The sequence below is a fragment of the Streptomyces monashensis genome (assembly GCF_001866665.1).
GTDB classification, from domain to species: Bacteria; Actinomycetota; Actinomycetes; order Streptomycetales; family Streptomycetaceae; genus Streptomyces; species Streptomyces monashensis.
On record NZ_MLYO01000016.1, the window covers coordinates 1 to 229,349 of the forward strand.

At 72.5% G+C, this 229,349-nt stretch carries 200 protein-coding genes and 3 pseudogenes (1 of these 203 running past the window's edge); 106 read left to right on the forward strand and 97 right to left on the reverse strand.

Annotated features, from left to right (window positions below):
- Positions 1–34 precede the first annotated feature (34 nt).
- Both BIV23_RS08700 and BIV23_RS08705 read right to left on the reverse strand, forming a co-directional pair.
- Entirely contained in the window at positions 35–733 is a 699-nt protein-coding gene (locus BIV23_RS08700) for a histone deacetylase (RefSeq protein ID WP_071380194.1), read from the reverse strand.
- A 15-nt stretch (positions 734–748) separates the two neighbouring features.
- Complete coding sequence (locus BIV23_RS08705) at positions 749–1,255, reverse strand: hypothetical protein (protein ID WP_071380195.1); 507 nt, start codon at positions 1,253–1,255, stop codon at positions 749–751.
- A 441-nt stretch (positions 1,256–1,696) separates the two neighbouring features.
- On the opposite strand from BIV23_RS08705, the gene BIV23_RS08710 reads away from it, so the two are divergent.
- Entirely contained in the window at positions 1,697–2,779 is a 1,083-nt protein-coding gene (locus tag BIV23_RS08710; protein WP_071380196.1) for a cation diffusion facilitator family transporter, read from the forward strand.
- 38 nt (positions 2,780–2,817) lie between these two features.
- Entirely contained in the window at positions 2,818–2,985 is a 168-nt protein-coding gene (locus BIV23_RS50215; RefSeq protein ID WP_177239798.1) for a hypothetical protein, read from the forward strand.
- A 19-nt stretch (positions 2,986–3,004) separates the two neighbouring features.
- On the opposite strand, the gene meaB is transcribed toward BIV23_RS50215, so the two are convergent.
- The 4 genes from meaB to BIV23_RS08730 form a co-directional block, all read right to left on the reverse strand.
- The gene (gene meaB, locus BIV23_RS08715; protein ID WP_071380197.1) at positions 3,005–4,009 is read right to left on the reverse strand and encodes a methylmalonyl Co-A mutase-associated GTPase MeaB; all 1,005 of its coding nucleotides are present in this window, start codon (positions 4,007–4,009) and stop codon (positions 3,005–3,007) included.
- A gap of 7 nt (positions 4,010–4,016) precedes the next feature.
- A complete protein-coding gene (gene scpA / locus BIV23_RS08720; RefSeq protein WP_071380198.1) occupies positions 4,017–6,176 on the reverse strand; it encodes a methylmalonyl-CoA mutase in 2,160 nt (719 codons plus the stop codon).
- On the reverse strand, positions 6,176–7,981 hold the full coding sequence (locus tag BIV23_RS08725) for a methylmalonyl-CoA mutase family protein (RefSeq protein WP_071380199.1): 1,806 nt from the start codon (positions 7,979–7,981) through the stop codon (positions 6,176–6,178). The genes scpA and BIV23_RS08725 overlap by 1 nt, the downstream gene beginning before the upstream one ends.
- A gap of 126 nt (positions 7,982–8,107) precedes the next feature.
- Positions 8,108–8,611 carry a MarR family winged helix-turn-helix transcriptional regulator gene (locus tag BIV23_RS08730; RefSeq protein ID WP_071380200.1) on the reverse strand — a complete coding sequence of 168 codons (504 nt, stop codon included), beginning with the start codon at positions 8,609–8,611 and terminating at the stop codon, positions 8,108–8,110.
- Positions 8,612–8,707: 96 nt separating this feature from the next.
- Between BIV23_RS08730 and BIV23_RS08735 the strand changes: the two genes are divergently transcribed.
- On the forward strand, positions 8,708–9,223 hold the full coding sequence (locus BIV23_RS08735; protein WP_071380201.1) for a YceI family protein: 516 nt from the start codon (positions 8,708–8,710) through the stop codon (positions 9,221–9,223).
- Between the two features lie 43 nt (positions 9,224–9,266).
- Here BIV23_RS08735 and BIV23_RS08740 read toward each other — a convergent pair whose 3' ends face one another.
- Positions 9,267–10,979 carry a hypothetical protein gene (locus BIV23_RS08740; protein ID WP_071380202.1) on the reverse strand — a complete coding sequence of 571 codons (1,713 nt, stop codon included), beginning with the start codon at positions 10,977–10,979 and terminating at the stop codon, positions 9,267–9,269.
- Positions 10,980–11,257: 278 nt separating this feature from the next.
- On the opposite strand from BIV23_RS08740, the gene BIV23_RS08745 reads away from it, so the two are divergent.
- The 4 genes from BIV23_RS08745 (at position 11,258) to BIV23_RS08760 (ending at position 13,990) form a co-directional block, all read left to right on the forward strand.
- Positions 11,258–11,647: a cell division protein SepF gene (locus tag BIV23_RS08745; protein WP_071380203.1), complete on the forward strand. Its 390-nt coding sequence runs from the start codon at positions 11,258–11,260 to the stop codon at positions 11,645–11,647.
- A 77-nt stretch (positions 11,648–11,724) separates the two neighbouring features.
- Complete coding sequence (locus tag BIV23_RS08750) at positions 11,725–12,990, forward strand: AAA family ATPase (protein ID WP_071380204.1); 1,266 nt, start codon at positions 11,725–11,727, stop codon at positions 12,988–12,990.
- Positions 12,974–13,342: a nucleotide pyrophosphohydrolase gene (locus BIV23_RS08755; protein WP_071380205.1), complete on the forward strand. Its 369-nt coding sequence runs from the start codon at positions 12,974–12,976 to the stop codon at positions 13,340–13,342. Before BIV23_RS08750 ends, BIV23_RS08755 begins: the two co-directional genes overlap by 17 nt.
- A 177-nt stretch (positions 13,343–13,519) precedes the next feature.
- Complete coding sequence (locus BIV23_RS08760; protein ID WP_177235376.1) at positions 13,520–13,990, forward strand: DUF6099 family protein; 471 nt, start codon at positions 13,520–13,522, stop codon at positions 13,988–13,990.
- A 500-nt stretch (positions 13,991–14,490) separates the two neighbouring features.
- On the opposite strand, the gene BIV23_RS08765 is transcribed toward BIV23_RS08760, so the two are convergent.
- Positions 14,491–14,751: a hypothetical protein gene (locus tag BIV23_RS08765; protein WP_071380206.1), complete on the reverse strand. Its 261-nt coding sequence runs from the start codon at positions 14,749–14,751 to the stop codon at positions 14,491–14,493.
- A gap of 205 nt (positions 14,752–14,956) precedes the next feature.
- Here BIV23_RS08765 and BIV23_RS08770 point away from each other — a divergent pair, with 205 nt between their 5' ends.
- The 5 genes from BIV23_RS08770 to BIV23_RS08790 all read left to right on the forward strand — a co-directional run bounded on the left by BIV23_RS08770 (position 14,957) and on the right by BIV23_RS08790 (position 22,217).
- Positions 14,957–15,880, forward strand: a complete 924-nt coding sequence (locus BIV23_RS08770; RefSeq protein WP_071380207.1) for an LLM class F420-dependent oxidoreductase — start codon at positions 14,957–14,959, stop codon at positions 15,878–15,880.
- 198 nt (positions 15,881–16,078) lie between these two features.
- Positions 16,079–17,017, forward strand: a complete 939-nt coding sequence (locus BIV23_RS49550; RefSeq protein ID WP_245790464.1) for a CbrC family protein — start codon at positions 16,079–16,081, stop codon at positions 17,015–17,017.
- Positions 17,018–17,142: 125 nt separating this feature from the next.
- Positions 17,143–18,090 (forward strand): hypothetical protein, encoded by a 948-nt coding sequence (locus BIV23_RS08780; RefSeq protein ID WP_071380208.1) that lies wholly within the window; start codon positions 17,143–17,145, stop codon positions 18,088–18,090.
- Positions 18,091–18,162: 72 nt separating this feature from the next.
- Entirely contained in the window at positions 18,163–19,641 is a 1,479-nt protein-coding gene (locus BIV23_RS08785; RefSeq protein ID WP_071380209.1) for a 3' terminal RNA ribose 2'-O-methyltransferase Hen1, read from the forward strand.
- Positions 19,638–22,217: a polynucleotide kinase-phosphatase gene (locus tag BIV23_RS08790; RefSeq protein ID WP_071380210.1), complete on the forward strand. Its 2,580-nt coding sequence runs from the start codon at positions 19,638–19,640 to the stop codon at positions 22,215–22,217. Before BIV23_RS08785 ends, BIV23_RS08790 begins: the two co-directional genes overlap by 4 nt.
- Positions 22,218–22,231: 14 nt before the next feature.
- Here BIV23_RS08790 and BIV23_RS45895 read toward each other — a convergent pair.
- Positions 22,232–22,769, reverse strand: a pseudogene (locus tag BIV23_RS45895) (hypothetical protein); the annotation flags it as partial.
- A 227-nt stretch (positions 22,770–22,996) separates the two neighbouring features.
- Between BIV23_RS45895 and BIV23_RS08805 the strand changes: the two are divergent.
- From BIV23_RS08805 to BIV23_RS08815, 3 genes are all read left to right on the forward strand, one after another.
- The gene (locus BIV23_RS08805; RefSeq protein ID WP_071380213.1) at positions 22,997–24,220 is read left to right on the forward strand and encodes an arginine deiminase; all 1,224 of its coding nucleotides are present in this window, start codon (positions 22,997–22,999) and stop codon (positions 24,218–24,220) included.
- Positions 24,221–24,326: 106 nt separating this feature from the next.
- Positions 24,327–25,358: an ornithine carbamoyltransferase gene (gene argF, locus BIV23_RS08810; RefSeq protein ID WP_071380214.1), complete on the forward strand. Its 1,032-nt coding sequence runs from the start codon at positions 24,327–24,329 to the stop codon at positions 25,356–25,358.
- A gap of 143 nt (positions 25,359–25,501) precedes the next feature.
- Complete coding sequence (locus tag BIV23_RS08815; protein WP_071380215.1) at positions 25,502–26,950, forward strand: amino acid permease; 1,449 nt, start codon at positions 25,502–25,504, stop codon at positions 26,948–26,950.
- On the opposite strand, the gene BIV23_RS08820 is transcribed toward BIV23_RS08815, so the two are convergent.
- Positions 26,907–27,401 carry an ATP-binding protein gene (locus BIV23_RS08820; protein WP_071380216.1) on the reverse strand — a complete coding sequence of 165 codons (495 nt, stop codon included), beginning with the start codon at positions 27,399–27,401 and terminating at the stop codon, positions 26,907–26,909. The two genes, BIV23_RS08815 and BIV23_RS08820, sit on opposite strands and share 44 nt — an antisense overlap.
- A gap of 283 nt (positions 27,402–27,684) precedes the next feature.
- Here BIV23_RS08820 and BIV23_RS08825 point away from each other — a divergent pair, with 283 nt between their 5' ends.
- The 3 genes from BIV23_RS08825 (at position 27,685) to BIV23_RS08835 (ending at position 31,389) form a co-directional block, all read left to right on the forward strand.
- On the forward strand, positions 27,685–28,512 hold the full coding sequence (locus tag BIV23_RS08825; RefSeq protein WP_071380217.1) for an enoyl-CoA hydratase family protein: 828 nt from the start codon (positions 27,685–27,687) through the stop codon (positions 28,510–28,512).
- 7 nt (positions 28,513–28,519) lie between these two features.
- On the forward strand, positions 28,520–30,787 hold the full coding sequence (locus tag BIV23_RS08830; RefSeq protein ID WP_071380218.1) for a bifunctional salicylyl-CoA 5-hydroxylase/oxidoreductase: 2,268 nt from the start codon (positions 28,520–28,522) through the stop codon (positions 30,785–30,787).
- 92 nt (positions 30,788–30,879) lie between these two features.
- Positions 30,880–31,389: a hypothetical protein gene (locus BIV23_RS08835; RefSeq protein ID WP_071380219.1), complete on the forward strand. Its 510-nt coding sequence runs from the start codon at positions 30,880–30,882 to the stop codon at positions 31,387–31,389.
- Positions 31,390–31,393: 4 nt separating this feature from the next.
- On the opposite strand, the gene BIV23_RS08840 is transcribed toward BIV23_RS08835, so the two are convergent.
- The gene (locus BIV23_RS08840) at positions 31,394–32,206 is read right to left on the reverse strand and encodes a PaaX family transcriptional regulator (RefSeq protein ID WP_071380220.1); all 813 of its coding nucleotides are present in this window, start codon (positions 32,204–32,206) and stop codon (positions 31,394–31,396) included.
- A gap of 15 nt (positions 32,207–32,221) precedes the next feature.
- Complete coding sequence (locus BIV23_RS08845) at positions 32,222–33,814, reverse strand: AMP-binding protein (protein WP_071380221.1); 1,593 nt, start codon at positions 33,812–33,814, stop codon at positions 32,222–32,224.
- Between the two features lie 163 nt (positions 33,815–33,977).
- On the opposite strand from BIV23_RS08845, the gene BIV23_RS08850 reads away from it, so the two are divergent.
- Positions 33,978–35,114 carry an acyl-CoA dehydrogenase family protein gene (locus BIV23_RS08850; protein WP_071380222.1) on the forward strand — a complete coding sequence of 379 codons (1,137 nt, stop codon included), beginning with the start codon at positions 33,978–33,980 and terminating at the stop codon, positions 35,112–35,114.
- Positions 35,111–35,533 (forward strand): RidA family protein, encoded by a 423-nt coding sequence (locus BIV23_RS08855; protein WP_071380223.1) that lies wholly within the window; start codon positions 35,111–35,113, stop codon positions 35,531–35,533. The genes BIV23_RS08850 and BIV23_RS08855 overlap by 4 nt, the downstream gene beginning before the upstream one ends.
- Before the next feature lie 20 nt (positions 35,534–35,553).
- Here BIV23_RS08855 and BIV23_RS08860 read toward each other — a convergent pair whose 3' ends face one another.
- The gene (locus tag BIV23_RS08860; RefSeq protein ID WP_071380224.1) at positions 35,554–35,745 is read right to left on the reverse strand and encodes a DUF5999 family protein; all 192 of its coding nucleotides are present in this window, start codon (positions 35,743–35,745) and stop codon (positions 35,554–35,556) included.
- A 244-nt stretch (positions 35,746–35,989) separates the two neighbouring features.
- Here BIV23_RS08860 and BIV23_RS08865 point away from each other — a divergent pair, with 244 nt between their 5' ends.
- The gene (locus BIV23_RS08865) at positions 35,990–36,439 is read left to right on the forward strand and encodes a DUF6299 family protein (protein ID WP_071380225.1); all 450 of its coding nucleotides are present in this window, start codon (positions 35,990–35,992) and stop codon (positions 36,437–36,439) included.
- 66 nt (positions 36,440–36,505) lie between these two features.
- Here BIV23_RS08865 and BIV23_RS08870 read toward each other — a convergent pair whose 3' ends face one another.
- The 3 genes from BIV23_RS08870 to BIV23_RS08880 all read right to left on the reverse strand — a co-directional run bounded on the left by BIV23_RS08870 (position 36,506) and on the right by BIV23_RS08880 (position 39,170).
- Entirely contained in the window at positions 36,506–36,718 is a 213-nt protein-coding gene (locus BIV23_RS08870) for an acyl-CoA carboxylase epsilon subunit (protein WP_071380226.1), read from the reverse strand.
- 11 nt (positions 36,719–36,729) lie between these two features.
- On the reverse strand, positions 36,730–38,274 hold the full coding sequence (locus tag BIV23_RS08875) for an acyl-CoA carboxylase subunit beta (RefSeq protein WP_071380227.1): 1,545 nt from the start codon (positions 38,272–38,274) through the stop codon (positions 36,730–36,732).
- A gap of 110 nt (positions 38,275–38,384) precedes the next feature.
- Positions 38,385–39,170 carry an AfsR/SARP family transcriptional regulator gene (locus BIV23_RS08880; protein WP_071380228.1) on the reverse strand — a complete coding sequence of 262 codons (786 nt, stop codon included), beginning with the start codon at positions 39,168–39,170 and terminating at the stop codon, positions 38,385–38,387.
- A 433-nt stretch (positions 39,171–39,603) separates the two neighbouring features.
- On the opposite strand from BIV23_RS08880, the gene BIV23_RS08885 reads away from it, so the two are divergent.
- The 6 genes from BIV23_RS08885 to fabI all read left to right on the forward strand — a co-directional run bounded on the left by BIV23_RS08885 (position 39,604) and on the right by fabI (position 44,732).
- A complete protein-coding gene (locus BIV23_RS08885) occupies positions 39,604–40,623 on the forward strand; it encodes a DUF2156 domain-containing protein (protein WP_071380229.1) in 1,020 nt (339 codons plus the stop codon).
- A 37-nt stretch (positions 40,624–40,660) separates the two neighbouring features.
- Complete coding sequence (locus tag BIV23_RS50220) at positions 40,661–40,810, forward strand: hypothetical protein (protein WP_177235375.1); 150 nt, start codon at positions 40,661–40,663, stop codon at positions 40,808–40,810.
- A gap of 248 nt (positions 40,811–41,058) precedes the next feature.
- The gene (locus tag BIV23_RS08890) at positions 41,059–42,183 is read left to right on the forward strand and encodes a fatty acid desaturase family protein (protein ID WP_071380230.1); all 1,125 of its coding nucleotides are present in this window, start codon (positions 41,059–41,061) and stop codon (positions 42,181–42,183) included.
- 59 nt (positions 42,184–42,242) lie between these two features.
- Entirely contained in the window at positions 42,243–43,610 is a 1,368-nt protein-coding gene (locus tag BIV23_RS08895; protein WP_071380231.1) for an MFS transporter, read from the forward strand.
- Positions 43,611–43,638: 28 nt separating this feature from the next.
- Entirely contained in the window at positions 43,639–43,968 is a 330-nt protein-coding gene (fdxA, locus tag BIV23_RS08900; RefSeq protein ID WP_071380232.1) for a ferredoxin, read from the forward strand.
- A complete protein-coding gene (fabI, locus tag BIV23_RS08905; protein WP_071380233.1) occupies positions 43,965–44,732 on the forward strand; it encodes an enoyl-ACP reductase FabI in 768 nt (255 codons plus the stop codon). The genes fdxA and fabI overlap by 4 nt, the downstream gene beginning before the upstream one ends.
- A gap of 62 nt (positions 44,733–44,794) precedes the next feature.
- Here the strand turns inward: fabI and serS are convergent, their stop codons facing one another.
- The 12 genes from serS to BIV23_RS08965 all read right to left on the reverse strand — a co-directional run bounded on the left by serS (position 44,795) and on the right by BIV23_RS08965 (position 56,930).
- The gene (gene serS, locus BIV23_RS08910) at positions 44,795–46,072 is read right to left on the reverse strand and encodes a serine--tRNA ligase (protein ID WP_071380234.1); all 1,278 of its coding nucleotides are present in this window, start codon (positions 46,070–46,072) and stop codon (positions 44,795–44,797) included.
- The gene (locus tag BIV23_RS08915) at positions 46,065–47,549 is read right to left on the reverse strand and encodes an APC family permease (protein WP_071380235.1); all 1,485 of its coding nucleotides are present in this window, start codon (positions 47,547–47,549) and stop codon (positions 46,065–46,067) included. The genes serS and BIV23_RS08915 overlap by 8 nt, the downstream gene beginning before the upstream one ends.
- Before the next feature lie 130 nt (positions 47,550–47,679).
- Positions 47,680–48,900 carry a beta-ketoacyl-[acyl-carrier-protein] synthase family protein gene (locus BIV23_RS08920; protein WP_071380236.1) on the reverse strand — a complete coding sequence of 407 codons (1,221 nt, stop codon included), beginning with the start codon at positions 48,898–48,900 and terminating at the stop codon, positions 47,680–47,682.
- Positions 48,900–49,130 (reverse strand): phosphopantetheine-binding protein, encoded by a 231-nt coding sequence (locus BIV23_RS08925; RefSeq protein ID WP_046422004.1) that lies wholly within the window; start codon positions 49,128–49,130, stop codon positions 48,900–48,902. The genes BIV23_RS08920 and BIV23_RS08925 overlap by 1 nt, the downstream gene beginning before the upstream one ends.
- A gap of 36 nt (positions 49,131–49,166) precedes the next feature.
- Positions 49,167–50,174 (reverse strand): beta-ketoacyl-ACP synthase III, encoded by a 1,008-nt coding sequence (locus BIV23_RS08930; RefSeq protein ID WP_071380237.1) that lies wholly within the window; start codon positions 50,172–50,174, stop codon positions 49,167–49,169.
- Positions 50,171–51,169, reverse strand: a complete 999-nt coding sequence (locus BIV23_RS08935) for a ferritin family protein (protein ID WP_071380238.1) — start codon at positions 51,167–51,169, stop codon at positions 50,171–50,173. Before BIV23_RS08935 ends, BIV23_RS08930 begins: the two co-directional genes overlap by 4 nt.
- The gene (locus BIV23_RS08940) at positions 51,166–51,711 is read right to left on the reverse strand and encodes a flavin reductase family protein (protein ID WP_071380239.1); all 546 of its coding nucleotides are present in this window, start codon (positions 51,709–51,711) and stop codon (positions 51,166–51,168) included. The genes BIV23_RS08935 and BIV23_RS08940 overlap by 4 nt, the downstream gene beginning before the upstream one ends.
- Positions 51,708–52,259: a hypothetical protein gene (locus BIV23_RS08945; protein ID WP_071380240.1), complete on the reverse strand. Its 552-nt coding sequence runs from the start codon at positions 52,257–52,259 to the stop codon at positions 51,708–51,710. The genes BIV23_RS08940 and BIV23_RS08945 overlap by 4 nt, the downstream gene beginning before the upstream one ends.
- Positions 52,260–52,279: 20 nt before the next feature.
- A complete protein-coding gene (locus tag BIV23_RS08950; RefSeq protein ID WP_071380241.1) occupies positions 52,280–52,762 on the reverse strand; it encodes a type II toxin-antitoxin system RatA family toxin in 483 nt (160 codons plus the stop codon).
- A gap of 2 nt (positions 52,763–52,764) precedes the next feature.
- On the reverse strand, positions 52,765–54,060 hold the full coding sequence (locus BIV23_RS08955) for an aspartate aminotransferase family protein (protein ID WP_071380242.1): 1,296 nt from the start codon (positions 54,058–54,060) through the stop codon (positions 52,765–52,767).
- 46 nt (positions 54,061–54,106) lie between these two features.
- Entirely contained in the window at positions 54,107–55,249 is a 1,143-nt protein-coding gene (locus BIV23_RS08960) for an acyl-CoA dehydrogenase family protein (RefSeq protein ID WP_071380243.1), read from the reverse strand.
- A gap of 49 nt (positions 55,250–55,298) precedes the next feature.
- Positions 55,299–56,930: an aldehyde dehydrogenase family protein gene (locus BIV23_RS08965; protein WP_071380244.1), complete on the reverse strand. Its 1,632-nt coding sequence runs from the start codon at positions 56,928–56,930 to the stop codon at positions 55,299–55,301.
- Between the two features lie 161 nt (positions 56,931–57,091).
- On the opposite strand from BIV23_RS08965, the gene BIV23_RS08970 reads away from it, so the two are divergent.
- From BIV23_RS08970 to BIV23_RS09000, 7 genes are all read left to right on the forward strand, one after another.
- Positions 57,092–57,391, forward strand: coding sequence for an acyl carrier protein (locus BIV23_RS08970; RefSeq protein WP_071380245.1), 300 nt, complete (start codon positions 57,092–57,094; stop codon positions 57,389–57,391).
- A gap of 11 nt (positions 57,392–57,402) precedes the next feature.
- Complete coding sequence (locus tag BIV23_RS08975) at positions 57,403–63,102, forward strand: type I polyketide synthase (RefSeq protein ID WP_071380246.1); 5,700 nt, start codon at positions 57,403–57,405, stop codon at positions 63,100–63,102.
- 23 nt (positions 63,103–63,125) lie between these two features.
- On the forward strand, positions 63,126–64,727 hold the full coding sequence (locus BIV23_RS08980; RefSeq protein ID WP_071380382.1) for a long-chain-fatty-acid--CoA ligase: 1,602 nt from the start codon (positions 63,126–63,128) through the stop codon (positions 64,725–64,727).
- Positions 64,724–65,716 (forward strand): LLM class flavin-dependent oxidoreductase, encoded by a 993-nt coding sequence (locus BIV23_RS08985; RefSeq protein ID WP_071380247.1) that lies wholly within the window; start codon positions 64,724–64,726, stop codon positions 65,714–65,716. Before BIV23_RS08980 ends, BIV23_RS08985 begins: the two co-directional genes overlap by 4 nt.
- Positions 65,717–65,745: 29 nt before the next feature.
- Positions 65,746–66,513 (forward strand): thioesterase II family protein, encoded by a 768-nt coding sequence (locus BIV23_RS08990; RefSeq protein WP_071380383.1) that lies wholly within the window; start codon positions 65,746–65,748, stop codon positions 66,511–66,513.
- 168 nt (positions 66,514–66,681) lie between these two features.
- Positions 66,682–68,151 carry an MFS transporter gene (locus tag BIV23_RS08995; protein ID WP_079173036.1) on the forward strand — a complete coding sequence of 490 codons (1,470 nt, stop codon included), beginning with the start codon at positions 66,682–66,684 and terminating at the stop codon, positions 68,149–68,151.
- A gap of 145 nt (positions 68,152–68,296) precedes the next feature.
- A complete protein-coding gene (locus BIV23_RS09000) occupies positions 68,297–69,478 on the forward strand; it encodes a cytochrome P450 (protein ID WP_071380248.1) in 1,182 nt (393 codons plus the stop codon).
- 83 nt (positions 69,479–69,561) lie between these two features.
- Here the strand turns inward: BIV23_RS09000 and BIV23_RS09005 are convergent, their stop codons facing one another.
- The gene (locus BIV23_RS09005) at positions 69,562–70,440 is read right to left on the reverse strand and encodes a maleylpyruvate isomerase N-terminal domain-containing protein (protein WP_177239800.1); all 879 of its coding nucleotides are present in this window, start codon (positions 70,438–70,440) and stop codon (positions 69,562–69,564) included.
- Positions 70,441–70,666: 226 nt separating this feature from the next.
- On the opposite strand from BIV23_RS09005, the gene BIV23_RS09010 reads away from it, so the two are divergent.
- From BIV23_RS09010 to BIV23_RS09020, 3 genes are all read left to right on the forward strand, one after another.
- Positions 70,667–71,629, forward strand: a complete 963-nt coding sequence (locus tag BIV23_RS09010; protein WP_071380250.1) for a diacylglycerol/lipid kinase family protein — start codon at positions 70,667–70,669, stop codon at positions 71,627–71,629.
- A gap of 49 nt (positions 71,630–71,678) precedes the next feature.
- On the forward strand, positions 71,679–72,047 hold the full coding sequence (locus tag BIV23_RS09015; RefSeq protein WP_071380251.1) for a nuclear transport factor 2 family protein: 369 nt from the start codon (positions 71,679–71,681) through the stop codon (positions 72,045–72,047).
- Positions 72,048–72,140: 93 nt separating this feature from the next.
- Entirely contained in the window at positions 72,141–73,709 is a 1,569-nt protein-coding gene (locus tag BIV23_RS09020; protein WP_079173038.1) for an MmgE/PrpD family protein, read from the forward strand.
- Between the two features lie 23 nt (positions 73,710–73,732).
- On the opposite strand, the gene BIV23_RS09025 is transcribed toward BIV23_RS09020, so the two are convergent.
- Positions 73,733–74,521 carry a GntR family transcriptional regulator gene (locus BIV23_RS09025; protein ID WP_071380252.1) on the reverse strand — a complete coding sequence of 263 codons (789 nt, stop codon included), beginning with the start codon at positions 74,519–74,521 and terminating at the stop codon, positions 73,733–73,735.
- A gap of 313 nt (positions 74,522–74,834) precedes the next feature.
- On the opposite strand from BIV23_RS09025, the gene BIV23_RS09030 reads away from it, so the two are divergent.
- From BIV23_RS09030 to BIV23_RS09080, 11 genes and pseudogenes are all read left to right on the forward strand, one after another.
- A complete protein-coding gene (locus tag BIV23_RS09030) occupies positions 74,835–76,112 on the forward strand; it encodes an extracellular solute-binding protein (RefSeq protein WP_071380253.1) in 1,278 nt (425 codons plus the stop codon).
- Between the two features lie 83 nt (positions 76,113–76,195).
- Positions 76,196–77,188, forward strand: coding sequence for a carbohydrate ABC transporter permease (locus tag BIV23_RS09035; RefSeq protein ID WP_071380254.1), 993 nt, complete (start codon positions 76,196–76,198; stop codon positions 77,186–77,188).
- Positions 77,185–78,015, forward strand: a complete 831-nt coding sequence (locus BIV23_RS09040) for a carbohydrate ABC transporter permease (protein ID WP_071380255.1) — start codon at positions 77,185–77,187, stop codon at positions 78,013–78,015. The genes BIV23_RS09035 and BIV23_RS09040 overlap by 4 nt, the downstream gene beginning before the upstream one ends.
- A gap of 8 nt (positions 78,016–78,023) precedes the next feature.
- A complete protein-coding gene (locus BIV23_RS09045) occupies positions 78,024–79,511 on the forward strand; it encodes a glycoside hydrolase family 3 protein (protein ID WP_071380256.1) in 1,488 nt (495 codons plus the stop codon).
- 120 nt (positions 79,512–79,631) lie between these two features.
- Positions 79,632–80,666: a phytanoyl-CoA dioxygenase family protein gene (locus BIV23_RS09050; RefSeq protein WP_071380257.1), complete on the forward strand. Its 1,035-nt coding sequence runs from the start codon at positions 79,632–79,634 to the stop codon at positions 80,664–80,666.
- Positions 80,663–81,952 (forward strand): DUF6271 family protein, encoded by a 1,290-nt coding sequence (locus BIV23_RS09055; protein ID WP_071380258.1) that lies wholly within the window; start codon positions 80,663–80,665, stop codon positions 81,950–81,952. The genes BIV23_RS09050 and BIV23_RS09055 overlap by 4 nt, the downstream gene beginning before the upstream one ends.
- Complete coding sequence (locus BIV23_RS09060; protein ID WP_071380259.1) at positions 81,949–83,142, forward strand: type III PLP-dependent enzyme; 1,194 nt, start codon at positions 81,949–81,951, stop codon at positions 83,140–83,142. The genes BIV23_RS09055 and BIV23_RS09060 overlap by 4 nt, the downstream gene beginning before the upstream one ends.
- A gap of 1 nt (position 83,143) precedes the next feature.
- Positions 83,144–83,650 carry a GNAT family N-acetyltransferase gene (locus tag BIV23_RS09065; RefSeq protein WP_071380260.1) on the forward strand — a complete coding sequence of 169 codons (507 nt, stop codon included), beginning with the start codon at positions 83,144–83,146 and terminating at the stop codon, positions 83,648–83,650.
- Positions 83,605–84,897: pseudogene (locus tag BIV23_RS09070) on the forward strand (MFS transporter); the annotation flags it as partial. The gene BIV23_RS09065 and the pseudogene BIV23_RS09070, both read left to right, overlap by 46 nt.
- A gap of 237 nt (positions 84,898–85,134) precedes the next feature.
- A complete protein-coding gene (locus tag BIV23_RS09075; RefSeq protein WP_071380261.1) occupies positions 85,135–86,712 on the forward strand; it encodes a multicopper oxidase family protein in 1,578 nt (525 codons plus the stop codon).
- A 207-nt stretch (positions 86,713–86,919) separates the two neighbouring features.
- Positions 86,920–87,201: an SHOCT domain-containing protein gene (locus BIV23_RS09080; RefSeq protein WP_071380386.1), complete on the forward strand. Its 282-nt coding sequence runs from the start codon at positions 86,920–86,922 to the stop codon at positions 87,199–87,201.
- A 416-nt stretch (positions 87,202–87,617) separates the two neighbouring features.
- Here BIV23_RS09080 and BIV23_RS09085 read toward each other — a convergent pair whose 3' ends face one another.
- The 7 genes from BIV23_RS09085 to BIV23_RS09110 all read right to left on the reverse strand — a co-directional run bounded on the left by BIV23_RS09085 (position 87,618) and on the right by BIV23_RS09110 (position 97,156).
- A complete protein-coding gene (locus BIV23_RS09085; protein WP_071380262.1) occupies positions 87,618–89,201 on the reverse strand; it encodes a multicopper oxidase family protein in 1,584 nt (527 codons plus the stop codon).
- 70 nt (positions 89,202–89,271) lie between these two features.
- Positions 89,272–89,721 carry a hypothetical protein gene (locus BIV23_RS09090; protein WP_143079063.1) on the reverse strand — a complete coding sequence of 150 codons (450 nt, stop codon included), beginning with the start codon at positions 89,719–89,721 and terminating at the stop codon, positions 89,272–89,274.
- Between the two features lie 516 nt (positions 89,722–90,237).
- Positions 90,238–91,767, reverse strand: a complete 1,530-nt coding sequence (locus BIV23_RS09095; protein WP_071380264.1) for a helix-turn-helix domain-containing protein — start codon at positions 91,765–91,767, stop codon at positions 90,238–90,240.
- Positions 91,768–91,978: 211 nt separating this feature from the next.
- Positions 91,979–92,602, reverse strand: a complete 624-nt coding sequence (locus BIV23_RS53910) for a TniQ family protein (protein WP_107471118.1) — start codon at positions 92,600–92,602, stop codon at positions 91,979–91,981.
- Positions 92,603–92,610: 8 nt separating this feature from the next.
- The gene (locus BIV23_RS50225) at positions 92,611–93,249 is read right to left on the reverse strand and encodes a TniQ family protein (protein ID WP_071380265.1); all 639 of its coding nucleotides are present in this window, start codon (positions 93,247–93,249) and stop codon (positions 92,611–92,613) included.
- Between the two features lie 32 nt (positions 93,250–93,281).
- Entirely contained in the window at positions 93,282–94,295 is a 1,014-nt protein-coding gene (locus tag BIV23_RS09105; RefSeq protein ID WP_071380266.1) for a TniB family NTP-binding protein, read from the reverse strand.
- Positions 94,292–97,156, reverse strand: coding sequence for a TnsA-like heteromeric transposase endonuclease subunit (locus BIV23_RS09110; protein WP_177239801.1), 2,865 nt, complete (start codon positions 97,154–97,156; stop codon positions 94,292–94,294). The genes BIV23_RS09105 and BIV23_RS09110 overlap by 4 nt, the downstream gene beginning before the upstream one ends.
- Before the next feature lie 330 nt (positions 97,157–97,486).
- On the opposite strand from BIV23_RS09110, the gene acnA reads away from it, so the two are divergent.
- A complete protein-coding gene (gene acnA, locus BIV23_RS09115) occupies positions 97,487–100,201 on the forward strand; it encodes an aconitate hydratase AcnA (protein WP_071380267.1) in 2,715 nt (904 codons plus the stop codon).
- 159 nt (positions 100,202–100,360) lie between these two features.
- Positions 100,361–101,875 carry a sensor histidine kinase gene (locus BIV23_RS09120; protein ID WP_071380268.1) on the forward strand — a complete coding sequence of 505 codons (1,515 nt, stop codon included), beginning with the start codon at positions 100,361–100,363 and terminating at the stop codon, positions 101,873–101,875.
- Here BIV23_RS09120 and BIV23_RS09125 read toward each other — a convergent pair.
- Complete coding sequence (locus BIV23_RS09125) at positions 101,836–104,505, reverse strand: SpoIIE family protein phosphatase (RefSeq protein WP_079173041.1); 2,670 nt, start codon at positions 104,503–104,505, stop codon at positions 101,836–101,838. The two genes, BIV23_RS09120 and BIV23_RS09125, sit on opposite strands and share 40 nt — an antisense overlap.
- Positions 104,506–104,860: 355 nt before the next feature.
- Complete coding sequence (locus tag BIV23_RS09130; RefSeq protein WP_177239805.1) at positions 104,861–108,664, reverse strand: GH92 family glycosyl hydrolase; 3,804 nt, start codon at positions 108,662–108,664, stop codon at positions 104,861–104,863.
- Positions 108,665–109,016: 352 nt separating this feature from the next.
- On the opposite strand from BIV23_RS09130, the gene ngcE reads away from it, so the two are divergent.
- From ngcE to BIV23_RS09175, 9 genes are all read left to right on the forward strand, one after another.
- Positions 109,017–110,462 (forward strand): N-acetylglucosamine/diacetylchitobiose ABC transporter substrate-binding protein, encoded by a 1,446-nt coding sequence (gene ngcE, locus BIV23_RS09135; RefSeq protein ID WP_071380270.1) that lies wholly within the window; start codon positions 109,017–109,019, stop codon positions 110,460–110,462.
- 28 nt (positions 110,463–110,490) lie between these two features.
- Complete coding sequence (locus tag BIV23_RS09140; protein WP_071380271.1) at positions 110,491–111,417, forward strand: carbohydrate ABC transporter permease; 927 nt, start codon at positions 110,491–110,493, stop codon at positions 111,415–111,417.
- A gap of 3 nt (positions 111,418–111,420) precedes the next feature.
- Positions 111,421–112,344: a carbohydrate ABC transporter permease gene (locus BIV23_RS09145; protein WP_071380272.1), complete on the forward strand. Its 924-nt coding sequence runs from the start codon at positions 111,421–111,423 to the stop codon at positions 112,342–112,344.
- Between the two features lie 216 nt (positions 112,345–112,560).
- Entirely contained in the window at positions 112,561–113,772 is a 1,212-nt protein-coding gene (locus BIV23_RS09150) for an ROK family transcriptional regulator (protein ID WP_071380273.1), read from the forward strand.
- 132 nt (positions 113,773–113,904) lie between these two features.
- Positions 113,905–115,008 (forward strand): substrate-binding domain-containing protein, encoded by a 1,104-nt coding sequence (locus tag BIV23_RS09155; protein WP_071380274.1) that lies wholly within the window; start codon positions 113,905–113,907, stop codon positions 115,006–115,008.
- Between the two features lie 213 nt (positions 115,009–115,221).
- On the forward strand, positions 115,222–116,013 hold the full coding sequence (locus tag BIV23_RS09160) for an ATP-binding cassette domain-containing protein (RefSeq protein ID WP_071380275.1): 792 nt from the start codon (positions 115,222–115,224) through the stop codon (positions 116,011–116,013).
- The gene (locus BIV23_RS09165) at positions 116,010–117,320 is read left to right on the forward strand and encodes a sugar ABC transporter permease (protein WP_071380276.1); all 1,311 of its coding nucleotides are present in this window, start codon (positions 116,010–116,012) and stop codon (positions 117,318–117,320) included. Before BIV23_RS09160 ends, BIV23_RS09165 begins: the two co-directional genes overlap by 4 nt.
- A 135-nt stretch (positions 117,321–117,455) precedes the next feature.
- On the forward strand, positions 117,456–119,384 hold the full coding sequence (dxs, locus tag BIV23_RS09170) for a 1-deoxy-D-xylulose-5-phosphate synthase (RefSeq protein ID WP_071380277.1): 1,929 nt from the start codon (positions 117,456–117,458) through the stop codon (positions 119,382–119,384).
- A 165-nt stretch (positions 119,385–119,549) separates the two neighbouring features.
- On the forward strand, positions 119,550–121,073 hold the full coding sequence (locus tag BIV23_RS09175) for an amino acid permease (protein ID WP_071380278.1): 1,524 nt from the start codon (positions 119,550–119,552) through the stop codon (positions 121,071–121,073).
- Between the two features lie 24 nt (positions 121,074–121,097).
- Here the strand turns inward: BIV23_RS09175 and BIV23_RS09180 are convergent, their stop codons facing one another.
- Complete coding sequence (locus BIV23_RS09180) at positions 121,098–121,511, reverse strand: PIN domain-containing protein (protein ID WP_071380279.1); 414 nt, start codon at positions 121,509–121,511, stop codon at positions 121,098–121,100.
- A gap of 70 nt (positions 121,512–121,581) precedes the next feature.
- On the opposite strand from BIV23_RS09180, the gene BIV23_RS09185 reads away from it, so the two are divergent.
- A complete protein-coding gene (locus BIV23_RS09185; protein ID WP_071380280.1) occupies positions 121,582–122,598 on the forward strand; it encodes a DUF8189 domain-containing protein in 1,017 nt (338 codons plus the stop codon).
- Positions 122,599–122,650: 52 nt separating this feature from the next.
- Here the strand turns inward: BIV23_RS09185 and BIV23_RS09190 are convergent, their stop codons facing one another.
- The 5 genes from BIV23_RS09190 to BIV23_RS09210 all read right to left on the reverse strand — a co-directional run bounded on the left by BIV23_RS09190 (position 122,651) and on the right by BIV23_RS09210 (position 129,459).
- Positions 122,651–124,780 carry a 3-hydroxyacyl-CoA dehydrogenase NAD-binding domain-containing protein gene (locus BIV23_RS09190; RefSeq protein WP_071380281.1) on the reverse strand — a complete coding sequence of 710 codons (2,130 nt, stop codon included), beginning with the start codon at positions 124,778–124,780 and terminating at the stop codon, positions 122,651–122,653.
- Positions 124,777–125,994 carry a thiolase family protein gene (locus BIV23_RS09195; protein WP_071380282.1) on the reverse strand — a complete coding sequence of 406 codons (1,218 nt, stop codon included), beginning with the start codon at positions 125,992–125,994 and terminating at the stop codon, positions 124,777–124,779. The genes BIV23_RS09190 and BIV23_RS09195 overlap by 4 nt, the downstream gene beginning before the upstream one ends.
- 425 nt (positions 125,995–126,419) lie before the next feature.
- A complete protein-coding gene (locus BIV23_RS09200; protein ID WP_079173042.1) occupies positions 126,420–127,709 on the reverse strand; it encodes a ribonuclease D in 1,290 nt (429 codons plus the stop codon).
- A gap of 134 nt (positions 127,710–127,843) precedes the next feature.
- Positions 127,844–128,500: a response regulator transcription factor gene (locus tag BIV23_RS09205; RefSeq protein WP_069778144.1), complete on the reverse strand. Its 657-nt coding sequence runs from the start codon at positions 128,498–128,500 to the stop codon at positions 127,844–127,846.
- Positions 128,501–128,781: 281 nt separating this feature from the next.
- Positions 128,782–129,459 carry a DUF3000 domain-containing protein gene (locus tag BIV23_RS09210; protein WP_079173043.1) on the reverse strand — a complete coding sequence of 226 codons (678 nt, stop codon included), beginning with the start codon at positions 129,457–129,459 and terminating at the stop codon, positions 128,782–128,784.
- A 98-nt stretch (positions 129,460–129,557) separates the two neighbouring features.
- Here BIV23_RS09210 and hemE point away from each other — a divergent pair, with 98 nt between their 5' ends.
- Positions 129,558–130,625 carry a uroporphyrinogen decarboxylase gene (hemE, locus tag BIV23_RS09215; RefSeq protein ID WP_071380284.1) on the forward strand — a complete coding sequence of 356 codons (1,068 nt, stop codon included), beginning with the start codon at positions 129,558–129,560 and terminating at the stop codon, positions 130,623–130,625.
- A 1-nt stretch (position 130,626) separates the two neighbouring features.
- Here hemE and BIV23_RS09220 read toward each other — a convergent pair whose 3' ends face one another.
- A complete protein-coding gene (locus tag BIV23_RS09220) occupies positions 130,627–131,451 on the reverse strand; it encodes a rhomboid family intramembrane serine protease (protein ID WP_071380285.1) in 825 nt (274 codons plus the stop codon).
- A gap of 118 nt (positions 131,452–131,569) precedes the next feature.
- On the opposite strand from BIV23_RS09220, the gene BIV23_RS09225 reads away from it, so the two are divergent.
- Positions 131,570–131,830 (forward strand): hypothetical protein, encoded by a 261-nt coding sequence (locus BIV23_RS09225; protein ID WP_071380390.1) that lies wholly within the window; start codon positions 131,570–131,572, stop codon positions 131,828–131,830.
- Here the strand turns inward: BIV23_RS09225 and BIV23_RS09230 are convergent.
- On the reverse strand, positions 131,827–133,242 hold the full coding sequence (locus BIV23_RS09230) for an FAD-dependent oxidoreductase (RefSeq protein WP_071380391.1): 1,416 nt from the start codon (positions 133,240–133,242) through the stop codon (positions 131,827–131,829). The two genes, BIV23_RS09225 and BIV23_RS09230, sit on opposite strands and share 4 nt — an antisense overlap.
- 33 nt (positions 133,243–133,275) lie before the next feature.
- On the reverse strand, positions 133,276–134,277 hold the full coding sequence (locus tag BIV23_RS09235) for a DUF4349 domain-containing protein (protein ID WP_071380286.1): 1,002 nt from the start codon (positions 134,275–134,277) through the stop codon (positions 133,276–133,278).
- 191 nt (positions 134,278–134,468) lie between these two features.
- Between BIV23_RS09235 and hemG the strand changes: the two genes are divergently transcribed.
- Both hemG and hemQ read left to right on the forward strand, forming a co-directional pair.
- The gene (gene hemG, locus BIV23_RS09240; protein ID WP_071380287.1) at positions 134,469–135,923 is read left to right on the forward strand and encodes a protoporphyrinogen oxidase; all 1,455 of its coding nucleotides are present in this window, start codon (positions 134,469–134,471) and stop codon (positions 135,921–135,923) included.
- 5 nt (positions 135,924–135,928) lie between these two features.
- Positions 135,929–136,660 (forward strand): hydrogen peroxide-dependent heme synthase, encoded by a 732-nt coding sequence (hemQ, locus tag BIV23_RS09245; RefSeq protein WP_071380288.1) that lies wholly within the window; start codon positions 135,929–135,931, stop codon positions 136,658–136,660.
- Positions 136,661–136,672: 12 nt separating this feature from the next.
- Here the strand turns inward: hemQ and BIV23_RS09250 are convergent, their stop codons facing one another.
- From BIV23_RS09250 to BIV23_RS09275, 6 genes are all read right to left on the reverse strand, one after another.
- Positions 136,673–138,307 (reverse strand): alpha/beta hydrolase, encoded by a 1,635-nt coding sequence (locus BIV23_RS09250; RefSeq protein WP_071380289.1) that lies wholly within the window; start codon positions 138,305–138,307, stop codon positions 136,673–136,675.
- A 150-nt stretch (positions 138,308–138,457) separates the two neighbouring features.
- Positions 138,458–139,243, reverse strand: coding sequence for a TIGR04222 domain-containing membrane protein (locus tag BIV23_RS09255; protein ID WP_071380290.1), 786 nt, complete (start codon positions 139,241–139,243; stop codon positions 138,458–138,460).
- Positions 139,244–139,351: 108 nt separating this feature from the next.
- Positions 139,352–140,110: a DUF4142 domain-containing protein gene (locus BIV23_RS09260; RefSeq protein WP_071380291.1), complete on the reverse strand. Its 759-nt coding sequence runs from the start codon at positions 140,108–140,110 to the stop codon at positions 139,352–139,354.
- A gap of 225 nt (positions 140,111–140,335) precedes the next feature.
- On the reverse strand, positions 140,336–141,763 hold the full coding sequence (locus tag BIV23_RS09265) for an MbnB/TglH/ChrH family RiPP precursor modification enzyme (RefSeq protein ID WP_425443470.1): 1,428 nt from the start codon (positions 141,761–141,763) through the stop codon (positions 140,336–140,338).
- A gap of 243 nt (positions 141,764–142,006) precedes the next feature.
- Entirely contained in the window at positions 142,007–142,645 is a 639-nt protein-coding gene (locus BIV23_RS09270) for a TetR/AcrR family transcriptional regulator (protein ID WP_071380293.1), read from the reverse strand.
- Positions 142,642–143,367, reverse strand: coding sequence for an aminoacyl-tRNA hydrolase (locus BIV23_RS09275; protein ID WP_071380294.1), 726 nt, complete (start codon positions 143,365–143,367; stop codon positions 142,642–142,644). Before BIV23_RS09275 ends, BIV23_RS09270 begins: the two co-directional genes overlap by 4 nt.
- 95 nt (positions 143,368–143,462) lie before the next feature.
- Between BIV23_RS09275 and BIV23_RS09280 the strand changes: the two genes are divergently transcribed.
- Positions 143,463–144,365 (forward strand): ABC transporter ATP-binding protein, encoded by a 903-nt coding sequence (locus BIV23_RS09280; protein WP_071380295.1) that lies wholly within the window; start codon positions 143,463–143,465, stop codon positions 144,363–144,365.
- Positions 144,362–145,033, forward strand: coding sequence for an ABC transporter (locus BIV23_RS09285; protein ID WP_071380296.1), 672 nt, complete (start codon positions 144,362–144,364; stop codon positions 145,031–145,033). The genes BIV23_RS09280 and BIV23_RS09285 overlap by 4 nt, the downstream gene beginning before the upstream one ends.
- Here the strand turns inward: BIV23_RS09285 and BIV23_RS09290 are convergent.
- The 7 genes from BIV23_RS09290 to zapE all read right to left on the reverse strand — a co-directional run bounded on the left by BIV23_RS09290 (position 145,025) and on the right by zapE (position 151,471).
- Positions 145,025–145,882, reverse strand: a complete 858-nt coding sequence (locus tag BIV23_RS09290; protein ID WP_071380392.1) for a polysaccharide deacetylase family protein — start codon at positions 145,880–145,882, stop codon at positions 145,025–145,027. The genes BIV23_RS09285 and BIV23_RS09290 overlap by 9 nt on opposite strands.
- Positions 145,883–145,960: 78 nt before the next feature.
- Entirely contained in the window at positions 145,961–146,524 is a 564-nt protein-coding gene (locus BIV23_RS09295) for a YbhB/YbcL family Raf kinase inhibitor-like protein (RefSeq protein WP_079173050.1), read from the reverse strand.
- 10 nt (positions 146,525–146,534) lie between these two features.
- On the reverse strand, positions 146,535–147,473 hold the full coding sequence (locus tag BIV23_RS09300) for a slipin family protein (protein ID WP_079173044.1): 939 nt from the start codon (positions 147,471–147,473) through the stop codon (positions 146,535–146,537).
- 180 nt (positions 147,474–147,653) lie between these two features.
- Positions 147,654–149,183 (reverse strand): SulP family inorganic anion transporter, encoded by a 1,530-nt coding sequence (locus BIV23_RS09305; protein ID WP_071380297.1) that lies wholly within the window; start codon positions 149,181–149,183, stop codon positions 147,654–147,656.
- An 8-nt stretch (positions 149,184–149,191) separates the two neighbouring features.
- On the reverse strand, positions 149,192–149,773 hold the full coding sequence (locus BIV23_RS09310; RefSeq protein WP_071380298.1) for a carbonic anhydrase: 582 nt from the start codon (positions 149,771–149,773) through the stop codon (positions 149,192–149,194).
- Between the two features lie 105 nt (positions 149,774–149,878).
- Positions 149,879–150,202 carry a hypothetical protein gene (locus BIV23_RS09315; protein ID WP_071380299.1) on the reverse strand — a complete coding sequence of 108 codons (324 nt, stop codon included), beginning with the start codon at positions 150,200–150,202 and terminating at the stop codon, positions 149,879–149,881.
- 165 nt (positions 150,203–150,367) lie between these two features.
- Complete coding sequence (gene zapE / locus BIV23_RS09320) at positions 150,368–151,471, reverse strand: cell division protein ZapE (protein WP_071380300.1); 1,104 nt, start codon at positions 151,469–151,471, stop codon at positions 150,368–150,370.
- A 37-nt stretch (positions 151,472–151,508) separates the two neighbouring features.
- Between zapE and BIV23_RS09325 the strand changes: the two genes are divergently transcribed.
- The 11 genes from BIV23_RS09325 (at position 151,509) to BIV23_RS09375 (ending at position 161,699) form a co-directional block, all read left to right on the forward strand.
- Positions 151,509–152,309 carry a dihydrofolate reductase family protein gene (locus tag BIV23_RS09325; protein ID WP_071380301.1) on the forward strand — a complete coding sequence of 267 codons (801 nt, stop codon included), beginning with the start codon at positions 151,509–151,511 and terminating at the stop codon, positions 152,307–152,309.
- A gap of 128 nt (positions 152,310–152,437) precedes the next feature.
- Positions 152,438–152,911, forward strand: coding sequence for an indole-3-glycerol phosphate synthase (locus BIV23_RS09330; RefSeq protein ID WP_107471121.1), 474 nt, complete (start codon positions 152,438–152,440; stop codon positions 152,909–152,911).
- 98 nt (positions 152,912–153,009) lie between these two features.
- Positions 153,010–154,401 carry a UDP-N-acetylmuramate--L-alanine ligase gene (gene murC, locus BIV23_RS09335; protein WP_071380303.1) on the forward strand — a complete coding sequence of 464 codons (1,392 nt, stop codon included), beginning with the start codon at positions 153,010–153,012 and terminating at the stop codon, positions 154,399–154,401.
- Between the two features lie 14 nt (positions 154,402–154,415).
- Complete coding sequence (gene msrB, locus BIV23_RS09340) at positions 154,416–154,823, forward strand: peptide-methionine (R)-S-oxide reductase MsrB (protein ID WP_071380304.1); 408 nt, start codon at positions 154,416–154,418, stop codon at positions 154,821–154,823.
- 255 nt (positions 154,824–155,078) lie between these two features.
- Complete coding sequence (locus BIV23_RS09345; protein ID WP_245790466.1) at positions 155,079–156,389, forward strand: PP2C family protein-serine/threonine phosphatase; 1,311 nt, start codon at positions 155,079–155,081, stop codon at positions 156,387–156,389.
- 194 nt (positions 156,390–156,583) lie between these two features.
- Entirely contained in the window at positions 156,584–157,921 is a 1,338-nt protein-coding gene (locus BIV23_RS09350; protein WP_071380305.1) for a ferredoxin reductase family protein, read from the forward strand.
- A 15-nt stretch (positions 157,922–157,936) separates the two neighbouring features.
- Positions 157,937–158,353 carry an FMN-binding protein gene (locus BIV23_RS09355; RefSeq protein ID WP_071380306.1) on the forward strand — a complete coding sequence of 139 codons (417 nt, stop codon included), beginning with the start codon at positions 157,937–157,939 and terminating at the stop codon, positions 158,351–158,353.
- A 1-nt stretch (position 158,354) separates the two neighbouring features.
- Complete coding sequence (locus BIV23_RS09360) at positions 158,355–159,110, forward strand: FAD:protein FMN transferase (RefSeq protein WP_071380307.1); 756 nt, start codon at positions 158,355–158,357, stop codon at positions 159,108–159,110.
- A gap of 125 nt (positions 159,111–159,235) precedes the next feature.
- Positions 159,236–160,384 carry an ABC transporter ATP-binding protein gene (locus BIV23_RS09365; protein WP_071380308.1) on the forward strand — a complete coding sequence of 383 codons (1,149 nt, stop codon included), beginning with the start codon at positions 159,236–159,238 and terminating at the stop codon, positions 160,382–160,384.
- Entirely contained in the window at positions 160,381–161,034 is a 654-nt protein-coding gene (locus BIV23_RS09370; RefSeq protein ID WP_071380309.1) for an ABC transporter permease, read from the forward strand. The genes BIV23_RS09365 and BIV23_RS09370 overlap by 4 nt, the downstream gene beginning before the upstream one ends.
- Positions 161,031–161,699 (forward strand): ABC transporter permease, encoded by a 669-nt coding sequence (locus BIV23_RS09375; protein WP_071380310.1) that lies wholly within the window; start codon positions 161,031–161,033, stop codon positions 161,697–161,699. Before BIV23_RS09370 ends, BIV23_RS09375 begins: the two co-directional genes overlap by 4 nt.
- Positions 161,700–161,705: 6 nt before the next feature.
- Here the strand turns inward: BIV23_RS09375 and BIV23_RS09380 are convergent, their stop codons facing one another.
- The 4 genes from BIV23_RS09380 to BIV23_RS09395 are packed head-to-tail and all read right to left on the reverse strand — an operon-like array spanning position 161,706 to position 166,047.
- Positions 161,706–162,305 carry a GTP-binding protein gene (locus BIV23_RS09380; RefSeq protein WP_071380311.1) on the reverse strand — a complete coding sequence of 200 codons (600 nt, stop codon included), beginning with the start codon at positions 162,303–162,305 and terminating at the stop codon, positions 161,706–161,708.
- Positions 162,292–162,702, reverse strand: a complete 411-nt coding sequence (locus BIV23_RS09385; protein ID WP_071380395.1) for a DUF742 domain-containing protein — start codon at positions 162,700–162,702, stop codon at positions 162,292–162,294. The genes BIV23_RS09380 and BIV23_RS09385 overlap by 14 nt, the downstream gene beginning before the upstream one ends.
- A 31-nt stretch (positions 162,703–162,733) precedes the next feature.
- A complete protein-coding gene (locus BIV23_RS09390) occupies positions 162,734–163,207 on the reverse strand; it encodes a roadblock/LC7 domain-containing protein (protein ID WP_071380312.1) in 474 nt (157 codons plus the stop codon).
- A complete protein-coding gene (locus BIV23_RS09395) occupies positions 163,204–166,047 on the reverse strand; it encodes a sensor histidine kinase (RefSeq protein ID WP_071380313.1) in 2,844 nt (947 codons plus the stop codon). Before BIV23_RS09395 ends, BIV23_RS09390 begins: the two co-directional genes overlap by 4 nt.
- A gap of 232 nt (positions 166,048–166,279) precedes the next feature.
- On the opposite strand from BIV23_RS09395, the gene BIV23_RS09400 reads away from it, so the two are divergent.
- Positions 166,280–167,245 (forward strand): ABC transporter substrate-binding protein, encoded by a 966-nt coding sequence (locus BIV23_RS09400; RefSeq protein WP_071380314.1) that lies wholly within the window; start codon positions 166,280–166,282, stop codon positions 167,243–167,245.
- 209 nt (positions 167,246–167,454) lie between these two features.
- On the opposite strand, the gene BIV23_RS09405 is transcribed toward BIV23_RS09400, so the two are convergent.
- On the reverse strand, positions 167,455–167,910 hold the full coding sequence (locus tag BIV23_RS09405) for a tellurite resistance TerB family protein (RefSeq protein ID WP_071373507.1): 456 nt from the start codon (positions 167,908–167,910) through the stop codon (positions 167,455–167,457).
- A 192-nt stretch (positions 167,911–168,102) separates the two neighbouring features.
- On the opposite strand from BIV23_RS09405, the gene BIV23_RS09410 reads away from it, so the two are divergent.
- Both BIV23_RS09410 and tatA read left to right on the forward strand, forming a co-directional pair.
- The gene (locus tag BIV23_RS09410; protein ID WP_425443471.1) at positions 168,103–168,489 is read left to right on the forward strand and encodes an ArsR/SmtB family transcription factor; all 387 of its coding nucleotides are present in this window, start codon (positions 168,103–168,105) and stop codon (positions 168,487–168,489) included.
- A 55-nt stretch (positions 168,490–168,544) separates the two neighbouring features.
- Positions 168,545–168,832, forward strand: a complete 288-nt coding sequence (tatA, locus tag BIV23_RS09415) for a Sec-independent protein translocase subunit TatA (protein WP_071380316.1) — start codon at positions 168,545–168,547, stop codon at positions 168,830–168,832.
- A 132-nt stretch (positions 168,833–168,964) separates the two neighbouring features.
- Here the strand turns inward: tatA and BIV23_RS09420 are convergent, their stop codons facing one another.
- Both BIV23_RS09420 and BIV23_RS09425 read right to left on the reverse strand, forming a co-directional pair.
- Positions 168,965–169,432 carry a DUF6114 domain-containing protein gene (locus BIV23_RS09420; protein WP_071380317.1) on the reverse strand — a complete coding sequence of 156 codons (468 nt, stop codon included), beginning with the start codon at positions 169,430–169,432 and terminating at the stop codon, positions 168,965–168,967.
- Entirely contained in the window at positions 169,426–170,124 is a 699-nt protein-coding gene (locus BIV23_RS09425; RefSeq protein ID WP_071380318.1) for a DUF6230 family protein, read from the reverse strand. Before BIV23_RS09425 ends, BIV23_RS09420 begins: the two co-directional genes overlap by 7 nt.
- A gap of 844 nt (positions 170,125–170,968) precedes the next feature.
- Between BIV23_RS09425 and BIV23_RS09430 the strand changes: the two genes are divergently transcribed.
- The 3 genes from BIV23_RS09430 (at position 170,969) to BIV23_RS09440 (ending at position 173,931) form a co-directional block, all read left to right on the forward strand.
- On the forward strand, positions 170,969–171,619 hold the full coding sequence (locus BIV23_RS09430) for a Tat pathway signal sequence domain protein (RefSeq protein WP_071380319.1): 651 nt from the start codon (positions 170,969–170,971) through the stop codon (positions 171,617–171,619).
- Positions 171,620–172,052: 433 nt separating this feature from the next.
- Positions 172,053–172,700: a ScbR family autoregulator-binding transcription factor gene (locus tag BIV23_RS09435; protein ID WP_071380320.1), complete on the forward strand. Its 648-nt coding sequence runs from the start codon at positions 172,053–172,055 to the stop codon at positions 172,698–172,700.
- Positions 172,701–172,722: 22 nt separating this feature from the next.
- Positions 172,723–173,931 carry a damage-control phosphatase ARMT1 family protein gene (locus BIV23_RS09440; protein WP_071380396.1) on the forward strand — a complete coding sequence of 403 codons (1,209 nt, stop codon included), beginning with the start codon at positions 172,723–172,725 and terminating at the stop codon, positions 173,929–173,931.
- Here the strand turns inward: BIV23_RS09440 and BIV23_RS09445 are convergent.
- Positions 173,908–175,170, reverse strand: a complete 1,263-nt coding sequence (locus BIV23_RS09445; RefSeq protein WP_071380321.1) for a cytochrome P450 — start codon at positions 175,168–175,170, stop codon at positions 173,908–173,910. The two genes, BIV23_RS09440 and BIV23_RS09445, sit on opposite strands and share 24 nt — an antisense overlap.
- On the reverse strand, positions 175,167–175,967 hold the full coding sequence (locus tag BIV23_RS09450) for an alpha/beta fold hydrolase (RefSeq protein ID WP_071380322.1): 801 nt from the start codon (positions 175,965–175,967) through the stop codon (positions 175,167–175,169). Before BIV23_RS09450 ends, BIV23_RS09445 begins: the two co-directional genes overlap by 4 nt.
- 169 nt (positions 175,968–176,136) lie before the next feature.
- Between BIV23_RS09450 and cyc2 the strand changes: the two genes are divergently transcribed.
- Together cyc2 and phsA are read left to right on the forward strand one after the other, a co-directional pair.
- The gene (cyc2, locus tag BIV23_RS09455; RefSeq protein ID WP_071380323.1) at positions 176,137–178,299 is read left to right on the forward strand and encodes a germacradienol/geosmin synthase Cyc2; all 2,163 of its coding nucleotides are present in this window, start codon (positions 176,137–176,139) and stop codon (positions 178,297–178,299) included.
- 140 nt (positions 178,300–178,439) lie between these two features.
- Positions 178,440–180,326, forward strand: coding sequence for an O-aminophenol oxidase PhsA (phsA, locus tag BIV23_RS09460; protein ID WP_425443472.1), 1,887 nt, complete (start codon positions 178,440–178,442; stop codon positions 180,324–180,326).
- Positions 180,327–180,382: 56 nt separating this feature from the next.
- Here the strand turns inward: phsA and BIV23_RS09465 are convergent, their stop codons facing one another.
- Positions 180,383–181,105 (reverse strand): CTP synthase C-terminal region-related (seleno)protein, encoded by a 723-nt coding sequence (locus BIV23_RS09465; RefSeq protein ID WP_071380324.1) that lies wholly within the window; start codon positions 181,103–181,105, stop codon positions 180,383–180,385.
- Between the two features lie 92 nt (positions 181,106–181,197).
- On the opposite strand from BIV23_RS09465, the gene BIV23_RS09470 reads away from it, so the two are divergent.
- The 4 genes from BIV23_RS09470 to BIV23_RS09485 all read left to right on the forward strand — a co-directional run bounded on the left by BIV23_RS09470 (position 181,198) and on the right by BIV23_RS09485 (position 185,143).
- Positions 181,198–182,064 (forward strand): LysR family transcriptional regulator, encoded by an 867-nt coding sequence (locus tag BIV23_RS09470; protein ID WP_071380325.1) that lies wholly within the window; start codon positions 181,198–181,200, stop codon positions 182,062–182,064.
- A gap of 117 nt (positions 182,065–182,181) precedes the next feature.
- The gene (locus BIV23_RS09475; RefSeq protein ID WP_071380326.1) at positions 182,182–182,775 is read left to right on the forward strand and encodes a PDZ domain-containing protein; all 594 of its coding nucleotides are present in this window, start codon (positions 182,182–182,184) and stop codon (positions 182,773–182,775) included.
- 236 nt (positions 182,776–183,011) lie between these two features.
- Positions 183,012–184,139 carry an aminopeptidase P family protein gene (locus BIV23_RS09480; RefSeq protein WP_071380327.1) on the forward strand — a complete coding sequence of 376 codons (1,128 nt, stop codon included), beginning with the start codon at positions 183,012–183,014 and terminating at the stop codon, positions 184,137–184,139.
- Positions 184,140–184,204: 65 nt separating this feature from the next.
- Positions 184,205–185,143 (forward strand): aminoglycoside phosphotransferase family protein, encoded by a 939-nt coding sequence (locus tag BIV23_RS09485; protein ID WP_071380328.1) that lies wholly within the window; start codon positions 184,205–184,207, stop codon positions 185,141–185,143.
- Between the two features lie 27 nt (positions 185,144–185,170).
- Here BIV23_RS09485 and treZ read toward each other — a convergent pair whose 3' ends face one another.
- A complete protein-coding gene (treZ, locus tag BIV23_RS09490; protein ID WP_071380329.1) occupies positions 185,171–186,916 on the reverse strand; it encodes a malto-oligosyltrehalose trehalohydrolase in 1,746 nt (581 codons plus the stop codon).
- Positions 186,917–187,097: 181 nt separating this feature from the next.
- Between treZ and BIV23_RS09495 the strand changes: the two genes are divergently transcribed.
- Complete coding sequence (locus tag BIV23_RS09495) at positions 187,098–187,649, forward strand: FHA domain-containing protein (RefSeq protein ID WP_071380330.1); 552 nt, start codon at positions 187,098–187,100, stop codon at positions 187,647–187,649.
- A gap of 127 nt (positions 187,650–187,776) precedes the next feature.
- Positions 187,777–188,193 (forward strand): SSI family serine proteinase inhibitor, encoded by a 417-nt coding sequence (locus BIV23_RS09500; RefSeq protein ID WP_177239807.1) that lies wholly within the window; start codon positions 187,777–187,779, stop codon positions 188,191–188,193.
- 22 nt (positions 188,194–188,215) lie between these two features.
- On the opposite strand, the gene BIV23_RS09505 is transcribed toward BIV23_RS09500, so the two are convergent.
- The 3 genes from BIV23_RS09505 to BIV23_RS53535 form a co-directional block, all read right to left on the reverse strand.
- Positions 188,216–189,466, reverse strand: a complete 1,251-nt coding sequence (locus BIV23_RS09505; RefSeq protein ID WP_071380332.1) for a M14 family zinc carboxypeptidase — start codon at positions 189,464–189,466, stop codon at positions 188,216–188,218.
- 192 nt (positions 189,467–189,658) lie between these two features.
- Complete coding sequence (treY, locus tag BIV23_RS09510) at positions 189,659–192,031, reverse strand: malto-oligosyltrehalose synthase (protein ID WP_177239810.1); 2,373 nt, start codon at positions 192,029–192,031, stop codon at positions 189,659–189,661.
- Between the two features lie 158 nt (positions 192,032–192,189).
- A complete protein-coding gene (locus BIV23_RS53535) occupies positions 192,190–192,477 on the reverse strand; it encodes a hypothetical protein (protein WP_071380334.1) in 288 nt (95 codons plus the stop codon).
- 153 nt (positions 192,478–192,630) lie between these two features.
- Between BIV23_RS53535 and BIV23_RS53540 the strand changes: the two genes are divergently transcribed.
- Positions 192,631–193,059, forward strand: coding sequence for a hypothetical protein (locus BIV23_RS53540; protein WP_071380335.1), 429 nt, complete (start codon positions 192,631–192,633; stop codon positions 193,057–193,059).
- Positions 193,060–193,075: 16 nt separating this feature from the next.
- Here BIV23_RS53540 and glgX read toward each other — a convergent pair whose 3' ends face one another.
- Positions 193,076–195,211, reverse strand: coding sequence for a glycogen debranching protein GlgX (glgX, locus tag BIV23_RS09525; RefSeq protein WP_071380336.1), 2,136 nt, complete (start codon positions 195,209–195,211; stop codon positions 193,076–193,078).
- Between the two features lie 365 nt (positions 195,212–195,576).
- Between glgX and BIV23_RS09530 the strand changes: the two genes are divergently transcribed.
- Complete coding sequence (locus BIV23_RS09530; protein ID WP_071380337.1) at positions 195,577–196,815, forward strand: SAV2148 family HEPN domain-containing protein; 1,239 nt, start codon at positions 195,577–195,579, stop codon at positions 196,813–196,815.
- A gap of 101 nt (positions 196,816–196,916) precedes the next feature.
- Positions 196,917–197,642: a 3'-5' exonuclease gene (locus BIV23_RS09535; RefSeq protein ID WP_071380338.1), complete on the forward strand. Its 726-nt coding sequence runs from the start codon at positions 196,917–196,919 to the stop codon at positions 197,640–197,642.
- A gap of 20 nt (positions 197,643–197,662) precedes the next feature.
- On the opposite strand, the gene BIV23_RS09540 is transcribed toward BIV23_RS09535, so the two are convergent.
- Positions 197,663–198,526, reverse strand: a complete 864-nt coding sequence (locus BIV23_RS09540; protein WP_071380339.1) for a phosphotransferase enzyme family protein — start codon at positions 198,524–198,526, stop codon at positions 197,663–197,665.
- 379 nt (positions 198,527–198,905) lie between these two features.
- On the opposite strand from BIV23_RS09540, the gene mgt reads away from it, so the two are divergent.
- The 5 genes from mgt to BIV23_RS09565 all read left to right on the forward strand — a co-directional run bounded on the left by mgt (position 198,906) and on the right by BIV23_RS09565 (position 203,491).
- A complete protein-coding gene (mgt, locus tag BIV23_RS09545) occupies positions 198,906–200,120 on the forward strand; it encodes a macrolide-inactivating glycosyltransferase (RefSeq protein ID WP_071380340.1) in 1,215 nt (404 codons plus the stop codon).
- A 211-nt stretch (positions 200,121–200,331) separates the two neighbouring features.
- Positions 200,332–200,883: a DUF1697 domain-containing protein gene (locus BIV23_RS09550; RefSeq protein ID WP_071380341.1), complete on the forward strand. Its 552-nt coding sequence runs from the start codon at positions 200,332–200,334 to the stop codon at positions 200,881–200,883.
- A 33-nt stretch (positions 200,884–200,916) separates the two neighbouring features.
- Positions 200,917–201,927 carry a ketopantoate reductase family protein gene (locus BIV23_RS09555; RefSeq protein ID WP_071380342.1) on the forward strand — a complete coding sequence of 337 codons (1,011 nt, stop codon included), beginning with the start codon at positions 200,917–200,919 and terminating at the stop codon, positions 201,925–201,927.
- Positions 201,928–202,005: 78 nt separating this feature from the next.
- Positions 202,006–202,668, forward strand: a complete 663-nt coding sequence (locus BIV23_RS09560) for a mycothiol-dependent nitroreductase Rv2466c family protein (protein WP_071380343.1) — start codon at positions 202,006–202,008, stop codon at positions 202,666–202,668.
- Between the two features lie 523 nt (positions 202,669–203,191).
- Positions 203,192–203,491, forward strand: coding sequence for a hypothetical protein (locus tag BIV23_RS09565; RefSeq protein ID WP_071380344.1), 300 nt, complete (start codon positions 203,192–203,194; stop codon positions 203,489–203,491).
- A gap of 57 nt (positions 203,492–203,548) precedes the next feature.
- Here the strand turns inward: BIV23_RS09565 and BIV23_RS09570 are convergent, their stop codons facing one another.
- From BIV23_RS09570 to BIV23_RS09635, 15 genes are all read right to left on the reverse strand, one after another.
- Positions 203,549–204,286 carry a sirohydrochlorin chelatase gene (locus BIV23_RS09570; protein ID WP_071380345.1) on the reverse strand — a complete coding sequence of 246 codons (738 nt, stop codon included), beginning with the start codon at positions 204,284–204,286 and terminating at the stop codon, positions 203,549–203,551.
- 1 nt (position 204,287) lies between these two features.
- Positions 204,288–205,181: an ABC transporter permease gene (locus BIV23_RS09575; RefSeq protein WP_071380346.1), complete on the reverse strand. Its 894-nt coding sequence runs from the start codon at positions 205,179–205,181 to the stop codon at positions 204,288–204,290.
- On the reverse strand, positions 205,168–205,947 hold the full coding sequence (locus BIV23_RS09580) for an ABC transporter ATP-binding protein (RefSeq protein ID WP_071380347.1): 780 nt from the start codon (positions 205,945–205,947) through the stop codon (positions 205,168–205,170). Before BIV23_RS09580 ends, BIV23_RS09575 begins: the two co-directional genes overlap by 14 nt.
- A gap of 35 nt (positions 205,948–205,982) precedes the next feature.
- On the reverse strand, positions 205,983–207,086 hold the full coding sequence (locus BIV23_RS09585) for an aliphatic sulfonate ABC transporter substrate-binding protein (RefSeq protein ID WP_071380348.1): 1,104 nt from the start codon (positions 207,084–207,086) through the stop codon (positions 205,983–205,985).
- Between the two features lie 223 nt (positions 207,087–207,309).
- Positions 207,310–208,644, reverse strand: coding sequence for a sulfate adenylyltransferase subunit 1 (locus tag BIV23_RS09590; RefSeq protein ID WP_071380349.1), 1,335 nt, complete (start codon positions 208,642–208,644; stop codon positions 207,310–207,312).
- Between the two features lie 2 nt (positions 208,645–208,646).
- Complete coding sequence (cysD, locus tag BIV23_RS09595; protein ID WP_071380350.1) at positions 208,647–209,585, reverse strand: sulfate adenylyltransferase subunit CysD; 939 nt, start codon at positions 209,583–209,585, stop codon at positions 208,647–208,649.
- A 118-nt stretch (positions 209,586–209,703) separates the two neighbouring features.
- A complete protein-coding gene (gene cysC / locus BIV23_RS09600) occupies positions 209,704–210,279 on the reverse strand; it encodes an adenylyl-sulfate kinase (protein ID WP_079173047.1) in 576 nt (191 codons plus the stop codon).
- Positions 210,276–210,995, reverse strand: a complete 720-nt coding sequence (locus BIV23_RS09605; protein WP_071380351.1) for a phosphoadenylyl-sulfate reductase — start codon at positions 210,993–210,995, stop codon at positions 210,276–210,278. Before BIV23_RS09605 ends, cysC begins: the two co-directional genes overlap by 4 nt.
- On the reverse strand, positions 210,992–211,210 hold the full coding sequence (locus BIV23_RS09610; RefSeq protein WP_071380352.1) for a hypothetical protein: 219 nt from the start codon (positions 211,208–211,210) through the stop codon (positions 210,992–210,994). Before BIV23_RS09610 ends, BIV23_RS09605 begins: the two co-directional genes overlap by 4 nt.
- The gene (locus BIV23_RS09615) at positions 211,207–212,907 is read right to left on the reverse strand and encodes a nitrite/sulfite reductase (protein ID WP_071380353.1); all 1,701 of its coding nucleotides are present in this window, start codon (positions 212,905–212,907) and stop codon (positions 211,207–211,209) included. Before BIV23_RS09615 ends, BIV23_RS09610 begins: the two co-directional genes overlap by 4 nt.
- A gap of 127 nt (positions 212,908–213,034) precedes the next feature.
- On the reverse strand, positions 213,035–213,118 hold the full coding sequence (locus BIV23_RS53545) for a putative leader peptide (protein ID WP_309486338.1): 84 nt from the start codon (positions 213,116–213,118) through the stop codon (positions 213,035–213,037).
- A 165-nt stretch (positions 213,119–213,283) separates the two neighbouring features.
- A complete protein-coding gene (locus tag BIV23_RS09620; RefSeq protein WP_071380354.1) occupies positions 213,284–213,859 on the reverse strand; it encodes a GNAT family N-acetyltransferase in 576 nt (191 codons plus the stop codon).
- A 95-nt stretch (positions 213,860–213,954) separates the two neighbouring features.
- Entirely contained in the window at positions 213,955–215,277 is a 1,323-nt protein-coding gene (locus BIV23_RS09625) for a hypothetical protein (RefSeq protein ID WP_071380355.1), read from the reverse strand.
- Positions 215,278–215,463: 186 nt separating this feature from the next.
- Positions 215,464–216,750 (reverse strand): GAF domain-containing protein, encoded by a 1,287-nt coding sequence (locus tag BIV23_RS09630; protein ID WP_177239812.1) that lies wholly within the window; start codon positions 216,748–216,750, stop codon positions 215,464–215,466.
- A gap of 325 nt (positions 216,751–217,075) precedes the next feature.
- On the reverse strand, positions 217,076–218,713 hold the full coding sequence (locus BIV23_RS09635; protein ID WP_071380357.1) for an acyl-CoA dehydrogenase family protein: 1,638 nt from the start codon (positions 218,711–218,713) through the stop codon (positions 217,076–217,078).
- Positions 218,714–218,867: 154 nt separating this feature from the next.
- On the opposite strand from BIV23_RS09635, the gene BIV23_RS09640 reads away from it, so the two are divergent.
- Positions 218,868–220,097, forward strand: a complete 1,230-nt coding sequence (locus BIV23_RS09640; protein ID WP_245790468.1) for a YihY/virulence factor BrkB family protein — start codon at positions 218,868–218,870, stop codon at positions 220,095–220,097.
- Positions 220,098–220,174: 77 nt separating this feature from the next.
- Here the strand turns inward: BIV23_RS09640 and BIV23_RS09645 are convergent, their stop codons facing one another.
- A complete protein-coding gene (locus BIV23_RS09645) occupies positions 220,175–221,029 on the reverse strand; it encodes a Rossmann-fold NAD(P)-binding domain-containing protein (RefSeq protein WP_071380358.1) in 855 nt (284 codons plus the stop codon).
- Between the two features lie 81 nt (positions 221,030–221,110).
- Here BIV23_RS09645 and BIV23_RS09650 point away from each other — a divergent pair, with 81 nt between their 5' ends.
- The 3 genes from BIV23_RS09650 (at position 221,111) to BIV23_RS09660 (ending at position 223,911) form a co-directional block, all read left to right on the forward strand.
- Positions 221,111–222,088: an AraC family transcriptional regulator gene (locus BIV23_RS09650; protein ID WP_071380359.1), complete on the forward strand. Its 978-nt coding sequence runs from the start codon at positions 221,111–221,113 to the stop codon at positions 222,086–222,088.
- 239 nt (positions 222,089–222,327) lie between these two features.
- Complete coding sequence (locus tag BIV23_RS09655; RefSeq protein WP_245790470.1) at positions 222,328–223,128, forward strand: VC0807 family protein; 801 nt, start codon at positions 222,328–222,330, stop codon at positions 223,126–223,128.
- A gap of 96 nt (positions 223,129–223,224) precedes the next feature.
- Positions 223,225–223,911, forward strand: coding sequence for a helix-turn-helix transcriptional regulator (locus BIV23_RS09660; RefSeq protein ID WP_071380360.1), 687 nt, complete (start codon positions 223,225–223,227; stop codon positions 223,909–223,911).
- Here the strand turns inward: BIV23_RS09660 and BIV23_RS09665 are convergent.
- On the reverse strand, positions 223,894–224,295 hold the full coding sequence (locus BIV23_RS09665; protein ID WP_071380361.1) for a VOC family protein: 402 nt from the start codon (positions 224,293–224,295) through the stop codon (positions 223,894–223,896). The two genes, BIV23_RS09660 and BIV23_RS09665, sit on opposite strands and share 18 nt — an antisense overlap.
- Positions 224,296–224,596: 301 nt before the next feature.
- Between BIV23_RS09665 and BIV23_RS09670 the strand changes: the two genes are divergently transcribed.
- The 3 genes and pseudogenes from BIV23_RS09670 to BIV23_RS09675 all read left to right on the forward strand — a co-directional run bounded on the left by BIV23_RS09670 (position 224,597) and on the right by BIV23_RS09675 (position 227,429).
- Positions 224,597–225,460, forward strand: a complete 864-nt coding sequence (locus BIV23_RS09670; protein WP_071380362.1) for an isocitrate lyase/PEP mutase family protein — start codon at positions 224,597–224,599, stop codon at positions 225,458–225,460.
- Positions 225,461–225,497: 37 nt separating this feature from the next.
- Positions 225,498–225,704, forward strand: a pseudogene (locus tag BIV23_RS45915) (alginate lyase family protein); the annotation flags it as partial.
- A 132-nt stretch (positions 225,705–225,836) separates the two neighbouring features.
- Positions 225,837–227,429: a carboxylesterase/lipase family protein gene (locus tag BIV23_RS09675; protein WP_071380363.1), complete on the forward strand. Its 1,593-nt coding sequence runs from the start codon at positions 225,837–225,839 to the stop codon at positions 227,427–227,429.
- Between the two features lie 205 nt (positions 227,430–227,634).
- Here BIV23_RS09675 and mmuM read toward each other — a convergent pair whose 3' ends face one another.
- From mmuM to BIV23_RS09690, 3 genes are all read right to left on the reverse strand, one after another.
- Positions 227,635–228,564, reverse strand: a complete 930-nt coding sequence (gene mmuM / locus BIV23_RS09680) for a homocysteine S-methyltransferase (RefSeq protein WP_071380364.1) — start codon at positions 228,562–228,564, stop codon at positions 227,635–227,637.
- Positions 228,565–228,630: 66 nt separating this feature from the next.
- Complete coding sequence (locus BIV23_RS09685; protein WP_071380365.1) at positions 228,631–229,239, reverse strand: DJ-1/PfpI family protein; 609 nt, start codon at positions 229,237–229,239, stop codon at positions 228,631–228,633.
- A protein-coding gene (locus BIV23_RS09690) for a GlxA family transcriptional regulator (protein WP_071380366.1) crosses the window boundary here: on the reverse strand, positions 229,236–229,349 show its end. The gene runs 858 nt beyond the window's last position; 114 of the gene's 972 nt are visible here — the last part of the coding sequence; the start codon falls outside the window, past its right edge; it ends in the stop codon at positions 229,236–229,238. Before BIV23_RS09690 ends, BIV23_RS09685 begins: the two co-directional genes overlap by 4 nt.

Sequence of the window (229,349 nt, forward strand, 5' to 3'; positions counted from 1 at the left end):
GAAACGTTCCCGACTCCGCCTCCTGAGGGCGGCGCTACGGCTCCTCCCGCAGGAGGGTGGTGATGTCCGCCACGGACCAGTGTTCCGCCGCGCCGGGGCACGCGGCCACGTACGCGGCCACCGTGTCCCTGTCCCAGGCGCCGGCCGCCAGGAGCCCTGAGGCGAGGAGGCGGATGTAGGCGGGAGACGGGGCGACCCACGGAACGTCGGTCATCGCCCAGGGCGCGGTGAACGTGAGGAGGGGGAGGCCGTCCACCTGCCCGGCGCACACCAGTGTCTCGTAGCGGCCCTCGCCCAGCACGGCGCGACCGTCCCTGAGCACGTCCCGCAGATCCAGGTCCGGTCCGGGATCCCGGTACATCTCCTGGGCGGCGATGTCGGAGAACTGCTCCGCGGTCATCAGGTGGGCTCGGGCCAGTACGCGCCCGTCGACCCGCTCGTCGTAGAAGGCCCGGCCTCCGCCCCAGACGACGGACTCGGTGGCGAAGTACAGAGCCCCGGTCAGTTCCACGGGGATGGACCGCACCGGCATCGCGGGGTTCCGGCACCCGGGGTACTCCCGCGCGGCGCCTGCCGGGCGGCCGCCCCGGACGTAGGCGGCGAGCCGGTCCAGGTGCATGTTCGAGCCATAGGACGTGTACCAGACCCGCTCGGGACGCGGATCGTCCGGCAGGGTCGGGTCGATGCAAGGGGCACCCCGGCCCGATTGCGGCGGGCCGGGGCTCTCCGTCATGCGGTCGGCTTCGGGCTAGAGCTCGTGGTGCCGGACTACGCGGAAGCTGGCCACGACTCCGTTGTCGACGTAGATGCCGTCGGTGGTGCCCGCGTCCACGCCGTAACTGTCGCTGTGCGGGCCGACGATGGCGATCGGAGCGCCGTTGTCGCAGACCGGCCCGCGGAACACCTCGACGGTCCGGTGGCTCTCGTTGCGGATGTTCAGCGTCTTGGCGCCCAGGCCGCTGATCACGGTGACGCAGTCGCCGGGGTCGCTGGAGTACGAGCGCTCGTTGACCTGGATCCGGCCCTCGTAACCTTCGTGGCCCTCGCGACCTTCGTTGCCTCTGCCCTCGTTGCCTCTGCCTTCGCTGCCCTTGCTCTGACCGCCGTCGCCACCCTGCGGCGCTGCGCCGGTGGCCGCCGGGGCGGCCGGGGATGTCGGGGACGAGGCAGCCGAGGCGTACGTGATGCCGGACGCGGCCAGGGCGGCGGCGGTCCCGACAGCGGCGGTGACCATGGTGGAACGGGCGACCTTCATGTCGCTCTCCTGTCTCGTGTGCGGAGATGCCGGCCCGTCAGCCAGCCTGGGAAGAAAGTACACACAGCCGACATGACGGTCATATCGGAATATTGGCGCCACAGGCTGATCGGGGGATCCGGGGTGCCGGATGGCGCCCTCCGGGCGGCGCGCTCAAGCGTCAAGTCCCTTAAAGGAAAAGTGGATTGTCGCACCATTAGTCTTTACGAGGGATCTTCTGACGCTCCGTCACTCCCTCCCGGACCGGCGTGTCGATTCGGCCGCGACGCGGTGCGCCGTGTTACGCCCAGGGGGCGGGCTCCCGTCCAGACGGATTACGTTTCCGCAGGTCAGGGGCCTCTTAAAGAAGATGACAACGGTCACCGGTGCAGCCTTTGGTGAATACACCGACCATGCGTTTCACTGCGGCCAGGAACCCGACGCGAGGGGGAGGCGTACGACATGAGTGACCACGACCACGACCACGACCACGACCACGACCACGACCACGACCACGACCACGACCACGAGCACGAGCACGAGCACGCGCACGGTGCAGGCGGGCACGCGGGCCACACACACGGTGTCTCGGCGGACGCCGACCGCCGCTGGCTGGCCATCGCACTGAGCCTGATCACGGCGTTCATGGCGGTCGAGGTCACCGTCGGTGTCATCGCCGGCTCCCTGGCCCTGATCTCCGACGCGGCGCACATGCTCACCGACGCCGCCTCGATCGTGCTCGCCCTCGTCGCGATGCGGCTGTCGGCCCGCCCCGCCCGCGGCGGCTTCACCTACGGACTCAAGCGCGCGGAGATCCTCTCCGCCCAGGCCAACGGCCTGACCCTGCTGCTGCTCGGCACCTGGCTGGCGTACGAGGCGGTGCGGCGGCTCGTCAGCCCGCCTGAGGTCGAGGGCGGACTGATGCTGGCGACAGCGCTCGCCGGTATCGCCGTGAACGTGGTCGCCACCTGGTGCATCTCCAGGGCCAACCGCAGCTCCCTGAACGTCGAGGGTGCCTACCAGCACATCCTGAACGATCTGTTCGCCTTCATCGGGACGGCCGTCGCCGCGTTGATCGTCGTCCTCACCGGGTTCGCCCGGGCCGACGCCATCGCCACGCTCGTCGTGGTCGCCCTGATGTTCAAGGCCGGTTACGGACTGGTCCGGGACTCCGGACGGATCTTCCTGGAGGCCGCCCCGGCCGGCCTCGACCCGGACACGATCGGCGACGAACTCGCCGGGCAGCCATCCGTCGTGGAGATCCACGACCTGCACGTGTGGACCATCACCTCCGGCGAACCCGCCCTGTCCGCCCACGTCCTGGTCGAACCCGGCGGCGACTGCCACGCCGTACGCCGCCACCTCCAGCACCTGCTGCGCGACCGGCACGGCATCGGGCACGCCACCCTCCAGGTCGACCACCTCGGAGAGGACGCGGACGCCGCGGACCTGCTCCAGATCACCACACCGTCGGCCGAACAGCAGGCGGAGCACTGCGACGACGCCCACGGCCCCGTCCACCGGCCCGGCCCGCACGAGCACTGACGGGCGCCCGGGCCGTGGCGGTGCCGTGCCCGGCAGCCATGCCTCCGGCATCGCTGCCGCCGGTCGACCCGGCCGGTCGCGAGCCGCTGCACGCGTACGGCTGGTCCGACACCCCCGGGCCGCGCGGCGTCGGCATGGACGACGCGTCCGACGGTCTTCAGCAGGTGTTCTCGGAGGCCGAGGCCCTCGCCGAGCGTGGCCGCTGACCGGCCCGGGGCAGTCGCCTCAGACCTGCGCCGCGCCCGGCAGCCCGCCCTCGAAGGCCGCCAGGATCCGCTCCGCGGCCAGCGTGGCCGTCAACTCCCCGTCCCTGACCCGACGTTCGAGGCCGGGTGCGCTCTCGCGCACCGCCGGGGCCGCGTGCAGACGGCCGAGGAGCTCGTCGCGGACCATGGCCCAGGTCCACTCGACCTGCTGGTCGCGCCGCTTGGCGGTGAGGCGGCCGGTGGAGTCCAGGAGCGTGCGGTGCTGCTCCAGACGTTCCCAGAGCGTGTCCAGGCCCGCCGACTCCCGTGCGCTGCAACTGAGCACCGGGGGAGTCCAGAAGGCGTCCTTGCCGTGCATCAGCCGCAGGGCGCCCGCCAGTTCACGGGCCGCCGCACGGGCGTCCCGCTCGTGCGGGCCGTCCGCCTTGTTGACGGCGATGACGTCGGCCAGTTCCAGGACGCCCTTCTTGATGCCCTGGAGCTGGTCGCCGGTGCGGGCCAGCGTCAGCAGCAGGAAGGTGTCGACCATGCCCGCGACCGTCGTCTCCGACTGGCCCACGCCGACGGTCTCCACGAGGATCACGTCGTAGCCCGCCGCCTCCATCACCACCATCGACTCCCGGGTGGCCTTCGCGACCCCGCCCAGCGTGCCCGCGCTGGGGGAGGGGCGGATGAAGGCCGCCGGGTCCACGGACAGGCGCTCCATCCGGGTCTTGTCGCCCAGGATGGAGCCGCCCGTGCGGGTCGAGGACGGGTCGACGGCGAGCACCGCGACCCGATGGCCCAGCGAGGTCAGCATCGTGCCGAACGCGTCGATGAACGTCGACTTGCCGACCCCCGGCACCCCGCTGACGCCGATCCGCCGCGCCCGGCCGCTGTGCGGCAGGAGCTGCGTCAGCAACTCCTGTGCCAGCGCCCGGTGCTGGGGGCGGGTGGACTCGACGAGCGTGATGGCGCGGGCCACCAGGGCCCGCTTGCCGTCGAGCACACCCTTCACATACGTGTCGAGATCGATCGCGGCCATCGCGGCGCTACAGCTCGTGGCCGAGGTCGGCCGACAGCCGCCGCACCAGGTCGTACGCCGCGTCCGGGATCACCGTCCCCGGCCCGAACACGGCCGCGGCGCCCATCTCCAGCAGCGTCGGCACGTCCTGCGGCGGGATCACCCCGCCGACCGTGATCATGATGTCCTCGCGGCCCTCCTCGGCCAGTTGCTCGCGCAGCGCCGGTACGAGGGTGAGATGGCCCGCGGCCAGCGAGGACACCCCGACCACGTGGACGTCCGCCTCGACCGCCTGGCGGGCGACCTCCTCGGGCGTCTGGAACAGCGGGCCGACGTCGACGTCGAAGCCGAGGTCGGCGAAGGCGGTCGCGATCACCTTCTGGCCGCGGTCGTGACCGTCCTGGCCCATCTTGGCGACCAGGATGCGCGGCCGGCGCCCCTCGGCCTCCTCGAAGGCGTCCACCAGGGCACGGGTGCGGTCCACGTTCGGGGACTGGCCTGCTTCGTTGCGGTACACACCGGAGATCGTACGGATCTGGCTCGCGTGCCGGCCGTACACCTTCTCCAGGGCGTCCGAGATCTCGCCGACGGTCGCCTTGGCGCGGGCCGCCCGCACCGCCAGCTCCAGCAGGTTCTCCGTGCCGTCGGCCGCCCGGGTGAGCGCGTCGAGCGCGTCCCGGCAGGCCTGCTCGTCCCGTTCCGCCCGCAGCCGGCGCAGCTTCTCGATCTGCTGGGCGCGCACGGACGAGTTGTCGACCTTCAGCACCTCGATCTGCTCGTCGCTGTCGACCCGGTACTTGTTCACGCCGATCACCGGCTGGCGGCCGGAGTCGATCCGGGCCTGCGTGCGGGCCGCGGCCTCCTCCACGCGCAGCTTCGGGATGCCCGCGTCGATGGCCTGCGCCATGCCGCCCGCCTGCTCGACCTCCTGGATGTGCGCCCAGGCCTTGCGGGCGAGGTCGTAGGTCAGCCGCTCGACGTACGCGCTGCCGCCCCAGGGGTCGATGACCCGCGTGGTGCCCGACTCCTGCTGGAGGAGCAGCTGGGTGTTGCGGGCGATGCGCGCCGAGAAGTCCGTCGGCAGGGCGAGCGCCTCGTCGAGCGCGTTGGTGTGCAGCGACTGGGTGTGGCCCTGGGTCGCGGCCATCGCCTCCACGGCCGTACGCGTGACGTTGTTGAACACGTCCTGCGCGGTCAGCGACCAGCCCGAGGTCTGCGAATGGGTGCGCAGGGAGAGGGACTTGGTGTTCTTCGGCTCGAACTGGCTCACCAGCTTGGCCCACAGCAGGCGCGCCGCCCGCAACTTGGCGACCTCCATGAAGAAGTTCATGCCGATCGCCCAGAAGAAGCTCAGGCGCGGGGCGAACGCGTCCACGTCCAGGCCCGCCTCCCGGCCGGCGCGGAGGTACTCCACGCCGTCCGCGAGTGTGTACGCCAGCTCCAGGTCGGCCGTCGCGCCCGCCTCCTGGATGTGGTAGCCGGAGATGGAGATCGAGTTGTAGCGCGGCATCCGCTGCGAGGTGTAGGCGAAGATGTCGGAGATGATCCGCATCGACGGCTTCGGCGGATAGATGTAGGTGTTGCGGACCATGAACTCCTTGAGGATGTCGTTCTGGATGGTCCCGGCCAACTTCTCGGGCGCTACGCCCTGTTCCTCCGCCGCCACGATGTAGAGCGCCAGCACGGGGAGCACGGCGCCGTTCATCGTCATCGACACGGTCATCTTGTCGAGGGGGATCCCGTCGAACAGCTGCCGCATGTCGTAGATCGAGTCGATGGCCACGCCCGCCATGCCGACGTCGCCGGTCACGCGGGGGTGGTCGCTGTCGTAGCCCCGGTGCGTGGGCAGGTCGAAGGCGACCGACAGGCCCTTCTGACCGGCCGCCAGGTTGCGCCGGTAGAACGCGTTGGACTCCTCGGCGGTGGAGAAGCCCGCGTACTGGCGGATCGTCCAGGGCTGGTTGACGTACATCGTCGGGTACGGGCCGCGCAGGTAGGGCGCCATGCCCGGGTAGGTGCCGAGGAAGTCCAGGCCTTCCAGGTCACGGCCGGTGTAGAGCGCCTTGACCCCGATGCCCTCGGGGGTCTCCCACAGCGGCCGGTCGCCACCGGCCGCCAGCCACTGCTCGGCGCTGCCGTCGGCCACGGGGGTCCCCAGCTCGATGCCGGAGAAGTCGGGGATTCCCATCAGGACACTCCCATGCGGTCGAGGGTCGCGGACAGGACGTCGACGGCGTCGCAGCCCGCGAAGACGTACGCGTCGATGCCGGAGTAGTCGCCCCGGCCCGCCAGGAAGACGTGACCGGCACCGGCCGCGCGCAGCGACTCGGCCTGCCGCTCCGCCTGTTCGGCGTACCGGCCGTCGCTGGAGCAGAGCACGGCCTCGGTGGCGCCGCTGTCCTCGAAGCGCCCCTCGGTGACCGGCTCGATGCCGCCCGCCTGGAAGAGGTTGGCGGCGAAGGTGGCACGCGCGGTGTACTCGGCGGCCGAGCCGATCGTCGCGAGGTAGATCCGGGGGCGGGCGCCGGTCGCCGCGAGGTGGGCGTCGGAGCGGGCCCGCAGCTCCTCGTACGCCTCGTCGCGGCGCACGCGCGGCAGCCCGCCGGACGGCGGCTCGGGCGCGGGCTCGCGCTCCACGGGCTTCTCGCCGAGCAGCGGGAACTCGCTGACGCCCGTGATGGGTTCGCGCCGTTTGGCGAGCCCCTTGGAGCGCTGCGCCCACGTCGCGGCGAGGTCGGTGCGCAGCCGGCCCGAGCGCAGCACGGCCGGCAGGCCGCCGTCCCGCTCGATCGACCGGAAGAACTCCCAGGCGGCGTGGGCGAGTTCGTCGGTCAGCCGCTCGACGTACCAGGAGCCGCCGGCCGGGTCGATGACCCGCGCCAGGTGGGACTCCTCGATCAGGATCGTGGAGGTGTTGCGGGCGATGCGGCGGGCGAACGCGTCGGGCAGGCCCAGCGCGTGGTCGAACGGCAGCACGGTGACGGAGTCGGCGCCGCCCACTCCGGCGGCCAGCGTCGCGACCGTCGTGCGGAGCATGTTCACCCACGGGTCGCGGCGGCTCATCATCACCGGTGAGGTGACCGCGTGCTGCACCTGCGCGCCCGCGCCGGGCGCCCCGGACACCTCGGCGACCCGTGCCCACAGCCGGCGCGCGGCGCGCAGCTTGGCGACGGTGAGGAACTGGTCGGCGGTGGCCGCGTAGCGGAACTCCAGCTGGGCGGCGGCCTGTTCGACGCCGAGGCCCGCCTCGGTCAGCTCGCGCAGATAGGCCACACCGGTGGCGAGGGAGGCGCCCAGCTCCTGCGCGGCCGAACCGCCCGCCTCGTGGTACGGCAGCGCGTCCACGGTGAGCGCGCGCAGACCGGGGAACTCCTCGGCGCAGCGGGCGGCCAGGGCGGCGTACGGCGCGACGTCGAGCGCGGTGCCGGTGCGGGCCTCGTACCCGAGCGGGTCACCGCCCAGGTTGCCGCGTACGGCCTTGGCGTCGATGCCCTTGTCCGCGTACAGGCCCAGCAGCGCCGCCGCGGCGGCCTCGGTGTCGCGGCCCGCGTCGAGGACGACCGGCGCGAGGTCGAGGTAGACCCCGTCGAGCGCGCGGGGCAGGTCGGCGACCGGGAAGCCGCCCTCGCCCAGCACCAGCCACAGCGAGGTGCCGCCGTTCTCCAGGTCGGCCAGGACGGCGCCCTCGGTGAGTGCCGCGTGCCGCTGCCGTACGTCCCAGCCGCCGGCGGTGTTGCCCTCGGGGCGGCCGCCGCGCAGGTACGGGGCGAAGCCGGGCAGGCCGGGGTCGGGCGCGGCGTCGCGCGCGGTGTAGAGGGGCCGGGTGCGCAGCCCGTCCTCCAGCGTCGTGGACAGGGCGTCCTCCGCTGCCGCGCCAGAGACTTCCTTGCCCGACTTGCGTAGCACGCCCTCGACCAGGCGTTGCCATTGCTCGTGCGTCGCGTCAGGGAACTCGGCGGCCAGGGAGAGCCCGTCGTCAGGCAGGACCGTCATGCTCGGATGGTAGGGCAGGGCACTCGAGGACGGGTGAAGAGCGGGTTGTGAAGTTGCCCTCCCCGTACTTGTGACCTGCGCCTCCCGCTCGTCGGCCGGTGACGTTCAGGTGCTGTCGGGGGGAGTTCAGGAGCCGTCGGGGAGCGTGGCGTCCGGGACGAGCGCGCACAGGGCCGCGCGCTGCTCGGAGCCCATGGAGTCGGCGAGGGCCTGGCGGACGGTCCCGGCGAGCAGGGCGGAGGTCTCACGCAGCAGTTCGCGCGCCTTGTCGGTGAGCGCGACCTCCACGCCGCGCTTGTCGCCGCACACGGAGCGGCGGTTGACCAGGCCGGCCCGCTGGAGGCAGGCGATCTGGTAGGTGAGCCGGGTCTTGGGGCGGCCGAGGAGGTCGGCGACCTGGGTCATCCGCAGCCCGGTGCGCGGCCGTTCGGCCAGCAGGCACAGGATCAGGAACTCGTCGTGCGAGACGCCGAGGGTCTCCTTCACCGCCGTCCGCATCCGCTGCTCCACCCCGCCGGTCGCGGCCAGCAGCACCATCCACGCGCGCAGCTCGTTTGGGAGCAGCCGCTCCCCGCTCTCGGCCAGAGGACAAGAGGGCTGGTCGGCGGGGGGTCTGGTGGTGGCGGACATACGGCCAGTCTACCCGTTGTGCAAATTTGGATAACGGGCTAGCGTGGGGCTTCTTCGATTATCCAAATTTGAATCACTCGTTTCGGGAGTACGACCATGACCGTCGCCGTGGAAACAGGTACCTGGCAGCTCGACCCCAGCGCGTCCACCGTGGCGCTGCGGCACAGGACCATGTGGGGCCTGGTCACCGTGAAGGGCGCGTTCACCGCGATCAGCGGCGGGGGCGAGGTGAGCCCGGACGGCTCGGCCACCGGCACCGTGACGCTGGACGCCGCGTCCCTGGACACGAAACACGCCAAGCGGGACAAGCACCTGCGCTCGGCGGACTTCTTCGACACCGACCAGCACCCGGAGATCACCTTCGCCGTCCGGGGCGCCGACCGGCTCGACGCGGACGGCGTACGGGTCACCGGGCAGCTGACCGTACGGGGCGTCAGCCGGCCGCAGGAGCTCACCGCGCGCCTGGTCTCGGCGGACGCCGGCGGGCTCACCCTGGAGACCGAGTTCACCGTGGACCGCGACCAGTTCGGCATGGGCTGGAACCAGCTGGGGATGATGCGCGGCCTGACCACGGTGACGGCCGCGCTGCGCTTCACGCGCGCGGGTTCCTGAGCCGGGCGGCCCGGCCGGTCGGCCAGGCCGGGGCCCGAGGGTGTCAGCCGATCAGGCCCAGCTCCGACCGCTGCACGTCCTTGGTGGAGAGCGTCTGCGGGGTGGCCGTGAAGGCGCGCAGCCGGAGACGGGTGCTGTCCTTCGTGGGCAGCGGGTAGCTGCCGTCGGGCGCCCGCAGGACCACGGTCGCCGTGCCGTGCGCCGGGATCGTGGCCGGGCCGTGCGCCAGCGACCAGTACTTGTCCATGCCCTGGCCCGTCGTGAGCATGTAGTGCGGGGTGAGCGGGTCGCTCCCGGTGTTGGCGACCTTCACGGTCAGCGTGGACAGCGCGGTCGCCGACACGTGCCGGGCCTTCGTGATGTCCATGCGCAGCGGCGGCCCGCCGGTCGCCGCCACGGTCACGCTCAGCAGCGCGGGCAGCACGAGCAGCACCACGGCCGCGGTCAGCGCGGGCCTGCGGCGCCGGGCCGTCAGCCACGCGGGCCGCGGCTGCCACGCGCGCGTGAACTCCGACAGGGGCGTGGTGATCGCCGCCGCGAGCCACAGCGGCGTCATCATCAGGTAGTAGCCGTCCTGCGAGCGGGTCGCCAGGTAGAAGACGCACCAGGGCAGCACGGTCGCGGCCGGGCCGAGCCGCCGGACGAACAGCACGAACAGCCCCAGCAGGGCCGCGGCCAGCAGCATGCTCGCGTGGCTGTACCAGTCGAGCCGGTCGCTGCCGTGGGTGAAGTACAGCGAGATGTCCACCAGGCCCTGGCCGTGCACCACCGCGCCCTGGGTCAGCGGCAGGACGATGCCCCGGATCCAGGGGCCGGGCTCGGTCACCACGAAGTAGGCGTTGATCACGAACCAGGTGAGGACCGCGACGCCCGTGACCCGCAGCACCACGCGCGCCGCCGCCCGCCCGCCCAGCTCGCCGCGGCGCACGGCGTAGATCCCGGCCAGCAGGAACGGCGCGAGGAACCACGGGAGTTGCTGTGCCGCGCACGCGGCACCGAGGCACGCCGCCCGCGCGATCCCGGACGCGCCCAGCCGCCCCCCGGCGCCCAGCCGGGTCCAGCCCGCCACCACCGGCATCAGCAGGACCAGGGCGACGATCGCCGGGTAGCCCTGGCGGGCGTACATCGGCAGGAAGCCGAAGCCCAGGCAGACCATCGTCGCCGCCGAACGCCACGGCGCCGGAAGCCGCCGCCACAGCACGACCGTGCCCGCGATCAGTACGGCCGTCACCGCCGCCGTGGCCGGCGCGCCGCCCCGGCCGACCGCCAGGAAGGGCAGCGTGAGCAGCGGCGTCAGCGGCGGGTAGCCGTACGTGAAGTCGTACCCGCCGGTCGTCGTCGGCGTCAGGGCGACACCCGGGAGGTGGAACAGCCACGGCCACGGGTGGTCGTAGACCTGGTGCCCGCCCAGGATCTCCCTCGCCGCCTGCGTGGTCAGGACCGCCTCGTCGCCGCCGGCGTGGTTGAGCGCCCACGTGCACAGGGTGAGCGCGATCGCCGTGACCAGCACCACCAGGTCCAGGCGGGCCAGCGAGCGCGCCCGGCGGGCCGTGAGCGCGAGGACGCCGGTCACCAGGATCGCGGCGTAACAGAGGGAGATGACCGCGGCGAGGGTCAGCCGGTGCGTCGCCGCCTGGGTCCACACCGTCCGGGCGCCGATGAACAGGCTGACGTCGGCGAGCAGGGTGAGCACGCGATGCCACTGCGCGGGCGCCTCGGAGGCGGACTCCAGGTGGGATCCCGGAACGGCGGACACCGCCGACTGCGTCCGCCGGCCGGGTGTCACCTGCGGTGTTTCTGCCAAGTGCACGGCACGGGAAGCTACTGACGGGAAATGACCACGACATGGCCGCTTGTGAAGAGTCCGGTATGAGCGAGGTAAGAAGGGGACTTAACCGTACATGTGCCCCGTGTCATGCCGGAGTCGGGACATCCGAGCGGTCGCACACCGTGTCGTTGTTGGGCCGAACGGGTGACTTGGCGTAAGAATTGGCCGGTGCAGGCATTGAGTGTGAGTCAGGTCGGGGGGAGCCGGTGAACCGTTACGACGTCACCGATGAACAGTGGGAAGGGCTCGCCCAGGTCGTGCCGTTGCGGGGCCGGGACGCGTGGCCGTCCGCGGTGAACCACCGCGCGCTGCCGGACGCCGAGACCGAGACCCGGCGCCGGTTCGTGGTCCTGCGCGTCAACGTCTTCGCGGACGCGCGGGAGGTCGCCGAGACCCTGATGGCCGGGGCGCCGGTACTGCTCGACCTGTCCAGCGCCGAGACGGACGTCGCCAAGCGCGTCCTCGACTTCAGTACGGGCGTGGTCTTCGGGCTCGGCAGCGGGATGCACCGCGTCGACCGGAACGTGTTCCTCCTCACCCCGCCCGGGACCGAGGTCAGCGGGCTGATGGAAGGGGCGGGGATGTCGGGGAGCTGACCCGGCCGTCCCCCGTTCGTAGGAAGGCTCGCCGGGGAAAACGGTTCGGCGGGGCGGCGGAGATCTACCGTCCACCCATGGCCCTGCCCTCTGTGTCCGCCGAGCCTCCGGCGGCCGCCGCGTCCGGCGGGAGCGTCCCCGCGCAGTCCCGTGAACCTCTCGACGCGCGGATCGTCCCCGCGCGGTCCGGTGCCTCCGGGGACGTGCTCGACGTCCTCGATGTGCGCCCCCGGATCACCGAGCTGCGGCTGTCGGCCTTCGCCGGGCACCGGCGGGCCGCGTTTCCGCTCGGGCCGGTCACGGTGCTCGCCGGGCCCAGCGGCACGGGCAAGACGACCGCGCTCATGGCGTACGAGGCGCTCGCCCGGCTCGCCGCCGGCGCCCCGCTCCCGGAGGCGTTCCCGGACCCGCTCGCCTGCGTTCCGCAGCGGGCGCGCCCCGACGCTGGCGGACGGCGGGGCTTCCGCATCGGGTGCACGGCCGACGGCGTCGAGGGGCCCGTCCGGCTCGACGTCGCCGTCCAGGCCGAACCCTGTCTGCGGATCGCGGGGGAGCGGCTGACCGCGGGCGGGGTCGTGCTGCTGGAGACCGCGTTGCGCGACCCGTCCCGCCGGGCCGTCCAGGCCGCCTGGCACACCGCGGGCTCCGCCCCGGTCACCCGCGCCCCGCTGCCCGACGACCGGCTCGGCACCGCCCTGCTGCCGTTGCGCGTGGCCGGCAAGACGGAGGGGCAGCGGCAGGTGCTCGCCGCGGCCGAGCAGATGGTGGTCGCCCTGCGCTCCGTCTTCCCGTGCGACCCCCGCCCCGCGTCCATGCGCACGCCCGTCCCCATGGGCTCGGGACGGCTGCTGCCCGGCTGCGACAACCTCGCCGACGTGTTGTGGCGCACCCGCGCCGAGTGCGCCCGCCGGCATGCTCTGCTGGTGGAGGCGCTGCGCACGGGCTGCGCGGGGCCCGTGGCCGACCTGGTCGCCGAGCCGCTGGGCGACGGCGCGGTACGGGCGCTGCTCGACCGCGGCGACGGCCTGCGCACCGAGCTGGCCCGGCTCGGGGACGGCGAACTCCGTTATCTGGCACTGACGCTGGTGCTGCTGACCGGGCCCGGTGTGCTGGCCGTGGACACTCCCGGCGAGGTGCCGGACGCGCTGCGCAGCCTCACCGTCCTGGCCGACGGCCTCGACCGCGGCCTCGACCCCGGCCAGCGCAGCGCACTGCTGTGGCTGGCGGCCCGGATGGGCGAGCGCGGGCACATCCGGTGTCTGGGCGCGGTGAGCGACGGCTCCTGGGCCACCGGGGTCCGGGGCGTCACGGTGGTACACCTGGACCGTGACGGAACCTCTTGACCTGGCCCGACTCCAGCACCGGCTCGCCGAGTTCGCGGCCGCGCGGAACTGGCAGCCCCACCACACGCCCAAGAACCTCGCCGCCGCGCTCTCGGTGGAGGCCTCCGAACTGGTGGAGATCTTCCAGTGGTTGACCCCGGAGGAGTCGGCGCGGGTGATGGCCGACCCCGGCACCGCGCACCGCGTCGAGGACGAGGTGGCCGATGTCCTCGCCTACCTCCTCCAGTTCTGCGGCACCCTCGGTATCGACCCGCTGGCCGCGCTGGCCGCCAAGATCGACCGGAACGAGCGTCGTTTTCCGGTCGCGGGGGACAAGGGCGGGGACGAACCGGGTCAACTGACGGACTCCTGAACTCCATTATTACTTTCCGTAGTCAAATCGCCTGTCGAATCCGAATTGTTGTCCACAAATTTCCGCCCACCTCTGGCTTTTCGACTCAAGCACTCTCACTCTGGGTAGTGAACAAGGTAGTTCGAAGAGTGTTCCGGCGGACGTGCGAGAAGACATGTGGAGGGACGGGGGCGACCTATGGATGCGATACGGCTCATCCTCGCGAGCAGGCGAGCCCTGGCGAACAGCGCGAACGCAGGCGAAATCCTGGCGGAGGTCTGGCAGGCCCAGGCCCTGGCCCAGGCGATCGGCAGCCGCCTCGCGGTCTCGGGCCCGCCGGAGCTGCGCGGCGAGGCACTGGGCCTGACGGAGCTGGCGGGCCGGGGCTGCGGCGTCCTGGACCCGCCCGAGCTGGACCCCGGCGATCTGCGCGCCGCCCAGCTCACCGAACTGGACGACGCCCGCGAGACCCTGCTCTGCCTCGGGGGGCTGCTCGGCGAGGTCGGCATCGCCCTGGTCGGCATGGCGAGCGCCGCCGCCGACGAGACGACGTACTGGCAGTGCATGGAGGCCATCGACGCGGCCGACGAATCCCGCGACCGCGTCCGCGAGATGCTGCGCAAACTGGCAGCGCGGGAGGAGGTCTTACCGGAGCGCGAATTCGGCTGAACGCCCTGGAGCCGCCCTCGAAGACGGCACCGCCCACGTCGACACCGCCGCTCACACCGGCCGCGCGTTCCGCTCGTCGACCGGCCTCGCTCATGCCCGCCCGGCTCCGCACCCGCCAACCGGAGCCGCTTACATGGCCCCGGTGCCACCCGCGCCGGCTCCGTGCCGCCCTTGCGGACCGATGCCGCTCACCGCGTCCCGGTGCCGCTTCCTCCGGCGGGAGTCGCTCGCGTCGGTTCGCCGTCGGTCGGTCAGCCGATGCCGTTCCCCCGTCGAAGCCGCTCGCATCGGCCGCGCTGCCCCTGTCGACCGGTGCCGCTCACCGCGTCCCGGTGCTGCTCCCGCCGACCTGAGCTCCTCCGGCCAGAGCCGCGTCTGCCGGTCTGTCAGCCGATGCCGTTCCCCCGTCGGGGCCGGTCCCCCGTCGAAGTCGCTCGCGCCGCCCCGGTAAACCGATGCCGCCCCTCTCGGCCCGGTGCCGTTCCCCCGACCGGTGCCGGTCAACCGCCGTTGCTCACCTCGGCCCGGTGTCGCTCTTCCCGGCCGGAGGCGACGTCACTCCCGTCGGCCGGCGTCGCGCCGGTCGTCAGTCGGCACTGCCCCGATCGCTCGGTGCCGCCTTCGTCCGCGTGAGCCGGAGCCGTTCCTGCGGCGTGCAGACCGGCCAGCTCCGACAGATCCGCGTTCAGCGCCGCCATCAGCTCTTCCATCTGCTCCAGCAGCCCCTTCGGCTGCCCGGCGGAGCCCAGCTCTTCGGACATCACGGCCTCCTCGGCCCCCGGCCCGGCGGGGCCGGCGCGGGTGCCGGACGGTCCGGCACCGTGGTCCCAACGATCATCACCGGGGCCGGTCACTGGCCCGCACGGCGCCCCGGGCACCCCGCCCCGGATTTTCACCCGACCGGGGATCAGCGCACCCGGCGGTACCGGCGAGGTTGACGCGGGCCGCGGCGTGCAGGATAGATGTATGGACCTGCGAATCTTCACCGAGCCCCAGCAGGGGGCCACCTACGACACCTTGCTCACCGTGGCGAAGGCCACCGAGGACCTCTGCTTCGACGCCTTCTTCCGTTCCGACCACTACCTCAGCATGGGCGGCACGGACGGCCTGCCCGGCCCCACGGACGCCTGGATCACCCTGGCCGGCCTCGCCCGCGAGACCAAGCGCATCCGCCTGGGCACGCTGATGACCGCCGGCACCTTCCGGCTTCCCGGTGTGCTCGCCATCCAGGTCGCCCAGGTCGACCAGATGTCCGGCGGCCGTGTGGAACTGGGCCTCGGCGCCGGCTGGTTCGAGGAGGAGCACAAGGCGTACGGCATCCCCTTCCCGAAGGAGAAGTTCGCCCGCCTGGAGGAGCAGCTCGCGATCGTCACGGGGCTGTGGGCGACCGAGCCCGGCAAGACCTTCGACTTCCACGGCACCTACTACGACCTCACCGAGTCGCCCGCGTTGCCCAAGCCCGCTCAGGGCAAGGTCCCGGTGCTCATCGGCGGCCACGGTGCGACCCGTACGCCGCGGCTCGCCGCGAAGTACGCCGACGAGTTCAACATCCCGTTCGCCTCGGTCGAGGACAGCGAGCGGCAGTTCGGCCGGGTCCGGGCCGCCGCCGAGGAGGCCGGCCGCGGCGCGGACGACCTGACGTACTCCAACGCACTCGTGGTCTGTGTCGGCCGCGACGACCGGGAGGTCGCCCGCCGCGCCGCCGCGATCGGCCGTGAGGTGGACGAGCTGAAGGCCAACGGCCTGGCCGGCTCCCCGGCCGAGGTCGTCGACAAGATCGGCCGGTACGCCGCGATCGGCTCCCGGCGCCTGTACCTCCAGGTGCTCGACCTCGACGACCTGGACCACCTGGAGCTGATCTCCGCCCAGGTGCGGTCGCAGCTGTCGTAGGACGGACGCTCGCGGCGATGTCCTTCCCCGCCCGGGCTTCCCCGCCCGGGCTTCCCCGCCCGGGCTTCCCCGCCCGGGCTTCCCCGCCCGGGAGGGACGTCGCCGCACGGCGCGGCATGGCCGCTCCTGCCGTCCGGGGCGCCTGCCCGTGCCCGGGGGGATGCCGAGGTGGTGCCGGTATGTGATGGAGTAGGGACCATGGGGTCCGGCATCTACGTCCATGCGTTCCGTGACGGCGACGTCGTGCCGATGGACGCCACCGCCGTGCGCGAGGTGCTGGTGCCGTACGCCCCGTACGACGTGCCCGACGGCGAGCCGGTCGAGTGGGTGCGGGCCGCCGACGGCAGTGACGCCGACGTGTATCTGCACCTCGGGGTGTCGTTCGACCGGCCGGGCCCCGGCGTTCTGGACATCGTCGCCGAGCTGGCCCGCCGCACCGGCGCGGCGATCGTGCTGCTCGGGGATCCGACGGTGATCGTGACCAGCGAGGAGGACGTGCGGCAGCTGCCGGAGGACCTGCGGGCACGGGCGGTCGTGGTGCCGCCCGCCGCGCTGACCGGGCAGGCGATCGAACAGGTCGTCAGACCGCGTCCGCAGCCCCGCCGCCGCCCGCTGCTGCCGCCGTTCCCCTACCACCCGGACCCGGTGGCCACCGGCTCGGTGCGGGCCGCCGACGAGCCGTGCGCGTGCTGCGGGCACGACCAGGGCTGGATCTACACCGGCCCGGTCTACGGCGAGGACGTACCGGACGGACGGCTGTGCCCCTACTGCGTCGCCTACGGCACGGCCGCCAGGCGCCACGGCGTGTTCTTCAACGACGTGGCGGCCGGGCGGATGCCGGACGAGGCGGCCCGGCAGATCTGTGAGCGCACCCCCGGCTTCGCCACCTGGCAGGACTGGGGCTGGCCGGCGCACTGCGGCGACGGCGCCGTGTTCCTCGGCGCGGCCGGCGCGCGCGAACTGCGGCCCTACCCGGACGCGTTGGACCAGCTGCGCCGGGAGTGCGCCGCGTGGGGCTGGCCGGACGGCACGGTCGAGGAGTTCCTCGCGGCGCTCGACAAGGACGGGCAGCCGACCGGGTACCTCTTCCGCTGCCGTGTGTGCGGGACGCATCTCGCGCGGGCCGACTTCACCTGAGACCGCGTGCGACGGCAGCCGGTCCGAGCCGGGAGTCGGCGATTGTGAACCAGTTGTGATCTTCTGGTGCCGGAAGTGTGGGTTCCGTCACGGCGTCCATGATCCCGGCCTGATCGGATGACCCCGTGCGCAAAGTCCTGCCTCTCGCCCTCGCCGCCCTCTTCGCCCTGTCAGCCTGCCAGTTCACCGATCGCCTCAGCGGCGACGACGACCCCGCGGGCGAGGCCCGCCGTCTCAACGCGGTCTCGGCGTTCCCGCTGTACGCGTATGACATCGACCCCTCCGCGGCCGACAGCAAGGCCGTCGACCGGGCGCAGTGGATCCTCGCCAAGCGGTGCATGGTCCGGCTCGGCTTCTCGGGTTTCGCGGTGCTCGACACCAAGTCGGTCGAGTCGACCTACCCGGTCCGGCAGGGCACGCTCGACCTCAGCAGTTCCGTCGGCGACGACCGGCCGTACGGCGTGGACGACCCCGACCTGGCGTCCGAGCACGGCTACCACAACCACGACCTGGCCGCCGGCACCCAGGACCTGGAGTGGCCCACCGACCAGTTCCTGGCCCTCACCGCCGAGTTCGGGACCGGCGACAGCCACTTCGCGCACGGACACCGCATACCCGACGGCGGCTGCCTGGGGCAGGCACGGCAGAGGATCACCGGCCCCACACCCGCCACGAAGGCCGACGGCGTGCGGCTCACCGGCACCACCTCGATCGCCATGCGCCTGTGGATCCAGTCCGGCAAGGAGGCCCGCCAGGACCCGGCCTGGAAGAAGGCCGACCACGCCTGGTCGGACTGCATGAAGAAGCGGGGCTTCCACTACGCCGACCCGGACGCTGCGTCCCTGGACACGGCCTGGTTCCGCACCGAGAAGCCCACCGGCAAGGAGCGGAAGACGGCCGCCGCCGACGCGACGTGCAAGCTCGACACCGGATACATCCAGTCCGTCCACGCCGTCCAGGCGCGCGCCCAGAAGAGCGCCATCCGCCGGAACAAGCAGGAACTGGAGGACCAGCGCGCGGCGCAGCAACGGGCCGTGCGCAACGCCCGCGCCATCGTCGCCGCGGCGTCGTGACGGGGGAAGGCGAGGAGAGCGGCCGGGAAATCCGGTGGTCACCGGGGGTCGGGGCCGGGAAGAATCGCTGAGGTGTTCCTGACGATCTCGACGCGCGGCGACGCCGCCCACCCGGCCACCGACCTGGGGTACCTGCTGCACAAGCACCCCGGCAAGGCACAGAAGTTCTCCACGTCCCACGGCACCGCCCATGTCTTCTACCCCGAGGCGGACGAGCAACGCTGCACGGCCGCGCTGCTCCTGGAGATCGACACGGTCGCGCTGGTCCGGCGGGGCAAGGGCAAGGGCCGCGGCGGCGCCCCGGACGCGGCCCTCGCGCAGTACGTCAACGACCGCCCCTACGCGGCCTCCTCGCTGCTCGCGGTCGCGCTGAGCGGTGTCTTCTCCAGCGCCCTGCGCGGGGTGTGCGCCGCCCGCCCGGAACTCCCGCAGCGGGCGCGGCCGTTGCGCGTCGAGGTGCCCGCGCTGCCCGCGCGCGGCGGCCCCGGCCTGGTCCACCGCCTCTTCGAGCCGCTCGGCTGGCAGGCCACTGCCGAACCGGTCCCGCTCGACACCGAGTTCCCCGCGTGGGGTGACTCCCGCTACGTCCGGCTCGTCCTGGAGTCGGAGCGGCTGACCCTGGCCGAGGCCCTGCGGCATCTGTACGTCCTGCTGCCCGTGCTCGACGACGCCAAGCACTACTGGGTCTCCTCCGACGAGGTCGACAAGCTGCTGCGCGCGGGCGAGGGCTGGCTGCCCGGGCACCCCGAGCAGAAGCTCATCACCAGCCGCTACCTCTCCCGCCGCTGGTCGCTGACCCGGCAGGCGACGGAGCGGCTGGAACTGGTCCGGCTCGCCGAGGCCGACGACAGCGAGGTCGAGGAGATCGACAACGCGGTCGCCGAGGAGACGGAGACCGAGGAGAAGCCGACCCCGCTGGCCGTGCGGCGTCGCGAGGCGATCCTCGCCGCCCTGCGCGAGAGCGGAGCCGCCCGGGTCCTCGATCTGGGCTGCGGACAGGGCCAGTTGGTGCAGGAACTGCTGAAGGACACGCGGTTCACGGAGATCGTGGGACTCGACGTGTCCGCCCGGGCGCTCACCATCGCCGCGCGGCGGCTGAAGCTGGACCGCATGGGAGAGCGCCAGGCGTCCCGGGTCCGGCTCCTGCAGGGCTCGCTCGCCTACACCGACAAGCGACTGAAGGGCTACGACGCCGCCGTGCTCAGCGAGGTGATCGAGCACCTCGACCTGCCCCGGCTGCCCGCCCTGGAGTACGCGGTGTTCGGTGCCGCCCGCCCGCGCACCGTGCTCGTGACGACCCCGAACGCCGAGTACAACGTCCGCTGGGAGACCCTGCCCGCCGGGCACGTCCGGCACGGCGACCACCGCTTCGAGTGGACCCGCGAGGAGTTCCGCGCCTGGGCCGCCCGGGTCGCCGAACTCCACGGCTACGACGTCGGGTTCGCCCCCGTGGGCCCGGACGACCCCGAGGTCGGCCCGCCCACCCAGATGGCCCTGTTCCACCGGAACGACACCGGGAACGACACCGAGAAGGAGGCGAAGGCAGCATGACCGAGACGCAGCAGGAGGGACGGGTCCTCCCCGTCACCGACCTCTCCCTCGTCGTCCTCGTCGGCGCCTCCGGCTCCGGCAAGTCCACCTTCGCCCGGCGGCACTTCAAGCCCACGGAGGTGATCTCCTCCGACTTCTGCCGCGGCCTCGTCTCCGACGACGAGAACGACCAGGGCGCGACCCGGGACGCCTTCGACGTCCTGCACTACATCGCCGGCAAGCGGCTCGCCGCAGGCCGTCGTACGGTGGTCGACGCCACCAGCGTGCAGCAGGACAGCCGGCGCCAGCTGATCGAACTGGCGAAGAAGTACGACGTGCTGCCCGTCGCCATCGTGCTCGACGTGCCCGAGGAGGTGTGCGCCGAGCGCAACGCGGCCCGCACCGACCGCGCCGACATGCCCCGCCGGGTCATCCAGCGGCACATCCGCGAACTGCGCCGCTCCCTGCGGCACCTGGAGCGCGAGGGCTTCCGCAAGGTGCACGTGCTGCGCGGTACCGAGCAGATCGACGGCGCCACCGTCGTCACCGAGAAGCGCTTCAACGACCTGACCCACCTCACCGGCCCCTTCGACATCATCGGCGACATCCACGGCTGCTCGGCCGAACTGCAGTCGCTGCTGGGTAAGTTGGGCTACGTCGACGGCGTGCACCCGGACGGTCGCACCGCCGTCTTCGTCGGCGACCTGGTCGACCGCGGCCCGGACTCGCCGGGCGTGCTGCGCCGGGTGATGTCCATGGTCGGGTCCGGCCACGCGCTGTGCGTGCCGGGCAACCACGAGAACAAGTACGGCCGCTACCTCAAGGGCCGCAAGGTCCAGCACACCCACGGGCTCGCCGAGACCATCGCCCAGATGGAGGGCGAGAGCGAGGAGTTCAAGGCCGAGGTGCGCCGCTTCCTGGACGGCCTCGTCAGTCACTACGTCCTCGACGGCGGCAAGCTGGTCGTCTGCCACGCCGGCCTGCCCGAGAAGTACCACGGCCGCACCTCCGGGCGGGTCCGCTCGCACGCCCTGTACGGCGACACCACCGGCGAGACGGACGAGTTCGGGCTGCCGGTGCGCTACCCGTGGGCGGAGGACTACCGCGGCCGCGCGGCGGTCGTCTACGGGCACACCCCGGTTCCGCAGGCGTCCTGGCTCAACAACACCATCTGCCTGGACACCGGTGCCGTCTTCGGCGGCAGGCTGACCGCGCTGCGCTGGCCGGAGCGCGAACTGGTGGACGTACCGGCCGAGCGGGTCTGGTACGAGCCGACGCGCCCCCTGCGCGCCGAGGCACCCGGCGGACTGGACGGCCGGCCGCTGGATCTGGCCGACGTGTACGGCCGCAGGGCCGTGGAGACCCGGCACGCGGGCATGGTCGCGGTGCGCGAGGAGAACGCGGCGGCGGCCCTGGAGGTCATGAGCCGCTTCGCGATCGACCCGCGTCTGCTGCCGTACCTCCCGCCGACCATGGCGCCGACGGCGACGTCGCGGGTGGACGGCTACCTGGAGCATCCGGAGGAGGCCTTCGCGCAGTACGCGCGCGACGGCGTCGAGCGGGTCGTGTGCGAGGAGAAGCACATGGGCTCACGGGCCGTGGCCCTGGTGTGCCGCGACGCGGAGGCGGCTGCGAAGCGCTTCGGCGTGCAGGGCCCGACCGGCTCCCTCTACACGCGCACCGGGCGGCCCTTCTTCGACGACGAGCAGGTGACCGAGGAGATCCTCGCCCGACTGCGCTCGGCGGTGACGGACGCCGGACTGTGGGACGAACTGGCCACCGACTGGCTGTTGGTGGACGCCGAGCTGATGCCCTGGTCGCTGAAGGCCGCGGGTCTGCTGCGCGGCCAGTACGCGGCCGTGGGCGCCGCGTCGGGCGCGGTCTTCCCGGGTGCGCTCGGCGCGCTGGAGGCCGCCGCGGCACGTGGCGTGGACGTCGGCGGACTGCTGGAGCGCCAGCGCGAACGCGCCGCCGACGCGGCCGCGTTCACCGCCGCCTACCGTCGTTACTGCTGGATCACGGACGGTCTGGACGGCGTGCACCTGGCCCCGTTCCAGCTGCTCGCCGTCCAGGGCCGCAGCCTCGCCGCGCTGCCGCACGACGAGCAACTGGCCCTGATCGACCGGCTGGTGGAGCACGACGGCACCAGACTGCTGCGGACGACCAGGAGGCTGTACGTCGACACCGGTGACCCGGAGTCGGTGCGCGCCGGTGTCGACTGGTGGCTGGAGATGACCGGCCGCGGCGGCGAGGGCATGGTGGTCAAGCCGGTCGGCGCGGTGGTCCGATCGGGTTCCCCCCGGTCGAGCGAAGCCGAGAGCGGGGGAGGGGAGGGGCGGCTGGTGCAGCCCGGCATCAAGTGCCGGGGGCGGGAGTACCTGCGGATCATCTACGGCCCCGAGTACACCCGGCCGGACAACCTGGCCCGGCTGCGGCAGCGGTTCCTGAACCACAAGCGGTCCCTGGCGCTGCGCGAGTACGCCCTCGGCCTGGAGGCCCTGGACCGGCTCGCGGAGGGGGAGCCGCTGTGGCGGGTGCACGAGGCCGTGTTCGGGGTGCTGGCCCTGGAGTCGGAGCCGGTGGACCCGCGGCTGTAGGCCCTGACGGCGTACGGCCCGGTCAGCGCGATCCGGCTGCCCCGCTCCTGCCACACGGAGCGGAGCCGGCCGGTCGCGCCGGTGCGGGCCCCAGCACCCAGGAGGATGCCTGGGCCTCGACGACACCCCCGTCGTCCTCCAGGCCCAGGCGGTATCGGACGGTCTGATGACCGGGGGTGCCCAGACAGATCTCGTCGAGCGCGAGCAGCCGCTGCGTGTCGTCGGCGACGGCCTCCACCATGGTGAGTTCGTCCACCGCGGTGCTCGTCGCCCGCCCGGTGCCGCACCGGCACACCGGGGGTGCGGCCGGGGTGCCGATGCCGATCACCGGCCGGCCGGTCAGGTGCTCGCCTGACGCCACGTCGGCGGCACCGCGGAGATCACCTCGGCCGGCGCGGCGCGGGTGCGCCGGTGGCGTGCGGCGGCCTCCTCGATGTCCCGGCCCCGGGAGGCGAGGAAGACCGCGGCCTGGCCGTGCGTGCCGTGCCGGGCCACCAACTCCTCGTACTCCGTGGTGCGGTGGACCGGCACGGCGCGCGGGGCGAGGCTCATCGGCCTCGCGGCGGGTGTCGGCGCCCCGCGCGGGTGACGCCGGCCCAGGCGCTGGGGAATGTCGGCCATGGATGATCCCCCTCGTCTCCGGCCCGTTCACGGACCTCGTTTTTCGTCATCGCGACGATAAATGGAGGACTCGCTTCTCGTCAAGAGGACGAGAACAGGAATCGGCAGAAACGGGCGACAGGGGCGTGAAGACGGTCGCGTGCGGCCAGGATGGAGGCATGACCTACCGTGTCGACTCCGAGGCCGGTCGGCTGCGCCGCGTCATCCTGCACCGGCCCGACCTGGAGCTCAAAAGGCTCACCCCCAGCAACAAGGACGCCCTCCTCTTCGACGACGTGCTGTGGGTGCGGCGGGCGCGCGCCGAGCACGACGGATTCGCCGACGTCCTGCGGGACCGCGGCGTCGCCGTCCACCTCTTCGGTGACCTGCTCACCGAGACCCTCGAACTCCCCGCGGCCCGTGACCTCGTCCTCGACCGGGTCTTCCACGAGAAGGAGTACGGCCCGCTCGCCACCGACCACCTGCGCGCCGCCTTCGCGGCCCTGCCCGCGCGGGAGCTGGCCGAGGCGCTCGTGGGCGGCATGACCAAGCGGGAGTTCCTCCAGGCGCACCCGGAGCCGACGTCCGTCCGCTTCCATGTGATGGAACTCGACGACTTCCTCCTCGGCCCGCTGCCCAACCACCTGTTCACCCGCGACACCTCCGCCTGGATCTACGACGGGGTCGCCATCAACGCCATGCGGCTGCCCGCCCGGCAGCGCGAGACCGTCCACTTCGAGGCGATCTACCGGCACCACCCGCTGTTCCGCGACGAGCCGTTCCATGTCTGGTCGCGGGGGCAGGCCGACCATCCGTCCACCATCGAGGGCGGTGACGTGCTGGTGATCGGCAACGGCGCCGTGCTGATCGGCATGAGCGAGCGCACCACGCCGCAGGCCGTGGAGATGCTGGCCTACCAGCTGTTCGCGGCCGGCTCCGCGCGCACGATCGTCGCGCTCGACATGCCCAAGCGGCGCGCCTTCATGCACCTCGACACCGTGATGACCATGGTCGACGGCGACGTCTTCACCCAGTACGCGGGCCTCGGCATGCTGCGCTCGTACACCATCGAACCGGGCGTCGGCGACCGGGAGTTGAAGGTCACCGACCATCCGCCGGAGCACATGCACCGGGCCATCGCCGCCGCCCTCGGCCTCGGTGAGATCCGGGTGCTGACCGCCACCCAGGACGTGCACGCCGCCGAGCGCGAGCAGTGGGACGACGGCTGCAACGTGCTCGCGGTCGAGCCCGGCGTCGTCGTCGCCTACGAGCGCAACGCGACCACCAACACCCACCTGCGCAAGCAGGGCATCGAGGTGATCGAGATCCCGGGCAGCGAGCTGGGCCGGGGCCGGGGCGGCCCGCGCTGCATGAGCTGCCCGGTGGAGCGCGACCCCGTCTGACCGGCTGCCGGTGTGATGAAGCGGACTCCAAGACGTCGTATAGAAATTCAGGACCTCGTATAGAATTCCAAAGTCCCTGTTCCTCTCGTACCTCCGGAGCGCCCCCATGGCGACAGTCCCGACCGCCCTCGCCGGCCGCCACTTCCTCAAGGAGCTGGACTTCACCGGGCAGGAGTTCCGCGGCCTGGTCGAGCTGGCGGCCGAGCTGAAGGCCGCCAAGCGGGCCGGGGCCGAACCGCAGCACCTGAAGGGCAGGAACATCGCGCTGGTCTTCGAGAAGACCTCGACGCGCACCCGCTGCGCGTTCGAGGTCGCCGCCGCCGACCAGGGCGCCCACACGACCTACCTCGACCCGGCCGGCTCCCAGATCGGGCACAAGGAGTCCGTGAAGGACACCGCCCGGGTGCTCGGCCGCATGTTCGACGCGATCGAGTACCGGGGGCACGGCCAGGGTGTCGTCGAGGAGCTGGCCGCCCACGCCGGGGTCCCCGTCTACAACGGCCTGACCGACGAGTGGCACCCCACCCAGATGCTCGCCGACGTGCTCACCATGACCGAGCACACCGACAAGCCGCTGGACCGGGTCGCCTTCGCCTACCTCGGCGACGCCCGCTACAACATGGGCAACTCCTACCTGGTCACCGGCGCCCTGCTCGGCATGGACGTGCGGATCGTGGCACCCCGGGTGCTGTGGCCGGACGAGACGATCGTCGCGGTGGCCCGGCAGCTCGCCACCGCCTCCGGGGCCCGGGTCACGCTCACCGAGGACGTGCCGGAGGGCGTGCGCGGTGCCGACTTCATCGCGACCGACGTCTGGGTGTCCATGGGCGAGCCCAAGGAGGTCTGGGACGAGCGCATCGCGCTGCTCGGCCCGTACGCCGTGACCATGGACGTCCTCGCCGCCACCGGGAACGCGGACGTGAAGTTCCTGCACTGTCTGCCGGCCTTCCACGACCTCGGCACCAAGGTCGGCCTGGAGATCCACGAGCGGCACGGACTGACCGAGCTGGAGGTCACCGACGAGGTCTTCGAGTCCGAGCACTCCGTCGTCTTCGACGAGGCGGAGAACCGGATGCACACGATCAAGGCGGTCCTCGTGGCCACCCTGGCCCGATCCGCGTCACAAAGCCTTGCCTGACCGGCCTCACCAGGCCTTATCCTGACCGACGGCCCGAAAACACCCCTTTCGTCGCCGTCGGCGCGGTCCTCCGGTGACCGCGCATGCCCTCACGACGACCCCACGACGGTCGTCCGCACCACCGAGAAACGAGCACCACCCGCATGCCCGCTCCCCGCATCAAGTCCCCGCGAGCGCTCGTCGCCGAGTCCGGCGCCGACCGCGAGGGACACGGCCTGAAGCGCACGATGGGCCTCTTCCAGCTCATCTGCTTCGGCGTCGGCGCCATCGTCGGCACCGGCATCTTCGTCGGCCTCTCCGACTCCGTCGCCCAGGCCGGTCCGGCCGTCGTCGTCTCCTATGTGCTCGCCGCGATCACCTGCGTCTTCACCGCCTTCTCCTTCGCGGAGCTGGGCGGCGCGATCCCGGTCTCCGGCTCCTCGTACTCCTTCGCCTACGCCGGCCTCGGCGAGTCCACCGCGTTCCTGGTCGGCTGGTGCCTGCTGCTGGAGTACGGCGTCTCGATCTCGGCCGTCGCCGTCGGCTGGAGCCAGTACGTCAACGAGCTCCTGCACAGCCTCACCGGCGTCCAGCTGCCCGCCGCCCTGTCGGCCGGCCCCGGCGACGGCGGGTTCGTGAACCTGCCCGCGGTGATCGTCATCGCCATGGCCTCGGTGCTGCTGGTGCGCGGCGTGCGCGAGAGCGCCCGGGCGACGGCCGCCATGGCCGCCGTGAAGCTCGTCATCCTGCTGGCCTTCTGCGCCATCGGCTACAGCGCCTTCAAGCACGGCAACCTCACCCCGTTCTCGCCGGCCGGCCTCGGCGGCATCGGCGCGGGCACCACCGCGGCCTTCTTCTCGTACATCGGCTTCGACGCGATCACCACCGCCGGCGAGGAGGCCAAGAACCCGCGCCGGGACATTCCCGTGGCGATCATGGTCTGCATGGGCATCGTGACCGTGCTGTACTGCGCGGTCGCGCTCGCCGCGATCGGCGCCATCGGCGGCGGGCAGGTCGCCGGCCGCCCCGCGGCCCTGTCCTACGTCGTCAACGAGGTCACCGGTTCGACCGCCGGCGGCGGCGTGATCGCCTTCGGCGCGGTCGTCGCCATCGCCTCCGTCGTCCTCGCGGTGATGTACGGCCAGACCCGCATCCTGATGTCGATGTCCCGGGACGGCCTGATCCCGCGCGTCTTCGAGAAGGTCGACCCGAAGACCGCCACCCCGGTCGCCGGCACCCTGATCGTCGCCGTGGTCTTCGCCCTCCCGGCGGCCTTCGCCTCGCTGGACGCGGTGATGAACCTGTGCACCATCGGCACGCTCGCGATCATGGCCGTCGTCAACATCGCCGTCCTGGCCCTGCGCCGCCGCGAGCCGGGTCTCACCCGCAGCTTCCGCGTCCCGCTCTACCCCGTGGGCCCGCTGCTCGGGGTCGGCTTCTGCCTGTACCTCATGTACGAGACCGGCTGGCGGACCTGGCTGCAGTTCGCCGTGTTCCTCGTCGTCGGCCTCGCGATCTACGTCGCCTACGGCCGCCGGCACTCCACCCTGGCCACCGCGGCACCCGAGGTCACCGCGAGCGCCGCCGCTGAGCGGGAACCACAGGCAGTGTGAACCACACCGCCTTGCCCGACGGGGTGGGGCGGTGCCCGCAGGACGAGCTGAGGGCACGGATCAGCAGCAGCCCGCGCCCGTCCTCCTGCCAGGGGTCCGGCATCTCGATCACCGGCTGGGTCGTGGGGGTGCCCCCCGCTCGAGCGGAGCCGAGAGCGAGGGGGAGGCCGGGGGGTGCCGGGTCCGCGTCGTGCACCTCGACCTGGCAGCCGGCCGGCAGCAGCCGCACCACCAGCTCTATCGGGCCGCGCCCGGCGGTGTGCTCCACCGCGTTGGCCACCAGCTCGGCCGTGAGCAGCTCCGCGGTGTCGCTGTCGGCCGTGTGCTCCACCTCGGCGAGGGCCGTGCGCACCAGCGCACGCGCCACGGGCACCGCCGCGGCGGTGTGCGGCAGCGCGATGCGCCAGGAGGCCGATTCGGTGGGGCGTTCGTGCAAGGCGAGTCCGTTCATGGAGCAGGCTGTCCTGCTTTCGACTGTAGGAATGGTACGGGCCCCGGCCACGGGGACGGCCCGCGGGCTTCGCCCGGGGCCCCGGCCCTGTCGGCGCGGGCCCCGGTACCTGGCGGCTTACCCAGGCGAACGCCTCGCGTCCCCCACCCGTCCCTGCTGTTACGGCCCTGTAGCCGACCGGTGACACAGGCCTGTCGCGTCCTCATGACGACAGTCACAAAGGGGTGATAACTTCGAGGGACACAGCGCAACGTACGGACCCCAGCCAAGGAGGCCGCACGTCATGAGTCCCTTCACCGGCTCCGCCGCCCGCACCTGCGACTGGGAGCACCTGCGGGTCGATCTCACCGACGGGGTCGCCACCGTCACCCTCGCCCGCCCCGAGAAACTCAACGCCCTCACCTTCGGCGGGTACGCCGACCTGCGCGATCTGCTCGCCGAGCTCTCCCGGGAGCGTGCCGTGCGCGCCCTGGTGCTGGCCGGCGAGGGCCGCGGCTTCTGCTCCGGCGGCGACGTGGACGAGATCATCGGCGCCACGCTCGCCATGGACACCGCCCAGCTGCTCGACTTCAACCGGATGACCGGCCAGGTCGTGCGGGCCATCCGCGAATGCCCGTTCCCGGTGATCGCCGCCGTGCACGGGGTGGCGGCGGGCGCCGGCGCGGTCCTCGCCCTGGCCGCCGACTTCCGCGTCGCGGACCCCTCGGCCCGCTTCGCCTTCCTCTTCACCCGCGTCGGCCTGTCCGGCGGCGACATGGGCGCGGCCTATCTGCTGCCCCGGGTCGTCGGCCTCGGCCACGCCACCCGCCTGCTCATGCTGGGCGAGCCGGTCCGCGCTCCCGAGGCCGAGCGCATCGGCCTGATCAGCGAGCTGACGGACGAGGGCCGCGCGGACGAGGCGGCCCAGGCCCTCGCCCGCCGCCTCGCCGACGGCCCGGCCCTGGCCCACGCCCAGACGAAGGCCCTGCTGACGGCCGAGCTGGACATGCCGCTGGCCGCCGCGGTCGAACTGGACGCCTCCACACAGGCCCTGCTGATGAACGGCGAGGACTACGCCGAGTTCCACGCGGCGTTCACCGAGAAGCGCCCGCCGAAGTGGCGGGGGAGGTGACATCGCCATGAAGGTCGCCGTCATCGGGGGCGGTCCCGGGGGTCTGTACGCCGCCGCCCTGCTCAAACGCCTCGACCCGGCCCGCGAGATCACCCTGTGGGAACGCAACGCCCCCGACGACACCTTCGGCTTCGGCGTCGTGCTCTCCGACGAGACTCTCGGCGGCATCGAACACGCCGACCCCGTGGTCCACGAAGCCCTGCGGCGGGACTTCGTCCGCTGGGACGACATCGACATCGTGCACCGGGGTACGGCCCACCGCTCCGGCGGCCACGGCTTCGCCGCCCTGGGCAGACGGCGCCTCCTGGAGATCCTGCACACGCGCTGCCAGGCCCTCGGTGTGGACATCCGCTTCCGCACCGAGGCACCGCCCCCCGACGCGCTGTCGGCCGCGTACGACCTCGTCATCGCCGCCGACGGGGTGCACAGCACCACCCGCGAGGCCTACGCCCGGGCGTTCGGCCCCCGGGTGAGCGCGCACCGCTGCCGCTACATCTGGCTCGCCGCCGACTTCCCCTTCGACGCCTTCCGCTTCGAGATCGCCGAGACCGAGCACGGCCCGATGCAGCTCCACGGCTACCCCTACGCGGCCGACGCCTCCACCGTCATCGTGGAGATGCGCGAGGAGGTGTGGCGGGCGGCGGGATTCGAGGAGCTGGAGCCGGCGGAATCCATCGAGCGGTGCGCCAAGATCTTCGCGGAAGCGCTCCGCGGCCGCCCCCTGCGCTCCAACAAGTCGACCTGGACGACCTTCCGGACGGTGGTCAACGACCGGTGGTCCCACGGCAACGTGGTCCTTCTCGGTGACGCCGCCCACACCGCCCACTTCTCCATCGGCTCCGGCACCAAGCTCGCCGTCGAGGACGCGCTCGCCCTCGCCGCCTGCCTGGAGGAACAGCCGGACGTGCCACGGGCGTTGGCCGCCTACGAGGACGAGCGCCGGCCCGTCGTCGCCTCCACCCAGCGGGCCGCCCGGGCGAGCCTGGAGTGGTTCGAGGACCTGACCCGCTACCGCGCCCAGCCGCCGCGCCAGTTCGCCTTCAACCTGCTCACCCGCAGCCGCCGGGTCACCCACGACAACCTCCGGCTGCGCGACGCGCACTTCACCGGGGCCGTCGAGCGCGAGTTCGGCTGCCCGCCCGGCACGCCCCCGATGTTCACCCCGTTCCGGCTGCGCGGACTGACCCTGCGCAACCGGGTCGTGGTGTCGCCGATGGACATGTACTCCGCCGTCGACGGCGTCCCCGGCGACTTCCACCTCGTCCACCTCGGCGCCCGCGCCCTCGGCGGGGCCGGGCTGGTGATGACCGAGATGGTGTGCGTGAGCGAGGAGGGCCGGATCACGCCGGGCTGCGCCGGGCTCTACACCGGCCGGCAGGCCGGGGCGTGGCGGCGCGTCACCGACTTCGTGCACCAGCAGGCGCCGGGTACGGCGATCGGGGTGCAGCTCGGGCACGCGGGCCGCAAGGGCTCCACCCGGCTGATGTGGGAGGGCATGGACGAGCCGCTGCCGACGGGCAACTGGCCGCTCCTCGCCGCCTCCCCGCTGCCGTACAAGCCGGGCAGCCAGGCCCCGCGGCAGCTGTCCCGGGCCCAACTGACCGATGTGCGCGAGCAGTTCACGGCGGCCGCCTGGCGGGCCGCGCGGGCCGGCTTCGACCTGCTCGAACTGCACTGCGCCCACGGCTACCTGCTCTCCGGCTTCCTGTCCCCGCTCACCAACCACCGCACCGACGCCTACGGCGGCTCGCTGGAGAAACGGCTGCGGTTCCCGCTGGAGGTCTTCGACGCCGTCCGCGCGGTGTGGCCGGCCGAGCGGCCCATGACCGTCCGCATCTCCGCCACCGACTGGGCCGAGGGCGGGACGAGCGGCGAGGACGCCGTCGCGATCGCCCGGGCCTTCACCGCGCACGGCGCCGACGCCATCGACGTCTCCACCGGGCAGGTGGTGGCCGAGGAACGGCCGGAGTTCGGGCGGTCGTACCAGACGCCGTTCGCCGACCGGATCCGCCACGAGGCGGGGATCCCGGTGATCGCGGTCGGCGCGATCTCCTCCTGGGACGACGTGAACTCCCTGATCCTCGCCGGACGCACCGACCTGTGCGCCCTCGCCCGACCGCATCTGTACGACCCACACTGGACCCTGCACGCGGCGGCCGAGCAGGGCTACGACGGCCCCGGCGTCAGCTGGCCCGCCCCCTACCGCGCGGGCAGCCGCCGCCCGCAGACCGGCCGCACGGACGCCCCGAAGCCCCGGCTGACCCTGGGCCGCTGAGTCGTCGGTGCCGTCTGCTCTGCTCGGAAGGGGGAAGAGAGAAGAGAGAGCAGAGAGAGACGAGAGGCGACGGGCGAGGGGACGGAGCGGTCATGGGTGTGCTGTGCGACTACTTCGCGGCGGCCGACCGGCCGACGGCGGTCGACTGGGCGATCGGCCCCGGCGGGGACTGGCAGGCGGAGGGCCGGTCCCTCGACGAGGCGGGCGCGGACTGGATCGACATGAAGAACATCGATCCCCATGTCGCGCTCGGACAGCTCGTCGCGTTCGCGGAGGGAAGACCGTACGACGTCCGTGCCGCCGGGCCGCGGCTCCTGTGGCCGGACGCGCGTGTGTGGCCCCCCGAGCGGCCGGCCGCACCCGGCGCCGAGTCGCCGTGGGAGTCGGGACTGCAGCTGACCGAGCTGCCCGACTCCTGGCGGGACCGGCTCGCCGCCGTGGAGGAGGAGCACGTGCCGATGCTGGCCCTGCAGTGGTACGACGTGGAGGAGGTCGACTTCACCGACTTCCCGGACTGCGAGGACCGCGTCCGCGCCTTCGCGGGCCTCGCCCGCCGGGCCCGGGACACGGGCGCGCACCTGTACTGCCGCTGCTGCCTGTGACCCCTCACACCCCGGCGAACTCCGCGCCCGCGTCCCGCAGTCGTGCGTGCAGTGCGCGGAAGACCTCCGCCGAGCGCAGGCCCGGCCACCCCGCGGGCAGCAGGTGGGCGGGCAGGCCGGGGTCGGTGTAGGGCAGGTGGCGCCAGGAGTCGAGGGCGAGGAGGTAGTCGCGGTAGGCCTCCTCGGGCGGGGTGCCCGGGCGGTGTTCCCAGGCGCGCAGCACCGGCGCGTGGGTGTCCAGGAAGTGCTCGTGCTCCTTGGCGATCGCGGCCAGGTCCCACCAGCGGGCGACCGCCTCCTGCGTCGCGGCGAAGCCCAGGTGCTCGCCGCGGAAGAAGTCGACGTACGGCTCCAGGTGGAGGCGGCGCAGGGTGTGTTCCGCCTCCTCGTGCAGCCGCGCCGGGGCGATCCACACCCCGGGGGCGGCCGTGCCGAAGCCGAGGCCGGCCAGCCGGGAGCGCAGCACGTGCCGCTTCTGCCGCTCCGACTCGGGGACGGAGAAGACCGCCAGCACCCAGCCCTCGTCTCCGGGCGGCGCCGCCGCGTAGATACGGCGGTCGCCGTCGTCCAGCAACTGGCGTGCCTCGGGGGAGAGTTCGTAGCCCGCGGCGCCGGTGGCCGCGCGGGCCGGCACCAGCAGGCCGCGCCGTTTGAGCCGGGACACCGAGGACCGCACGGAGGGCGCGTCCACGCCGACCGCGGCCAGGAGCCGGATCAGCTCCGCGACGGGCACGGGGCCGGGCATGAAGCGGCCGTACGCGCCGTAGAGCGTGACGATGAGGGACCGGGGGGCGTGCTGCTCGGACACGTTGATCATTTTAGGTCGTCGGCATCACTGCTGGTCACCATCGGTGCGCAGGCGGAACCGCTGCAACTTGCCGGTGGCGGTGCGCGGCAGCGCGTCCAGGAAGACGAACGCGCGCGGGCATTTGTAGGGCGCCAGCTCCGCCAGCAGGAAGCGGCGCAGGGCCTCGGGATCGCGCGGTGCCCCGGCGCGCAGCACCGTGTACGCCACGGCGACCTGTCCGCGCGCCTCGTCCGGGCGCCCGACGACGGCCGTCTCCACCACGTCCGGATGCCGCAGCAGCGCGTCCTCCACCTCCGGGCCGGCGATGTTGTACCCGGCCGAGATGATCATGTCGTCGGCGCGGGCCACATAGCGGAAGTAGCCGTCGGGGTCACGGACATAGGTGTCGCCGGTGATGTTCCAGCCGTCGCGGACGTATCCGCGCTGGCGGGAGTCGGCCAGGTAGCGGCAGCCGACCGGGCCGCGCACGGCCAGCAGTCCGGGTTCGCCGTCGGGCACCGGGCGGCCGTCCGCGTCCTGCACCCGGGCCTGCCAGCCCGGCACCGGCACGCCCGTCGTCCCGGGTCTGATGTGCTCGTCGGCGGCGGAGACGAAGATGTGCAGCAGCTCGGTCGCGCCGATGCCGTTGATGACCCGCACGCCGGTGCGCTCGTGCCAGGCCCGCCAGGTGGCCGCGGGCAGGTTCTCGCCGGCCGACACGCAGCGTCGCAGCGAGGAGACGTCGTGCCCGTCCAGCTCGTCCAGCATGGCGCGGTAGGCGGTCGGGGCGGTGAACAGCACCGAGACCCGGTGCCCGGCGATCGCCGGGAGCAGATGCCTGGGGCCGGCCTGCTCCAGCAGCAGGCTGCTGGCACCGGCCCGCATCGGGAAGATCACCAGCCCGCCGAGGCCGAAGGTGAAGCCGAGCGGGGGAGAGCCGGCGAAGACGTCGTCCGCCCGGGGGCGCAGCACGTGCCGGGAGAAGGTGTCCGCGATCGCCAGCACGTCCCGGTGGAAGTGCATGCACCCTTTCGGGCGACCCGTGGTGCCGGAGGTGAACGCGATCAGGGCGATGTCGTCGGCGGCGGTGTCGACCGCCGGGAAGGGGGCGTCGGGCGCCGGGCGGCGCAGCAGGTCGTCCGGGCCGTCCCCGCCGTAGGTGAGGATCCGCAGCTCCGGTGTCCCGGCCTTCACCAGGTCGTCCACCGCGCGTATGTCGCAGAGCGCGTGCCGCACCCGGGCGATCTCGCACATCGTCGCCAGCTCGTGCGGGCGCTGCTGGGCCAGCACGGTGACCGCTATCGCGCCCGCCTTCAGCACGGCGAGCCAGCAGGCGGCGAGCCAGGGTGTGGTAGGGCCGCGCAGCAGCACCCGGTTGCCCGGGACCACCCCGAGGTCGCCGGTGAGCAGGTGCGCGATCCGGTCGACGCGGGCGCGCAGTTCGCCGTACGTCCAGCTGGGGCCGGCCGGGGTGTGGAAGACCGGGCGGTCCGCGTCGGCGTGGTCCAGCAGCTGCGCCGCGCAGTTCAGCCGGTCGGGGTAGCGCAGCTCCGGCAGGTCGAACCGCAGCTCGGGCCACTCGTGCGGCGGGGGCAGATGGTCGCGCGCGAAGGTGTCGACATGGGCCGTGACGTGCATGGTGGTTCGCCCCCTTGCCGTGACGGACGGACGCTGCGGTGGGCTCGCGGATCGAGCGTATCGTCTTGGTGACGGCAGTCAACCTCACGCGATAACGTCGGGGGAAGACGGCAACGAGGAGGGGCGGGGCGCCCGGTGGCCCGCCCCGGAGGGAGGACCGGCAGTGCCCGCATTCTCACTCGAACCGGAGCAGACCGCCTGGTGCGCCGAACTGCGCGCGCTGGCCGCGGCACGACTGCGCCCGCTCGCCGACCAGGGGCAGCCGGGCCACGTCAACCGGCCGCTCCTCACCGACCTCGGGCGACTGGGCCTGCTGGAGCGGCTGTTCACCTCCGGCGCGCTCGACCTGTGCCTGATGCGGGAGTCCCTCGCGCAGGCCTGCACCGAGGCCGAGACCGCCCTCGCCCTCCAGGGCCTGGGCGCCCATCCGGTGCACGCCCACGGCAGTCCGGCCCAGCGCAAGCACTGGCTGCCGAAGGTCGCCGACGGCAGCGCGGTCGCGGCCTTCGCGCTGAGCGAGCCGGGCGCCGGTTCGGACGCGGCCGCGCTGGCCCTCGCCGCCGAGCCCGACGGCACCGGCGGCTGGCGGCTGACCGGCGAGAAGTGCTGGATCTCCAACGCCCCCGAGGCCGACTTCTACACCGTCTTCGCCCGCACCACACCCGGCGCCGGAGCCCGCGGCGTGACCGCCTTCCTCGTCCCCGCCGACCGCCCCGGACTCACCGGCACCGCCCTGGAGATGCTCTCCCCGCACCCCATCGGCGCCCTCGCCTTCGACGCCGTACCGGTCCGTGCCGACGACGTGCTCGGCGAGAGGGACCGCGGCTTCGCCGTCGCCATGGGCACCCTGAACCTCTTCCGGCCCAGCGTCGGCGCGTTCGCGGTCGGCATGGCCCAGGCCGCGCTGGACGCCACCGTCGACCACACGCGGCGGCGGGAGGCGTTCCGGGGCACGCTCAAGGACCTCCAGGCCGTCGCCCACCAGGTCGCCGAGATGGCGCTGCGCACCGAGGCGGCCCGGCTGATGGTGTACGCGGCGGCGACCGCGTACGACCAGGGCGCCCCCGGCGTCCCCGGCCGGGCCGCGATGGCCAAGCTGCTCGCCACCGAGACCGCGCAGTACGTCGTCGACACCGCCGTCCAGCTGCACGGCGCCCGCGCCCTGCGCCGCGGCCACCTCCTCGAGCACCTCTACCGCGAGGTGCGCGCACCCCGTGTCTACGAGGGCGCGAGCGAGGTCCAACGGGGCATCATCGCCAAGGAGTTGTACGCCACCGCCCACGATCAGGAGGCCCGGTGAGCACCGAGCGCGTCAACCCGACCACCGCCACGCGCATCAACCCCCCCACCCTCTCCCGGCCGTCCGGCTTCTCGCACGCCGTCGTCGCCGCCGGCTCCCGCGTGGTGTTCCTCGCCGGCCAGACCGCCCTCGACGCCGACGGCAAGGTCACCGGCGCGACGCTCCCCGAGCAGTTCGAGAAGGCGCTCGGCAACCTCCTCACCGCCCTGCGCGCCGCCGGCGGCACCCCCGCCGACCTTGCCCGGGTCACGGTCTACGCCACGGACGTCGCCGCGTACCGTGCCGACGCGGGCCGGCTCGGCCGGATCTGGCAGGACCTCGCGGGCCGGGACTACCCGGCCATGGCCGTCGTGGAGGTCGTACGGCTGTGGGACGAGCAGGCGATGGTCGAGCTGGACGGGTTCGCCGTACTGCCCTGACCGGTGTCCGTCCAGCCCGTTCAGACCGCCTCCGGGAGCCGCTCCGCCGGGAGGCGGCACGGCGGGACGACGCTGCCGTCCGCGTGCAGCTCGCCGCTGTCGTCGAAGACGATCGAGCCGTCGCACAGCAGGGTCCAGCCCTGTTCGGGGTGGGCGGCGACCGGGTGCCGCGGAGCCGTGGACGCGGGGCACGAGGACCGGCAGGAGCACATGGCGCACCTCCACAACGGGACGTGAGGGGGGCCGGCGGGTCCGGCCGACGCCCGTCACCCCAGACCATGCGACCGCCGTGAACGCACCGGAACCGATCGCCGTGAAGCGTGACAACACCCGGACAACTCGCGGACGGTTCCATGACGCGCCACCGTTGGAGTGACGGTCACGCCCCGCGGCACGGACGCCCGGTATCCAGTGGAACTCTCGACCCCATCACCCAGGGAACCGGGAGGTACCCCCATGCCCGTTCGCCCCGCCCTCGCCTCGGCCCTCGGCGCCGCTGCCCTGCTCTGCGCCGCCGTCGGCCCGGCCGGCGCCGCGCCCGCCGCGCCTTCGGAGACCGTCACCGTCGACGCCACCGGCAAGCTCGCCTCCGACGGCACCGTCACGCTCTCCGGCACCTACCGGTGCACCGCCGGCACCGGACCGGTGTTCGTCAGCTCCTCGATCAGCCAGGGCGACGCCCGGGTCCGGTACGGCATCGGCGGCAGCGGCGCGCAGTGCGACGGCGCCGAGCACCACTGGAAGAACTCCGGCAAGCCCGGCGACGAGACCCTCAAGACCGGCAAGGCCCACGTCCAGGCGACCCTCATGGAACTGAAGCCCACGGACACCGGCCTCATCGGCAACCTCCCGCTGCCCGCCTTCCACGCGACGGCCGACCGGGACGTCTCGCTCGCCAAGCAGTGAGCGCAGGCCGTGTGCCGGGCGGACCGGGCGCGCAAGGGCCCGGTCCGCCCGGCGGCCCCGCCGGGGTCAGGAGCGCTGCCAGCTGTGCGGGGCGTGGTAGGCGTGCGGGCGCCAGGACGTGCCGCCGTCGGCGGCGGGGGCGGTGCCGGGCGCGGTCCGGGCGCTGCGGCTGAGCAGCAGCACCGCGAGCGCGGCCAGTTCCTCCGCGGTGGCCTGACCCCGTTCCACACGGATCGGGGGGACCGGGGACGCGGGGGGCAGGGAAGCGGATCCGGACATGAGAACCTCCGTCACTGTGGGGGATTGCCGTGTTTGCGGGCGGGACGCTCGGCGTGCTTCGTGCGCAGCATCGACAGCGCCCCGATGAGGACGGCGCGGGTGTCGGCCGGGTCGATCACGTCGTCCACGAGGCCTCGTTCGGCCGCGTAGTACGGGTGCATCAGCTCGGCCTTGTACTCCTTGACCAGCTCCGCGCGCCGCGCCTGCGGATCGTCGGCCTCGGCGATCTGCCGGCGGAAGATGACGTTCGCGGCGCCCTCGGCACCCATCACGGCGATCTCGTTGGTCGGCCAGGCGTACGTCAGGTCCGCCCCGATCGACTGGGAGTCCATGACGATGTACGCGCCGCCGTAGGCCTTGCGCAGGATGAGCGAGATGCGCGGCACGGTCGCGTCGCAGTAGGCGTACAGCAGCTTCGCGCCGTGCCGGATGATGCCGCCGTGCTCCTGGCCGACGCCCGGCAGGAAGCCCGGCACGTCCAGCAGGGTCACGATCGGGATGCTGAAGGCGTCGCACATCTGGACGAAGCGCGCGGCCTTTTCACTCGCCTCGATGTCCAGCACACCGGCCAGGGACTGCGGTTGGTTGGCGACGATCCCGACCACCTGGCCGTCGAGCCGGGCCAGCGCGCAGATGATGTTGCGCGCCCAGCGCTGGTGCACCTCCAGGTAGTCGCCGTCGTCGACGATCTCCTCGATCACCCGCGCCATGTCGTACGGCCGGTTCCCGTCCACCGGCACCAGGTCCGCGAGCGCGGCGCAGCGCCGGTCCGCGGGGTCGTCACAGGGCACCGCGGGCGGGTTCTCGCGGTTGTTGCGGGGCAGGAGCGAGAGCAGATAGCGGACCTCCTCCAGACAGGTCTCCTCGTCGTCGTAGGCGAAGTGGCACACGCCGCTGGTCTCGGCGTGCACGTCGGCGCCGCCGAGCCCGTTCTGGCTGATCTCCTCGCCGGTCACGGCCTTGACCACGTCCGGGCCCGTGATGAACATCTGCGAGGTCTCGCGGACCATGAAGACGAAGTCCGTGAGGGCGGGCGAGTACGCCGCGCCGCCCGCGCACGGGCCGAGCATCACGCTGATCTGCGGGATGACACCCGAGGCGGCGGTGTTGCGGCGGAAGATGCCGCCGTACCCGGCGAGTGCGGTCACGCCCTCCTGGATCCGGGCGCCCGCACCGTCGTTCAGGGAGACCAGCGGCGCGCCGGCCGCCAGGGCCATGTCCATGATCTTGTGGATCTTGGCCGCGTGGGCCTCGCCCAGGGCGCCGCCGAAGATCCGGAAGTCATGGGCGTAGACGAAGACGGTACGGCCCTCGACCGTGCCCCAGCCGGTGACGACGCCGTCGGTGTACGGCTTCTTCGCCTCCAGCCCGAACCCCTGCGCCCGGTGCCGGCGCAGCGGCTCGACCTCGTGGAACGAGTCCGCGTCGAGCAGCAGGCCGATCCGCTCGCGCACGGTGAGCTTGCCCTTGGCCCTCTGGGCGGCCGTCGCCCTCTCACTGGGGCCGGCGAGCACGCTCTCGCGCAGGCCGGCCAGTTCCTCGACGCGGGACCTCATGTCTCCCCCTGCATACGTGAAGTGACGGAACCCCACTGGTCCGCCCAGCCTGGCAAGGCGGGCTGACCGGGGGCTGACGGACCGCTTACGCGGGACAACGCCGCAGTCCCTCAGGCGAGTTGGAGATCGGCGTCCCTGGTCAGGGCGGGGTCGTGGGCGAGGATCGCGCTCTCGACGCGGCGCAGCGCGGGGGAGGGCTGGATGCCGAGTTCGTCGTCGAGGCGGCGGCGCATGCGGCGGAAGGCGTCGAGGGCGTCGGCCTGCCGGCCCGCGCCGTACAGGGCGATCATCAGCTGCTCGCAGAAGCGCTCGCGCAGCGGGTGGTTGGTGTGCGCCTCGGCCAGCTCCGCGAGGACGGCCGCGTGCCGTCCCAGCCGTAACTCGGCGTCGAAGCGCAGCTCCATCGCGCGCATCCGGTACTCCTCCAGGCGGGCGCCCGCCAGCTGGCACAGCGTTCCGCCGGGGAAACCGCCGAACACCGCCCCGCGCCACAGCGCCAGCGCGTCCTCCAGCAGCCTGGCGGTGCGGCCCGCGTCGGCAGCGCCGGCGCCCTCCGCCTGCCGTACGGCCCGGATGAACTCGGCCGCGTCCAGCTCTCCCTCGCCGAGGCTCAGCCGGTAGCCGGCCGGATGGATCGTCACCCGCGAGGCCGCGCGGTCCGGCTCCAGCGTGCGGAGCCTGCGCCGCAGCCTGCTGATGTGTGCCTGGAGGGCGTTGGCCTGGTTGTCGGGGGCGGCCTCACCCCACATCTCCTCGGCCAGGCTCTCCCCGGACACCGGCCGGCCCTCGCTGACCAGCAGCGTCTGCACCAGGATGCGCTGGAGATCACCCGGGACGTCCGCCGGGCCCGCGTCGGTGCGTATCTCCAGCGGTCCGAGAACGGAGAACCTCAGCATGTCTTTCCCCCTTGATGACAATTCCTCGGCGACGGTTTTTCCGATGTGGTGCTGCGATGGCAGACAAGGGTGACCGCATACGCCTCGCCCCGGCGGGCCTCGATTTCCTTCAGCGGCCCGCCGGGGCGGATTTTCCGCCGGGACGGGGGCGGCCGGCGGTTCCTGGAATCCGGAATGGTGAATTCTCATTCACCCGCGTTCGGACATCGCGATCCGGCGGTGGTGCGTACCACGGTGGGGAGGGCGGGATCCCGGCTCCGGTGTTCCGTGCCGTTCACGTCCATCACAGTGACACCGTGCGCTGACGGAATGCTGACACGGTTCTGACGCAAGGCAATGAATTTCCAACGGCCCTTTTCCCGGACGGCCCGGCGGTGCTGTACTCCCTGCAACACTCCCATGCCGCGAAAACGCGCCCGAAAGGGGTAGGCGAATGACCGCCACCACCACCGAGAGCACCGCCGGAAGCAGTACCGACAGCCGGATTCTGGACGCGATACGCACCCACACCGCGAGCGAGAATCCGAGTTCGTTCCTGACCCTCAACAGCGGAAACAGCGTCTTCACCGTCCCGGGCACGGACGGTGTCGTCGTCTACCGCCGCACCGGCCGCTGGGCCGTGCAGTTCGGCGGCCCCTTCGCCGCCGAGGAGGACTACGACACCCTCCTCGACGCCTTCCGGCAGCGCGCCCGGGACGAGGGGCTCGGCGTCGTGGGCGTCCAGCTCCAGCGCGCCGACGCCGAGCGCTACGCCCGGCGCGGCTTCACCGTCAACCAGGTCGGCGCCTCCTGGGCGGTGAGCCTGGCCGAATTCACCCTGCGCGGCACGAAGTTCATGCAGCTGCGCAACAAGATCTCCCGTGCCCACCGCAACGGCCTGACCATCCAGGAGGCCGACGCCGCCGACGTGCGCGAGGCCATCGCCGCCATCGACGCGGCCTGGCTCGGCTCCAAGGGCGGTGCCCAGCAACTGGAGTTCCTGGTCGGCCAGATCGGCGGCCCGGCCCAGGCCCACCGCCGGCTCTTCGTCGGCACCATCGACGGCGCCCCGGTCGCCTACATCTCGTACTCCCCGGTGTACGGCAGCCGGGCCGGCTGGATGCACGACCTCAGCCGCCGCATCCCGGAGGGCTCCCCGGGCCTGATGGAGGCCATCAACGCGCACGCCATCGAGGTGTTCCGGGCCGAGGGCGTCGCATGGCTGCACTTCGGGTTCACCCCCTTCACCGGGCTGGACGCGAGCCACGAACTCGACGGCCACAGCCCGGCGTTCCAGTGGCTGATGCACGCCCTGTGGGCCGAGGGCGCCGCGCTGTACCCGGCGCAGACGCAGCTGTCGTACAAGCAGAAGTGGGCCCCTGACCTGAGCATCCCCGAGTACGTCGCCATCGACGGTCCGCAGGCCTCGCTGCCCGGATTCGCGCACGTCTTCCGTGCCTGCAACGCCTTCTGACGACACATCGAAGCCTCATCACCCACCAGGAGAAGTCATGAGCCAGTCCACCGAGGAACTCCAGCACGCCATGGTCGAGCAGCTGATGGCCGTCATCGGGGCACCCGACGACCAGCAGGTCGCCGAGGCCGCCGACGCCGTCGTGCGCGCCCTGGACGAGCGGCTGCGCGCCGAGGCGGCCGCCTGAGCACGGCACGTGCGATCAGAGGGACATCAGTGTCACATCAGCGCTCCACGGAACGCTGGACACACGTTCGCCCGGCGGCCCGGGCCCGGGGGCACCGCACTGTGCTCCCGTCGCCCCGGTCCGCCGGGTGAGCCCCGCCCGCGACGGTGACCGCGCGCGGGAGCTGAAGTCGACTCGCGGCGCCCGCAGCTCCGCCCGGCCGCGGCGCCGCCGCCCGATCCGGGCACTTCTCCCAAGGAGAGCAACGCATGCAGCGTCCGCACATACAGACGGCCGGGGCCCCCGCCTCCGCGGCCACAGCCCGCCCCGGCGCCTCGGCGACCTTCGCCGAACTGCTCAAACGGGTCAAGGCCGAGGGACTGCTCGACCTCGACCCGCGCTACTACGTGGGCAAGCTCGCCCTCAACACCCTCCTGCTGCTGATCGGGTTCGCCGCCTTCTTCGAACTGGGCGACTCCTGGTGGCAGCTCGCCACGGCCCTGTGGATGGGCCTGTGCGGCGGCCAGTCGGCGTTCATGTGGCACGACGCCGGCCACAAGGCGATGTTCCGCAGCAAGAAGGCCGCCTCCGCGGTCGGCTATGTGCACGCCAACCTGGTCAACGGGGTCAGCTACGGCTGGTGGGTCAACCACCACAACCGGCACCACTCCAACCCCAACCACCTGGACATGGACCCGGACATCGGCCGGCGCACCGCCATCTTCGACATCAAGCAGTACCCCTCCCGCAAGGGCACCCAGAAGCTCGTCGTGCGCTACCAGAGCGTGCTGTTCTTCGTGCTGCTCGTGCTCGAGGGCTTCAAGATGCTGAAGACGGCCGTCCTGTCCATCGTCCAGGGCAAGACGAAGCGGCCCGCGCTGGAGACCTCCCTGATCCTGCTGCGCACCGCCGTCTACCTCGGCCTCGTCCTCACCGTCCTGTCCCCGGCGCTCGCGGTCGCGTTCGTCGTCGTCCAGCACGCCGCCCTCGGCGTCTACTTCGGGATGATCTTCGCCCCGAACCACAAGGGCATGCAGATCCGCGACGGCGAGGAGGAGACCCTGGACTGGCTGGAGCGCCAGGTCCTGACCTCCCGCAACATCCGGCCCAGCCTGCTCGTCGACTTCCTCTACGGCGGCCTCAACTACCAGGTCGAGCACCACCTGTTCCCGGCCATGCCGCAGAAGAGCCTGCCGCGCGCCCGCGAACTCACCATGCAGTACTGCGCCGAGCGCGGAGTGCCGTACCACGAGGTCGGGTTCTGGGCCTCGTACCGCGAGGTCGCCTCCTACCTGCACGAGGTCAGCGCGCCCGTGCGCCGCGGTGACGTCGCGGAGCAGATCCGCCGCCAGGCAGCGGCGGCCGAGGCCGCCGAGGCTGCCCGGGTCGCCTGAGCCCCGGCCCGCGTCCGCCGGGCCGTCCCGACGTCCGCCCGCCCCAAGGAGCACGATCCATGTCCCAGACCACCGCGGCGGCGGGCGACGTCACCGCTCCCGCCACGATCGGCGCCCGGCTGGACCGGCTGCCGATCCTCCCGCTGCACCGCAGACTCACGGCCGTCATCGGTGTCGGCCTGTTCTTCGACACCTTCGAGAACAACCTGTCCGGCACCCTCGGCAAGGTGCTCCAGAGCGACTTCGGCTTCGGCGCGACCTCGCTCAAGCTGGTCCTGGCCTCGGGATTCCTCGGCCAGTTCCTCGGTTCCCTGACGCTCGGCCGGATCGCCGACCGATTCGGCCGGCGCCGGGCCTTCCTCGTCAACCTCGCCCTCTACTCGGCGTTCTCACTGCTCGGCGCCCTCGCCCCGAACGCCGCCTGGCTGATCGGCACCCGCTTCCTCGCCGGCCTCGGCATCGGCGCCGAACAGGCCCTGTCCGACTGCTACCTGGCCGACGTACTGCCGGCCGGCCGGCGCGGCCGGTTCATCTCCGGCGCCTACACCCTCGCCTTCTGCGGGGTCCCCGCGGTGGGCTTCGCCGCGCTGTGGCTGGTCCCGCGCACCCCGCTCGGCGTGGCGGGCTGGCGCTGGCTGTTCGTGCTCGGCGCGGTCGGCTCCGCCGTGGTGTGGGTGCTGCGGCGCGGACTGATCGAGTCGCCGCGGTGGCTCGCGGTGAACGGCCGCGCCGCCGAGGCGGAGTCGTTGGTGTCCGGCATGGAGGCGGAGGCGGCCGGCCGCGGCCTGCTCCTCACCCCACCCGAGACACGGCCCGAGCCCCCCGCGCACGCGTCCACACTCCGGGACATCCTCGGCCCCGGCCTGCGGCGGCGCACCCTCGTCCTCTGGCTCTTCTCCGTGCTCTCGGTCGTCGGGTACTACGGCTTCGGCACGCTCGCGCCGCAGATCGTCGCCGCCAAGGGGTACGGGATCGTCGCCGGGCTCGGCTTCACGGCGCTGTCCTTCCTCGGGTATCCCGTGGGCTCGGCGCTCGCCCTGCCCGTCGTGGACCGGGTCGAGCGCCGCACCCTGATCGCCCTGTCGTCGGCCGCGATGGTGGTCGCGGGACTCGGCTTCGCCTGTGCGGGCTCGGCCGCCCTGGTGGTGGTCTGCGGCTTCGCCTACACCCTGTGCAGCAACGTCTTCTCCAGCGTCTCGCACGTCTATCTCTCCGAGCAGTACCCGACCGTGATCCGGGCCACCGCCGCGGGCGCCGCCTACTCGCTGTCCAAACTCAGCGCCGGCGCCCTGCCGTTCGCGCTGCTGCCGGTCCTCGACGCCCACGGGCCCGGCGCGCTGTTCGGCGTCATCGCCGCCGCCATGGCCGTCCTCGCCCTCACCGTGCTGACCCTCGGCGAACGCACCACCGGCCGCCCCGTCGACTGAACCCATCCATCTGCACAAGGAGTTGAGCATGGCCTACGTCATCGGACTGCCCTGCGTCGACGTCAAGGACCGCTCCTGCATCGACGAATGCCCCGTCGACTGCATCTACGAAGGCCGCCGCGCCCTCTACATCCACCCGGACGAATGCGTGGACTGCGGAGCCTGCGAACCGGTCTGCCCCGTCGACGCCATCTACTTCGAGGACGACGTGCCCGCGGAGTGGGGCGGCGACCACGCGGCCTCCAACGCCGCCTTCTTCACGGGCCTCGGCTCGCCCGGCGGCGGCAGCGCGATCGGCCCCCAGGACCATGACTCGCCGCTGGTCGGCGGGCTGCCCGAGGGGGTGTCGGTGGCGTGAGCGGCCTGCTCGCCGGCAAGCGCGTCCTGGTCACCGGCCTGGTCACGGACGCCTCCATCGCCTTCCACGTGGCCCGCATCGCCCAGGAGGAGGGCGCCGAGGTGCTGCTCACCGGCTTCGGCCGGCTCTCCCTGATCGAGCGGTTCGCGGACAAGCTGCCGAGGTCCGCCCCGGTCATCGAGCTGGACGTCACCGACCAGGACCACCTCGACACCCTCGCCGAGCGGATCGGCGCGCACACCGACTCCCTCGACGGCGTCGTCCACTCCATCGCCTACGGACCCCGGGGCGCCTTCTCCTTCCTCGACGGCACCTGGGCCGACGTCGCGACGGCCGTGCAGGTCTCGGCGTACTCCCTGAAGTCCCTCACCACCGCCTGTCTGCCGCTGCTGGAGCGGCGCGGCGGCTCGGTCGTCGGCCTCACCTTCGACGCGGGCGTGGCCTGGCCGCACTACGACTGGATGGGCGTCGCGAAGGCCGCCCTCGAGTCCACCAGCCGCTATCTCGCCCGCGACCTCGGCAGCCGCGGCATCCGCTGCAACCTGGTCGCGGCCGGCCCCCTGCGCTCCATGGCCGCCAGATCCATCCCCGGCTTCGCCGAACTGGCCGACGTCTGGACCACCGGCCGCGCCCCGGTCGGCTGGGACCTCACCGACCCCGGCCCGGCCGCCCGCGGGGTCGTCGCCCTGCTGTCGGACTTCTTCCCGCGCACCACCGGCGAGATCGTCCACGTCGACGGCGGGGTGCACATGACGGGCGCCTGAGCACCGCGCGCCGAAGGGGGCGGGAGTCGCTTTCGACTCCCGCCCCCTTCTCCTGATGTGCGCTACTCGGTCCCGCCGCCCGGCAGGATGCGCCGGAACCCGGTGTACGGCACCAGCGCCTGAGGCAGCACCACCGAGCCGTCCTCCTGCTGCCCCTGCTCCAGCAGCGCGGCCACCGTGCGGCCGATCGGCAGGGCCGAACCGTTCAGCGTGGCCGCCGGCGTCTTGCGGCCGTCGGCCCGCTTGACCCGGATGTCGGCCCGGCGGGCCTGGAAGGTGCCGCAGTCGGAGACCGAGGAGATCTCCCGGTAGGCGCCGCCGCCCGGCAGCCACACCTCGATGTCGTACGTCATCCGTGCCGAGAAGCCCATGTCGCCCGCGGGCAACAGCACGGTGCGGAAGGACAGTTCGAGCCGGCGCAGGCACTCCTCGGCCTGGCCGACCATCAGCTCCAGCTGTTCCTGTGCCTGCTCCGGCGCGCAGATCCGCACCAGCTCCACCTTCTCGAACTGGTGCAGCCTGAGCACCCCCCGGGTGTCCCGGCCGTACGCCCCCGCCTCCGCGCGGAAGCAGGGGGTGCGCGCGGTGAAGGCGTACGGCAGGCCGCGGGCGTCCAGCAGTTCGCCGGCCACCAGGTTGGTCAGCGGCACCTCCGCCGTCGGGATCAGGAACAGCTCCCGCTCGCCGACCTGGGTGCGGAACAAGTCCTCCTCGAACTTGGGCAGTTGCCCGGTGCCGGTCATGGTGTCGCGGCCGACCAGGAACGGCACGGACTGCTCGGTGTAGCCGTGCTCACGGGTGTGCAGGTCGAGGAAGAAGTCACCGAGGGCCCGCTCCAGCCGTGCCCCCGCGCCCCGGGCCACACTGAACCGGGCGCCGGAGAGCTTCGCGGCCGCGGGGGAGTCGAGGATGCCGAGCGCCTCACCGATCTCGGCGTGATGGCGGGCCCCCGCCACCGGACGCGGTGCGGGCCCGCCGCGCCGTATCTCCACGGCCTCCTTCTCGGAGTCGCCGTCCGGGACCGCGTCCAGCGGCAGATTGGGGATGGACAGCAGCAGCTCGCACAGCGCGCCCGCGGCCGCGCGGGCGGCGGTCTCCGCCCGCTGCACCTCGGCCCGCAGGGCCCGCGCCGCCTCCTTCTCGGCCTCGGTGGGCGGGCCGGAGCGGCGGGCCTTGGCGGTGCGGTTCAGCTCCGTGCGCAGCCGGTTGACCTCGGCCTGGGTCGCGGTGCGGGCGCGCAGGGCGTCGCTCAGGGCGGTCAGGTCGAGGTCGTGACGGCGGCGGGCCAGGCGCCGTACGGCGTCGGGGCCCGCCTCGATCAGCTCGTGTGCGTCATGCATGGCGGTCTCCTGTCAGGGCGGGGGAGGGCGCGGGGGCGGGGGAGTCGAGGTGCCGGGTGCCGAGCTGCCGGTAGCGCAGCGGGTGTGCGGCGCGCAGCCGGGCCGCGTACACCAGCCCGCCGAGCGCGACCAGCGGCAGCAGCCAGGGCAGCGCGGCGACCACCGTGGACGGCGAACCGGTGAGCATGTCGAAGTTGCCGACGACCAGCCACACCGAGGCGGCGAGCCCGGCGAAGCCGAGCAGCGGGGCGAGCGCCGTCCGCCACCAGTGCCCCTGCCCCTCGCCGCGCACCCGCAGGCCGAGCACGGACAGCGCGGCCAGCGCCTGGAGGGCGACGATGCCGAGGGTGCCGAGACCGAGCATGCTGGTCGTCAGGTCGGCGTACGGGTCGAGTCCGGCGACGGCGAAGGCGCCCACGACCAGCGCGGTCAGCGCGCTCTGCGCGAGACTCGCCCGGTGCGGGGAGCGGTGCCTCGGGTGCTCGGCGGCGAGGGCGCCGGGCAGCAGTCCGTCCTCGGCGAGGACCTGGGCGTACCGGTTGGCGGCGCTGTGCAGGGCCAGCGTCGCCGCGAACAGGCTGGTGCACAGCAGCACCTGGAGCCCGGTGCTGCCGGCCTTGCCGAGGAAGTCGTCACCGAGGGAGAAGAACAGGTCGCCCATCTCCTTGCCCGCGACCTCCCGCACCCGCCCGGTGCCGACCGCGCCCACCGCCAGCCAGCTGGTCAGCGCGTAGAAACCGGCGATCAGCACGACGGCCGCGTAGGTGGCCCGGGGCACGCTGCGGCGCGGGTCCTTGGCCTCCTTGCCGTACAGCGCCGCCGACTCGAAGCCGATGAAGGAGACGAAGGCGAACATCAGCGAGACCCCGGCCCCGTGCCCGGCCGCGACATGCGGCGAGAAGGAGGCGGCGGGCAGGGCGTGCAGCCCGTGCCGGGCGAGGATCGCGATGTCCAGCGCGGCCAGCACGCCGATCTCGCCCAGCATCAGCAGGGCCAGCACCCGGGCGCTGAGCGCGATCTCCCGGTACCCGAGCACCGCGGTCAGCACCAGCCCGACGGCCGCGCACCACTCCCAGGAGACCGTCAACCCATGTGCGGCGAGGACGAGTTGGGTGAAGTATCCGAGCGCACCGGCGAGCCCGACGGTGGCGCAGTTGTACGACAGCAGCGCCACATACCCGGCCGCGACGGCGGGCGGGCGCCCGAGCCCGTCGGCGACCGATGCGTAGAAGCCGCCGGAGCCGCCGGTGCGCCGGGCGCTGACCGCGTACCCCACCGAGAAGCACAGCAGGGTGACCCCGGCGAACAGGAACGCCGCCGGCACCCCCGGCCCGTCGCCGAAGGCGAACGCGAGCGGCACGGTACCGACCATCGCGGACAGCGGGGCGGCGGCCGCGACGATGAGGAAGAGGATGTGCCCGGTGCCGAGCCGTCCGGGCGGGGAGGGAGAACCGTTGGCGGACGTGGTGGTGGACATGGGGACTCCAGAGCAGGGAGGACGGGGAGAACGCGGCGAACGCCGAGGACGTGGCGAACGCCGAGAACACGGAGAACGGGGAACAGCCGCCCGCAAAAGCTTCGCTACGGACGGCTGTCGTGGGGCGGGCTCAGGCAGGGGCGATCGCCAGTGCCGTGTTCTGCCCGCCGAAACCCAGCGAGGTGCTCAGAGCGAGATCGATCGGCATCTCGGTCAGCGTCTGGGCCAGCTTGATCTCGATCCGGGGATCGGGCATGACCAAGTTGGCGACGGGCGGAATCAGTTCGTGCTCCACGCTGAGCACGGCGAACGCGGCCTCGACCGCCCCCGCGGCGCCCAGCAGATGCCCGGTCACCCCCTTCGTGGATGTGACCAGCGGATCCCCGCGCAGGGTCCGCTGGATCATGCGAGCCTCGGACAGATCGTTGAGCGGCGTCGACGTGCCGTGGGCGTTCACGTGCTGCACGTCGTCCGGGTCGGCACCCGCGTCCGCGAGCGCCGCCCGCACCGCCGCCTCGATCCCGGCGCCGTCGGGATGCGGCGACGTCATGTGGTGCGCGTCGGCCGTGGCGCCGTAGCCGATGATCCGGCCGTGCACATGGGCGCCGCGGGCACGGGCGTCGGCCACCCGTTCCATCACGAGGATCCCGGCGCCCTCGCCCGCGACGAACCCGTCCCGGTCGGAGTCGAACGGCCGGGACGCGGACGCGGGGTCGTCGTGCCGCTTCGACAGCGCGCCCATCTGAGCGAAGCCGGCCATGACCAGCGGGGTGACCATGGCCTCGCTGCCTCCGGCGAGCACGATGTCGCAGCGGCCGAGCGCCAGCAGGTCCCGCGCCGTGCCGATGGCCGTCGCGCCGGACGCGCACGCGGTGGCCACCACCAGGTTCGGACCCGTGGCCCCGAACTCGATGGCCGTCTGACCGGCCAGCATGTTCGGCAGCTGCATGGGCAGCAGGAGCGGCGACACCCGGCCGGCGCCCTGCTCGCGCAGCACCTGGTGCTGGTCCTCGACCGTGCCCGGACCGCCGTCGGCGCAGCCCAGCACCACACCCACCCGCGCGCCGTCCCAGGTCTGCGGATCGAGCCCCGCGTCGGCCACCGCCTCGTGCGCGGCGACCAGCGCGAACTGCACGAACCGGTCGAGTCGGTGCGCGCGCCGCGCGCTCAGCAGGATCTCGGGGTCGAAGCCGGGCACCCGGCAGGAGATCTGTACGGGATTGTCCGCCAGTACCGGATCGAGGGCGGCGGCCGGCCTGCCGTCGCAGACCGCCGCCCAGCTCGGCCCGACCCCGATCCCGCCCGGGGTGACCAGGCCGAGCCCGGTGACGGCGATGTCCATACCGGCCATCAGACCTTCGCGCTCCGCTCCTCCATCAGCCGGACCATGTCCGCCACGGTCTCGGCCTCCAGGAGGTCGTCGTCGCTGATGTCCAGGTCCAGCTCGGACTTCAGCAGCAGCGACAGCTCCACCACGGCCAGCGAGTCCAGCTCGATGTCCTCCCGGGTGGCCTCCGGGGTGATGGCCTCGGGCGACACCTTCAGTTTGTTGGACAGGATTTCCTTGAGCTGCTCCAGCATGACGGTTCCTTTCGAGAGTCAAGAAGTGAGCGTCGGTCAGATGGTCTGCAGCTCCGGCCAGTGGACGGTCGCAGCTCCCCAGGACAGGCCGCCGCCGAACGCGGTGAGCAGCACCCGGTGGCCGGCCCGGAGCATGCCGTCCGCGGTGGCCTCGGCGAGCAGCAGCGGCAGGGACGCGGCGCCGGTGTTGCCGACCCGGGCGATGTTGCTCAGCCGCCGCTCCCCGGGGATGCCGAGCCGGTCCGAGACGGCGTCCAGGATCCGGGCGTTGGCCTGGTGGGCCGCGAACCGGTCGACGTCGTCGAGGGACCAGCCGGCCCGCTCGGCGGCCTCGGCGGACGCGGCGGTCATCCGCTCCACCGCGTGCCGGTAGGTGTCCCGGCCGAGCATCTGGAAGTAGTGGTCCTCCGGGGCCACGGGACGGTCGCTCGACCGCTGCCGCGAGCCGCCCGCCGGCACCTCGATCAGATGGCTCAGCTCGCCGTCGCTGCCGAGCACCAGCGGGCCGATCGCCCCGGGCTCGGCGGCCGAGCCGGCCCGCAGCACCACCGCGCCGGCGCCGTCCGCGAAGATCACCGCGGTCGTACGGTCCTGCGGGTTGATGATCGTCGTGAAGGCGTCGGCCGCGATCAGCAGCACGCTGTCCGCGATCCGGGCCGCGATCAGCCCGGCGGCCGAGGCGAGGCCGTACAGGAAGCCGGAGCAGACGGCCGCCACGTCGAACGCCGGCACCCCGCCGAGGCCGAGGCGGGCGGCCACCTGCGGCGCGGTCCCGGGGCACGGCTGGTCCGGGGTGGTGGTGGCCAGCACCACCGCCCCGACCCGCTCGTCCCCGGCCGACTTCAGAGCCCGCAGGCCCGCCTCCACCGCCAGGTCCCCGGTGGAGGTGCCCGGCGAGACGACGTACCGCTCGGCGATCCCGGTACGGGAGCGGATCCAGGCGTCGGAGGTGTCCAGCCGGGCCGTCAGGTCGTCGTTGGTCACCAGGTTGGGCGGGACGTACGACCCGATGCCCGCGACGACCGCGGCCCGCCCGGTGCTCATGCGCCGCTCTCCGGGTGCTCCGGGTTCTCGGAGGCGAGGACCTCGACGGGCAGGCCCATGTAGGCCATGCGGACCTCGGCCATCTCGTCGGTCCACCGCTCCGCCATGTCGTAGCGCTGCACGGCGGTGGTGTCGAGCAGCCGCACGCCCGGCCAGATCTCGTAGTCGCCGATCAGGTCCGCGTGCTCGTGCATGCCCTGCTGGAACAGGTCCTCGCGGTGGATGACGAACTCCCGGTCCGGGATCTCGTCCCACAGCTTCACGCCCGCGCGCAGGATCTCCAGCAACCGCGGCTTGTACGCGGGGTGTTCGGCGACGTGGTCGCGCAGGATGGTGCTGGCCACCGTCAGGTGCCGGATCTCGTCGATGGCGGTGCCGCGCGAGATCTCGCCGGTCGCGGGGGACAGCGGGGTCCACTTGCGCTCGCTCAGCTCGGCGGCCGGGGCGAGCACGCCCTCGATGATGATGGCGAACACGGCGACCCCGCCGGGGAAGTCGGCCCGGTCGCGGACGATGTCCAGGGTGAAGTCCACCACCGGGTCCAGGACCCGCTTGCGGTAGTCCCGGGCCATCTCCTCGACGTCCCGCAGCAGGGTCTTCTGCGGGATGCCCAGCTCCACCAGGTGCTGCCGGAAGACGCGCGCGTGACGGGCCTCGTCGAGCAACTGGGTGGCGTAGAACTCCATTTCGGGGATGCCGGGCGCGATGGAGACGTAGTGGCCGAGCAGCCGGGTGGCCAGCTCCTCCGCCAGGGCCCGGAAGCCGAACTCCAGCACCAGGGCCTCGCGCAGCGGGCCGGGCGCCTTCAGGAAGTCGGGCGTGAGCGCGTTCGCGTGGTGGCCACTCGCCCCGCGCTCGCGCAGGGTGCCCTGGGCGACGGAGGTGATCCAGTAGGCGAGGTCGCACTCCTCGGGGCCGAGGGTGAGTTCCTTCGCGCCGTCCAGCAGACCGGGCGCCTTGTCCCAGTCGGCCTCGCGGGCTACGGGTGCGGTCATGAGGCGACGGCCTCCTTCGCCGGACGCAGGGAGCCGGCGTACAGCCCGCCGGCGTAGGAGAGCAGGGGGAGCGCGTCGTCCGCCGTGGCGCGTACGACGTGGCCGAGCAGCAGCTCGCCGTCGCCCGCCGGGTGGGCGGAGTGGAAACGGCACACGTAGTGCGCGAGCGCGCCCGCGATCAGCGGGGCGTGCGCGTACCGGTCCGCCGTCCAGGCCAGGCCGGCGAAGGCGGCGTCGCCGTCGGGCCGCGCGCTGTCCGCGAACCGCCGTGCCACGTCGGCCTGTTCGCCGCCGAGCACGTTGACCGCGAACCGGCCCTCGGCGGCGGCCAGCCGGGCGAAGGACGAGCCCGCGCGCAGCACGACGCCGAGGAGCAGGGGTTCGCGCGAGACGAGGGTGACCGTGCTGGCCGTCGTGCCGTGCATCCGGTCCTCGGGGCCGGTGGTGAGCACCGACACCGGGGAGGCCAGGTGGTACAGGGCCCGGCGGCGCTCGGCCGGGTCCTGCCGGACCCGACGCCGTACGTCCGTGGCGGTGGTCATCGCACGGCCTCCGTCTCGCGTACGGCGCCGGGCTCGCGCACGGCCCCTCGCGCCGGGACGTGCCCGACCGGCACCGGGTCCATGGCGTGGCCGACCGGCTTCGGGTGCGGCAGGCCCAGCTCGTCCAGGAGCTTCAGGTAGCCCTCCTGGCGCACCGGTTCGAAGGGCAGCGCGAAGGACTTCATGAAGTTGCCGAACAGGCCGCGGTCGCCGAACAGATGGAACGGCAGCACCAGCAGCGCCCACTCCGGCTTCACCAGCCAGCACCACAGCGCGGCCACCGCGCCCTGGGTGACGAGGCTGTGCATGACGTTGTAGAGGACGTAGTAGGCCTTGGGGATCGGCCGCCCGCCGCTCCTGCGGAAGGCGATCGCGCCGGGGATGTAGCCGATCAGGTCGATGTAGAGGAACAGTCCGAGCGCCGGCAGCCAGCGGATGTCGCCGAAGTGGTAGACGATCAGGCCGGTGGTGACGGCGAGGCCCACCAAGTACTCGGCGCGGTGCAGCGAGTAGGTGCGCGGGGTCTCGAAGGGGTTCGCCTGGTCCATGGTCAGCTCCTCGCCGGGTGCTAGGCGCCGACCGCGGCGGGCGTGGTCAGTTCGACGTCGCCCCGGATGCGCACGCCCGGGAACAGCCCGGTCAGCGCCCAGGCGACGGTCTCCTTGATGACCCGCTCGGCGATCGGGTCGAGGATGCCCTCCAGGCTCGGGATGCCGAAGTCGAAGTCGGCGTCGAAGCGCACGGTGACGCCGTCCCCGTCCTGCCGCACGGACCAGATCCCGGCGAAGGAGTCGAAGTCGCCGTCGGACTGCTCGAAGCGGATCTCGCCGGCCGCCGGGTCGATCGTGTCGTCCTCGGTCCAGCGCAGCAGACCGCTGCGGAAGTGGAGCTCCCAGCTGGAGGAGGCCCGCGGGTCGGGGTAGGAGGCGTGCACGGTGGTCGCGTTGACGTGGGGCGCGAGGTCCGGGTACTTCTCCCAGCGCCGTACGGCGTGCAGGACCGTTTCCGCCTGCTCCGCGGGTATCAGGGCATCGAGTTCGACGTGCCGCACGATCAGTTACCGCCTTCCGGCATTGTGGCCGCGCCCTTGATCAGGTCACGGGTGGCCAGGTCGAAGGAGTTGACGAGGAAGTCCACGTCGGTGTCGTCCAGCACGGCGGGCGGCGTGAACCGCACCACCGAGCTGCCGTTCATGGAGTGGTTGGCGACCACGCCGTGGTTGAACAGCTCGATCAGCAGCTCGCCGGCGAGGCCCGCCTCGACCAGCTCCACACCGATGAGCAGCCCCCGGCCGCGCACGTCCACGACCAGTTCGGGGATGTTGCGCCGGGCGACCTCCGTGATCCGCGGCAGCAGCCGGGAGCCGAGGTCCATGGCCCGGGTGACCAGGCGTTCCTCCTTCACGGCCCGGATCGCGCCCTGCACCGCGGCCATCAGCACCGGCTGTCCGGAGAAGGTGGCGGTGTGGACGTAGGGGTCCTTGTCGAAGGGGCGGAACGCCTCGCGGGTGGCGACGGCCGCCGAGACCGGCATGACCCCACCGCCGAGCGCCTTGCCGGTGAGCAGGACGTCCGGGACGACGCCCTCGATGTCGGCGCCCCACCACTCGCCGAGCCGCCCGAACCCGGACTGCACCTCGTCGAGGATGAGGAACCCGTCGTACTCGCGGACCAGTTGCTCGACCCGCTTGAGATAGCCCTTCGGCGGGATGATGACGCCGCCCTCGCCCTGGACCGGCTCCAGGATCACGCACACCTCGCCCGGGTGGGCCTTCAGCTCGGCCTCCAGGGCGTCGGCGTCGCCGTACGGCAGGTGCTGGAAGTCGGGGACGAGCGGGCGGAACGGCGCCTGGTAGACGTCCTTCGCGGTCGCCGACAGGGCGCCCAGCGTCTTGCCGTGGTAGCCGCCGCGCATCGAGACCGTGCGCTTGCGGCCGCCCGCGCGGGCCAGCTTCAGCCCGGTCTCCACGGCCTCCGCCCCGGACAGCGCGAAGTGCACGCGGTCCAGGCCCTCCGGCAGGACGGAGACCAGCGCCTCCGCGGCGCGCGCCACCGTCGGCTCCAGCAGGATGCGGGTCGCGGTGGGGTGGGTGCGCAGCTGGCGCTCCACCTCCTCCATGACGATCGGGTGCCGGGCGCCCATGATGAACACGCCGTACCCGCCCGCGTTCAGGAACCGCTCACCGTCACTGGTGGTGAGCCAGGCGCCCTCGGACGCCGTCTCCATATGGCTCCCGAACAACTCGGCGAGCGTGGCCCGGCCCTTGCTGAGGTGGGCACGGTAGAGGTTGAGGATCTCCGCCTCCGAGTCGGCTGCGGTCGCCGCCGGAGACTCCTGCATGACGGTCACGTGTCTCTCCAAAGATCGGTGTACGGGGCCAGGACCGGATCGGTGTTCAGGCCAGGACCAGCGGCCCCCCGCCGAAGTACGCCAGCAGCGGCTCGGCCGCACCGATACGCGACGGCGGGTGGAAAGCCAGGGCCCGCGTGGCGGCAGCGGCTTGCGCGCTCGCCGGGTTGTTGATGAACTCCAGCCCGCCCAGCAGCTCCAGCGCCCGCCCGACGATGTCCGGCAGCGCGCTCTGCACGGCGTACCGGGCGACCAGCACCCGCGCGACCGACTCCTCGTCGCCGGGTTCCTCGCCGGTGCCGGTGGCCACGCCCTCCAGCAGGGCCAGCGCGGCCTCCATGTCGACGGCGAGCGCCGCCCGCTCCTCGGCCGGGCCCCGCCCCCGGGCCAGCACCTGTTCCACCAGCGCGGCCGCACCGCCCGCGTAGCCGGCGGAGATCAGCATCTCGAACCACACGAACCCGGCGGACTGGAGGTCGTCCAGCCGGGTCGGGTCGTCGGCGCCCGCCCGTACGACCATGTCGGCGGGGACGAACACGTCCTCCAGCCGGACCTCCTCGCTCTCCGCGCCGGCCAGCAGGTCGTTGCCCCAGAACGGGTGCACCGACATGCCGGGCGCGCGGGCCGGGACGATCGCCAGCGCCAGCTCCGGATCGCCGCCGTCCTCGCCGTGGATGGCGATGGACGCGGTCAGCAGGCTCATCGAACGGGACAGGCTGCACGGCTTCTTCGCCCCGGACAGCAGGAACCCGCCCTCCACCGGGCGCGCGGTGACCGCCGGCTTGAGGATGTTCTGCGCGGTACGGCCCTCGGCCCAGCCGGAGGCCATCACCTGCTGCTCGGGCACGATCCGGTGCAGCAGCTCGGTCTGCGCGGGCGTGAGCCGGCCGTCCTTGACGGCGAGGGAGTAGAGCATGGCGGCCGTGAAGTGGTGCATGGAGACGGCCGCGACCAGCGACGGCGACAGGGCGCCGAGGGCCAGCTGGACCCGCAGCGCATCGAGCGGGGACGCGCCGTGGCCGCCGTAGGACTCGGGAATGAGCAGACCGACCCCGCCGTGGATGCGGAACAGGTCGATCACCGGGCTGCCGGGCCGCTCCCGCTCGGCGTACGGGATCTGGTCCAGCTCCTTGAGCAGTCCGGGGTGGAACCGCTCGCAGACGGACCGGGCGGCATCGAGGGAACGCACGGGGAACCTCCGAGAAATACATCGAGGGCGGGCGGGCGAGGCGGGCGGATCAGGCGCCGAACACCGCGTCGTACGGGCTGACGTCGCGGGCGATGCTGACTCCCTGCACGTGGGAGGTCTTGAGCATCGGGTAGTTGGCCTCGCCGAACGCTCCGCCGGTGCGGCCGGTGCCGCCGTGGCTCGGCAGGTACGGCAGGAAGCCGATGTGCGAGTCGTTGACCTTCAGCAGACCGCCGTTGACGGTGCGGCGCACGAAGGTCTCGACGACGTGGTCGGAGCGGGACCACAGGGAGTTGCGCAGCCCGTAGTCGTTGCTGTTGACGAACTGGAGGAAGGCCTCGAGCAGGGCGTCGTCGTTGTCGCGTTCGGCGACCACGATCGGGACCAGCGGGAAGAACGTCTCCTCGCGGACCACGTCGTAGGTGCGGGCCCGGTCCAGGCCGTCCACGCGCACCACCGTCGGCTGCAGGAAGACGCCCGTCTCGGAGACCGTGCCGTCGACCTCGGTGCGGTGCCCGCCGGTGATCAGCTCGGCGCCGTTGTCGAGGGCCTGGCGCAGCAGCCGGAAGAACCGCTCGCTGCGCCGCACCGGCGACAGCAGCACGTCCTCCTCCTCGGGCAGGCCCGGCCGGATGCCCTTGACCTGCTCGCGCACCTCGGCGATCAGCGCGTCGGCGATATCGGGGTGGACGAGGACGTAGTTGGGAACCATGCAGATCTGTCCGGAGCCGTAGAACGCCTCCGTGATCGCCTCGGCCGCCCACGTCACGTCGGCGTCCTTCCACACCACGATGCCGTCGTTGCCGGCGAGTTCGAGGATCGGCTTCTTGCCGTGCGCCACACAGGCCTGCTCGAAGCGCAGGCCCTCCTGGCTGCCGCCGATGTAGAAGATGTCGTTGATCAGCGGGTCGGCGATCCAGCGGTCCATGGTCTGCTTCGGGTTGGAGCACACCGCGTTCAGCACCCCGGCCGGCGCGTCGACCTCCTCCAGCAGCGGCGCGACGACGTCCCGCAGCAGCCACATGGTGGACAGCGCGATGCTGCGCGGCGCCCGGACCACCACCGCGTTGCCCGCCATGAGGGCGAGCACGCACAGCGCGGCACTGGGCAGCGGGGCGTTCTGCGGCGGGTTGAAGGCGACCACGCCGTCCGGCTGGCGGTGCAGGATCAGCTTGCGGCCGTTGTACTCCTTCTCCACCCGCATCTGCTTCAGGTACCAGCGCAGGGAGCCGGGGGCGTAGATCTGCAACAGGCAGCTCAGCTCCCAGCGGGCGAGCTTCACGGGGTGGGACTCGGCGACCAGCATGCGCAGGAACTCGTCCTGGTGCTTGATCAGTTCCTCGCGGAAGCGGGTGCCCAGCCGCATCCGCCGCTCCAGCGGTACGGCCGCCCAGTCGGGGGCGGCAGCGGCGGCGGCCTGGGTGGCCAGGTCGATGGCGGAGTCGTCCGCGATCGCGCAGCGCCCGACCACGTAGGGGTGCTGCGCGGCCTCGGACTCCGGGTCCTGCTCGAGCGAGCGCTTCAGGCTCACGCTGGTGAACACGTCTTCCAGCAGGGAGCGCCCGCTGACGGTGTAGACCCAGCCGTCCCCGGCGACGTCCTTGCCCGCGATGTAGAGGTCGTAGCTCTTCAATCCGGAAGGTGCCTCAGCACTCTCCTCCTGCGCGGCTTCGCGAAGCATCTTCAGCCTTTCGGATATGGCGAGTGGATTTCTTGAAGCAAGGCCGAGCCTGGCAGCGGAATCTGACCCGGCGCTGACGCCCGGCTGACCGGTCGGATCCGGCCAACCGGCCTGCGCGAAGCCGTCAGTGGGGTGTCAGCCGGCGCTGCTTGCCTTGGCGCATGCCACCTGTCGACAGCACGAGCCGGCGCCTGCGCGACCTTCCGCGCAGTGAACTCGCCGACGAAATCGAGTCGATCTGCCTCGCCAAATTCCGGGCCGTTCTCCTCATGGAGGAATCCGAGGACCTGCCCGTCGACATCAGCTACTTCGATCTCGGCCTCACCTCGCTGCGGCTGACCGAGATACGGCAGAGCCTGGAGCAGCTCCTGGACCTGTCGATCAACGTCAGCGTGCTCTTCAACGAGCCGACGATCGCCCATCTCGTGGACCACCTGACCCAGGCCATCCAGGAAGCTTGAGGAGTCGCTCCATGCCGCGTACGGAGACAGAGCAGGCGCCCGAGCCGGTCGCGATCGTCGGAATCGGTCTGCGGTTCCCCGGCGGCAGCGGCTCGCCCGACGAGTTCGACGCCTTCCTGCGGGACGGCGGGAGCGGGATCGGCCCGATCCCCCGGGACCGCTGGGACGTCGACGCGTTCACCCCGCAGGGCCCCGACGACAAGGGCAAGATCATCGCCTCGGCCGGCGGGTTCCTCGACCGGATCGACCTGTTCGACGCCGGCTTCTTCAACATCTCCCCGAAGGAAGCCCGCTACATGGACCCCCAGCAGCGGCTGCTGCTGGAGACCGCCTGGCAGGCGCTGGAGCACGCCGGCATCGACCCGGCCCCGCTGCGCCGCGGCAACGGCGGCGTCTACATCGGCGCCAGCTCCATCGACTACGCCCTGGAGCTGGACTCCCTGCCGTACGAGGAGCTGGACGGCCATCTGGCCTCCGGCATCACCATGTTCCCGCTCTCCGGGCGGCTGTCGTACTTCCTCGGCTGGCGCGGCCCGAGCATGAGCGTCGACACCGCCTGCTCCTCCTCGCTGGTCGCCCTGCACCTCGCCGTCACGGCCCTGCGCGGCGGCGAGACCGACATCGCGCTGTGCGGCGGCGTCAACGCCCTGCACCACCCGCGCATCCCGGTGATGTTCTCCAACGCCCAGATGCTCGCCCCCGACGGCCGCTGCAAGACGTTCGACGAGTCCGCCGACGGCTACGCGCGCGCCGAGGGCTGCGGCATCGTCGTCCTCAAGCGGCTGTCCGACGCCGAGCGCGACGGCGACCGGATCCTCGCCCTGGTGCGCGGTACGGCCGTCGGCCAGGACGGCGACAGCGCCGGGCTGACCGTGCCCAACGGGCCCGCCCAGGAGAAGGTCATCCGCAGCGCGCTCGACGCGGCCCGGCTGACGCCCGGGGACATCAGCTACGTCGAGGCGCACGGCACCGGCACCCCGCTCGGCGACCCGATCGAGTTCGGGGCCATCGGGGACGTGTTCGTCGACTCCCACACCAAGGACCGCCCGGTGCTGGTCGGTTCGGCGAAGACCAACCTCGGCCACATGGAGCCCGCCTCCGGCATCGTCGGCGTCATCAAGACCGTGCTCCAGCTGCGCGCCGGCACGATCTACCCGCACATCAACCTGACGACGCCCTCCGGACGCATCCCCTGGGACCTGTACCCGCTGCGCGTGCCCACCGCCTGCGAGCCCTGGGAGGCCGAGGTGCGGCGGGCGGTCGTCAACAGCTTCGGGTTCGCCGGGACGATCGGCGCGGTGGTGCTGGAGCAGGCGCCCGAACCGGCGCCCGAGCCGGCCCCCGCCGCGGAACCGGCGGGCGCGGCACCGCTGTTCACCCTGTCGGCCAAGAACGCGGCCGCCCTGCGCGAACTGGCGGCACGGTACCGGGAGTCGCTGGACGAGCGGCCCGAGGTGTCCGTCCCCGCGCTCTGCCACAGCGCCAACACCACACGCACCCACCACCCGTACCGGATCGCCGCCCCCGTCGCCGACCGGGCGGCGCTGGAGAAGCTCCTGGACCGCGCCGCCGAGGCCGAGCACGCGGGGCCCTCGGGCATCCGCAAGACCGCGTTCCTGTTCACCGGCCAGGGCTCCCAGTACGCCGGCATGGGCGCCGCCCTCTACGCGGCCCTGCCCGTCTTCCGTGCCCATGTGGAGGCGTGCGACGAGCTCTTCGCCGGCCGGCTCGGCCGCTCGGTGCGCGCGTTACTGCTCGGCACCGCCGACGACCCCGAGGCGATCGACCGCACCGAGTACACCCAGCCCGCCCTGTTCACCCTGGAGTACGCCCTCGCCCAGCAGTGGCTGGCCTGGGGCGCCCGCCCCAACGTGCTCATCGGGCACAGCATCGGCGAGGTGGTGGCCGCCGCCGTGGCCGGGCTGTTCAGCCTGCCCGACGCGGTCACCCTGGTCGCCGCCCGCGCCCGGCTGATGCAGGCCGTGCGCACCGAGGGCGGCATGGCCGCCGTCACCGCCCCCGTCGACGAGGTCGCCCCGCTGCTGGAGGGCCACGACGACCTGGCGCTGGCCGGGATCAACGCCCCCGACCAGACGGTGATCTCGGGCGCGACGGCCGCGCTGGAGGAGGTCGTCGGGATCCTTACGGGCCGGGGCGTCCGCGTCGAGCGGCTCAAGGTCTCGCACGCCTTCCACTCGCCGCTGATGGCCGAGGTCTACGACGACTTCCGCGCCGCCCTCGACGGCATCACCTTCCACGAGCCGCAGATCAGCATCGTCTCCAACGTCACCGGACGCCTCGCCCGCTTCCGCGAGATCGGCACCCCCGACTACTGGGTGCGGCACATCGGCGAGCCCGTCCGCTTCCTCGACGGCATCCGGGCCGTCGCCAAGCGCGGCCGCCACGCCATGGTCGAGATCGGCCCGCAGGCCGGGCTGACCGCCCTCGCCCGGCGCGGCGTGAGCGTCGAGGACCACCTGTGGCTGGCCAGCCTGCGCCGCCGGGACACCACGACCGAGACCACCCTCACCGCGCTCGCCGACTACTACGCGGCCGGCCTGAACGTCTCCTGGACCGGCTACCACACCGGGCACCCCGCGCCCGCCCGCGTCGACCTGCCGACCTACGCCTTCCAGCGCAAGCGCTACTGGCTGCCCTCCGTCACCCCGCGCCGCACCGCCGCCGGCGGCCCCGCCCGCCACCCGCTGCTCGGCATCGAGGAGCGGTTCGCCAGCGGAGTACGGGAGTTCAACGCCGAGTTCACCGCCGAGGAGCTGGGCGCGCTCGCCGACCTCGCCGACGGCGGCCGTACCGTCCTGCCCGCCGGTGCCTACGTCGACCTGCTGCTCGCCGTGCAGGACGCCGTCCAGGGCCACGCCCGCTCCGCCGTGCGCGAGCTGAAACTGCTCGCCCCGCTGGAGCTGCCCGCCGAGACCCTGACCGCGCTCACCACCCGCTGGCGCCCCCGGCACGGCGGCGGCGCCGAGGTCGAGGTGTTCACGACCGTCGGCGGCGAGGAGAACCTGCACGCCACCGCCGTCGTCGCCGCCGACCCCGAACCCCTCGTACCGGTCTCGGAGTTGGCCGAGCTGGACGCCACGCTGGCGCCGGCCGGGCAGCAGATCGACGACGAGGACATCTACACCGACCTCGCCTCCGTCGGCCGCCCCCAGGGCCCCCGCATGCGGCTGCTGCTGCGCGCCGCCCGGCACGGCGACGGACTGGTCACCGGCGAGCTCACCGGCCGTGACGCCACCGCCGTCGAGCATGTGCCCGCCGAACTGCTGGAGGCCGCCGTGCAGGCGCTGGTGGTCCTCGACCCCGAGGGCCCGGTGTTCGTGCCGCGCGAGATCGCGGCCGTACGGCACTTCCGCAAGCCGCGCGGCGAGAACCTGCGCGTCCTCGCCCGGATGCGCGGCGAACAGGACCGGCGCCTCGCGGACGTGCTGCTGCTGGAGAACGGCGACCCGGTCGCCGAGCTGCTCGGCGTGCGCATGGCCCGCCCCGAGGGCCGCACCGGCCGCCGCCAGTTCCTGCACCGCCCCGACTGGGTGCGCCGCGCCCTGCCCGCCGCCGCGCAGCACGCCCCGGCCCGGCACGTCGTCCTGCTCGATCCCTCCGCCGCGCGCGCCGCCGAACTGGCCGCCGAACCCGGTCTGAAGGTCACCTGGCTGACCGACCTCACCGACCTCAAAGCGGCCCTGGAGGACCCGACCGTCACCGACGTCTGCCGGCTGTGGCGGCAGCGCCCGGAGCCCATGTCCGCCGACCGGCTGCGCGCCGAGTGCGAGGACAACTACCGCGAACTCCTCGCCCTGACCGGCGCGTTGGAGGCCGCGGCCCGGCCGCCCCGGCTCTGGCTGGTCACCGAGGGCGCCCAGTGGCTGCCCGGCGACCCGGCCGGCGACGGCGGACACCTCGGCGCCGCCACCCTGTGGGGCTTCGGCCGAGTGCTGCTCACCGAGTACCCGCAGTACCGGGCCACCCTCGTCGACCTCGCCCCGGGCAGCGGCCTCGCCCCGCTCGCCGAGGAGTGGCGGGCCGAGCCGCCCGGCGAGTTCCAGGTCGCGTACCGCCCCGGCCGCCGCTATGTGCGCCGGCTGCTCGCCGGTGACTCCACCCTCACCTGGAGCGGAAGCTTCGAACTGCGCGCCGCCGACTCCGGCGACCTCTCCGACCTGACCCTCGCACCGGTCACCGACCGGGCCCCGGGGGACGGCGAGGTCCAGGTCCGGGTGCAGCTGGTCGGCCTGACCGCCGAGGACGCCCGCGCCGCGCTCGACACCGGCCGCGCCGAGCGCGCCGAGGAGAGCCCGGGCGAGGAGGAACCCCCGCCGCTGCTCGGCCAGTTGGCACACGGCACGGTCCTCGACGCGGCCGACGGCACCGGGTTCGCACCGGGCGACGAGGTCCTCGTGCGGTACGACGGCACCTTCCGCTCCACGCTCACCGTGCCCGCCCCCGCCGTCGTGCACGCCACCGGCGCCGACGCCACCGCGCCCCGCTTCCGCCTCGACGAGACCGGCGAGGCCCTGCGCACCGCCCTGTCCGACCCGGCCGGTCGCACCTGGGTGGCCCTGCCCGAGGACCCGGCGCAGGACCGGCGGGACGCGGTCGAGGACGGCCCGGGCGGACTGCGCCCCGACCGCACCTACCTCGTCACCGGCGGCCTCGGCGGCCTCGGCCTGGTCACCGCCCGCAAGCTGGCCGCGCTCGGCGCCCGGCACCTCACCCTGGTCAGCCGCGGCGGCCGGGCCACCGAGGAGGCCGGCGAACTCCTCGCCGACGTCGCCGCCGACGCCGAGATCGACGTCGTACGCGCCGACGTCTCCCGCCCCGAGGACGTACGGCGACTCGTCCGGCACCTCGCGGCCGGGCCGTACCCGCTCGGCGGGATCGTGCACGCCGCCGGCTCCTACGACAAGAAACTGATCTCCGAGCTGACCTGGGAGTCGATCGACGCCCAGCTCGCCGCGAAGGCCTACGGCGGCTGGCTGCTGCACGAGGCCGCCGAGGAGTCCTTCCCGGAGCTGGAGTTCTTCGTCACCTACTCCTCCATCGCCTCCGTCCTCGGCGGCGCCACCCAGGGCCACTACGCCGCCGCCAGCGCCGCCCTCGACGCGCTCGCCGAGTGGCGCGCCCGGCGCGGGGTGCCGGGACTCTCGGTCAACTGGGGCGCCTGGGCCCGGGTCGGCATGTCGGCCCGGCTGGAGGAGCACCTCAGCGAGGAGATCGAACGCAGCGGCGTCCGCTTCTTCTCCCCGACCCGCGCCCTGGACACCCTCGCCCGGCTGTGGGGACGCCCGCGCACCCAGCGGATCGTCGGCGAGTTCGACTGGGACCGCTACGTCCGCGGCAGCGTCACCGGCGACCTGTTCTACGACCGGCTCGCCCGGCGCACCACCGACGAGGACGGCACCGGCCTCGACCTGCGGGCCCTCGCCGCGCTGCCCGAGGCCGAACGCCTCGCCGCCGTCACCTGCGCCGTGCGCGAGCGGGTCGCCGTCGTGCTGCACCTGGAGGAGGCCGACGAACTGGACGTGGCGTGCGAATTCGTCTCGCTGGGCCTGGACTCCCTGATGGCCCAGCAGGTCAAGGCCGCGCTGGAGCAGGCGTTCCGGCTGCCCCTGCCGGCCTCCCTCACCCATGACCACCCCACGGTCCGCGCGCTCGCCCGCTTCCTCGACGGGCAGCTCGCCCCGGCAGCGTGAACACCAAGGGACGGGACACCACGATGACCGACATACCCAGGGAGCGCTGGACGCTCCACCACTCCTCGCGGGCCCACGCCGGAAGCCGCCCGGACCACCCGGCGATCGTCTGCGAGGCCCAGGTCACCACCTACGACAAGTTCCACCGCGACAGCAACCGCGCCGCCCACGCCCTGCACACCAGCGGCATCCGGCGCGGCGACCGGGTCGCCTACCTGGGCCGCGAGTCCGCGAACTACTACCTCGTCATGATCGCCTGCGCCAAGGCGGGCGCCGTCCTCGTCCCGGTCAACTGGCGGCTCACGCCGCACGAGGTCGACCACATCCTGCGCGACTCGCGGGCCGCGCTGATCTTCGTGGACGACGAGTTCTGGGACACCGTCGCAGAAGTCCGCCACCAACTGCGCGGACTGCGCAGGGTGATCCGCGTCGACGGCACCGACCCCTACGGCGAACCGGCGCGCGGTGCCGGCCTGTCGGCCTGGGCGGCCGACCAGCCCGAGACCGACCTGACGCCCGGCACCGGCCCGGACGACGCCGTCATCCAGATCTACACGAGCGGTACGACCGGCCTGCCCAAGGGCGCCGTCCTCGCCCACCGCAGCTTCTTCACCCTGCCGCACGCGAGCCGCGCCGCGGGCGTCGACTGGATCGACTGGCTGCCCGAGGACGTCGCGCTGATCTCGCTGCCGGGCTTCGGGGTCGCCGGCATCGGCTGGTTCCTGCACACCTTCAACGCCGGCGGCACCAGCGTGATCATGCCGCAGTTCGACCCGCAGGAAGCGGTCCGCCTCATCCGCGAGCACCGCGTGACGACCACCTTCGCCGCGCCCGCGATGCTCCAGGCGATGGCGGCCGAACGGGCGGCCGGACCCGAGGCGTTCACCTCGCTGCGCAAGATCGCCTACGGCGCCGCGCCGATGTCCGAGACCCTGCTCAAACAGTGCCTGGCCACCTACGACTGCGAGTTCGCCCAGATCTACGCCAGCACCGAGACCGGCAGCGTGGCGGTGTGCCTGCCGCCGGCGGCCCACCACCCGGGCAGCACCAGGCTCACCTCGGTGGGCCTGCCCTGCCCCGGCACCGAGGTCAAGGTCGTCGGCCCCGACGGCGACACCCTGCCGCCCGGCGCCATCGGCCAGATCTGCGTCCGCACGCCCTCCCGGATGCTCGGCTACTGGAACCTGCCCGAGGCCACCGCCCGCACCCTGGTGGGGGAGTGGCTGCACATGGGCGACGCCGGCTACCTCGACGAGGACGGCCACCTCCACCTGTGCGACCGGATCAACGACACGATCATCGTGGCCGGACAGAACATCTACCCGGCCGAGGTCGAGAAGGCCCTCGCCGCGCACCCGGCGGTCGCCGAGGCGGCCGTGGTCGGCCTGCCCGACGACCGCTGGGGCGAGAGCGTCCACGCGGCCGTCGTCCTGCGGCCCGGCGCGAGCGCCACCCCCCGCGAACTCCTGCTGTCCCTGCGGGGCCGCATCGCCGACTACAAGATCCCGGGCACCTACCACGTCGTGGACGCCCTGCCGCGCAACCCGTCGGGCAAGATCCTGCGCCGCGCGGTGCGGGACCGGCTGACGGCACCGGCCCGGCATCCTCTGGGGAGCGCACTGTGACCGCACCGAGCATCGGCATCCTCCTGCCCACCCGGGAGCAGGCCATCAACGGCACCTACGCCGCGGCCCCCCTGCTCGACTTCGCCAGGGCCGCGGAGGCGCTCGGCTTCGACTCCCTGTGGGCCGGTGACTCCCTGACCGCCCGCCCCCGGCTGGACCCCCTGGTCGTCCTCGCGGCCGCGGCCGCCGCCACCCGGCACATCACCGTCGGCACGGCCGCGCTCACCCCCGCCCTGCGCCATCCCCTCATCGGCGCCAACCTGGTCGCGAGCCTGAGCCATGTCGCCGCGAACAGGCTGGTCCTCGGCCTCGGTTCGGGCTTCCCGATGGCCGAGACCGAGGCGGAGTTCGCCTCCGTCGGCGCCTCCTTCCAGGGCCGCGTCGGACGCCTCGACGAGATCACCGCGCTGTGGCGCGCGGCCTGGCGGTCCGGCGAGGAGGGCGAACCCAGCGAGTTCCAGGGCAGGTTCTGGCAGGCCGAACACCTGGACCGGCTGCCCGCACCGGCCGTCCCCGGCGGGCCCCCGCTCTGGCTGGCCGGCAGCGACACCCCCAAGGTCCTCGCCCGCGCCGCCGCCCGCTACGACGGCTGGCTGCCGTTCCTGCCCGACGTCGACGCCTACGCCCGCGCCCGCCACCGGCTCGCGGAGCTCGCCGCGGAGGCCGGCCGCACCGTCACACCCGCGCTGTACGCCACGGTCACCGTGAACAGCGACGAGCACGCCGCCCGGGCCGAGCTGGAGCACTACATCAGCCACTACTACGGCCGCTCCCTGGAGCAGATGCGCACCATCCAGGCCTACGCCTGGGGCAGCGCCGAGAAGTGCGCCGAGTGGCTCGGCGGCTATGTCCGGGCCGGCGCCCGGCACCTGGTCGTACGGATCGGATCCCTCGACCCGGAGCCGCAGTTGAAGGAGATCGCCGAGGTGCTGCTGCCCGCGCTGCGCGCCCTCGCCCCGTCCACCACCGTTGGGAGTACCCAGTCGTGACCACCGCCACCGCCGCCCAGGGCAGCCAGATGTCCAGCGAGGGGCACTGGTTCCACCCCGTGGAGCCCTCGCCCGACGCCTCGATCCGGCTGTTCCTGCTGCCCCACGCGGGCAGCGGCGCCATCATCTACCGCGACTGGGAACGCCTGCTCCCGCCGGACATCGCCGCGCAGGCCGTCACCCTGCCCGGCCGGCACAACCGCCGCGAGGAGGAGACGTACGAGAACTTCTGGCCGCTGCTGGAGGCCCTGCACGAGGCGGTGCTGAACGACCTGGACGAGCGGCCGTTCGCCTTCTTCGGGCACTGCCTCGGCGCCCAGCTGGCGTTCCGGCTGGCCATCCGCATGCAGGAGGAGGGCGGCCCGGCCCCCGTCATGGTCGGCATGTCCGGCTGGTCGCCCGTCGGCTTCTTCAAGCCGACCGAGGAGCAGAGCCGGATGCCGGAGCCCGAACTCATCGAGTGGATCAAGAAGTTGGGCTCCTTCCCGGCCGAGGTCTACGACAACCCCGAGATGCTCGCCCTGGTCGTGCCCGCGCTGCGCGCCGACCTCAGGGTCGCCGGGGACTACGACGACGACGGCGCCGGCGTCAGCTGCCCGCTCGCCTCCTACGGCGGCCGCAGCGACCCGCTCCAGGAGGCCCCGGACGCCATGTCCCACTGGGCCGGCCGCACGCCCCACTACCTCGGGCACAACGAGTACGAGGGCGGCCACTTCTACATCGACACCCACGCCCAGGCCGTCACCGCGCACTTCGCGCACCGGCTCCAGCGGCTGACCGCCGGACCCGTGGGCTGACCGCCGCGGCAACCGTCCGCCGGGGTCCGCGTCAGCGCCGTGTCAGCGGGGCGCGGGACAGTGCTCGCAAGGACCGTCGCACCGAGTGCCGTCCCGTGCCCCGGCACGCCGTGCGGAGCCCCGTCGGCACGCCCCCCACCAGCACGAAACGACCTAGGAGGGTCGTCCATGACCACCGAAGCGGAACTGACCGGCAGCGCGGCCCCGGCCGCCCCGCCACCGGACACCGAGGAGGCCGGAGGCAAGCCAGCCTGGGGTGCACTCCTGGTGGTGCTGGCCGGACTCTTCATCGCCAACGTCGACTTCTTCATCGTCAACGTCGCCATCCCCTCGCTCCAGCGCAACATGCACGCGACCAGCGCCGAGATCCAGCTGGTCGCCGCGACCTTCAACATCGGCCTGTCCGCCATGCTCATCACCGGCGGCCGACTCGGTGACCTCTACGGGCGCCGGAAGGTGTTTTCCATCGGCCTGGCCCTGTTCACGCTCTCCTCGCTGGCCTGCGGCATCGCCCCGAACATGGCCGAGCTGATCGTGGCGCGCGCGGTGCAGGGCGCCTCGGCGGCCCTCGTCATCCCGCAGGTGCTCGGCATCCTGACCACGGCGTACACGGGCAAGGCCCGAGTCGCCGCGTTCAACGCCTACGGCATCACGATGGGCGCCTCGGCCGTGTTCGGGCAGCTGATCGGCGGTCTGCTGATCAAGGCCGACATCTTCGGCTGGGACTGGCGGACCATCTTCCTGATCAACGCCCCGATCGGCGCCGTCGTCCTGCTGCTCACCCCGAAGAAGGTGCCCGAGTCCCGGGCCGAGGGCCGTACCGGCCTCGACTGGACCGGCGTGATCCTGGTGACCGCCGGCCTCAGCGCCATCGTGGTGCCGCTGGTCCAGGGCCGCGAGCAGGGCTGGCCGACCTGGACCTGGGAGTGCCTGATCGCGGCGGTGCCGCTGCTGGCCGCGTTCTGGTGGACCCAGCGTCGCAAGGCCGCCCGCGACAAGTCGCCGCTGGTCCACCCGAGCCTGTTCGAGGACCGGGCGTTCGGCGTGGGCGTGGTCTCCCTGCTGGTGTTCTTCGCCGCGATGGCCTCCTTCTTCCTGGTCCTCGCGCTCTACCTCCAGGAGGGTCGCGGGCTGTCCGCGCTCCGCTCCGGCCTGCTGTTCATCCCGCTCGGCCTCGGCTTCTTCATCGGCTCCGCGCAGTCGCCGAAGGTCGCGGCCAAGCTCGGCAAGCAGGTCCTGACCATCGGCGCGCTGATCCAGGCGGTCGGTAACGTGGCCCTCGCCGTGACCGCGTGGGAGCTGGACGGCAGCGGTTCCGTGGGCTGGTGCATCCCGGCCATGGTGGTCGCCGGGTTCGGCATGGGCTTCGTCATCGCCCCGCTCGCCTCCCTGGTCCTGGAAGGCGTGGCCCCGCGCCACGCGGCCGCCGCCTCCGGGGTGTTCTCCACCGCACAGGAGATGGGCAACGCCATCGGCATCGCGGTGATCGGCGTCGTCTTCTTCGGCGTCGTCGGCCACGGGACCGGCGCGCACACCTACGCCCACGCCTTCGGCACGAGCCTGCTGGTGCAGGCCGGTATCTGCGCCGTGGTGGCCGCCCTGGTCCAGCTGCTGCCGGGTCGGGCGAAGGCCTCCTGAGCCCTGGCGAACCACACCGGCCCCACCCGACGGGCACGCGGAACACGACTCCGCGTGCCCGTCAGCCGTACATCAGAATCCGGTCAGCCCCCTTCGTCAGCATGGCTCGAACTTCGCTGTTCCTGCCACACCGCCGGAGGACTCCATGTCAGAACTCCCCGTCTGGCCCATGCCCCGTTCCTGCCCCTACACACCGCCCGACGCCTACACGGAGCTGAGAGAACGACCCCCGCTGCGCGTGCGGATCCGCGGCGGCGAGGCCTGGCTGGTGACCCGGCACGCGGACGTCCGCCAGGTGCTCAACGACCACCGGTTCAGCGCCGACGACCAGCAGCCCGGCTTCCCCATCCGGATCCAACTGCCGCCGGAACCCGGCGTGATGTCGTTCAGCCGCATGGACGACCCCGAGCACGGCCGGCTGCGCCGGATGGCGCTGACCGAGTTCACCGCCCGCCGCACCCGCGCCCTGCGCCCCGAGGTCGAACTGCTCGTCGCGCAGCTCCTGGACGAGATCGAGCAGGGCCCGAACCCGGTGGACCTGGTGCGGAGCTTCGCTCTCCGGCTGCCCTCGCTGGTGATCGCCCGGATGCTCGGCGTCCCGGAGGAGGACGAGGCGGACTTCACCGAGCAGAGCCAGGTCATCCTCTCCCAGGAGGCCGGCCCCGAGGAGACGTACGCCGCCTTCGTCCAGATGACACGGTTCCTGGACCGGCTCGCCGCGCAGCGCACCGCCGAGCCGCGCGACGACCTGATCAGCCGGCTGGCCACACGGTACGTGGCGGCCGGCGAGCTGACACACGCGGACCTCGTCGCCATGGCCCGCTTCTTCCTCGTCGCCGGGCACGAGACCACCGCCCACCAGATCAGCCTCAGCGTCCTGAGCCTGCTGCGCGACCCGGCCCAACTGGCCGCGCTGCGCGCCGATCCCGCCCTGTACCGGCCCGCGGTCGAGGAACTGCTGCGCTACTGGTCCATCTCCCAGGACAACCAGGTCCGCGCGGCCGTGGACGACGTCGAGCTGAGCGGGGCCGTGATCCGCAAGGGGGACGGTGTGATCGTCGCGATCCCCGCCGCCAACCACGACGAGTCCGTCTACCCCGGCGCCGGCCGCGTCGACATCCGCCGCGACGCCTCCGGGCACCTCGCCTTCGGCTTCGGCGCGCACCTGTGCCCCGGTGCCTCGCTGGCCCGGATGGAGCTGGAGGTGTGCCTGAGCGCCCTCTTCGCCCGCTTCCCCACGCTGCGCCTGGCCGTGCCGCCCGAGGAGGTCCGCTTCCGCGAGAACACGATCGTCTACGGCCTGGAGGAGCTGCCCGTCACCTGGTGACGCCCCGCCGACGCCGAAGGACCCGGGTCCGCCGAGAGAGAGCTCGGCGGACCCGGGTCCTTCGCCGTACCGGTGACCTGCGCTCAGGAGACGGCGTGGCTCAGCCAGAAGTCCAGCAGCTCACGGTCGCCCCGGACCGTCATGCGCGGGCTGCTCGGCCGCAGCCGCCCCTTGACGACCAGCAGCAGGTCCGCCGGCTCGGCGATCACGGTGGCGTCCGCCCGGGTACCGGCCGCGACCTCCCGGGTCACCTCGACGCCCCCCGCGGCGCAGGTGACCAGCCAGCTCGACGGGCCGTACGCCGACTCCCGCGTGGAGCGGAAGCACAGCGTCTGCCCGCCGCGGGGCACCTCGGCGAACAGGGGCGACAGGAAGGGCCTCGCCTCGGGCACCCCGAAGGCGACCAGGCAGAAGTCCGCGCAGTCCAGGGCGACCTCCGTGGCCGGCGTGAACGGCAGACCGGCCATCCCGTACACGTCGGCCCGGTGCACGGCCGTCTCGAACACCGCCCAGCGCGGCCAGAACTCCTTGTTCTGCCTGCCGTGCGGGGCCCACACCGGCACCTCGGGGCCCACCCCGTCGATCGCCTCGACGAGCCGGTCCGCGCCCTCGACGACGAACCGTGCGCGCAGCTCGGGGTCGGCGAGCCGGCCCTCCTGGGCCCCGCCCCGGGCACCGAGCTCGGCCACCCGCTCGGTCCAGCTCTTGTCCTCGTCCGGGGAGCCGGCCAGGTCGCCGCCGGGCAGGATGAACTCGGTGCTGCGCGTGGCCAGGATCGTCGTCGCCCAGTCGTGGCCCTGGCGCACGTGCCGGACCAGGTCGCCCAGCGTCCAGCCCGGGCACGTCGGAACGGGCTCCGTCAGGGGGACGGTGCGGGCGGCCTCGGCGAACCGGGCCGTCTCCCGGCGGAGTTCGGTGGTGTACCGGTGGACGGGCAGGGGCGGACTGTTCAGCGTGGTCATGAGCATCACTCCTGTCGTGGTGTGGGGGGTGGTGCGATCCGGCGAAGAGTCGCCGCAGTTGCACCGATTCATCCATTCGAAACCCCGAGCCTGACCGGGTACTGACACGACCGGTGCCGCCCGGACCGGTGTCAGTCGCGCGTCAGCAGCGGATCAGCCGTGCTTGGCAGAGTCGTCGGTGGCCGGTCGACCGCCGGTGCGTCCGACGGGAAGGAGCACGCCCGACATGGCAGACACCGCAGCCCCGGCCCCCACCCGGGCACTCGTCCTGGGCAACCCCGCCTCCGGCAGTCACTCGCCCGAACTGGTCGAGGAGGTACGCCAGTTGTGCGCCTCCTGTCTGGAGCACACCGAGGTGCACCTCACCACCGGACCGGGCGACGCCACGGTCGCCGTGCGCCGGGCCCTGGGGCGGCCGGCCGACGCAGCCCCGGGCGCGCCCGACCTGATCGTCGTCATCGGCGGCGACGGCACCGTCCGCGAGGCCGTACAGGGACTCGTGCCCACCACCGGGAACGCCGCCCTCGCCGTCGTGCCCGGCGGCACCGGCAACTCCGGCTACAAGATGCTGTGGGGCGAGCGCCCCTGGAGCGAGTCGCTGAAGGCGATCCTGACCGACACCGGCGTCGGCGGCAGCGTCCGGCTGCGCCGCCTCGACCTGGCCCGCCTCGCCGAGACGCGCAACTACGTGTACCTGGGCGCCTGTTCGGGCGTGATCGCCGACGCGCTGCTCACCGCCGGGAAGCTGCCCCTGAAGGGCCGCGAGCGCTACGCCCGCGCCTACGCCGACACGGCCGCCGGCTACCCGCCGTACCCGGGCCGCGTGACGGTCGACGGCCGGGTGGTGCACGAGGGCCCCACGGTCCTCGCCAACGTCGGCGGGGGCCGCTACCGGGGCGGCCGGTTCCTGGTGCTGCCCGACTCGCTGCTGGACGACGGGCTGCTGGACGTCTGTGTCATCGGCGGCGGCGTCCCGGCGGACCAGGTCCCCGGACTGACCCTGGACGCCGCCCACATGGACCATCCGGCGACCGTCTACGCCCGCGGGCGCACGATCACCGTCGAGCGCACCGACGGGCGCCGCCTCCCGCTGGAGCACGACGGCGAGTACCAGAGCGGCATCGGCGGCACGGCCACCTTCGAGGTGCTCCCCGGAGCGCTTCCGGTGTGGACGCCGGCCACCCCCTGAACCACCTTTCCGAAAGCCGAAGTTGAACACCACAGAGGAGATCGCCCGCATGAGCGACCTGACCACCACCGTCACCCGCTACCTCGACATCTGGAACGAGGCGGACGCCGACAAGCGCGCCGCGGCCATCGCCGAGCTGTTCACCGCCGACGCCCCGTACATCGACCCGCTCGCCGCGGTCGAGGGCCACGAGGGCTTCGGCGCCGTGGTGGCCGGCGCCCGCGAGCAGTTCCAGGGCCTCGCCTTCGAACTGCACGGCACCGTCGACGCCCACCACAACCAGGCCCGCTTCCAGTGGGGCCTGGTGACCGAGCCGGGCGCCGAGCCGATCGCCATCGGCTTCGACGTCCTCGTCACCGACGAGGCCGGCCGGATCAAGGGTGTCTACGGCTTCCTCGACAAGGTCCCGGCCGCGTGACACCGCCCACGCACGTGTGACCCTGCGGGAGCACCGGGACCGTCGGTGCTCCCGCAGCCGTGTCCCCCTCGACGCACGGAAGGTGTATCCGCCATGACCGCCGTCCTCGCGGAGAGCGTCGCCCGGGCGCTGTGCGCCGACTGGGGCGAGCCGTACGGCACCCCGTCCCGGGCCGGCCGCGGCCGCGCCCCCGCCGACACCCCGCTGCGCGAACTCTCGCACTGGGCCGCGACCCTGCGCCCGGGCGACATCCCGTGCCGGGTGCTGAAGCTCGCCGCGAGCCAGGTGCTCTCCCAGATCTCCTCCATCCGAGCGGGCCTCCAACACCCCCTCGGCAGACGGCTGGTGGCCGCCTTCGGGCACCCCATGCAGCGCGATCCGCGCCAGGCGGCCGGGGTGTTCGCCGCGCTCGGCTCCTGGCTCAACCTGGACGACACCGCGTACGCCGGACACCTGTCGAACTCCACCGTCGCCGTGCCGCTCGCCTTCGCCTACGCCCGCCAGCTGGACGGGCTGTCGCTGCTGACCGCGGTGGTCGCCGCCAACGAGTGCGCGGCCCGGATCACCGCCGCCGCGACCCTCGGCCCCCTGCGCGGCCAGAGCGCCGTCCACACCCATCTCGCCGGGGCGGTGGCCGGACGGCTGCACTGCGACCGGGCCCCGGCGACGCTCTTCGAGAACGCCTTCGGACTGGCCTTCGCGATGCCCAACTGGCCGCTGATGCGCGCCTTCCTCGCCAGCGACGCCCGGTTGTTCAACACCTTCACCCCGGTGCGCACCGCGATGGACGCCTGCGACGCCGCGTACGCGGGGCTGCGCGGGGCACCGGACATCATCGAGCACAGCGACGGCTTCCTCGCCCGGTTCGCGACCGTGCCGCTGCCGCAGGCGGTGGCCAAGGGGCTCGGCCGCCGCTGGCACACGGACACCCTGTCGTTCAAGATGCACCCGGGCGGCCCCGGCATCGACGCCGCCGTGGACTGCGCGGCCGAGATCCACAAGGAACTCGGCGCGGTGCGGCCGCGGGACGTGGCCGAGGTGGTCGTCGAGGCCTCCCTGTACACCCTGTTCGCGGGGGAGCGGGCCGCCCGCTACGTCACCGGCCCCGGCTCCCCGCTGGGCGCACTGGTCCTGGACGTGCCGTACCCCGTCGCGACCACGCTGCTCACCGGCGGCTTCGGCGTGGACGACTTCTCCTCGCCGCACCTCGACGACCCCGACCGATGGGCGCTGGCGAAGCGGATCCAGCTGCGGCACGACACCGACATGACCCGCGAACTCTTCCTGTCCGACGCTCCGTTCGGCGAGGCGGTGCGCGAGGCCGGCGAGCTGGCCGTGCCCTGGCTGCGCGGCTTCGGCGGGGACGAACTGGTCGATCTGGTGGGCGCGGCGAGGTCCGACGGCCGGGACTTCTCCCGGTCGACCAAGGCGACCGGTGCCCGGGTCACCGTGCGGCTGACGGACGGCCGTACGCTCTCGCGCACCCGGCTGATCCCGGTCGGCGCGGCCGGCCCGGACACCCGGGCGGCCCACTCCGAGCTGGTGCGCGAGAAGTTCCTGTCGGTGGGCGGCGCCCAGGAGGTCGCCGACACCGTGGACCGTCTGCACCGCATGCGCCCGCGCGCGGTACGCCGCTGGATCGAGACGGCGTTCCTGGACTGACGGCCGAGGGTCCCGCGGCTGCCTCAGGGGCGCCGCAGGACGGTCGTCTCTCCCGCCGGACGGCTCAGCGCGGCGACGAACTTGTACCGCGACCCCCGGTACACCGAGCGCACCCACTCCACCGGGGTGCCCTCCGCGTCCCGCGAGTGCCGGGACAGCAACAGCATCGGCAGCCCCACGTCCGTGGCGAGCAGCTGCGCCTCGCGCGGGGTGGACAGCGAGGTCTCGATGGTCTCGTCGGCCTCGGCGAGACGGACGCCGTACACCTCGGCGAGCGCGGTGTAGAGCGAGGGCCGGTCCGCGAGCGTGCGGCGCAGACCGGGGAAGCGCCGGGCGGACAGATGGGTCGTCTCGATCGCCATGGGGGCACCGCTCGCCAGCCGCAGCCGCTCGATGCGCAGCACCCGCTCGCCGAGCCCGATGCCGAGCAGCCCCGCCAGCTGCTCGTCCGCCGGGATCTCCCCGATGTCCAGCATCCGCGAGGCCGGGGTGAGTCCCTGGGCGCGCATGTCCTCGGTGTGCGAGGTCAGCCGGAGCGTGCGGTACAGCTTGGGCTGGGCGACGAAGGTGCCCTTGCCCTGGATCCGGTCGAGGCGGCCCTCGCCCACGAGTTCCGTGAGCGCCTGCCGGACCGTGGTCCGGGAGGTGTCGAACCGGACGGCCAGCAGCCGTTCCGCGGGCATGGCCGAACCCGGCTGCAACGCCTCGGCCATGGCGAGGAGTTGCTGCTTGATCCGGTAGTACTTCGGCACGCGCGCGGTGCGGCCGGGCGCCCCTTCGTACGGCTGGGCGCTGCTGACGTCGGTGGTCATGCCTGCCTTCCCGGCTGTGTCGACGGTCTCCCGTTATAGCGGTCGACTGCCCTATGGTCTAGTCCAACGGTCCGGTGTCGGGGAGGCCCGGGACGAAGGGGGCGGATGCGGACGGACGTCCTCCGGTGACGTTCTCGTAACGGCCGGAATCGGCTTCCCGGACCACCCTTGACACCCCGAAAGGTCTAGGCCAAGCTCCACCGTACTGGTCTACACCATTAGTGGCCAGGTCCCGAGCCCTGTGTGCACCAGCGTCGTACGCAGATCACCGCCGAGGGCGTGGGGGGCAAGTGGCATCCCTGAGGAGGGTGGCGTGAAGCGCAAGCTCGCTGCCGCGATCACGATCGCGGGCATGATGGTCTCCGTTGCGGCGTGTGGCGGGAACAGCAAGGACGACTCCAAGGACGCGGGGCCGGGCAGCTGGAAGGGCCAGACGCTCACCGTCTGGACCATGGACGGCTCGGCGCCGCCGCAGTGGACCAAGGACGTGCAGGCCGCCTTCGAGAAGCAGACCGGCGCCAAGGTGAACTTCCAGATCCAGAAGTGGGACGGGATCCAGCAGAAGATCACCACCGCCCTCTCCGAGGACACCCCGCCGGACGTCCTGGAGGTCGGCAACACCCAGACCCCCGCCTACGCGGCCACCGGCGGTCTCGCCGACCTCGCCGACGTCAAGAAGGCGATAGGCGCCGACTGGACGCCGTCGGTCTCGCAGTCCTCCGTCTACGACGGCAAGCAGTACGCCGCCCCCTGGTACTTCGCCAACCGCGTCGTCATCTACAACAAGGCGATCTGGGCGAAGGCCGGCATCACCGCCACCCCCAAGACCCGGGACGAGTTCTTCAAGGACCTGGAGACCATCGGCAAGAAGACCGACGCCGAGCCCCTCTACCTGCCTGGCCAGAACTGGTACTTCTTCGACGGCCTCATCATCGGCCAGGGCGGCGAGCTGGTGAAGAAGCAGGGGGACACGTACGTCTCCAACCTCGCCGACCCCAAGGTCGCCGCGGCCATGGAGACCTACAAGAAGTACGCCTCCTACTCCAAGGCCCCCAAGGACAAGGACGAGGCCACCCCGCAGCAGGCCCAGGTCTTCGCCAAGGGCAAGACCGGCGCGTTCATCGGCATGGGCTGGGAGGCCGCCACCGCCATCCAGGCCAACAAGGCCATCGAGAAGGACCTCGGCTACTTCACCATCCCCGGCGTCGGTGCCGACAAGCCCGAGGGTGTCTTCCTCGGCGGCTCCAACCTCGCCGTCGCCCAGAACAGCAAGCACCAGTCCCTGGCCAAGGAGTTCCTGAAGGTCGCCCTGTCCGACCAGTACGAGGGCGAACTGGCCAAGCTCAGCGGCATCGTCCCGAACAAGGCGTCGCTGGAGAGCAACGTCCAGGGCAACCCCGCCGCCGAGGCCGCCGCCCCGGCCGCCGCCGGCGGTGGCACCACCCCGCTCATCCCCGAGTGGGCCGCGGTGGAGAACACCCCGAACCCGATCAAGTCGTACATGACCTCGGTCCTGAACGGCAAGGACCCCGCGGCGGCCGCCAAGGACGTCGAGTCCGAGATCAACAAGCGCCTGGCCCAGAAGAACTAGTCCAGCGCCGGGGGCGCCCGCACCCGGCGCCCCCGGCGCAGTCGTTCGTACGGCCGGTTCGGCCACGGAAGAGATGACAACGCATGTCAGTGCAGACCGAAGGCACGGACACGGCCGGGGAGCCCGCTGTCCGCAAGGCCCGGCCGGCCGGGCCGCCGTCGGGTGAGGACCGAGGCTCCCGGTCCTCCCACCGCGCCGCCGCCCCCTATCTGCTCCTGCTGCCGGCACTGCTGGCCACCCTGGTCCTGCTCGGCTGGCCCCTGGTGAAGAACGGCATGCTGTCGTTCCAGAACCTCAACCCGCGCCAGCTCATCCAGCACCTCACCGAGTGGAACGGGATCGACAACTACAAAGAGGTCCTGACGGGTTCGGACTTCTGGCACGTCGTCGAGCGCTCCCTCGTCTTCACCGTGATCAACGTCGCCCTGATCATGGTGCTCGGCACCTTGATCGGGCTGCTGCTCGCCCGCCTCGGCAGGAAGATGCGGCTGCTGCTCATGATCGGCCTCGTCCTCGCCTGGGCCATGCCGATCATCGCGGCCACCACCGTCTACCAGTGGCTGTTCGCCCAGCGCTTCGGCGTCGTCAACTGGGTCCTGGACAAGCTGGGCTGGCACTCCATGGCCGGCTACAACTGGTTCGGCACCCAGACCTCCACCTTCTCCGTGGTCATCCTGCTGCTGGTCTGGGAGTCGATCCCCTTCGTGGCGATCAACCTCTACGCCGCCACCACCACGATCCCCAGGGAGCTGTACGAGGCGGCCGCCCTGGACGGCGCCGGCGCCTGGAAGAGCTTCACCTCGGTGACCTTCCCGTTCCTGAAGCCCTTCCTGTACTCGACGACCTTCCTGGAAGTCATCTGGATCTTCAAGGCGTTCCCACAGATCTTCGCGATCAACGAGGGCGGCCCGGACCACCTCACCGAGACCCTGCCGATCTACGCCTTCGTCCAGGGCGTCGGCAACCAGCACTTCGGCGTCGGCGCGGCCATCTCGTTCCTGACCGTCCTGGTGCTGCTCGTCATGACCTCGTACTACCTGCGCATGGTCCTCAAGCAAGAGGAGGACGAGCTGTGAAGCGCTCGCTCTTCGGCCGCATCTGGCCCAACGCGACCGCCGTCGTCCTCTTCGCCGGCCTCGTGTTCCCCGTCTACTGGATGTTCGCCACGGCCTTCAAACCGACCGGCGACATCATCTCCGAGAACCCCGTGTGGTTCCCGACGCACCTCACCTTCAGCCACTTCCAGAAGGCCGTCGACGCGGACAACTTCTGGACACTGGTCGGCAACTCCGTGACGGTGACGGTCTGTTCGGTGCTGATCTCCCTCGTCATCGCCCTGTTCGCCGCCTTCGCCCTCGCCCGGCTGCGGTTCAAGGGCCGGCGCGGCCTCATCGTGACGTTCATGCTGGCGCAGATGGCCCCCTGGGAGGTCATGATCATCGCCATCTACATGATCGTCCGGGACGCGGACATGCTGGACAGCCTGGTCCCGCTCACCGCCTTCTACGCCGTCATGGTGCTGCCCCTGACCGTCCTGACGCTGCGCGGCTACGTCGCCGCCGTGCCGAAGGAACTGGAGGAGTCCGCGATGGTCGACGGCTGCACCCGCACCCAGGCCTTCGTCAAGGTCATCTTCCCGCTGCTCGCGCCCGGCCTCATGGCGACCTCGCTGTTCGGCTTCATCACCGCCTGGAACGAGTTCCCGCTGGTCCTGATCCTCAACAAGGCCAACGACAAGCAGACCCTCCCGCTGTGGCTGTCGCAGTTCCAGACCGCCTTCGGCGACGACTGGGGCGCCACCATGGCCGCCTCGTCCCTGTTCGCGCTGCCCATCCTGATCCTCTTCATCTTCCTGCAACGCAAGGCTGTCAGCGGTCTGACCGACGGCGCCGTGAAGGGATGACCCCGCCGATGACCACACTCGCCACCGGCCCTGACACCCTCACCCGGGACGCCCTCGCGGTGCTCCAGCCGGGGTTCGACGGCACCACCGCGCCCGACTGGGTGCGCCGCCGCCTCGGTGAGGGCCTCGCCTCCGTCGCCCTGTTCGGCCGCAACGTCGTCACCGAGGAGCAGGTCACCGCGCTGACCGGGCAGCTGCGCGCCGAACGGGACGACCTCCTCGTCGCCATCGACGAGGAGAGCGGCGACGTCACCCGCCTCGATGTCCGCACCGGCTCCTCCTTCCCCGGCAACCACGCCCTCGGCGCCGTCGACGACCCGGACCTCACCCGGGCCGTCTCCCGCGAGCTCGGCCGGCGCCTCGCCGCCTGCGGCGTCACCTTCGACTGGGCACCCTCCGCCGACGTCAACGCCAACCCCGACAACCCCGTCATCGGCGTACGGTCCTTCGGCGCGAGCACCGACCTGGTCGCCCGGCACACCGCCGCCTGGGTCGAGGGCCTGCAGTCCACCGGTGTCGCCGCCTGCACCAAGCACTTCCCCGGCCACGGCGACACCAACGTCGACTCCCACCACGACGTGCCCCGCATCGACGTCGACACCGACACGCTGTACGCCCGCGAACTGCCCCCGTTCCGCGCGGCCATCGCCGCCGGCACTCGCGCGATCATGAGCGCGCACATCCTCGTCCCGGCCCTCGACCCCGACCGGCCGGGCACCCTCTCCTCACGCGTCCTCACCGACCTGTTGCGCGGCGAACTCGGCTACCAGGGCCTGATCGTCACCGACGGCATGGAGATGCGCGCGATCTCCGGCACCTACGGCCTGGAGCACGGCGTCGTCCTCGCCATCGCGGCCGGCGCCGACGCCATCTGCGTCGGCGGCGGCCTGTGCGACGAGGGCACCGTCCTCGGCCTGCGGGACGCGCTCGTGGCCGCCGTGCGCTCCGGCGAACTGCCCGAGGAACGGCTCGCCGACGCCGCCGCCCGGGTACGCGACCTCGCCCGCTGGACCGCCGAGGCCCGCCCGGCCGGACCGGGCACCGCGCCCGACCCCGTGATCGGCCTGATCGCAGCCCGCCGGGCGCTGCGCGTGACCCGCACCGGCGCCGTCGCACCGCTCGACACCCCGGTGCACGTCGCCCAGTTCGAGCCCGCCCGCAACATCGCCGTCGGCGACCAGACGCCCTGGGGCCCGGCCGCCGAACTGCGCCGGCTGCTGCCCGGCACCACCGCCGGCTCCTGCACCGGCGACGCCGCCGCCGCGCAGGCCCTCGCCGCCGCCGACGGCCGCCGTATCGTCGCCGTCGTCCGCGACGAACACCGGCACCCCTGGATGGGCGCCGCCCTCGACACCCTGCTCGCCGCCCGCCCCGACACGATCGTCGTGGAGATGGGCCTGCCCCAGAGCGCCCCGCGCGGCGCCCTGCACATCGCCACCTACGGCGCCGCCCGTGTCTGCGGGGTGGCGGCGGCCGAGGCCGTCGTCGCCGGCTGACCGAAGCGGCCACCACCGGCCGTCCGCACCCCCGCGGGCGGCCCGCTCGATCGTGCTCTTCTCCCGGATCTCAACCGCACGTGCTCGCACCTGTTCGACCTTGTTTTCCAGAGGAATCGCATGCAGACGCCCCACCCCTTCCTCCACCGCGCCGCCTCGCCCCGCCCCTACTTCAGCGCCGACGGCGAGACCTACCTCACCCCGACCCCCCTGCGCGACCTGAAGAAGTCCCAGCCCCTGCGGGTGCTCTCGGAAGAGGACTTCACGTTCTGGCAGACGTACGGCTACGTCGTCGTCCGCGAGGCCATCACTCCCGGCGAGGCCAAGCAACTCCTCGACTTCGCCTGGCGGTTCCAGGAACTGGACCCCGACGACCCCGAATCCTGGTACGAGGAACCGGAGTTCCGCTCCGAACTCGACCAGCACCTGTTCATCTACGGCTTCGTGGAGTCGTACCACCACCAGCTCCTCTGGGACAGCCGCCAGAACCAGCGGGTCCACGACGCCTTCGCGGACATCTGGGACTGCGAGGAGCTGTGGGTCACCCTCGACCGGCTCAACCTCAACCCGCCCAACATCCGCACCCGTTCCCGCTCCCTGATCGAACCCACCGACGAGGGCTTCGACATCGAGCTGCACTGGGACGTCGACACCACCCTCGCCGTGCTCCCGCAGCGCGTGCAGGGCATCATCGCCCTCAACGACACCCGGCCCGAACTCGGCGGCTTCCAGTGCGCCCCGGAGCTGTTCCGCCGCTTCGAGGAGTGGCGCCTCACCCGGCCACCGGGCCGAGACCCCGTCCGCCCCGGCACCGACCGGGCCGAGTTCCCGGTGATCCGCCCCGACCTCCAGGCCGGTGACCTGCTGATCTTCAACGGGCTGCTGGCGCACGGCGTCGCACCGAACCTCTCTGACAACGGTGTCCGAGCCGTCCAGTACCTGTCGATGATGCCCGCCCTGGAGGAGCACACCACCCTGCGCGACTCCCGCGTCGACTCCTGGCGCACCCTCGCGACCCCCGACTGGAACGCCACCCTCCTCGGCGACGCCCGCACCCCCGAGGCGGATCGCTACGGCCCCGCCACCCTCACCCCCCTGGGCAGAAGGCTCCTCGGCCTGGACTCCTGGACCGCCCCGGCAAAAGAGGCACCGTGAACCGCGTCTGTCTCTGCCTGCCCACGAACCGCCCCTGCCCCGCCGCCATCGCCGCCCTCCACCAGGAAGCCGGCTACGCGGCCGAACGGTTCGACGCCGACGTCCAGCTGCTGATCCTCGACTCCTCCGACGCGCGCACCCGCGCCGCACACACCCGGGTCGTCGCCGAGCTGCCCCGGGCGGCCGGCGTCACCGTCCACCACCTCGACGAGGACGCCCAGCGGGTCTTCCTGCTCCGGACCATCGAACGCGCGGGCCTGCCCGGCCCCGACCGGCTGCTCGGCCTCCTGCTCCCGCCCGCCGTCTCCTACGGCGCCTGCACCGACCGCGCCTTCCTGCTCGCCGCCGCCCTCGGCTGCACCTCGCTGCACCGCAGGGACTCCGACAGCGCCTACCAACGCCACGCCGGGCGACCGGTGTTCCCCGTCCACCACGAGCTGCCGTTCCTGGGCCGGCCGGCCCGGGAGGCCACCGCCACGGTCACCCGCACCACCCTCACCCCGGACCGGCTGTCCCGCCCGGTCTCCCTCGCCGGAGCGTCCTTCATCGGTGAACTCTCCGTCGACCTAGCGGAGATACGCCGCGCGGACGAGGGCGTCTACCACGACGTGGTGAGCCTGTGGGCCCCGGGCGGCTGGTCCGAGGAACGCAAGCGGGCCCTGGTGGAGGAGTCCTTCACGGGCGCGGGCACGACCCCCTTCACCGCCGACCTCGCCACCCTCACCGTGGTCGACCCGATGCGCGTCGACATGTGCAACGTCGCCTTCGACCGGGACGTCTACGAACGCGTCCCACTGCCCCCCGCCACCGACACCATCGGCAGCGACTACTTCCTCCTCCACCTCGTCCACGACGCCGGCCTGCCCGGCATCCTGCACAACCGCCACATCGAGAACTTCCACACCCCCGAACGCCGCACCGACACCGGCTTCCCGGCCTACCAGCGCCGGTTCGTGAAGTTCCTGCTGTCGATGCTGTACTTCCACGACGTCTACGACCGCATGACCGACGCGGGCGACACCCTGCTGGACAGCGGCCACCGTGTCCGCCCCGACCGGATCGTGGACTTCCTGCGCGCGAGCACCGGGCTGGACCGCGCCGAGAACGTGTGGCGACTGGACAGGGTGGACACGGCGTACCGCAAGCTCGGCGGCCGTTACGCCGGGTTCGCCGACCGACTGGCCGCAGAACGCGGGCGGTTGCTGGACGAGGCCGAGGCGGACATCGAGTCCTTCGCCCAGCTGATCGAGGCCTGGCCGGCACTGATCAAGGCAGCCGCTCCATGAACGTCCCGCACCCGGACGATGCTCTCGCCGCCTCGCTCTCCGCCGCCGGAACCGACCGCATCGTCTACGACCTCACCGGCATCGAGCGCCAATTCGACGCCTTGGCCGACGAGTTGCCGGGCGCCCACATCCGTTTCGCCCTGAAGGCGTGCCCCGAGGACGAGGTCCTGCGCGCCCTCGCGGAGCGCGGCGCCGGCTTCGACGCGGCGAGCCCCGCCGAGATCACCCAGGCGCTCCGCACCGGCGTCGCCCCCGCCCGCATCCACTACGGCAACACCATCAAGTCCGACCACGACATCGCCGAAGCCCACCGCCTGAGTGTCCGCACCTTCGCCACCGACAGCGTCGAGGACGTCCGGGCAATCGCCCGGCACGCACCCGGTTCCCGGGTGTTCTGCCGCCTCGCCACCAGCGGTGACGGCGCCCTGTGGGGCCTGAACCGCAAGTTCGGCTGCGCCCCCGACGACGCCGTCCGCGTGCTGGATACGGCCCGCGCGGCCGGACTCACCCCGGCCGGCCTGTCCGTGCACGTCGGCTCCCAGCAGATGACCTGCGAGGCCTGGCAGCAGGCCCTCGACACCCTCGCCGAGACCATGGCCGCCCTGGCCGGGCGGGGGATCGCACTCGATCACGTCAACCTCGGCGGCGGCCTGCCCGCGCTCGGCTACCGGGACCGCCGCGGCAACCCCCTCGACCCGCCGCTGGACAAGATCCTCACCGTGCTCCGCGAGGGCATGGACCGCCTGCGCGGCCTCACCCCCTCCCCGCTCGCCTTCGTCGTGGAGCCCGGCCGTCACCTGGTCGCCGACCACGGCGCGGTCCGCGCCCATGTCTCCCGGCTGACCCGTCGCCGGCAGCCGGACGGCACGGACGTGTACTGGCTCTACCTGAGCTGCGGCAAGTTCAACGGCCTCTACGAGATGGACCAGTTGACGCACCGGATGGTCTTCCCCGGCCACCTTGACGAGCGGGAGCACGTCCACGCGGTCGTCGCCGGGCCCACCTGCGACAGCGACGACGCCTACGGCGACGGCCGCCACCCGGTGAGCGTCCCCGCCTCCCTCACCTCCGGCGACCCGGTCTGGATCCTGTCCGCCGGCGCCTACGCCACCAGCTACATGACCCAGGGCTTCAACGGCATCCGCCCGCTGCCCTGCGTCTGCGTACGCGGCCAGGAAGGACACGACTGACATGCGAGACCTCATACGGGAGGTCACCGACGCCGACTGGCCCCAGGTGGCGGCCCTGGAGGCCGAGGCGTACACGGGCACCTCGCTCACCGAGGGCGAGTCCGCGCTGCGGTCCCGGGCCGCGGCCGGCACCTGCCTCGTCCTGGAGCGGGGCGGCCGGGTCGCGGGCTACGTCCTGGCCCTGCCGTACCCGAGATTCCGCTACCCTGACCTGGCGCGCCCCGAGGACACGGCGCCCTGTTCCGCCAACCTCCATCTGCACGACATCGTCATCGCGACACCCCAGCGCCGACGAGGACTCGGCACCCGTCTCGTCCGCCACCTGACGGACCTGGCCCGGGCCCGCGGCTTCGCGACCATGTCGCTGATCGCGGTCGCCGGCAAGGAGCCCTTCTGGCGGTCCAACGGCTACCGCCCCCACCCCGAGGCGAGCCCGCCCGCCGGCTACGGCAGCGGCGCGGTCTACATGTCGGCACAGCTGACCGCACTGCGGGAGGCGAGCCGATGACGGCCCCCTCCGCCGCGCGCGCCAAGTGGTCCGTCGCCGCGCTCTTCTGCTTCCTCGGCCTCCAGTACGGCACCTGGGTCTCGCGCCTGCCCGCGCTGAAGACCCGGCTGGACCTCGGGGCCGGGGAGGTGGGCCTGCTGCTGATGGCCTGCGGGGCCGGGGCGGCGGCCTCCTTCCCGCTGGTCGCCGTGCTGATGCGGCGCCTCGGCTCCCGGCGCCTGTCGCTCGCCTCGGCCGCGTGCCTGATCGCCGTCCTGGCCGCGCTGTCGGCCGTACCGGACTACCCGCTGGCCCTGCTCACCGTCTGCGCGGACGGCGTCCTGGTCGGCTGCCTGAACGTCGCCATGAACGCCCAGGGCGCGGCGCTGGAGAAGACGTACCGGCGTACCGCGATGTCCCAGCTGCACGCCACCTTCAGCGCGGGCCTGCTCGCCGCCGCCCTGCTGGCCTCGGGCGTGACCGCGCTGACGGCGTCCGTCCCGGCCCATTTCGCCCTCGCCGCTGCCCTGTTGCTGCTCCTGCTCGCCGTCGCCCGCCCCGCCCTGCTGCGCCACACGGACCCGGCGGCCCCCGACGAGCCGAAGCGGAAGGGCCGTTGGACCCTGCCCTCGGCGACCACGCTCCTCATGGGCTGCGCGATGGCCTTCGGCACGATCACCGAGGGCGCCATGAACGACTGGTCGACCCTCTATCTGAAGGACGTCGTCAAGGCGTCCGCGACGGTCGCGCCCCTGGGCATCGCGGTCGTCTCCGTGATGATGCTGCTGGCCCGGGTGTGCGCGGACCGCTGGCGCACCCGCTGGGGCGACGGCCGGGTGGTCCGGGTCGGCAGCGCGGTCGCGGCCGTCGGCCTGGCCGTCGCCCTGGCGGCCGGGGGAGTGGTCCCCACCCTCCTCGGCTTCGCCTGCGTCGGCCTCGGCGCCGCCGCCGTCACCCCGTGCGTCTACGTCGCCGCCGCCGGCCACGGCTCAAACGCGCTGGCCCTGGTCGCCGCGATGGGCACCACGGGCCTGCTGGCCGGGCCCGCCCTGATCGGCTTCGTCGCGAGCGCGGCGAACCTGACCCTGGGCATGGCCCTGGTCGCCGCCTCCGCCCTCACCGTCACCCTGACGGCGTTCCGCATCCCCTGGCGCACCCGGGAACCCGCTCCGGAGCAGGGGAGGGAACCTGCCACCGGTCGCGGTGCCGTAGCGGCTCCAGCCGGGCCGCGCGTGGGACGGGCGCCGACGGGGAGCCAGAGGGCGTAGGCGGGCCGAACGCCGTCGCCGCGGCCCTCGTCCTGCCGGTGATCCTCTTCCGGCTCCGTCCCGCCCGAGCCCGCCGACCGCTGAACGCCGCGCGCTGCCCCGTGGCCGTGCCGCGGGTGTGGCGTTCCCCGCGGGGGGCGGGGTGGCCGCTTACGCTCGCACTCGGACCGGTCGTGCTCGTCGGAGCACCGTCGGGGCCGGGCGCCGCACGGACGAACACCGGGAGAGGGAGCACGGGTGACGTCACGTCGACGATTCCTCGGGGTGACGGCCGGGGCCACCACCGGCCTCGCCGTACCCGCCGGATCGGCGGCCCGCCCGAGGTGGTCGTACGACCACAAGGGCACCGTCCTGACCAGCGGGATCCGTCCGCCGCGGCAGTTCGCGACGCCACTGCCCGTACCACCGCGTGCCCGCCCCGCGCGGACGACGGGCGGCGTCGACGTCTACGACATCACCCAGCGCGAGGGGTCCGTGGAGATCGTTCCCGGGCTGAGGACGACCGTCTGGGGCTACGACGGCATCTTCCCCGGCCCCACCTTCACCGCCCGCTCCGGCCGGGGGATGGAGGTACGGGTCCGAAACCAGCTCTCCGTGCCCACCTCCCTGCATCTGCACGGGGGCGTCACCCCGCCGCACTCGGACGGCTACCCGACCGATGTGCTGGTGCCCGCGCGGTGCGGCGCCGCGTTCGAGGCGGCGAGGACGGCGCACGGCAGCAGGGGCGGGACGCACGCCCCCGCCGTCGACTGGACGGTCTCGCCGGGCCACCGGACCTACACCTACCCGCTGGACCAGCGGGCGGCGACGCTCTGGTACCACGACCACCGGATGGACTTCAGCGCCCCGCAGGTCTGGCGCGGCCTGGCCGGGATGTTCCTCGTCCACGACCGGGAGGAGGACGCGCTTCCGCTGCCCGGCGGCGAGCGGGACATCCCTCTGATGATCTGCGACCGCTCCTTCGAGGAGGACGGCTCCTTCCGCTACCCGGGCCACTCGCCGGCCTGCACCGGCACCCCCGGCGTCCAGGACGCGTACATGGACGGCGTCCTCGGCGACGTACAGCTGGTGAACGGCGCCCCCTGGCCGCAGGCGGAGGTCTCGGCGACCCGCCACCGCCTGCGCCTGCTGAACGCCTCCAACGCCCGCCGCTACCACCTGGTGCTGGAGAAGGAGCACGGCGGCCGGCTCCCCTTCACACAGATCGGCGGCGACGGCGGCCTGCTGGCCGCGCCGCAGCGGCTGGCCGGCATCCCCATCTCACCGGCGGAACGCTTCGACGTGGTCGTGGACTTCACCGGCTGCCCGGTGGGGAGCGCGGTCACCCTGGTCAACACCCTGGCAAACGGCCGTATGCGCCAGGTCATGCGCTTCCGGATCGCCCGCAGGGCGAAGGACCCGAGCCACGTCCCGGCCCGCCTCTCGCGCTTCACGGCCCTGCGTGCGGCGTCCGCCGTCGCCACCCGGCACTTCGACTTCCGCCGCTCCGGCGCCGTGTGGACCATCAACGGCCGCCCCTTCAGCACCTCGGAGTTCCTGGCCCGCCCGCGCCTGGGCACCGTCGAACGCTGGCGCTTCACCAGCGACCTCCACCATCCCGTGCATCTGCACATGGCCCACTTCCAGGTGCTCTCGCGCGCCGGACGCGCACCCGAGCCCACCGACGCCGGCTGGAAGGACACGGTCGACGTCCGCCCGCACGAGGCCGTGGACGTACTGGTCCGCTTCCGCGGCTACCGGGGCCGGTACATGCTGCACTGCCACAACCTGGAGCACGAGGACATGGCGATGATGGCCAACTACCTGGTGGTGTGAGGAGTGGGCCCCGCCGGGGCGTCCACCGGCACGCCTGCTCGACGAACTCGGCATCCCGTCGAGGCCCTGACCGCCGCGACCGCGGGCGGCCGGGATCAGGCGTTGGGTCCTCCGGCCCTGGACGCGGGAACTTCGGCCCGGAGCGGCTGACGTCCGGCCGATCCATCCTGGCGTTGACGGAGTCGTGGGCCGAGGGAAGTGGTCGGCATGATCTGGCACGACGGCGGATGGGGCTGGGGCGGAGGCTGGTTCTTCATGACGGTGTTCATGGTGCTGTTCTGGGCGCTCCTGGTCATCGGTTTCGTCGCACTCGTGCGCTACCTCGCCGGTACGCGTCACCATCAGCAGCCCGGCCGCCCGCCGGCCCCCGGCGACGGCGGATGGCAGGACCGAGGGGCCGAGAACCTGCTCGCCGAGCGGTTCGCGCGCGGGGAGATCGACGAGGACGAGTACAAACGTCGGCTCGCGGTGCTCCGGGAGCACCGGTGACTCCGCATCGCCGCCGGAGAGCGTGCCGTCGGCTCCGACGGCCGGGTGTCGGAAGAAGGCAGTCTCGGTGAGGCGTCGCGCACCTGCGGCAGCGGCGCCGGAGACGGCATCGCCTCCGGTGCGGCGGCCTGGACCACGGTGACGCTGCGGCCCGGCCGCTACGAGCTGCTCTGCAACGTCCCGGGCCACGACGCAGCCGGCCTGTACCGGAGCTGGACGTCACTCGGTGACCGGCTTGCACCGGCGATAGAGGTCTTCCGGTCCGGCTCGCCGCCCTGGGGCGGGAGACGACGGCGACGGCGGCGTTGCCCGCACGCGTGCCGAGCCGACGGGCAGGCGGGTGCGGCGGCTTCGGTTGTGCCCGGCTGCCCTCTCAGGCCCGGGGACCGGGGCCCAAGAGGGCGGGGCGGTCCGGGTCAGCCCTGGTAGGCCAGCAGCGCCATCATCCCGGCCTCGCCGTGGTAGGCGTTGTGGCAGTGCAGCATCCACTGGCCGGGGTTGTCGGCGTCGAAGTACACCGACGCGGTCCTCTTCGGCAGGACGATGGTGGTGTCCTTGCGCGGGCCGTCCGTGCCGAGTTGGTAGGTGTGGCCGTGCAGGTGCATCGGATGCCACATGCTGGTGGTGTTGACGAAGTCCAGCCGGACCCGCTCGCCCTGCTGGACCAGGATGGGGTCGGCTGTGGGGTGGTCCATGTCGAACCGCTTGCCGTTGATGCCCCAGTCGTACCTGGTCATGCCGCCGGTCAGCGCGATGCGGTGAACGCGGTCGGCCTTCTTCGTCTCCAGCCGGACGTCGTCGGCCGCCTTCAGCCGGGCGGCCGTCATGATCATGCCGTCCAGTTCCTTCGGGCGCACGGTGGGCTGCGGCGCGCCGCCGGAACCGGTGCGGACCACGGCCATGCCGCCGGCGTTCTTGCCCTCGGCGAGGGCGACGAGCGGGAAGACGCCGTCGGCGAGGGTGACCAGGACGTCGTACCGCTCGCCCATGCCGACGAGCAGGGCGTCCACCTGCTGGTGCCGGACCGGGAAGCCGTCGGTGTGGGTGACGGTCAGCTTGTGGCCGCCGAGCGCGACCCGGTACGCCGTGTCGCCGCCGGCGTTGATGACGCGCAGCCGGACCCGTTTGCCGGGCTTGCCGCGGTAGACGTCGGGGTCGGCCGGGACACGGCCGTTGACCAGGTGGTAGGGGTACTTGACGTCGCCCGCGTCCCCGCCGAGCAGCTTGCTCTCGGCGCCCATGAGCATGAACTCCGCCGACATGCCGCCGGAGCCCGACGGCGAGGCGCTCGCCCTGCCCGAACTGCCGCCGCTCATGCTCATGTCGCCCATGTCCATGCCGTCCATCCCGCCCATGCCGTGCTTGAGCTCGGCGAAGACCTCGTCGGGGGTGCCGGTGACACCGTCGACCCAGTCGTCCAGGACGACGACCCACTCGTCGTCGTACGACAGCGGCTCCTTGGGGTCCTCCACGATCAGCGGGGCGTACAGGCCCCGGTCGAGCTGGACGCCGACGTGCGGGTGGAAGAAGTAGGTGCCGGGGGTGTCGGCGATGAAGCGGTAGGTGAAGGTGCCGCCCGCCCGGACGGCGGCCTGGGTGGCCGGCGGCACGCCGTCCATGTCGGCGCGCAGGGCGATGCCGTGCCAGTGGAGGGACGTCGTGGTCCTGTGGGGCAGCTGGTTGGAGAGTTCGGCGGCGAGGGTGTCGCCGGCCGTCAGGCGGATCTCCTCGCCCGGGGTGCGGCCGCTGAAGGCCCAGCTCTTCGCCGTCGCCCCGGCACCGAGGTCGAGCACGGCCGGCGCGGCGGTCAGGGTGAGGTTCCGCACCTTGCCGGTGCCCTTGCGCTTCCTGTCGGTGGCGGCGACCACCTCGCTGTCGGGGCCGACCAGGGAGGTGGTGCCGTGGGAGCTGCCGGAGCCGCTGCTGCACGCGGCGAGCGCGCCCGCGCCCGCGACGCCGAGCCCGGCCAGCAGGACGGAGCGGCGGTTGATGCTGTTCATGGGGGAAAGTCCTCGTCTCGATATGCCGTTGATCAGGGCGCACGCGGCAGCAGGCCGCAGGACGGCGGGCCTAGATCAGCAGTCGGGACAGGACGGAGAGGTCCGGCGGCGCGCGGTAGGCGACTCCGGAGGGGCTGCGCCCGTGGGGGAAGCCGGGCGTGGCAGAGCCATGGACGGTGTGTGCCAGGGCGGACGGCGGCGCGAGCAGTCGCGGCGTGCCCACGTCACCGGACGAGCAGTGCTGCATGGCGGGGCCGGAGCAGGCACCGCCGCCGTCGTGGTCCATGGCCGGGGCGGCTGTCCGAGCGGCCTCGTGGTGCCCGGTCCGAGCGGTCGTGCGTACCGACGCCGTGTGGTCCGTCCCGGGCATCGCGCTCATGGCGGTGGTGGGGGTGACGGCGCCGACGGAGTCGTGGTGGATCAGGACGGCGAGAGCCGCGAGCAGCGCCACGACCGTGGCCCACGTCCAGCGCGGTGCGCTGCCACGGGGGCTGATCCGCCGGTACGTCGCTGCTGTCATCGCCTTCCGCATCCGCATCGCCTGCCAGGATCGCCACTATACCCGGGAGGGGTACCGCGTCCGCGTGACGTCCGGCATACGGGGGCGGTCCTGCCGTGCCCCGCGGGCGGTGTGCGGCCGCCCGGCTCTCTTCTCCGGCACCCCGGGTGCCCGGGGGACGCGTCGTGGAGGAGCCGGTCCGCAGGGGTGGGGTGCGTGATGACCGGTGCTCGCCGCCGCACCCGTGTCCGGGCCGGGCGCCGGCGGGTGCGGTCCGGGCGGGCAGGGCGCCGTAGCCGCCGGGCAGGCCGGAGGCGCCGGTTCGGAATCGGTGACGGGGCAGGAGGGCGGCGATGGACGACGGCGGGCCGGCCGGCGGGCATGTCGCCGACGCCACGGGCGAGTTCGGCCGGGGGAGGTGCGGAGAGCCGTCGAGGGCCCCTGTCCCCGGGAAGTCCGGAGGTGCCGCCGTCTCCCTTCTCGTCCTGCGTTCGCGCGGAGCGAGAGGGGAGACGGCGGCAGTCCTCCGTCAGGTGTTCAGATGTCCCGGAAGATCTCGATCTGCGCCCCGACGGAGTTCAGCCGCTCCGCGAGATCCTCGTAACCCCGGTTGATGACATACACGTTGCGCAGCACCGACGTGCCCTCCGCCGCCATCATGGCCAGCAGGACGACCACGGCGGGACGCAGGGCCGGCGGGCACATCATCTCGGCGGCGCGCCAGCGGGTCGGGCCCTCGACCAGGACCCGGTGCGGGTCGAGGAGCTGGAGGCGGCCGCCGAGGCGGTTGAGGTCGGTGAGGTAGATCGCACGGTTGTCGTAGACCCAGTCGTGGATGAGGGTCTGGCCCTGCGCGGTCGCCGCGATCGCCGCGAAGAACGGGACGTTGTCGATGTTCAGGCCCGGGAAGGGCATCGGGTGGATCTTGTCGATCGGCGCCTCCAGCTTGGAGGGGCGGACCGTGAGGTCGACCAGGCGCGTACGGCCGTTGTCCGCGCAGTACTCGGGGCTGCGGTCGTGGTCGAGGCCCATCTCCTCCAGGACCGCCAGCTCGATCTCCAGGAACTCGATGGGGACCCGGCGGACCGTCAGCTCCGACTCCGTCACCACGGCGGCGGCCAGCAGGCTCATCGCCTCGACCGGGTCCTCGGAGGGGGAGTAGTCCACGTCGACGTCGATGTTCGGCATGCCGTGCACGGTCAGCGTCGTCGTGCCGATGCCCTCGACCTTGACGCCGAGCGTCTCCAGGAAGAAGCACAGGTCCTGGACCATGTAGTTGGAGGAGGCGTTGCGGATGACGGTCACGCCGTCGTGCCGGGCGGCGGCCAGCAGCGCGTTCTCGGTCACGGTGTCGCCGCGCTCGGTCAGCACGATCGGACGGTCGGGGCGGACCGTGCGGTCGACCCGCGCGTGGTACTGCCCCTCGGTGGCCGCGATGTCCAGACCGAACCGGCGCAGCGCGATCATGTGCGGCTCGATGGTCCGCGTGCCGAGGTCGCAGCCGCCGGCGTACGGCAGCTTGAAGGCGTCCATGCGGTGCAGCAGCGGGCCGAGGAACATGATGATCGAGCGGGTGCGTACGGCCGCCTCGGCGTCGATCGCCGCCATCTCCAGCTCGGCCGGCGGCACCAGTTCGAGGTCGACGCCGTCGTTGATCCAGCGGGTGCGCACGCCGATGGAGTTCAGCACCTCCAGCAGGCGGTACACCTCCTCGATGCGGGCCACGCGGCGCAGCACCGTGCGGCCCTTGTTGAGCAGCGAGGCGCACAGCAGTGCCACGCAGGCGTTCTTGCTCGTCTTCACGTCGATGGCACCGGACAGCCGGCGGCCGCCGACGACACGCAGATGCATCGGACCGGCGTACCCGAGCGACACGATCTCGCTGTCCAGCGCCTCACCGATGCGCGCGATCATCTCAAGGCTGATGTTCTGGTTGCCCCGCTCGATGCGGTTGACCGCGCTCTGGCTGGTGCCGAGCGCCTCCGCGAGCTGCGTCTGTGTCCAGCCACGGTGTTGCCGGGCGTCACGGATGAGCTTGCCGATGCGTACGAGGTAGTCGTCTGACATGAGGCTGAGGCTATCTCAGATATGAGATGGCGCCTGCCAGGGGGGTCCATTCGAGTGATGTCGCGTCAATGACCAGTGATGTCACGGGCGATGCGGCCGTCTGGGTGATTTGTCCGTTAGTTGTGGTTAGTTGCGAATGCGGGGAACGTGTGGTCCGTGCCGCCGAAAACGGCAGAGCTCGGTGACCTCTCGCAGTGAAGGTTGAGCTTTCTCACCGAAGGTTGAGCGGTTTCAGCTCGGTCGTCTCCTTGAGCGCCTTCAGCCTCTGCTTCCTGCGGCGCCGGTATCCCCATGATCGACAGGCATCCGAGCACCAGGGGCGGGGAAGCCCGTGCCGATCAGGGTGTGTGGGGTTTCCGCATCGCCTGCAGCCTGCTCGCTGCCGGATGACCAGACGGCAGTCTCGCGAGCACCATCGCTGGGAAAGTGGTGAAGTGAAGCTGCTTTTGCATCCTTCACACACGTTTTCAACTGGCGGCTTCGGCGCTGGCCGGTATCGCTCAGGGTTGCGCAGGCGGTATGCCTTCTCTCGACAGGAAGGCGTGCACCATCGCGTGCCGGTCTGGGTGCTGGCCGAGAGTGGGGTTGAGCATAGTTCGCAGTGGAACCCAGCGAGGGTGCGGCGCAGTATCTCTTCGTTGCGGCCGCTGGCGGCCGAGAGGCGATCCAGCTGCGCACGCGCCCGAGAGTCGTATGCGCCATGAAGAAATGCCCGTAAAAGCTTTGGTTTGATGTGATTTGCGGTGGCTAGGCGGTCAACGTAGGAGTTGACGGTCTCGCCTTGGTGGGGACGGACGTCGATGGGGAGCCGTGAAGGCAGTCGGAGCTCGGTCATCCTGAGTTTCAGCAGATAGGCGGGGTGGGTGAGCGGTAGCCGGTCCGCTGGTTGCGGATGTAGGCGTTGAGGGTGGAGAAGGAGATCGAGACGCCGTGGTCGTCCATCAGTGCCGTCCAGATGCGCTTCGCGGACATGTTCTGGCTGATCATGGGGTTCACCAGGTGCCTGACCGACGCGATCACGGGGGTTTTTCGGTAGGGGTTGGTCCGCTGGCGGGCGGGTGGGAGAGACACGGTCAGCGCATGCCGGACGACCCATCGGCTGACCTGGTGCCGCTCAGCGAGCCTGCGGGTGGACCAGCCACTCTCAGCGTCCTGACGGAGCTGGCGATAGAGCAGGTAGGTGTCCTTGGAGAGCCTCTCGTCCCGGCCGGTGACGGTAGTGCGCCGTCTGGGGACGGAGCCGTCGGTCAGAGCTTGCTCAAGGTGCTCGGCCGGGCGGCCGGAGAGGGCGGCGAGCCGGTCCAGGCGGGGTTTGCCGGTCCAGTTCGGCGGGCCGCAGGCGAGAGTGTGCAGGGCACTGGGCTTCAGGTGGTTGGCCCGGGCAAGGCGGCGGATGTAGTTCTCGGTGGTCTCGCCCAGGTGCGGACGAACCCGTATCGGCAGCAGGGCCGGGAGTGGTGTGTCTGCGTATGGCGACGGCATCGTCGGGGCGGCGTTCTTCCTGGCTCGGCCGGTCAGTCGGAATCGGAGCTGTGGTCGAGCGGGATCGCGTCCAGCCCCTGCTTGGTGATCTTCTCGCTGCCGGTCAAGATCGCGTCCAGGGCGGCGCCTCGTATCAGGTGAGAGAGCGAGCCGATCATGCCGCTGGTGCGGTCGTGCAGGTATCGATCCAGGCTGGTGAGGCTGCCGGGTTTGTGGTTATGGAGGCGGAGAGAGTTCTCCAGGGTAGCGACCAGGCCCTGCCACTCGGTGTTGTAGGGCAGCGGGGCGGTGGGGACGAGGGTGAAGCGTCCGGCGATCTGCTGTCCCCGGGTGCCGTCGAACAGGCCCTCGCGTTCGACGTTGATCCCGGCATAGACGAAGGTCGCCGGGATGCGCTCCGAGAAGTACTTCAGCGTGTCGGCGACCTCGGCTCCGGACCGGGTCATCAGCGAGATGTTATGTAGTTCGTCAACGAGTACCAGACCCACCCGGGCGTCCGTCAGCACGCCGCATACCGACTCCAAGATGTCAGTGATGTTCCAGCGCCGACGGCTGGGCAGTCCGAGGAACCGGGCGAACTCGACCGCCACCATCCGGGCGGTCGCGGCGGGCGGGACGGTGATGTAGACGACCGGGATGCGGTCGCTCACGCCCGGGTGCCGGGCTCGGTCGAGGAGCTCGTGAGCACGTCCGAGCTGGGTGATCGCGGTGGTCTTGCCCGTGCCGGCCGGGCCGGAGATCATCAGCCCGCGGCGGGCACTGACCGCGTGCCGGTTCAGCAGCACCAGACGGCGCCCGCACGTGACCGTGTGCTGGACAGTGGAGGTCGCCACCACCAGCAGCCGGGTGTGGTGGTCTAGTCGGTCCTCGTCGTAACGGGCCCGGGCGGCGGGGGCGAGCTTGTCGCGTTCGCCGTCGCTCAATAACCCGGGTATGACGGGCTGGTCGTCGACAAAGGCCCGCCAGCCAGCAAGGGTCGTCAGATGACGATCCGGCTCCTGCGGGTCGTCGGCGGACTGGGCGAGGGGGCCGTGCGGTTGTGTCATCGGGTCTTCCAGGGATCGGCAAGTGGATCGAACAGGCCCAGCGGGATCACCTTGGCCAGCGGTTCTTCCTCCTCCGGCTGCGGCGGTTCGGGATCCGGCGCGGTGTTCGGGACCGGCGGAGGTATTGCCACGGGCAGGGCGGCCTTGGTGCGGGCAGCGACCTGCTTGTCCCGGCGGGAGCGCTTCCTCGGCTTCGCGTTCGTGCCTCCGGGCCCCGCGTGTGCGCGAGTCAGCAGGGCCGCGGCCGCCTCCGCGATCTCCGCCTCGGTGCCCTCAGGCAGGCCCTGGGCGGCGTGGTCCCAGGCCAGATCACCGAATGGGACGGGGGTGTGGCGCAGGTGCTTCCAGGTGGCTTCGATCCACTCGCCGTCGCCGTGGTGGTTGCGTACCCAGATGCGGGAGATGTCGTAGGGGTCGTGGTGGATCTCCCACAAGCCCTTCTTCTCCATGACGCCGGAGTGCTGGCGGCGGATCAGGCCGGGTCCGTCGTAGGTGCGGCGCTTGATTCGGATGCCGTAGTCGTTCACCGCCCGCCAGACCGACGGCAGCAGCTCGATGTAGTCCTCGGCGCTGAGCGCGACTGAGACATAGCCGCACGCCTCCACCAGTGCGGCGTACTTCTCGTTCGGCGTGAACGACCGGCCTGGGTGCAACGGGTCACGCAGGCCGTCGTGCTCGCGGTTCTGCCACGTCGCGACGAGCCATTCGTCAAGAAGCTCCTGCAACTCCGGCAGGGACCACAGCGACTGCTTGTCCAGGTTCCGACCGCGGTGGTCGGTGCTGCGGCCGGTGTAGCCGGCGACGAACTGCGCGAAGACCGTGCCGACGGAGTCCAGCATCTTCTCCACGTGCCCCTTCTGGAACGGGGACGCCTTGTGCGTGGGCTGGAAGTCGATCTCCAGAAAGCGGCAGGACGCCTTGAAGTTGCGGGAGATGAACACCATGCCGTGATCGCAGACGATCATCTCCGGAACGATCACCGGCTTCGCGGCCGCGTGCTCCAGACGCTCGTCGATGTTCAGCAGCCGGCGGTAGGGCAGCACCGACCGCGACATCCGCAGGGCGTCTGCCCATCCCGGCCGCATCAACTCGGGAGTGACCGTGCGGGCCAGCAGCACGCTCGCGTCGACCGACTTCGTGCTGGGCCGCAGCACCGCCGCCGTCACCGTCCTCGTTGCGACGTCGATCATGCCAGTGAGTTCGACCTTGCCCACGACGCCGTCGTCCAGGCGAACCAACACGTCCAGCGGCGTGGAGTCGATCTGCACCACCTCGCCCGGCGCGAACACCGTCCACTGCCCGAACGGTGCCTTCGCCCCGTGGGCTCGCGAGCGGCGGTTGCGGGCGGTTCCCGAGATGGGGTTGCCTTGCGACAGCTTGGCCAGCAGCCGGTAGAGCGTCGCCTGCGACGGCAACTCGACCTCCTGACCTTCCTCACCCGCCTCCTGCAGGATCTCGCTAGTCCGCCAGATGATGTAGGTCCCAGTGCGGGTGGAGTCGTCCTCGCCCTCTTTGAGCGCCTTCCGCATGGCCTCGACCACCGCGTCGTCGACCTTCCCGAACTGCGGCTTCTTGCGTACCGGTCGGCGGTCGGCGAGCCCCAGCAGTCCCTCGATCTGATAGCGGCGGCGGAAGTTGCCGATTGTGCTCACGCTGACCCGGTAGCCCGCGGCCGTCAGCTCGGCCGCCTTCGCCCGCTCGCGCGCGGTCAGCGAATGACGGGCCGGATCGTACTCAGGACGCGGCCCGGCATCCTCGCCCGCGGCGGCAGGGTCGGTGCCGTGGAGGACCTCCAGGATGTGCCCCTCCCACCACAGGGCCTTCTCCCGCGCGTGTTCCGGAAGCGCCTCAAGCAGCGACACCGGCGGCAGAGGCATCCGCACCCGGCTGCTGAGCACCTCGAAACTCTCATCACCTAGCAGCATCGCCAGCGGAATCTCCCGCGGCGAGCCGCCCTCGGCGGACAGCGTCACCACCTGGGCGGACACCGCGAGCACCGCCCGCACCTGCCCGCCGAACCGCACCCGCTCGCCCACCCCGATCGCAGCCGGCCTCGACAGCCTGCGCATCTGGCTCCCCTCACCGCGTGTGCCCAGCCTCGGACGCAGCAGACCGTGCCCCTGACTCTCCCGCATCGGCCCAACGGCCATCCCATCGGACGTCTGCACCACAGTGTCACTGCCCAGTAGAGCCCCACCGAGGTCAGCCCGAAGTGCCCCGGTCCACAACAGATGGAACAGCACCGGCAGGACCCCCAGAACGTCCCCTGCCTCCTCGGCCCCCATCCGAAGCGGGCCCGGCCGCCGGAAGACCTCCAGCAGACGCTCGGCAACCCCGGCCGCACGGCCGCACCGTTCGTGCCGGTAGCGAGCCAGCCACCGCACATTCGCCATGAACACCGGATCAGGGACGCCGACGTGCACAAACTCCCAGCCGACCGCCGAACAGGCCCGCTCGGTCGCAGCGAACGCTTCCGCGGTCCGCTCATCGACCTGATCCTCGGCGCGGACATCGACCACCCGGGACCGGCCGTCGGCCAGTCGAACGAAGTAGTCAGGCGCGTGCCGTCGTCTCTCCTCGCCGTCGCGCCAGTGCAGCCAGAACGGCTGAGATGCGATCCCCACCACGTCCGAGGCGAAGTCCAGCAGAATCAGCCGGTCCCGCTCCAGCCACGACTCATAGCCCACATGGCCGCCGGTGGTCACCGTGTAGTACCAGCCCGGGAAGCTGCGGTCACCCTTGTTCCAACGGAACCCACGTACCGGCGGCACACTCTCGAACCGGACGTTCCACCCGGCACCTAACGCGACACGCTGACGTCGGCCGGCGTTGAAGAAGTCCAGATTGAAGGCGCTGAGCACGGGATCGCCGTACGCGTGTAACGGTTCCCCCACCATCTCCCCAGACAGCCAGGCCGCAGCGGCCACTCAACCTTCGCTGAGAATACCGAGCTGCCACCAGCCTTCGCTGAGAATGCTCAACCTTCGCTGCGAGAGATCACTCGGCCCGGCCCGGCATGACCATCCGGCGACCATGTACTAGAGTTATCTCGACATCGAGATATCTGCCAGGCGCACCGCACCCCGCCACCCACTAAGGGTTACCTAACTTAGCCTTACCTTAGCGGATCGGCCAGACCGGCGTGGCGGCACGATGACGGTGGTACGCGCACATCAATGAAGGAGACTGTCGTGTCGGCGAACAGCTTCGACGCCCGCAGCACGCTGCAGGTGGGCGACGAGTCGTACGAGATCTTCCGGCTGGACAAGGTGGAAGGCTCGGCCCGCCTTCCGTACAGCCTGAAGGTGCTGCTGGAGAACCTGCTCCGCACCGAGGACGGCGCGAACATCACCGCCGACCACATCCGTGCCCTCGGCGGCTGGGACTCGCAGGCCCAGCCCAGCCAGGAGATCCAGTTCACGCCGGCCCGCGTGATCATGCAGGACTTCACCGGCGTTCCCTGCGTCGTGGACCTCGCGACCATGCGTGAGGCCGTGAAGGAGCTGGGCGGCGACCCGGCGAAGATCAACCCGCTGGCCCCGGCCGAGCTGGTCATCGACCACTCCGTCATCGCCGACAAGTTCGGCACCAACGACGCCTTCAAGCAGAACGTCGAGCTGGAGTACGGCCGCAACAAGGAGCGCTACCAGTTCCTGCGCTGGGGCCAGACCGCCTTCGACGAGTTCAAGGTCGTCCCGCCGGGCACCGGCATCGTCCACCAGGTGAACATCGAGCACCTGGCGCGCACGGTCATGGTCCGGGGTGGCCAGGCCTACCCCGACACTCTGGTCGGCACCGACTCGCACACCACCATGGTCAACGGCCTCGGCGTCCTCGGCTGGGGCGTCGGCGGCATCGAGGCCGAGGCCGCCATGCTCGGCCAGCCGGTCTCCATGCTCATCCCGCGCGTCGTCGGCTTCAAGCTGACCGGTGAGCTGAAGCCGGGCACGACCGCCACCGACCTCGTGCTCACCATCACCGAGATGCTCCGCAAGCACGGTGTGGTCGGCAAGTTCGTCGAGTTCTACGGCGAGGGCGTCGCCGCCACCTCCCTGGCCAACCGCGCCACCATCGGCAACATGTCGCCGGAGTTCGGCTCCACCGCCGCGATCTTCCCGATCGACGACGAGACCCTGAACTACCTGCGCCTGACCGGCCGCAGCGACCAGCAGGTCGCGCTCGTCGAGGCGTACGCCAAGGAGCAGGGCCTCTGGCTCGACCCGGCGGCCGAGCCCGACTTCTCCGAGAAGCTGGAGCTGGACCTCTCCACGGTCGTCCCGTCGATCGCCGGTCCGAAGCGTCCGCAGGACCGCATCGTCCTCGCGAACGCCGCCCAGCAGTTCGCGCTCGACGTCCGCAACTACGTGGACACCGCCGACGAGGCGGGCAAGGAGTCCTTCCCGGCCTCCGACGCCCCGGCGTCCGTCAACGGCGTCCCGTCCAACCCGGTCACCGTGACCGCCCCCGACGGCACGACCTACGAGATCGACCACGGCGCGGTCACCGTCGCGGCCATCACCTCCTGCACCAACACCTCGAACCCGTACGTCATGGTCGCCGCCGCCCTGGTGGCCAAGAAGGCGGTCGAGAAGGGCCTGACCCGCAAGCCCTGGGTCAAGACCACCCTCGCCCCGGGTTCCAAGGTCGTCACCGACTACTTCGAGAAGGCGGGCCTGACCCCGTACCTCGACAAGGTCGGCTTCAACCTGGTCGGTTACGGCTGCACCACCTGCATCGGCAACTCCGGCCCGCTGCCGGAGGAGGTCTCCAAGGCCGTCAACGACCACGACCTCGCGGTCACCTCGGTCCTCTCCGGCAACCGGAACTTCGAGGGCCGGATCAACCCCGACGTCAAGATGAACTACCTGGCCTCCCCGCCGCTGGTCGTCGCGTACGCCCTCGCGGGTTCCATGAAGGTGGACATCACCAAGGACGCCCTCGGCACCGACCAGGACGGCAAGCCGGTCTACCTGTCGGACATCTGGCCGACCGAGGCCGAGGTCAACGACGTCGTCGCCAACGCGATCGGCGAGGACATGTTCAACAAGTCCTACTCCGACGTCTTCGCGGGCGACGCCCAGTGGCAGTCCCTCCCGGTCCCGACCGGCAACACCTTCGAGTGGGACACCGAGTCCACCTACGTCCGCAAGCCCCCGTACTTCGAGGGCATGGGCATGGAGCCGGCCCCGGTCGAGGACATCGCGGGCGCCCGCGTCCTCGCCAAGCTCGGCGACTCGGTCACCACCGACCACATCTCGCCCGCCGGTGCCATCAAGGCCGACACCCCGGCCGGCAAGTACCTCACCGAGCACGGTGTGGAGCGTCGTGACTTCAACTCCTACGGCTCCCGCCGAGGCAACCACGAGGTCATGATCCGCGGCACGTTCGCCAACATCCGCCTGCGCAACCAGATCGCGCCGGGGACGGAAGGCGGCTACACCCGCGACTTCACGCAGGCCGCCGCGCCGGTGTCGTTCATCTACGACGCCTCCCGCAACTACATCGAGCAGGGCATCCCGCTGGTCGTCCTGGCCGGCAAGGAGTACGGCTCCGGCTCGTCCCGCGACTGGGCCGCCAAGGGCACCGCGCTCCTCGGCGTCAAGGCCGTCATCGCCGAGTCGTACGAGCGCATCCACCGCTCGAACCTCATCGGCATGGGCGTCCTGCCGCTCCAGTTCCCGGAGGGCCAGTCCGCCGAGTCCCTCGGCCTGACCGGTGAGGAGACCTTCTCCTTCGCCGGCGTCACCGAGCTGAACAACGGCAGCACGCCGCGCACGGTCAAGGTCACCACCGACACGGGCATCGAGTTCGACGCGGTCGTCCGCATCGACACCCCCGGTGAGGCCGACTACTACCGCAACGGCGGCATCATGCAGTACGTGCTGCGCAACCTGATCCGCAAGTAAGCGGTGGCGCAGGCTGGTTGAGGGCCGCCTCCCCGGTGACGGGGAGGCGGCCCTTCGCCGTGTCCGGCCAGGTCATCACCGACCCTCAGGCTGAACACAGGGTTCCCCCAGCGAACCGGAACAGAATCCGTACATGTCTGACACCCCCGGGCCCCGGAGATGAGCCCCCGACCGAGGGGCCGCTCGCTGCGTACCCGCCTCCTGCTCCTCGTCACCACCGTCCTCGCCGGCGTCTGCGCCGTGCTCGCCCTCACCGCCGTCCTCGCCCAACGCGCCTTTCTCATGGGCGCGCTGGACGACCGGGTCGGCGCCGCCGCGGCGGCCGGCGTGACCGGCGCCGCCCGCCACCCGGCCCGCCCCGCCGACCTCGCCTTCCTCGGCACCGGCGGTCACCCCGACGGACTGCTCGCCGCCCGCTTCGACAGCGGCGGTGTCGTCCTGGCCGCCGAGGTCGTCCGCGCGGACGACGGCCCGCGCCCCCTCGGCGCCGCCCAGCGCGCCGCCCTCACCGGCGTTCCCGACGACGGCTCGGCCCACACCCGCACCGTCCCCGGCCTCGGCACCTACCGCGTCACCGCCCTCGACGCCCACGGCGTCCGCGTCCTGGCCGGCCTGCCCCAGGACGACGTACGGCACACCCTCGACCAGCTCGTGCGCATCGAGGCCGCGGCCGCCGGCACCGTCCTCGTCCTCGCGGGCGCCGGCTGCGCCCTCGCCGTCCGCCGCCAGCTGCACCCGCTCGGCCACCTCGCCGCCACCGCCGCCGAGGTCGCCCGGGCCCCGCTCACCCCGGACCGGCCCGCCCCGTTCGCCCGCGTCCCCGTATCCGACGCCGACCCCGGCACCGAGACCGGTCAGGTCGGCGCCGCCCTCAACCGCATGATCGACCAGGTCGAGGCCGCGCACGCCGCACGCCGACGCGGCGAGGAGCGCGTCCGCCGCTTCATCGCCGACGCCGGCCACGAACTGCGCACCCCGCTCGCCTCCATCGCCGGCTACGCCGAGCTGATGAACCGCGCCCCCGGCCCGGACGGCACCACCGACCCCGCCTGGCGCCGGATCGGCACCGAGTCCGCCCGGATGACCGGCCTGGTCGAAAACCTCCTGCTGCTCGCCCGCCTCGCCGAGGAGCGGCCCCCGCACGCGGCGACGACGGACCTCGCCGTGCTGGTCGCCGAGGCGGTACGGGACGCCCGTTGCGCCGGTCCGGACCATGTGTGGCGCCTCGAACTCCCGCTGGACGCAGCGCTGTCGGTCAGCGGGGACCGACCGCGCCTGAGGCAGGCGGTGTCCGCCCTGCTGGCCAACGCCCGGGTGCACACCCCGCCCGGTACGACGGTCACGGTCACCGTCGGCACCGCGGCCGGCCGGCACACCGTCCGGGTCCGCGACGACGGGCCCGGCATCCCGGCCGCCCTGCTGCCCACCGTCTTCGACCCCTTCACCCGCGCCGACCCCTCCCGCACCCGCCGGGGCCTCGCCGAGGGCGGCTTCGGACTGGGCCTCGCGGTGGCGTCGGCGATCGCGGCCGCCCACCGCGGCCGCCTCGACGTCCGTAGCGAGCCGGGCCGCACCGAGTTCCGGATCGAGCTCCCCGCTGCGCGGCAGCCCCGCCGGACCGGCCCCGCGGCGGGCTACGGCAGCGCCTGCTCCGCCCAGATCACCTTGCCCTGAGGGCTGTACCGGACGCCCCAGCGCTCGGTCATCTGCGACACCAGGAACAGCCCTCGGCCGCCCTCGTCGGTCGTCGCGGCGTACCGCAGATGCGGCGAGGTGTTGCTCCCGTCGGACACCTCGCAGATCAGCGCGCGGTCGCGGATCAGGCGCAGCCGGATCGGATCGGATCCGTAGCGGATGGCGTTGGTGACCAGCTCGCTCAGGACGAGTTCCGTGGCGAAACCCAGTTCGGCGAGGCCCCACTCCTCCATCTTCCCGGCCACGGCCAGGCGCATGTCCGACACGGCGGCCGGATCACGGGGCACGTCCCACTCGGCCACCCGGTCGGGGGCCAGCGCCCGGGTGCGCGCGACGAGCACCGCGACGTCGTCCGTGGGCCGCCCGGGCAGCAGCTCGTCCAGCACCGCCTGGCACATCTCGTCCGGCGACCGGTCCGGGTGGCGGGCCAGCGACTGCAGCAGCAGCTCCATGCCCACGTCCAGATCGCGGGTACGGTCCTCGATCAGACCGTCGGTGTAGAGCACCAGCCGGGTGTCCTCGGCCAGCTCCAGCTCGGCCGTCTGGAACGGCATGGCCCCGATGCCGAGCGGCGGGCCGGCCGGCAGGTCGGCGAAGGTGACGCTGCCGTCGGGGTGGACCAGCGCCGGTGCCAGATGCCCCGCCCGCGCCATGGTGCAGCGGCGTGTCACCGGGTCGTAGATCGCGTACAGACAGGTCGCGCCGGCGATCTCCCCGGTCGCCTCCGCGCAGGCCTCGTCCTGGTCGATCCGGCCGACGAGGTCGTCGAGATGGCTCAGCAGCTCGTCGGGCGGCAGATCGAGGGCGGAGAAGTTGTGCACCGCGGTGCGTAGCCGTCCCATGGTGGCCGCCGCGTGCAGACCGTGGCCGACGACGTCGCCGACGACCAGCGCCACCCGGCCGCCCGGCAGGGGGATCACGTCGAACCAGTCCCCGCTCACCCCGGACTGCGCGGGCAGGTAGCGGTAGCCGACGTCGAGGGCGCTCTGCTCGGGCAGCGCGCGCGGCAGCAGGCTGCGCTGCAGGGTGACCGCCAGCGCGTGCTCACGGGCGTAGCGGCGGGCGTTGTCGATGCTGACCGCGGCGCGCGCCACGAGCTCCTCGGCCAGCGACACGTCCTCCTCGTCGAAGGGGTCCCGCTTGGCCCGGTAGAAGTTCGCCATGCCCAGGACGACGCCGCGGGCGCGGATCGGGGCGACGATCAGCGACTGGATGCCGTACTCCAGGATCGCGCGGGTGCGCTGGGGGTCCTGGGCCTGCCAGTCCGGCGCCGCCGACAGGTCGGCCACCAGCTCGGAGCGGCCGCTGCCGTACCCTCGGGCCTGCGGCGTGACCGGCAGGAAGTTGATCAGCCGGTTCTTCTCGTAGAGCGGGTGGTCGTCCCGGATGCCGCGCATGGCGATGCGCCGCAGGTCCGTCGCGGTGGCGGCCGGCTCGTCGCCGTACAGCACGGCGTCGGCCAGGTCCACGGTGACGAAGTCGGCGAACCGCGGTACGGCGACCCGCGCCAGCTCGTCCGCGGTGCTCCCCACGTCGAGGGTGGTGCCGATGCCCACACCGGCGTCGTAGAGCAGCTTGAGCCGCTCCCGGGCGACCTCCGCCCGGCCGGACAGGGCCTGGAGCTCGGTGGTGTCGCGCAGGGTCACCACGGTGCCGCCAGGGCCTCCGGCGCTGTCGGTGGGGCGCTGGTTGACCGCCAGCAGCCGTTCCCCGGCGAAGAGCACCTCGTCGGTGGCCTCGCGCCGGGAGACCAGCAGCTCCACGACGTCCGGATCGAGGTCCGGCAGCTGGGACGGGTGCCGTCCCTCGACCTCGGCGGGCAGGTCCAGCAGCCGCTTGGCCTCGTCGTTGACCAGCAGCAGCCGGCCGTCGGCACCGACGATGAGCACTCCTTCGCGCACGGAGTGCAGCACCGTGTCGTGGTGCTCGTACATGCGGGTCATCTCGTCCGGGGCCAGGCTGTGGGTCTGCCGCCGCAGACGCCTGCCCACCAGGGCCGTGCCCCCGGTCGACGCCACGAGCGCGCCGGCCCCTGCCGTCAGGATGATCGGCAGCTGCCGGTTCACCGCGTTGGTGATGTTCCTGACCTTCAGCCCGGCGGAGACGAGGGCGACCACCTTGCCCCGGGCGTCGTCCACCGGAACGGTCGCCTGCTCCTCGTGGCCGAGCGGGCCGTGGACGCTCTCCGTGTAGACCTTGCCGGCCAGCGACGGCGCGATCTGGCCCACGAACCGCTTCCCGATCTTGCTGGGCAGCGGGTGCGTGTAGCGGATGCCGTGCGTGTCCATGACGACGATGAAGTCGACGCCCGCGGCCTTGCGCGTCGCCTCGGTGATCGGCTGGAGGATCTTGGACGGATCGGGCGTGCGCAGCGCCTGTAGGAGGCCGGGGGAGTGGGCGAAGGTCTGGGCCACGGCGATGGAGCGGCGCCTGGCCTCGGCCCCGGTGTCCCGTTGCGACTGGAGGAACAGGGCAAGGACTCCGCAGATGACGAGGACCACGACCAGCGCCACTTGCAGGACCATGACCTGCCCGGCGACGCTCCGCGGGCTCTTGCCGATCACAGAGCGCCAGGAGAGACGCCTGAATCGCTCAGGCATGTCCGACATGCGGCCTTTGTAGCACTCATGTTCGCCGGGTGGCTATGGCTGGTCCGCGAGCCGGACAGCTCTGGGCGGACCCGGTGCTCAGGACGCACCGGGTCCGCGAGCCGGGCGGGCGAGGGGGGTGGGTGTGTCCGCCCGGATGGTGCCGGCTGGCGCCGACAACGTTGTCTGGGTCCGTTCTGACTCTACCGGCCCGACCGCGAAGGACGTCAACCCGCTTGAGGTAGCTCGTCCGGGTGACTCGCGGCGCGCCGGCTCCGGCGTGCGCGGTCCTCCGTGGTACGGGTGGCGCACAGCGCTGTCCCTGCGACGTGTGCGACCAGTGGTGCGCCACCCGACCCTACGGCGGAGGGCCGCGTCAGGCCAGCAGCTCCACCTCCGCCAGTGTCGACGCACGGTCCAGCGCCAGCCGGTACTTCGCGTACGTGCCCGGCGTCGCGATGGTGAACACGCGCGTCTGGCGGTCCCAGGGGAACGCCTCGGTGGAGCGGTGGTCCAGGGTCTTCCACGTGGTGCCGTCGGCCGAGCCCTGGAGGGTCCAGCCGGTCGGCGCCCTCGTGTGGTCGGCCGGGGACGTCAGGGTGTACTGGACGGGCCTGACCGCGTGGTCGACCGGGAGGTCCACCGAGGTGACCGTGGCCTCGGTCGCCGACGTGTCGTCGAACAGCGGCCCGTCGCCCTTCAGCACGTCCGCCCGGGGCACCGGCACCTTGTCGCCCTGGGTCAGGGAGACCGGCCCCGCGTTCTCGCCCGTGCCCCACGCCGACGGCCGGGCACCCATGGAGAACGTCAGCTCGCCGCCCCTGGACAGCATCGAGTGCGGGAGCGAAGTGGAGTTCCAGGGGCGGCCGTTGAAGGTCACGCCCTGGATGTAGACGTTCTTCGCGCTGTTCCTCGGAGCCTTGATCACCAGGTCCCGGCCGTTCTCCAGGTGCACGGTGACCTGCGTGAACAGTGGGGAGCCGATGGAGTAGTCACCGCTGCCGGGCACCAGGGGGTAGAAGCCGAGCGCCGAGAAGAGGTACCAGCCCGACTGCTCGCCGTTGTCCTCGTCGCCGTGGTAGCCCTGCCCGATCTCGCTGCCGAGGTAGAGCCGGGAGAGGATCTCGCGGACCGCCGCCTGGGTCTTCCAGGGCTGCCCGGCCGCGTCGTACAGGTACGGGATGTGGTGCGCGGGCTGGTTGGACTGCCCGAGCATGCCCATGCGGACGTCGCGCGCCTCGGTCATCTCGTGGATGACACCGCCGTAGGACCCGGCGAACTCGGGGGAGGCCGTCTCCGGGGTCGAGAAGAACGTGTCCAGCTTGTTCGCGAGGCCCTGCCGGCCGCCGTACAGATCGGCCAGGCCACGGGTGTCCTGCGGGACGGTGAAGGCCATGCCCCAGCCGTTGGTCTCCGTGTAGTCGTAGCCCCACACGCGCGGGTCGTACGACGACGGGTCCAGCCGCCGCTTCCCCTGGTCGTCCCGGCCCTGGAAGAAGCCCACCCCGGGGTCGAACAGGTTCACGTAGTCGCGGGCGCGGTTGAGGAAGTACTCCGACTCGTCCTTGTAGTGCTGCTCACCTTTCTTCTTGTAGAGCGCCTCGCCCATCCGCGCGATGCCGTAGTCGTTGACGTACCCCTCCATCGCCCACGACAGGCCCTCGGTGGTGGAGGTGCTGGTGTAGCCGAGGAACGGCGAGGTGGCCATGCCCTTGCGGCCCACGCCCGACATCGGCGGGACGACGGTCGCGTTCTTCAGGGCGGCCCGGTACGCCGCCTCCGCGTCGAAGTGCACGCCCTTGACGTAGGCGTCGGCGAACGCCACGTCCGAGGAGGTGCCGGTCATCAGGTCGGCGTAGCCGGGCGAGGACCAGCGGGAGGTCCAGCCGCCGTCCTTGTACTGCTGCACGAACCCGTCGATCATCGCGCCCGCCTGAGTGGGCGTCAGGAACGAGTACGCCGGCCACGTGGTCCGATAGGTGTCCCAGAAGCCGTTGTTGACGTACACCTGGCCGTCGACGATCTTCGCGCCGGTGTGCGTCGGGGTGTCCTGGCTCTGCATCGGGGAGAAGGGGGAGGCGTACTGGTCCTTCCCGTCCACCTTCTCGAAGCCCGAGTTGGGGTACAGGTACAGCCGGTACATGCTGGAGTACAGCGTGGTCAGCTGGTCCGGGGTCGCCCCTCGCACCTCGACCCTGCCGAGCAGGCCGTCCCAGGTCCGCTGGGCCCGGGCCTTCACCGTGTCGAAGGAGGTGCCGTCGGGGATCTCCTGGCGCAGGTTGTCCCTGGCCTGGTCGACGCTGATCAGCGAGGTCGCCAGGCGCAGGGTGACCGTGCGGTCCGCGCCCGCGTCGAACCGCAGATAGCCCTTCACCCCGCTCGAACCGCCGTCCGTCACCGGCTTGTCGAACGTGCCGTACACGAACAGCCGGGTCGCACCCGTCGACAGGCCGGACTTCACGTCCGAGTAGCCGGTGACGGTCCCGTGCTCCTTGTCGAGGGTCAGGCCGGCCTGCTCGGTGACGTTGTCGAAGAGCACGCTCGCGTCGTTGCCGGGGTAGGTGAAGCGCAGCACCGCCGCGTGGTCGGTCGGGGTCATCTCGGCCTTGAGGCCGTTCTCGAACCGGACCCCGTAGTAGTACGGCCGCGCGGTCTCGTTCTCGTGCCGGAACGGCAGTTGGCGCGCCTCGCGTCCGGTGTCCGGGGTGCCGGCCGCGGCCGACGGCATCAGCTGGAAGGTCTGCCGGTCGCCCATCCACGGGCTCGGCTCATGACTCGCGCTGAACGCCTGGATCGTCGGCAGGTTGTCGTCGTTGTTCGCGCGCGCGTACTCGTACAGCCAGCTCAGCGAGGACGCGTTCGTCACCGGCGTCCAGAAGTTGAAGCCGTGCGGCAGCGCGGTCGCGGGGAAGTTGTTGCCGCGCGAGAAGCTGCCGCTGGAGTTGGTGCCCCGGGTGGTCAGCACGTAGTCCGACAGATGCGCCCGCGGCCTGTCGGGCGCCACCGGCTTCAGCGCCACGTCGTCGATCCAGCCCCGGAACTTCGCCGGCCCGGCGGGGGAGTCGTACCCCACCAGGATCCGGTCGACCGTCTTGCCGGCCGCGACCGAGCCGATCCGCGAGAGCACGTTGTTCCACTGGTTGACGTACAGCGCCTTGGACGCGCCCTGCCCGCGCGGCGACAGCGGGAACCCGTGCTGGTCGAGGGCGCCCAGGTCGCTCAGGTACGTCCCGTCGGTGAAGGCCAGGTCCAGGGAGACGTTCGTGGCGTCGTAGTCCCGGTCGCCGTCCGCCATCGACGGGAAGATCCGGTACGACAGCTGGGTGTCGGCGCCGACCTTCACGTGCACGCCGAAGACCTTGTTGTACGAGTACGCCCGGCCCGGTGCCGTGTGGCGTCCGGCGTAGCGCAGTGCCCTCTTTCCGGTGAACCCGGCACGTGCCCTGGCCGTCGGCGAGGCGGTGGGGCCGCGGTCGACCAGGGTCTGCATGTCCTCGGGGACGGGGCCGCCGGAGCCGCCGGTGGAGAACTGGACGTCGGCGAGCTGGAGGATGTCGGGGGCGCCGCCGTTCCTCGTGATCTCCAGCCGGAAGTGCTGGTACTCGGCCGGCTGGGCCAGGTCGTACGACCTGGTCTGCAGTCGCTCGGAGAAGGTCTCGCCGGAGCGGGTGTCGACCGCCTTCCAGTCCTTGCCGTCCGTGGAGCCGAGCAGCGTCCAGTCCCTCGGGTCGCGCTCGGCGTGGTCGTTGGCCGAGGTGAGCGCGTACGTCACCAGCCTGACGGGCTTGTCGAGGTCGAACTCCGCCCAGCCGGTGGGCTGGAACGTCAGCCACTTGGTCCCGGGGTCGCCGTCGACCAGGTTCTCCTTCACCTCGCCGGCGCCCGTGTTCTCGCCGCTCGCCCGGACGTCGGTGACATGGTCCGTCACGTTGCCCGGGATGCCGGTGCTGTAGCCGCCGTCGACGCCCGAGGCACGCTTGCCGCCGTCGGGCTCGGTGTCCACAGTGTCGATCCAGTCGGGTGCCGGATCTCCCGCCTCGAACGAGGACGCGAACTCGCCCCCGGCGGCCGGAGCCCTGGCGGGCAGGGCGACCGCCGCGCCCTGTGCGCCGACGGCCATGACAAAGGCGGCCGTGAGGACGGCCGCCGGACCCCATCTGTGCCGAGTTCTCCGCTGCATCTACGGATTCCCCTCCTGCGCCCTCTGTTGGACAACGTTGTCAAGCTCCGGGGCGCAGGATCCAGTAGGGCGTCAAGTGGCCGGTGGTGTCAAGGGCGTTGGGCGTGGCATTCAGGGACTTATGCCGCGAATATTTCCGCCACCGGCCCGCGGGAGGCTCGTATTTCCGCGAGGTCTCAACTCGGAAAAGACCCTTGGTGAACCGTGCATTCGATCTTGCTACCGTGGCGGGAAGTGGACTATACCTGTCGGCACTTCCAGCGTGACCCTGCACCACCCAGCTTGACCCGACAGCGGTGCCGGGGAGGATCCGGTTCACCGCCTGAGTCCTGGAGAAGGCGAGGACTTGAGCATGGGATCCACCTCGAACAACAGTGCCGAAGGCGTCGGCCGGCGTGATCTGATCAAGCGGTCCGCCGCGCTCGGCCTGGTCGCGGCCCCGGGTATGGGACTGCTGTCCGCCTGTGCGAGCAGCGGCGGAGGAGGTCAGAAGAAGGACAAGGCGGGGAAGAAGACCGCCAAGAACCCGCTGGGTGTCAACGAGAGCGCCCAGATGGAATTCGTCCTCTTCGACGGCGGCTTCGGCAAGGAGTACGCCCAGGACGCGGTGAAGATCTACCAGAAGGACTTCCCCAAGGCGCAGGTGAAGTTCTCCGCCACCCAGAAGATCCAGTCCACGCTCCAGCCCCGCTTCAACCAGGGCAACCCGCCGGACCTCATCGACAACTCCGGCGCCGAGCAGATGGACATGGGCGTCCTGGTCGGCAAGGACCAGCTGTCCGACCTCACCCCGCTGCTGGACGCGCCGTCGTACGACGACCCGAACAAGAAGGTCCGCGACACGCTGCGCCCCGGCATCGTGGAGATGGGACAGTTCGACGGCAACCCGGTGTGGATCTTCTACTACGCCTACACGGTGTACGGCGTCTGGTACTCGCAGAAGGCCCTGAACTCGCTGGACGCGGAGTACCCGAAGACCTGGGACGAGATGCTCGCGGTCTGCGAGAAGGCCAAGAAGAAGGGCATGGCGGGCTGGACGTACGCGGGCAAGTACCCGTACTACATCCCCTTCTCGCTCTACCCGATGATCGGCAAGGTCGGCGGGCGCGAGGTGCTCGACGCCATCGACAACCTGGAGCCGAACGCCTGGAAGCACCCGGCCGTCAAGGCCTGTTTCGAGGCGTACTACGAGCTCTACAAGAAGGGCTACATCCTCAAGGGCACCCCGGGCCTCGACCACATCCAGTCGCAGACCGCCTGGGCCAAGGGCGAGGCGCTGTTCATCCCGAACGGCTCCTGGGTGGAGAACGAGTCGGCGAACGTCATCCCGAAGGACTTCGACCTCGCCGTCTCCGCGCCCTCCGGCATCGACAGCAGCGACAAGCTGCCGTTCGGCACCATCTGGGCCTCCGGCGGTGAGCCGTTCGTCGTGCCGGCCAAGGCGGCGAACCCCGAGGGCGGCATGGAGCAGCTGCGCATCATGCTCTCCGAGGCGTCGTCCAAGAACTTCACCAGCAAGGTGAAGTCGCTGACGGCCTACAACGGCGGCACCACCGGAATCACGCTCACCCCGGGCCTCAAATCGGGTGTCGCGGCGCTTCAGCTGGCCGGATCCAACGTGGTGAATCCGCGTCTTCAGGACTGGTACGTGCAGCTCCAGAAGGAGAAGATCGGAGTGTCCGGGCTCGGCGAGATGATGGCCGGCCGGCTCACCCCGGCCGAGGCCATCAAGAAGATCCAGGGATTCGCCGACGAAGCGGCCAAGGACACCACCATCAAGCACTACAAGCACCAGTAAACAGCACCCTGACCGCACCGGAGTGGCGATGCAGCACGGCAAGTACCGGTTCATCGTGGGGTTTTTGGCATTGCCCCTGGGACTGTACGCGCTCTTCGTGGTGTGGCCGTTCATCCAGTCCATCTACTATTCGTTCACGGACTGGACCGGCCTGAGCCCCGAATTCAAGATGGTCGGCTTCGACAACTACACGAGGATGGTCCACGACGACATCTTCTGGAAGTCGCTGGAGCACAGTCTGCTGTTCGCCCTGGTGCTGCCACTGGTGACGATCAGTCTGGCGCTGTTCTTCGCCTTCATGATCAATGTGGGCGGACGGCGGAGGAAGGGCGGCCCCGCGATCTCCGGGGTGCGGGGCTCGTCCTTCTACAAAATCGTCTACTTCTTCCCGCAGGTGCTGTCCATCGCGATCGTCGCGCTGCTGTTCGCCTTCGCGTACAACCCGGACAGCGGCGCGATCAACTCGATCCTGCGGGGCGTCGGCCTCGGCAGCGTCCAGCCGCTGTGGCTGGGCGACCCGAGCCTCGCGCTGTGGTGCGTGATGGCCGTGCTCGTCTGGTCCACGGTCGGCTTCTTCGTGGTCCTGTTCTCCGCGGGTATGGCCTCCATCCCCACCGAGCTGTACGAGTCGGCGCTGCTCGACGGCGCCGGCCGGGCCGCCACCTTCTTCCGGATCACCCTGCCGCTGCTGTGGGACACCGTGCAGTCCGGCTGGGTCTACATGGGCATCCTCGCGCTCGGCGCCGAGTCGTTCGCGGTCGTACAGATCATGACGACCGGACCGGGCGGGCCCGACTACTCGACCACGGTGCTGGTCCTGTACGTGTACCAGAAGGCGTTCCGGGACGGTCAGGCCGCCTACGCCACCACGATCGGCGTCGCCCTGCTCGTCGTCACGCTCGCCTTCGCGGCGATCGTGATGCGGCTGGGCCGTCGCGAGCGGCTGGAGTTCTGACAGATGAAGACGACCGAGACCCCCGCACCGCTGCCGGCCGAGTCCGGCGCGACCGTCTCCAAGATCGACGTACCGGTCCCGCGGCCGTCCGGGAAGAAGAGCGAGGGCGGTGTCCTCAACGTCTTCTCCCACGGCGTGCTGATCATCTGGGCGATCATGGTGGTCACGCCGCTGCTGTGGGCGGTGATGACGTCCTTCAAGTCCGACAGCTCCATCTTCTCCTCGCCCTGGTCGCTGCCGGACCACCTGCACTTCGACAACTGGGCGCGGGCCTGGACCGACGCCAACATGAGCGACTACTTCCTCAACACCGTCCTGGTGGTCGGCGGTTCGCTCGTCGGCACCCTGGTCCTCGGCTCCATGGCGGCCTACGTCCTCGCCCGCTTCGACTTCCCGGGCAACCGCTTCATCTACTACCTGTTCGTCGGCGGCATGAGCTTCCCGATCATGCTCGCGCTGGTCCCGCTGTTCTACGTCGTGAACAACATGGGCCTGCTGAACACGATCCACGGGCTGATCCTGGTCTACATCGCGTACTCGCTGCCGTTCACCGTCTTCTTCCTGACGGCGTTCTTCCGCACCCTGCCCACCTCGGTGGCGGAGGCGGCCTTCGTGGACGGTGCTTCGCACACGCGCACGTTCTTCCAGATCATGCTGCCCATGGCCAAGCCGGGCCTGATCAGCGTCGGCATCTTCAACTTCCTGGGCCAGTGGAACCAGTACATGCTGCCCACGGTCCTCAACACCGACCCCGACAAGAAGGTCCTCACCCAGGGGCTGGTCCAGCTGGCGGTCAGCCAGGGCTACAAGGGCGACTGGTCCGGCCTCTTCGCGGGCCTGGTCATGGCCATGCTGCCGGTGCTCGGGGCGTACATCGTCTTCCAGCGCCAGGTGGTCCAGGGCCTGACCGCGGGGGCGCTGAAGTAGTCTCCCGACCCGGACGGGGGTCACCCGTCGCGACCGTCCGTGCGCACGCCGTCCCCGTCCCGGGGGCGGCGTGCGCCGTTGTGTGCGCTGCGTCTCCGAAGCCCCGGATACGGTTCAACCTCTTGACGTGAGTCGCCCCGAACGGCTCAGCTTAGAGTTCACTAGTTGGACATACGCGGGGCCTCGCCGAAGCGGCCTCGCGCTCAGGAGGTCGTCGTGGAGACTCCAGGGTCGCAGTCGTCGCTGCACCGAGCCAACCTGGAGCGGGTCGTCCGGGCCGTACGCCTGGCAGGGTCCCTCACGCAGGCGGAGATCGCGCGGACGACCGGTCTGTCCGCCGCGACCGTCTCCAACATCGTGCGGGAGTTGAAGGACGGCGGAACCGTCGAGGTCACGCCCACATCCGCGGGCGGGCGGCGGGCCCGCAGCGTCAGCCTGAGCGGGGACGCGGGCATTGTGATCGGCGTCGACTTCGGGCACACCCATCTGCGGGTCGCGATCGGCAACCTCGCCCATCAGGTACTGGCCGAGGAGGCCGAGCCGCTGGACGTGGACGCGTCCGCCGCGCAGGGCTTCGACCGGGCGGAGCAGCTGGTCAGCAGGCTGATCGAGGCCACCGGGGTGAACCGGTCCAAGGTGGCCGGGGTGGGCCTCGGCGTGCCGGGCCCCATCGACGTCGAGTCGGGCACCCTGGGCTCGACGTCGATCCTGCCGGGCTGGGGCGGCACCAAGCCCGCCGAGGAGCTGCGCGAGCGGCTCGGGGTGCCCGTGCACGTGGACAACGACGCCAACCTCGGCGCCCTCGGCGAGCTGGTCTGGGGCAGCGGGAAGGGCGTGCGCGACCTCGCGTACATCAAGGTCGCGAGCGGTGTCGGCGCCGGTCTGGTGATCGACGGGAAGATCTATCGCGGTCCGGGCGGCACCGCCGGAGAAATCGGGCATATTACACTCGATGAATCCGGCCCGGTCTGCCGTTGCGGCAACCGTGGCTGCCTGGAGACCTTCGCGGCCGCACGCTATGTGCTCCCGCTGCTCCAGCCCAGTCACGGCCCCGACCTCACGCTCGAGGGCGTCGTACGGCTGGCCAGGGAAGGTGACCCGGGCTGCCGTCGGGTGATCGCCGACGTCGGCCGCCACATCGGCAGTGGAGTGGCCAATCTCTGCAATCTGCTGAACCCGAGCAGGGTGGTCCTCGGCGGTGATCTCGCCGAGGCCGGCGAGCTGGTGCTCGGGCCGATCAGGGAGTCCGTCGGCCGGTACGCCATCCCCAGCGCGGCACGCCAACTGTCGGTTCTGCCCGGGGCACTTGGGGGCCGTGCGGAGGTGCTCGGAGCGCTTGCCCTCGCCCTCAGCGAGATGGGTGATTCGTCGCTTCTGTCAGGTAATGTCGTCGGGGCTCTGTCCGCGGCTACCCCTGCCTTCACTTAGATAACGGATGGCACCGTTGCCATCTCGTTAAGGATTTACTTCTTGACGTCGAACCTGCGGCCGAGTTGACTTCCAGCCACCTCGGCCGCAACGACGCGGCCTCGTCAGGGAGGTTTTCAAGTGAACGCACGTATGCGTCGTGCCGCCGTTGTCGTCGCCGCCGGTGCGATGGCCGTCACGCTGGCCGCCTGTGGCAGTGCCAAGGAGTCGAAGAGCAGCAACTCCTCCTCGTCGTCCTCCGCCAAGAAGGGCGACAACATCAAGGTCGGCCTCCTTCTTCCGGAGAACAAGACCGCGCGTTACGAGAAGTTCGACAAGCCGCTGATCGAGAAGAAGATCAAGGAGCTGACGAACGGCAAGGCGACGCTCGACTACAACAACGCCCACCAGGACGCGAACCTGCAGGCGCAGCAGGTCGACACCATGATCACCAACAAGGTGGACGTCCTGATCGTGGACGCGGTCGACGCCAAGGCCATCCAGAACTCCGTGCAGAAGGCCGTGGACGCCGGCATCAAGGTCGTCGCCTACGACCGCCTCGCCGAGGGCCCGATCAGCGCCTACACCTCGTTCGACAACGAGGAGGTCGGCAAGACCCAGGGCCAGGCCCTGCTGAAGGCGCTGGGCAGCAAGGCCACCACGTCCTCCAAGATCGTGATGGTCAACGGCTCGGTCACCGACCCGAACGCCGCCCAGTTCAAGAAGGGCGCCCTCGAGGTCCTGAACGGCAAGGTCACGATCGCCAAGTCGTACGACACCAAGGAGTGGTCGCCGGACAACGCCAACTCCGAGATGGAGGCGGCGATCTCCGCGGTCGGCAAGGGCAGCATCGCGGGTGTCTACTCCGCCAACGACGGCATGGCCGGCGGTATCATCACCGCCCTCAGTGGCGCCGGCATCAAGGTCCCGGTCACCGGCCAGGACGCCGAGCTCGCCGGTGTGCAGCGCATCGTCGCCGGTACGCAGTACATGAGCGTCTTCAAGTCCTACCCGCAGGAGGCGAACGTCGCCGCGGAGATGGCCGTCGCGCTCGCCCAGGGCAAGTCGCTGGACTCCATCGCCAAGGACAAGGTCTCCAGCACCTCCCAGAAGGATGTCCCGTCCGTCCTCGTCCCGGTCGTCTCGCTGACCCAGGACAACATCAAGGACACGGTCATCAAGGAGGGCTACTACACCGTCTCCGACATCTGCACCGCCGACTACAAGGCGGCCTGCGACAAGCTCGGCCTCAAGTAACCGGCGCCAAGTCCCTTCCCGTACACGGGCGTTCGTCCTTGAATGCCCCGTAGGGAAGCCGACCGGCCGCCCCCAGGACTCCTCCGGCGTCCCGCGATCACACAGCCCCGCAAGCTCGGCGCGGGGCGCCGGACGGAACTCCCCCCAGGGTTTCCCCCAACCCTCCCGCCCAGATTTCTGCACAACCTCCCGCCGGGTCAGGCGGCGAAGGAGATGGTTCACGTGTCCGCTACGCCCGTGCTGGCGTTGCGCGGGGTCTCCAAGCGGTTCGGTGCCGTTCAGGCGCTCACCGACGTAGAGCTTGAGGTCCACGCCGGTGAGGTGGTCGCCCTGGTGGGCGACAACGGCGCCGGAAAGTCCACGCTGGTCAAGACGATCGCCGGCGTGCACCCGATCGACGAGGGTGTCATCGAGTGGGACGGCAAGCCCGTCACCATCACCCGGCCGCACGACGCCCAGGCCCTGGGCATCGCGACGGTCTACCAGGACCTCGCGCTGTGCGACAACATCGACGTCGTCGGCAACCTCTTCCTCGGCCGTGAGCTGAGGAAGTGGGGCGTCCTGGACGAGGTCGAGATGGAGCGCCGCTCCCGCGAGCTGCTCACCACGCTGTCGATCCGCATCCCCAGCGTCCGTATCCCGATCGCCTCGCTCTCCGGCGGTCAGCGCCAGACCGTGGCCATCGCCCGTTCGATGCTCGGCGAGCCCAAGCTGGTCATCCTCGACGAGCCGACCGCCGCCCTCGGCGTGGAGCAGACCGCCCAGGTCCTCGACCTGGTCGAGCGCCTGCGCGAGCGCGGCCACGCCGTCATCCTCATCAGCCACAACATGGCGGACGTGAAGGCGGTGGCCGACAAGGTCGCCGTCCTGCGCCTCGGCCGCAACAACGGCGTCTTCGAGGTCAAGACGACCTCGCAGGAGGAGATCATCTCCGCCATCACCGGCGCCACCGACAACGCCGTGACCCGCCGTGCGGCGCGCACGAACGGGGAGGTTTCCAAGTGAGCATCGACAAGACCTCCGCGAGCGCCGGCGAGACCCCGGCGCAGGACGCGCCCGCCGTGGAGAACCCCGAGGCCGCGGCCGCCGCGGTCACCGCGGTCGACCCGCGCCTGCTGGTCCAGCAGGAGGGCCTGCTCGGCTACTGGCACGAGTTCAAGCGCAAGATGAAGGCCGGTGAGCTGGGCTCCGTCCCGGTCGTCCTGGGCCTCGCGATCATCTGCATCATCTTCCAGGTCCTGAACTCGAACTTCCTGTCCGCGCAGAACATCAACGACATCACGATCACGATGGTCGGCACGGGCATGATCTCGGTCGGCATCGTCTTCGTGCTGCTGCTCGGCGAGATCGACCTGTCCGTCGGCTCCGTCAGCGGCGCGGCCAGCGCCCTCGCCGGTGTCCTCGCGGTCAACCAGGGCTGGCCCGAGTGGACGGCCGTGCTCATCGCCCTCGCCGCGGGCATCGCCATCGGCGCGCTGCACGGCTTCTTCTTCGCCGTGCTCGGCGCTCCCGCCTTCGCCGTCACGCTGGCCGGTCTGCTGTTCTGGCTGGGCTTCATGCTGAAGGTGCTCGGCGCCGACGGCACGATCAACCTCGACCCGAACGGCCTGGTCGGCAAGCTCACCACGTACTACTTCTCGGACGTGGCCGCCGCCTACGGGCTCGCCGTCGTCGTGGTCGCGGTGTTCTTCCTGACCTCGTTCCTGGGCAACCGGCGCAGGGAGGCCGCGGGCGTGCCGTCCCGGCCGCTCAGCGACACGGTCCTGCGCACGGCGCTGCTGGCCGTGGTCGCCTTCGCCGCGGCGTACATGTACAACCAGTACAAGGGCCTGCCGCTGGCCACGGTGATCTTCCTCGCCTTCCTGATCGGCACCGACTTCGTGCTGCGCCGCACGCCGTACGGCCGCAAGATCTTCGCGCTCGGCGGCAGCGTCGAGGCGTCCCGGCGTGCGGGCATCAACGTCACCGCGGTGCGGATCTCCGTCTTCGCCATCTCGGGCGGCTTCGCCGCGATCGGCGGCCTCTTCCTGGCCTCGAAGATCGCGTCGGCGAACCAGAGCGCCGGCACCGGTGACCTGCTGATGAACGCGATCGCCGCGGCCGTCATCGGCGGTACGTCGCTCTTCGGCGGCCGGGGCCGCACCTGGAACGCGCTGCTCGGTGTGCTGGTGATCGTCTCGATCCAGTACGGACTCCAGCTGGAGTCCATCGCGGAGCCGGTGAAGTACATGATCACCGCCGCGGTTCTGCTCACCACCGTCGTGATCGACTCGATCACCCGGAAGACGCAGAAGACCGCGGGTCGCGCGTAACGTCGCGCGCAACAAAGGGTAGGAACAGTTGCCCGGTGCCCGAAAGGTGCCGGGCGCTGTCATGTCCTGCAAAGCCCAAACATTAGACTCGGGCGAGCCCGGAAAGCTCGATCAGCTCAACGCAAGGAGGCACGGGTGCCGCTGCTGACCCGCATCAGGGGACCGCGCGATCTGGACCGGCTCAGCCTGGAGGAGCTGGACCAGCTGGCAGGGGAGATCCGGACCTTCCTCGTCGACGCGGTCTCCAAGACCGGCGGCCACCTCGGCCCCAACCTGGGCGTGGTCGAGCTCACCATCGCCCTCCACCGCGTCTTCGACTCCCCGAAGGACAAGGTGCTCTGGGACACCGGCCACCAGTCCTACGTGCACAAGCTGCTCACCGGCCGGCAGGACTTCTCCCGGCTGAAGAAGAAGGGCGGCCTGTCCGGCTACCCCGCGCAGGCCGAGTCCGAGCACGACGTCATCGAGAACAGCCACGCCTCGACCGTGCTCGGCTGGGCCGACGGCATCGCCAAGGCGAACCAGCTCAAGCAGCGGGACAGCCATGTCGTCGCCGTCATCGGCGACGGCGCCCTCACCGGCGGTATGGCCTGGGAGGCGCTGAACAACATCGCCGACGCCAAGGACCGCCCGCTCGTCATCGTCGTCAACGACAACGAGCGGTCGTACGCCCCCACGATCGGCGGTCTCGCCAACCACCTGGCGACGCTGCGCACGACCGACGGGTACGAGCGTTTCCTGGCCCGCGGCAAGGACCTGCTGGAGCGCACGCCCGTCGTCGGCAGGCCGCTCTACGAGACCCTCCACGGCGCCAAGAAGGGCCTGAAGGACTTCATCGCCCCGCAGGGCATGTTCGAGGACCTCGGCCTGAAGTACGTCGGCCCGATCGACGGCCACGACATCGAGGCGCTGGAGTCGGCGCTGGCCCGCGCCAAGCGGTTCGGCGGCCCGGTGATCGTGCACTGCCTGACCGAGAAGGGCCGCGGCTACCAGCCCGCCCTGGCGGACGAGGCCGACCGCTTCCACGGCATCGGCCCGATCCACCCCGACACCGGCCTGCCGGTCAAGGCCTCGGGCGCCGACTGGACCTCCGTGTTCGGCGACGAGATGGTCGAGCTCGGCAAGGAGCGCGACGACATCGTGGCCATCACGGCGGCCATGCTCCAGCCGGTCGGCCTGAAGAAGTTCGCGGACGCCTTCCCGGACCGCATCTACGACGTCGGCATCGCCGAGCAGCACGGCGCCGTCTCGGCCGCCGGCCTCGCCTACGCCGGTCTGCACCCGGTCTTCGCCGTCTACGCCACCTTCCTCAACCGCGCCTTCGACCAGGTCCTGATGGACGTGGCCCTGCACAAGTGCGGCGTGACCTTCGTGCTGGACCGGGCCGGCGTCACGGGCACGGACGGTGCCTCGCACAACGGCATGTGGGACATGTCGATCCTCCAGGTCGTGCCGGGGCTGCGGCTGGCCGCGCCGCGCGACGCCGAGCAGGTGCGGGCCCAGCTCCGCGAGGCCGTCGCCGTCGACGACGCGCCGACCGTGGTGCGCTTCTCCAAGGGCGCCGTCGGCCCCGCCGTACCGGCCGTGGGCCGCGTCGGCGCCATGGACGTGCTGCGCGAGCCCGGCACCGACCGGCCGGACGTGCTGCTGGTCTCGGTCGGCGCCCTCGCCCCGATGTGCCTGGAGATCGCCGGCCTGCTCGACAAGCAGGGCATCTCCACCACCGTCGTCGACCCGCGCTGGGTCAAGCCCGTCGACGAGGCCCTGGCCCCGCTGGCCGAGCGCCACCGGGTCGTCGTGACCGTCGAGGACAACAGCCGCGTCGGCGGTGTCGGCTCCGCGGTCGCCCAGGCCCTGCGCGACGCGGGCGTGGACGTGCCGCTGCGCGACTTCGGCATCCCGCCGCGCTTCCTGGACCACGCCTCCCGCAGCGAGGTGCTCACCGAGATCGGCCTGACCGCCCCGGACATCGCCCGCCAGGTCACCGGGCTGGTCGCCAGGCTCGACGGCCGGTTCGACCGCACGGCCGCCGAGGTGGACTCGGTGGAGCCCGCGCGCGACTGACCGAACGCGCCCCCCGCGGGCCGGTTCCGCCCCCCTTTGCGGTGGCGGAACCGGCCCGCTTGCGTGAACCTGCCCCTACCGGGGCATACGCTCCCCGACCCTCCCGATCATGCCGGGCCGTGTCCGGCCGATGTCGGGACACCCACAAGCGTGGGAGGTAGGCACGTGAGCAGCGCGCTGTTCAGGACGAAGAACGTCGAGCAGTCCATCCAGGACACCGAGGAACCGGAGCACTCGCTCAAGAAGTCCCTCTCCGCGCTCGACCTGACCGTCTTCGGCGTCGGTGTCATCATCGGCACCGGCATTTTCGTTCTCACTGGTCAGGTCGCCAAGAACAACGCCGGCCCGGCGGTGTCCCTGGCCTTCGTGGTGGCCGGCGTGGTCTGCGGGCTCGCCGCGCTGTGCTACGCCGAGTTCGCGTCCACCGTCCCCGTGGCCGGTTCGGCGTACACCTTCAGCTACGCCTCGCTGGGCGAGCTGCCCGCCTGGATCATCGGCTGGGACCTGGTCCTGGAGTTCGCGCTCGGCACGGCGGTGGTGGCCGTCGGCTGGTCCGGCTACATCCGCTCGCTGCTCGACAACGCGGGCTGGCACCTGCCGGACTACCTGTCCGGCCGGGACAACGCCACCGGCTTCGGTTTCGACATCCTCGCCGCCGCCCTGGTGCTCGTGCTCACCGGCATCCTCGTCCTCGGCATGAAGTTGTCCGCCCGGATCACCTCGCTCGTCGTCGCGATCAAGGTGATCGTCGTCCTCATCGTGATCGTCGCCGGCGCCTTCTTCATCAAGGGCGGGAACTACAAGCCGTTCATCCCGCCGTCCCAGCCGGTGCCGGCGGGCGGCAATCTCAAGGCCCCGCTGATCCAGCTGATGGTCGGCTGGGCACCGGCCAACTTCGGTGTGATGGGCATCTTCACCGCCGCCTCCGTCGTCTTCTTCGCCTTCATCGGCTTCGACATCGTGGCGACGGCCGCCGAGGAGACCCGCAACCCGCAGCGCGACATGCCCCGCGGCATCCTCGGCTCGCTGTTCATCTGCACCGTGCTGTACGTGGCCGTGTCCATCGTCGTCACCGGCATGGAGAAGTACTCCAAGCTGTCCGTGGAGGCCCCGCTCGCCGACGCCTTCAAGGCCATCGGGCACCCCTGGTACGCGGGCGTGATCAGTTTCGGCGCGGCCGTCGGTCTGACCACGGTCTGCATGATCCTGCTCCTCGGCCAGACGCGCGTCTTCTTCGCGATGAGCCGCGACGGGCTGCTGCCGCGCTTCTTCTCGCACGTCCACCCGCGCTTTCGGACCCCGCACCGGCCGACCGTCCTGCTCGGCGTGATCATCGCGATCGTCGCCGGCTTCACCAGCCTGGCCGAGCTGGCCGAGCTGGTGAACATCGGCACGCTCTTCGCGTTCGTCGTCGTCGCGATCAGCGTGGTGATCCTGCGCCGCACCCGCCCCGACCTGCCCCGTGCCTTCCGCACCCCGTGGGTCCCGCTCGTCCCGGTCCTGTCGGTGTGCGCCTCGCTGTGGCTGATGCTCAACCTGCCCGCCGAGACCTGGCTGCGGTTCGCCGTCTGGATGGTGATCGGCTTCGTCGTCTACTTCTTCTACGGCCGCACCCACAGCCGGCTGGCCCTGCGGGAGCAGACCCCGGCCGGGGACGCCCAGGGACCGCCCGCCGGGAACACTCCCTAGGGCCCCGCTCGGGGACCGTGCGCCTCAGCCGCGCACCGCGCGCGGGCCGGTGACCTCGGCGCCCAGACCGGTCACCCTGCGGCGCAGCTCGCGGTCGGCCGTCACGACCAGGCAGGGGCGGTCGCCGGCGGCCGCGGTGAGTTCCACGATCCGGTCGTCGCCGCTGCCGGGCGCCTCGTCGACGTGTACCCCGGGCACGGAGGCCACACCCCGGGCCGCGCCCTCGACCACGAGGACCAGCTCCACGGGCCCGGACAGACCGGCCACGCCGGAGCGCGCGTACGGCACCAGCCGGTCGCGCAGGCGGGCGGCGGCCGCGCGGCGGTCGCGCCACCAGCCGTCGGGCACGGAGCCGACGACGTTCGCGCCGTCGATGATGAGCAGCGGCACAGGAGGAGGTGCGCTCTCCGCGTCGGGCGCGCCGGTGGTGTCCGTCATACCGGTAAGGGTCTCAGCCGGTGACCAGGGCGGCGGGAGCGCCCCGAAGACCACCGCATAGGGTGAAGCGGTGAACGGCGACTGGTTCCTGCGCGGCCGAGACGGCCGGCTCAGTGTCTACCTGATCTCCGGTGACGCCGTGGTGTGGCGGGCCGAGCGCGTCCCCGGCGGCTCGTGGACCGCGCCTCAGCGGCTGGGCGGCGATCTGCCGCTGCACCCCTCGGCCGGGATCGGCCAGGGCCACGACGGCTATGCCCACCTGGTGGCCTGGCGGCCCACGGCGGAGGGCGAGTCGGGCCTGGTGCACTCCACGCACTTCCGCCCGCTGCTCGCGGCCCTGGACTGGAACCCGGTCGGCCACCCGAAGAAGAAGGGCGACCGGACGGGCACCCCGGCCGTCACCGTGGACGCCGAGGGCCGCGCCCATGTGTTCGTCCGCAACAACGGCGCCGGAGTGCACCACCTCGCCCAGAAGGAGAAGGGCGGCTGGGAGCCCTGGCTCGACCTGCGGGGCAGCAAGGTCCAGGACGGACTGGCGGCGGTGACCGGGGAGTCCGGCCTGGTCGAGGTGTACGCGGCCGTCCCCGACGGCATGCTGCGCTGGAGCCAGCAGGAGCCGGGCGCCCGGCCGGTCATGCAGGAGCGTCTGAAGGCCCCGGTCCGCCCCGGCACCCTGCGCGCCCTCGCGACCTCGTCCGGGAGCACGACGGTGTTCTTCACGGACACCTCGGGGGACCTGTGCGCCTGGCGCCCCGGCGGCGAGCCGGTGGTCCTCATGCCCGCGGCGGGCCCCGGCCCCGTCGCGGCGATCCGCTGCGCACTCGACGGCCACGACTGCACCCTGCTCGCGCAGCGCTCGGCGAGCGGCCGGGTGGCCTTCGCCGCCTATCCCACGGAGCTCGAGTCGGCGGGCGCCTGGTGGACGGAGTCGGGCCCGCGCCTGCCCGTCGACGCCCTGGTGGGCCTGGCCGAGGACGCGGACGGCCGGGTGGTGGCGGCGACGCTGTCCCCGTCGACCGGGCAGCTCCTGCTGTCCCGGCGCAAGGACGAGCCGGGGCTGGCGCTCACGGCGTGGCAGCAGGTCTGAGCATGCGAAAGGGCCCCCGCCGCCGCGGGGGCCCCGCACACCGCGTCCGGTGTTACGCCGGGACCGACGCCACGCCCGGGGCGAGGAACTTCCTGCCGGTCACGCGCTCCGAGACACCCTCACGGTCCAGGTACGGCGTGATGCCGCCCAGGTGGAAGGGCCAGCCGGCGCCCGTGATCAGGCACAGGTCGATGTCCTGCGCCTCGGCGACGACGCCCTCGTCGAGCATGAGCCCGATCTCCTGCGCGACCGCGTCGAGCACCCGCTCGCGGACCTGCTCCTCGGTCAGCACGCTGTCGCCCTGCTTGAGCAGCGCGGCGACCTCCGGGTCCAGCTCCGGCTTGCCGCTGTCGTAGACGTAGAAGCCGCGCTTGCCCGCCTCGACGACCGCCTTGAGGTTCGGGGAGACCGTGAAGCGCTCCGGGAACGCGCCGTGCAGCGTCTCGGAGACGTGCAGGCCGATCGCCGGGCCGACCAGCTCCAGGAGCACCAGCGGGGACATGGGCAGACCGAGCGGCTCGACGGCCTTCTCGGCGACCTCGACCGGGGTGCCCTCGTCGATGACGTTCTGGATCTCGCCCATGAAGCGGGTCAGGATGCGGTTCACGACGAACGCCGGGGCGTCCTTGACCAGGACCGCGGTCTTCTTCAGCTTCTTGGCGACGGCGAACGCGGTCGCGAGCGAGGCGTCGTCCGTCTTCTCGCCGCGGACGATCTCGAGCAGCGGGAGGACGGCGACCGGGTTGAAGAAGTGGAAGCCGACGACCCGCTCGGGGTGCTTCAGCTTCGACGCCATCTCCGACACCGACAGCGAGGAGGTGTTGGTCGCGAGGATCGCGTGCGCCGGCGCGACGGCCTCGACCTCCGCGAACACCTGCTGCTTGACGCCGATCTCCTCGAACACGGCCTCGATGACGAAGTCCGCGTCGGAGAAGCCCTCGGCCTTGTCCAGGACACCGCTGACCAGCGCCTTGAGGCGGTTGGCCTTGTCCTGGTTGATCCGGCCCTTGCCGAGCAGCTTGTCGATCTCGGCGTGGACGTAGCCCACACCCTTGTCGACGCGCTCCTGGTCGATGTCGGTCAGTACGACCGGCACCTCGAGGCGGCGCAGGAACAGCAGCGCGAGCTGGCTGGCCATCAGACCGGCGCCGACGACACCGACCTTGGTGACCGGGCGCGCCAGGTTCTTGTCCGGGGCGCCGGCGGGACGCTTGCCGCGCTTCTGGACGAGGTTGAACGCGTAGAGGCCCGCGCGCAGTTCGCCGCCCATGATCAGGTCGGCGAGCGCCTGGTCCTCGGCGTCGAAGCCCTGCTGCAGGTCACCGTTCCTGGCGGCCTCGATGATGTCGAGGGCGCGGTAGGCGGCCGGGGCCGCGCCGTGCACCTTGGAGTCCGCGATGAAGCGGCCCCGGGCGACGGCCTGGTCCCAGGCCTCGCCGCGGTCGATCACCGGGCGCTCGACGGTGACGTCGCCCTTGAGGACCTGGGCGGTCCACAGCAGCGACTGCTCCAGGAAGTCGGCGCCCTCGAAGAGCGCGTCGGCGATGCCGAGGTCGAAGACCTGCTGGCCCTTGAGCTGCTTGTTCTGGTTGAGGCTGTTCTCGATGATGACCGAGACGGCCTTGTCGGCGCCGATCAGGTTCGGCAGCAGGGCGCAGCCGCCCCAGCCGGGGACCAGACCGAGGAAGACCTCGGGCAGCGAGAACGCCGGGATCGCCTTGGAGACGGTCCGGTAGGAGCAGTGCAGACCGACCTCGACGCCGCCGCCCATCGCGGCACCGTTGTAGTACGCGAAGGTCGGCACGGCCAGCTTGGCCAGGCGCTTGAAGACCTCGTGGCCGCCCTTGCCGATGGCGAGGGCGTGCTCGTGCTCCTTGAGGATCTCCACACCCTTGAGGTCGGCGCCGACCGCGAAGATGAACGGCTTGCCGGTGATGCCGGCGCCGACGATCCCGCCGTCCGCGGCCTCCTTCTCGACCTGGTCGATCGCGGTGTTGAGGTTCGCGAGCGAGGCGGGGCCGAAGGTGGTCGGCTTGGTGTGGTCCAGGCCGTTGTCCAGCGTGATCAGTGCGAAGCGGCCCGCGCCGAAGGGCAGGTCGAGGTGGCGTACGTGCGCGGACGTGACGACCTCGTCGGGGAACTGCGCGGAGGCCTGCTGCAGAAGCTCGGCGGTGGTGCTCACTTGTCCCCCTCGAAGTGCGGGTTCTCCCAGATGACCGTCGCGCCCATGCCGAAGCCGACGCACATGGTGGTCAGGCCGTAGCGGACGTGCGGCTGCTCCTCGAACTGGCGGGCCAGCTGCGTCATCAGACGGACGCCGGAGGAGGCCAGCGGGTGGCCGAAGGCGATGGCGCCGCCGTACTGGTTGACGCGCGCGTCGTCGTCGGCGATGCCGTAGTGCTCCAGGAAGGCGAGGACCTGGACGGCGAAGGCCTCGTTGATCTCGAAGAGGTTGATGTCCTCGATCGACAGACCGGCCTTGGCGAGGGCCTTCTCCGTGGCCGGGATCGGGCCGTAGCCCATGACCTCCGGCTCGACGCCCGCGAAGGCGTACGAGACGAGGCGCATCTTCACCGGCAGGTCGTTCTCGCGGGCGAAGTCCTCGGAGGCGATGATCGAGGCGGTCGCGCCGTCGTTGAGACCGGCGGCGTTACCGGCGGTGACGCGGCCGTGCACGCGGAACGGTGTCTTCAGACCGGACAGGCTCTCCAGCGTCGTACCCGGACGCATCGGCTCGTCGGCGGTGACCAGACCCCAGCCGGTCTCGCCGGCCTCCGGGTTGGTGCGGCGCACCGAGATCGGCACCAGGTCCTGCTGGATCTTGCCGTCGGCGTACGCCTTGGCGGCCTTCTCCTGCGAGCGCACCGCGTACTCGTCCGCGCGCTGCTTGGTGATCGTCGGGTACCGGTCGTGCAGGTTCTCGGCGGTCATGCCCATGAACAGGGCGGACTCGTCGACGAGCTTCTCGCTCACGAACCGCGGGTTCGGGTCCACGCCCTCGCCCATCGGGTGGCGGCCCATGTGCTCCACGCCACCGGCGATGACGGCGTCGTAGGCGCCGAAGGCGATCGATCCGGCGGTGGTGGTGACGGCGGTCAGGGCGCCGGCGCACATGCGGTCGATCGAGTAGCCCGGCACGGACTGCGGCAGGCCCGCGAGGATGCCGGCGGTACGGCCGAGGGTCAGACCCTGGTCACCGATCTGGGTGGTCGCGGCGATGGCGACCTCGTCGATCTTCTTCGGGTCCAGACCGGGGTTGCGGCGCAGCAGCTCCCGGATCGCCTTCACGACAAGGTCGTCGGCGCGGGTCTCGTGGTAGATGCCCTTCGGGCCCGCCTTGCCGAACGGGGTGCGGACGCCGTCGACGAAGACGACGTCCCTGACGGTACGAGGCACGATGGCTCTCCTCCAGAATGGGACGCTGAGCGCTTGCTTACGACCATGCTACTTGTGAGTAATGTAGCTGCCCAGCCCCCCGGGCCGGAGCGGCGAACGTCACATGCCCGCAGGCGCCGCAGGCCCCTCGGCGCCGGCCGGGCTCCTGAGTCGTGGTGCAAGGGGCGGCGCATCGGCGGCTCGATCCTGGTGGACCTGTGCGCGCGCCCCCGGCCGCCGTGACCGTCCCTGTCCCGGCGGCCGTCTCGGCATCGAACTCCGGTTCCGGACAGGGGACTTCGCGGCCCCGGCGGCTGCCGGCCGAACTCCGGCACCGGCCGACCCGCGCCCACGCGGTCCGGCGACCAGGATCTTGGCGTGATCTCGACGTCCCTGTTCCGCTTCCGCGGTCCCTGTGGCGCCCGCCGGGAGACGCCGCGGTAAGGCTAGGACCCCTTCGACGAGAGTGCCTTCACCAGCACCGGCGTCACCAGGGCCACCTGCCAGGGGCGCGCGCCGTAGCCGGTCAGCGCGGACTCCATGGAGTCGGTGTCGGCGGACTGCGGCGGCTCCCAGCAGATGCGCCGGACCGTGTCCGGAGCCACCAGGTTCTCCTGGGGCAGGCCGAGCTGTTCGGCGAGGGCGGTGACCCCCGCCCGGGCCGAGGACAGCCGGGCCGCGGCGGCGGGGTCCTTGTCGGCCCAGGCGCGCGGCGGCGGCGGCCCGGCCACGGGCTGGCCCGGCTGGGGCAGCGCGGTGTCCGGCAGGGCCTTGGCCCGGTCGACGGCCGCCTGCCACTGCTCCAGCTGCCGCCGCCCCATCCGGTGCCCGAAGCCGTTCAGCGCCGCGAGCGCGTGCACGTTGGCCGGAAGGGACAGCGCCGCCTCCACGATGGCCGCGTCGCTCAGCACCTTGCCCGGCGACACGTCCCGGCGCTGCGCGATCCGGTCGCGGGTCTCCCACAGCTCCCGTACCACCCCGAGCTGCCGGCGCCGCCGTACCTTGTGCATCCCGGACGTGCGCCGCCAGGGGTCCTTGCGCGGCTCGGCGGGCGGTGCCGTCGCGATCGCGTCGAACTCCTGGAGGGCCCACTCCAGCTTGCCCTGGCGCTCCAGCTCCTTCTCCAGGGCGTCGCGCAGGTCGACGAGCAGCTCCACGTCGAGGGCGGCGTACCGCAGCCAGGGCTCGGGCAGCGGGCGGGTCGACCAGTCGACGGCGGAGTGGCCCTTCTCCAGGACGTAGCCGAGGACGCCCTCGACCATGGCGCCGAGGCCGACCCGGGGGAATCCGGCCAGCCGGCCGGCCAGCTCGGTGTCGAACAGCCGGGTCGGGACCATGCCTATCTCGCGCAGACAGGGCAGGTCCTGGGTGGCGGCGTGCAGGTCCCACTCGGCGCCGGCCAGCGCCGCGCCGAGCCCGGACAGGTCGGGGCAGGCCACCGGGTCGATCAGCGCGGTCCCGGCGCCCTCGCGGCGCAGCTGCACCAGGTAGGCGCGCTGGCCGTAGCGGTATCCGGAGGCGCGCTCGGCGTCGACGGCGACGGGGCCGGAGCCGGCGGCGAACGCGGAGATGACCTCGGTCAGGGAGGCCGCGTCGGCGATCACGGGCGGAATGCCCTCGCGGGGTTCGAGCAGCGGCGTCGGCGCCCCCGTCACAGAAGATCCGGCGTCGTCCGGAGGAGTGCCTCCGGTGATGCGCAGGGAGCTGTCTGCTGCGGTGTCTTGGGCGTCGGTCACCTGTCAAGGGTATCCGTGTATGGACTGCGCCCGTCGACGGAACGTTCCGTCGACGGGCGCGGGAGGGTCGTAAACCGGTCAGCCCGGGCGCGTGAAGACCCCGCGCGGGTGAATCGGCCGCTGCGCCGAACGGCTCAGTGGATGATCCCGGTGCGCAGGGCCACGGCCACCATCCCGGCGCGGTCGCCCGTGCCCAGCTTGCGGGCGATGCGGGCGAGGTGGCTCTTGACGGTCAGGGCGGACAGGCCCATCGAGACGCCGATGGCCTTGTTGGACTGGCCCTCCGCGACCAGGCGCAGCACCTCGACCTCGCGGCCGGACAGCTCGCGGTAGCCACCCGGGTGACTCGGGGCACCCGGGGGGCGGCGGTGCATCCGGGCGGCGCCGAGGGGAGCGGCGCCGGGCCGGGCGGGCAGGCCGATGTTGGTGCGGGTGCCGGTGACGACGTAGCCCTTGACGCCGCCGGCCAGCGCGTTGCGGACCGCGCCGATGTCGTCGGCCGCGGACAGCGCCAGCCCGTTGGGCCAGCCCGCGGCGCGGGTCTCGGACAGGAGGGTCAGGCCGGAGCCGTCGGGCAGGTGGACGTCGGCGACGCAGATGTCGCGGGGGTTGCCGATGCGGGGACGAGCCTCCGCGATGGACGAGGCCTCGATGACATCGCGCACGCCGAGCGCCCACAGGTGGCGGGTGACGGTGGAGCGGACGCGCGGGTCGGCCACGACCACCATGGCGGTCGGCTTGTTCGGGCGGTAGGCGACCAGGCTTGCGGGCTGCTCGAGGAGAACGGACACCAGGCCTCCTGGGGTGGGGGGACGGGGCCGGCTTGTGGGGATTCAGCCGGGACGAACCGTGCTTTCTAGGTCACAGTCGTCTTCGGCAGCAAACTCGTCCGCCTTTAGAGAATGATCACGATCTAGTGAGTAACAATCTGTGCAATTCGGACACGCGATCGATCATCCGAAGATCAAGTCGGTTCGAGCGGATGCGATCCGGGTTCGAAAGTGGCCGTATCGACAAAGAGATGGTCAATGAGGCGTCCAAGCGGGGGACCCACGGGAACCTTGCGATCATCTCACCGTGACTGCGGGCCCCTGCGCTGCGGCAGCGTGACCACCGAGGCGTCCCCCGGACCGGCCGGCGGCAGCCCCGCGACCTGCGCCAGCAGATCGCACCAGGAGGCCAGATGGGACGCCGTGTCCGGGACTCCGCCGAGGCCCTCCCGGGGCGTCCAGGAGGCCCGGATCTCGATCTGCGAGGCGGCCGGCCGCTCGGCCAGCCCGCCGAAGTAGTGCGAACTCGCGCGCGTGATCGTCCCGCTCGGCTCGCCGTAGCCCAGCCCGCGCGCCTGCAGCGCCCCGGTCAGCCACGACCAGCACACCTCCGGCAGCAGCGGATCGGCCGCCATCTCCGGCTCCAGCTCCGCGCGCACCAACGTCACCAGCCGGAACGTCCCGCGCCAGGCGTCGTGCCCGGCCGGGTCGTGCAGCAGCACCAGCCGCCCGTCGGCCAGCTCCTGCTCCCCGTCGACCACCACGGCCTCCAGCGCGTACGCGTGCGGGGCGAGCCGCTGCGGCGGGGGAGTGGGCTCCACCTCCACCTGTGGCCGCAGCCGGCTGCTGCGCAGGGCGTCGACCGCGGCCCGGAAAGCCGGCGGACCCGCGGTACCGGAGTGCCGGTCCGCCTCCTCGGTGTCCAACACGTCGTCCATTCCGTCAGCGCTGTCCGACATTCGTCCCTGAGCCCCAGCCATGCGGGGAAGAGTAAGGGGAAGCGCGGCTGTGTGCAGGGCAAGACACCCCCTGAGGGCTGCGGCACTTCTCTCCTCACGGCCGTGCGAGACTTGCCGTCGTGAGTGCCAACGCAACGCCCTCGGGCCCGCAGCCGACAGCGACGTACGACAGCGCCTTCCTCAAGGCGTGCAGGCGCGAACCCGTGCCGCACACCCCGGTGTGGTTCATGCGTCAGGCCGGCCGCTCGCTGCCCGAGTACCGCACGGTCCGCGAGGGCGTTCCGATGCTCGAGTCCTGCACGCGGCCCGAGCTGGTCACCGAGATCACGCTGCAGCCGGTGCGGCGCCATGGCGTGGACGCGGCGATCTACTACAGCGACATCGTCGTCCCGCTCAAGGCCATCGGCCTCGACCTCGACATCAAGCCCGGCGTCGGCCCGGTCGTCGAGCAGCCGATCCGCACCCGCGCCGACCTCGCCCGGCTGCGCGACCTCACCCCCGAGGACGTCTCCTACGTCACCGAGGCCATCGGGCTGCTCACCCGTGAGCTGGGCGCCACCCCGCTGATCGGTTTCGCGGGCGCGCCTTTCACCCTCGCGAGCTACCTGGTCGAGGGCGGCCCGTCGCGCACGTACGAGAACGCCAAGGCGATGATGTACGGCGACCCCGAGCTGTGGGCCGACCTGCTCGACCGGCTCGCGGACATCACGGCCGCGTTCCTCAAGGTCCAGATCGAGGCCGGCGCGAGCGCGGTCCAGCTCTTCGACTCCTGGGCCGGCGCGCTCGCCCCCGCCGACTACCGCAGCTCGGTCATGCCCGCCTCGGCGAAGGTCTTCGACGCCGTCGCCGGGTACGGCGTCCCGCGCATCCACTTCGGTGTCGGCACCGGTGAGCTGCTGAAGCTCATGGGCGAGGCCGGCGCGGACGTCGTCGGCGTCGACTGGCGCGTCCCGCTGGACGAGGCCGCCCGCCGTGTCGGCCCCGGCAGGGCGCTCCAGGGCAACCTCGACTCGACGGTCCTGTTCACCGACAAGAACACGGTCGAGGCCAAGGCCCAGGAGGTGCTGGACGCGGCCGCCGGCCTGGAGGGGCACGTCTTCAACCTCGGCCACGGCGTCCTGCCGAACACCGACCCGGACGCGCTGACCCGGCTCGTGGAGTACGTCCACACGCGCACCGCGCGCTGACTCACCACGCGGAGCGGGGCCGCGCCCGTCTGCCGAACAGCAGGCCGCGCGGCTCCGGCGGGGGCGGGGTGCCGGGCTTGAGCGGCCAGGCCAGCAGCATGCCCGCCACGAAGCCGACCACGTGCGCCGCGTACGCCACCGTGCCGGCGCCGGAGACGCCGTGCCCCGAGGAGTACACGGCCTGGAGCACGAACCAGAAGCCCAGCACCAGCCAGGCCGGCAGCCGCAGCGGCAGGAAGACCAGGAACGGCACGAGCACCCAGACCCGCGCCGTCGGCCACAGCACGATGTACGCGCCGAGCACCCCGGCGATCGCCCCGGACGCGCCGATCAGCGGCTCGCCCGAGGAGGCGTTGAGCAGCGCGAAGCCGTATCCCGCCGCGTAGCCGCAGACGACGTAGAAGACGAGGAAGCGGACGTGTCCCATCCGGTCCTCGACGTTGTTGCCGAAGATCAGCAGGAAGAGCATGTTCCCCAGCAGGTGCAGCCAGCCGCCGTGCAGGAACATCGCCGTGAGGACCGACAGGGGCGGGGACTTGTCGTACGACGGCGCTCCCACGACACAGCCCGGCCCCTGCGGGCCCACGCCCGTCCGCCCCGTCGGCACCAGCCGCGGCAGCTGGTGGTGGATCAGCTCTCTCGGCACCGCCGCGTAGTGGTCGATGAACGCCTGCAGATGGCACAGCCGCGCGAGATCGCTGCCGCCGGCCACGGAGCCCGCCACGCCGGGCGTGCGGAGGAACACGACGACGTTGGCCGCGATGAGCGCGTACGTCACCCAGGGCGTGCGGCGCACCGGGTTCACGTCATGGACGGGGATGACCACACAGGACTACTGCCCGGGACGCGGCGGGTGAATCGGTGAACGGCCGCGGCGGGCCGTGCGTATCTGTTCTCAACCGACGTGAGGACAGGCGATGAACAACGCTCCGCAGGTATCGGCGATGCATGCTCTGCCCGACGGTGAGGCGGAGATCTCCCTCGTGGTGCGGCTGCCCTGGGAGGACGTGGCGCGCCTCGGTCAGGAGGCCGGGCGGCTGGCCGCGCAGACCGGGCGGCCGGTGACGCTGGACGAGGCGGTCGGCCACCGCCTGCGCTCCACCCGGCCCGCCGCCACCCACGCGCGGCCCGCGGGCGAGCAGCCGGCCGCCGTCTCCTCCAGCGCGTCCGTGGCCTCGCTGCCGAGGATCAGCGGGACGGCCTAGGAGGCCGCGCCCGCCGCGGCGGCGGCCCGCACCTTCGCCGTCGCCTTCCTCGCCGCCACCAGGACCGGGTCCCACACCGGTGAGAAGGGCGGGGCGTAGCCCAGGTCCAGGGCCGTCATCTGCTCCACCGTCATCCGCGCGGTCAGCGCGACCGCCGCGATGTCGACCCGCTTGGCCGCGCCCTCCCTGCCGACGATCTGGACGCCCAGCAGCCGGCCCGTGCGGCGTTCGGCGAGCATCTTGACCGTCATGGGGGAGGCGCCGGGGTAGTAGCCGGCGCGACTGGTGGACTCGACGGTGACGGTCTCGTAGCGCAGGCCCGCCCGGTCGGCGTCCTTCTCGCGCAGGCCGGTGCGGGCGATCTCCAGGTCGCAGACCTTGCTGACCGCCGTGCCGACCACACCCGGGAACGTGGCGTAGCCGCCGCCGGCGTTCGTGCCGATGACCTGGCCGTGCTTGTTGGCGTGGGTGCCGAGCGGGACGTACTGCTCCTGGCCGGAGACCAGGTTCAGCACCTCCACACAGTCGCCGCCCGCCCAGATGTCCTCGTGGCCGCGCACCCGCATTCCGAGGTCGGTGAGCAGGCCCCCGTGCCCGCCGAGGGGGAGACCGGCGGCGCGGGCGAGCGCGGTCTGCGGGCGGACGCCGATGCCCAGGACCACCACGTCCGCCGGGTACTGGGCGTGCGCCGTGGCGACCGCGCGCGCGTGGCCGTCGTCCCCGGTGCGGATCCCGGTGACCTCGGCGTCGTTCACCATGGTGATGCCGAGGCCCTCCATGGCCCGGTGCACCAGGCGGCCCATGTCCGCGTCGAGCGTCGACATGGGCTCCTTTCCGCGGTTGACGACGGTCACCTCGAAACCGCGGTTGATCAGCGCCTCGGCCATCTCCACGCCGATGTAGCCCGCGCCCACGACCACGGCCCTGCGGCCACGCGCGCGTGCCAGCGTCTCCAGCAGGGCCTGACCGTCGTCGAGGGTCTGCACGCCGTGCACCCCGGGGGCGTCCGCGCCGGGCAGGTCCGGGCGGACCGGGCGGGCGCCCGTGGCGATGACGAGCTTGTCGTACGCCGTCCAGGACTCGGCGCCGGAATCGACGTCACGCGCGCGTACCCGCCGCCCGGCCACGTCGATCTCGGTGACCTCCGTGCGCAGCCGCAGGTCGATGTCCCGCGCGCGGTGCTCCTCGGGAGTGCGGGCGATCAGATCGTCCCGCTCGGGGACGTCACCGCCCACCCAGTAGGGGATGCCGCACGCCGAGAAGGAGGTGAAGCGGCCCCGTTCGAAGGCCACGATCTCCAGCTCGCCGGGCCCCTTCAGCCGGCGTGCCTGGGACGCCGCGGACATGCCCGCGGCGTCACCGCCGATCACGACCAGCCGTTCCGTGCCGCCCCGCCCACCGCTCTTGGTCATGGTCATGGGAACACGCTACGGGGCCGGGGCAGGTCAGTCCCGGCCGGTCCCGCGCGCGTCCGGGCCGCGGTCCGGATCCGAAACCGGGCGGGCGGACGGCAGCGGGCCCAGCGCCGTCGGCACGGGACCGGGCGCGGGCTTCGCGCGGCGCGGCAGCCGGGGCCGTACGACCCGCAGCCACACCAGCGCCAGCAGGGCCGCGCAGGCCGCGAACGGCAGGGCGGCGCCGAGCGCGAGGGCGACCCAGCGCAGCAGCGTGACGAACACGTGCCAGCCGCCCGACACGGCGTCCACGACGCCCGAAGAGCGGTCCGCGGCGGCCGTGCGCGCGGGCTTCTCGGACAGCGACAGGGTGATGGTCGCGAGGCTCGTGCGGTCCTTCAGGGACGCCTGCTGCGCCAGCAGGGCCTCCAGGTCGGCCTCGCGGCTGCTCAACTCGCCCTCCAGGGACACGACATCGCTCAGCCTGTCCGCCCGGCCCATCAGCGCGCGGATCCGGTCCACGCTGGCCCGCTGCGACCTCACCCGGCTGTCCACGTCCACGACCTGGTCGGTGACGTCGGCCGCCTTCGCGGTGCGCTCGACCAGCCGGCCGGTGCCCTGGAGAGCGGCGAGGACGTCGTCGTACCGCGCGCTCGGCACGCGCAGGACGACCCGGCTCCGCTCGTGGCCGTCGGCGTCCCGGTCCGTGTTCTCCTCGCCGACGTAGCCGCCCGCGCCCTCGGCGGTCGACCGGGCCGTGGCCAGGGCCTTGGCGGCGTCCTTGACCTCGACGGTCAGGGAGGCGGTGCGGACGACGGCTTCGGCGGCGAGGCCCGGCGTCCGGTGGGCGGACCCCGTCGCGCCCGAAGTGCCCTGGCCGGGCGCGCCGTTGACGCCCGTGACCGGCCGCCGGGCCACGTCGCCCGCGGCGGACTTCGCCGCGCCGCCGCCCTGGTCGGCGGCGGCACCGCAGCCCGCGAGGGCGAGGCAGGCGGCGAGCAGCAGCCCGGCGAGCGGCCGGACGGGGCGGCGTGGGGAACGTGGCGTGCGCATGGGTGGTACCCCCAAGGGACGGCGGTCTGCGATTGCTGTGACGGCCCTACGACGGCCGGGCGGGCGGGGACGTTTGACGGCGCGGGTTCCGATGCGGTCACGGTCCGGACGCGCCGCGATCACCGGGGTGCGGCGGAGGGGACCTCCGGGCCCCGGCGGGAGTGTCGGAGGGGTCTGAGAGAGTGGAGGGCATGAGCGCAACGGGTACGCGTACGGGGCATGTCGTCGTCATCGGAGCCGGGATCGCCGGGCTGGCCGCCGCCCACCGGCTGCTGGGGCGCGGCGCCCGCGTGACCGTGCTGGAGGCCGCGGACCGGGTCGGCGGCAAGCTGCTGCCCGGCGAGATCGCGGGCGTGCGGGTCGACCTGGGCGCCGAGTCGATGCTCGCCCGCCGCCCCGAGGCGGTAGCCCTCGCGCGCGAGGTCGGGCTCGACGAGCGCCTTCAGCCGCCCGCCACCGCGACCGCCTCGCTCTGGACCCGGGGCGCCCTGCGCCCCATGCCCAAGGGCCATGTGATGGGCGTGCCCGGCACCGCCGCCGCGCTCACCGGCGTCCTGTCCGACGAGGGCCTCGCCCGCGTCGAGCGCGACGCCGACCTGCCGCGCACCGAGGTCGGCGACGACGTGGCCGTGGGGGAGTACGTGGCCGCCCGGCTCGGCCGCGAGGTCGTCGACCGCCTCGTCGAGCCCCTGCTCGGCGGGGTCTACGCGGGCGACGCGTACCGCATCTCGATGCGTTCGGCCGTGCCCCAGCTCTTCCAGGCGGCCCGCAGCCACACCTCGCTCACCGAGGCAGTGCGCGAGATCCAGGCCAGGGCGGTCGGCAGCCGGCAGACCGGCCCGGTCTTCATGGGCATCGAGGGCGGCGTGGGCACACTGCCGCTCGCGGTCGCCGACGCCGTCCGCGCGCGGGGCGGCGAGATCCGCACCGGGACGCCCGTGCGCGAGCTGCGCCGGGAGGGCGACGGCGGCTGGCGGGTGGTCGCCGGGGAGCGGGTGCTGCGCGCCGACGCGGTCGTCCTCGCCGTCCCGGCCCCGGCGGCCGCCCACCTGCTGGGCGCCGAGTCCCCGGCGGCCGCCGCCGAACTGCGCGCGATCGAGTACGCGTCGATGGCCCTGGTCACCCTCGCCTACCGGCGCGCCGGACTGAGACTCCCCGAGGGCAGCGGCTTCCTGGTCCCGCCGGTCGACGGCCGCACCATCAAGGCGTCCACGTTCGCCTCCCGCAAGTGGGGCTGGATCGCGCGGGAGGACCCGGACGTGGTCGTGCTGCGCACGTCCGTGGGCCGGCACGGCGAGACGGAGATCCTCCGGCGCGACGACGCCGCCCTGGTCGAGGTCTCCCGGCACGACCTGCGCGAGGCCACCGGCCTGGACGCCGAGCCCCTCCGGACCCGGGTCACCCGCTGGACGGACGGACTGCCGCAGTACCCGGTCGGGCACCACGCGCGCGTGGCCCGCATCCGCGAGCACGTCGCGAAGCTGCCGGGCCTCGCGGTGTGCGGCGCGCAGTACGACGGCGTCGGCATCCCGGCCTGCATCGCGAGCGCCCACGCGGCCGTCGACCAGCTCGGCGGCGATCCGACCGGAATCCGGGAGCTGACGGCCAACCCGGTGCAAAGCCTCCACGGCGGAGCGGGAGAATAGGAACCATGAGCGACGACGCCCCCACCACCGAGCCCGGCAGGATCCCCAACAAGGGCAAGCTGGCCAAGGACCTCAACGAGGTCATCCGTTACACCCTGTGGTCGGTCTTCAAGCTGAAGGACGTGCTGCCCGAGGACCGCACGGGTTACGCCGACGAGGTCCAGGAGCTGTTCGACCAGCTCGCCGCCAAGGACGTCACGGTCCGCGGCACCTACGACGTCTCCGGTCTGCGCGCCGACGCCGACCTGATGATCTGGTGGCACGCCGAGACCAGTGACCAGCTCCAGGAGGCGTACAACCTCTTCCGGCGCACGAAGCTCGGCCGCGCCCTGGAGCCCGTGTGGTCCAACATGGCGCTGCACCGCCCGGCCGAGTTCAACCGCTCGCACATCCCGGCGTTCCTCGCCGACGAGACGCCGCGCAACTACGTGAGCGTCTACCCCTTCGTGCGCTCCTACGACTGGTACCTGCTGCCCGACGAGGACCGTCGCCGCATGCTCGCCGACCACGGCAAGATGGCCCGCGGCTACCCCGACGTGCGCGCCAACACGGTCGCCTCGTTCTCCCTCGGCGACTACGAGTGGGTCCTGGCCTTCGAGGCCGACGAGCTGTACCGCATCGTCGACCTCATGCGCCACCTGCGCGGCTCCGAGGCCCGCCGGCACGTCCGCGAGGAGATCCCGTTCTACACGGGCCGCCGCAAGGACGTCGCGGACCTGGTCGCGGGCCTGGCCTGACCCCGCCGGGACCTACCTGGTGCCCTTGCCGGCCGGAGTGGCCGGCCGGGGCTCCTGGTGCGGTGCGCACGAGGCGTGCCGCCCGGGAACCCGGCCGTCCAGCAGGTACGCCCAGAAGCGGCCGTTGACGCACGCGTTGGCGCCGCCCGCGATGCCGTGCGTGCCCGCGTCCCGCTCGGTCACCAGGACCGAGCCGGCCAGCCGCCGGTTCATCTCCAGCGCCCCCGTGTACGGCGCCGCCGCGTCCCGCTCGGCCGCCAGGATCAGCACCGGCGGCAGCTCACCGGGCCCGGTCCGCACGTCCAGCGGCTTCTGCCGCGGCGCCGGCCAGTAGGCGCACGGCAGGTTCAGCCACGCGTTGTCCCAGGTCTCGAACGGCGCCACGCGGGCGAGCCGGGTGTTGTCCCGGTCCCATGTCCGCCAGTCGGTGGGCCAGGGGGCGTCGTTGCACTCCACCGCCGTGTACACCGCGTCGGAGTTCTCCGCCGCCGCCCGCGCGGCCGGGTCCTGCGCCCCCGCCGTGGCCAGCCGGACCAGCGGCTTCGGGTCGCCCTTCAGATAGGCCGAGAGCGCGGCCGCCCGGCTCGGCCAGTCGTCGTCGTAGTACCCGGCGCTCAGGAACGTGGCCTGGAGCTGGCCGGGGCCGACCTTCCCGTCCGCCGCCTTCCGGGCCAGGCGCTCGCGCGCGGTGTCGTAGCCGCGCTGCACCTTCCCGGCCGTGTTCCCGAGCCCGTAGGCGTCGTCGTGGCGGGCGACCCAGTCCTTGAAGTCCGTCCAGCGCTGCTCGAACGCGGCCGACTGGTCCAGGTTGGAGCGGTACCAGATGTTCTGCGGATCCGGGTTCACCGGCGCGTCCAGCACCATGCGCCGTACGTGCGAGGGGAACATCGTGGCGTACAGCGCCCCGAAGTACGTGCCGTACGACGCTCCCACGAACGTCAGCCGGTCCTCGCCCAGCGCCGCCCGCAGAACGTCCAGGTCACGGGCGTTGTTCAGCGAGGTGTAGTGGCGCAGCCCGCTCCCGGACCGCCGGGCGCAGCCGCGCGCGTACGCCTTCGCCCGGGCGATCCGCTCCCGCTTGTACGCCTCCGACGGGTGCACCGGCGCCGCGCTGGGCGTCGTGGCCAGGCGTCGGGGGTCCTCGCAGGACAGCGGTGCCGAGCGGCCCACACCGCGCGGGGCGTAGCCGACGAGGTCGTACGCGGCGGCGACCTGCTTCCACTGGGGGACGTTGCCGATCAGCGGGAAGATCATGCTGGAGGCGCCCGGACCGCCCGGGTTGTAGACGAGGGCGCCCTGTCGGGGCACCCGCCGCTTGCTGTCGCGCGGGTCCTTCCGGGTCGCCTCGGCCCGGCTGACGGTCAGCTTGATCTGCGCCCCGTCGGGATGGGCGTAGTCCAGCGGGACGCTCACCGTGCCGCACCGCACGGTGCCCGGCGCCGCGGGGATGTCCGCGCGCGAGCACGCGCCGAAGTCGATGCCCCGCGCGCGGGCGCGGGCCACGGCCACGGCGGTGCCGCGCGCCTCGGCCGCGCCGGGCACACCGGGCACGGCGCGCCCCGCGTCGAGAGTGTGTCCCGCCGGGGCGGCGGCCAGGGTGGTCAGGAGCAAGGTCCCGGCGGCCGAGTACAGGGCGGCAGCTCTCATCGCGTATCCCTTCGGTGCGGCGACGGCGATGGCACGACTGCCACGCCCCGGCGACATCACAAGGGATGTTTCGTTCGCCCGTGGGGGAAGGCAAGCACCACCCGGCCGGTGTCGGCACCAATGCCCCCGATGCGCCCCCTGCGGCCGCCCTCACTCCCGCCAGGGCTGGTCGCGATGGGTGAAGGCCGCGCGCAGCTCGGGTTCGCCGATCGCCCGGATGCCGCGCACCGCGACGGAGGTGAGGAACGACCGCTCGTCCCCGGCCGCCCCGCGGGTCAGCGTGCCCAGCAGCCGCAGCCCGGCCGGCGAGGCCCAGCGGGAGTAGGGCTGCACCTCGAACCGGGTGATGACGAGGCAGCTCAGCGAGAGTATGAGCGGCAGGGCGAACCACAGGCCGACCAGCAGTCGCGGGGTGCCGGTGGGGAGGGGCAGCAGCAGTGCGCTCGCGCCGAGCACCGCCACGGCCAGCGCGCCCGCCCGCACCTGGCGCACGGCCGCCGCGACGGTCGTGGCGGCACCGTCGGGGACGGCGAGCCCGGCGCGCTCCAGCCGGTCGGCGAGCCGTCGTACGGCCTCGGCACCGGCCGCGCGGGCCCGTACGGGCTGGATCCGGGACTGGCCCTCCGGCCCGATGGCCCCGATGACGGACTGCTCGATCTCGTCGTGCCCCCGCGGGTCCACCACCGTGGCCCAGCCGGTGTGCGCGAGCAGCAGGCGCCGCTGCCGGGCCATCGAGACCATCGTCACGTCGGCGACCCGGGCGGGACCGCCGGAGAGGAAGGCCGCCTCGTACAGCGTCAGCGCGTGCGCGCGCTCCTGGTCCACCGCGGCGGCGGCCGCGTCCCGTGCCGCCGCGCGTACGGCCGCCAGACACAGCCGGGTGCACGCCGTACCGGCGAAGGCCCAGGCCAGGAGCAGGAGAAGAACCCAGAACATGACAAGTTTCTATGCCGACGGCCGGGGTGAGCGCCATGCCCTTTTCACCATCCGGACGCAGTGTGGCCGGTACGTGACGTTCCGCTTCGTTTCGTGCGGTCGGCGCCGTCAGGAACTGCTCGGCTCGGCGGTGGCGGGCGGCAGGGAGTACGACGGGGCCGGTGACGGCGTCAGCGGGACGGCGGCGCTCGGGGCGACCGCCGGCGGGTTCGGCACCGGGGTGGGGGAGGCCGCCAGCTCCTTGGCGAGCGTGGCGAAGTCGACGTACCCCGTCGCCTCCAGGACCTTGATGTGGTCGAGGACGGTCGCGTTGGCGTCGTCGGCGAGATCGCGGACCAGGGAGTTCTGGGTGTCGGCCCGGACCTGGGCGGCCAGGGCGTACACCCGGCCGTGCGCGAGGCGCAGGAGGGCGGCGAACGCGCGGTCGAAGTCCTCGCCCTGCGCGCCGCCCAGGGTGGCGAGCCACTGCTTCTGCTGGGTGTTCGCCTCGTTCGGCAGGGGGAGGCCGAGCTGGGTGGCGACCGTGCGGACGTGCGCGTCCAGCGAGGTGTGCCCGTCGACCAGATGCTGGCCCGCGGTGCGGACGGCCGTCGTGGTGCCCTTCTGCTCCGCCAGCTCGCCGGCGGGCAGCTCCCAGAGCCCCGCGAGCCGGACCTTGGTGATGAAGTCCTTGTCCTGGGCCGACAGCGGGCCGTAGGGGGTGGTGACGGTCTGCGTGCTCAGCGTGCCCGCGTCGGCCGTGTCCTGCCGGTCGGCGTAGGACCAGATCGGGTAGAGCAGTGCCGCGGCGGTCGCCGCGAGTGCCGCGATGACCAGCCCGGTGCCGCTGAACATGCCTCGGCCCTTGATCGGGGGTCGGGGTCGCATGGCGCCTCCTGTAGCGCACCGCACGCGTGTGCTGGGGTGTGGTACGGCTTGGCATATTACTGCCGCCGGTTCCCCGCGGGGCTTGGGCGGGGTAACGCGCATGATCACCGTCTCCGTGCGGTGCGTCGGCGACTGCCAGTGCGTTGTGGCTGGTCGCGCCGTTCCCCGCGCCCCTTCGGGGGCGCCTGCACCGGGTCGGTGCCGGTGAGCGAGGCCACTCCCCGCTCAGCCCCGCTGTCGCAGCAGCACCCTGCGCGCCGTACGGGCCACCCGCCCGCCGGACCGCCTCGGCGCCGGTCCCGACCGGTCCAGCCACCACTCCCGCAGCTCCCGGCGTGCGCCCGCCTCCCGGGGGCGGCCGGCGCGCAGCAGGTGGCCGGCGAAGGTGAGGGCGTCGCGGCGGTACCCCCCGCTCATCGGCTGCTCGCGCGCGTACTCCAGGAACAGCTCCCGGTACCCCGCGCCGAGGATCACCGGCAGCTCCGGAGCCACCTTCGCCACCACGTCGGCCCGCTTCGCCGCGAGCGCCCGGGCCTGGACCCGCATCCGGGCGCGGTCGAACCCCTCCGGCACCGGCGTCCCGGCCACCAGCGAGGACAGCACGGCGGCCTGGGCGACGCCGACCCGCTCGCGCGCCGCCGGCACGGGCCGCGCGAGCACGGCGACACCGCCACCGCCGACCCGGGCGGCATCGGCGGCGGCGCCGATACCGCCGCCGTCACCCGCGCCCGAGGGGAGGGCACCGGTGGCGGCCCCCGTGCCGCCACCGGTGCCGGCTCGTTCCCGTCCGGCCGTCACCGCGTCCCGGATCAGGGTCAACTCCCTTTCCAGTTTGGCCGGTTCGGGGAAGTTCTCGTCGCGCTCCAGCAGCACGCCGGGCGGTGCGGTCCGGGCGGCGAGGTCGGTCAGGATGTCCAGGACCGGGCGCGGTACGGGGTGTGCGTGGCTGTCGTGCCAGACCCCGTCGCGCTCGAAGCCGCCCGCGACATGGACGTAGGCGAGCGCCTCCAGCGGCAGCCCGGCCAGCGCGCGGGCCGGGTCCTCGCCCCGGTTGACGTGGTTGGTGTGCAGGTTGGCCACGTCGATCAGCAGCCGTACGCCGGTGCGCTCGACCAGCTCGGACAGGAACTGCGCCTCGGTCAGCTCCTCGCCCGGCCAGGAGAACAGCGCGGCGATGTTCTCCAGCGCCAGCGGCACCGGCAGGGCGTCCTGCGCGATACGGACGTTCTCGCACAGCACGTCCAGGGCGTCCCGGGTGCGCGGCACCGGCAGCAGGTGACCGGCCTCCAGCAGGGGGGAGGCGGTGAGCGGCCCGCCGGCGCGCACGAACGCGATGTGCTCGGTGACCAGCGGGGCACCGAGGGCCTCCGCCCGCTCCGCCAGTGCCGTCAGCCGCCCCGCGTCGGGGCGGTCGGCATCGCCGAGCCCCAGGGAGACCCCGTGCGGGATCACGGTCACGCCGCGCTCGCGCAGCCGCAGCAGCGACTGGGGCAGGTGCCCCGGGCAGACGTTCTCCGCCACGACCTCCACCCAGTCGATCCCCGGCATCCGCTCCACGGCGTCCGCGATCTCCGGCCGCCAGCCGATCCCCGCGCCCAGCCGCCCCACGGCCTCTGCCCGCACGGCCCCGCCCCGCGTGGTCCCTCCCCGCATGACCCCTCCCCTCGTGCGAATGACGGAGGTATCGCCCCGGCAGGCGGTGCCGAATCCCGTTCCCGTCGCGTTCAGAGCAACATTTGAGGTTCAGCCCCGCACGGGCCACGGTGAGCGCGCCGACGAGGACGTGCTCGGGCAGGTCCAGCGTGGTGCCGAGGGCGGACGTGCTGTGCGGTCATGCGGGCGTCGAGCCGGCGCACGTTTCGGGAGACCCGGTCCAGGCTCCGACCGGGTTCCGGATCAGGGGACTTCAGGGAACGGGGTGCCGTCCACGGCCGCACCCCGCAGCCGCGCCGCGATGGCCACCCGCGCCCTGCGGTACGCGCTGTCGTCGTCGTGCAGCACCGACAGGGCGTTCGCCGTCTCCAGCAACGCCACGACCTCGAAGGCGAGTTGCGGGACGTCCGTGTCCGTGCGCAGCTCACCCGCCGTGCGAGCCTCGTCGATCGTCCGCTCCACGTACGCCGACCAGTCGCGCTGGGCGTGGACCGCGGCGTCGTGCAGCGGCCCGGTCCGGGCGTCGTACTCGGCCATGACGCCGTAGAAGAAGCAGCCGCCGGGGAACACCCGGCCGCGTGAGTACTCCAGCCACAGCTCGCACAGCCGCCATACCCGCCCGACCCCGGCCGGGGTCTGTGCCGCGGGCCGGATCACCCGCTCGGTGAAGATCCGCGCGGCCTCCCGCACGGTGGCCAGCTGAAGCTCCTGCTTGGAGCCGAACAGCGCGAACACCCCGCTCTTGCTCAGCTCCAGCTCCGTGGCGAGCCGTCCGACGGTGAGCGCCTCCAGGCCCTCCACCGAGGCGATCTCCACCGTGCGGCCCAGCACCAACTGCCGGGTGCGGTTGCCCCGTTCGACCCGGCCGTCGACCCGCGTCATCGCGCCGGCCCGCTCGCGCGCAGTGCCGGGTGATCGGCGACGACCGTGCACGAGCCCGGCGCGATCTCGGTGAAGCCGGCGTCACGCACCACCGGCAGCCCGCTGCCGGCCAGCCGCCCCCAGCCGGCGGGGGCGGCGGTGCGGACGGCGAGCGCGAAGCCGGCGTCCCGCCAGGCCGCGCGCTCCGTCTCCGGCAGCGCCCACCAGGCCAGCTGCGCACCGTGCCCCGCCTGGGCCATGGCCTTGCCGGCCGACATCTCCAGCTCCGGGTTCAGCCACAGCACGGGCCGGGCCGGATCGGGCGCCACGGGCGGCTCCGGGTCGTCCAGCTCGGTGCCGGACACCTGGAGTCTGGCCAGGTCCCTGGGCCAGCCGTCGAGCGGGACCGGCGGGAACACCCGCACCTCGGCCGACGTGCCGGTCACCGTGATCCCGGGCAGCGCCTCGGTCCGGCGCCACTCGGACCCGCGGGCGCGCCGGACCACCTTGCGGATCCGCGCGTCCTCCCAGGCGCGTACCGCCCCGGCCCACGCGCCGTCCCCGTGCGCCCGCTCGTCCCCGAGCAGCACGAGCACGGCCCGGGCCGCCGTCTCCAGCGCGTCGGTACGGGCGGGCGGCGCGGCGCGCTCCAGCCGTACGACGAGGGGGAGTACGAACTGGGGTGCTTCGTCACGCGTGCCGGCCGGGGGCGTCGGAGTCGGGGTCGTGGATTCAGGGCTCACAACAGGCCACCTTAAAGGGCGTGCGGCACGGCGTGACCGGCCCACGGACCGGACGTCGCAGCGGTCCCCGCGGCGCGAGCGACCACAATGACCGTATGCACTGTGCCTTACGACTGTCCGCCGTAGGCCGCCGCTACGGCATCCGCGGCCCCTGGGTGCTACGAGGCGTCGACCTCGCCGTCGCGCCCGGCACCCTCATCCGCATAGAAGGAGCGAACGGCACCGGGAAGTCCACCCTCCTGCGTCTCCTCGCCCGCCTGGACGCGCCGACCGAGGGCCGCGTCACCGGCCGCCCGCGCACGGCGTACGTCCCCGAACGCTTCCCCGCGGCGCTCCCGTTCACCCCGCTCGGCTATCTCACCCACCTCGGCACGGTGCACGGCCTGAGCCGCGCGACGGCACGGCGCACCGCGGGCACCTGGCTGGAGCGGTTCGGCGCCGGCGGCTACGCCGACACCCCGATGGCCCGGCTGTCCAAGGGCAGCAGCCAGAAGGTCGCCGTCGCCCAGTCCCTGCTCGGCGAGCCGGAGCTGCTGGTGCTGGACGAGGCCTGGACCGGGCTGGACGCGGCGGCGCGGGCCGAGCTGGAGCGGGCGGTGGCCGAGCGGACCGCCGCCGGGGGCGCCGTGGTGTTCGTCGACCACGACCCGGCCCGGCTGGCCGGAACGCCGGACGCGACGTACACCGTGCTCGACGGCGGGCTCAAGCCCCGTACGGACGGCGGGAGTTCACCGGCCGGGCCGCTCACCCTGATCGTCGCGCGGGGGCCGGCCGGCGGGGCGCTGCCGCCCGACGCGGCACGGACCGGCGCCACCGCCCTGGAGACGGCGCCCGGCGGCTACCGTCTCACCGTCCCCGCCTCCCACTCGGACATCCTGCTGCGCGCCCTGCTCACGGCCCGCCCGCCCTGGCACGTCGTGCGCGTCACCCCGCCCCCGGACCGCACACCGGCCCCCGACGACCTCGCGCCACCCCCCGAGCCAGGAAGCCGCCCATGACCGCACTCCTGCGCTACCAGCTGGACCTGCTGGTGCGCTCCCAGCGCTGGCTGCCGCCGGTGATCCTCTACGCCGCGTACCTGGGGATCGGCGTACAGAGCGGCCAGCCCGTCCTCGACTCGCTCGGCTTCACGGCCGGCGGTCTGCTGCCCGTGGCGGCCTGGCTGGTGCGGATCTGTGTCACCGGCGAGCCGGACGCGGCCCGCGCCTGTGCCGCCGCCGCGCGCGGCCCCGCCCGCGCCCACCTCGCCGCCCTGCTGACCGCCCTGCTCGCGGCGGCGGCGCTCGGGGTGGTGGCGACCTCGGTGGTGACGCTGATCAGCGCCCCGGCGGACAACGGCCACCAGATCCGCGTACCCCTGCTGAAGGCGGGCGCGGCCGGACTGCCGGCCACGCTCGCCTGCGCCCTGATCGGCGCGGCCGTCGGCGCGCTCACCAACCGGCCGGTGCTGCGGTCCACCGGCCGCGCGGTGCCCGCGATGCTGCTGGGCGCGCTGCTGTCCGTGGTGCTCACCGGCTCCCCGGCGCAGGCCGCGGTGAGCGGTCTGGTCACCGGCTCGCGAACCGGCCGGATCACGGTGCCGCTGCTGCCACTGGCCGCGGCGCTCGTGCTCGCCGCCGCCGCCTTCGCCACGGCGGCCCGGCTCAGCTCCCGCCGCTCACCCTGACCGATGCCCGTCGGTCTGCCCGATCAGCTCGGAGACCTTCACGAACCGGTAGCCGCGCCTGCGCAGTTCGGGTACGACCGTGCGGACGGCCCGCTCGGTGGCCGGGGCGGCGCCGCGGGTGCAGTGCAGGACGACCACGGAGCCGGGCCGCACCCCGTCCAGCACCTTTCGGGCGACGGCGCCGGCGTCCGTGGCGAACGCGTCGCCGCTCACCACGTCCCACTGCACCGCCGTCATCCCGAGCCCGCTCAGCGCCCGCAGCGAGCGCTCGTCGTGACAGCCGCCGGGGAAGCGGAAGTACGGCATCGGGTGCGGCACGCCCGCCTTCTTCAGGGCGGCGTCCGCGCGCCGCACGTCCGCGCGCATCCTGTCGGCCGGCAGGGTCGGCAGGCCGTGGCAGTCGGCGGTGAACGCGTAGTGGCTGTAGGAGTGGTTGGCGACCTCGAAGCGCGGGTCGCGGCCGAGATCGCGGGCCTGTGCCGGGTACTCGTCGGCCCACCGGCCGGTCAGGAAGACGGTCGCCGGCACCTTCAGCGCGCGCAGGGCGCTGATGAGCCCGGGGTTGTCGAAGTGCTCGCCGGCGGCCGCGCGGGGCCCCTCGTCGGCGGTCATGTCGGCGTCGAAGGTCAGCGCGACCGCCTTGCCGCGCGTGCGCGGGCCGTGCGCGAAGACCGGGGTCAGCCCGCCGGGCCCCGGCGCGAGCACGGGCGGCCGTACGACGGGAGGGACGATCGAGACGGGTACCGCGGACCTGCCCGGCCCCTGACGGCCTCCGTCCGCGCCGCCACAGGCGGCGAGCGCCGCGCCCAGGACACAGACGGCGGTGATACGGCCTGCTCGTGCGATCATCATGCGAAGGTACGGGGATGTCCGCTTGTACACCGACATGCCGGACGGCGCGGCGCCCCGGTCACCCGGCCGGCGGGCTCAGCGGCCGTAGCGGCCCGTGAGGGTTCCCTCGGCGAGGGTGTGGCCGGTCAGGGCCTTGCGGAGGTCGGCCGGGGTGGCGTCCGGGGAGAGCGCCGGGCGGCGGTCGGTGGCGTAGACCGTGAGGACGTAGCGGTGCGGGCGGTCGCCGCGGGGCGGGCAGGGGCCGCCGTAGCCGGTCCTCCCGAAGCCGTTGCGGCCCTCTGTCGCGCCCGGCGGGCGTTCTCCCGCGGCGAGACGCGCGGTGCCGCGCCCGATGTTCCACGCCAGCCAGTGCGTGAACGCGCCGTGCGGGGCGTCCAGGTCCTGCAGGAGCAGGGCCAGGGACGCCGTGCGGGCGGGTACGCCGGTGACGGCGAGCGGCGGTGAGACGTCCGCTCCGTCGCAGGTGAAGCGGCGCGGGATCGTGCCGCCCTCGGCGTACGCGGTGCTCGTGACCGTGATGCGGGCGGCGGCGGTCGTCGGGGAGGGGGAGTCGGCGCCCCGGTCGCCCGTGCGGCCCGCGCCCCCGCACCCGGCGACGCAGCCCAGCACGGCCACCAGGGCCGCCACGCTCTTACGCATGCCCGGCACGCTAGCCGGACGGCGTCCCTCCGTCACCGTCCGGCGCGCGGGACGCCGTGTCGTCGTCCGGCACGCGCCGCCCCTCGCCGCCGTCCGGGGCCCGCTGTGGGCCGGCGTCGTCCGGTGCCCGCAGTGCTCGGTCGCCTTCCTGTGTCCGCTGCGGGGTGTCACCGTTCGGTGTCTGCTGCGGGTTGTTGCCCCGCTCCAGGAAGTGCAGCAGCTCCACCGGGATGGGCAGCACCAGCGTGGAGTTCTTCTCGGCTGACACCGCCATCACCGTCTGGAGCAGCCGCAGTTGGAGCGCGGCCGGTGTGTCGGCCATCTGCTGGGCGGCCTCGGCGAGCTTCTTGGACGCCTGGAGTTCGGCGTCGGCGTTGATGATCCGGGCCCGGCGCTCCCGGTCCGCCTCGGCCTGGCGGGCCATGGACCGCTTCATCGTGTCGGGCAGGGAGACGTCCTTGATCTCGACCCGGTCGACCTGGATGCCCCAGCCGACGGCGGGGCTGTCGATCATCAGCTCCAGCCCCTGGTTGAGCTTCTCGCGATTGGACAGCAGGTCGTCCAGGTCGCTCTTGCCGATGATCGACCTGAGCGACGTCTGGGCCATCTGCGACACCGCGAACTTGTAGTCCTCGACCTTCACCAGGGCGCTCTCCGCGTCGACCACCCGGAAGTAGACGACCGCGTCCACCCGGACGGTGACGTTGTCGCGGGTGATGCCCTCCTGGGCCGGGATCGGCATCGTCACGATCTGCATGTTGACCTTCTGCAGCCGGTCCACGAAGGGGATGACCAGCGTGAACCCCGGCGCCCGTGCGTCACCGCTGACGCGCCCGAGCCGGAACAGCACACCGCGTTCGTACTGCTTGACCACCCGGGCCGCCATGGCCAGGTAGATCACTCCGGCGGAACCCGCCGCCGCGATGGCGCCCAGCAGCTCCTGGAGCATGGTGACCTCCTCACGGAGAGGTCTGCTTTTGTCCGCTGCTGTCACCATAGGCCCGTTGGGCCGCTCTGCAAGGGGGCCCGGCGGACCGGCGTACTCCGCGAGGACCGGGCCGGGATGCCGAGGGGCGTCGGCATCCCGGCCCGGGGTCAGGGACCCTCGTACGGCCCGGGCGGTGACCGGTCAGAGGGCCTGAGCCGCCGTGACCCGCACCGGTTCCGTCCCGGCCGCGCTGTGGCGCTCGGCCCAGTTCTCCAGGGCCGTACGACAGGCGTGGTCGAGGTGGTGCAGGCCGGTCAGGTCCAGGCGGACCGGGCGGTCCCGGGGGAGGGACTCCAGGCTGTCGAGGATCCTCGGCAGCCGCAGGAAGGTCGCGTTGCCCGACAGATGGGCGTCGACCGGGCCCGCGCCCTTGTCGACCACCTCCAGCTTCACGTGCGAGGCCTCCCAGGCCGTCTTGACCACCGCGAGCGCCAGGCCGATCAGCACGCCCTCGAACATGCTGACCGCCACGATCGAGACCGCCGTCACGCCCAGGACCAGGGCCTCGCCCCGGTGCTCGCGCCACAGCCCCGCGAGGGCCCGGACCGGCACCAGCTTGGCGCCCGAGTGGATCAGGACGGCGGCGAGCGCCGGGATCGGGATGTACGCCAGCACCCCGGGCAGCAGCGCGGCGAACAGCAGCAGCCACACGCCGTGCAGCACCCGGGAGGCCTTGGTGCGGGCGCCCGCCTGGACGTTGGCCGCGCTGCGCACGATCACCGCGGTCATCGGCAGCGCGCCGAGCAGCCCGCAGATCGCGTTGCCGGTGCCCTGGGCGACCAGTTCCTTGTCGTACGCGGTGCGCGGCCCGGAGTGCAGCCGGTCCACGGCCGCCGCGCTGAACAGCGACTCGGCGGACGCGATCAGCGTGAAGGCGACGACCGTGCCGAGCACTGCGACGCTCGCCAGCTCGCCGAAGGCGCTCAGCGGCGGCGGCTGGACGGCGTCCAGCAGCCCCCGCACCTCGACGGTGGCCACCGGCAGGTCCAGCGCGAACGCGGCCAGCATGGCGAGACCGACCGCGGCCAGTGGCGCGGGAACCGTGCGCACCTTCGCCGGGGCGTGCTTCCACAGCAGCAGGACCGTGACCGTACCCGCCGCGACGGCGAGCGAGGCCAGGGCCGTACCGTCGCCGAAGGCGGCCCGGAACGCCCCGGGCAGCCCGGCGATCTTGCCCGGACCGGAGTCCGGGGCCTTGGCCGCCAGCGCCGGATACAACTGCCCGGCGACCAGGACCAGCCCGATTCCGGCCAGCATGCCCTCGACGACGGAGACCGAGATGGCACGGAAGTAACGGCCCAGCCTCAGCAGGCCCATGGCGATCTGGATCGCTCCGGCGGTGAGCACGATCACGCCGAGCACCGGCAGGCCGTACGCCTTGACCGCCTCGAGGACGAGCACGGTCAGACCGGCGGCCGGCCCCGACACCTGGAGGCTGCTGCCGCGCATCAGCCCGGTGACGAGACCGCCCACGATGCCGGTGACCAGGCCGAGTTCGGCCGGGACACCGGAGGCGACGGCCACGCCGACGCACAGCGGCAGCGCGACCAGGAAGACGACGAGGGACGCGGCGAAGTCCTGCCGCGCATGAGGGAGTCGGGGTATTCGGGATTTCCGGGGTGTCCCGGATACGAGGGGGTTCTTGCCGGTCGTCGGCTTGTCGTCGGTCATCGGCGCGCTCACAGGGACTCGAAGGTGTCGGTCTGCGGGTGGTGCGCCCGGACGGAGCCCGTGTGCACCTCGTAGTACCAGGCGTGCAGGCCGAGTTGCCCCTGTGCCAGCTTCCGCGCGACGCAGGGGTACGAGCGCAGCCGCAGCAGCTGGGTCAGGGCGTGGGCCTGCACCCCCTTGGCGACCTCCGGGTCCTCGGCCTGGCCGGCCGGGCGCGGGGTGGCGGCGTGCGCCAGCCAGTCGCGCACGGCCGGTACGGCGGTGAGGTCGTCGCCGCGCACCAGCGCGCCGACGGCCCCGCAGTGCGAGTGGCCGCAGACGACGATGTCGCGGACGCCGAGCACCTCCACGGCGTACTCGATGGTGGCGGCCTCGCTGGTCGGGTGCTGTGAGGTGTGGGGCGGGACGATGTTGCCCGCGGTGCGCAGCTCGAAGAGCTGGCCGGGGCGGGCGCCCGTGATCAGGGCCGGGACGACCCGGGAGTCGGAGCAGGTGATGAAGAGCACCTGCGGGGACTGGCCTTCGGCGAGTCTGGCGAACTCCTCAGGGCGCTGTCCGAAGCTACGGGCGTTGTCGATGAGGGGCTGCATGTGTGTGGTTCCTCCTGGCGCGCCTGCACGGGCGCGTCGGTGTTGAACGGTGCTGGTGGGGGGAGCGGAAGAGCCCGGTGGGGCCGGGCCGGTGCCGACCGGCTGTCAGCTGGGGAAGACCTGAAGTGCCGCCGGGGTGTGGGGTCTTGAGGCCTTCGGGGCGCGCGGCCCGACGGTTCCGGGGATGCCCGGGGCGTCGGCGCCGGCGGCCCGGCCGGTTATGAGCGGGTGCTCCCGCGCGCACGCGGCGGAGCCCGCACCCTCGTGTGCCGCCGTGGCGGGGGAGGTGGTTCCGGGCTTGGCGTTGGCCTGCGTTTGACTGAGCGTGTGCGCGGATGCGAAGGATCCCGCGAGAGCGAAGAGCTGGAACGCGAGCAGCGCGGCGGCGAGGAGGGCGAACCGGATCCGGGCTGTCGTACCTCGGAACATGCGCCCCCCTTCCGTGAGATCACGCGTCTCGTGCGCACCAAACACTGGTCAATGATTGGTCAAGAAACACATTAACCCTGCAAAGTCCTTTGCAGGGTTAACAGCGCGTTACGGGCGCGAGAGAGCGTGAAAAGTGCCGGTCGGGTGGCTGGATCTGGCTCTTGACTACGGGGCGACGAGCCCCTTGGCGTCCCGGGCCAGTGCGGTGAGCCGGGATATCGCGCGGAAGTACTTCTTGCGGTAGCCGCCGTTCAGCATCTCCTCGCTGAACAGCCGGTCGAAGGGCAGCCCCGAGGCCAGTACCGGGACCTCGCGGTCGTAGAGCCGGTCCGCGAGCACCACGAGCCGCAGCGCCGTCGACTGGTCCGGCACCGGCTGCACGCCGGTCAGGCACACGGCCGTGACCCCGTCGGTCAGCGCGCCGTACCGGCTCGGGTGGACCTTCGCCAGGTGCTCCAGCAGATGCGGGAAGTCGTCCAGCGAGGCGGCCTCGGTGGCGTACGCCGCCTTCGCCACCTCTTCGTCGGAGAACGGCCGGGGGGCCTCGGGCAGACCGCGGTGCCGGTAGTCCTCGCCGTCGATGCGCAGGGCGCGGAAGTGGGCCGACAGCCCCTGTATCTCGCGCAGGAAGTCGGCCGCGGCGAACCGGCCCTCGCCCAGCTTGCCGGGCAGCGTGTTGGAGGTGGCGGCGAGTGCGACGCCCGCCTCGACCAGCTTGCCGAGCAGGGTCGACACCAGGACCGTGTCGCCCGGGTCGTCCAGCTCGAACTCGTCGATGCACAGCAGGCTGTGCCCGGACAGGGTCTGCACCGTCTGCTGGAAGCCGAGGGCGCCGACCAGGTTCGTCAGCTCCACGAAGGTGCCGAACGCCTTGCGGGCGGGCTCGGCCGGGGTGGCGTGCCACAGGGAGGCGAGCAGGTGGGTCTTGCCGACGCCGTAGCCGCCGTCCAGGTAGACCCCGCGCGGGCCGGCCGGGGCCTTGGGGCCCCTGGCCCGGCCGAAGCCGAAGAAGCCGCGCCTGCCGGCGCCGGAGGCGTGCGCCCCGCCCAGTCCGGCCGCGAAGCCCTCCAGGGCCGACACGGCCTCGGTCTGGCTCGGCTGGTTCGGGTCCGGGAGGTATGTCGAGAAGCGGACCGAGTCGAAGCGCGGGGGCGGCACCATCTCGGCGACGAGCCGGTCCGCGGGGACATGCGGCTCGCGGGCGCACAGGGAGAGGGGGCCCGCTTCGATCACGGGGCTGGAACCGGGGGCGGCGGTGGAGGACGACACGGTTACCCATGCTAAGCGCCGTGTCACACTGCACGACATGCGACGCCTGTTCCCTGTGACCGACGAAACAGCAGCCCAGGACCGTACGGCGGCGCTCGCCGACCGTGAGTGGAGCCTCGCCGAGCTGGCTGCCGCCTACGCGTACCCGGAGCCGGGGTCGGAGCCGGGGGAGCCGCGGCCGTGGCTGCGGGCCAACATGGTCTCCACCCTGGACGGCGCGGCCCAGCACGACGGGCGCTCGCAGCCCATCTCCTGCGCCGCCGACATGCGGATCTTCGGCACCCTGCGGGCGCTCGCGGACGTCGTGGTCGTGGGCGCGGAAACGGTACGTCAGGAGGCGTACCGCCCGGCACGCGCGCGTGCCGAGTTCGCCGCGGCCCGCGCGGCCGCCGGACAGGGCCCGGCGCCGGCGATCGCGGTCGTCACCGCGAGCCTGGACCTGGACCTCTCCCTCCCGCTGTTCACCTCGCCCCTGGTGCCCACCCTGATCCTGACCGGCGCCGCGGCCGCCCCGGACCGGGTCGCCGCCGCCGGGAAGGCCGGCGCGCGGGTGGTGGTCGCGGGCGACGGCGCGGGCATCGACCCGGCGCGCGCGGTGCGCGCCCTCGCCGGGCTCGGCCACACCCGGCTGCTCACCGAGGGCGGGCCCCGGCTGCTCGGCCAGTTCATCGCCGCGGGGGTGCTGGACGAGATGTGCCTGACCCTCTCGCCCATGCTCACCGCGGGCGAGGCGCAGCGCGTCGCCGGGGGACCGTCGGTCGCCGTGCCGCGCCGCTTCGCGCTCGTGTCCCTCCTCGAGGAGGCCGGATTCCTGTTCGGTCGCTACCGTCGGTCCTGAAATCAGCGGAATCTGCCGTTCCGTTTAGCTTTCGGAGGGCAGACTTAGACCGGCAGAACCCGTGGGAGCACGGGGCAGGATGGTTTCCGCAGCGGCCCTGCCGGGCCACGGAGGAGAAGAGGCGTTCGGTGTTCACAAGCGTTCTGATGATCGAGAAGGCCTTGACGTCCGCCGACGTGGAGTTCGTCACCACCTTGCACGGAGACGAGCCGGTCACCTTCCACGTACTCCTCCAGCCGCGCGGCGACCAGGCGGACCGCCTGCTGCGCGCCATCGACGACATCGCGCTCGGCGAACTCGACGAGGCGGTGCGGGAGCGGGACACCCCGGAGGGGACGGCGGCGCAGGGGGTGGGACAGCAGGCACTCGACGTCTCGGTGCAGGCGCTGCGTGCGGCGGGGAGCACGGCGGAGGGGCGGCTGGTCGAGGACCATCCGCTGGAGGCGCTGAAGGCCCTCGTGGCGGAGGCGTCGGCGGACGAGGTGATCGTGCTGACCGATCCGCACTACGTGGAGGAGTTCTTCCACCGGGACTGGGCGTCGCGGGCGCGGCACAAGGTGGGCGTGCCGGTGCTGAAGTTGTTCTCGCACAGCAAGGTGTGAGCCGAGTCTGCCGCCCCCTCGCCCCTTGCGAGGCGGGCCGCGCTCGAGCGCATAGGCTAGGCCCGCTCTAGTACGCACCGTCCTCTGGGGAGAACCACATGGCACCCGGCCTTCCTGCCGCCATGGACCGACCGCACTTCATCGGCATCGGCGGCGCCGGGATGTCGGGGATCGCCAGGATCCTCGCCCAGCGCGGGGCCGCGGTGGCCGGCAGCGACGCCAAGGAGTCGGCGACCGTCGAGGCGCTGCGGGCGGCCGGTGCCACCGTGCACATCGGGCACGCGGCCGGGCATCTCGCCGACGACGCGAGCTGTGTCGTCGTGTCCTCGGCGATCCGGGAGGACAACCCCGAGCTGGCCCGCGCCGCCGAGCTGGGCATCCCGGTGGTGCACCGCTCCGACGCGCTCGCCGCGCTGATGCAGGGGCTGCGCCCGATCGCCGTGGCGGGGACGCACGGCAAGACCACGACGACCTCGATGCTGGCCGTCTCGCTCACCGAGCTGGGCCTGAAGCCGTCGTACGCCATCGGCGGCGACCTGGACGCGCCCGGCTCCAACGCGCTGCACGGCACGGGCGACATCTTCGTCGCCGAGGCCGACGAGTCGGACCGCAGCTTCCACACGTACGCCCCCGAGGTCGCCATCGTCCTCAACGTCGAGCTGGACCACCACGCCAACTACGCCTCGATGGACGAGATCTACGAGTCCTTCGAGACCTTCGCCGGGAAGATCGTGCCCGGCGGCACGCTGGTGATCTCCGCCGACCACGACGGCGCGCGCGAGCTGACCCGGCGGCTGGCCGACTCCGTGCGGACCGTGACGTACGGCGAGGCCGAGGACGCCGACGTACGCGTGCTGTCGATCGTCCCGCAGGGGCTGACGAGCCGGGTCACCGCGGTGCTCGACGGGCAGGAGCTGACCTTCGCCGTCTCCGTGCCCGGCCGGCACTACGCCCTCAACGCCGTCGCCGCGCTCGCCGCCGGTGCCGCCCTCGGCATCCCCGCCGCGGAGCTGGCGCCCGCGCTCGCCGCCTACACCGGGGTCAAGCGGCGCCTCCAGCTCAAGGGCGAGGCGGCCGGCGTCCAGGTGATCGACTCCTACGCCCACCACCCGACCGAGATGACCGCCGACCTGGAGGCCATGCGTGCCGCCGCGGGCGACTCCCGGATCCTCGTCGTCTTCCAGCCGCACCTGTTCTCGCGCACCCAGGAACTCGGCAAGGAGATGGGCGACGCCCTGGCCCTCGCGGACGCGTCGGTCGTCCTCGACATCTACCCGGCCCGCGAGGACCCGGTCCCGGGCGTGACCAGCGAGCTGATCATCCAGGCCGCGCGTGCCGCCGGTGCCGACGTCACCGCGGTGCACGACAAGGCGGAGAGCCCCGCCGTGATCGCGGGAATGGCGAAGCCCGGTGATCTCGTTCTCACCATGGGCGCGGGCGACGTGACCGACCTGGGCCCGCTGATCCTGGACCGCCTGTCGCAGCAGTAGAGGGGCTGAGGCTCATGTCGTACGACGTCGAGAAGCCGGACGAGCAGTGGAAGGCGGAGCTGACACCGGCCGAGTACGCCGTGCTGCGCCAGGCCGCCACCGAACCGGCGTTCACCGGTGAGTACACGGACACCAAGACCCCGGGCGTCTACTCCTGCCGGGCCTGCGGGGCCGAACTGTTCACCTCGGACACGAAGTTCGAGTCGCACTGCGGCTGGCCGTCCTTCTTCGACCCGAAGGACACGGACGCCGTCGAGCTGATCGAGGACCGCTCGCACGGGATGGTCCGCACCGAGGTGCGCTGCGCGCGGTGCGGCTCGCACCTCGGGCACGTCTTCGCCGGTGAGGGCTACCCGACCCCGACGGACCAGCGGTACTGCATCAACTCCGTCTCGCTGCGCCTGGCTCCCGAGGAGAGCTGAGGACGGTCGGCCTCCGCCCGTGGCGGTCTCGTGGAGGACCGGCATGAAGCGGATCAACGGACGCGCCGAATCTGGCAAAAGGCGTGTCCGAAACGCTTCGGCCGATCGAAGATGAGCACCACCGGACATGGGGCGGGGGCCGAGAAGGGAGCCCCGCACGGGGCTGCCGGGACTGATGGGGCCGGTGGTGCGGATGCGGCGCATGAGGCCGATGCCCTGTTCGCTCCGGTTTGAGATTCTGTGAGGGTGTGGGGTGTGGCGCGCTGGATCCAGTCCCGTCGCAGGCCGTGGCCTGCCGACAGCGGCCACCGTCGCGCAGGCGCCGACGACCGGGAGCCGTCGGCACCCGCGCGCACCGCGACCGCCGCGCAGGCCGCCGACGTCGCCACGGCACGCGCGCGGCTCGCCCTCCTGAGCGACGCCCTGGCCGGCATCGGCAGCACCCTCGTCGAGTCCACCACCTGCGCCGAGCTGACCGAGGCCGCCGTACGGCTGGCCGGCGGGACCGCCGCCGTGCTGCGCCGGACCGGGAAGACGATCTCCGGGTACGAGGAGATCAACGGGGACGCCGACGTGCTCCCCGACGTCCGCTGGGCCACCGCGGTGGCCCGGGAAGCGGGCGCACCGGCGCTCGACGCGACGGCCGATCCCTGGCTGGAACACGCCGGCGGGCCCAGCACCCGGGCCGCCCTGTGCCTGACGCTGACCAGCGCGGACGATGTGTACGGCGTCCTGGTGTGGGCCCGCTCCGGGGAGCCGCTGCGTCCCCTGGAGGCCGAGCTGCTGAGCGTGCTCGCCGAGCGCGCCGCCTCCCACATCCGCCACGCCCGCGCCTACGAACACGTCAACCGCACCGCCGGCGACCTGCAACGTGCCCTGCTGGAAGAGCCCGGCCGCCCGCACCCCAACCTCGACGTCGCCATCCGCTACCTCCCGGCCGGCCGGCACGCGGTCGTCGGCGGCGACTGGTGCGAGACCGTGCGGCTGCACTTCGGGCGGACCCTGCTGGTCGTCGGCGACGTCATGGGGCACGGCCTGGAGGCCGCCGTCGACATGAACGCCTACCGCTCCTCGTTGCGCTACATCGCCTCCGCCGACCTGCCCCCGCACCGGGTGCTGCGGCAGATCGACGAGATCTCCTCCCGGGAGGCCGAACGCCGGCCCGCGACCTGTCTGCTGGCGGGCGTCGACCCCGGCCGCGGCCAGGTCACACTGGCCAGCGCCGGGCACCTGCCGCCGGTGCTCATCGACCCCGACGGCTCGGCCAGGCTGCTGACGGTGCCCGTGGGGCCGCCGCTGGGCACGGGGCTCGGCGGGTACGAGTCGGCCACGCATCCGCTGGCGCCGGGGCAGACCCTGGTGCTGTTCACCGACGGGCTGGTGGAGCGGCGGGGCGAGGACATCGACGAGTCGCTGGCGCGGCTGTCCGCCGTCCGCTTCCCCGCGGGGAACGGGCTGGACGACGTACTGGACACGATCCTCGAACGGCTGGACGCGCGGCACGCGGAGGACGACGTCGCCGCGTTGGCCGCGCGGCCGTACACCAGACACGCCGACGCGCCGTAGGGCCCTGCCCGTCGGCCTCGCGCGGACGGGCCCGCGCAGGTCCAGGTCACACAGGTGCGCCACCCGTACGGCCCCACCGGAGGTGCCCGCCCCACCGGGCACTTCGATACTCGGTTGAAAGCCGTCCGGCAGGTGAACGGCAGCATCCGCGGGCGAAGCCCGTCACCCAGGACCCGATCAAGGAGCTGCCGTCCGTGACGACCCTCCAGACCCGTCCCGCGCCCCCCACGGCGATCCGTCCCCGCGCCGTGGCCCGGACCGGGCTGTACGCCCTGCTGGCCGCCAACGCGGTCGTGGTCGCCCGGTTCTTCGTCGAGGCCGGCTTCGCCTCGAACACGCTGATCGTGCTCGGCCGCCTCTGCGGTCTGTACGGCGCCCTCCTCATGGCCTTCCAGCTGCTGCTGGTGGCCCGGCTGCCCTGGCTGGACCGCAGGATCGGCATGGACCGGCTGACCTCCTGGCACCGCCGGACCGGCTTCGGCGTCCTGTGGACCCTGCTCACGCACGTCGTGTTCATCACCTTCGGCTACGCCCAGGCGTCCTCGATGGACCCGGTGGACCAGCTCGTGAACCTCGCCGAGACCACCGAGGGCGTACTGCGGGCGATCGTCGCGCTGTCGCTGATCGTCGTGGTCGGCGCGGTCTCCGCCCGCTGGGCCCGGCGCCGACTCGCCTACGAGACCTGGCACTTCATCCACCTCTACACCTACGCCGCGGTGGTCCTCGCCTTCACCCACCAGGTCGCGGCCGGTACGACGTTCACCTCCTCGCCCGTCGCGCGGACGTACTGGTACACGCTGTGGGGCGGCGCCCTCGGATCGGTGGTCGCGGGCCGGATGGTGCTCCCGCTGTGGCGCAATCTGCGGCACCGGCTGCGCGTCGAGGCGGTCGTCCCCGAGTCCGACGACGTGGTCTCCGTCTACGTCACCGGCCGCGACCTGGAGCGGCTGCCCGCCCGGGCCGGTCAGTTCTTCCTGTGGCGCTTCCTCACCAGGGACCGCTGGTGGCAGGCCAACCCGTTCTCCCTGTCGGCCGCCCCCGACGGCCGCACCCTGCGCCTGACCGCCAAGGCGACCGGTGCCGGCAGCGCCGCCCTGCGCCATCTGAAGCCCGGCACCCGCGTCTTCGCCGAGGGCCCGTACGGCGCCTTCACCACGCTGCACCGCACCCGCCCGCAGTCCGTGCTGATCGCGGGCGGCGTCGGTGTCACCCCCATCCGGGCGCTGCTGGAGGAGTTGGAGGGCCACGCCGTGGTGATCTACCGGGTGGCCGCCGACCGGGACGCCGTCCTCCACGACGAGCTGCGCGACCTCGCCCTCGCCAAGGGCGCCGAGCTGCACCTGGTGACCGGTCCCGTCGTCCCCGACCGGCTCGCCCCGCGCGAACTGGCCCGGCTGGTCCCGGACATCGCCGACCGCGACGTCTTCCTGTGCGGGCCGCCCGGGATGATGACCGCCGTGCTGCGCAGCCTCGGGGACCTGGGCGTGCCCAGGAAGCAGATCCACTTCGAGCGTTTCAGTCTCGCGGGCTGAGAGAGGCGTCCCACCGTGAAGCGAGCCGTTCCCGTCCTCCTCCTGACCGTCGCGGGGCTGGTCCCGGTCTGGCGCTACCAGCCGTCGGCCGGGACCGCCGACGCCGCCCGGCCCGCGTCGACACCGTCCGCCGTGCCGTCGTCCCCTTCATCGGCTTCGTCCCCTTCGTCGTTGCGAGTCGTCCCCGGCACCGCGGTGGACACCGTGAAGGGCGTCTTCCAGGTGGAGGTGACCTTCCGCGGCGACCGGATCGCCGCCGTACGGATGCTGCAGGCGCCGCACCACCCGCAGACCAGGTGGGCCGTACCGGAGCTGGTCACGGAGACCCTGAAGGCGCAGAGCGCCCACATCGACTCGGTGTCCGGGGCCACGATCACGAGCCAGGGGTACAAGGAGTCCCTCCAGGCCGCCATCGACGCCAAGGCCTCCTGACGTGCGGCGTGTCGAACACGTCATGGGCTTCCCGGTGTCGCTGCGGATCGACGACGAGGGGGAGGTCCGAGACGAGGGGGCCGAGGGCGACGGGGGCGGCTTCCGCGCGGCCGCCGACGCCGTCTTCGCGTGGCTGCACGAGGCGGACGCCCGGTTCAGCCCGTTCCTGCCACAGAGCGAGGTGTCCCGGTACGGTCGGGGCGAGGTGGCGTACGGCGCGCTGAGCGCGGACCTCGCGGAGGTGCTCGGCCTGTGCGAGGAGTACCGGGCCGCGACCGGCGGCGCCTTCGACGTACGGCTGCCCGGGCGGGAGTTCGACCCCTGCGCGGTGGTCAAGGGCTGGTCGGTGCAGCGGGCGGCCGGGCTGCTGGCGGCGGCCGGCGCGCGCCGGTTCTGCCTCAACGCCGGGGGTGACGTGGTCGCCGCGGGCGGCCCGTGGCGGGTCGGGATACGGCATCCGGAACGGGCCGACCAGGTGTGCGCCGTGCTGACGGTCACCGACGCGGCGGTGGCCACTTCAGGGCGGTACGAGCGCGGCGACCACATCCTCGACGGCCGCACCGGGCGCCCCGTGACCGGACTGCTCAGCCTCACCGTGCTGGCCCCGACGCTGACCGAGGCGGACGCGACCGCCACGGCCGCCTTCGCGCTCGGCGCCGAGGGACCGGCCTGGGCCGCCGCGCGCCCGGGCTGCGAGGTGTTCGCGGTCGACGCCGGCCGGAGCGTGATCCGTACCCCCGGGCTGCCGCTGGCCTGACCGGCCACGCGCCCGCCAGAGTGCCGAAACACTCGCGGTCTAGACTCTCCCCGCAACGGCCTGCGCACCGACGACCTTGGCCGGAAACGGGCGGAAGCTGCCAAACCCGAAGGGTATTCGGCGTTTTGATACGGATAGATTCAGTCACGAAGCGGTATCCGGACGGCACGGTCGCGGTCGACCGGCTGTCGCTGGAGGTACCGGACCGCGCGATCACCGTCCTCGTCGGGCCCTCGGGCTGCGGCAAGACGACGACGCTGCGGATGATCAACCGCATGGTGGAGCCCACCGAGGGCGGCATCCTCCTCGACGGCACGGACATCCGGCAGCAACCGGTCAACACCCTGCGCCGGTCGATGGGTTACGTCATCCAGAACGCCGGGCTCTTCCAGCACCGCACCATCCTCGACAACATCGCCACCGTGCCCCGGCTGCTCGGCACGCCGAAGAAGCAGGCCCGGGCCCGCGCCGCCGAACTGATGGAGCGGGTCGGGCTCGACGCCGCGCTGGCCAGGCGGTATCCGTACCAGCTCTCCGGCGGTCAGCAGCAGCGTGTCGGCGTGGCCCGGGCGCTCGCCGCGGATCCGCCGGTGCTGCTGATGGACGAGCCGTTCTCCGCCGTCGACCCCGTGGTGCGCAAGGGACTCCAGGACGAACTGCTCCGCATCCAGGACGAGTTGGGCAAGACCATCGTCTTCGTCACGCACGACATCGACGAGGCGATCAAGCTGGGCACGATGGTCGCCGTGCTGCGCACCGGCGGCCGGCTCGCCCAGTTCGCCCCGCCCGCAGAGCTGCTCAGCGCGCCCGCCGACGCCTTCGTGGAGGACTTCCTCGGCGCCGACCGCGGCATCCGCCGGCTGTCCTTCTTCCCCTCCGCGGAGCTGGAGTTGGAGACCGAGCCGATCGTGGCCGCCGACGCCGACGCCGAGACGATCGCCGCACGCTCCGCCGCCCCCTACCTCCTCGTCACCGACGCGGACGGCAGGCCGCTCGGCTGGAGCGAGCCGGACCGGCTCACCGCCGGCGCCGTCGACACGGGTCAACTCCTCGACCACGGGCGCCCGTTCGTACCCGGCACCGACTCGCTGCGCACCGCGCTCGACGGCGCCGTGCTCTCGCCCACCGGCCGGGCCGTCGCGGTGGACGGCGAGGGCCGCGCCGTCGGCGTCGTCTCGCAGCAGGTCATCGGCGACGCCATCCGCGCCGCCCACAGCCGGGCGGCCGGCGCCGCGGACGCGGCCGGTGCCGCCGACGCCGAGGCCGTGCGGTGAACGGCTTCTTCGACCTGCCGAGCGACCTGCAGTACAGCTACCTCGGCCTCGTCGCCCTGCACCTGCGCGAAGGGCTGCTGCCGGTGCTCGCCGGGCTGGTCCTCGCGCTGCCGGTGGCCCAGCTGTGTGTCCGCTTCCGCTGGGTCTACCCGCCCGTCCTCGGCGTCACCACCGTGCTCTACTCCATCCCCTCGCTGGCCTTCTTCGTCGTCCTCATCGACTACGTCGGGCAGAGCGAGACCACGGTGATGATCCCGCTCGCGATCTACAGCCTGGTGGTGCTGGTCCCGGCGATCGTCGACGGCGTCCGCTCGGTGCCGCCCGAGACCCTCGCCGCCGCGCAGGCCATGGGCTTCGGGCCGGTGCGCCGCTATCTCCAGGTCCAACTGCCCATCGCCGTACCGGCGATCATCGCGGGCCTGCGGGTGGCGACCGTCTCCAGCCTCTCCCTGGTCAGCGTCGGCATGCTCATCGGCAACCAGGGCGCCCTCGGCAACATGCTCTACGCCGCCACCACGTACCACCGCCCCGCTCTGGCCGTGAACTCCGTACTGACCACCGCCGTGCTGGGCATCCTCGCCGACGCGGCACTCGTCCTCGTCCGCCGGCTGCTCACCCCCTGGATGCCGACGAAGGGTGCCGCCCGGTGAACGTCCTGAACTTCGCGCATGCCTTCTTCAGCGACAGCGCCCACTGGCACGGCTACGACGGCATTCCCACCCGGCTCACCGAGCACATCACGTACTCGCTGGAAGCACTGCTGTACGCCGCCCTGATCGGTCTGCCCATCGGCCTGGTCACCGGCCACTACGGCCGCGGCGGCAACGCCCTCGCGCTGCTCGCCACCGCCGGCCGGGCGCTGCCCAGCTTCGGTCTCCTCGTCCTGATGTTCATCTGGATCGGCTTCGGTCTGCTGCCGGTGATGATCCCGCTGGTCGTGCTCGCCGTACCGCCGATCCTGGTCACCACCTACGAGGCGATCCGCTCCGTCGACCCCTCGCCGGTGGACGCCGCGCGGGGCATGGGCATGCCCGAGGCGCGGGTGCTGTTCCAGGTGGAGGTGCCGGTCGCACTCCCGCTCATCCTGAGCGGCCTGCGCACGGCGGCCATCCAGATCGTCTCCACCGCCACCATCGCGGCCTACGTCAGCCTCGGCGGCCTCGGCCGCTACATCATCGACGGCCTCTACCAGAAGAACTACGAGAAGGTCGTCGGCGGCGCCACCCTGGTCGCCGCCCTCGCCCTCGTCACCCTGCTGGTGTTCTGGGCGCTGTCCCGGATCACGGTCTCGCCGGGGGTACGGCGCGGCGGCTGACCCCCGCTACAACTCGGTGCGGGCCAGCGCCAGTTCGAGTACGACGAGCAGCGCGTCCCGCACCGAGCCCCGGTCCCGGGCGTCGAACACCACGACCGGCACCCCGTCGGGGACGTCCAGCGCCCAGCGGACCTCGTCCAGGGTGTGCTCCACCCTGCCGTCGAAGGCGTTGACGGCGACGGCGAACGGGATGTCCCGGTGCTCGAAGTGGTCGACGGCCGCGTAGCAGTCGTCCAGGCGGCGGGTGTCGACGATGACGAGCCCGCCGACCGCACCCTCGACGATGTCGTCCCACATGAACCCGAACCGCTCCTGCCCGGGTGTGCCGAACAGATACAGCTTCAGCGTCGGGTCGATGGTCAGACACCCGAAGTCCATCGCCACCGTGGTCGTGGTCTTGCGCGGGGTGTGTGTGAGATCGTCCACGCCCGCCGCGACCTCGGTGATCGACGCCTCGGTGGTGAGCGGTTCGATCTCCGAGATGGAGCCGACCGCGGTGGTCTTGCCCACGCCGAAGCCGCCCGCGACCACCATCTTCACCGGCAGCGGCGGCCGTACGGCGGCGGGTGCGGCCGAGCCGCGCACGAGCGGTTCAGTCGGTGTCACTCGGTACCCCTCGGGAGTCGGGGACGGCCTTGAGGCCATCGATGAGCCTGCGCAGGACGGACGCGTCGCGCGAGGCGCCGGCGTCCGGCACGTACACCGCCAGCTGCCCCGCCTCGCGCAGGTCCTCGGCCAGCACGCGGACCACGTTGAGGTGCAGGCGCAGCCGGGCCGCGAGTTCCGCGAGGGACTGCGGCAGCCGGCAGGCGTCGACGATGTCGTACCGCTCGAAGGAGAGCCCGGCGAGCACCGCCAGGCCCTCGGCGGTGGCCACCACCTGGGTCTCCAGGGGCAGCGCCCGGCCGGAGCCGTCGTCCGCGACCCGGCCGGCGGTCACCAGGAACGGCCGTACGGCGGGGGCGGGGCCGACCGGGTCCGGGCCCGTCGCACCGTCCGCCATGACCATCTGCTCTCTCTCCGTGCGCGGACGCTCAGCGGGCGGACGCGGCGACGCTGTTCTTGAGCTCCAGCACCAGCTGCGGGCTGAGCGCGGCACCGGCGCGGTTGGCGAACAGGGTCATCTCGTAGGCGATGTTGCCGAGCTTGGCCTCCTTGTCGGTGACGACACCGAGCACGGCGCCGGAGCCGATCGCGGAGACGAGCACATGACCGCCCTCCAGATCGATGATGACCTTGTTCAGGCCGCCCAGACCGTAGTTGCCGGAGGCGCCTGCGGCCAGGCTGGTGATGCCCGACACGATCGCCGCGAGCCGCTCGGAGTCGGCGGGCTCGCGCAGCTCGGACACCGCGATCAGCAGGCCGTCGGAGGACACGGCGATCGCGTCCACGACACCGGCGGTCTCGGTGGCGAAGCGGTTCAGCAGCCAGGTGAAGTCGGCCGCGGCCGCCTGGAGATCGGCCGGCGCGGCGTCGCCCGCCGGGGTGTCACCTGTCGACGTGCTCAACTGTCGGCTCCTTCGGGGAGGTGGATCTGGTCGTGCGGTGCGGTGGCGTGGGCTGCGGGTACGACGTTGTCGACGGAGGTGTCGGCGCCGTGCGCGGGGGCTTCGGCCGTGGCGCTGCGGGGGTGGGTGACGTCGTCGGCGGGGTGCTCGGTGGGATGCGTGCGGCCGGGCGTGCCGTCGGCGGTGCGCCCGGCCGGGGGGTGCGGATCGGCGGGAGTGCCGTGGGCGTGTGCGGATTCTTCGGCCGGGGAGCCGAGGGTGCGCGCCGGGTGCTCGGCCGGGGCGTCGACGGCGTGCACGCGACTCGCGGCGTTTGCCTCGGCGGCGCCGGTCTGTCCCTCCGCGTCGGCGTGCACCGGGGCTTCGGCCGGCCCTCTCGTGTCGGTGAGCGCCCCGGTGCCGGCGTGCGACCTCGTGTCGGCCTGTGCCTCCGTGCCGACGCGCGCCCCCGTGTCCGGAGGTGTCCCGGTGCCGGCGGGGCGCTGGGCGTCCGGGCGTCGGTGGTTGCCGGTGTCGCTGTCGCGGTGGGCGCGTTCGACGGCGGCCTCGAACTCCTCCAGTGCGTCGCGTTCGGCCTCGGCGTCGCGGGGGCGGGCCGGCCGGGGGAGCGACTGGGCGGCACCCGCGGTGGTGTGCAGCGTGGCGCCGCGGACCCGGCGACGCAGGGGCCGGGAGCCGGCGGGAGCCCGCTCCGGGGAGGGCTCCGGCTCGCGGCGGGGGAGCCGGCGCGGCAGCGGGTCGGTGCCGTCGGCGGCGTTCCGGGACCCGGCGGAGGAGGGTTCCTGCGCGGACTCGGTGGGCCGGACGGTGCTCTTGGACCGCTCCGGACCCGACACCGCCCCGGCGGGCGTCGGCCGCACCGTGACCGCCCCGGCCACCGGGCTCGCCGGCCGCAGCAGCGAGGTCGGCAGGGTGACCTCGGCCGTCACCCCGCCGCCCGGCGTCCGGGTCAGTTCGACCGCGATCTCCCAGCGGCGGGCCAGCGCGCCCACCACGAACAGGCCGAGCACCTTCGTCGGCACCAGGTCCAGGCGTTCGCGGCGGATCAGCCGGGCGTTCTCCTCGGCCAGCCGCTCGGTGCTCATGCCGAGGCCGTGGTCGGTGATCACCACGTGTGTGCCCTCGGCGCCGGTGCGCACGGTCACCTCGACCGGGCTGCCCTCGGGCGAGAACGACACGGCGTTCTCCAGGAGTTCGGCCAGCATCAGCGTGAGGTCGCCGATGACGTCCGGCTCGGCCAGGGCGTCCGACGCGGCGTACAGCCGTACCCGCTGATAGCCCTCGATCTGCCCGAGCGCGGCCCGGACGACGTTGGACAGCGCCGTCGGCTCCCCGTCCAGCCCGCCCTCGCGGATGCCCGCCAGCAGCATCAGGCTGTCGGCGTTGCGGCGCAGTCGTACGGCGATGTGGTCGATGGAGTACAGCCGCTCCAGCAGCGCCGGATCCGTCTCGCCGCGCTCCACGGCGTCGATCAGGGCGAGTTGACGTATCGTCAGGTTGCTGACGCGCCGGCCCACGTTGCCGAACATCTCGGCGGTGTTGCGGCGGCTGAGCACCTGCCGCTCCAGCAGCGCGCCGGCGGTGGTCTGCACCCGGTTGAACGCCTCGGCGAGCTCACCGATCTCGTCGCGCGCGGTGACCGGCATGTCCCGCAGCCGGGGCGGCCCGTCGTCCTCGGCGTCGTCGTCGGCGACCCGGGCCAGCTCGCGCCCGGCCACCTCGGCGACCTCCTGCGCGGCCCCGGTCAGCGCCTGCACGGGCCGGATCACCGAGCGGCGCACCAGCACCGCGAAGGCGATCCACAGCGCGAACATGAGCAGCGCCCCGCTCAGCAGCAGCCCGGCGCGCCACCGCGCGGAACCGGCCGAGTGCTCCGCGCCGGCGGCGATCTGGTCGATCAGCGAGGTGGTGATCGTCAGCCGGGCGTCGGCCTGCTGGGAAAAGTCCGGGTAGCCGGCCAGCGCGTCCTGCACCGCCTGCCGGATCTCGTCCTTGCCGTTCGCCTGGAGCTGACCCACGTCCACCTGCAACTCGGCGAAGGACTGGGCGATGTTGCGCTGCTCCGGAGTGTGCTCCATGCCCGCGAGCCCCTCGGCCTGGGCCTCGGTGGCGAACCGGGCGAAGCGGTCGGCCTGGTGGTTGTAGAGGTCGTAGGCACCGACCGCGTTGGTGAACTCGATCAGCGCGTTGGTGTCGCCCGTCTTCGCCGCGAACACGTTGGTCTCGAAGGCGCCGTGGGCGGCGTCCGCGCGCAGCAGGGAGTCCAGCAGGTTGCCCGTGAAGGTGTCGGCGAGGTCCGCGTTCCGGTCCAGACCGAGACCGTCGATCACGCTCTGGGCGGCGTGGGCGTAGGCCGGGTCGACGTTGTCGGCGGGCATGTACGACCCCTCGACCGAGAGGCGCAGGCTGGACAGGCCGTCGACCTCGCGCAGCGCCTGCGCCTCACCGGCGGGCAGCCGGTCCCCGAAGACCGCGCGGACCTTGGCCACCTGGGTGTCGACCGCGTTCTGGGCCTCGTCGTAGGCGGACGTCGAGGACTGGGTGTACCCGGCCTCGTAGTTCACCGAGAGCAGGATGGCCTGCTGGTGCTCGGCCTCGATACGGTCCACGAGCTGTGCCACCTGGACGCTGTCGCGCACCAGCCGGGCCGCCGAGGAGGAGCTGTTCCACTGCAGCACCAGGTCGGTGAAGACGTACGACAGCAGGACGGCGATCACGGCCAGCGGGATGCCGACCAGGAGGTTGAGCTTGCGGCGGAAGGGCCAGCGGTCGGCGGCGTCGCGCATCCTGCCCCGCGCCGGGGCGTGCCGGGCGGGCGCGTCCACCTCGTCCGTGGACACACGGGCCTCCTTCTGGGGTGCTCTCCGACGCCGAAGCGGGCCCCGTGCACTGCCGTGGCCGGATTTCAACTGCCCCAGAGATTACAGTCTTCCCGAAAGAACAATCGGCGCAGATCGCATCACGAATCCATGACGAAGACAGCGCTCTCTGTGCACAACTGACCGCAAATCGAGGCCAATCGGTGATCTGTTGCGCTTGACTGACCGAGAACCGGCTGGATTGGATCAGTGGGTGACTTCCACACAGCGCATCAGCAGGTCCATCCGAAGGAACCGGGGCGCGGCGGCCGTCGCCCTCGTGGCGGCGACGGCTCTGCTGGCGGGCTGTTCCTCCAAGAGCGGCTCCTCGGGCGGCAACCCCCTGACGGACGACGGCAAGGCGAGCGGCGACACCGTCGTCGTCGGCTCCAACAACTTCCCCGAGAGCACCCTGATCGCCGACATCTACGGCGAAGCGCTCAAGGCCAAGGGCGTCAAGGTCACGTACAAGCCGAACATCGGCAGCCGCGAGACCACCTACGGGCTGATCAAGAGCGGCTCCATCAAGCTGCTGCCCGAGTACAACGGCGCGCTGCTCGCCTATCTCGACCCGAAGGCGAATCCGGCGACGGCCGACGCCACCACCACGGCCATCGAGGCCAAGCTGGACTCCAAGCTGACGCTGCTGAAGCCGGCGGCGGCGCAGTCCAAGGACTCGGTCACGCTCAACGCGGCCACCGCGAAGAAGTACGGCCTGACCGGGAAGTCCACCATCGCCGACCTGAAGGACGTCGCGAAGGACCTGGTCCTCGGGGCCTCGCCGGAGTTCCAGACCCGGCAGCAGGGCCTGGTGGGCCTGAAGTCCGTCTACGGCCTCGACTTCAAGTCCTTCCGGGCGCTGGACGCGGGCGGCCCGCTCACCCAGGCCGCGTTGAAGAAGGACGCCGTGCAGGCGGCCGACATCTTCACCACGGACCCGACCATCACCAAGGAGAAGTTCGTCGTCCTCCAGGACCCGAAGAACCTCTTCGGCTTCGAGAACGTCCAGCCGCTCGTGCGCAAGGGCGCCCTGTCCCAGAAGGGCGTCGACGCGCTGAACGCGGTCTCGGCCAAGCTCGACACCGCGACCCTGCTGGACCTGGACACCCAGGTGCAGGCCCAGAACAAGGACCCGCTGGACGTCGCCCAGACCTGGCTGAAGTCCGCGGGCCTGGTCTGACGCCGCCGAGGGGTCCCGGCGCGGGGGACCCTCATCGCGTCGACTCCCTCCTCCGCCCCGCTCGGGTCGGCCGGCCCGCGCCGCTCGTCACGGCCGGCCTGATCCGAACGACCGCCCCTGGGCGCAGGCGGAGGGCGGGGGCGCGGCCGACGGTGCCGAGCGTGCCCCCGTCCGCGTCCGGCCGGCGTGGACGCCCCGGCCGGCAGGGTTCAGAGGTCGAACTCGTGCGGCGGCAGGTCCAGCGTGAAGCAGGCCTCGCGCACCACGGCCTGCTCGGTCTTGTCGAAGTCGCCGTCCGCGCCGCCGATCACGATGCCGATCTGGATGACGGCCCGCGCCTCGGCCGGCTTCTTCTTCGCCTTGGCGATCTCCTGGAGGACGCTCACCTTGCCGAAGGCGAAGTCGGTCGTCAGCTTGTTCAGGTTCTCCTCGAAACGGCGGCGCAGGTCGTCCGCCGGGAAGTTCTGCAACACCTCGTTCGTCGCGATGAGCTGGGCCACCCGCTGCCGCTCCGACGGGTCGACGGTCCCGTCGGCGGCGGCCACGAGCGCGCACATCGCCATGCTCGCGTCCCGGAACGCACCGCTCTTCAGGTCGTTCTTCTTCGCCACCAGCTGGGTCTGCATCGTCGACGCGGACTCCTTGATGCGGTCCCACAGGGCCATGCGCACTCCTCGTGTCAAAAAGGCCGGACGCTCCCCACAGCGCACCGGCGGCAACTTCTACAACACCGTAGAAACTCATGGCACCGCCGGGAAGTTCCCGCCCGCCTAGACTGAGTCCCCGTACCCGTGATCCCCGTACCCGAAATCCCGTACCCGGACGGAACCCCGTCGCGGTGCGGACGACGCAGCGGAATGCAGAGGAAGGCGACAGTGGCGACAGCGCCCGGCACCGGCCGTCAGGACCCCTCCGCCGAGGTGCTCACCGAGGCGGCCGCCGCCTTCGGGCTGCTCGCCTCGCCCGCCCGGCTGCACATCGTGTGGGCGCTGACCCACGGCGAGAGCGATGTCACCGGGCTCGCCGAACGGGTCGGCGGCGCACTGCCGGCCGTCAGTCAGCACCTGACCAAGCTCAAGCTGGCCGGCCTCGTCCGCTCCCGCCGCGAGGGCCGCCGGCAGGTGTACTTCGTCGACACCGCGGGTCAGGCCGCCGTCGTGGAGGTCGTACGGCTCCTCGTCGACAGCCTCGCCGCGGGGGACACCGCCGCCGAGGCCCCGGCCCGTCGCCTGCGCGGTCTCTGATCCAGGTTGTACAGTTGCGCAATATGGCAACTGTTCATGAGAGGGAGGGGCGGACATGCTCCGCAACGGACTCGAGCCCTGGCATCTGCTGATCGTCGCGGTCGTCTTCATCGTTCTCTTCGGCGCGCGCAAGCTCCCCGACACCGCGCGGGCGCTGGGCAAGTCGATGCGCATCCTCAAGAGCGAGGCGAAGGCGATGAAGGAGGAGGGCGCGGCGTCCACCGCCGCCGCGGACACGCCGGTGGTGCAGCCGACGGAGGTCCTGACGTCGAGCGACGTCCGCGCGGCGGCGAGCAAGGCCACGGCCACGGCGCCCGGCGCGGGTGCCGCGGCGGCCCACTGAGCGACGCCGCCCGCCTCCCGGAAGGGGACGCGCACTCCCTCGGACCGGCGCAGGGCGCGTCCCCTTCCCGGCCGGGAGCCGGCCGCTCGGGGGCCGGCTCCCGGAACCCCGGGCCCTGCCCGAGGCCGGTCCTCAGGCCGGCCCCTCCGCTCCGTCCGCCCCCGCGGGTGCCGCGACGGCGGACCGCGGCTGCTTGCGCCGCTTGCGGCGGCTGACACGCGGCTCCTGGTCGGGCAGCCAGCCGAAGGCGAGGCAGCAGCCCGTGGCGCCGAGCAGGAGGCCGAGGAAGAAGCCTCCCAGGTTGGACGTGAGCCAGGTACCCAGGGAGACCAGGATGCCGGTGATGGAGTAGAAGAGGCGCTGCGAGGGGTTGAAGAGGATCAGCAGGCCCAGCAGTGCCATCAGCGTCGGCAGCAGGTAGCCGGCCAGGCCCTGCATGCCGATGTGCATCACGACCTTCAGCGAGGCCTTCTCGGTGAGCAGGATCCAGCCGCCGCCCAGGGCGAGCAGCAGCCCGCCCCAGAACGGCCGGCGGGCCCGCCAGCCACGGAAGGCCGCCCTCGCGCCCTGACGTGGTGCGTCCGGCACGGCGATCAGCAACCCTTGCTGCTGAAACCGAGCTTGAGACCGGGCAGCTTGAACACACCGGCCGTCGTCGCGTAGTTGGTCTGCCGCAGATGGGCGATGTGCACGGTGTCGGCCTGCTGGCTGAAGACCCCGATCGGACCCTTCACGCCCGCCTTGCTCAGCGTGCTCGCGTCGTTGCCGATCTCGATGTTGTTGAACGCCGCGTCGCCCGACAGCTGGGTCGAGTCCGTGGTGAGGTCGCTCGCGGACACCGGCGTGTCGCCGCCGCCCGCCCTGATCAGCAGGTTGGTGCCGCCGAGGTCGACGCTCTGGCACAGCTTGGTGAGCGTGGCGTTCTTGATCGCCGAGGTGACGATCAGCTCCTGCCCGCCGCTGTTTCCGGCGTTCGGGCTGCCGTCGGCCATGGTGTCGAGCCCGCCGAACTGCTCGAACCCGGTGCCGGTGAGGTCGGTCGCGGTGACCGTGAACGGCATGCCGGAGATCGCGAACTGCACACCGAGGGCGCCCTGCGCGGTGAGGACGGCGAGACCGGCGGCGACGAGGGTGGCGGGCACCGCCATCACCGCGGCCCGGCGTGCGCGGACCCGGCCTCGTCTCTCACCACCGGCGGCGGCCTGGGCGGTCTGTGGCGCTTCGGACGGTGAACCGTTTCCCGGGTTCTCGGGGGTGTTGCCGTCGGACGGGACGTCCGGGGACGAGGCCATGTCTGCTCCCATGGGCATGGATCCACTGCGGGTCGGGCCGGCCCCTGCCGTCGGACCCCCGCCTGCCCCACCCTTCGGGCGGACGGCGGTAGTTCGATGACGAGGCCTGGGTGGCGCGGTGTCCTGGCGCGGACAGCGACCGCCGCGCACGCCTCCTCGCACTCCCGGCGGGCAAGGGCTTTCTCGTTACGCGGCAGTAGCCTCCGAGGAAGTTACTGCCGGTTACTTTGAAGGGTCAAGGGAGATGTGAAAAAAGGGTGTCGAACCTGTCCGGGTCTCGGTCACATGCCACAACTGCCCTTGCGGCGCTTGACGTTGATGGTTGATCAGGTCTACAACTTCCCCTGTTTCACGGATCCGTGGCGCCGGATCCGCCGAGCGTCACGGGCCGCGTTCCCGGCCCCTTCCCGGCGACCGCTCACCTCGGCTCACGGCAACCGCTCGCACGGCACGGTGCACGGGTCCCATTCCCCCAGGCCCGGGTGCCGGCCGTCTCCCTCCGGCCCGGCCGGAGGCCTTCCCCCGAGGCCTCCGGCCGGTGCCCGGTCCGCCGCCGTCGCCGGTCCGTCGCGTACGGAGAAGGCGCGACGGCCCGCGCCGGCGGCGCCCCCAGGCCCTGCCGCCGTCGCCGCCACCACCACGTCACGCACCCCGCGCCGCCGCCACCGGCGCCCGCACCGCTCGCGTGACGCGCCACGCGCGCATGCGCCCACGGCAGTTCGCGCCTTCCTCGCAGCACCGGGCGCACCGACTGCCGTGCGTGCCGTGCGTGCACCACCTCGCACCATCCGCCACCCTCCACCTCACCTCACCCGATCCCCACTCAGGAAAGAGGCACCCGCCCATGCGTACGCGAACCGTCCTCACCCTCGCCGGCGCCGCCACCGCTCTCGCCCTCGCCGTGGCCACTCCGGCCTCCGCCGACGGCGCCGTCCTCACCACCGGCAGCGCGGGCGGCACCGCCGTCGCCGTCGGCGACACCCTCACCGCGCCGCTCGCCTCCGGCACCTCCGCCACGCTCTACTCCAGCGCGACCGGCACCAGCGGCGTCTCGTGCACCTCCTCCCAGTTCACCGCCTCGGTCACGGGCAACCCGTCGGCGCCCGGCACGGCCACCGAGTCCGTCTCCGGCCACACCTTCGACGCCTCCTCGTGCACCAGCAACGTCATCGGTGTCACCGGCGTCAGCAGCATCACCGTCGACAACCTGCCCTACACGGCGACGGTCGCCTCCGACGGCACCCTGACCGTCTCCCCGGCCAGCGGCTCGACCATCCAGACCACGGTCAAGCTGAAGACCCTGCTCGGCAGCATCACCTGCGTCTACCGGGCGGCCGGTCTGACCGGGAAGACCGACAACTCCGACAGCAGCATCACCTTCACCAACCAGCAGTTCACCAAGTCCTCCGGTTCGTCGCTGTGCTTCGCCAGCGGCTACTTCACGGCCAAGTACGCACCCGTGACCGACGGCGGCGCCCAGGTGTACGTCAACTAGACCCAGAGCGAGGGAAGTTCACCGAAAGCCCGAGCCGCCACCGGCGGCTCGGGCTTTCGGCGTGCCGTCGTTCCGCCGGGCCGGCGTACCCCTGATCGGGGGCGCAAAGCACCGACCGGTTCGGCTGTTTCACGCCTCCTGCGAGCCCCCGTTGAGGAGCCGGCCGTCGGCCTCGTATCGTGGCGATCATGCGTGCGGCGCGCGTGGTCGCGCGACTGCCGCGCATCGGCGGACGAGGAAGGGGGAGGCCGCTCTGATCTCGCACGATCACGGACTGCTGACGGGCTGTTCCGTACGTGATCCCCCGATGGCACGCGTCGTTCCGCCGGCCCGTACGGTCGGCTCTCCCTGCCCGTCGGTGAGTTATCGTATGCAGGGCGTGAGAAACAAACCGCGTGTCCCGTTCGTTAACGTCGCGAGGAGGGGTCCCATCATGGCGAGGCAGTTACGCGCCGAGCAGACCCGGGCAACGATCATCACGGCCGCCGCCGATCTGTTCGACCGGCAAGGCTACGACTCCACCAGCCTGAGCGACATCGTCGCGCACGCAAAGGTCACCAAGGGTGCGCTGTACTTCCACTTCGCCGCCAAGGACGATCTGGCCCAGGCGATCCAGGAACTCAACGCCGAGGCCGCGCGCCGGCTCGTCACCGAGGTCGAGAGCCGCGGCTACTCCTCCCTGGAGGCCCTGATGCGCGCCACGTTCGGCATCGCCCGGCTCGCCGTGGAGGACCCGGTGCCGCGCGCCGCGCTGCGTCTCGCCACCGCCGACATCGCCGTACGGCCGCCTGCCGGGCACCTGTTCACCGAGTGGCTGGAGTTCGCGACCCGCAAGTTCCACGGGGCCGTGCGGGAGGCCGACCTGCACAGCGAACTCGACGTCGGCGTCGTGGCGCACTCCCTCGTCTCCTTCTACGTCGGCACCAGGGTCGCCGGCCGCTCGCTCGAACCGGTGGGCCGGCTGCCGCGCCGGGTCGCCGAGATGTGGCACCTGATGATCCGGGGCCTGGTCCCGGTGCACCGCCGCCCCCGCTACGTCACCCTCGCCACGCAGCTGGAGCGGGAGATCAGAACCGCCTGACCCGCGCGCTACCGTGACGCACATGCCCGACACCCCGTTCGCACCCGTGATCCTCGGCAACGAAACCGGCTCGTTCCCGCACAGCGTGCTGGCCGAACGGCACCCGGCGATCATCCAGCAGGTGCGGGACGCCTTCCCGTACGGCCCCGGACAGCGCCGGGAGCTGGACGAACTGCTCGCGAGCTGCACCGAGGGCACCATCGAGCCGCTGCCGGCCGACGCCCCGGACCGGGACCTGTGGCAGGGCTGGGGCCTGCCCGCGTACACCGGGCGGTCCTGGTACGACGTGCCCTGGCTGTGGTCCGAGAGCTGGTTCTACCGCCGGCTGCTCGACGCCGTCGGATACGTCGGCCCCGGCGCCTGGCAGGGCATCGACCCCTTCCGCCCGTTCAAACGCGCCGAACTCGACGCGCCCGAGACCGACGCGGAACTCGCGGCGCTCGACGACCTGGCCGGTCTGCCGGAGGAGGAGCGGGCGCGCGCCCTGCTGCACGGCTCGCTCTGGGGCAACCGGGCCGACCTCGGCTTCCGGCTCTCCGCCGAGTCCGCCGAGAAACGGGACCCGGCGCCCGCGCTGGTCGCCGACGACGGCGACGCCCTGTTCGCCCTGCTGCCGCGCACGGGAGCCGGCACGCTCGTCCTGGTCGCGGACAACGCGGGCCGCGAACTCGTCCCGGATCTGCTGCTGATCGCCCACCTCCTCGACCAGGGCCGGGCCGCCCGGGCGGTGCTGCACGTCAAGCCACACCCGTACTACGTCTCCGACGCCACGACCGCCGACGTCGTCGACGCGCTGCGCCGGCTGCGGGCCGCCCCGGGCGCGGCCGCCGGGTACGCGCGCGTGCTCTGGGCGGCGCTGGCCGACGGCCGTCTCACCGTGCGCGCCCACCCGTTCTCGTGCGCCCCGCTGCCGTACGCGGACATGCCGGACGACCTGCGTGCCGAGTTCGCCGCGGCCACGCTGACCCTCTTCAAGGGCGACCTCAACTACCGCCGTCTGGTGGGCGACCGGCTGTGGCCGCCCACCACGCCCTTCACGGCGGTGACCGGCTACGCCCCGGGCCCGGTCGCCGCCCTGCGCACCCTGAAGTCCGACGTCGTCACCGGCCTGTCCCCGGCGACCGCGGCCGCGCTCGTGGCGGCCGAGGAGCAGCGCTGGCGCACCAGCGGCACGCACGCCCTCATCCAGGTCTCGACCTCGTCTTCCTCAAGTGACCTGGAATCGCAGTGACTTGATGCCGTTGATGAAATTCGACACGAGCCGCGCGGGCGGCGCCGCCGACCGGAGTTGCGGCAGGGCGCGCAGCACCTCCTCGTAGAGCTGCCGCAGCTGCAGCCGCGCGAAGTGGGCGCCCAGGCAGACGTGCGGGCCGTCGCCGAAGGACACGTGCGGGTTGGGGGAGCGGGCGAGGTCGAGCCGGCCGGGATCGGCGAAGACCCGCTCGTCCCGGTTGGCCGAGGCGTGGAAGACGACGACCTTGTCGCCGGCCCGGATGCGCGTTCCCGCCAGCTCGGTGTCCCGTGCGGCGGTGCGGCGGAACGTCAGCACGGGCGGATGCCAGCGCAGCAACTCCTCGACGGCCGACGGGAGTCCGACCGCTCCGGCACGCAGCGCCGCGTGGTCGGCCGGGTGTTCGGCGAGGGCCAGCAGGCCGCCCGGGGCCGCGCTGCGCACCGTGTCGTTGCCCGCGATCGTGAGCAGGAAGAAGAACATCTCCAGCTCGGCCGGGGCGAGTTCGTTCTCCTGGGCGAGCGTGGTCAGCACGTCGTCCGCCGGATGGCGCCGTTTGTACGCCGCGAGCTGCCGCGCGTAGGCGAACATGTCCGCCAGCATCGCCGGGGAGCGCGGATCGACCGGCCTGCCCGCCGCGTCCAGGACCGGGGTGCCCGCCTCGTCCGGGTCCTGGTAGCCGATGACCCGCTGCGTCCAGTGCAGCAGCAGGCCCCGGTCGCTCTCCGGGACGCCCAGCAGATCCGCCAGGTTGAGCAGCGCGTACTCGTCGGTGACGGCGGTCACCAGATCCACCGTGCCGTCCCCCTCCCGGGCCGCCGCCAGCGCCCCGGCGAGCAGCATGCCCGCCCGCTGCCGGGCGGCCGACGCGAACCGCTCGATCCGGCCCGGTGTGAACGCACGGCTCACCAGCCGCCGCAACCGGCCGTGCCGCGGCGGATCCTGATTGAGCATCATCCGCCGGACGAACGGCAGGTCCGCCGGATCGGGGTCCCGGATCTGGGTCGCGCCGGCGTACGAGGAGTACGTCGTTCCGTCCTTCAGCACCCGTACGACGTCCGCGTGCCGGGTCACCGCCCAGAACCCGGGTCCGGCCGGCCAGCCCAGCACCTCCCGCTCCTCCTGCCAGGCGACCGGATGGCGGTCGCGCAGCACGCGGTAGTCGTCGTGGGGGACCCCGATGCCGTACCGGCGGGGGTCGAACACGTCCGGCACCGGAGGCGTTTCACGGACGTTCACGCCGACCCCCGTGCCGGTACGGCTCCTTCGCCGTCCGCCCGCAGGAAGTCCTCGACCGCGCGGATCAGCTCCAGCGGTGTCTCGTCCATGGAGTAGTGCCCGGCGCCCGCCAGTGTGACGAGTTCGGCGCGCGGGAACCAGGACAGCCAGGTCTGCCGCATGACGTCGGGCGACAGCGCCGGGTCGAGCGTGCCGGCCACGGCGAGGGCGGGCACCGCGCAGCCCTCGACGTCGGCGTGGAAGTCGTCGCCCGCCCAGGAGTCCAGCCAGGCCCGGAACGCCTTCGCGTCGCTGCGCTCCAGCGAGCGGGCGACCATCCGGTCCAGCCAGGCGGCCGGGCGCAGCCCGCCGGTGGTGACGTCGAGGATCGCCCGCCGGTTCTCCGGCTTCTTCGCCGCGTCCCTGAACAGCGCGGCCTGCTCCCCGGCCAGCGGCAGCCCCGAGGCCGGCACCGGCGAGACGCCGACGATCCGGCGCAGCCGGTGCGGGGCGAGGCCCAGCAGCCGCTGCGCCACCGCGCCGCCCATGGAGTGCCCGACCACCGAGAACCGCTGCCAGCCGAGCCGGTCGGCCAGTTCCAGCAGGTCCCCGGCCGCCCCGGCCGTCGTGTACGGGCCCGCCGCGTCCCGGGCCTCGCCGTACCCGCGCAGGTCCACCAGCGCGTACGTGAAGGAGAACCGGTCGAGGTCCGGCAGCACGGCCGCGTAGGCGGAGCGGTCGGCGAACCAGCCGTGCACGGCGAACACCCGGTGGGGGCCGTCGCCGTGCACCTCATGGGGCAGTACGAAGGAGGTCATGCGCCTACCGTGGCCCGCGCGCGGGGGCACGGCAAGGGCACGGACCGGGGCGTACCGGCGGGCACACCCCCGGTGCCCCGAGGCCAGGGTTTCGAGGGCGGTTCATACGAACGTGTGGCCGTGCCCGGGGCGGCGGATGGGTGCCGCGGGCCCCGGGTAGTGCCCGGCCATGACGCAGCCGTTCGAACTCCCGCACTTCTACATGCCGTATCCCGCGCGGCTCAATCCGCACCTCGACGAGGCGCGGGACCACTCCACCCGGTGGGCGCGCGAGATGGGCATGCTGGAGGGTTCCGGGATCTGGGAGCAGGCCGACCTGGAGGCGCACGACTACGGGCTCCTGTGCGCCTACACCCACCCCGACTGCGACGGCGGAGCCCTCTCCCTGATCACCGACTGGTACGTGTGGGTCTTCTTCTTCGACGACCACTTCCTGGACATGTACAAGCGCACCCAGGACCGCGCCGCCGGCAAGGCCCACCTGGACCGCCTGCCGCTGTTCATGCCGCTCGACCCGAGCGCCGGGGTGCCCGAGCCGCAGAACCCGGTCGAGGCGGGCCTGAAGGACCTGTGGGCGCGCACCGTACCGGCGATGTCGGCGCACTGGCGGCGCCGCTTCGCCCTCGCCACCGAGCATCTGCTCAACGAGTCGATGTGGGAGCTGTCGAACATCAACGAGGGGCGGATCGCCAACCCCGTCGAGTACATCGAGATGCGCCGCAAGGTGGGCGGCGCCCCCTGGTCGGCGGGGCTCGTGGAGTACGCGACCGCCGAGGTGCCCGCCGCCGTCGCCGGCACCCGGCCGCTGCGCGTCCTCATGGAGACGTTCGCGGACGCCGTCCATCTGCGCAACGACCTGTTCTCCTACCAGCGCGAGGTCGAGGACGAGGGCGAGAACAGCAACGGCGTCCTGGTCCTGGAGAAGTTCTTCGGCTGCACCACCCAGGAGGCCGCCGAGACCGTCAACGACATCCTCACCTCACGCCTGCACCAGTTCGAGCACACCGCGCTCACCGAGGTCCCCGCCGTCGCCCTGGAGAAAGGCCTCGCCCCGGACCAGGCCGCCGCGATCGCCGCCTACACCAAGGGACTCCAGGACTGGCAGTCCGGCGGCCACGAATGGCATCTGCGCTCCAGCCGCTACATGAACCGGGGGGCGGTGTCGCGGGCCCCCTGGCAGCTGCCGAGCGGCCCCGGCACGGCGGCCGCCGACGTCGGCGCCCTGTTCGCCTCCGCCGCCCGGCAGCGGCTGCGCGCCTACACCCACGTGCCGTTCCAGAAGGTCGGCCCGTCCGTGCTGCCCGACTTCCACATGCCCTACGAGCTGAGCCTGAGCCCTCACCGGGAGAGCGCCCGCGACAACCTCGTCGCCTGGTCGCACCGCATGGGCATGCTGGCTGAGGGAGTCTGGGACGAGGACCGGCTCACCGCCTTCGACTTCGCGCTCGCCGCGGCCGGCATCGATCCCGACGCCACCCCCGAGGCCCTCGACCTCAGCGCCCAGTGGCTCGCCTGGGGGACGTACGCCGACGACTACTACCCGCTGGTCTTCGGCCACCGCCGGGATCTGGCCGGGGCGCGGCTGAGCACGGCCCGGCTCTCGGAGTGCATGCCGGTCGAGGGGGAGCCGGCCGTCACTCCCGCAGGCGGCATGGAACGCGGGCTGGCCGACCTGTGGACGCGCACCACCGCCGGGATGGACGCCGATCAGCGGCAGGCCCTCAAGGCGTCCGTCGACGTGATGACCGAGAGCTGGGTGTGGGAGCTGTCCAACCGGCTCCAGAACCGCGTCCCCGACCCGGTCGACTACCTGGAGATGCGCCGCGCCACCTTCGGCGCCGACCTCACCCTGAACCTCGCCCGCAGCGGCCACGGCCCCGCGATCCCGCCGGAGGTCCACCGCAGCGGCCCGGTCCGGTCCCTGGAGAACGCCGCCGTCGACTACGCCTGCCTCCTCAACGACATCTTCTCGTACCAGAAGGAGATCGAGTACGAGGGCGACATCCACAACGCGATCCTGGTCGTGCAGAACTTCTTCGGTGTGGACTACCCGACCGCACTGCGCGTCGTGCACGACCTCACGACCCAGCGGATGCAGCAGTTCGAGCACGTCATCGCCCGCGAACTCCCCGTCCTTCACGACGACTTCGCGCTGTCGGCCGAGGCCCGCGCCGCCATGGACGCCTACGTCGCCGACCTGCAGAACTGGCTGGCCGGCATCCTGAACTGGCACCGCACCGTCGACCGCTACCGGGCCGGGTTCCTGGCCCGCCGCGCCCACGGCTTCCTGCCCGGCCGGGCGCCCGCGGTCCCGGCACTGTCGCCCGGCTGACCGTCGCGGAATCTCCGCGTACGGAACGGGTGATTCAGGGAACTTTCGCGCGCTCTGCGCAGTCTTGAGGGGCAAGGGGAACAAACAGCGACACGACAGACACAGAGACACAAGTCAAGGACACACGGGGGTGTTCGAACTTGACCGAGATCATCGAGACGCTGGAGAGGCTCGCCGGGGGGACCACGCGGCGGGAGGCTCCGGCGCCGGGTGAACTGACGCCGTACTCCGCGCCGTTGACCGTCCCGCCGGTCCTGCGTCCGGCGGCGGACGACGTCCTGCACGAGACCGAGATCGCCGTGCGCCCGACCTGGGTGCGCCTGCACCCGCAGCTGCCGCCGACCCTCATGTGGGGGTACGACGGACATGTGCCGGGCCCGACCGTCGAGGTGCGGCGCGGCCGGCGCATCCGCGTCGCCTGGACCAACCGGGTACCGAAGGAGGCGGAGTTCCCGGTCACCTCCGTCGAGGTGCCCGGGAGCGCGCCCGGCACCCCGCCGCCCAGCACCGAGCCGGGCCGCGGGGGCGTCGAGCCCGACAAGGACGTCGCCGCCCTGCCCGCCTGGACGGTGACACATCTGCACGGCGCCCGGACCGGCGGCGGCAACGACGGCTGGGCGGACAACGCCGTCGGCTTCGGCGACGCCCAGCTGTCGGAGTACCCGAACGACCACCGGGCGACGCAGTGGTGGTACCACGACCACGCCATGAACATCACGCGGTTCAACGTGATGACGGGCCTGTACGGCACCTACCTGCTGCGCGACGACGAGGAGGACGCGCTGCGGCTGCCGTCCGGGGAGCGGGAGATCCCGCTGCTGATCGCCGACCGCAACCTCGACACCGACGAGGACGGCCGCCTCAACGGCCGGCTGCTGCACAAGACGGTGATCGTCCAGCGGAGCAACCCGGAGACCGGCAAGCCGGTCTCCATACCCTTCACCGGTCCGTACACCACGGTCAACGGCCGCATCTGGCCGTACGCCGAGGTGGACCCGGCCTGGTACCGCTTCCGGCTGCTCAACGCGTCGAACGCGCGCATCTTCGAGCTCGTCCTGATCGACGAGCACGGCAAGCCGGTGCCGGGCGTCGTGCACCAGATCGGCAGCGACGGCGGGCTGCTGCCCCGCCCCGTGCCGGTCGACTTCGAGGGCGACCTGCCCACGCTGACCGCCGCGCCGGCCGAGCGCTTCGACCTGCTGGTCGACTTCCGCGCACTGGCGGGCCGGACCCTGCGGCTGGTCAACAAGGGCCCGAACCAGCCGGCGGGCGTGCCCGACCCGGCCGGTGACGTGCGCTATCCGGCGGTGCTGGAGTTCCGTGTCGGCGAGTCGTGCGCGCAGGAGGACACCTTCGCCCTGCCCGAGGTGCTCTCCGGCTCCTTCCGCCGCCTCACCCACGACCTCCCGCACCACCACCGCATGGTCCTGCTCACCCCGCCCGCCACCAAGGGCGCGGGCGGCCACCCGGAGATCTGGGAGCTGACCGAGGTCGAGGACCCGAGCGGGCTCCAGCTGCCGGCCGACGGCATCGTGCAGGTCACCGGGCCCGACGGCACCACGAAGACGTACCGGCGCACGTCCCGGACGTTCAACGACGCGCTCGGCTTCACCCTCGCCGAGGGCGGCTACGAGCAGTGGAGCTTCCTCAACCTCGCGCCGATCGTCCACCCCATGCACATCCATCTGGCCGACTTCCAGCTGCTCGGCCGGGACGCCTACGACGTATCGGGCTTCGACCCGGCCGTCGGCGGCACCCGCACACCGATCCGGTACGACGCCGGCCGGACGATCCCGCTCGCACCCAACGAGCGGGGCGACAAGGACGTCTTCCGGGTGCCCGGGAACCAGATGCTGCGGGTCATGGGCCGCTTCGGCGGGGCATACGGCCGCTTCATGTACCACTGCCACCTGCTGGAGCACGAGGACATGGGCATGATGCGGCCCTTCGTCGTCATGCCGGCCGAGGCCATGAAGTTCGACCACGGCGCCGGGCACGGCGGCGGTCACGAGGGGCACATGGGCTGAGCGGGGCTCCGAGCCGGCTGCCGGGCAGCCGGCAGCCGGCTCGTGCGCGTCGGGCCTCAGGCCTGCCGGGCGAGCCGGGACGCCGCGTGCTCCACCGCGGCTCGCGCCAGCGCCCGGACCATCGGGTGCGGGTGCGAGCCGTCGCCCGCCAGCTCCGGCTGGAACAGGGACGCCAGGAAGAAGGGATGGCCCGGCAGTTCGGCGATCCGGGGGTTGCCGTCGTCGTCGTGCCCGGAGAACCGCAGCCCGTGGGCGCTCAGCGTGTCGAGGTGGCGGGTGGGGCCGTAGCCGCAGAAGTACCGCTCGACCGTGCGCCGGGCGCCGATCACGGACTCCGCGAGCGAGCCCGGCTCGATCGTCACCGCCGCCTCGTGCCCCACCAGCGAGCAGGCGAGCGGCTCGATGAGCGGGTCCGCGGCGTCCGGGTCGTTCTCGGCGTGCGCGACCCCGGTCAGCCCGCACACGGTGCGGGCGAACTCCAGCAGCGCGTGCTGGAAGCCGCCGCACGTACCCAGGAACGGAATGCCCTCCTCGCGCGCGGTGCGCACGGCCGCGAGCACTCCCGCCTCGCTGCGGTACGGGCTGCCCGGCAGCACCCACACGGCGTCGAAGCCGCGCACCGCGCCCCCTGCCCCGGCGTCCTGCGAGGGGATCCAGTACGCGTCCAGGACCAGCCGGTCGCGCTCGGCGAGCGCCTCCAGCAGGCCGGGGAGACGGGTGTGCGAGACGACGTTGGGGGAGCGGTCGCCGACGAGGGCGACGGTGGCGGTGTTGTCCATGCCCCCATCCTTCGCGCGCCCCCTTGTTCACGTCCAACGATGATTTCTGCACGATCGATAAGCTCTGCTGATGGCGATGGGAAGCTGGGCCCATGGACCCGCATCTGCTGCGCACCTTCGTCACCGTCGCGCGCCTCGCCTCCTTCTCGGCGGCCGCCCGCGCGCTGGGCTACACCCAGTCCGCGGTCTCCCAGCACGTCGCCTCGCTCGAACTCGACCTGGGCGCAGCCCTGTTGTCCCGACGGCCCGTCGCACCCACCGCGGCCGGCGAGCGGCTGCTGGAACACGCGGGCCCGCTGCTGCTGCGGCTGGAGGCGGCCCGGGCCGACGTCGTCCGCATGGCCGCCGCGCCCGCGCCCGGCCTCACTCTCGCCGCCACCCCGACCGCCCTCGGCCCCGCCGTCCTCGCCGCGCTCCCGCCGAACGGCGTCACCGTGCGCGTCCTCGCCCGCGAGGAGATCCCGGCCGCCGTCGCCACCGGCGGCGCGGACCTGGGCCTCGTCGCCGGGCTCGCCGCGCCGAGCGATCCGCTGCGGCTGCCCGACGTGGCCCCGCTGACCACGCACGGCGTCGCCGAGGAGCCCGTCGGCGTGCTGCTGCCCGCCGGGCACCCACTCGCCGGACGGCGCGGACTGCGCCTCGGTGACCTCGCCGACGCCCGCTGGCTGGAGGCGCCGGACGCAGCCCTCCCGCTCGACCAGTTGCGCGCCGCGAACGGCGGCGGCGCGTTCCGCCCGGCGCTGCGCTACGAGGGCACCGATCTGCACACCCTCACCGCCCTCGCCGCCGCCGGCCACGGCCTCACCCTGCTGCCCCGGTCGGCCGTCGGCGCCGTGCCCGGCACGGTCGCCGTCCCGCTCACCGCACCCCGGGTCGTACACCGTACGGAACTCCTCCACGGCGGCAGCCCGGGGGCGGCGGCGGGGGAGATCGTGCGGAAGCTGGTGGGCGGGGCGTGACCGTGCGCCGCCGAGGTGCCATGACTACCCTGCGCCACCCTCCGGCCAGTCTCACTCGTTCGTGTCTCGTCGCGGCCCCGCGCCCCGGGTAGAGCAACACCCGGAGGCGAGCGAACCATGGAACAGACTGCGTTGCGTCCCAAGCCCATGCCCGGACAGGACCCGCGGGACGGCGCGGGCGCCGACCGGGCCGAGTGCGCCGACCACGGCGATGCGGGCCCGGTCCCGCGCCCGCACGCCGCGCACCGGCGCGGACAGCGGCTGCGGAGCCTGCTGTTCGGCCTGTGCGCCGGCATCCTGCTGGTGCTCTCCGGCGTCGGCATCGGCACGGTCGGCGCCACCGTCATCGGCATGAGCAGGCTGGCCGAACTGCGCCACCAGGCCCCGCCGTCCGCCCCCTCGGCCAAGGCGCCCGCGACCGCGCCGAGCCCCGCCGCGGTGCAGCCCGCGGCGACGCTCGGCGTCGAGGCCGTCGATGCCGAGAAGGCGGGCGCGCTGGTCGTGGGCGTGCACGTACCCGGCCCCGGCTACGCCGCGGGCCTGGTCCGCGGGGACGTCCTGCTCCAGTTCGGCCCCGCGCGCGTGGACAGCGCCGCCGACCTGGCCCGGGCCGTCGCCCACGCCCGCCCCGGCCAGGCAGTGCTCCTCACCGTGCGTCACCGCAGCGGGGGCTACCAGCAGTTGACCGCCGTACCGGGCGTGGTGACCTGACCGGGACGCGCCCCGCGCCCGCACCCCGGTCAACCGGAGGCCCTGTCAGTCACCCCGGCAGGCCCACTGGTCGCCGTCCGTCCCGCGCGCCATGATGGCCCCATGCCGAGCCCCTTCCCCCGCGACCGCACCCCGCGGAGTGCGCCGGCGACCGGCTCGCGCCGCCCCGGCCGACCGGGCAGGATGCTGCACGAGACGCCATCGCCCCGCACCCTCACCCGCGCCCGGAGGACCGGATGACCGGCAGCCCGCCCCCGCCCTTCACCGCCGCCGACCACCGGGCCCGGATGGAGCGCGCCACGCGCGCCGCCGCCGACGCCGGTCTGGCCGGGCTGCTCGTGGCGCCGGGACCGGACATGGTGTGGCTCACCGGGTACACGCCCACCGCCGTCACCGAACGGCTCACCGTGCTGGTCCTCACCCCCGGCCACGACCCCGTGCTCGTCGTGCCCACCCTGGAGGCGCCGGACGCCGAGCACGCGGTCGGCGCGTCCGCGCTCACCCTGCGGGACTGGACCGACGGCAAGGACCCCTACGCCGTCACCGCCGCCCTGCTCGACGGCGCGGGCCGCTTCGGCATCAGCGACAACACCTGGGCGATGCACCTGCTGGGTCTCCAGCGGACCCTGCCGGACACCTCGTACGCCTCCCTCACCGATGCCCTCCCCATGCTGCGCGCCGTCAAGGACGCGGCCGAACTCGAACTCCTCGCGGCGGCCGGAGCCGCTGCCGACGCAACGTTCGAGGAGATCCGGAAGGTTCCCTTCGCCGGCCGCCGCGAGTCCGACGTCGGCCACGACCTCGCCGCCCTGCTGCGCCGCTTCGGCCACTCCCAGGTCGACTTCACCATCGTCGGCTCCGGACCCAACGGCGCCAACCCGCACCACGAGGTCGGCGACCGCGTCATCCAGGACGGCGACATGGTCGTCCTCGACTTCGGCGGTCTGAAGGACGGCTACGGCTCCGACACCACCCGCACGGTCCACGTCGGCGAGCCCACGCCCGAGGAACGCCGCGTCCACGACATCGTCCGCGCGGCCCAGGAAGCCGGCTTCGCCGCCGTACGGCCCGGCGCCGCCTGCCAGGAGGTCGACCGTGCCGCCCGCGCGGTGATCACCGACGCCGGGTACGGCGCGTACTTCATCCACCGCACCGGGCACGGCATCGGCGTCACCACGCACGAGCCGCCGTACATGATCGAGGGCGAGGAGCAGCCCCTCGTGCCCGGCATGTGCTTCTCCGTCGAGCCCGGCATCTACCTGCCCGGGCGGTTCGGCGTGCGCATCGAGGACATCGTCACGGTGACCGAGGAGGGCGGCCGTCGTTTCAACAACACCACCCGCGAGCTGGTCGTCGTGGGCTGACCGGCCCAGGGAGACCCGCCCCGGTCCCTCTTCCCGACTTTCCCCGAACGGCAACGGCGCGATCCATGACCCAGGCACCGACACCCACCGCGGACACCGTCCGCCGGCTCGTCCGCTCGCTGACCGACGAGCACGCGGCCGGCGGCGGGGGACCCGATGTCCGGCCCGTCACGGCGGGCGGCGAGCACTCCACCTGGTGGGTCGGCACCCGCCATGTGCTGCGGCTCGCCCTCTCCCGCGAGGACGCCCTGCGCCAGCGCCGCGAACTGCGCCTGCGCGACCTGGTACGGCCGTACCTCCCCGTCGCCGTCCCGGCCGGCGTCGCGCACGGCGAGTGGGCGCCGGGCCTCACCTACACGCTCGACACCCGGATCCCCGGCGGCAGCGCCGAGGAGCACGACGTCTCGGCCGTCGGCGAGGCCGACCTGGCCGGACTGCTCACCGGGCTGCGCGCGGTGCCGGCGCCGCGGGCCGAGACGATCGGGGTGCCGCGCGTCGCGCCGCGTTCCCTGGAGGCGCTGCGCCGCATGGCCGTGGCGGCGGCCGAACGCCTCGCCGCCGCCGACGAGTTCGACCCCGTACGCCTGCACCAGCTCACCTCGCCCGGCGCGGCGCAGCTCGCCGCCCAGGCCGGCGGTGCCGTGCTCGTCCACCACGACCTCAAGGGCGAGCATCTGGTGGTCAGCGCCGACGGCAGGGTGCGCGGCGTCCTCGACTGGACCGACGCGGCCCTGGCCGACCCGGCCGAGGACATCGCCGGGCTCGTCCTCGCGGTCGGCTCCGGCGCGGCCGTCCGCGCGGCCACCCTCGCCGGCTACGGCGCCCGCCCCTGTCTGCGCGGCCTGTGGCTGGCCCGCTGTGACACGGTCGTCCGCCTCACCGACCGCCTGGAGGGCCGCGACGACAGCCCGCTGCCCCTCCTGCGCACCCAACTGGGCCGCGCCTGGGAACCGATCATGCTGGAACGGGTGACGGACCTGAAGGAGGACGACCAGGACGCGTAGCGTGCCGGTCCCGAGCGGTCGCCCCGCTCAGGGCTGGGACAGCACCACGCAGGACTCCCCGGGCAGTTCCAGCAGGCCGTTCGGGCCCGGGGCCGACACCGGGTCCCAGGCCGCGAGGACCACGGCGGGACGGGCGCCCAGGGGGATCGACGCCGGTTCCCCGCCCAGGTTCACGGCCACCCGCACGTCGCCCCGCCGGAAGGCGAGCCAGCCCGCCTCCTCGTCGTACGCCACCTTGGTGTCGGCGAGATCGGGGTCGGTCAGGTCCGGCTGCTCACCGCGCAGTGCGATCAGCCGCCGGTACCAGGCGAGCACGCGCGCGTGCGGCTCGCGCGCCGGCTCCGACCAGTCCAGCACGGAGCGGTCCCGCGTCGCCGGGTCCTGCGGGTCCGGTACGTCCTCCTCGGCCCAGCCGTGCGCCGCGAACTCCCGTCGCCTGCCCCGCCGTACCGCCTCGGCCAGCTCCGGATCGGTGTGGTCGGTGAAGAACTGCCACGGCGTGCCCGCCGCCCACTCCTCGCCCATGAACAGCATCGGCGTGAACGGCGAGGTCAGCGTGAGCACCGCCGCGCAGGCCAGCAGGCCGGGGGAGAGCCGGGCCGAGAGCCGGTCGCCCTGGGCTCGGTTGCCGACCTGGTCGTGCGTCTGGCTGTAGCCGAGGAGGCGGTGCCCGGCCACGCGCGCGCGGTCCAGCGGGCGGCCGTGGCGCCGGTCCCGGAAGCTGGAGTACGTGCCGTCGTGGAAGTACCCGCCGGTCAGCGTCTTGGCGAGCGCGGCGAACGGGGCGCGCGCGAAGTCCGCGTAGTAGCCCTGCGCCTCACCGGTCAGCGCGGTGTGCAGGGCGTGGTGGAAGTCGTCGTTCCACTGCGCGTGCAGCCCGAGGCCGTGCTCCGCGCGCGGGGTGATGTACCGCGGGTCGTTCCGGTCGGACTCCGCGATCAGCGACAGCGGCCGGCCCACCTCCTCGGCGAGCGCGTCCACCGCGGCCGACAGTTCCTCCAGGAACGGGTACGCGCGCGTGTCGTGCAGCGCGTGCACCGCGTCCAGGCGCAGCCCGTCGACCCGGTAGTCCCGCAGCCACGCCAGCGCGCTGCCGAGCAGGAACGCGCGCACCTCGTCCGAGCCGGGCGCGTCCAGGTTCACCGCCGAACCCCAGGGCGTGTGATGCGTGTCGGTGAAGTACGGCCCGAACGCGGGCAGATGGTTGCCCGACGGACCCAGGTGGTTGTGCACGACGTCCAGGACGACCCCGAGGGCGAGTTCGTGGGCGCGGTCGACGAAGCGTTTCAGCGCCTCCGGGCCGCCGTACGGCTCGTGCACCGCCCACAGCGACACGCCCTCGTACCCCCACCCGTGCCGCCCCGGGAAGGGGCACAACGGCATCAACTCCACGTGCGTGACCCCCAGTTCCACCAGGTGCTCCAGCCGCGCCGCGGCCGCGTCCAGGGTGCCCTCGGGGGTGTACGTCCCCACGTGCAGCTCGTAGAGCACCGCGCCCGGCAGCCCCCGTCCCGCCCAGCGCGCACGCCATGTGTACCGGCCGTGGTCCACGACCGCGCTCAGCCCGTCCGGGCCGTCCGGCTGGCGGCGCGAGCGGGGGTCGGGCAGGACGGGACCGTCGTCCACCGCGAACCCGTACCGCGCGCCGTCGTCCGCCTCCGCCTCCCCCGTCCACCAGCCCACGCGCTCGGGATCTCGCCCCAACGCGCGCGTGGTGCCCTCGCAATGGAGCGTCACTCGGTCTGCCTGCGGTGCCCACACCTCGAACTGCACGGACGGTTCCCCTTCGTCTGCTCACCGTGATGATCTCCCGCGGCCCCCATCGTGCCCGTCCGGACGATCAATGTGTTCTCGAACTCGGTCTTTCCCGGCAGGTGTCGCGGAACGCACGCACGCGTGGCACCGGTTCCGCGTTTTCTGGACACTCGGGGTTCACTGACCGACAATCACCAGCGTGACGTCGTCTTTCGAGTTCTCCACGTACCCCGCGCGGCTGTCCGACGCGGAGCGCGACAAGGCGCTCATGGTGCTGCGCGACGGCGTCGCCAGGGGGCGGCTGTCGCACGACACGTTCGTGCGCCGCATGGAACTGGCGCTCGCCGCCCGCCACGCTGACGAACTGGCCGCCCTCGTCGCCGACCTGCCCCGCGAGAAGCGCCTGTCCCGCGCGGTCCTCGGCAGCGTCGAGGCCGTCTCCGCGTTCACCGTACGACTGCGCCGCGCCTGGCAGGCCGAGCGGCTGCCGAAGCTGCTGCTGCCCCATCCGGGACAGACCCACCCGCTGCGCATAGGCCGTGACCCCGCCAACGGGCTGCGTCTGAACCACGAGACCGTCTCCCGCGTGCACGCCGAGCTGTTCCGCCAGGGGGAGATGTGGGTCCTCAGGGACCTCGGCTCCACCAACGGGACCACCGTCAACGGCCGCCGGGTGACCGGCGCGATCGTGGTCCGCGAGGGCGATCTGGTCGCCTTCGGCCGCATGGGGTTCCGGCTGGCCGTGAGCTGAGCCCGTCGGCCGAGGCGGCCGGTCGTGTTCGAACAGGCGATCTTCACGCGTGCGCGTGCCGTCCCGTTCGAGTGAGCCGGACGGGCCGGACTGCGGAACGTGCGCCGGCGTGCCGATGCTGGGGAGCATGACGTACCTCTCGAGATCGACCGCGGCGGTCGGTGCCGTGCTGGCGGCCGCCGGGCTCCTCGCCGCGGGACCGGCCCAGGCGGCACCCCGCGACCGCGTTTCCGGCAACTGGCTCCGTCTGACCGTCGCCAAGGGTGAGAACGGCAACGGTCCCACGCGCGGCACCGTGCTGCTGTGCGACCCGCCGCGGGGCGGCCACGCGCGGGCGGCCGAGGCGTGCGCCGAGCTCGCCGCCGTCGGCGGCGACATCGGCCGTATCCCGCCCGAGCGCGTGTTCTGCCCGGCCCTCTACTCCCCGGTGACCGTCCAGGCGTACGGGCGGTGGAACGGCCGGCCGGTCGACTTCCGGCAGACCTACACCAACACCTGTGTCATGAACGCGCGTACGGGAGCGGTGTTCGCCCTGGACGCGTGACCGCCGGGCGCGGCGGCGCGGCTCACCCGGCCCGCTCGCGGGCCTGCTGCGCCGCCACCAGCACCGTCCGGGACTGGTGCTCCACCTGGTGCTCCAACGGCACCCAGCGGGCCCGGAAGCGCTCCGCGAACGCGTCGCACCAGTCGGCCACGAGGTGCTCCAGCCGCGGCGCCGCGCGGTCGTCGGTCTCCCGCAGCACCCGCAGCAGCATCGCCGCCGCGCGCAGCGGAAGCCGCCGCCCGAAGGCGTCCACACTGCCGACGTACGCCATCGTCGTACCGGCCGGCGGGGTGTGGATCCAGTCCTCGGCCAGGCCCGGGATCAGCCCCAGCACCCAGCGCGAGGCCCGCAGCAGCGGACCGTCCAGGCCGTCCAGCCGGGGCTGCGCCTCGGCCAGTATCCGCTCCACCTCGTGCGCGTCCCCGGTCAGCCGCCGGGCCAGCCGCCGTATCGCGGCCGCGGGCGCCGGGTGCGGCGCCCGGTCGTCCACCAGGTCGCTGGCCCACATCGGGACCTCCACCACGGCCGTCAGACCGCCGTAGCGGTGCGCGTGGTACCAGGTGCTGTGCCGCGCGTCGTCCGGCATGCTCGGGTAGGCGGCGCCCGTCTCCGGGCCGGGCATGACGTGCACCCCGGGTCCGGCGGCGGGCCAGCCGGCGGCGTCCGAGGCACCCGTCTCCACCGGGATGTGCAGCTGCGCCGCGGACTTCGCGAACGGCTCGGCGAGCCCCGGCACGGGCCGGGTCAACTGCACCCAGCTGCCGCCCAGATCGGTGCCGTGCAGCGTCACCTGGAGGTACGGGCGCAGTTCGTCGATCACCCCGGTCAGCGTCCGGGTCTCGGGCGGCAGCCGGTCCGGCGGCAGCACCGACGGCGACCACTCCGGCTGCTCCGCGCCCGTCGGCCGGTAGAAGCCGAGGTGGTAGTCGAGCAGGCTGCGCGGCGCCGGGGTCACGTGCAGACTCGCGCCGTCGGGATCGGCACAGAGCAGGAAGTGCCAGGAGGTGTCCGCCCGCAACTCCCGCTCGGCCAGGACGCGTTCGGCCAGCACCCGCAGGGTGGAGCCCCCCGTCGGCTCGTTGGCGTGCGCGCCGGCCACCACCAGCACCGCCCGCCGGGCGTGCCCCACCGACAGCAGGTGCAGGGGTCTTCCCGCGCGCGAGACGCCCACCTGCCTGAGCGCGCACAGCCCGGGTTCCTGAGCGGCCAACGCCTGTGCGGAGGCGATCAGTTCGGGAACGCTGGGATAGCGCAGCTCCGGCAGGAAACTCACCCCCGACCCGTCCGCCCGGCTTCGCCCTCCCAGTCCCGCACGGGATGGGTGAACTGTCAAGCATACGGCCGGGGAGGCTCCCGGGGGCGCTTGGACGCAGTTTCCGGGACGCGGTGCGGGCACTGTGCGCCGTGGGTTCACTGCTGGTGCAGGCCGCGTCCCGCGAGCGCCGGTAACCCGCTGGAACCCCTCTCAGTCCTGGGCGACGCGCTCCAGCAGCGCCACCGGGCGCCGGTCGAAGAGGTCGGCCACGCGCGTGTGCCCGGTGAACTCCCGGTCCGCGGCGAGCACGTCCGACCACCGCCCGGGCGGCAGCGCCAGCCGCGTCTCCCGCCAGCCGCCCGCCTCCGCGAGGCGCAGGGACAGCCGGGTCACCGCCGTGACCACCTCGCCGGAGCGGGCGAAGGCCACGCAGTGGGCGGCCGCCGGGCCCTCGGCCGTCAGCGGGGCGTACGTCGCCGTCGTACCGAAGGCGTCGGGGCGCCGGGCGCGCAGCCGGAGCGCCGCCGCCGTCAACGCGTCCTTCTCGCCGGGTGCCTCGGGCGGGAAGGACACCGGACGCCGGTTGTCCGGGTCCACCAGCGCCCGGTACTCGCCCTCCGTGCCCTGGTACACGTCCGGCACCCCCGGCATCGTCAGCTGGACCAGGGCGGTGCCGAGCACGTTGGCCCGGACGTGCGGCTCCAGCGCCGTGCGGAACGCGGCCACCCGCTCGCCGGGCGGCCCGCACGGCCCGGCCGCGACGAAGGCGGCCACCGCCTCCTCGTACGGCGGCTCCTGCTCCGTCCAGCTGGTGTACAGGCCCGCCTCGCGCACGTGCTTCAGCAGCGCCTCCCGGACCCGCTCTGCCGCCGCGGGCCCCAGTCCGAACACCGTCTGCCAGGCCGCCCAGGCCAGCTGCCCGTCGAGCACCCCCTCCTCCGGCAGCGTCACCTCGGCGATCAACTCGGCCCAGCGCGCGGGGCATTCGGTCAGCACGGCCAGCGCTGCGCGGACATCGGCGCTGCGCTTGGTGTCGTGCGTGGTGACCACCGTGCCGGTGGCCGGCCAGTCGCGCTGCACGCGCGCGCAGTACGCGTGGAACTCCTCCGGGCAGACCCCCGGCCGGCCGGGATCGCCGCCCACCTCGGTCGTCGACAGCAGCGGCACGTAGCGGTAGAACGCCGTGTCCTCGACCGACTTGGCCCGCAGCGCCGACGCGGTCTGCGCGAACCGGGTGCGCAGCTCGGCCCTGTCCGCACCGTCCCCGGCCGCCACCCCGGCGCCGTCCGGTTCGGTCAGCAGCCGCCGTACGACGTCCACCGCCCCGGCCTCCTCGGGGACGGCGAAGGCACGCCGGGCCTCCTCGGCGGCCTCCTCGGTCACGACGGCGGCCGCGTTGCCGGAGGCGTAGGGCCGGTACACCCGCATCCGGACCAGCAGTTCGACCAGGGCCGTACGCAGCGCCCAGGGTGCCCGGTCGCGCAGCGCGAGCTCCGGCGAGCCCGCGCACAGCCGGGCGGCCACCCGGGTGAGCCGGTCCGTCTCGGCGGCCAGCTCGTGCGTGAGCACCTGGTAGGCGGCCCGGCGCGCGGTGGCCGCCCAGTCCCCGCCCCGGTCGGTCTGCGGCGCCGCGAACCGCCGGTACGCCGTGCGGAGTTCGTCCGCCCCGGCCCGGTCCGTGAACAGGCCGTCGACCCGGCGCAGGGCGTCGTACCCGGTGGTGCCCGCGACGGGCCAGGACGGCGGCAGGAGTTCGCCGTCGGCGAGGATCTTCTCCACCACCGTCCAGCGCCCGCCGCTCGCCGCGTGCAGCCGTGCGAGGTAGCCGTCGGGGTCGGCGAGCCCGTCGGGGTGGTCGACGCGCAGCCCGTCGAGCACGCCCTCGTGCAGCAGTTGGAGGATCTTGGCGTGGGTGGCCTCGAACACCTCCGGGTCCTCCACCCGGACCCCGATCAGTTCCGAGATGCTGAAGAAGCGCCGGTAGTTCAGCTCGGTGCGGGCCAGCCGCCACCACACCGGGCGGTACCACTGGGCGTCCAGCAGCTCCGCCACCGGCAGGCCCTCGGTGCCCGCGCGGAGCGGGAAGGCGTGGTCGTGGTGGCGCAGCACGTCGCCGTCGACCACGAGACGCCCGTGTTCCGTGCCGACGGGGCCGCCGAGCACCGGCAGCAGCAGCCGGCCGTGCCCGGCCTCCCAGTCGATGTCGAACCACCGCGCGTACGGCGAGTCCGGCCCCTCGCGCAGCACCTCCCACAGAGCGTGGTTGTGCCGGGGCGCCATCGCCATGTGGTTCGGCACGATGTCCGCGACCAGGCCCATACCGTGCTCCCGCGCGGTCCGCGCCAGTGCCCGCAGGCCCTCCTCGCCGCCCAGTTCCTCGCGCACGCGCGCGTGGTCCACCACGTCGTAGCCGTGCGTGGAGCCGGGCACGGCCTCCAGGACGGGGGACAGATGCAGATGCGAGACGCCGAGCGACGCCAGGTACGGTACGGCCGTCGCCGCGGCGGCGAACGGGAACGCGGGCTGCAGCTGGAGCCGGTAGGTGGCCGTGGGCACGCGTGGTCCGGGTCGTACAGGAGTCATGGAAACCTACGTACCCAGACCGCCCCGTTTCGTGTCATCCGTCCCGGCACGCACGCGTGCGCGGGTGCCTGGCTTCGGGTGTCGGGGACAACGCCTCGCGCGCCGGGGACGCCGGGGACGGTGAAGCCGGACCGGCGCCGTACGCGCGACACCTGCCGTCAGGTGATCGCCCTCACCGGACCGCTGCTGCCGTGTGTGTCCTTCCCGGGCCGGCTGCCGACGGCCGCCATCCGGTTCGGCAGTGTGCCGCTCGTCGCCCGCACGAGCGGTTCCCTGTCCGCCGCGGGGCCGGCCGGCGGGGCGCTCGCGCTCGGGCAGGTGGTCTGCGGCCCGGTGGGGCGGCGCGCGGACCGGCACGGGCAGCGCAGGGTCGTGCTCGCGTTCTCGCTCGCCCACGCGCTCGCGGTGGCCTCCCTGGTCGCCGGCGCCCTCGCGGGCCTGCCCACGGCCGTCCTGGCGCTTCTGGGGGCCGCCGCGGGTGGCACCGTGCCGCTGGTGGGCCCGCCGGCCCGCGCTCGGCCGGTCGGGCTCGCCCGCCGCGCCGGCGCCCCGAGGCCAGGGTCGGCGCCGCGCTGTCCTTCGAGAGCACGCTGGACGAGATGTCCTTCGTCCTCGGCCCGGCCCTGGTCGCACTCGCCTCCGTGCTCGCCCATCCGGCGGAGGACCAGGCGGGGCGCACGCACAGCCTGCCCGGTCTGTACGCCGTGGTCACCGAGCTCGGCATCGCCTACGCGCCGCGTCTGATCACGGTGCTCGGGCCCACCGAGCGCGCGGTGCCGCCGGTCCGGCTCGCCGAGGCGATGGCGGTCGCCACCAGCGCGCTGGTCGGCGGACAGACCCTCCCGGTCGCCGTGACCGGCAGCCTCACCGGCATCCACGGGCCCATCGTGGCCGTCGCGGTGGCGAGCACGGCGGCCGCGCTCACCATGGCTATCGCCCTGACGGCCCGCCCGACGACCCATGCCGCGGAGGCCGGACACGCCGCGCACACGCGCGTGGACGACGTACCGGCCCGCACGCGTTCCTGAGCTCCACCCCCCGAGGTCAGGCCGGTCGCTGCAGCACCGTCAGGCTGCGGTCCAAAAGGGTGAGCAGGTCGCCCGCCCCCACCTTCGCCCCGCCGCCCGGCGGCACCCCCTCCGGGCGGGCCGTGTCGACCACCACCTGCCACTGCCGGCCGTGGTCGACCGGCACCAGGAACTCCATCGACTCGGGGGAGGCGTTGAACATCAGCAGGAACGAGTCGTCGGTGACGCGCTCCCCGCGCGGGCCGGGCTCGGAGATGGCGTTGCCGTTGAGGAACACCGTCAGGGCGGACGCCCGCGCCGAGTCCCAGTCCCGCTGCGTCATCTCGGTGCCCTCCGGGGTGAACCAGGCGATGTCGGAGAGCGCGTCGTGCGTGCCCTCCACCGGCCGCCCGTGGAAGAAGCGCCGCCGCCGCAGCACCGGGTGGTCCCGCCGCAGCCACACCATCGCGCGCGTGAACTCCAGCAGCCCCCCGGCCTCGTCCCCGGCCTCGCCCTCCTCGCCCGTGTCGGGCCAGCGCACCCATGACAGCTGGTTGTCCTGGCAGTAGGCGTTGTTGTTGCCCTGCTGGGTGCGCGCGAACTCGTCGCCGTGGCTGACCATCGGCACACCCTGGGACAGCATCAGCGTGGCGACGAAGTTCCGCAGCTGCCGCGCGCGCAGCGCGCGCACGCCCGGGTCGTCGGTCTCGCCCTCGACCCCGCAGTTCCACGAGCGGTTGTGGCTCTCGCCGTCCCGGTTGTCCTCGCCGTTGGCCCGGTTGTGCTTGTCGTTGTACGACACGAGGTCGCGCAGCGTGAATCCGTCGTGGCAGGTGACGAAGTTGATCGAGGCCAGCGGGCGGCGGCCGTCGTTCTGGTACAGGTCGGAGGATCCGGTCAGCCGGGAGGCGAACTCCGCGAGCGCCCGCGGCTCGCCCCGCCACAGGTCCCGCACCGTGTCGCGGTACTTGCCGTTCCACTCGGCCCACAGCGGCGGGAAGTTGCCCACCTGGTAGCCGCCCTCGCCGACGTCCCACGGCTCGGCGATCAGCTTCACCTGGGAGACCACCGGGTCCTGCTGCACCAGGTCGAAGAACGACGACAGCCGGTCCACCTCGTGGAACTGCCGGGCCAGCGTCGCCGCCAGGTCGAAGCGGAAGCCGTCGACGTGCATCTCGAGGACCCAGTAGCGCAGCGAGTCCATGATCAGCTGGAGCACGTGCGGGGACCGCATGAGCAGTGAGTTCCCGGTGCCGGTGGTGTCCGTGTAGTAGCGCGGATCCTCGGCGAGCCGGTAGTACGACGGGTTGTCGATGCCCTTGAACGACAGCGTGGGGCCCAGATGGTTGCCCTCGGCCGTGTGGTTGTATACAACGTCCAGGATGACCTCGATCCCGGCCTCGTGCAGCGCCCGGACCGCCGACTTGAACTCCAGCACCTGCTGCCCGCGGTCGCCCCAGGAGGCGTACGCGTTGTGCGGGGCGAAGAAGCCGATCGTGTTGTAGCCCCAGTAGTTGCTCAGGCCCAGGTCGGTCAGCCGGTGGTCGTTGACGAACTGGTGTACGGGCATCAGCTCCAGGGCCGTCACCCCGAGCCCGGTCAGATGGTCGATGACCGCGGGGTGGGCCAGCGCCGCGTACGTGCCGCGCAGCTCCTCCGGCAGCCCCGGGTGACGCATGGTCAGGCCCTTGACGTGGGCCTCGTAGATGACCGTGTGGTGGTACTCGGTGCGCGGCGGCCGGTCGTCGGACCAGTCGAAGTACGGATTGATCACGACCGAGCTCATGGTGTGCGGCGCCGAGTCCAGGTCGTTGCGCCGCTCCGGCGCGCCGAAGTGGTAGCCGTACACCTCCTCGCCCCACCGCACCGAGCCGCTGACCGCCTTCGCGTACGGGTCGAGCAGCAGCTTCGCGGAGTTGCAGCGCAGCCCGCGCGCGGGGTCGTACGGGCCGTGCACGCGGAACCCGTAACGCTGTCCCGGCATCACGCCCGGCACGTACGCGTGCCGCACGAACGCGTCGCTCTCGCGCAGTTCCACCGCCGTCTCCGAGCCGTCGTCGTGCAGCAGACACAGCTCTACTCGGTCCGCGGCCTCCGTGAAGACCGCGAAGTTGGTTCCCGCGCCGTCATAGGTGGCGCCGAGCGGATACGCCTGTCCAGGCCAGACCTGCATGCAGACGACTCTGACAGGTGAGTCGCCCGACCGGGGCCGTGACGGCCCCCGAGTCTCCCGAAAGTGACGAAACCTCACCTGTCCCGGAGCGGGCACGCGTCACGTCGGCGTCCGCCCGGGCGCCGCTCACCAGCACGGACAGAGCCCCGGCGGGGCCCGGCCGGCACCCCGCGAACCGCCCCCGTTATGAATCCGCTCACTCCCTGTGACACGGGCTCGGGGAACGGCCGTCGGCACAGGCCGAGTTGAGGAAAACAGTTGGACAACCGACCTGTCCATCCGGCTGCAACCCCGACCGCTCCCGGAGTACCCTTCCTTGATCGTTGAGACGGGGAAGGCCCCGGGGTGCGGAAGGCGGTGCACGGGTGGGCTCGGGAGGGCTGGAGCTGCCCCCTGGTGGCGAGGGTCACGAGGGAAACCCCGCAGACGTCCCGCCCGGCGCGGTGTCCCTGGCCCGGCCGATGGACGCGGGCTCCATCGGGCCGGAGCTGGACTGGGACGCCGACGCCTGGCGCGAGGTGCGCACCCGCGCCCAGCGGGCCGGCCGGGCCTACATCTGGCTGAACCTCGTCGAACAGCGGCTGCGCGCCGTCGTGGCCGCCGTGCTGCGCCCCATCTACGAGCCCGTCCACGCGGACGACTGGGTGGTCGCCGCGGCCGGACCCGCCGGGCAGGAGTGGGTGCAGCGCGCGGTCGCCGTCCGCGAGGTCAGCCGTCGCAAGGGCTATCTGCTCGACCCGGCCGACGACAACGTGCTCAGCTTCCTGACCCTGCCGCAGCTGCGCGAGCTGATGGTGCAGCACTGGCCGTGCTTCGAGCCGTACTTCGACGAGCGCCGCGACCTCGAACTCGCCCTGGACGAGCTGGAGGTGACCCGCAACGTCGTCTCCCGCAACCGGGCCCTGTCCGAGACGGTGCTCAGCCAGGCCGAGCGGGCCTCGGCCCGCCTCCTGGAGATGCTCGGTGCGGGCGGGGACGTTCCCTCGGCGCGCCGGCTGCCCGTCGACGCGGTCGAGGACCTGGTCGGCGACCGGTACGCCGACGTGGTCGCCGTCCACGCCGACCGGGTGCGGCTCATGCGCCAGTTCCCCGCCGAGGACCTCTTCGCCGGCGCCCGCCGCCTCGACGCCATCGGCATCGGCCTCAACCTGCTGGTGCAGAACTTCTCCGGGCGCCGCCTGATCCGCCTCGCCGAGTCCGGCTGCCGGGTACGGCTGCTGTTCCTCAATCCGGCCTCCAGCGCGGTCAAGCGCCGCGAGCGCGAACTGGGCATGAAGCGGGGCGAGCTGAGCCGCTCGGTCGAGATGAACATCCTGCACATGCGCCGGGTCCGCTCCCGGCTGCGCGACCCAGGCGCCTTCGAGATCCAGGTGTACGACGAGACGCCCCGCTTCACCGCCTACCTGGTGGACGGCGACGGCGCCGACGGCATCGCCGTGGTGCAGTCCTATCTGCGCGGTGCGCGGGGGATGGAGTCGCCAGTGCTCGTGCTGCGCAACGGCAGCAAGCTGGTGAAGTCGGATGACGTCGGCGAAGCCGGGTTGTTCCCGACATACCGGGAGGAATTCGAGCTGTCCTGGGCCGATTCGCGCCCTGTGTCCTGAACTGTCCGTCGGGGTAGGCGGAATCCCGTCCTCGGATTGTCAGTGCCGCGTGCGAGGGTGGAGGCCACTGGGGGAAAGCACCACCGAGAAGGGGGGCCGCCATGGGCTGGCACCGTGAGCTGCTGATCGGCTTCGACCTGGAGACGACCGGCACGGATCCGCACGAGGCACGCATCGTCACCGGTGCGGTGATCGAGGTCAGGGCCGGGGAGCCCGTGGGGCGCCGGGAGTGGCTGGCCGACCCCGGCGTGGAGATCCCGGCCGACGCGGTGGCGGTGCACGGCATCAGCACCGCGCACGCGGCGGCCGAGGGCCGGCCCGCGGACCAGGTGGCCGACGCCCTCGCCGAGGCCCTGACGGGGTACTGGAAGGCGGGCGTCCCGGTCGTCGCCTACAACGCGGCCTTCGACCTCACCCTGCTCTCGGCCGAGCTGCGCCGTCACGGCCTGCCGTCCCTCGCCGACCGCCTCGGCGGCACCCCGCCCGCCCCGGTCGTCGACCCCTACACGATCGACCGCTGGGCCGACCGCTACCGCCGCGGCAAGCGGAACCTCGAAGCGGTCTGCGCCGAGTACGGCATAGTCCTCGACCGGGCCCACGACGCCGCGGCCGACGCCCTCGCCGCGGCCCGGCTGGCCGGAGCGATAGCCGTCCGCCACCCGAAGATCGCGTCCCTGAGCCCGGCAGACCTGCACGGCCGTCAGATCGAGTGGTACGCGCAGTGGGCGGCGGACTTCCAGGAGTTCCTGCGCCGCAAGGGGGATGCGGAGGCGGTGGTGGACGGGACGTGGCCGCTGCGGGAGCCGGCCGTGAGCCGGCCCGCGTAGCGGTCAGCCCCGCGGCACGCTCAGAACGGATACCAGCGCACGGCCTCGTCCCCGTCCCGCAGCGACGCCACCCGCCTGCGGAACTCGGCCAGCGCCTTCGGGTTGCTCGGGGCGTGCTGGGCCACCCAGGCGCAGCTCGCCGTCTCCCGGGCGCCGCGCAGGACCGTGCAGCCCGCCCACTCCCGTACGTCCCAGCCGTACGCCGCGGTGAAGGAGTCGTACGCCTCGGCGGGCAGCCCGTACCGGTCGCGGGAGAGGGCCATGACCACCAGGTCATGCTCGCGCAGGTCGGCGGAGAAGGTCTCCAGGTCGACCAGGACCGGCCCGTCGGGCCCGATGTGCACATTGCGGGGGAGCGCGTCGCCGTGGACGGGTCCCGGCGGCAGATGGGGCGTCAGCGCGGCCGCGGCCGCCGCGAAACCGTCCCGGCGCGCACGGAGGTAGGCCGCGTCCTCGGGGTCGATCGCGTCCCCCGCGAGCCGCAGCCAGCGCTCGACACCGCCCAGCAGCTCGCGCGGCGGCAGGGCGAAAGGAGGAGACGGAAGTGCGTGCACGATCCGCAGCAGCTCCGCCAGATCGCGCGGCTCGGCGGGCCGCACCGGCTCCGGCAGCCGGTGCCACACGGTCACCGGGTGACCCTCGGTCAGTCGCGGCTCCGGCTCGGCCGCCCGCACCGCCGGCACGCCCTCCTCGGCCAGCCAGCCGGCGATGTCCAGCTCGCGCCGGGCCCGCTCCAGCAGCTCGGCGTCCCGGCCCACCTTCACCACCAGGTCGCCGGCGGCGAACACCGCGTTCTCCCCGAGAGCGAGCAGCCGCGCGTCCCCGGCCGGTCCCGGCAGCACCCCCGCCGCGGCCAGTACGTCCCGTGCCCGTCCCTCGTCCATCGTGCCTCCGTGCGGTCGGATCTCCCCGGTCAGTCTCGCATTCGCACAGGTCGGGTGGTGTGCCGGGCCGGATGCGCGGTCCCGTGACGCGACCCAGCGCGCTCACGACCACGGGCGCGCCAACCCGTGGCAGGCAAAGAGGCTGATTCCGTGACATCAACGGCCGAAGGGTCACGGCCGGCCCGCACAAGAAGGAGGCCGCCGCGTCCTCGGTTTCCTGCCGCGGCCGAAGGGCATGGTCCGCCTCGCCCTCGTCGACCGGGTGCTCCCGACCGGCAAAGGCGGTCGCCCCGGCTTCCAGGAGTACCACGGCGGAGCTCCGGAGCCGGGCCGGAAAAGTATTTGGACGAGACGTATCGTCTCGTCTAGCCTCGAGCCCATGACCAGCTCCGCACACATCGCCATGTTCTCCATCGCCCAGCACGGCCACGTGAACCCCAGCCTGGAGGTGATCCGGGAACTCGTCGCCCGGGGCCACCGGGTCACGTACGCCATCCCGCCGGTGTTCGCCGAGAAGGTGGCCGAGACCGGGGCCCGGCCCGTGCCGTACACCTCCACGCTGCCCGCGCCCGGCGCCGACCCGTCGGCCTGGGGGACGACGCTCCTGGACAACGTGGAGCCGTTCCTCGCGGATGCCGTCCAGGCGCTTCCCCAGCTCATCGAGGCCTACGCCGGCGACGAGCCCGACCTCGTGCTCCACGACATCGCCTCCTATCCGGCCCGTGTCCTCGCCCACCGCTGGGGTGTCCCGGCGATCTCCCTCTCGCCGAACCTCGTCGCCTGGGAGGGGTACGAGAAGGAGGTCGCCGAGCCGATGTGGGCGGAGCCGAGGAAGACGGCGCGCGGGCAGGCGTACTACGCCCGGTTCGAGGCCTGGCTGAAAGAGAACGGGATCACCCGGCACCCGGACCCGTTCGCCGGACGCCCGGACCGCTCGATCGTGCTGATCCCGAAGGCCCTCCAGCCGAACGCCGACCGGGTCGACGAGCGGGTCCACACCTTCGTCGGCGCCTGCCAGGGCGACCGCTCCGACCAGGGCGACTGGCAGCGGCCGGCCGGCGTGGACAAGGTCGTGCTGGTGTCCCTGGGCTCGGCCTTCACCAAGCAGCCCGGGTTCTACCGCGCGTGCGTCCGTGCCTTCGGGGACCTGCCCGGCTGGCACCTGGTGCTCCAGGTCGGCCGCCATGTGTCCGCCGCCGACCTGGGCGAGGTACCGGCCCATGTCGAAGTCCGCGACTGGGTGCCGCAGTTGGCGATCCTGAAGCAGGCCGACCTGTTCGTCACGCACGCGGGCGCCGGCGGCAGCCAGGAGGGCCTCGCCACGGCCACCCCGATGATCGCCGTACCGCAGGCCGTCGACCAGTTCGGCAACGCCGACATGCTGGCCGCCCTCGGCGTCGCCCGGCGGCTGGACACCGAGGAGGCCACCGCTGACCGGCTGCGCGAGGCCGCCCTCGCCCTGGTGGCCGACCCGGAGGTGGCCCGCCGCCTGAAGGCCGTCCAGGCCGAGATGGCCCAGGAGGGCGGCACCCGCCGGGCGGCCGATCTCATCGAGGCGGAACTGCCCCGCCGCGCCGGTGCCCAGGAGAGGTGACGCGCGGGACCGCGGAGCGGAACGAAGGATGTCCGTTCCGCCGTCAGCGCACGGATTTGTGATTACAGAAGCTTGTTGAACAAGTCACAGCTGTGTGGAGAGGTTGCTCCGGCCCCCGCACATCAGCCAGAGTTTCGCGCAGTCCGCCGTGTGCGGTCCCGGCCGTCGTGCCCACCCCCACGGGGCACGACGGCCGTTCTACGCTGGCCGGATGACGACCTACGCGGCGCTGTTGCGCGGCATCAACGTCGGCGGCGCCAAGAAGGTGCCCATGGCCGACCTGCGCACCCTTCTGACCGGCCTCGGCCACACCGGCGTACGGACCTACCTGCAGAGCGGCCAGGCCGTGTTCGGCGCGGAGCGGGGCGACGAGGAGTCGCTGGCGGCGCAGCTGAGCCGGGCGATCGAGGAGCGCTTCGGCTTCCCCGTCGACGTGCTCGTGCGCGAGCACGCCTATCTGAAGGCCGTCGCCGAGGCCTGCCCGTTCCCGGCCGCCGACCTCGAGCCGAGGCAACTGCACGTCACGTACTTCTCCGCGCCCGTCACCGCGGAGCGCTACGCCGGGATCGACCGAACCGCCCATCTCCCCGAGGAGTTCCGGCTCGGCGACCGCTGTCTGTACCTGTACGCCCCGGACGGCGTGGGCCGCTCCAAGCTCGCCGAGGCGCTCGCCCGCACCCGCCTGACCAAGGGACTGATCGCCACCAGTCGCAACTGGAACACCGTACTGAAACTTGTGGAGTTGACGGCACCACCGGCATGACACGGCCGGGCACGCGTGTGCGAGGCTCGTCCCATGCGCTACATCATCATCGGGGCGGGAGCGGTCGGCGGGAGCGTCGGCGGGCGGCTCGCCCAGGCCGGGCGCGAGGTCGTCCTCGTGGCCCGCGGCAGACACCGCGCCGAACTCGCCGCACACGGGCTCCGACTGCTCGTCCCGGACGGCGAGTCGAGGCACCGGCTGCCCGTCGTCGACGGGCCCGGCCCGCTCGGCGAACTGCGCGCGGACGACGTGCTTCTCCTCGCCGTGAAGACGCAGGACACCGTCGCCGCGCTGGAGACCTGGGCCGACGTGCCCGTCGCAGGCGGCGGCACGGCGGCGGAGAGACTGCCGCTCGTGTCCCTCCAGAACGGCGTCGAGAGCGGACGGCTCGCACTGCGCCGCTTCCGGCACGTGTACGGCGTCTGCGTCTGGCTGCCCTCGGCCTTCGTGGAGCCCGGTGTCGTCTCCGCCGCGGGCAGCCCGCTCACCGGCATCCTGCACCTGGGCCGCCTGCCGCACGGCACCGACGACACCGCCCGCCGTATCGCCGCCGACCTCGCGGACGCCCGCCTCGAGGCACCCGTCGTGCCCGACGTGGCCCGCTGGCAGTACGCGAAACTGCTCTGGAACCTCGGCACCGCCTTCGAGGCGTTGTGCGGCCCCGCCGCCGACGAGGCCGCGCACGCCCTGCTCGCGCGTGTGCGCGCCGAGGGCGAGCGGGTGCTCGACGCCGCCGGGATCGCGTACGCGAGCGCGGAGGAACAGCGCGCGGCACGCGGCGACAAGGTGACCCTGGTGCCGCTGGACGGCGCCCCGCGCGGCGGCGGCTCCTCCTGGCAGTCCCTGGCCCGCGGCACCGGCACCATCGAGACGGACTACCTCAACGGCGAGATCGTCCTGCTCGGGCGGCTGCACGGGGTACCGACCCCGCTGAACGAACTGCTCCAGCGCCTCGCGGGCCGCTTCGCCCGCGAGCACCGGGCCGCCGGCTCGATGCCGGTCACGGAGCTGGTGCGCAGGGCGGACGAGGCGGAGCGGGGATAGGAACAAGCCGATTGGACCATGAAGAAGAGAGGTGAATGGGCCGGGACCGGGCACCAATTTCCGCCCAGCGTTGCCGTCATGACGCACCGCGACACCGCCCCGGCCACCTCCCCCGTCCCCGGCGCCGCCGAACCCGCCCGGACCCGCGTCGACTTCTTCTTCGACCCGGCCTGCCCCTTCGCCTGGATCACCTCCCGCTGGCTGCTGGAGGTCGAGCGACTGCGCCCGCTCGACCTCCGGTTCCGGGCGATGAGCCTCTACCTGCACAACGCCGGCAACGAACTCCCCGACTGGTACCGGGACCTGGTGGACCGTTCGATCGGCCCGGTGCGCGTCGCGGTGGCCGCGGCCGAGCGGCACGGCGAGGAGGTGCTGCGCGATCTCTACACCGCGTTCGGCACCCGGATCCACGAGCGCGGGATCAAGGACTTCGACGAGGTGGTCGCCGAGTCGCTGGCCGAACACGGGCTCCCCGCAGGCATCGCGGCCGCCGCGCACGACCCGGCGTACGACGACGCCGTGCGCCGCAGCCACGAGGCCGGGGCCGAGCCGGAGACAGGCGGCTACGTCGGCACGCCCACCCTGCACGTCGACGGCACGGTGTGGTTCGGACCGGTGCTGCGCGCCGTGCCGCGCGGCGCCGAGGCGGCCGAACTCTTCGACAGCTTCCGGGTGCTGGCCCGCCACCCCGACCTGTTCGAGCTCAAGCGCACCCGCACCGGTTCCCTCCGCTTCGACTGACCCGGACGCCGGGTTGGCCGATAAACGCCGCTGAGGCGCCCGGAGTTCGCCAGGCCTGTGACATGCGGGCCGTGCCCGGCGCAGAACGAAGAGTCACCGGGTCCGACGTCACAGGGGAGCGCCGGACCCGGTGGCCCTCTACCACGTCCGCACCCCGCGGTGGCCCGGCTCCGCGAACCTCGCGACAAAGTCATCCGCTTGTCCCTAGGGTCGGGAGCGTGAACGGCCGGAGGGAAGCGGAGTGAGGGGACGGATGAGCGGTGCGCACGGCACCGGCACCGCGGGCGGCGCGGTACCGACCCCGCGCCACGCGCCCGGCCCCCGCGCGTCACCGGCAGGCAGGGTCTGGTCAACGCATACCGATCACCCGGATGGGTGGCGATTTTCGGCCCACTCCGCACCACCGTGACCGCCCGGCCTCCCACGCGTCCGACGGGCCCCCGCAACGTCGGTAACGTCAGCGGTCCCTCCCCCCACCCAAGCTCCCCTCACGGCCCCTGCGGGTCAGAAGCGAGGACAGGACATGACCACCTACGGCTACGGCGGCCGCGGCCGCATCAGCCTCGGCGACGGCACACCGCCGGATCTGGAGACCCTCATGGCCGTAGCGGAGCGGCTCACCGCCGCGCTGCACGCCGAATACCCGGGTATCGCCGAGTACGGCGTGATCATCCAACGTCAGTTCGAGCAGTCCGCGGAGGACGGCCTGCCGCCCAACCTGGGCCGGATCCGCTCCTCGCTGAACGAGATCGCCATCCGGGCGGGCGCCGGCACCGGCAGCCTCACCTTCACCCAGCGACTTCTGGACGACCTCGGCCTGTGACCCGCCGCGGCCCCGCCGCCCCGGGGCCGGGTGCCCTCCGCGACGGGGCCGGTGCGCTCAGGCGCCCAGCGCCGCCAGCGCCGGCCGGCGGGCCGCGTCGTAGCGCTCCAGCAGCACCCGTGCCACCTCCGGCGCGGCACCCAGCACCCGCGCCCGTACGTCCGCCCCGGCCGCGCCCCGCGCGATGCGGTCCGGCAGGAAGCCGGGGGCCAGGACGTACGGCGCGACGGCGACCCGCGCGCAGCCGAGGGCCCGCAGTTCGGCGACGGCGTCCTCGGTGCGCGGCAGGGACGCGGAGGCGAACGCAGGCCGCACGGCGCACCAACCGGTGTGCCGCCACTCCCGCGCGATATCAGCGATCACTGCGATCGCCTCCGGGTCGGAGGACCCCGCCGAGGCCAGCACGACCCCGGTCGAGGACTTGTCGGCGGGCGTCAACCCCGCCTCGTACAGCCGCCGTTCCAGCGCGGACAGCAGCAGCGGCGACGGGCCGAGCACGTCCGCCTGCCGGATCCGCAGCCGTGCCGGGGCGTCGCGCAGCACGGCCGGGATGTCGGCCTTCGCGTGGAAGGCGCGCGTCAGCAGCAGCGGCAGGGCGACGACGTCCCGCACCCCCTCCGCCGCCAGGGACTCCAGCACCCCGTGCACCGACGGCACGTTGAAGTCCAGGAACCCGGTCTCCACGCGCAGCCCCGGCCGCAGCGACCGCACCCGCCCCGCCAGGGCGTGCACGGTCGCCGCGTGCCGCGGATCGCGGCTGCCGTGGGCGATGACGAGAAGAACCGGGGCGCGCATCTCAGCCCTTCACCAGCAGACCGCGGCTGCGCAGCACCCACCGCTCCAGCGGGCTGAAGATCAGCAGGTCGATCGCGACGCCGACGAACAGGATGAGCAGGATGGCCTCGAACACCATGGCCATGTCGCTGGCGTTGCGGCCGTTCTCCAGCAACTGGCCGAGGCCCACGCCCAGGTCGGGGAAGGACGCGATGATCTCGGCGGCCATCAGCGAACGCCACGAGAACGCCCAGCCCTGCTTGAGCCCCGCCACGTAGCCGGGCATGGCGGCGGGCAGCGTCACGTGCCAGATGCCCTTCAGACCCGTCGCGCCCAGCGTGCGGCCGGCCCGCAGGAACAGCGGCGGCACCTGGTCGACGCCGGACACCAGACCGTTGGCGATCGACGGGACCGCGCCGAGCAGGATCACCGCGTACATCATCGAGTTGTTCAGGCCCAGCCAGATCACGGCCGGCGGCACCCATGCCACCGACGGCAGCGACTGCAGACCGGACAGGATCGGGCCGATGGCCGCGCGCACGAACTTCACCCGGGCCACCAGCAGCCCCAGCGGCGTGCCGATGAGCAGGGCCAGCGCGAAGCCGAGCAGACCCCGCGAGACGCTGGTCCAGATGTAGCCGAGCAGCGTGCCCTGGAGCCAGGCCTCCTTGAACGCGCCGCCGACCGCCGCCGGCGAGGGCAGCTTGGTCGGGTTGTCGACGACCGGGTAGAGCAGCGCCCATACCGCAAGGACCACCGCGATCGCGACGATCGGCGGCAGGATCTTGTTCACGAACGTCTGCCGGAACGGCGGACGGCCCGTGGTGGTGGTCTCCAGCGCGTCGAGGCCCGCCTCGACGCTCCCGGTGTCCTGGCCCGGCGCGTCCTGCGCCGGCGTCGTCTCAGTGCTGGCCATGACGGCGGATCTCCCCCCGCAGTACATCGGTGATCTCAAGGGACAGTTCGGCGACGGGGGCGTCCTCGATGCGCCGCGGTTGCGGGATGCCCACGCTCCACTCACGCGCGATCCGGCCCGGCCGCGAGGACAGCAGCACGACCCGCTGGGCGAGCCGCACCGCCTCGCGCACGTTGTGCGTCACGAACAGCACGGACACGCCCGTCTCCGCCCAGATCCGGGTCAGCTCGTCGTGCAGCACGTCCCGCGTGATCGCGTCCAGCGCCGAGAACGGCTCGTCCATCAGCAGCAGGTTGCTCTCCTGGGCGAGCGCACGCGCCAGCGCGGCCCGCTGCCGCATACCGCCCGACAGCTCGTGGACGCGCTTGCCGTGCGCGCCCTTCAGCCGGACCAGGGCGAGCAGCTCCTCGGCCCGCTCGCGCCGCTCCGGCTTGGCGACTCCCCTCAGTTTCAGGGCGAGTTCGATGTTCTTGCCCGCGGTCAGCCACGGGAACAGCGCGTGCTCCTGGAACATCAGGGCCGGACGCCCGTCCGTCGTGATGGTGCCGGCGGAGGGCCGGTCGAGCCCCGCCACCAGGTTCAGCAGCGTGGACTTGCCGCAGCCCGAGGCCCCCAGGAGGGTGACGAACTCGCCCGGAGCGACATCGAGGCTGATGTCGTCCAGGACGAGCTGCTGCCCGCCCGGAGTCGCGAAGGACTTCGAGACATGCTCGAGACGTGCCGCGTACTGCGTCGTTTCGGCGGCCTTGGCGAAGGTCGTGGCCATGGTCGTCACCTCCTGGGGACTGGTCGAGACCTGCGTCAGCTGGTGCCGAGACCGGCCGCGTCGACCGTGCTCGCGCCCTCGGCCTTGAGGACCTTGTTCAGGATCGTGAGGTCGTAGATGCCCTTCAGGTCGGGCTGCTGGAGCAGACCGGCCTTCACCGCGTGCTGCGCCTCGGTGTCGAGGGTCGCGGCCAGCGGGTCGTCGGTGAACTGGATCGACTTCCACGCCGGGTCCAGGACCTTCGCGGGCAGGGCCTTGCCGGAGTCCGCCGCCAGCTGCTTGTTCGCCGCGGCCTTCGCCGCCTCGGGGTTGGCGTTGATCCACTTGTTGGCCTCGACCGAGGCCTTCAGCACCGCCTCGACCGCCTTGGGGTGCTCCTTCAGGAACGACTGCCGCACGATGATGTTCGTGATCACGAACTTCTTGTCCGGCCACAGCGACGACTCGTCCAGCAGCACCTTGCCGCCCTCGGCGACCAGCTTCGACGCGGTCGGCTCCGGCACCCAGGCGCCGTCGATCGAGCCGTTCGCGAACGCGTCCGGGGTCACCTTGTTGTCGGTGCGCACGACCGACACGTCGCCCTTGCCGCTCTGCGCGTCGACCTTCCAGCCCTGCTCCGCGATCCAGTTGAGGAACGCCACGTCCTGGGTGTTGCCCAGCTGCGGGGTGGCGATCTTCTTGCCCTTGACGTCCTGGAGGGACTTGATCTTCTTCGGGTCGACGACCAGCTTCACGCCGCCGGACGCCGAACCGCCGATGATCTTCAGGCTCTTGCCGTTCGACTTGGTGTAGCCGTTGATCGAGGGGGAGGGGCCGATCCAGCCGATGTCGATGGACCCGGAGTTCAGCGCCTCGATCTCGGACGGACCGGCGTTGAAGGTCGCGTAGTCCGCCTTGGTGGCCCCCAGTTCCTTCTGGAAGAGGCCCTGCTGACGGCCGACGAGGGCGGTGCCGTGGGTCAGGTTGCCGAAGTAGCCGATCTTCACGGAGTCGAGTCCGTCGATCTTCTTCGCCCCGGCGGCGACCTTCGCGGTGTCGTCGCTCTGGGCCTTGGAACCGTAACCGCAGGCGGCGAGAGTGAGGAGAGGCAGCGTGGCGATGACCGCAAGGCTGCGGCGGAAGGCGGTTGTTGCAGGCACGGGAGGTGTTCCTCTCGGAGGCCCGGCGGGCACGGTCTCTCAGGTCGTGGCCGGGAGGTCGGCAGGTCTTCGTCTACGGCGGTGGGGGGTGAGGGCGCGCATGCGGTGCGCGTACGTCAGCGCACACATCGGGCCACTCCGCCCTGCCCGCTGCCGAGGGCGCCGCTGCCGATGCGGCCGCCCTCCTTCGCGAACGTCGAGTAGAAGTCCGGGAAGTTCATGGTCAGAAGTCCCAACCGTCCTCGTCGGCCCCGTCCTTGACCGGCTCCGGAGCCGCGAACGACTCGCCGACCATGCCCGCGGTCAGCGTGGTGCCGTCGGCCGGGTCGATCAGGATGAAGGAGCCGGTGCGGCGCGAGTCGGCGTAGGAGTCGACGGGCAGCGGCTCGGCGGTACGGATCTTCACCCGGCCGATGTCGTTGGCGACGAGCTGTCCGGGGTGCGGGTGCAGGGACAGGTCGTCGAGGGTGAGCCGGGACGGGATGTCCTTGACGATCGCCTTGACCGTGCGGGTGCCGTGCTTGAGCAGCACCCGGTGCCCGACGGTCAGCGGGGCGTCGGCCACGTGGCAGACGGTCGCCTCCACGTCCTGCGTGGTGGCCGGCGCGTCCTTCGTCGGCACGATCAGGTCGCCGCGCGAGACGTCGACGTCGTCCTGGAGCAGCAGGGTCACCGACTGCGTCGTCCACGCCACGTCGACCGGCTCGCCCAGCAGGTCGATGCCGGAGATCTTCGTGGTCCGCCCGGACGGCAGGATCGTGACCTGTTCGCCGACCCGGAAGGTGCCGGCCGCGATCTGGCCCGCGTAGCCCCGGTAGTCCGGGTGCTCGGCGGTCTGCGGCCGGATCACGTACTGCACGGGCAGCCGGGCGTGGCAGTGCGCCAGGTCATGGCTGACCGGCACGGTCTCCAGGTGCTCCAGGACGGTCGGGCCGCCGTACCAGTCCATGTTCGCGGACGGCTCCACCACGTTGTCACCGGCGAGCGCCGAGATCGGGATCGCGGTGACCTCGGGGACGCCCAGCTCGGTCGCGTACGCCGTGAACTCCTCGGCGATCGCCGCGAACACCGTCTCCTCGTAGGCGACGAGGTCCATCTTGTTGACCGCGAGGACCACGTGCGGCACGCGCAGCAGCGCGGCGATGGCCGCGTGCCGGCGGGTCTGCTCGACCACGCCGTTGCGGGCGTCGACCAGGATCACCGTCAGCTCGGCCGTGGAGGCACCGGTGACCATGTTCCGGGTGTACTGCACATGGCCGGGCGTGTCGGCCAGGATGAACCGGCGCCGGGGCGTGGCGAAGTAGCGGTACGCCACGTCGATCGTGATGCCCTGCTCCCGCTCGGCGCGCAGGCCGTCGGTGAGCAGGGCGAGGTCCGGCGCGTCCTGGCCGCGGCTCGCGGAGGCGCGCTCCACGGCCTCCAGCTGGTCGGCGAGGACCGACTTGGAGTCGTGCAGCAGCCGCCCGACGAGGGTGGACTTGCCGTCGTCGACGGAGCCGGCGGTGGCGAACCGCAGCAGGGTGGTGGCCGAGAGAGCCTCGGTCGTCGTCGTGCTCATGCTTAGAAGTACCCCTCGCGCTTGCGGTCTTCCATCGCGGCCTCGGAGAGCTTGTCGTCGGCGCGGGTCGCGCCCCGCTCGGTGAGCCGGGAGGCGGCGATCTCGGCGATCACGGCGTCCAGCGTGGTGGCGTCGGAGTCGACGGCGCCGGTGCAGGACATGTCACCGACGGTCCGGTAGCGCACGAGCCGCTTCTCGACCGTCTCGCCGTCCTTCGGGCCGCCCCACTCACCGGCGGTCAGCCACATGCCGGACCGTGCGAACACCTCGCGCTCGTGCGCGAAGTAGATCTGCGGCAGCTCGATGCCCTCACGGTCGATGTACTGCCACACGTCCAGCTCGGTCCAGTTGGACAGCGGGAAGACCCGGACGTGCTCGCCCGGGGCGTGCCGGCCGTTGTACAGGTTCCACAGCTCGGGGCGCTGGCGGCGCGGGTCCCACTGGGAGAACTCGTCGCGCAGCGAGAACACCCGCTCCTTGGCGCGGGCCTTCTCCTCGTCCCGGCGTCCACCGCCGAAGACCGCGTCGAACCTCTCGCTCTGGATCTTCTCCGTCAGCGGCAGCGTCTGCAGCGGGTTACGGGTGCCGTCGGGACGTTCCTTGAGCACACCCCGGTCGATGTAGTCCTGGACCAAGGCCACATGGAGGCGCAGCCCATGGGCGGCCACCACACGGTCCCGGTACTCAAGGACCTCCGGGAAGTTGTGTCCCGTGTCCACATGCAGCAGCGAGAACGGCACCGCGGCCGGCGCGAACGCCTTCAGCGCCAGGTGCAGCATGACGATGGAGTCCTTGCCCCCGGAGAACAGGATCACCGGGTTCTCGAACTCGCCCGCCACCTCACGGAAGATGTGCACGGCCTCGGACTCGAGGGCGTCCAGGTGGGAGAGGGCGTACGGGCTGCCCGTACCGTCCTTCACCGTGGCGACGGTGGTCGTCATGCTGCGCCCCTTTCGTTCTCCCCCAGACTCCGTCCGGGGGCACCCCCATCTCCGCCCGCGCGGCGCAGAGGTGCGGCCATCGTCGTCGGCTGCGGCTGAGTGGCCGCGCGCGCGTCGCTCACAGCAGTCCCCTCTCGCTCAGCAGGGCGTACACGCAAGCCGCGGACTCCTGCACGGTCTGGTTCTGCGACTCGATCCGCAGATCCGGGGTCTCGGGCTCCTCGTACGGGTCGTCGACCCCGGTGAGCCCGGTCAGCTCGCCCGCGGCCTGCTTGGCGTACAGCCCCTTCACATCGCGGACGCTGCACACGTCGACCGGGGTCGCCACATGGATCTCCAGGTACGACGTCCCGTTCTCCGCGTGCCGCTTGCGCACCGCCTCCCGGCTGTCCGCGTACGGCGCGATCACCGGCACCAGCGCCGTGACGCCGTTGCGGGCGAGCAGTTCGGCGAGGAAGCCGATGCGCTGCACGTTGGTATGCCGGTCCTCGCGGCTGAAGCCGAGGCCGGCCGAGATGAACTCGCGGATCTCGTCACCGTCGAGCACCTCGACGCGGTGGCCCTCGCCGCGCAGCCGGCCGGCCAGCTCGTACGCGATGGTGGTCTTGCCGGCGCTCGGCAGACCCGTGAGCCAGACGGTGGCTCCGGTCGTCACGTGGTTCTCCTGGGTCGAGTCGTTCGAGTCGTTCGTCATCCGTGCAGTCCGCACTCGGTCTTGGCGCGGCCCGCCCAGCGGCCGGCGCGCGCGTCCTCGCCCGCGAGGACCCGGCGGGTGCAGGGGGCGCAGCCGATGGAGGCGTAGCCGTCCATCAGCAACGGGTTGGTGAGGACGCCGTGTTCGGCGACGTAGGCGTCCACGTCCTCCTGCGTCCAGCGGGCGATCGGGGAGATCTTGACCTTCTGCCGCTTCTCGTCCCAGCCGACCACCGGGGTGTTCGCCCGGGTCGGGGACTCGTCGCGGCGCAGGCCGGTCGCCCAGGCCCGGTAGCCCTTCAGGCCCTCTTCCAGCGGCTGCACCTTGCGGAGCTTGCAGCACAGGTCGGGGTCGCGGTCGTGCAGCTTCGCTCCGTACTCGGCGTCCTGCTCGGCCACCGTCTGCCTCGGGGTGAGCGTGATGACGTTGACGTCCATCACGGCCTCGACGGCGTCACGGGTGCCGATGGTCTCCTCGAAGTGGTAGCCGGTGTCGAGGAAGACGACATCCACGACGGCATCGCCCTTGCGCGCGCGGGAGGCGAGGTGGGCGACCACCGCGTCCTCCATGGACGAGGTGACGCAGAAGCCGGATCCGAAGGTGTCCACGGCCCACTGGAGGATCTCCAGTGCGGAGGCGTCCTCCAGGTCCCGGCCCGCCTGCTCGGCGAGCGCCTTCAACTCGTCGTTCGTACGCCGTTCCTGAGCCGTCGTCATATCCGGTCGTCCCCTCCGTTGTCGGCTCGCCGCAGCCCCCGGGCCAGCAGCCCGAGGAACTTCAGCTGGAATGCGCGGTTGCACGCCCCGCATTCCCAGGCGCCTCCCCCACGCTCGACTCCGCTCGCGCGGGGGGACCCCCATCCCTCCTCGTGCGGGCGCAGGTCCTCGTCACCGCAGTAGGGGCAGTAGAAAGGCGCGGCGCGCTCGCTCATGACAGGGCCTCCTCGGAGGCGCGGGCGGCCCAGGCGGCGAACCGCTCGCCGTCCGCACGCTCGGCCTGGAAGCGCTTCAGCACCCGCTCGATGTAGTCGGGCAGTTCCTCCGCGGTGACCTTCAGGCCGCGCACCTTGCGGCCGAAGCCCGCCTCCAGACCGAGGGCGCCGCCGAGGTGCACCTGGTAGCCCTCGACCTGCTCGCCCCGGTCGTTCAGGACCAGCTGGCCCTTGAGACCGATGTCCGCGACCTGGATCCGGGCGCAGGCGTTCGGGCAGCCGTTGAGGTTGATGGTGAGCGGCTCGTCGAAGTCCGGCAGACGGCGCTCCAGTTCGTCGATCAGCGTCGAGCCGCGCTGCTTGGTCTCGACGATCGCGAGCTTGCAGAACTCGATGCCGGTGCAGGCCATGGTGCCGCGCCGGAAGGAGGACGGCCGGGCGGTGAGGTCCAGCGCGTCCAGCCCCTCGACCAGCGACTCGACCTTGTCCTCCTCGACATCGAGGACGATCATCTTCTGCTCGACCGTGGTGCGGACCCGCCCGGAGCCGTGCGCCTCGGCGAGGTCGGCGATCTTCGTCAGCGTGGCGCCGTCGACCCGGCCGACCCGCGGGGCGAAACCGACGTAGAACCGGCCGTCCTTCTGCCGGTGCACGCCGACGTGGTCGCGCCACTGCTGGGCCGGCTGCTCGGGAGCGGGCCCGTCGATCAGCTTGCGCCCGCCCAGGTACTCGTCCTCCAGCACCTGACGGAACTTCTCCGCGCCCCAGTCCGCGACGAGGAACTTCAGCCGCGCGCGGTTGCGCAGCCGGCGGTAGCCGTAGTCACGGAAGATCGAGACGACGCCCTCGTGGACGTCCGCGACCTCCTCCAGCGGCACCCAGGCGCCGAGCCGCACGCCCAGCTTGGGGTTGGTGGACAGGCCGCCGCCGACCCACACGTCGAAGCCGGGGCCGTGCTCGGGGTGCCGTACGCCGACGAAGGCGACGTCGTTGATCTCGTGCACGACGTCCATCAGCGGCGAGCCCGAGATGGCCGTCTTGAACTTGCGGGGGAGGTTCGAGTAGGCCGGGTTGTTCAGCACCCGGCGCTTCATCTCCTCCAGCGCCGGGGTGGCGTCGATGATCTCGTCCTCGGCGATGCCCGCCACCGGGGAGCCGATCATCACGCGCGGCGTGTCGCCGCAGGCCGTCACGGTGGACAGGCCCACGGCCTCGAGCCGCTGCCAGATCTCGGGCACGTCCTCGATCTGGATCCAGTGGTACTGGACGTTCTGCCGGTCGGTGATGTCGGCGGTGCCGCGCGCGAACTCCTGCGAGATCTCGCCGATCACGCGCAGCTGCCGCGTGGTGAGGGCGCCGCCGTCGATGCGCACCCGCATCATGAAGTAGCTGTCGTCCAGCTCCTCCGGCTCCAGCACCGCGGTCTTGCCGCCGTCGATCCCGGGCTTGCGCTGGGTGTAGAGACCCCACCAGCGCATCCGACCGCGCAGGTCGCTGGGGTCGATCGAGTCGAAACCACGCTTGGAGTAGATCGTCTCAATGCGTGTCCGCACATTGAGACCGTCGTCATCCTTCTTCACCTGCTCGTTGCCGTTGAGCGGGGTGAAGTGCCCCGCGGCCCACTGACCCTCACCGCGGTGACGGCTCACCTTGCGGCGGGGCGCGGAGGCGGCGGGGTTCTGTGGGGTGGCGGCCATCGTTCTACGTCCTTCGGGACAGGCGGGAAGGGGGCTCTGACCTGCGCGTGGGCGCGCGTGCGGGCATGCTCGCGCAGCGTCGCGCGGCAGAGATCAGGTGCGGGGAGGGGCGGCGGTGCTGGCGGGCTCAGCTCGCCGGACAGATGGCGCTGGACATGCGGCCGAGGTCGACGTGCCGCCGACTCACCAAGGCAATTCCAGTTCCAGACATGACGGAAGCGTGTCACGGCGATCTGGACACAGTCCAGCTTTATCCATCATGCGGACATCCTTGTCCCGAAATGTGGAACAAGGGTGTCGTCGCTCACATGTGTCGTCGAAGGCTTGTCCCGGCAGGTCGCGCCGGGTATGCGGGGGTACGGGGTGCCGGCCGGGTTCAGACGGGGTACGCCCCCGGCCACGGACCGGGCGCCGCCACCTCCGGCTCCGGCTCGACCTTCGTGTCGAACAGAGTGAAGCCCCGCCGCTGGTAGTTGGCCATGGCGAACGCGCCGTCCTTGCTGCACGTGTGCAGCCACACCCGCTTCGTCGGCGCCCGCCCCGGCCACCGCTCGGCCAGGTCCCAGGCGCGAGCCGTGCCGTACGACAGCAGATGACCGCCGATGCGCCGGCCGCGGAAGGCGGGGATCAGCCCGAAGTAGACGATCTCCACCACGCCCTCGTCCTGCGCCTCCAGCTCCACGTAACCGGCGGGCGTACCGCGGTCGTAGGCCACCCAGGTCTCCACGCCGGGCCGCGTCAGGTACTCCTGCCACGCGGCGTACGGCCAGCTCAGCCGGTCGGTCCAGCGGATGTCGCCGCCGACCGAGGCGTACAGGAAGCGGCTGAACTCGGGGGAGGGGACCTCGGCGCGGACGATCCGGACGTCGTCGCCCTCCGGCGCGGCGGCGGGCAGGAGATCGGCCGGGGACGTCTGCTCCAGGGACCAGGTGGTGACGGGGACGCTGCTCATGCGGGCCAGGGAATCATCCCGCTGCGGATCTGTCGATCGACCTGGTCACGCCGTATGCGGCCCGCGTGCGGTCCGAGGGGAGGGGGCTTGTCCGGTCAGCGGTCCAGTTCGGCCAGCGGCAGGGCGAAGAGCATCCGGTCCGACAGCGACCAGACCTCGCCGGTCTCCTGCCAGTACGACAACGAGCCCGCGTCCTCGGCCCAGCAGCGGTGCGAGGCGTCCGACCCGCACTGGGCCGCCTTCGCGCCCGTGAGGTCCTGGCGCCACAGTCCGCCATGTCCGTCCCGTGCACCGGGCAGGCGTCCCACATACCAGGACGGATGGGCTGCTCCCGGCTCCCGGTACGACAGCACGCCTCGGATCCCGGCCGCCCGGGTCCGGTACTCCTCCACCGCGTTCACCCGGCCTGCGGAGTCCGTGGCGAGCAGCCCGCCGCGCCCGGGGTCCGTGCTGTAGGCGTACCGCCACAGCCGGGCCGGACGGTCGCCGCCGGGCGCCGTCCACTCCGCGGCGACCAGGCTGTCGGGCGCCGAGCTCCGGTCCAGGGCGAGCGCGCCGGCACAGGGCGGCCCGTCGGCGGCGCAGCGGCCGGCGGTGAAGCGGTAGGAGCCGATCGCGGGCATCACGTACTGGTAGCCGTCCGCGGACCAGCCGCCGGGCACCCGGCCGATCGCGGGCCCGTCGACATCGGTGCGCTGGATGCGGTCGAGGTCGTAGACGTAGAGCGCGTCGGCGCCGCCGCTCCTGGCGGTGACCAGCAGCTTGTCCTGGTACCAGACCATGCCGGAGATCCCGGAGACCAGGCCCCGGTAGTTCCGGCCGCCGTCGACCGGTACCACCAGCAGCACCCAGCTGTAGGAGAGGCGGGCGGGGTCGTCGGCGTTCACGAAGGCGACCCGGGCGAGGCCCCGCTCGGCGGCGGGGCCGGCGGTGGTGCTGTGGGTCCAGCCGGCGAGGACCACCCGGTGCGCGCCCCAGACGCCGTCGTCGTCGGCGTCCCCGGAGGTCGTCACCGACGCCGGCCGCCAGGCGGTCGTGGCATCCGCCGGGTCCCAGCAGTAGGCGCGGGCGACGTCCGGGGCGACGGGAAGGGAGGAGCGGTCGGCGGAGGAGCAGCCGGCGGACTGGTTCATGGTGCGGTCGGCGCCCGCGAGGACGTCGGCCACGCCGACCGGGTTGCCCATCGCCGTGGCCAGCCGGTCCAGCGTGCGGGCGGGGACGAGCCGTTCCCGCAGCTGCAGCCGGCCGGTGTCGGCAGGGGAGGAGAGCTGCTTGAGCGCGCCGGGGCCGTCGGTGACGTCCGCCTGGGAGACGCTGATCAGGGTCGCGGCCGCGGTGAGCGCCAGCGCGGTCCCGGCCAGGACCGCGCGCAGCGCGGCGCCGCGTCTGCGCCGGCGGTGTCTGCCGCGATGCTTCATCTCGTCCCCTCTTTCAGGGCTCCTTCGCCTCCGAGGTGCCTCGGTGGCCCTGCGCGGGCCGAGGCGGGCCAACTGTGCCTGGTGGTCCGTATGTTGTCGCCTGGCACAGCCGGGAAGGCCCTGACGATGCTACGGCAGTAACGGCCCGCGCAGGGCGAAGACCCCGCAATTGCGCCCAGAACCTCGTCAGCGGGCAGCGGGCGGCATGCCTCCCGGAGCCGTCCGGCGACGCGAGATCGCCGGTGCCGTAGAAGAAAGCAGCAGGTCACGTGGGTCGTCGGGGAGCAGCACCGCCGTTTCCACGTCCTCGCGGAAACGATACGGCCGATGCTGGAGAAGTTCCCCGAGGTACCGCCGGATCCGCGACATCTCGGCACGCACCGTCACTGTGCGTGAGGGATCCCCGAACAGGTCCCCGGCGAGCGCCGCCGCACCCCGGCCGGAGCGGTGCTCGGCGAGCAGGTAGATCAACTCCGCGTGCCGAGGGCTGAGTTCACGCGACCAGGACCCGGCGGACGCGCTCACCGTCAGCGTGCTGCGCCAGGGTCTGGCGAGGTCCAGCACGAGCCGGGTCGCCGTGGCCGCCGACTCGTCCGCCGCCCGCAGCAGCCAGCCCCCGGCCAGCGGCTCCACCGCGCACGAACCCAGCGAGGGCAGCCACCGCAGGCCCGGCGAGAGCGACTTGGGCAGCGCCACCCGCCGGACGTACGGCATCCCGGACACCGCCGCCGACCAGCCGTCCCGGTCCACCACCAGCGCCCGGCCGTCCAGCCGGGCCAGCAGCGGAGCCGCCACCGACCGCAGCCGTTCCAGCGACTCCAGATGCAGCTCCCGCAGACGCGCCTCGGCCAGCTTGGCCACCGAGTCCACCCAGGCCAGCGTCGCCGGATGCATCGTCTCCAGCGGGCCGCTGACGTCCACGACACCGATCAGCCGGCCGTCCCGGGGGTCGGTGATCGGCGCACCCGTACACGTCCAGGAGGCGTGGGAGCGTACGAAGTGCTCGGCGGCGAAGACCTGTACGGGCCGGCGCACCACCGCCGGGGTGCCCACGCCGTTGGTGCCGACGACGTCTTCCCGCCAGTCCGCGCCGAGTTCAAAACCGAGGCCGTCCGCCTTGCGCAGCACCGGCGGGGCGCCCTCCCGCCACAGCACCCGTCCCTCCGCGTCCGCGACGACCATGATGTGCTGGGCGACGTCCGCGACCGAAAGCAGACCCTCGCGCAGCACCGGCAGTACGTGCCGCAGCGGCGACTCCTCGCGCCGGCGCCGCACCTCGTCCGACGGCAGCAGCCCCGAGCGGAAGTCGTGGTCGGGGTCCACGCCGCTGCGCAGCATGCGACCCCAGGACTGCTCGATCACCGGCCGCGGCGCGATCCGCGCACGGTGACCGGCGAGCGTGGCCTCGCGCACCTCGCTGAGCACGCGCGCCGCCTGCGCCGCGTCCACGGCGGCCAGGCGCGCCACGTTCATCGGCGGGTTCACCACTGAGGTCCTCCCGGGAAAAGGGCCCGACAGGGCCCGGAAACGTCGTCGAACATCCGTGTAAAGCCGTACCGACGGCGATTTCCGGCCCGGCTGTGCTCCCCATACTGCCGCGAGGCGTATGGCGGAGGCACATACTCCGCACACGTGGGCCGACAAGTTGCAACCCCTTGCAACCCTGGTGAACCCGTCGAAGGTGGCCGAGACTTGACCCCCGGGGTGGTGCCGTGTCGGCGCAGCACCACCCCGTCCCTCCGGAGGCCTGGCCGAAAGCGCCTACCGGAGCGCCGGGTTCGGTGGACCAGGCGGCGTTTCACAGCACAGGGCGTGCCCGTTCCACGATCGCTGTCAGATCCAGGCCCGTCGGCAGGGTGCCGAGGCTCGCTCCGTGGTCGCCGCCCAGGCGCGAGGCGCAGAAGGCGTCGGCGACCTCCGGCGGGGCGTGGCGGACCAGCAGGGAGCCCTGGAGGACCAGCGCGAGACGCTCCACCAGGCGGCGCGCGCGGGCCTCGATGCCGTCCAGGTCGGCGAGTTCGGTGAACAGGTCCTTCACCGCCCGGTCGAGCCGGTGGTCGGCGCCATGGGCGTGGCCGATCTCGGTCAGACAGGCGTCCAGCGCGCCCGGCTCGCGCCGCAGCGCCCGGAGCACGTCCAGCGCCTGGACGTTTCCCGCGCCCTCCCAGACGGAGTTCAGCGGCGACTCCCGGACCAGCCGGGGCAGCCCGGACTCCTCGACGTAGCCGTTGCCGCCCAGGCACTCCGCGGCCTCCACCGCGACGGGCGCACAGCGCTTGGTGATCCAGTACTTGGCGGCCGGCACCGCGAGCCGCAGGAAGGCGCGCTCCTGCTCACTCCCGTCGTCCTGGGCGGCCGCCAGCCGCAGCGCGAGCGTGGTCGCGGCCTCGGACTCCAGGGCGAGGTCGGCGAGGACGTTGCGCATCAGCGGCTTGTCGATCAGCGCGGCACCGAACGCCTCCCGGTGCGCGCAGTGGTGCACGGCCTGCGCCACCGCCTGCCGCATCAGTCCCGCCGAGCCGAGCGCGCAGTCCAGCCGGGTCGCGGCGACCATGTCGATGATGGTCCGCACCCCGCGCCCCTCCTCACCGACCCGGCGCGCCCAGGTCCCGGCGAACTCGACCTCGGCGGAGGCGTTGGACCGGTTGCCCAGCTTGTCCTTCAGCCGCTGGAGCAGAAACACGTTCCGGGCGCCGTCCGCGAGGACCCGGGGCACGAGGAAGCAGGTCAGCCCGCCGGGAGCCTGCGCGAGCACCAGGAAGCCGTCGGACATCGGCGCGGAGCAGAACCACTTGTGCCCGGTCAGCGTGTACGTCCCGGCCTCGGCGAGGGGCCGGGCCTCGGTGGTGTTCGCCCGTACGTCGCTACCGCCCTGCTTCTCCGTCATGGCCATGCCGAAGAGGGCGCCGGGTTTCCGTGCCGCGGGCCGCAGCTCGCGGTCGTAGACCGTCGACGTCAGCCGCGGCACCCACTCCGCCGCCAGCTCCGGGTCGGCCCGCAGCGCGGGCACGGCCGCGTGGGTCATCGACAGCGGGCAGCAGTTGCCCGCCTCGGCCTGGGTCCAGACCAGGAACCCGGCCGCCCGGCGCACATGCCCGGCGGGCCGCGTCCAGGCCGCCGTCAGCCCCGCCCCGACCCCCTTGCCGAGCAGCCGGTGCCAGGCCGGGTCGAAGTCGACCTCGTCGATCCGGTTGCCGTACCGGTCATGGGTGCGCAGCCGGGGCGGATTCTCGTTCGCCCGCGCTCCCCACTCCTGCACCTGCGCCGAGCCGGCGGCACGGCCCAGCACGGACAGCTCCTCGCGCACCTCGTCCAGCACGTCCGGACCGGTGTGGCGCTCGACGGCCGCCACGAGCGCCCGGTCGGCGGTGAACAGGTCGTATCCGGCCAGCGGGGGCGGCTGGTTCGTCACGGTGTGGGTGGAGGTGCCTGCCATGATCGCGAACCTATCCGGGACGGTGCTGGTGATGTCCTCCAGCGTGGCACAGCGGCGGGTACCGGGGGGACAGAAGGCGATCAATGGGGCCGGGGAGCGGGGCCGGCCGGGCCGGAAGGTGAGGCGGGTCCGGTGCTGCGGATACCGTTGGCTCGTGCAGCCAGCAAGTGAACCCCCCACGCGGCCCGCCGGTCGTCTCCACCGGGCCAGAGCCCTCTACCGGAACGTCTCCAAGCGCCGGACCGCCTGGCTGCTGCTCAAGGACACCGTCAACTCCTGCATGGAGTACCGCATCCTGGGCCTCGCCGCCGAGGCCGCCTTCTTCACGCTGCTGTCCGTGCCGCCCCTGCTGCTGTGCCTCATCGGGCTGCTCGCCTACGTCGACACCTGGACCGGTGCCCACAGCATCCAGAGCCTGGAGACCAACATCCTCGACGCCTCGCGGACGGTCCTGTCCGACAAGGGCGTCAAGGACATCACCGAGCCGATACTGCACGACGTGATGAAGGGCGGCCGCCCCGACATCATCTCCATCGGCTTCGTGTTCGCCCTGTGGTCCGGATCCCGCGCGGTGAACGTCTTCATCGACACCATCACCGTCATGTACGGCCTCGACGGCGTCCGGGGCATCGTCAAGACCCGGATGATGTCGTTCCTGCTGTTCATCGTGGCGCTGCTGATCGGCTCGGTGGCCCTGCCGCTGATGGTGGCCGGCCCGGACGCCGTGGTGCGGGTGGTGCCCTGGTCGGAGACGCTGGTGCAGGTCCTGTACTGGCCGGTCGTCATCCTCCTGTCCATCGCCTTCCTGACGACCCTGTACCACGTGTCCGTGCCGGTCCGCTCGCCGTGGATCGAGGACGTACCCGGCGCCCTCGTCGCCCTGGCCATGTGGGTCCTCGGCAGCTTCCTGCTGCGCATCTACCTCGTGCACACCATCGAGGGCGCCACCATCTACGGCTCCCTCGCCGCGTCGGTCGCCGTCCTCTTGTGGATCGGCGTGTCGGCCTTCGCCGTCCTCGTCGGCGCGGCCGTGAACGCGGCGATCGACCGGGTCTGGCCCGCCGCCGCCACGGCCGCCGCCCGCGAGGCGAACGAGCGGGTCCGCGAGGCCCAGGTCGCCGAGTACGTGGCCTGGGCGTCGGCGGCCCGCGAGACCGACCCCGACGACCCCGAGATGCCCTCCGAGTTCCCCGAGCGCTGGTCCCGCTTCCTCCCCCCGGAGGACGTCACGGCCCGCCTGCGCACCCACGCCAAGAACCCGCACCACCACCACGCCCACAACGGGAGCGGGGACCCGCACAAGGGTCAGGAGCAGGGCCAGGGCCATGCTCAGGGCCCGGGCCATGGGCACGGGCCGGGGAGCGCGCCGCCGCAGGGGCAGTGAGGGGCGCGCCGGAGAGCAGGCGGGCAGCAGGGAAGCAAGGGGGGCAGGAGGGCAGGCGTGCGGTGGCCCCCAGCCGCTCAGGGCTTCCACACTCCGTCCGCCGCGGCCTCCCGTACGACGTCACCGAAGTCCCGCGGCGCACGGCCCAGCACCTGCCGTACCCCGTCGGACAGGTGGGCGTTGTGGCCGTCGAGCAGGGAGGCGAACAGCTCGACCAGGAACTCCACCTCCTCGGGCGGCAGCCCGAACGCGGCCATCCGCTCGCCGTAGTCGCGGGCCGACACCGCCCGGTACACCAGTTCCCGGCCCGTCGCCGCGGCGATCTCCGCGATCGCCTCGCCGAAGCTCAGCAGCCGCGGCCCGGACACCTCCACCGTCCGTCGTACGTACCGCTCGCCGCCGGTGAGCGCCGCCACCGCCACGTCCGCGACGTCCCGCACGTCGACGAACGGCTCCCGCACCGCTCCGCCCGGGAACACCAGCTCCCCGGCCGCCCGTATCTCCTCGACGAGCGGCCCCTCGCTGAAGTTCTGGGCGAACCACGCGGCCCGTACGACCGTCCACTCGGCCCCGGACTCCGCGAGCGCCCGCTCCGTCGGCCGGGCCCGCTCCTCGCCCCGCGCGGACAGCAGCACCAGCCGCCGTACCCCCAGCCGTACCGCCTCGCGCGCGAGCCCGCCGACCGCCTCGGGGGCGTCCGGCGCGCCCACGTCCAGCGGGTGCACCAGATAGGCCGCGTCGGCGCCGCGCAGCGCGGCCTCCCAGGTCGACCGGTCCCGCCAGTCGAAGCCACGCGCGCGCGTGGCGGCACGGACCGTCAGGCCGGCCGCCCGTGCCGCCGCCGCGACCCGGCTCCCCGTACGGCCGGACGCCCCCGTCACGACGACCGTCGACACCCTCGTGCGTTCCGTGTGTTCCGTGTTCTGGGTCATGCCCCTCAGTCAACTGCCGGGCCCCGCCAGGGAACATCGCCGATCCGCTCACTGCCATAAGCGGGCGTCTACGCTGCCTTCATGGACGCACTCGCAGGCCTCCTGGACGGCCCACGCGCGCGTGGCGCCTTCATGATCCGGGCGTGCTTCGACCCGCCGTGGGCCGTCCGCGTGCAGGACGAGGCACCGCTGACGGTGATGCTCATGGCACGCGGCACCTGTTGGATCACCCCGGACGCGGACGGTGTGCCGGTGCGGCTCGGCCCCGGAGACCTGGCGATCACGCGCGGCCCGGACCCGTACACCGCCGGCGACGCGCCCGCCACCGCGCCGCAGGCGCTCATCCTGCCGGGCGGCGAGTGCCGCTACCCCGACGGCACCTCCCTGAACGGCTCCATGGACCTCGGGGTCCGCACCTGGGGCGACCGCCCCGGCGCCGCCACGGTCATGCTCATCGGCACCTACCTGATGCGCGGCGAGATTCACAGCCGTCTCCTCGACGCCCTGCCGCCTCTGCTGACCCTGCCCGCCGAGGTGTGGGACTGCCCGCTCACGCCCCTGCTCGCGCAGGAGATCGTCCGCGACGAACCGGGCCAGGAGGTCGTCCTGGACCGGCTGCTGGACCTGCTGCTCATCAGCGCGCTGCGGGTCTGGTTCTCCCGGCCGGAGGCGGCCGCGCCCGCCTGGTACCGGGCGCTGGCCGACCCGGTCGTCGGCCGCGCGCTGCGCCTGCTCCAGGACGACCCGGCGCACCCGTGGACGGTGGCCGCGCTCGCCGCCAAGGCCGGGGTGTCCCGCGCGGCCCTCGCCCGCCGCTTCAGCGACCTCGTGGGCGAACCCCCGATGGCTTACCTGACCGGCTGGCGGCTCGCCCTCGCCGCCGACCGCCTGCGCGACACCGACCTCACCCTGGACACGATCGCCCGCCAGATCGGCTACGGCAGCGCGTTCGCCCTCTCCACCGCCTTCAAGCGCGTCTACGGCGTGAGCCCCCAGGAGCACCGGGCGGGGCGGGCCGCCGCGGCAGTGGGCCTCCGAGCGGCGCCGAGGGTCTCGTGAAGCGAGAGTCCCTGAAACCGAGAGTCCCTGAAACCGAGAGTCCCTGAAACCGAGAGTCCCTGAAACCGAGAGTCCCTGAAACCGAGGGTCCCTTAAGGGGCACGGTGCTGGTGATCTCCACCCGTCTCTCCACCCCTGCTCCGATCCGCACGGCACCGCCTCGGGCCTAGCGTTTTCCGCAGGCCGGCGACGGCTTCCGGGCCGGCGGGAAAGCGGAGGAGAGGGCGGAGGTGCGGGACATGGCAAACCTGACGCGGCACGCACGACGGCCGGAAACCGGCACGGCGACGGACACGACGACGGAGCCGGGGACCGAGGCGACGACTGGGCCGAAGACGGGGACGCGGGCAGGTGGCACGGGCCATGGCCCGCTCCTCGGAACAGCCGTCGACATCGTCCTGCCGCTCGTCGTCTTCTACGCCGCCCGCGCTCTCGGTGCCGGCCAGGCTCCCGCGCTGCTGCTCAGCGGAGCGCCTCCCGCGCTGCGTCTGCTGTACGGCGCGGTCCGGCATCGCCGGATCGACGGGGTGGACCTGTTCTTCACGGTGCTCTTGAGCGCCGCCGCGATGGTCACCCTGCTCGGCGGCGGCCCCCGGGTCCTGCTGTTCAAGGACGCGGCGCTGTCCCTCGTGGTCGGCATCTGGGTGCTCGGCACCGGCGTCACCCGCAGGCCGCTCGCCTTCCAGCTGGGGCAGCGCCTGCACCGGGGGCCGACGGCCCGGGCGCGGGCCGGATTCTGGGAGGGCTCCGCCGAGTTCCGCCGGGCCCTGCGGGTGCTCACCCTGGCCTGGGGCGTCGAGCAACTGCTCGACGGCGGCCTCGGCACCCTTGCCGCCGCCACTCTGCCCACGGACACGGTGCCCCTGCTCACTCGCGTCGTGTCCCTGTCCCTGCTGGCCCTGACGGCCGTGGCCACCGCCGCCTACGCACGCCGGTTCCGCACCCGTCACGGCCTCCCGCTGCTCGGCACCCCCGGCGCCGAAGCCACCGGCATACGCACCCCGGTGGCCGCGCGCTCCGGAGCCAGACATCCGAGCTGACCGCCACCACCGCTGTCGGAGCTCGCGCCCACCACGGCGGGCCGCACCCGGTGCACGGCCCCCTTCCGGGCGCCGTGGGCGACGTAGGCTGGCCGGGTGTACGTGGAGCGGGCTTCCCGGCTGACCGGAGCCGTCGTCTGGACGCACACCCCGAGCAGATCCGGGAAGGGGGCGGTGCTCCCCGACGGCTGCATGGACCTGCTGTGGAGCGAGGGGCGGCTACTGGTCGCGGGACCCGACACCCGCCCCTACGCCCCTGAGGGCCCGGGCCGTGCCTGGGCGGGCATCCGCTTCTTTCCCGGCACCGCGCCCACTCTCCTCGGTGTACCCGCGTACGAACTGCGCGATCTGCGCGTGGAGTTGGCGGACCTCTGGCCCGCCACCCGGGTCCGCCGGCTGCGGGAGCGCGTCGAGGCGGCGCCCGACCCGGCGGCGGCGCTGGAGGAGATCGCCCTGGCCGCGGCCGCGCGGGCGGAAGCCCCCGATCCGTTGCTGCACCGGCTGGTGGAGCGACTGGAAGAGGGCCGCCCGGTGGCCGCGACGGCCGCCGAACTCGGCCTCGCCGCCCGCACACTGCACCGCAGAAGCCTGAACGCGTTCGGCTACGGGCCCAAGACCCTGGCCCGCATCCTGCGTCTGCAACGCGCGCTGGCGCTGGCCCGCTCCGGGTTGCCGTACGCCGAGACGGCGATCCGTGCGGGATACGCGGACCAGTCTCATCTCGCCCGCGAGGTGAAGGAGTTGACGGGCGCGCCGCTGGGAGAGCTACTCGGCGGCCGGTAGCGGGGCGAACAGGTCGACGCTGTTGCCGTCGGGGTCGTGCACGGTGGCGTACCGCTGCCCCCAGAAGGCGTCCCACGGCTTGAGTTCCCCGTGGTGTCCGGCGCCGACGAGGTCCGCGTACACGGCGTCGACCTCGGCGGGGGAGTCACAGCGGAAGGCGAGCCCCACCCGCCCGCCGCCCTGGGGTGGCCGCCAGCCCGAGTGGAAGGAGCGGACGGTCTCCTCGGTGTCCAGCGCGAGCACCAGCCCACCGAGCAACTCGGCCTCGACATGCGGCTGTTCCTCGGCCCCGGGTGGGAAGACGAGCCCGAGGCGGCGGTAGAAGGCGAGCGAGGCGGCCAGGTCGGAGGCCACCAGCCCGATCACAGCGAATCGCGCACTCATGAGCCCACCGTAGGAAGACGCTGCCCGCCCGGTCTTGAAGAAATCGGCCACCACGGGATCCCGGGCCCGCCGGCCTCAGGCTCACCGAGCCTTCGGCCTCGCCCCAGCCGATCAGGAACGACACCGGTCCGGAGGGGCGTGAACAACGTTTCTGCGGTGAAGCGACTCCGCCATTGGCGGTGAGTAAAGTTCGCATACATGGATGGTCATGTAAGCATCTGGAGATGCTTTCGTTTTGGCAAAGAGCGTCGATGTGTAGCCCGATCGCTCCGCGTCACCCACCCACGGAAGGAGCCGGTCCTTGATCTACGGAAACCAGCTGCGCGAGCGCATCGCCGGGCCCGGGACCACACCCCTGATCGGCGTGTACGACATGTACTCGGCGTCGATCGCGGCCAGGCACTACGACGGCATGTTCGTCTCGGGCTTCGGATTCGCGGCGTCGTACTACGGGCTGCCGGACATCGGTTTCATCGCCTGGCCCGACATGGTGGCCTTCGTGCAGCGGCTGAGGGGTGCGTTCCCGCACCACCACCTGCTGGTGGACATCGGCGACGGTCACGTCGACCCCGAGGTCGCCTGCCACGTCGTCGAGGGGCTGGAACGCATCGGGGCCTCCGGGGTGATCCTGGAGGACCAGAAACGGCCCCGCCGCTGCGGGCGCGCCGACGGCAAGCAGGTGCTGCCGCTGGAGGAGTACCTGGAGAAGCTGAACAAGGTCCTCGAGGCCCGCAAGGACCGGGTCGTCGTCGCCCGGACGGACGCCACCGACGAGCACGACATCCTGCACCGTGCCGAGCGGCTGGCCGCCACCGGCGCCGATGTCGTCCTCGTCGACGGGGTGCGCAGCGGCGCATGGATCCAGCGCATCCGTACGGTCGTGGGGGACAAGCCGCTGCTGTTCAACCAGATCGCCGGCGGCAAGTCGCCCCGGCTCTCCCTCGGTGAACTGACCGGTCTCGGCGTGGACGTGGCGATCTACAGCACCCCGTGCCTGTTCGCGGCGCACGAGGCGATGGACTGCGCACTCGGCGACCTGAAGGCGGCCGACGGCAGGCTGCCCGAGGTGGACCCCGCGAGCGGTATCGGCGTGAAGGCCTCCACCAGCCTGCTGGAGCGCAACATCGCCCCCGAGCGGCCCAGCGCCGAGGACGTGGGCGTGTGAGCGGTGCCGCGGCCCGGCTGACCGGCTGGCGCACGGCGTCATCGCCTCCGGCTCCCGGGGCCGGCTCCGCCCCGTATGGGCGATGCCCCACTTCCACTACAACCGCCGCCTCCACCTCGACGACAGGTGCATCTCCGCCATGTACGACGACCTCGTCGCTCCCGAGGGCGGCGGCGGGGACTACGGCTCCACCAGCGGCGGCTACGACCAGCTCGGCTTCGCCACCCTGATGTGCACTAAGTAGCAGATACATCACGTAACGTGTCCGAATAGCCCGAACGGCCCTCCCACGCGCCCGTGCACCGGAATACCGGACGCGCCTGTGATGCTCTGATGTTGCACGGTGCGCGAGTGCGCGGCGAAGGGCTGGTGGGCGATGACGGCAGGCCGGACGAACCCCGAGGTCAGTACGGCGTACGGGGCCGTGCGCGGCCGGTACGAACACGGCGTCGCGGTCTTCCGGGGCATCCCGTACGCAGCCCCGCCCTTCGGCCCCCGGCGATTTCGCCCGCCCGAGCCGCCCGAACCCTGGGACGGCGTGCGCGACGCCGGCGCCTTCGGACCCACCGCGCCGAAACCGCCGTACTCCGAAGCCTTCGCCCAGTATCTGTCCGACCCCGAGATCCCCGGCGACGACTGCCTCAACCTCAACGTCTGGACCCCCGCCCCGGACCCCGCCGCCCACCTACCCGTCCTGGTCTGGCTCCACGGCGGCGCCCTGACCAGAGGATCCTCCGCCGTACCCGTCTACGACGGCACCAGCTTCGCCCGCGACGGCGTCGTCTGCGTCTCCGTCAACTACCGTCTCGGCATCGAGGGTTACGGCCTCTTCCCCGACGCACCGCCCAACCCCGGCCTGCGCGACCAACTCGCCGCGCTGCGCTGGGTCCACGACATGATCGGCGCCTTCGGCGGCGACCCGGACCGGATCACCCTGTGCGGCCAGTCGGCGGGCGCCATCAGCGCCGGTACCCTGCTCGCCGCCCCCCAGAGCCAAGGTCTCGTCCGGCGGGCGGTCCTGCAGAGCGGCCCGCCCGAGGTCCTCGACCGCGACAAGGTACGGCGCATGGTGCGCCGCATGGCCAACCGGCTGAAGATCCCCGCCACCGCCGAGGCCTTCGCCGCCGTCGACCGCGATCTGCTGCTGCGCACCCAGGCCGAGGCCGGCCGGCTCGGCAGCCCCGTCCTCGGCGGACCCGCCTTCGGCATCGTGGTGGACGGCGACCTCGTACCCCGCGACCCGCTGGAGTCGCTCATCGACGGCGACGCGGCCCGCGGCGTCGACCTCCTCATGGGCTGGACACGCGACGAGTACCGGCTGTGGCTCGTCCCCGGCGGCCTGCTGGAACGGGTCGACCGGCTCGGCGCCGTCGCCCTCGCCGGCGCCATGGCCCGCTGCCACACCGGCCACGAGGTGCCCCGCGGCTACCGCGCCCTGAACCCCGACGCCGGCACAGCCGAGATCGTCGGCCAGATGGTCACCGACCACCTGCTGCGCGTGCCACTGCACCGCCTCGCCGACGCCCGCCCCGGCACCTCGTACCTCTACGAGTTCGCCTGGCCCTCCGGCCTCCCCGGCCTCGGCGCCTGCCACGCCCTGGAACTGGGCTTCGTCTTCGACACCGGCGCCGCCCCCGAATCCAGAAAACTGGCCGGAGACGGCGCACCGCCGGACCTGTGCACGCAGATGCACACGGCCTGGGTACGCTTCGCGACGAGCGGGGACCCGGGGTGGCAGGCCTGGGACGCGACCCACCCGGTGCGGATCTTCGGCGACGGTGGACCGTATACCGCATACGGTCCACGGGATACGGAAGTCGCCCTCTGGTCGACCGTCCCCACCCCCACCCCCACCCCCACCCCCGCCGCCCCGGAACCCGGCCCCACCGCGGAGATCCGAGCCCCCGGCGCCGAATGGGCGGCGGCGGTAAGGCGATTGAGGCGCTCGGTGGGGGCGCGGCGAAGGTGATCGTCGGCGGTCTACAGTCGCCAGTCGCCGGTCGGCAGTGGATTGTCCACAGTCGTCGGGCGCCAACCCGATGCGCGGGCTGCCAGGCGGCCGGGCCGCCGGACCGGCAGCCCGAACGGATCACCAGCCCGTCGGGCTGCGCCGTCAGGTCGCTGAGCGGCTGTACGGCCAGACCGCTAGACCGCTGGGCCGGACCGCTGGATCGCTAGATCGCGGCCAACCCCTGCCGGATCGACGCGATCGCCTCCGGCCCCACCCGGCAGCACCCCCCGATGAGCCGCGCACCCGCGTTCCGCCACGCCTTCACCTGCTCGGTGGCGAACCTCGACCGCCCCGTCCAGGCCCGCGCCTCCGCGTCCCAGGCCTCCCCGCTGTTGGGGTAGACCACGACCGGCTTGCCGGTGACCCGGGCCGCGATCTCCGTCGCGGGCCCGACGTCCTGCGGGGCGCAGCAGTTGACGCCCACCGCGATCACCTCGTCCACCTCCGCGGCCAGGGCGAACGCCTCCTCCAGGGGCTGCCCGGCACGCGTGTGCGTACCGTCGACCGTATACGAGAGCCAGGCCGGTACGCCCAGCCCGCGCATCGCCCGGAGCAGTGCGACGCCCTCGTCGGCGTCGGGAACCGTCTCCAGCGCGAGGACGTCCGGCCCGGCGCCGGCCAGTACCTCCATGCGCGGCCGGTGAAAACGCTCCAGCTCGTCCACGCTCAGCCCGTACCGGCCGCGGTACTCGGCACCGTCCGCGAGCATCGCCCCGTACGGCCCGACCGAGGCCGCCACCCACAGCGGCCGTGCGACGCCCGCATCCAGGGCCCGCCTGGCGGCCGTACGGGCCAGGTCCACGCTCCGCGCGAGGAGCCGCGCCGCCTCGTCGTGGCCGATGCCGCGCCGGGCGAAACCCTCGAAGGTGGCCTGGTAGCTGGCGGTGATCGCGACGTCCGCGCCCGCCAGGAAGTAGGCGAGATGCGCCTCGGCCACCGCGTCCGGTTGCTCCGCCAGCAGCCGCGCCGACCACAACTCGTCGCTCAGGTCGTGCCCGGCCGACTCCAACTGGTTGGACATGCCGCCGTCGAGCACGACCGTCCCGTCGGCGAGGGCGTTGGCGAGGCTGGGGGAGGTGTTGCCGCTGGTCATGACATGACGCTAGTCGAAACGGAGCCGGCCGGGCAGCCGTGTCCAGTACGTGAGTACACCAGGCTGTCAGACGGCGACCGCCGGTTCGTCGGCGAGGTAGGGCGGGGCGGGCTCGTACTGGATGTACCGGCGTACGTCGCGGGCGTGGTCGCGGCCGTGGAGGCGGCCGATGAGCCACAGGGCCATGTCGATTCCGGCTGAGACGCCCTGACTGGTGACGAGGTTCTCGTCCACGACGTAGCGGGCGTCGCGGACAACGGTGATGTCACCCCGGGCCTGGAGGGAGTCCTCGAACTGGTGGTGGGTCGCCACCCTTCGCCCGCGGGCCGGGCCTGCCTCGTGCAGCAGCAGGGCCCCGGTGCACACGCTGGTGGTCCACGCGGCGTCGGCGGCGGTGGCGCGGATCCAGTCGACGAGCACGGGGTTGGACACTTCGCGACGGGTCCCGTTGCCGCCCGGGACCAGCAGGACGTCCAGCGGAGGGTGGTGGTCCAGGGTGCGGTCCGGCAGGACCCGCATGCCTTTGTTGCAGCGGACGGCGCCGGGGTGTTCGGCGATGAGCAGCACGGTGTCGGCGTGTTCGCGCAGCATCGAGGAGGCGGTGAACACCTCCCACGGCCCGGTGAAGTCCAGCTCCTCCGCTCCGTCGAAGATGAGTATCCCGTAGGTGGTCATACGTGTTCCTCCGCGGACCGGAATCGGTCTCGGTAGTCGGACGGTGCAACACTCAGATGCCGGTGAAAAGCGCGGCGCAGCGTCTCCGCGGTGCCGAAGCCGTACCGGCG

Excerpts from the sequence above, each read along its gene's own strand:
- BIV23_RS08700 (WP_071380194.1), bottom strand. The coding sequence starts at position 733 with ATGACGGAGAGCCCCGGCCCGCCGCAATCGGGCCGGGGTGCCCCTTGC.
- BIV23_RS08705 (WP_071380195.1), bottom strand. The coding sequence starts at position 1,255 with ATGAAGGTCGCCCGTTCCACCATGGTCACCGCCGCTGTCGGGACCGCC.
- BIV23_RS08710 (WP_071380196.1), top strand. The coding sequence starts at position 1,697 with ATGAGTGACCACGACCACGACCACGACCACGACCACGACCACGACCAC.
- BIV23_RS50215 (WP_177239798.1), top strand. The coding sequence starts at position 2,818 with ATGCCTCCGGCATCGCTGCCGCCGGTCGACCCGGCCGGTCGCGAGCCG.
- meaB (WP_071380197.1), bottom strand. The coding sequence starts at position 4,009 with ATGGCCGCGATCGATCTCGACACGTATGTGAAGGGTGTGCTCGACGGC.
- scpA (WP_071380198.1), bottom strand. The coding sequence starts at position 6,176 with ATGGGAATCCCCGACTTCTCCGGCATCGAGCTGGGGACCCCCGTGGCC.
- BIV23_RS08725 (WP_071380199.1), bottom strand. The coding sequence starts at position 7,981 with ATGACGGTCCTGCCTGACGACGGGCTCTCCCTGGCCGCCGAGTTCCCT.
- BIV23_RS08730 (WP_071380200.1), bottom strand. The coding sequence starts at position 8,611 with ATGTCCGCCACCACCAGACCCCCCGCCGACCAGCCCTCTTGTCCTCTG.
- BIV23_RS08735 (WP_071380201.1), top strand. The coding sequence starts at position 8,708 with ATGACCGTCGCCGTGGAAACAGGTACCTGGCAGCTCGACCCCAGCGCG.
- BIV23_RS08750 (WP_071380204.1), top strand. The coding sequence starts at position 11,725 with ATGGCCCTGCCCTCTGTGTCCGCCGAGCCTCCGGCGGCCGCCGCGTCC.
- BIV23_RS08760 (WP_177235376.1), top strand. The coding sequence starts at position 13,520 with ATGGATGCGATACGGCTCATCCTCGCGAGCAGGCGAGCCCTGGCGAAC.
- BIV23_RS08765 (WP_071380206.1), bottom strand. The coding sequence starts at position 14,751 with ATGTCCGAAGAGCTGGGCTCCGCCGGGCAGCCGAAGGGGCTGCTGGAG.
- BIV23_RS08770 (WP_071380207.1), top strand. The coding sequence starts at position 14,957 with ATGGACCTGCGAATCTTCACCGAGCCCCAGCAGGGGGCCACCTACGAC.
- BIV23_RS49550 (WP_245790464.1), top strand. The coding sequence starts at position 16,079 with ATGGGGTCCGGCATCTACGTCCATGCGTTCCGTGACGGCGACGTCGTG.
- BIV23_RS08790 (WP_071380210.1), top strand. The coding sequence starts at position 19,638 with ATGACCGAGACGCAGCAGGAGGGACGGGTCCTCCCCGTCACCGACCTC.
- BIV23_RS08805 (WP_071380213.1), top strand. The coding sequence starts at position 22,997 with ATGACCTACCGTGTCGACTCCGAGGCCGGTCGGCTGCGCCGCGTCATC.
- argF (WP_071380214.1), top strand. The coding sequence starts at position 24,327 with ATGGCGACAGTCCCGACCGCCCTCGCCGGCCGCCACTTCCTCAAGGAG.
- BIV23_RS08815 (WP_071380215.1), top strand. The coding sequence starts at position 25,502 with ATGCCCGCTCCCCGCATCAAGTCCCCGCGAGCGCTCGTCGCCGAGTCC.
- BIV23_RS08820 (WP_071380216.1), bottom strand. The coding sequence starts at position 27,401 with ATGAACGGACTCGCCTTGCACGAACGCCCCACCGAATCGGCCTCCTGG.
- BIV23_RS08825 (WP_071380217.1), top strand. The coding sequence starts at position 27,685 with ATGAGTCCCTTCACCGGCTCCGCCGCCCGCACCTGCGACTGGGAGCAC.
- BIV23_RS08830 (WP_071380218.1), top strand. The coding sequence starts at position 28,520 with ATGAAGGTCGCCGTCATCGGGGGCGGTCCCGGGGGTCTGTACGCCGCC.
- BIV23_RS08835 (WP_071380219.1), top strand. The coding sequence starts at position 30,880 with ATGGGTGTGCTGTGCGACTACTTCGCGGCGGCCGACCGGCCGACGGCG.
- BIV23_RS08840 (WP_071380220.1), bottom strand. The coding sequence starts at position 32,206 with ATGATCAACGTGTCCGAGCAGCACGCCCCCCGGTCCCTCATCGTCACG.
- BIV23_RS08845 (WP_071380221.1), bottom strand. The coding sequence starts at position 33,814 with ATGCACGTCACGGCCCATGTCGACACCTTCGCGCGCGACCATCTGCCC.
- BIV23_RS08860 (WP_071380224.1), bottom strand. The coding sequence starts at position 35,745 with ATGTGCTCCTGCCGGTCCTCGTGCCCCGCGTCCACGGCTCCGCGGCAC.
- BIV23_RS08865 (WP_071380225.1), top strand. The coding sequence starts at position 35,990 with ATGCCCGTTCGCCCCGCCCTCGCCTCGGCCCTCGGCGCCGCTGCCCTG.
- BIV23_RS08870 (WP_071380226.1), bottom strand. The coding sequence starts at position 36,718 with ATGTCCGGATCCGCTTCCCTGCCCCCCGCGTCCCCGGTCCCCCCGATC.
- BIV23_RS08875 (WP_071380227.1), bottom strand. The coding sequence starts at position 38,274 with ATGAGGTCCCGCGTCGAGGAACTGGCCGGCCTGCGCGAGAGCGTGCTC.
- BIV23_RS08880 (WP_071380228.1), bottom strand. The coding sequence starts at position 39,170 with ATGCTGAGGTTCTCCGTTCTCGGACCGCTGGAGATACGCACCGACGCG.
- BIV23_RS08885 (WP_071380229.1), top strand. The coding sequence starts at position 39,604 with ATGACCGCCACCACCACCGAGAGCACCGCCGGAAGCAGTACCGACAGC.
- BIV23_RS50220 (WP_177235375.1), top strand. The coding sequence starts at position 40,661 with ATGAGCCAGTCCACCGAGGAACTCCAGCACGCCATGGTCGAGCAGCTG.
- BIV23_RS08890 (WP_071380230.1), top strand. The coding sequence starts at position 41,059 with ATGCAGCGTCCGCACATACAGACGGCCGGGGCCCCCGCCTCCGCGGCC.
- BIV23_RS08895 (WP_071380231.1), top strand. The coding sequence starts at position 42,243 with ATGTCCCAGACCACCGCGGCGGCGGGCGACGTCACCGCTCCCGCCACG.
- fdxA (WP_071380232.1), top strand. The coding sequence starts at position 43,639 with ATGGCCTACGTCATCGGACTGCCCTGCGTCGACGTCAAGGACCGCTCC.
- serS (WP_071380234.1), bottom strand. The coding sequence starts at position 46,072 with ATGCATGACGCACACGAGCTGATCGAGGCGGGCCCCGACGCCGTACGG.
- BIV23_RS08915 (WP_071380235.1), bottom strand. The coding sequence starts at position 47,549 with ATGTCCACCACCACGTCCGCCAACGGTTCTCCCTCCCCGCCCGGACGG.
- BIV23_RS08920 (WP_071380236.1), bottom strand. The coding sequence starts at position 48,900 with ATGGCCGGTATGGACATCGCCGTCACCGGGCTCGGCCTGGTCACCCCG.
- BIV23_RS08925 (WP_046422004.1), bottom strand. The coding sequence starts at position 49,130 with ATGCTGGAGCAGCTCAAGGAAATCCTGTCCAACAAACTGAAGGTGTCG.
- BIV23_RS08930 (WP_071380237.1), bottom strand. The coding sequence starts at position 50,174 with ATGAGCACCGGGCGGGCCGCGGTCGTCGCGGGCATCGGGTCGTACGTC.
- BIV23_RS08935 (WP_071380238.1), bottom strand. The coding sequence starts at position 51,169 with ATGACCGCACCCGTAGCCCGCGAGGCCGACTGGGACAAGGCGCCCGGT.
- BIV23_RS08940 (WP_071380239.1), bottom strand. The coding sequence starts at position 51,711 with ATGACCACCGCCACGGACGTACGGCGTCGGGTCCGGCAGGACCCGGCC.
- BIV23_RS08945 (WP_071380240.1), bottom strand. The coding sequence starts at position 52,259 with ATGGACCAGGCGAACCCCTTCGAGACCCCGCGCACCTACTCGCTGCAC.
- BIV23_RS08965 (WP_071380244.1), bottom strand. The coding sequence starts at position 56,930 with ATGCTTCGCGAAGCCGCGCAGGAGGAGAGTGCTGAGGCACCTTCCGGA.
- BIV23_RS08970 (WP_071380245.1), top strand. The coding sequence starts at position 57,092 with ATGCCACCTGTCGACAGCACGAGCCGGCGCCTGCGCGACCTTCCGCGC.
- BIV23_RS08975 (WP_071380246.1), top strand. The coding sequence starts at position 57,403 with ATGCCGCGTACGGAGACAGAGCAGGCGCCCGAGCCGGTCGCGATCGTC.
- BIV23_RS08980 (WP_071380382.1), top strand. The coding sequence starts at position 63,126 with ATGACCGACATACCCAGGGAGCGCTGGACGCTCCACCACTCCTCGCGG.
- BIV23_RS08990 (WP_071380383.1), top strand. The coding sequence starts at position 65,746 with ATGTCCAGCGAGGGGCACTGGTTCCACCCCGTGGAGCCCTCGCCCGAC.
- BIV23_RS08995 (WP_079173036.1), top strand. The coding sequence starts at position 66,682 with ATGACCACCGAAGCGGAACTGACCGGCAGCGCGGCCCCGGCCGCCCCG.
- BIV23_RS09000 (WP_071380248.1), top strand. The coding sequence starts at position 68,297 with ATGTCAGAACTCCCCGTCTGGCCCATGCCCCGTTCCTGCCCCTACACA.
- BIV23_RS09005 (WP_177239800.1), bottom strand. The coding sequence starts at position 70,440 with ATGACCACGCTGAACAGTCCGCCCCTGCCCGTCCACCGGTACACCACC.
- BIV23_RS09010 (WP_071380250.1), top strand. The coding sequence starts at position 70,667 with ATGGCAGACACCGCAGCCCCGGCCCCCACCCGGGCACTCGTCCTGGGC.
- BIV23_RS09015 (WP_071380251.1), top strand. The coding sequence starts at position 71,679 with ATGAGCGACCTGACCACCACCGTCACCCGCTACCTCGACATCTGGAAC.
- BIV23_RS09020 (WP_079173038.1), top strand. The coding sequence starts at position 72,141 with ATGACCGCCGTCCTCGCGGAGAGCGTCGCCCGGGCGCTGTGCGCCGAC.
- BIV23_RS09025 (WP_071380252.1), bottom strand. The coding sequence starts at position 74,521 with ATGACCACCGACGTCAGCAGCGCCCAGCCGTACGAAGGGGCGCCCGGC.
- BIV23_RS09035 (WP_071380254.1), top strand. The coding sequence starts at position 76,196 with ATGTCAGTGCAGACCGAAGGCACGGACACGGCCGGGGAGCCCGCTGTC.
- BIV23_RS09045 (WP_071380256.1), top strand. The coding sequence starts at position 78,024 with ATGACCACACTCGCCACCGGCCCTGACACCCTCACCCGGGACGCCCTC.
- BIV23_RS09050 (WP_071380257.1), top strand. The coding sequence starts at position 79,632 with ATGCAGACGCCCCACCCCTTCCTCCACCGCGCCGCCTCGCCCCGCCCC.
- BIV23_RS09060 (WP_071380259.1), top strand. The coding sequence starts at position 81,949 with ATGAACGTCCCGCACCCGGACGATGCTCTCGCCGCCTCGCTCTCCGCC.
- BIV23_RS09065 (WP_071380260.1), top strand. The coding sequence starts at position 83,144 with ATGCGAGACCTCATACGGGAGGTCACCGACGCCGACTGGCCCCAGGTG.
- BIV23_RS09080 (WP_071380386.1), top strand. The coding sequence starts at position 86,920 with ATGATCTGGCACGACGGCGGATGGGGCTGGGGCGGAGGCTGGTTCTTC.
- BIV23_RS09085 (WP_071380262.1), bottom strand. The coding sequence starts at position 89,201 with ATGAACAGCATCAACCGCCGCTCCGTCCTGCTGGCCGGGCTCGGCGTC.
- BIV23_RS09090 (WP_143079063.1), bottom strand. The coding sequence starts at position 89,721 with ATGACAGCAGCGACGTACCGGCGGATCAGCCCCCGTGGCAGCGCACCG.
- BIV23_RS09095 (WP_071380264.1), bottom strand. The coding sequence starts at position 91,767 with ATGTCAGACGACTACCTCGTACGCATCGGCAAGCTCATCCGTGACGCC.
- BIV23_RS53910 (WP_107471118.1), bottom strand. The coding sequence starts at position 92,602 with ATGACCGAGCTCCGACTGCCTTCACGGCTCCCCATCGACGTCCGTCCC.
- BIV23_RS50225 (WP_071380265.1), bottom strand. The coding sequence starts at position 93,249 with ATGCCGTCGCCATACGCAGACACACCACTCCCGGCCCTGCTGCCGATA.
- BIV23_RS09105 (WP_071380266.1), bottom strand. The coding sequence starts at position 94,295 with ATGACACAACCGCACGGCCCCCTCGCCCAGTCCGCCGACGACCCGCAG.
- BIV23_RS09120 (WP_071380268.1), top strand. The coding sequence starts at position 100,361 with ATGAGCCCCCGACCGAGGGGCCGCTCGCTGCGTACCCGCCTCCTGCTC.
- BIV23_RS09125 (WP_079173041.1), bottom strand. The coding sequence starts at position 104,505 with ATGTCGGACATGCCTGAGCGATTCAGGCGTCTCTCCTGGCGCTCTGTG.
- BIV23_RS09130 (WP_177239805.1), bottom strand. The coding sequence starts at position 108,664 with ATGCAGCGGAGAACTCGGCACAGATGGGGTCCGGCGGCCGTCCTCACG.
- ngcE (WP_071380270.1), top strand. The coding sequence starts at position 109,017 with ATGGGATCCACCTCGAACAACAGTGCCGAAGGCGTCGGCCGGCGTGAT.
- BIV23_RS09140 (WP_071380271.1), top strand. The coding sequence starts at position 110,491 with ATGCAGCACGGCAAGTACCGGTTCATCGTGGGGTTTTTGGCATTGCCC.
- BIV23_RS09145 (WP_071380272.1), top strand. The coding sequence starts at position 111,421 with ATGAAGACGACCGAGACCCCCGCACCGCTGCCGGCCGAGTCCGGCGCG.
- BIV23_RS09155 (WP_071380274.1), top strand. The coding sequence starts at position 113,905 with ATGCGTCGTGCCGCCGTTGTCGTCGCCGCCGGTGCGATGGCCGTCACG.
- BIV23_RS09160 (WP_071380275.1), top strand. The coding sequence starts at position 115,222 with ATGGTTCACGTGTCCGCTACGCCCGTGCTGGCGTTGCGCGGGGTCTCC.
- BIV23_RS09180 (WP_071380279.1), bottom strand. The coding sequence starts at position 121,511 with ATGACGGACACCACCGGCGCGCCCGACGCGGAGAGCGCACCTCCTCCT.
- BIV23_RS09210 (WP_079173043.1), bottom strand. The coding sequence starts at position 129,459 with ATGGCTGGGGCTCAGGGACGAATGTCGGACAGCGCTGACGGAATGGAC.
- BIV23_RS09225 (WP_071380390.1), top strand. The coding sequence starts at position 131,570 with ATGCATGCTCTGCCCGACGGTGAGGCGGAGATCTCCCTCGTGGTGCGG.
- BIV23_RS09230 (WP_071380391.1), bottom strand. The coding sequence starts at position 133,242 with ATGACCAAGAGCGGTGGGCGGGGCGGCACGGAACGGCTGGTCGTGATC.
- BIV23_RS09235 (WP_071380286.1), bottom strand. The coding sequence starts at position 134,277 with ATGCGCACGCCACGTTCCCCACGCCGCCCCGTCCGGCCGCTCGCCGGG.
- hemG (WP_071380287.1), top strand. The coding sequence starts at position 134,469 with ATGAGCGCAACGGGTACGCGTACGGGGCATGTCGTCGTCATCGGAGCC.
- hemQ (WP_071380288.1), top strand. The coding sequence starts at position 135,929 with ATGAGCGACGACGCCCCCACCACCGAGCCCGGCAGGATCCCCAACAAG.
- BIV23_RS09250 (WP_071380289.1), bottom strand. The coding sequence starts at position 138,307 with ATGAGAGCTGCCGCCCTGTACTCGGCCGCCGGGACCTTGCTCCTGACC.
- BIV23_RS09255 (WP_071380290.1), bottom strand. The coding sequence starts at position 139,243 with ATGTTCTGGGTTCTTCTCCTGCTCCTGGCCTGGGCCTTCGCCGGTACG.
- BIV23_RS09260 (WP_071380291.1), bottom strand. The coding sequence starts at position 140,110 with ATGCGACCCCGACCCCCGATCAAGGGCCGAGGCATGTTCAGCGGCACC.
- BIV23_RS09265 (WP_425443470.1), bottom strand. The coding sequence starts at position 141,763 with ATGCGGGGAGGGACCACGCGGGGCGGGGCCGTGCGGGCAGAGGCCGTG.
- BIV23_RS09270 (WP_071380293.1), bottom strand. The coding sequence starts at position 142,645 with ATGACGCGGGTCGACGGCCGGGTCGAACGGGGCAACCGCACCCGGCAG.
- BIV23_RS09280 (WP_071380295.1), top strand. The coding sequence starts at position 143,463 with ATGCACTGTGCCTTACGACTGTCCGCCGTAGGCCGCCGCTACGGCATC.
- BIV23_RS09285 (WP_071380296.1), top strand. The coding sequence starts at position 144,362 with ATGACCGCACTCCTGCGCTACCAGCTGGACCTGCTGGTGCGCTCCCAG.
- BIV23_RS09290 (WP_071380392.1), bottom strand. The coding sequence starts at position 145,882 with ATGATCGCACGAGCAGGCCGTATCACCGCCGTCTGTGTCCTGGGCGCG.
- BIV23_RS09295 (WP_079173050.1), bottom strand. The coding sequence starts at position 146,524 with ATGCGTAAGAGCGTGGCGGCCCTGGTGGCCGTGCTGGGCTGCGTCGCC.
- BIV23_RS09300 (WP_079173044.1), bottom strand. The coding sequence starts at position 147,473 with ATGCTCCAGGAGCTGCTGGGCGCCATCGCGGCGGCGGGTTCCGCCGGA.
- BIV23_RS09305 (WP_071380297.1), bottom strand. The coding sequence starts at position 149,183 with ATGACCGACGACAAGCCGACGACCGGCAAGAACCCCCTCGTATCCGGG.
- BIV23_RS09310 (WP_071380298.1), bottom strand. The coding sequence starts at position 149,773 with ATGCAGCCCCTCATCGACAACGCCCGTAGCTTCGGACAGCGCCCTGAG.
- BIV23_RS09315 (WP_071380299.1), bottom strand. The coding sequence starts at position 150,202 with ATGTTCCGAGGTACGACAGCCCGGATCCGGTTCGCCCTCCTCGCCGCC.
- BIV23_RS09325 (WP_071380301.1), top strand. The coding sequence starts at position 151,509 with ATGCGACGCCTGTTCCCTGTGACCGACGAAACAGCAGCCCAGGACCGT.
- murC (WP_071380303.1), top strand. The coding sequence starts at position 153,010 with ATGGCACCCGGCCTTCCTGCCGCCATGGACCGACCGCACTTCATCGGC.
- msrB (WP_071380304.1), top strand. The coding sequence starts at position 154,416 with ATGTCGTACGACGTCGAGAAGCCGGACGAGCAGTGGAAGGCGGAGCTG.
- BIV23_RS09385 (WP_071380395.1), bottom strand. The coding sequence starts at position 162,702 with ATGGCGGACGGTGCGACGGGCCCGGACCCGGTCGGCCCCGCCCCCGCC.
- BIV23_RS09405 (WP_071373507.1), bottom strand. The coding sequence starts at position 167,910 with ATGGCCCTGTGGGACCGCATCAAGGAGTCCGCGTCGACGATGCAGACC.
- BIV23_RS09410 (WP_425443471.1), top strand. The coding sequence starts at position 168,103 with ATGCAGAGGAAGGCGACAGTGGCGACAGCGCCCGGCACCGGCCGTCAG.
- tatA (WP_071380316.1), top strand. The coding sequence starts at position 168,545 with ATGCTCCGCAACGGACTCGAGCCCTGGCATCTGCTGATCGTCGCGGTC.
- BIV23_RS09425 (WP_071380318.1), bottom strand. The coding sequence starts at position 170,124 with ATGGCCTCGTCCCCGGACGTCCCGTCCGACGGCAACACCCCCGAGAAC.
- BIV23_RS09430 (WP_071380319.1), top strand. The coding sequence starts at position 170,969 with ATGCGTACGCGAACCGTCCTCACCCTCGCCGGCGCCGCCACCGCTCTC.
- BIV23_RS09435 (WP_071380320.1), top strand. The coding sequence starts at position 172,053 with ATGGCGAGGCAGTTACGCGCCGAGCAGACCCGGGCAACGATCATCACG.
- BIV23_RS09440 (WP_071380396.1), top strand. The coding sequence starts at position 172,723 with ATGCCCGACACCCCGTTCGCACCCGTGATCCTCGGCAACGAAACCGGC.
- BIV23_RS09450 (WP_071380322.1), bottom strand. The coding sequence starts at position 175,967 with ATGACCTCCTTCGTACTGCCCCATGAGGTGCACGGCGACGGCCCCCAC.
- cyc2 (WP_071380323.1), top strand. The coding sequence starts at position 176,137 with ATGACGCAGCCGTTCGAACTCCCGCACTTCTACATGCCGTATCCCGCG.
- BIV23_RS09465 (WP_071380324.1), bottom strand. The coding sequence starts at position 181,105 with ATGGACAACACCGCCACCGTCGCCCTCGTCGGCGACCGCTCCCCCAAC.
- BIV23_RS09470 (WP_071380325.1), top strand. The coding sequence starts at position 181,198 with ATGGACCCGCATCTGCTGCGCACCTTCGTCACCGTCGCGCGCCTCGCC.
- BIV23_RS09475 (WP_071380326.1), top strand. The coding sequence starts at position 182,182 with ATGGAACAGACTGCGTTGCGTCCCAAGCCCATGCCCGGACAGGACCCG.
- BIV23_RS09480 (WP_071380327.1), top strand. The coding sequence starts at position 183,012 with ATGACCGGCAGCCCGCCCCCGCCCTTCACCGCCGCCGACCACCGGGCC.
- BIV23_RS09485 (WP_071380328.1), top strand. The coding sequence starts at position 184,205 with ATGACCCAGGCACCGACACCCACCGCGGACACCGTCCGCCGGCTCGTC.
- BIV23_RS09500 (WP_177239807.1), top strand. The coding sequence starts at position 187,777 with ATGACGTACCTCTCGAGATCGACCGCGGCGGTCGGTGCCGTGCTGGCG.
- treY (WP_177239810.1), bottom strand. The coding sequence starts at position 192,031 with ATGACTCCTGTACGACCCGGACCACGCGTGCCCACGGCCACCTACCGG.
- BIV23_RS53540 (WP_071380335.1), top strand. The coding sequence starts at position 192,631 with ATGTCCTTCGTCCTCGGCCCGGCCCTGGTCGCACTCGCCTCCGTGCTC.
- glgX (WP_071380336.1), bottom strand. The coding sequence starts at position 195,211 with ATGCAGGTCTGGCCTGGACAGGCGTATCCGCTCGGCGCCACCTATGAC.
- BIV23_RS09535 (WP_071380338.1), top strand. The coding sequence starts at position 196,917 with ATGGGCTGGCACCGTGAGCTGCTGATCGGCTTCGACCTGGAGACGACC.
- BIV23_RS09540 (WP_071380339.1), bottom strand. The coding sequence starts at position 198,526 with ATGGACGAGGGACGGGCACGGGACGTACTGGCCGCGGCGGGGGTGCTG.
- mgt (WP_071380340.1), top strand. The coding sequence starts at position 198,906 with ATGACCAGCTCCGCACACATCGCCATGTTCTCCATCGCCCAGCACGGC.
- BIV23_RS09550 (WP_071380341.1), top strand. The coding sequence starts at position 200,332 with ATGACGACCTACGCGGCGCTGTTGCGCGGCATCAACGTCGGCGGCGCC.
- BIV23_RS09555 (WP_071380342.1), top strand. The coding sequence starts at position 200,917 with ATGCGCTACATCATCATCGGGGCGGGAGCGGTCGGCGGGAGCGTCGGC.
- BIV23_RS09560 (WP_071380343.1), top strand. The coding sequence starts at position 202,006 with ATGACGCACCGCGACACCGCCCCGGCCACCTCCCCCGTCCCCGGCGCC.
- BIV23_RS09565 (WP_071380344.1), top strand. The coding sequence starts at position 203,192 with ATGACCACCTACGGCTACGGCGGCCGCGGCCGCATCAGCCTCGGCGAC.
- BIV23_RS09570 (WP_071380345.1), bottom strand. The coding sequence starts at position 204,286 with ATGCGCGCCCCGGTTCTTCTCGTCATCGCCCACGGCAGCCGCGATCCG.
- BIV23_RS09575 (WP_071380346.1), bottom strand. The coding sequence starts at position 205,181 with ATGGCCAGCACTGAGACGACGCCGGCGCAGGACGCGCCGGGCCAGGAC.
- BIV23_RS09580 (WP_071380347.1), bottom strand. The coding sequence starts at position 205,947 with ATGGCCACGACCTTCGCCAAGGCCGCCGAAACGACGCAGTACGCGGCA.
- BIV23_RS09590 (WP_071380349.1), bottom strand. The coding sequence starts at position 208,644 with ATGAGCACGACGACGACCGAGGCTCTCTCGGCCACCACCCTGCTGCGG.
- cysD (WP_071380350.1), bottom strand. The coding sequence starts at position 209,585 with ATGACGACCACCGTCGCCACGGTGAAGGACGGTACGGGCAGCCCGTAC.
- cysC (WP_079173047.1), bottom strand. The coding sequence starts at position 210,279 with ATGACGAACGACTCGAACGACTCGACCCAGGAGAACCACGTGACGACC.
- BIV23_RS09605 (WP_071380351.1), bottom strand. The coding sequence starts at position 210,995 with ATGACGACGGCTCAGGAACGGCGTACGAACGACGAGTTGAAGGCGCTC.
- BIV23_RS09610 (WP_071380352.1), bottom strand. The coding sequence starts at position 211,210 with ATGAGCGAGCGCGCCGCGCCTTTCTACTGCCCCTACTGCGGTGACGAG.
- BIV23_RS09615 (WP_071380353.1), bottom strand. The coding sequence starts at position 212,907 with ATGGCCGCCACCCCACAGAACCCCGCCGCCTCCGCGCCCCGCCGCAAG.
- BIV23_RS53545 (WP_309486338.1), bottom strand. The coding sequence starts at position 213,118 with ATGTCTGGAACTGGAATTGCCTTGGTGAGTCGGCGGCACGTCGACCTC.
- BIV23_RS09620 (WP_071380354.1), bottom strand. The coding sequence starts at position 213,859 with ATGAGCAGCGTCCCCGTCACCACCTGGTCCCTGGAGCAGACGTCCCCG.
- BIV23_RS09625 (WP_071380355.1), bottom strand. The coding sequence starts at position 215,277 with ATGAAGCATCGCGGCAGACACCGCCGGCGCAGACGCGGCGCCGCGCTG.
- BIV23_RS09630 (WP_177239812.1), bottom strand. The coding sequence starts at position 216,750 with ATGAACGTGGCGCGCCTGGCCGCCGTGGACGCGGCGCAGGCGGCGCGC.
- BIV23_RS09635 (WP_071380357.1), bottom strand. The coding sequence starts at position 218,713 with ATGGCAGGCACCTCCACCCACACCGTGACGAACCAGCCGCCCCCGCTG.
- BIV23_RS09645 (WP_071380358.1), bottom strand. The coding sequence starts at position 221,029 with ATGACCCAGAACACGGAACACACGGAACGCACGAGGGTGTCGACGGTC.
- BIV23_RS09650 (WP_071380359.1), top strand. The coding sequence starts at position 221,111 with ATGGACGCACTCGCAGGCCTCCTGGACGGCCCACGCGCGCGTGGCGCC.
- BIV23_RS09655 (WP_245790470.1), top strand. The coding sequence starts at position 222,328 with ATGGCAAACCTGACGCGGCACGCACGACGGCCGGAAACCGGCACGGCG.
- BIV23_RS09665 (WP_071380361.1), bottom strand. The coding sequence starts at position 224,295 with ATGAGTGCGCGATTCGCTGTGATCGGGCTGGTGGCCTCCGACCTGGCC.
- BIV23_RS09675 (WP_071380363.1), top strand. The coding sequence starts at position 225,837 with ATGACGGCAGGCCGGACGAACCCCGAGGTCAGTACGGCGTACGGGGCC.
- mmuM (WP_071380364.1), bottom strand. The coding sequence starts at position 228,564 with ATGACCAGCGGCAACACCTCCCCCAGCCTCGCCAACGCCCTCGCCGAC.
- BIV23_RS09685 (WP_071380365.1), bottom strand. The coding sequence starts at position 229,239 with ATGACCACCTACGGGATACTCATCTTCGACGGAGCGGAGGAGCTGGAC.